This is a genomic window from Sphingomonas caeni (assembly GCF_026013415.1).
Classification (GTDB): Bacteria; Pseudomonadota; Alphaproteobacteria; order Sphingomonadales; family Sphingomonadaceae; genus Sphingomonas; species Sphingomonas caeni.
Window position 1 is genome coordinate 56,308 of sequence record NZ_JAPDOK010000002.1, and the last position, 225,252, is coordinate 281,559.

The following is a 225,252-nucleotide window of genomic DNA, read 5'->3' on the forward strand; positions in this document are numbered from 1 at the left end:
GTCGGCACCTTCCTCGCCGATGACGTGCTCGATGGCCGTCCGATCCGCATCCGCTTGCTCTGGCTCGCCACCGATACCGATACGCCGCGCTGGGAACAGGCCTTCTCGGCGGATGGCGGCCAGAGCTGGGAGACCAACTGGACGATGGACTTCATGCGCGCCTGAGTGCGGGGTGCGACGCGCTGCCCTGGCGACAACTTCCCCAACTTCCGCTGGACCGCTAGCATCTGCCCATGCCCCAATCCCTCGCCCATATCGCCCTGGTCGTCCGCGATTATGACGAGGCCATCGCCTTCTATGTCGGCACGCTCGGCTTCACGCTGGTGGCGGACGAATATCAGCCCGAGCAGGACAAGCGCTGGGTGCTGATCCGCCCGCCGGGCGCACCCGAAAGCGCGACGACGATCCTCCTCGCCCGCGCCGCCACGCCCGAACAGGAGCGCTTCATCGGCGATCAGGCGGGCGGCCGCGTCTTCCTCTTCCTGCGCACCGACGATTTCGACCGCGATTACGCCGCCTATGCCAGGGCCGGGATCGAATTCGTCCGCCCGCCGGCCGTGGCGCCCTATGGCAAGGTCGCGGTCTTTCTCGACCTGTACGGCAATCGCTGGGACCTGATCGAGTTCAGCGACGGCCGGGAATGACCAGGATGGATCCGTCCTAGAACAGCCCCGGCACCTCGCGCTGCGCGGTGCTCGGCCGTTCGGGGGCGAGCAGCTCGAGCGGCGCGGCCTCGCGCAGCGCCAGCGTGCCCTGCCCGCCGCCGCTGCTGATCGCGGTGCAGGCGCGGCCTGCAAGGAAGTCGAGCGCGGCGCGGGTCGAGGCTTCGAGCGGGTCGCCCATCGGGTGGGCGAGGTCGTCGCTCGCGCGGCAGCTCGCCTCGACGGTCCCGGACAGGCCGTTGAAATAGGCGCCCTGGTGGCTGGCATTCTCGGTCGCGAAGGCGATCACGCGCAGCCGGTCGTCGCACGCCGCCCGGTCGATCGCGATCTGGCCGACCGGCTTGCCATAGGTATTGGTGCCGATCAGGCCGGCATTGGCGTGGAGATAGGGGATCTGGGCGTTGATCGTCAGCTCGCTCGCCGAGGCCGTCCCGCCGGTGCCGATAAAGGCGATGCGGGTGGGGGCCACCGATTGCGCCTGGGGCGAGAAGTAGCGCGTCTCGTTATACGCCGATTTGGAGGCGCGGAAGGTGGTGAAGTCGAGCACCTGCGAGGTCGTCCGGCTGCGCCCGAGCAGGTCGCCGATCAGCTCGGAGATCGAGACGAGCCCGCCGCCATTGTAGCGCAGGTCGATGACGATGTCGGTCACGCCCGCGTTGCGGAAGCTCAGGAACGCCGCGCGCAGCTCGGGGTCGGCGGGGGTGATGAAGGTGCGCAGGTTGACATAGCCATATTGATGTCCGCCCTCGGTGATGATCTTGGCGCCGTAGCGGCTCGAGACCGGATCGAGCGAATAATCGGCCTTGCTCACCGTCAGGTTGCGCGTGCCGCCCGCATCGGTGACACGCAGCACGCGGGTCGTGCCCGCGGTGCTCGGCCCCAGCGCGTCGCTGACCGCCTGGGCGCCGCCCGAGGTCATCAGCGCGTCCACCGTCTGCAGGTTGGAGGCATTGGTACCGATCGCGAGGATCTCGGTCCCGCGGTCGATCCCCGCGGCCAGCGCCGGGGCGCCCTCGAACGCCTCGGCCACGAACACCCGGCGCGCGCCGGTATCGTAGGAGAGGCGGATGCCGAAGCCGGCGCTCGATCCGGAGGAATAATAGGCATTCTCCTCGGCGATCGAGGTGAGGTAGGTGAAGAAACGGTCGCGGCCCTGGCTGCGCGCGGTCGCGGTCAGCGCGTCGATATAGGCTTCGACGCTCGTATAGGGTGCGGGATTGAGGCTCGCGGGCAGGGTCTCGGGGAAGAGATACCATTCGTTGAGCTGCGCGAACGCCCAGTTCTGCCGTTCGGTCAGCGAGCAGCCGTTCGCGGTCGGCGTCGGGCTGCCCCCGCCGCCGCCGCTACCGCCGCCGATGCTGCCGCTTCCGCCGCCGCTGCATGCCGAAAGCATCGCGGCCAGGCTGACCATCGCTCCGAAACGCCGAAACTTCACGCTCACTTCTCCTGTTTCCTCAAGCGCTTATCCGCGCATTACGGCAATAGTCAGGCGGGTTCATATCCATCCCGGCGCATGGACGAGTTCGAGCTTCATCCCGTCCGGATCCTCGAAGAATACAGCATAATAGTCCCCCGAATATTCGGGATAATGCGCCGGCGCGTCCAGCACCGGGATCCCCCGCTCGACCAGCAGCGCGTGGAGCCGGTCGACATCCTCGCGGCTGTCGGCGCGCCATGCCAGATGGTGGAGCCCGGGGGCGTAGCGATGGTGGCGATGCCCGGCCTCGGCTGGATCGCAGGCCCGCAAGCCCAGCGATGCCCCGCGCCCGTCGCCGGGTCCGCGCAGGTCCCACTCGTAACCGCCGCTATCCTTGACCTGGGTGTAGCCGAGAAATTCGAGCACCGGGCCGTAGACCGCCTTCGACGCCTCGAGGTCGGTTACGTTCAGGTCGATATGATGCACGCCGCCGCGGATGATTCCGGTCATGTCGCCTCTCCTGAAGCGGTTATGCCGCAGCGCGTGGCGACAAGTCCATTGCGCGCTCGTTCCAATGGCGTAACAGTGGCGGCGCCGCGCACAGGGGAGAGTGCGAATGAGCCGGACCCAGGCCAATGCCGATCGCGTTCGTCATGCCTATGCCCAGTGGCACGAGACGCGGGGCGGCAGCCCCGAGCTGTTTCTCGAGATGATGGCGCAGGATGTGCGGATGAACACCGTGCTCGATCCGCCCGAACTTCATCCGCTGGCGCACGAGCGCGTCGGGATCGAGAATGCCCGCGACTATCTCGTCTCGCTCGTCCTCAATCTCGAGATGATCGAATTCCCGACCGAGGAGGTGGTGGCGCAGGGCGACACCGTCGTCTGGATCGGCAGCTGCCGCTGGCGCGACCGCAAGACCGGCGCCGAAACGGGCACCGCCAAGGTCGATATCTGGCGGTTCGAGGACGGCAAGGCGGTCAGCGTGATGGAGATGTTCGACACGCTCGGCTTCGCGCGGCTCAACGGGCTGATCTGAGCGGGCAGGCGCGCCGTCTCTCAGCGCTTGCGCACGAACTCGGCGCGCAGCACCAGCCCCCTGATGCCCTCATAGCGGCAGTCGATCTCCTGCGGGTCGCCGGTCAACCGGATCGACTTGATCAGCGTGCCGCGCTTGAGCGTTTGCCCGGCGCCCTTGACGGTCAGATCCTTGATCAGCGTCACCTGATCGCCATCGGCAAGCAGATTGCCCACCGCGTCGCGGACCTCCACCGCATCGGCGGACCCGGCCTTGGCCGCGGCCTCGGCGGCGCTGATCCATTCGCCGCTCGCCTCGTCATAGACGAACGCGTCTTCGTCGCCGGCCATCCGGGGTCAGGCCTTGATCGTCACGATGCCGACCGGCTTGTCCTTGGTCGAGGAGTTGGCGGCGATCGTCTTGACCTTTTCCGCCTTGGGCTTGCGCGCTTCGCGGTTCGATTTCTTCTGGCTCTTGGCCATGATGTTTCCTTCACGGGCGGGGCGCCCGTCACCCCCTTACGCCAGAAGCGGTTTCGCGTCGCGCGCAAACCTGCCATGCCGCCCGGTGATGCTCCCGTCGCTGATCATCGTCGATGATTTCCTGAGCGATCCGCACGGCTTTCGCCGCCGGGCGCTGGCGCTCGATTATGATCCGCGGGCCAAGAAGGGCAATTATCCCGGCCTGATGTCGGGCGGGCCGCTGGAGATCGCCGGGCTCGACGCGGCGGTCTCGGCGCGCGCCGGGGTCAAGCTTCAGCCGGCGGCGGGAACGATGCACCAATATTGCCGGCTGACGCTCAAGGGCGATGCCGGGCGCAGCGGGGTGCATATCGACCCGGCCTATTATTCGGGCATCCTCTATCTCAACCTGCCCGACCAGTGCCGCGGCGGCACCGATTTCTTCCGTCACAAGCCGACCGGGCTCGACGGCGTGCCCACCACCGATATCGCGCTCGCCGCGACCGGCTATTCGGATCCGAACCGCCTGATCGAGGAGGTCGTCAACGCCGACACGCTCAAGCCCGCGCGCTGGGAAAAGACGATGACGGTGCCGATGCGCTTCAACCGGCTGATCCTGTTCAGCCCCTGGCTGTTCCACAATGCCGCCCCGGGCTTTGGCGATCGTCCCGAGACCGGGCGGCTCGTGCACCTGATGTTCTTCGCGGCGGCAACGGTCTGAGGCTTGGCGCCGCTTCTGCGTGAATGGCGATTTCAATTGGCTCGACGGGGAATAGCGATTAGGCCCAAAGCTCCGGATGCAGGCAAGAAACCTGCAAGAAGGCGATAGTATCGGCGGCGAGGAGAGAGCGCTTCGTGACCGGGGAAGGTCGGAATCCCGCGTTGCTGTTCAGGGTCCGGACCCGGCTGTGCGCCTTGCCGATCGCTAATATCTTCGAAACGATGCGCCCGCTTCCTGTCGAACGCGTCGCCGCCGCCCCCGATTTCGTGCTGGGCGTGGCGCTGATCCGGGGCCTGCCCACCCCGGTGGTCGATGCCGGCGCGCTGATCGGGGCGAGCGAGCCCGCCGACTTCAACCGCTATGTGACGCTGCGTTCGGGCGAGTCCGGCGTGGCGCTAGCGGTCGAAGAAGTGCTGGGCGTGCGCGATCTGCCGCCCGCCTCGCTGCGCAAGCTGCCGCCGCTGCTGCGCGAGGCGAGCGTCGAGATTCTGTCGGCGCTGGGCGCGCTCGATGCCGAGCTGCTGACGATGCTCAAGCTCGCACGGACGCTCACCGACCGCGTCGCGCAGGGGCTGGCGGGAGGCGCCGCATGAACGCCGCGCTCGATATCGGCGAGGTCGATCGCTTCCGGGAATCGGTGCTGCGCTGGCTCGGGCTCGATTTCGACGATAGCAAGCGCAGCTTCCTGCTCGAGGTGCTCGGGCGCCGCGTCCATGCCAATGGCCGCGATGCCGGCGCCTATCTCGCCGCGCTCGAGGGACCCGAGGGTCCGCGCGACGAACTGCGCACGCTCGCCCAGGAACTGACCGTCACCGAGACCAGCTTCTTCCGCAACGCCGATCAGATCCGCGCGCTCAACGAAGTCGCCCTGCCCGACCGGATGGCGGCGCGCGCCGATACGCGCCAGCTCAGCTTGCTTTCGGCCGGGTGCGCCTCGGGGGAGGAGGCCTATACGCTCGCGGCGTGCACGCGCGACATGCCCGGCATCCGCGACTGGAGCGTCGCGATCCGCGCGGTCGATATCAACACCGCGATGCTCCGCAAGGCGGCGGCGGCGCGTTATTCGGAATGGTCGCTGCGCTCGACGACGCCCGCGCTCATACGCAGCCTGTTCCACCTCGAGGGCCGCGACCATGTCCTCGACGAGAGCGTCCGGCGGATGGTCAAGTTCGAGGAGCGCAACCTTACGGTCGAGGACGAGGGCTTCTGGTCTCCCGGGCGCTTCGACATCATATTCTGCCGCAACGTGATCATGTATTTCACGCCCGAGATCGCGAGAAGCGTGCTCGCCAGGATTGCGCGCAGCCTCGCGCCCGGCGGCTATCTCTTCCTCGGGCATGCCGAGTCCCTTCGCGGCATGTCGACCGCCTTCCATCTTCGGCACACCCACGACACTTTCTATTATCAGCGCCGCGACGGCGCCGATGCCGAGCAGGACAGCGTGCCGCCGCCCCTCCCGGCCGCCGCGATTCCCGCGCCGATCGATCCCGACGAAAGCTGGGTCGACACGATCCGCAACGCCTCGCAGCGCATCCGCGCGCTCACCGATGCGTCCAAGCCCGGGCGCAAGCGCGCCGCGGTACCGGCCACGCCCGCCGCCGATGTCCGCACCGCGCTCGATCTGCTCGGCCGCGAACATTATGCCGAGGCGCAGAAGATCCTCGACGCGCTCCCGCCCGAACGCGCCCGCGACCCCGAGGTGCTGCTGCTGAGCGCCGTCCTCCAGACGCATGGCGGCAAGCTGATCGCCGCCGAAGCGGTGTGCGAGGAACTGCTCCGGCTCGACGAGATGAATGCGGGCGCACACTATCTGATGGCGCTGTGCCGCGAGAGCGCGGGCGATTTCGCGCGCGCCGCCGATCACGACCAGATCGCCGCCTATCTCGACCCCAGCTTCGCGATGCCGCGCCTCCATCTCGGGCTCCTCGCGCGCCGTGCCGGGGATCGCGAGGGCGCCGCGCGCGAACTGCGCCAGGCACTGCTGCTGCTCCAGCGCGAGGATAGCGCGCGCCTGCTGGTGTTCGGGGGCGGCTTCGGGCGCGACGCGTTGATGACGCTGTGCCGCGCCGAACTCACCTTGTGCGGAGAGGCGGCATGAAGCGGAACAAGGCCAGCGACCTGCGCACGGCGTTCGACCGCAGCTTCGCCGAGCCGCCGCCGGGCGAGGCCGAACCGACCCAAGCCTATCTGGGCATCCGCGTCGGCGGCAAAGCCTATGCCGTCGCGCTCGCCGAGATCGGCGCGGTGGTCGCCGACAAGAAGATCGCGCCGCTGCCGAGCAAGGCGAGCGAGCTGCTCGGCGTCGCGGGCGTGCGCGGCGATACCGTGCCGGTGTTCAGCCTCGCCGCGTTGCTCGGCGTACGGGGAGGCGAAGAGCGGCCGCGCTGGCTGTTGCTCGCTACGGGAGGCCGGGCGGGCTTTGCCTTCGATGCGCTCGACGGGCATCTCGACGTGCCGCTGGCCCAGGTCACGCCGCTGGCGGCGCCCAGGGGCTTTATCCATGCGAACGCCGTGCTCGGCGGCGGCGCGCGCGGAATCGTGAATATCGCATCCCTGATGGATCATCTCGAACGGCGCGCCGGGTCCGGCACGCCCAAGGAGCAATGACGATGGTGAAGAACTGGACCTTCGGACGCATCCTCGCGATCGGCTATGCGCTGGCCGGGCTCGTGCTCCTCGTGGTGGCCGCAGTTGGTTACTGGACCACCCTGGACCTGATCGACAATAACAAAGAGGTTGCGCACACGCACGAAGTGCGGCGCGAGCTGGCGTTGATGCTGACTCAACTCGTCAACGTCGAAACCGGCGTGCGCGGCTTCGCGATCACCGGAAAGGAGGAATATCTCGAACCGTTCGAAGCGGGCGTCGAGGGGAGCAAAGCGGCGTTCGACAATGTGCGCCGGCTCACGAGCGACAATCCCACCCAGCAGCAGCGCCTCCAGTCTCTCGCACCCTTGATCGATGCCCGGATCAACCGGTCCAGGGAGAATATCAACACACGCCGTGCGGAGGGCCTTCAGGGCGCCGTGACGGCCGTCTCGACCGGTGCGGGCAAGGAGATAATGGACCGGATTCGAGTCATCGTCGGGGATATGGACCGCGCCGAATCGGACCTGCTTGATCAGCGTTCAGCCGCCGCCGAGACAAGTGCACGGCTCGCGGAGTGGATCATCCTGTGGGGCGGGATCGCAGGCGTGATTCTTGTGGCGCTGATCGGCTGGTTCACGACGATCTCGCTCACACGCAGGATCGGGACCGCAGTCGGGCTCGTCCAGAGCAGCTCCGCCGAACTCCAGGCCGCCGCCAACCAGCAGGCGACCAGCGCCAAGGAACAGTCGAGCGCGATGAACGAGATCGCGACCACGATCCGCGAGCTGATCGCCACCTCGCGCCAGATCGCCGAGAGCGCGCAGCGCGTCGCGGTGGTCGCGGGCGACACCGACAAATCGGCGCGCCTGGGCGACGATACGGTCGAAAAGGCCAACGGTTCGATCGCCGCCATTCGCCGCCAGACCGACCTGATCGTCAGCCATATGCTCGATCTCGGCAAGAAATCGCAGCAGATCGGATCGGTGCTCGACATCGTCTCCGAGCTGGCCGAGCAGACCAACATCCTCGCGATCAATGCGACGATCGAGGCGGCGGGCGCGGGCGAGGCCGGCAAGCGCTTCACCATCGTCGCCGACGAGATCCGCAAGCTTTCCGATCGCGTCGGTGGATCGACCAAGGAGATCAGGGGGCTGATCGACGATGTCCGCGCCGCGGTGAACACCACGGTGATGGCGACCGAGAGCGGCTCCAAGGCGGTTGACAGCGGCGCGCGGCATTTCGAGGAGGTCGCCTCCTCGTTCCGCCAGATCACCGACATGGTCTCGACGACGACCGAGGCCGCCAAGGAGATCGAGCTGTCGACCAAGCAGCAGACCAGCGCGGTCGAGCAGGTCAATGTCGCTACCGCCAATGTCGCGCAGACCACCAAGGAGACCGAGGCGAGCTCGGGCCAGATCCTCCAGACCGCCTCCGAGCTGACCGGGCTGGCGCGCGACCTTGCCAGGCTGATCCGTCCCGAGGGCCGTGCGTGAGCGGCCCCAAGGACCCGCTGCGATACTTCCGCGTCGAGGCGCGGGAGATCTCCGAAGAGCTGGGGCGCGGCGCGCTCCAGCTCGAGAAGGAGGTGTCGCCCGAACTGGTCCAGCGGCTGATGCGGCTCGCGCACACGCTCAAGGGCGCGGCGAGCGTGGTCAAGCAGCGCGGCATCGCCGAGCGCACGCACGCGCTCGAGGATGCGCTCGCCCCGCTGCGCGACGGGGCGCCGGCCGCGGGCGCGATCGAGACGATCATCGCCCATAGCGACGCGATCGCGGCGCAGGTCGCCGCGCTCGACGCGCCCGCCGATGCGGCACCGCGCGCGGCGGGGATCGACGAGCCTTTCTCGATGCTCCGCGCCGACATCGCCGAGATGGACGGGCTGCTGGACGGAATTTCGGAGGCGAGCGTCCAGGTGCGTTCGGTGCGGCGGACGATCGGGATGGCGGAGCAGGCGCGGCAGCTGGCCGAACTGATCGCCGACCGGGTCGCGCCGGGCGGGCGCCAGGGCGTGGCCGATGTCGCCGCCGCCGAGAAGACGCGGGCCTTCGCCGAGGATCTGCGCGGGATCGCGGCGCGGCTCGAGCAGGAACTCAAATCGGGGATCGACCAGAGCGAACGCGAACTCGAGGCGGCGCGGACGGCGGCGGAGCGGCTGCGGCTGCTGCCCTGCAGCGCGGCGTTCGCCGGACTCGAGCGCGCGGTGCGCGACGCGGCGCAGGCGCTGGGCAAGCAGGCGGTGCTGGATTTGGCCGGCGGCGAGGTGCGGCTCGATGCGCAAGTGCTCGGGCTGGTCCAGCGTGCCCTGGTCCAGCTGCTGCGCAATGCCGTGGCGCACGGGATCGAGACCCCGGCGCAGCGGCGCGCAGCGGGGAAGCCCGAGACGGGGCAGGTGGCGATCGAGGTCGTGCAGCGCGGCAACCGCGTCGCCTTTATCTGTGCCGACGATGGCGCGGGGGTTGATCTCGGCGCGGTGCGGCGCGCGTCGGGCGCCTCGGCGGCGGCGAGCGATACCGATATCGTCGACCTGCTGCTCAAGGGCGGGCTTTCGACTTCGGGTACGGTCACCGAGGCGGCAGGGCGCGGCGTCGGGCTCGATGTCGTCCGCGAGATTGCGGCGCGGCTCGATGGCGAGGTCACCGCGCGGACCGAGAAAGACCGGGGAACGCGCATCGAGCTGACCGTCCCGGTCTCGCTCGCCTCGCTCGATGCGCTGCTGGTGGAGACCGGCGACACCGTTTCGGCCATCCCGCTCGCGGCGGTGCGCCACACCGCGCGTCTGGTGGCGGGCGAGGTGACGCGGGGGCCCGAAGGCGAGAGCATCGTCCATGACGGCAAGGTGATCGGCTTCGCCCCCCTCGCCCGCGCGATGGGTGGGAGCGGGCGCGCCGCGGGACCGGGGTCGGCGGTGGTGATCGGCGGCGGCGGCTCGGCGCTGGCGGCGATCGGGGTCGAGCGGCTGCAGGGCGTGGCGAACGTCATCGTCCGCCCCGTCCCCGCGCTCGCCTTTGCCGGTCCGGTGATCGCCGGCCTCTATCTGGACGCGCGCGGGATGCCCCAGCCGGTGCTCGACGCCGAGGCGCTGGTGCGCATGCTCGACGGCGCCGCGCCCGCGCCCGAGGCCGAGCCCGAAGCCGCATTGCCGATCCTCGTCATCGACGATTCGCTCACCACGCGCGTGCTCGAACAGAGCATCCTCGAATCCGCCGGCTATGACGTCGATCTGGCGATCCATGCCGAGGAAGGGATCGAGAAAGCGCGGCAGCGGCGCTACGGCCTGTTCCTGGTCGATGTCGAAATGCCGGGGATGGATGGCTTCACCTTTGTCGAGCGCACCCGTGCCGATCCCGAGCTGAGCAAGACCCCGGCGATCCTCGTCACCTCGCGCAACGCCCCCGAAGACCGCCAGCGCGGGATCGATGCGGGCGCTCGCGGGTATATCGTCAAGAGCGAGTTCGATCAGCGCGAGGTGCTGGACTTGATACGCGGATTGGTAGGCGGCGCATGAACCCGATCCGCGTCCTCGTGGTCGAGGATTCGCTGACCGTGCTGCGCCGCCTCGTCGAGGTGCTGGGCGCCGATCCCGGCATCGAAGTGGTGGGCGAGGCGAGCGACGGCAAGCGCGCGATCGAGCTGGCCAAGAAGCTCAAGCCCGACGTCATCACGCTCGACATGATGCTGCCGGTGATGACCGGCGTGGCGGTCACCGAATATATCATGGCGCATTTCCCGACGCCGATCCTGATCGTCTCCGCCTCGATGAACCGCGGCGAGCTGTTCCGCACCTATGATGCGCTTGCGGCGGGGGCGGTCGATGTGCTCGAAAAGCCCAGGGGCGACGAACCCGATGGCGAGTGGGAGGCGAAGCTGCTCGCAGCGGTCAAGCTCGTCGCGCGGATCAGGGTGATCACCCATCCACGGATGCGGATGGGTGCGCTCGGCCGCGTCGCCGACCCGCTGGCCCCCTTGCCGGCTGCCGCCTCCGCGCGTTCGGACAGGTGCGAGGTGGTCGCGATCGGCGCCTCGACCGGGGGCCCCGCCGCGGTGATCGACATATTGCGCGCGCTGCCGGTCCATTTTCCGCTGCCGATCCTGCTCGTGCTCCATATCGGCGAGCCGTTCGGCGCCGGGTTCGCCGACTGGCTCGACGGCCAGACCCACCACCGCGTCCGCTATGCGCGCGACGGCGAGGCGCTGGGGACAAGGGGCCGGGTGATCATGGCGCCGGTCGAGCGGCATATGGTGGTCGAGAATGGCGTCGTGCGGCTCCATGGCGGGCCCGAACGCTTCTCGTGTCGGCCTTCGGTCGATGTGCTGTTCGAATCGGTTGCGCGCGAGTTCGGCAATTGCGCGGCCGCAGCGCTGCTCACCGGCATGGGGCGCGACGGCGCGTCGGGATTGCTCGATATCCGCCGCGCGGGCGGGCTGACCTTCGCGCAGGATGAGGCGAGCAGCGTCGTCTATGGCATGCCGCGCGAGGCGGCGATCCTCGGCGCGGCGGAGAAGATCCTGCCGCTGAGCGAGATCGGCCCGGCCCTGGCCTCGCTTGCCGCGACTCCGAGGAGGCGGACCCGATGAGCGCGCGCGTCCTGATCGTCGATGACAGCCTCACCGTGCGGATGAGCCTGATGGAGGCGCTGTTCGAAGCGGGCTTCGCGGTCACCACCGTGCCGACCGTCGCCGAGGCACGCGAGGCGCTGGCGCTGGAGCCGTTCGAACTGATCATCCTCGACGTCCGCCTGCCCGATGGCGACGGGATCGACCTGCTCGGCGAGATCCGCGCGGGCAAGGGTTCGAGCGGCGCGGCGGTGATGCTGCTCTCAACCGAAGCCGAGGTGCGCGACCGGGTGCGCGGTCTTTCGACCGGCGCCGACGAATATGTCGGCAAGCCCTATGACCTGAACTACGTCATCCAGCGCGCCGCCGAGCTGGTCCGCAGCGCCCCCGCGCCGGGATCGCGCGAGACCGTGCTGATCATCGAGGACAGCGTCACCTATCGGGAGCAGCTCAAGGAGGCGCTCGAGGCCGCGGGCTATGCGGTGATCGGCGCGAGCACCGGCGAGGAAGGGCTGCGGCTCGCGGCCTCGGCGCGGCCGGCGGCGGTGATCGTCGATGGGCAGCTGCCCGGGATCGACGGCGGGGCGGTCACGCGGCGCATCCGGATGGACGCGGCGCTGCGTCATCTGCCTTGCATCCTGCTCACCGGATCGGAGGAGCGCGAGGCCGAGGTGCGCGCGCTCGATGCCGGGGCCGACGCGTTCGTGCGCAAGGGCGAGGAGATCGACGTGCTGCTCGCTCGCCTTGCCGCGGTGCTGCGCAGCGTCGACGGGCCGCGCGTCGGCGAAGCGTCGAGCCTGGTGGGGCCGCGCAAGATCCTCGCGGTCGACGACAGCGAGACCTATCTCCAGCAGGTCGCGCAGGAGCTGCGCGCCGAGGGCTATGACGTGGCGCTCGCACGATCGGGCGAGGAAGCGCTCGAACTGCTCACCGCGCAGCCGGTCGATTGCATCCTGCTCGACCTGATGATGCCGGGGATCGGCGGGCACGAGACGTGCCGGCGGATCAAGGGCACGCCGATCCTGCGCGGCATCCCGGTAATCATGCTGACCGCGCTCGAAAACCGCGAGGCGATGATCCAGGGGCTCGACGCGGGGGCAGACGACTATATCTCCAAATCCTCCGATTTCGAGGTGCTGCGATCGCGGGTGCTGGCACAGATAAGGCGCAAGCAGTTCGAGGATGAGAACCGGCTGATCCGCGAGCATCTGGCCCAAAAGGAACTCGAGGCGGTCGAGGCACGCGCCACCCGCGAGCTGGAGGCGCTCGAAGCGGTGCTAAACGAGCGCAAGCGCAACGAGGTGGAGATGAACAAGCTCCAGGCCGAGCTGGCGCATGTCTCGCGCTGGAATGCGATGGGGATGATGGCGGCGACCTTGGCGCACGAGCTCAATCAGCCGCTGACCGCGGTCAGCAACTTCCTCGAGGCGGCGCGGCACATGTCGAAGAATCTGGAGGGGCAGCAAGCCGGCAACATCTCCGAAATGATCGAGAATGCGATGAAGCAGACCGCGCGGACCGGGGCGATCATCCGCAATCTGCGCGAGTTCATCGAGAAACGCGAGACGAGCCGGAGCCTCGAAAATCTCAACAGGGTGGTCGAGGAGGCGATCGCGCTGGGGACCGCGGGTGCCCTGTACAACGATACACGGGTCGAGGTGGACCTCGACGCGCGTCTGCCCCCGGTGATGGTCAACAAGGTCCAGATCCAGCAGGTGCTGGTCAATCTGTGCCGCAACGCCTTCGAGGCGATGAAGAGCGCGCGGCGGCGCGTGCTGACGGTGGGGACGCGGCTGGAGACGCCCGAGACGGTGATGATCACCGTCTCCGATACCGGCCCCGGCATCGATCCCGACGTGATGACCCGGCTGTTCCAGCCCTTCACCACCACCAAGTCCGAGGGGATGGGGATCGGTCTCAAGATCTGCCAATCGATCGTCGAGGCGCATGGCGGCGAAATCTGGATCACCCCCAATGAGGATGAGGGAGTGACCTTCCGGGTGAGGCTGCCGATCGACGAGGATGAGGATGCCTAGCGCGGCAGCGCGAGGCTTCCCGTCGTCGAGAATCCGCTCGCCACCCCGGGTGCGCCGGTGCCGGGCTGGCCGCCCCCGACCCAGAGCCGGTGCGCACCGGGTTCGATCCGCATCACGCCCTGATCGTCCGCGAGCGCGAGATCGCGTGGGGTGAGGCGGAAGGTGAGGGTTCGGCTCTCGCCGGGTTTCAGATGGACGCGCTGGAAACCCTTCAAGGAGCGGATCGGGGCGCCTTCGCGGCCCGGGCTGGAGAGGTAGAGCTGCGCCACCTCATCACCTTCGCGCTTGCCCGCGTTGCGGACGCGGACCTGGACGGTGAGCGGCTTGCCCGCGGCGACGCCGGGGGCGAGCTTGAGGTCCGAATAGGCATAGCTTGTGTAGCTGAGCCCATGGCCAAAGGCATATTCCACCGCGCCGGGGAAGTAGCGATAGGTGCGCCCGGCCATGCTATAGTCGCCGAAGGGGGGCAGGTCCGCGGCCGATTTGTAGAAGGTGACGGGGAGGCGGCCGGAGGGATTGACCGCGCCGCTGAGGATTTCGGCGATCGCGGTGCCGCCCGCCTCGCCGGGATACCAGGCCTCGATCACCCCCGCGGCCTTTTCGCCGAGCGCGCCGAGCGAGACTGCCGAGCCGCTCTGGAGGACGATGATCACCGGCTTGCCAGTCGCCTGCAGCGCGGCGATCAGATCGGCTTGGGCCTCGGGAAGCGCGATGTCGGTGCGGTCGCCGCCGTCGAAGCCGGGGACCTTGAGCGGCATCTCCTCGCCTTCGAGCCAGGCGCTGAGGCCGGCGAACACAACGATGACGTCGGCGTTCGCGGCGGTCCGCAACGCTTCGTCGCGCAATGCCGCGACAGGGGCCTTCCACGAGATCGAGAAGGCCGGGCCGAAGCGCGGGGACTTGTGGACGTATTCGAGCGTGAAGGCGCGCGGGCGCGTGTCGTCGAAATGGACCTTGAAGCTCTTCGCCGCGTCGCCCGAATCCTGGCCGGCAACGGCGGGACCGACCGCGCCGCTGCGCGCCTCGCCCGCGCCCTCGATCCGCATCACAAAGCCGTCGCTGCTGTTGCGCGCGCCGCGCACGTCGAGGCGGAACTCGTAATCGCCGGGAGCAGGCGGGGTGATGGCGCCCGTCCAGCGCGCCGAGAATTCGCCCGGATCGACGCCGGGGGCGGGCGCAATCGCGTTCCAGTTATTCTCGATCTCGCGCTCGGTGCGGGTGGCGATTGCAGGCCCCTTGAATTCGGTGCCGGCGAAGAATTCGAGCTTGAGGCCCGAGCCGAACGCGGTGCGCGGGATGGGGACCGCCAGCTCCTCGACGAAGGGCGAGCCTTGCGCGAAGGTCACGTTCCCCGCGCCGAATTGGGCGGCCATCCCGTCGAACGGCAGCACCGCGCCAACGGGAGCGCCATTGTAATTGCCTTCGAGCCCGATCAGCGAGGTCGCGCTGGGGCCGATCACGGCGATCCTGCGGCCCTTGGCGAGCGGCAGGATGCCATTATTCTTGAGCAGCACGATCGAGCTGCGCGCGGCGCGCAGCGCCAGCGCGCGGTGGGCGGGGCTGTGATTCTCGGTGATCGGGATACTGCTGAACGGCACCATTTCGGGCGGATCGAACATGCCCAACCGCATCCGCGCGGTGAAGAGCCGCTTCAGGGCGATATCGATCTCGGCCTCGCTGACCAGCCCCTTGGCGACGGCGTCGGGCAGGTCGAGATATTCGTTGCGGAAGTTGCAGCCGGTGTCGGTCCCCGCCTTGATCGAGAGCGCGGCGCCCTCGGCATTGGTCGCGATGAATTTGTGGCCGGTAGTGATGTCGATGATCGCGCCGCAGTCCGAGGTGACGAAGCCGGTGAAGCCCCAATCCTTGCGCAGCACCTCCTGAAGCAGGAAGCCGCTGGCGCAGGCGGGTTTTCCGTCGATGGCGTTGTAGGCGCACATCAGGGAATAGGCGTGCCCTTCGGTGATGCTCTGGCGGAAGGCGGGGAGATAGGTTTCCCAGAGATCCCGGCGGCTGGGATTAACGTTGAAGCCGTGGCGCAGCGGCTCGGGGCCCGAATGGACCGCGAAATGCTTGGGGGTGGCGATGGCGGCAAAGTATTTCGGGTTGTCGCCCTGGATGCCGCGGATGAAGGGGACCGCGAGCGTGCCGGTCAAATAGGGGTCCTCGCCCAAAGTCTCCTGCCCGCGGCCCCAGCGCGGATCGCGGAAGATGTTGATGTTGGGCGACCAGAAGGTGAGGCCGAAATAGCGGGCATAATTGCCTTCGCGCTGCGCCTGGTTGAAGCGCGCGCGGCCCTCGAGCGCGATCACCTGGCCTTCCTTCAGGAACAGATCCCTGTCCCAGGTCGCAGCCATGCCGATCGCCTGGGGGAAGACGGTCGCCTCGCCAGCGCGCGCGACGCCATGGAGCGCCTCGTTCCACCAGTCATAGGGGAGCACGCCGAGCCGCTCGATCCCGGGCGCGGCGTTCTGGAGCTGGCGGACCTTCTCATCGAGCGTCATCCGGCCAACCAGATCGTCGACGCGCATGGCGATAGGGGCGTGCGGATCGCGATAGAGCTGCGCCGAGGCGGGCAGCGCCACGGCCAGCAGCGAACCGGCAAGCAGAAGCGAACGGAAGCGCAGCCCCATGATCCTCATCCCTTTGGCTATTTGTCGGACAAGTGGTTCGGGGAAGGCGTGTCTGTCAATCGCTAGAGCGCCCGGAACGCGAAGTTGCGGAACCGCGCCTTGCCGGTGCCCGCCGAATAGAGGCCGGGGCGCAGCATCAGGAAACCGCCGCGGACATTGTGGTGATAGCCCGACACCTCCATGCCGCGATCGAAGCGCTTCCAGGTCTTCCCGCCATCACCACTGGTGTCATAGGTGACGATGTGGCGGTCGTTGGTGACGCGCATCCTCAAGCTGCGGCCGTACGGGTTGGCGGGGCGGCCGCGCTCGATGCCATATTGGTGGGTGACGAAGCGCTTCTCGTCGAAGCCGAGCCCGCAATAGAGCGCGCGGTCATAGAAGAGGACGAGGCCCGCGACGCCGCCCGCCTCGAGCTCGATATCGCATTCGAAGCGATAGGCCTGATCGCCCGCGACGAGCAGGAGGGGCGAGGAATCGCTGGGGGCCTTGCCGCGGGCTTCGAGGATCAGGGTGTTGCCCTCGATCCTGGCGCGCGAGGCTTCGTCGGCTTCGGGGCGGAAGAAGTTCCATTTGCGCCCGAGCGCGAGGGTCGAGAAATCGTCGCTGAGCGGCTGGCCGTGGGGGAGCGCGGTGCCGCCTCTGGGCTTGGCGATCGGCCTGGACAGGTCGCCGCCCTTCATCCGGAACCAGCCGTCCTTGGTCCACTCCACGGGGTCGAGCAGGGTCTGGCGGCCGAGGGTCCAATAGCCATTCTCGAAGCCGTGATAGACCGACCACCAGCTGCCGTCGGGCGCATCGACCAAGGTCGCGTGGCCGCGCGACCACCACTTCTCGTCCAGATGGGTGGTGCGGACGATCGGGTTGTGCGGGCAATGCTCCCACGGCCCGTGGATCGATTTCGAGCGCGCGGCGATGACCATATGCCCGGTGGGCGGACCCGCAGTGCCGCCGACCGCGGTGATCAGGTAGAAATAGTCACCGTGGCGGGTAATCTTGGGGCCTTCGGGCGAGAAGCCCTCGACCACCCAATCCTCCGGGTAATGCCAGGGGTCATAGACATGCTCGGGCTCGCCGATCCGCGACAGGCCGTCGTCGGAGAGGCGGACACGGTCGCCGCCCGAGAGGAACAGCCAGCGCGACCCGTCCTCGCCCACGGCGTGGCCGGGATCGATATGATTGGGCAAATGAAGGTCTATGGGATCGCTCCACGGCCCCTCGATCCGGTCGGCCCAGATGACGTAGCTGGTGTTGGGGCTGGCCTTGACGGGGATGTAGAGGAAATAGCGGCCATTATGCTTCGCCAGATCGGGAGCCCAGACCGAGCCGATATTCTTGTTGAGCGCCGCGGTGACCGGCTGCCAGTTCACCAGATCGCGCGAATGCCAGATGACCAGCCCCGGATAGGAATCGAAGGTCGAGAAGGTCATGTAATAGTCCGACCCGTCCTTGAGGATCGTCGGATCGGGATGGTCGCCCGCCATCAGCGGGTTGAGATAGGTGCCGTTGCCGAGATCGGCGATCCGCTGATTGTCGAAGCCGCGCTTCCAGGGCGAGCGGGCAGCGGCCGGGGCCGCCTCGGCCGTTCCGCTCCCCAGCGCGGCCGCGCCCGGGAGCGCCAGCCCCGCCACGATTGCATCGCGCCGCGTCAACTCTACCATGTGCCTCTCCTGTCATGGCCGAGCATGGCCTTATGACACCGGTTTCTCAAGCGCCAAAATGGAGCGAATGATGGAGTTTGACCGCCGATCGCTGCTCGGCATGGCCGCCGGCGCCGCGATCCTTTCGACGCGCGAGGCGCGCGCGGGGAATGAGCCGGAGAGGATCCTGCTCTGGCCCGGAACGCCCTCCGGCGCGCCGGAGATCCTGCCGGTCGAGGAGATCAAGGAATGGGGATCCGATCCCGCCAACCCCGACCGATCGCGGCGGGGAATCGCCCGGCCCTGGATCGAAGTCTTCCGCCCGGCCCGGCCCAATGGCGCGGCGATGATGGTGATCCCCGGCGGCGGCTATGCGTGGGTATGGATGGAGAAGGAGGGCTATGACGTCGCCCGCTGGCTCGCCGGGCAGGGCTATACCGCGTTCGTGCTCACCTATCGGCTGCCGGGCGAGGGCTGGGCGGACCGTGCCAATGTGCCGCTTGCCGACGCGCAGCGTGGCGTCCGGCTGATCCGCTCGCAGGCGAAGGCCTATGGAATCGATCCCGAGCGCGTCGGGGTGATGGGCTTTTCCGCGGGAGGGCATCTGGCCGCCGATCTGCTCGCGCGGTTCGCGGCGAAGACCTATGCGCCGGTCGACGATGCCGATGCCTTGCCGGCGCGGCCCTTTCTTGCCGCCCCCATCTATCCGGTGATCAGCATGTCGGCGCCCTATGCCCATCCCGGTTCGCGCGACGCGCTGCTGGGCCCGAACCCGAGCGCGGCGCTGGAGGCCGAGCATTCGCCCGACCGCAACGTGCCCGCCGATGCGCCGCCCTGCTTCATCGTCCATGCCGATGAGGATTTCGTGCCGACCGAGAACAGCCTGCTGCTCCACGCAGCGATGCGCGCGCGCAAGCGGCCGGTGGAGCTGCATATCTTCGGCGAGGGCGGGCATGGCTTTGCGCTCAGGAACATCGCGGGCAAGCCGGTGAGCGCCTGGCCCGATCTGTTCCTGCGCTGGGCGAAGGCGATGGGGCTACCGCGCTAGAGCGGGACGGCTCCAAAGTGGATCGTCATCCCGGCGAAAGCCGGGACCCAGGGTCGCAGGCGATTCGCTGTTTGGCTCTGGGTCCCGGCTTTCGCCGGGATGACGGAAAGGGTTCAACCTGATCCTGTCCCGTTCTAGAGTGGCGCATCCTGCGTGACTGGCGAGTCGGATGGAGCACCATCGGGGAGCGCGGGAATGAAACGCCGCATCGCCTGGGCATCTTCGCAACAAGGAGAATCCCCATGGCTGAACTGTCGCCGATCCATATCGCCTTCCTCCTTTATCCCAATGTCACCCAGCTCGACCTGACCGGTCCTGCGCAGGTGCTGTCGCGGCTGGGCAACGCCAGGGTCGATCTGGTGGCGAAGACGCTGGGGCCGGTATCGACCGATGCCCAGTTCGAGCTGCTGCCGACGGCGAGCTTCGACGATGTGACGCGCACCGATATCCTGTGCGTGCCCGGCGGCTTCGGCACGGTCGCGGCGATGGAGGACCGCGCGACGCTCGACTGGCTCAGGCAGGTGGGAGGGAGCGCGTCCTGGGTGACGAGCGTGTGCACGGGCTCGCTGCTGCTGGCGGCGGCGGGGCTGCTCGAAGGCTATCGCGCGACCTCGCACTGGGCATCGCGCGATCAGCTTGCCTGGTTCGGGGTCGAGCCCGTCGCCGAGCGGGTGGTGTTCGACCGCAACCGGGTGACCGGCGGGGGCGTGACCGCGGGGATCGACTTCGCGCTGGCGCTGACCGCCGCGATCCGGGGCGAGGAACATGCACGCTTCGTCCAGCTCAGCCTCGAATACGATCCTGCGCCTCCCTTCGATTCGGGATCGCCCGACACCGCGAGCGCCGAGACGCTGGCGCGCTACCGGGCGATGGTCGACCGGTTCGCGCCGGGGCGGGCGGAGAAGGTGCGCGGTATCGCGGAGGCGCTGCGTGGCTGAGCGCTTCGTCCCCGTCCATCCGCCGCGCACCGCCCGCCCGGCGGCGGCGTGGAAGGGGCTGGTCAACGAGCATTCGCGCAATTCGGTCGCGGGATGGTCCGATGCGGCGTTCACCGAATGGCATGTCCGGCGCAATATCCTCGGAATCATCGTCCATATCCCGCGCCACCCCGACGCGATCGAGCGGGTACTGCTGACCAACGCGGCCAATTACGAAAAGCCGCGGCTGGTGAAGAAGGTGATCGCGCCGCTGATCGGGCGCGGGCTGGTGAGCTCGGACGGCGAGCTGTGGCGGACCCAGCGCAAGATCGTCGCGCCCAGCTTCGCGCCGGGGGCGGTGGCGAAGCTGACCGGGCTGATCGCCAAGGCCGCCGAGCGGAGCGTTGCGGGCTGGCCGGCGAGCGGGCGGATCGATGTCGCGCGGACGGCGACCGACACGACGATGCGGATCATCGCCGAGGCGCTCTTTTCGGGCGATCCCCGGCTGACGACCAGCCAAGCCGCCGATCATATCGAGGCGGCGCTGATCGCGGCGGGGCAGGTGCGGCTGTTCGCGGTGCTGGGGCTGACCTGGCTCAAGCTCGGGCATGTGGCGCGCGCGGGCGAGCGCGGGCGGCGCTTCCTGCGCGCGACGCTGACGACAATCGTCCGCGAGCGCGGGACCGAGGGCGGGGACGACTTTATCGGCGGGGTGATCCGCAACCTCCACACGCGCTTCCCGGCCGAGGAGGCGACGATGCTGGCGGTCGACAATGCCGCGACCTTCTATGTCGCGGGGCACGAGACCACGGCGAACGCGCTGGCGTGGAGCGCCTATCTGATGGCGGGCGCGCCTCAAGTGCAGGAGCGCGCGCGGGCCGAGGCGGTGGCGGCGCTTTCGGGCGATCCCGAGACTTTGCCCGAGCGATTGCCCTATCTTCGGCAGATCCTCGACGAGGCGCTGCGCCTCTATCCGCCCGCGCCGCGCTTCGAGCGCGAGGCGATGGCCGATGACGAACTGCATGGCGTGCCGATCCGGAAGGGCGAGCTGATCTCGGTCTGGCCCTGGCTGCTCCACCGGCATCGGGGGCTGTGGGAGGATGCCGATGCCTTCGATCCCGACCGATTCGCAGCCGGCCGCGAGGGCGAGCGGCACCGGTTCCAATATATTCCGTTCGGCGGAGGGCCGCGCGTCTGCGTGGGCGCGCGGTTCGCGACGGTGGAGGCGCTGGTGATCCTGGCGCACTGGCTCGCCAGCCGGCGCTTCGCCTTGGCCGAGGGGTTCGCGGTCGAGCCGCTGGGAAGCGTGACGCTGAGGCCCAAGGATGGGCTGATGCTCGACGTTTCGCCGCTGTGATCGCTGCCGATGCCGAGCGGCTGACAATCCTGACCGATACCGGCGCGGCCGGAGCGGGGGGATTCATTGCCTTCAGAGGATGCGGCTCGCGATTGACCGTCGATCATCCGCTGCTGCACGACAAGCCGCTCGCGCACATCGAACTCGAGCTGGTTTGGCAAGATTTTCCAGGGACGCGCGGCGGGCTGGGCAAATATTATCGAGGCTATCGGCTCGATCCGCCGATCCGGAATGGCAGCTTCGTGGTGCGCGTCACCGCGCCGCTGGCCGGCTGGACCGATAGCGGGCGCTCCCTGAAGCTGCTCGGCGCAGGCGGGCGGACCTGGTTCGAACTGACGGCACGGGGTGCGAAGCGGGTCGGCGCGATGCCGCTGACGCTCGAACTGGTCGCGCCGGTTCAGGGCTTTGGCGACGACGCCTATCCGGCCGCGATCGCCGACGCATCGCTGCGCGCGGCGCAGGGCGAGCGGGTGGTGCTGCCCAATCCGCCCTGGCGGGCGATGGTCTCGCGGATCGGGCTGCGCGTGGCGCCGGCCTAGCCGAGCAAAGCCCTGGCGCCCCTCAGGTCGGCGACGAAGGCGGTATATTCGGCATCGGCGCGCTCGGCTTCGGGGATGCGGAGCAGGAAGCTGGGGTGGATCGTCACCCAGCCGAGGCCTCCCTCCGCCAGTTCGATCGCCTTGCCCCGCGTCGCGGCGATCGTCACGACCTTGCCGAGCATCTGCCGCGCCGCGGTGGCGCCGAGCGCGACGGTGACCTTGGGGCGGAGGAGCTGGCGTTCCTGTTCGTACCACCAGCGGCAGGCCTTGATTTCACCCGCGTCGGGGCGTTCGTGGATGCGGCGCTTGCCGCGCTGGACGAATTTGAAATGCTTGACCGCGTTGGTGACGTAGACCGCGTCGCGGTCGATCCTCGCCTGGCGAAGCGCGCGGTCGAAAATCTGGCCGGCCGGGCCGACAAAGGGGTGCCCCGTGATATCCTCCCGGTCGCCGGGCTGCTCGCCAACGAACATCATCTCGGCATCAGGGGGGCCCTCGCCGAACACGGTCTGGGTGGCGTGGCGGTAAAGATCGCAGCGCGTACAATTCTCCGCGTCGTAGCGGACGATGTCCCACAGCTTCGGCATCGGGAGGCCTAACGCACGGCCGAGCCTTTCGGCTGCGTATCGATCCATTTCCGAAGCAGTGCCACGCCCTCGGCATGGACGGTGGCGCGGCCCAGTTCGGGCATGGCGATGCCGGGATCGGTGCTTTCCATGCGGAAGATCAGGATCGAGGCGTCGGCATCGCCGGGGACGATATCGAACGCGCGCGCACCGCTGCCGCGGCCGGCGGCGACGGGACGCTTGAGGAAGCCGGGGCTGGGCTGGCGCCAGTCGAGATAGAGGCCCGAATTGGAGGCGGCGCCTTGCGGATTGTGGCAGTGCGCGCAGTTGGCCTCGAGATAAGCGCGGGCGCGGGATTCGAGGGGCGCCTTGGGGTCGTCCCAGCGGGCAAGGCGCGGGGCGTCGCGGGGCGCGCGGTCGAGCAGGCCGGCGGCGGCGAGGCGCTGGAGCAGGCCGTCATGGTTGAGCTGGCGCGCGAGCGGGCCGATCGGGGTGATGGCGCCTGCGCGGGCGTGGCAATCCTTGCATTGGTTCTGGTTGGGAACGGCGTAGCTGATGCTTTGCGATTGGCCCGAGGGATCGGTAAAGGTCACGGGGATGCGGGTACCCGCACGCTTGAGATCGGCATCGGTGCCTTGGGCGTTCCAGACATAGGGGATGGCCACCCAGCCACCCGCGCGGTGGAGGAGGAGGCGGGTTTCGAGCGGTCGGAACCTGCCGTTCTGCCGGTAGCCGAACGTCTTGATCAGCGCGGTGCCGACAGGGAAGTCAAAGATATTCTCGGCGTCGTAGCGGGCCCTCGTGCCCTGGGGGACGTAGAGGTAGCGGTGCTTCTCGGCATAGTCCGAGAAGAGCGGGGTGTTGAGCGTGTAGGGCTCGACGCGCGCCGCCGGAGTGGCCGCCTCGAGATCGGTGAAGAAGCGATAGTCGGAGAGGTGAGCGGGATAGCCTTCGGCGGCGATCGCGGCGTCGTTGACGCCTGTTGCAGGCTTCGCGATCAGCGCCGTGCAGAGCAGAAGCAACGCGGCGGCAAGGGCTTTCACTTGGCCGCGGCCTCCATCGACTCGGGGAGGACCACCGGTTGAGGCTTGGGCGATTCGGGCGCGCTCAGCGTCGCGAGCGCGGGCTTGGCGCTCTCGACCGGGGCGGCGAGCGCGAGGTTGAGGCTGAGCACCGGCACCTTGTCATCGACATGCAGCCCGAGCTCGGGGCCGCCGGTGCCGTCCCACAGGATCGGCGGGATGCTGCCGCCGAACGCCGCGGCGAGCTGGTCGCCCGCGGGGAATTGGGGCGCGAAGCCGGCGCGGCCATGGGTGTTGCCCGAAATGACGATGCGGCGCGGATAGGGGTTGTAGCGCGGATCGGTGAAGGCCTGGCGGTACGAGATCACCATGATGTTGCTGGTCGCGTTGCCCGACAGCGTGTTGCCGAAGACGTGGACGCCGTCATTGGCCATGATCAGCACGCCCGTCCCCTTGCGCACGCTCGCGACGATATTGCCGGGGGGCGCGAAATTGGCGGTGTCGTTGTCGATCACGCTGTTGCCGAACACGCGAACCTGGCCGCCGCCCATCACCGGCAGGCTGGGCAGATCGAAGACGAGAATGCCGCCGGTATTGTGGGTGGCGGTGTTGCCATAGACATCGGCGTGGCGGCTATTTTCGATCTCGATCCCCGCGACATTGCCCTGGGCCACCGAATTGCGGACGACGATCTGTTCGGACTGGCCGACATAGATGCCCGCATCCGACGCGCCGATCACGGTGACGCCGTCGATCAGGATGAACTTGCTCTCGACCGGATAGACGCCATACGCGCCGTTGGTCGGCTTGGGCCCGCCGGTCCATTCGACGCGGATATCCTTGTAGACGATGCGGTCGGCGCCCTTGGACTTGATCCCGTCGCCGCGGCTGTCCTCGACCGCGAAGCTGCGCAACACGACATCGTCGGAGGTGACGAGCAGGCCTTCGCCCGCGCCGAGCTGGCCCTTGAAGCTGAGAATGGTTTTGGCCGGCCCCGCGCCGCGCACCGTCACCCGGTCGACATCGAGGCTGAGCCCATCGGTCAGATCGAAACGGCCCGCGCCGATCTCGACCACATCGCCCGGCACCGCCTCGATCAACGCCGCCTGGAGCCGCTCCTGCGCGTTGGGGCCAGCCTCGACATGGATCGTTCTGGCGGCGGCAGGCAGGGCGAGAAACAGCGCGGCGAGCGCCGCCCAAGGAACAATGGCGCGGAACATAACCTCTCCCATTTTGGGGGTATCCTAATCGCTCGGGCGTGAATTGACAGAGGTGTCAGTACAGACTTTGCTTCGCTTCGGCGGAGAAAGCGGTCAGAGAAGCGACGATCTGTTCGGACGAAGTCGAGGGGTGGCGATGCGGCTTGGGTGGGACCCGCAAGTGAAGCGGCTGATGCTGGTGCTCGCGCTCACCTGCGCGATGGGCTGGCTGTTCAAGACGCATTGCGCGCCCGGCGGCTGGACCCAGAGCGAGCAATATACCACCGGCTGCTACAGCGACGCGGTGCCCTTCTGGACCGGGCGCGGCGTGGCCGCGGGCGAAATGCCGTATCTTCAGGCGCGGATGGAATATCCGGTGCTGACCGGCGCGCTGATCTGGGCCGAGGGCGGGATCACGCGCGGCCTGTTCGGGGCCCAGGCGAACGCGATGCATTTCCTCGCCGTCGTCACGCTGGTGAACGCGCTGCTGGCGGGGCTGATCCTGTGGCTGATGTGGCGTGCCGGGATGGACGAGCGGCGGCTATGGGGCTGGGCCGCGGCGCCGCCCCTGCTGCTCTATGTCGGGCACAATTGGGATTTGCTGGCGATCGGTTTCGCGGTGGCGGCGTTGCTGTGGGCGCGCGCACAGCAGCCGGTGCGCGGGGGCGCGGCGGCGGGGCTGGGGATGGCGGCGAAGCTGTTTCCGGTGCTGATGCTGCCGCTGCTCGGGCTCGGCGCGCTGTTCGGATCGCGCGAGGCGTGGGTGAAGCGGATGGTGCTGGCGGCGATGATCGGTGCCGCGGCGGCGGCGGCCTGGGCGGCGGTCAATCTGCCGGTGGCGCTCGCGGCGTTCGAGAATTGGAGCGAATTCTACCGTTTCTCGAGCGAGCGCAGCGGAACGGCGGCGTCCTTCTGGGAGATATTGGGGCAATCGGGGATCTGGCCGACCGCGACGCCGGACCGGAACCTCTACGCCGGGTTGCTCTTCCTTGGCGGTGCCGCGGCGATCATCGGCCTGGGCTGGCGCCGGCACAGCGCTCGGCTGTGGCTGTTGTTCACGCCGTTGCTCGGCTGGTTCCTGCTCACCAACAAGGTCTATTCGCCCCAGTTCGACCTGTGGCTCTATCCCTTCCTGCTGATGACCGCGCCACGGCTGCGGCCGGTGGCGCTGTTCGTGATTGGCGACGTGGCCGCCTATTTCGCCGAATTCTGGTGGTTCGCCTCGCTCGAACAAGCCTGGCCGTACATCGTCACCCCCGGCTGGATCGCGTTGGCCGCGGCGATCCGCGCGGCGGCGATCCTGTGGCTGATCGTCGATGCCGTCCGGCGCGATCCTCCGGCGTGGCTCAGCCGAACAGCCAATGCCCCAGTAGGCGATCGAACTGGAAGGTGAAGAAGCCCGCGATCAGCAGCGCGCCGGTCACCTGACCCTTGACCAGCCGGCGGTGAAGCGCGACGCGGTGCGTCTTCGCTGCCCACCAGAGGAACGGCACCAGCACCAGCGTTATCACGGAGAGCAGGTGGATCGGGCTGAGCCCGCCATGATTGAGTTCGCGGATGTTGAACGAGAAAGCCGCGGTGGCGATCATCGCAAGCACCCAGACCGTACCGAGCAGCCGGTGCGGGCTGTCCCCGCGACGGCGCAGCAGCTGGATCGGCGTGAGCCCGGCCGCGAGCAGGATGGTGAGGAGATGCGGCCAGACCTCCCAAGGGACCTGGTGCCATTGCGGATAGCCCTTCACCAGCGCGGCAGCGACCGCAACGAGCAGCAGCAGCGCGCCGATCGCGAGCAGCCGCTCATAACCATCGGGCGCGAACGGATCGCGCGCATCTGCCATCGTCGCCATCAATCCCCCCGGTCAGCCGCTGAGCACACGCCCTAGGGCAGCGGCAGATTTTCCTGCTCTTCCTTGCGCTTGCGGTTCTCGGCGCGCGACTGGTTCGCCTGTTGCGTGAAGCAGCCGGTGCCGCCGCCCGGGCCCACCGTCGAGCAGCTGCCGATGCCGGTGCCGCCGGTGTTGAGCGCGTCCTTCTGGCGCACCGCCCAGCTTTCCTGCTGGGGCTTCACCTCGGCATCGCGCAGGTCCTGCGGGATGCGATAGCGCTCGGCCTCGTCGAGACGGCGGCAGACCACGATCTCCTCGCCATTCTCGTTGGTCGGGCACTTGTCCTTGCCATAGATGATCAGCACGCCGGGCGCGGCGGACTGCGCCAAGGCGGGCGCGGCCCAGAGGCACGGGACCGCCACAAGGGCCGCAAACATGACTTTCTTCGGCATCGCCCGATCTCCTGGCTTCAACGCGGCATTACCGCCTGCAAGCTGAACGCAATATTCTCAAATCCGTTTCGACAGCGCAATCGCAGCACGGCAGCCGGCACGGATCAATCCGGACAAGACCGGATAGACGGGAGCCTGTTCGGCGCCCGAGGCCAACGCGGTATCGAGATGCTCGAGTTCCTCGGCGCGGAAGCGCGCGACCGCGTCGCTCAGTTCCTGATCGCTGTCGCCCAATTCGTCGAGCTGCTGGCGATAGTGGCGGTCGATCTCGGTCTCGACGGCGGCGGTGCACGCCATCGCCGCTTCGGGGCCGATAGCGGCGGTCACCGCACCAAGCGCAAAACCCGCGACGCTCCACAAGGGTTGCAGCGCGGTCGGGCGTACGCCGCGCCGGGCGATCATCGCGTCGAAAAAGGCGCGGTGGCGCTCCTCCTGCGCGGCCATGCCCGCGACGAGGCGGGCGGCGGGCGAACGGTCGCCCATCACCGCGAGCTGGCCGGCATAGATGCGCGTCGCGCCATATTCGCCCGCCTGATCGACCCGGATCATGCTGTGCGTGGCGTCGGCGCGCCGGTCGCCGGGCTTCCAGTTCACGCGCGCGCGCGCCGGAAGAGAAGCAGCGCGAAGATCGCCACGGCGCTGCCGAGCGAGATGATCGCGTTGAAGCCGGCGAGCGAGATGCCGAACAGGCTCCATTGTGGCAGATCGCAGCGGATCATCGGGCCGTGCTGGATCCGGTCGATAATATCCAGCCCGCTCTCGCCGGGCTTGAGCGTCGCGGTGCAGGGGGTGATTCCCGGCCACCAATGATATTCGACGCCCGCGTGGAACACGCCGATCGCGCCGCTGGTGGCGATCAGCAGCGCCGCGACCGCGACCAGCGCTGTGGTCAGCCGCCGGTCGGGCACCACGAAGGCGAGCGCGGCGATGCCGATCGCCGCATAATGCGGCCAGCGCTGCCAATGGCACATCTCGCACGGAATCAGCCCGCCGATGAATTGCGAACCGAGCGCCCCGCCCATCAGCGCGAGCGGCACGAGCAAGGCGAGCCAGCGCGCCTGGGTCAGACCATCGCGGGGCATGGCTTACTTCGTCGGCCGCGAAGCGACGCCGCGGGGGCTCGGGCCGAGCCGGGCGATCGTATCGAGCGCATATTGGAGCTGGAAGTCGGTCACGCCCTTTGCCTTGAGCTGCTCGGGGGTCGCCGAGAAGCGCGGATCGTCCTTGGTGTCTTCCTCGAGCACCTTGTCATCGACATTGGCGGTGTTGATGAGGTGACGGCGCAGATCGGCCTCGCGCAGCACCGGCCGCGACTTGTAATCGGGATCGGACAGCTGGGGCACGGCGAGATCGGGGCGGATGCCGCCTTCCTGCACCGAATGGCCCGACGGCGTGTAGTAGCGCGCGGTGGTGAGGCGCAGCGCCGCGCGCGGCCCCATCGGCAGGATCGACTGGACCGAGCCCTTGCCGAAGCTGCGCTCGCCCATGACGATCGCGCGGTGATGATCCTGGAGCGCGCCGGCGACGATCTCCGAGGCCGAGGCGGTGCCCGAATCGACCAGCACGATCACAGGCAGCCCGCGCGCCATGTCGCCCGGCACCATCGATTCGGCATAATAACGCTCGATATCGTTCTTCTCGCGCCCGCGCTGCGAGACGATCTCGCCATGGCTGAGGAAGACGTCGGACACGCCGATCGCTTCGCTGAGCAGCCCGCCGCCATTCTGGCGAAGATCGATGACATAGCCGAGCGGCGGATGGCCGAGCTGCTTCTCGATCGCCTCGATCGCCTTGCGCGTATCGGCGGTAGTGGTCGCGGTGAAGGTGTTGATGTTGATATAGCCGACCTGGCCGCGGACTTCCCACTTGACCGGCTTCTGGGTGATCGTCTCGCGCACCAAAGTGAAGGTCAGCGGCTTGTCGGCACCGGGGCGGACCACGGTCAGCGTGATCGAGGTGCCGGGCTTGCCGCGCATCTGCTCGATCGCTTCGTCGAGCGTGCCGCCGACGATGAACTTGCCGTCGAGATGGGTGATGAAATCGCCCGATTTGAGACCCGCGCGCGCCGCCGGGGTATCCTCGGTGGGCGCGACGACCTGCACCGCGCCGTCCTTCATCGTCACGACGAGGCCGAGCCCGCCATAATTGCCGTCGGTCTGGATCTTGAGATTGTCGTAGTCGAGCCCGTCCTCATAGCTCGAATGCGGGTCGAGCGCCGAGAGCATCCCCTGGATCGCGCCCTTGACCAGCGTCTGGTCGTCGACCTTGTCGACATAGTCGGACTTCACCCGGGTGAAGACCTCCATGAACACCTCGAGCTCGCGGTACGAGGAGGTGTCGACGCTCGCCATCGCGCCGGTGGCGACGGGAACGAGCGCAAGCGCGCCGACGGCGGCGGTGACCTGAAGAACGGAACGCAGGAGCATCGATGGTCTTTCCGATAGATACGCTGAAACTGTGTTGGTCGAGGATAGCGGCTTTTGCGGGGCGGGGCAAAGGCCGTGACGAAGGGTGTCGCGCACTGGGACGGGGCGGTGCTGCGTTAATCCAACAGCGTCGTCAAATCCATCGGGCGGCCGCGGCGGCGCAGTTCGACGGTGACGCGGGGGAGCACCGCGCCGGCATGGCCGACGGGCTGGCCCTGGCTCACCGCCTCGCCCTTGCGGACATTCACCTCGGCCAGCCCGGTGACGAGCGTGGTCCAGCCATTGCCGTGATCGATGATGACGATCCCGCCATAATCGCGGAACGCCTGGGCATAGAGGATCTTGCCCGGTGCGGGGGCATTGGCGGCCGCGCCCGGCGGGGTGGCGAAGGTGAGCCCGCGCGCGCGCACCCCGGTCGGGGAGAGTTCACCCAGGCCGGTCACGACCGGACCCTGGACCGGGAGGATATAGGCGGGTCCCAGCCCCGACGGCCGCGCGGTGGCGGGAGTGTCGCCGGGCTGGGGCGGGCGGGGGAGCGGACCGGGGAGCGCGGCAAGGTCGGTCTGAACCTCGGCGGCTTCGCCCATCGTCTCCATCTGGTCGACAATGTCGCGCGCCTGCTCGCCCATCGCGAGCGCCTTGTCCGATTCGACCAGGGCGCTCCTGTCGAGTTCGGCCGAGCGCATGCGGTGCTCGGCCTCGAGCTGGACGAGGCCGATCCGCTCCTGCTCGAGCCGGCGGCGGCCCTCGCGCAAGGCATCGACCGCGGCTTCGGCGTCGGCACGCAGGCGGCGGATGCGGTTGAGTTCGCCGCGGACATCGGCGGTGCGCGCCTCGACCACGGGCATGACGGTGCCGAGCACCGCGCGGACATGGACCATGTCTTCGGTCGAACCGGGCTGGACGAGCCCGAGCGCGGCGGGGCGGCGCGCCATCGACTGGAGCGCGGCGATCAGGCGCATGATGGGCCCTTGGCGCTCGGCGACGCGGGTGCGCTGGGCGGCGAGCTGGCGGTCGACGATGCCGATGCGGGCGCGGGCGGCCTGGATATCGGCCTCGGCGGCCTTGATCCGCTCGGCGGCAGCTTCTTCCTGCTGGCGGGCCTGCGCGGCCTGATCGCGCTCGGAGGCGGCCTGGCGTTCGAGCTGGGCGCTGCGGGCCTTGGCGGTTTCCGAAGCGCTGGTCGCGTCCTTGAGGCGGGTCTGCTGCTCCTCGAGCGTCGGCACCTGCGCGCCGGCAAGGCTGCCCAGTGCGAGCATCCCGATCAGCGCGCTTGCCAGCGTGAGGCCGCGAACAGGTTCCATCGCCCTATCCTTCGCGATGATAGGGGTGGTTGGCAAGGATCGAAGCGGCGCGCCAGAGCTGCTCGGCGAGCATCGCGCGCGCCATCAGATGCGGCCAAGTCGCGCGGCCGAAGGAGAGGAGGAGATGCGCGTCGGCACGCTCGGCATCGCTGAAGCCGTCCGCGGCGCCGATCATGAAGCGCGCCTCGCGCACGCCGTCGTCACGCCACGCGTCGAGGCGTTCGGCAAGGACGCGCGAGGGGAGGTTCTCGCCGGTTTCGTCGAGCAGGATGAGGCGGGTGTTGCCCTCGACGGCCGGGGGCTTGCCGCCGGTATCGGGCAGTTCGGTGACGCGCGTCGGCCACGTCACGCGCTTCAGATAGCGGTCGACCAGCTCCGCCTCGGGACTGCGCCCGATGCGGCCCCGCGCAACGATATGGAGCAACATCGCCTAGTCGCTTGCCCCCGCGCGGCTGCTGCCACGCGCCTGACGGACAATGTCCCAGACGAAATGAATGAGGATCAGGGCCCAGAAATAGGGCTCCATCCAGTGCGGCATTCCCCAATCGGAGAAAAAGCCGAGGCACAACCAGAGCAGCAGGACCAACAAGAGGCCGGAGCTCCACCTGGTCAGCGAATTGCGGGCGTCGCTGCTCATCCCGCTACCGCGCGCTCAAGCCGTGCCGGCGTCCCCGAACGCCCACATGCGCTCGAGATTGTAGAAGCTGCGCACCTCGGGCCGGAAGAGGTGGACGATCACGTCGCCCGCATCGATCAGCACCCAGTCGGCGGTCGGCAGCCCCTCGATCCGCGCCGAGCGGCCGAACTCGGCCTTGATCTTCTCGGCGAGCTTGTTCGCCATCGACGCGACCTGACGCGTCGAGCGGCCGCTCGCCACGACCATATAATCGGCGATGCTGCTCTTGCCCGCGAGCGGGATCGAGACGGTCTCGACCGCCTGATCATCGTCGAGCGAGGTGAGCACGAGTTGATGCAGCGCCTCGACGCTTTCGGCACCGGGCGAACGCAGCACATGGGGTTGAGTGGCCAAAATAGCTCCTAGGAAGTCCGGTTTGTGCGGTGTGGTTCTGGAGGCGACGCAAAACGCCGGTGCCAGGCAGGGTCGGCAGCCCGAAGGCGCGTTGCCGAGGTCGGATCGGGGCGGAAGCGCAACAGCACGAGTGCCGGCAATCTCCATCGCGTCCAGTTTTTTGCCTGGCCTGCGGGCCGCACAAGGCGCCGCAGCCAACTCATCGCAGGACTTGCGTGAGCAGGTGCATCATAGCCCGGACGCGCAATCACCGCAATCGGAACCTGCCGCGCGATATCGCGCCAGCGGTGCCATTTGTGGAATTGCGCCAGATTGTCCGCCCCCATCAGCCAGATGAAGCGGTGGCGCGGGAAGAGGCGGGGGAGTTTGGCGAGGGTATCGACCGTGTAGCGGGTGCGCAGGCGTTGCTCGATCGCGGTGACGCGAATCGGCGCGTGGCGCGCGGCGGCGCGGGCGGAGGCGATGCGTGCCTCGAACGGGGCCATGCCCTTGACGGGTTTGAGCGGATTGCCCGGCGAGACCAGCCACCACACCTCATCGAGCCCCAGCGCGCGGATCGCATGGACCGAGAGCGCGCGATGGCCCGAATGCGCCGGGTTGAACGAGCCGCCGAGGAGGCCGATGCGTTTCATGGCTCGTATGCCTTGCGCCAATTCTCGCGGCCATGGTGCATTCGCAGGATCTCGACGCCAATCGGGGTCGGGCGATAGACCAGAACATAGTCGAACGACCTGATCCGCCATTTTCGAACCGGGCCGTCGACCGGCGAGCCGGCGCGTGGATTCTCGGCGAGAAAGCGGGAGGCGCGAAGAGCCTCCCGGCCTAGGCGATCGGCGAAATCCGGACTCAGTTCGAAATAGAAATCGTCAATACGCGCGAGATCGGCCTGAGCGGGAAGCGTCCATTCGGCGCGCTTCATTCCGCCGCCGCTCGATGCCTGCGATTCTCAAACCAGGCTTCCATGTCTTCCTGGCTGACCAGTTCCCCGCGGTCCGCCGCGTCGATTCCGACCTGGATGAAGGCGAGATATTCGAGTTCTTCCTCGACATAGCGCTTGATCGCCTGCTCGACGACCCAAGCGCGCGACCGGCCCAGCCGCGCGGCGAGCCTGTCCAGCTGGTCCGCAACTTCCTGGCTGACGCGGGTCGTGATGACGGCGGTCTTGCTCATGGTGCAAATGTATACAAATGATACGCGGCCTTCAAGGCCGTACCTGCCCCGTCCCGCGCACGACCCATTTGTAGGTCGTCAGCCCCTCGAGCGCGACGGGGCCGCGGGCATGGAGGCGGCCGGTGGAGATACCGATCTCGGCGCCGAGGCCGAACTCGCCGCCGTCTGCGAACTGGGTCGAGGCGTTCCAGAGGACGATGGCGCTGTCGACCTCCGCCAGGAAGCGCTCGGCGGCTGCCGCGTCCTCGGTGACGATCGCATCGGTATGGTGCGATCCGTGCGCGGCGATATGGGCCATCGCGGCCTCGAGCCCATCGACGCGCTTCACCGCGAGGATTGCGTCGAGATATTCGGTGTCCCAATCCTCGCAGGTGGCCGGAAGGGTGCGGGGTTCAATCCCGCGGATATCCTCGCCGCCGCGGAGCTCGCAGCCCGAGTCGGCGAGCGCCTTCAGGATCGGTGCGGGGTCGGCGAAAGCACTGTCGATCAGCAACGTCTCCGCCGCGCCGCAGATGCCGGTGCGGCGCATCTTGGCGTTGAGCGCGATCGAGCGCGCCATATCCGGATCGGCGGCGGCGTGGATGAAGACATGGTTGATCCCGTCGAGATGCGCGAGGACGGGGACACGCGCCTCGGCCTGGACGCGCGCGACGAGGCTCTTGCCGCCGCGCGGCACGATCATGTCGATCGCACCCTCGGCCCGGAGCATCGCGCCGACCGCGGCGCGATCGGTCACCTGGACGAGCTGGATCGCATCGGCGAGATCGCCCAGGCCCCGGGCGAGCGCGGCATGGATGGCGCGATTGGAGCGGATTGCCTCGCTTCCGCCGCGCAGGATCGCGGCATTGCCCGACATGAAGCAGAGCGCGCCGGCATCGGCGGTAACGTTGGGGCGGCTTTCATAGACGATGCCGATCACCCCGATCGGGATACGGACGCGGGTGAGGATCAGCCCGTTCGGGCGATCGACGCGCTCGATCACGGTGCCGACGGGGTCGGCGAGCCTCGCCACCGCCACGACCCCGGCCGCCATCGCCTCGATGCGCCCGGCATCGAGGCGGAGGCGGTCGAGCAGCGCGGCGGACAGGCCGTTCGCCTCGCCCGCCGCCATATCCTCGGCGTTGGCGGCGGCGATCGAATCGCTGTCCGCACGGATCGCTTGCGCCCCGGCAATCAGCGCCTGCGACTTGGCGGCGCCGGTCATCCCGGCGAGCCGCGCCGACGCCGCCCGCGCACGCACGGCCAGCTCTGCGATCAGCGATTGGGCTTCGATCCCGGACATGGCTGCCCGCTAGCACGCATGCATCGAAGCTGGTAGCGAAAGCGCCATGGGGGAATTGGAGGCAGCAGGGGAACTCGTAACCGGCGCGTTGCTGGGCCGCGCGATGGAGCCGCGCGCGGGCGAAAGTGGCGAGCATGGCGACACGATCTGCCTCAATTGCGGCACCGCGCTGATCGGGCCGCATTGCCACCGGTGCGGGCAGAGCGGCCATGTCCATCGTACGCTGAGCGGCATGGGGCATGACATCCTCCACGGCGTGTTCCATTTCGACGGCAAGCTCTGGCACACCTTGCCCTTGCTCGCTTGGCGGCCCGGCGAGCTGACGCGGCGCTATATCGAGGGCGAGCGGGCGCGGTTCGTGTCGCCGGTGGCGCTGTTCCTCTTCTCGATCTTCGCGATGTTCGCGGTCTTCTCATGGGCGGGGATCTCGGCGCCGACCGACCTCGAGGCGAACCTCAACACCCCCGCCGCAGTCCAGCAGGCGATCAAGACCGCACAGGAAGACCGCGCGGAGCTGATCGAGACTCGCGACGCGCGCGCGAAGGACGATTCCCGGCGCCGGCGCGACGATCAGCGGATCCTCCAGATCGACCAGCGGCTCAAGGCGCTCGACGCGTTGTCGAAGCAGACCGGCCCGAGGATCGGTGTCAGCACGCAGAAGACCATGACCGGATGGGCCGTGCTCGATCACGGGATCGAGAAATGGCAGAAGAACCCGTCGCTGATGCTCTACAAGCTCCAGTCGAGCATCTATAAATTCTCCTGGCTGCTGATCCCGCTTTCGCTGCCGTTCGTGTGGCTGCTGTTCTTCTGGAAGCGGCAATACCGGCTCTACGACCACGCGATCTTCATCACCTATTCGATCGCCTTCATGTCGCTGCTGTTCATCGCGATCACGATCGCCGGGACGCTGGGCGCGCCCGAATGGACGATCGTGCTCGCCTCGCTCGGGATTCCGGTCGTGCATCTGTTCCGACAGATGAAGCAGGCCTATCAGCTCCGCTGGTTCTCGGCGTTGCTGCGCACGATCGTGCTGATGGTCTTCATTGCGATCATCGTGACGATCTTCCTGATCCTGCTGGTGGTGATGGGGATGTTCTGAACGCGACAGGGGGCGAATCATGTCGAGAATAATCGCGGCGCTGGGATTGCTACTTCTGCTTTCGGGTTGCTGGCTCAGCGCTTTTTCCGACGTCGGCTGCGACAATCTGATCGGCACCTGGAGCGCGGGCAGCGAGCGCCTCGAGGTCCGCCGCGAGGGAGCGACTTTCATCGTCGCGAGGCGCAGCGGGGGGACGGTCCGAAGCTATGGCTGTTCGTGCAGCGGCGGCATGGTTGCCGACAAGGTCAGGACCATCGAAATCCGGTCCCGGCCCGACCGGAATAGCATTTCGCTGAACGGCGTCACCTACACCCGGGTCCGCTAAAGGCTCCAGCGGTGACGCAGGAGGGCCGCTCAGGCGCCTTGCGGAGTCGGATTTCCGAACGGCTTGGGGCGGCGGATCTTGGGGATCGAGGTGCCGCCCGCGGGGAGCGGCTTGTGAATACCCGCCGGATCCTCCCGGCCGATATCGCCGGTGGCGATCAGCCGCTTGATCTCCTCGCCGGTCAGCGTCTCATATTCGAGCAGCGCATTGGCGAGCAGATGGAGCTTGTCCACATGCTCGGTCAGCACGTCGCGCGCGCGCTTGAGGCCGCTTTCGACCAGGCCCTTGATCTCGGCATCGATCAGCTTCGACGTGTCGTTGGACATCGGCGCGTTGCGCAAGCCCCCCTGACCCAGATAGCTGTCATCTGCATAGGTATGCTCGATCGGGCCGACCTTGTCGGACATGCCCCACATCGTCACCATCGCCCGGGCGAGGCGCGTAGCCTGCTGGATGTCGCCCGACGCCCCGCTCGAAACCTTGTCGTACCCGAAGATCAGCTCCTCGGCGACGCGGCCACCCATCGAGACCGCAAGGTTCGCGTGCATCTTGTCGCGGTGATAGCTGTACGAATCGCGCTCGGGCAGCGGCTGGACCATGCCCAAGGCGCGGCCGCGCGGGATGATCGTCGCCTTGTGGATCGGATCCGAGGCAGGCTCGTGCATGAAGACGAGCGCGTGACCGGCCTCGTGATAGGCGGTCATCCGCTTCTCGTCCTCGTTCATCACCATCGAGCGGCGCTCGGGGCCCATCAGCACCTTGTCGCGCGCCTCGTCGAACTCGCTCGCGGCGACCAGGCGCTTGCCGCGCCGGGCGGCGAGCAGGGCGGCCTCGTTGACGAGATTGGCGAGATCGGCGCCCGAAAAGCCCGGCGTACCGCGCGCGATAACGCGCGGATCGACGTCGGGCGCCAGGGGCACCTTGCGCATATGGACCTGGAGGATCTTGACGCGGCCCTCGATATCCGGGGTCGGCACCACGACCTGGCGGTCGAAGCGGCCCGGGCGCAGCAGCGCGGGATCGAGCACGTCGGGACGGTTGGTCGCGGCGATGATGATGATGCCTTCGTTCGCCTCGAACCCGTCCATCTCGACGAGCAGCTGGTTGAGCGTCTGCTCGCGCTCGTCATTCTGGTTGCCGATGCCGCCGCCGCGCGAACGGCCGACCGCGTCGATTTCGTCGATGAAGACGATGCACGGGGCCGATTTCTTGGCCTGTTCGAACATGTCGCGGACGCGGCTGGCGCCGACGCCGACGAACATCTCGACGAAATCCGAGCCCGAGATGGTGAAGAAGGGCACGCCCGCCTCGCCCGCGATCGCGCGGGCGAGCAGGGTCTTGCCGGTGCCGGGCGAGCCGACGAGCAGGGCGCCTTTGGGAATCTTGCCGCCGAGCCGGGCGAACTTGGTCGGGTCCTTGAGGAACTCGACGATCTCCTGCAGCTCCTCGCGCGCCTCGTCGATGCCCGCGACATCGTCGAAGGTGACCTTGCCTTCCTTCTGAGTGAGGAGGCGAGCGCGGCTCTTGCCGAAGCCCATCGCGCCCGAGCCGCTATTCTTCTGCATCTGCCTGAGCACGAAGAAGGCGATGCCGAGGAAGAGCAGGAAGGGCAGCGAATTGTAGAGCATGATCAGCCAGATCGACGGCGACTCTTCGGCGCGGACGTTGATCGTCACGCCCTTCTTGCGCAGCGCGGTCTCGACCGTCTGGGTGAGGGCGGGCATGTTGACCCGAAACTTGGTGTTGTCGGTAAAGGTGCCGGTGGCGAGGCCGGGGGAGAGGTTGACCTCCTTGACCTCGCCCGCATCGATCTTGTCGAGGAAGGTCGAATAGGCGACCGACCCGGTCGCGGGCGTCGCGGTGCGCCCGTCGAAGAGCGTCACGAACAGCGCGAGCGCCGCCAGGATTCCCACCCAGATCAGCAGGCTCTTCATCCAGGGATTATTGCCCCCGTTGTCGCCGCCATTCTGCTTGTCACCGTCGTTCATCGAGTTCTCGTACCTTTCGCGAGCCCACAAGATAGGCGCGCACGGGTTAATGGCAATGGAACGTGTGTTGTTTGGGTCGATCAGTGCGCTCGGCGGGGCGGAGCGGGGCGAAAGGTCCACACCGCGCCGCGCGCCGCCGCCATCACCCCGGCCTGGGTCGCCCCGCCGCCCGCTTCGAGCGAATCGAGCAGGGCTTCGATATTCGCGGCGTCGCTGACCGAGGGATCCTGGGCGCGGATCGCGCGGCGGACGAGGCGGCGGCGCAGCTCGCGTGGCAGATCCGCGACATTCAGGGTGATCACGCCCTCGCTCTCCTGCGCGCGATCGCGCCAATAGCTGTCGGTGAAGTCGTTCATGACGGTCTCGGTCTCCGCGAGATGGCCCGCCGACGCGGCAATCGCGCACGGATCGAGCCAGGGATTGGCTTCGAGCAGCCGCCGGAAACGCGTGCGGTCATGCGCGTCGTCGCGGTTGCTGGGATCATCGACAAAGGGGGCACCGGCATTCTCCGCCACCACGCGAAGCTCGGCACGCCGCCAGGTGAGCAGCGGGCGGAGCAGCGCCACGCCGCCAAGATCGCGCCGCGCGCGGATTCCCGCCAGTCCGGAGATTCCCGAACCGCGCGCGGCGCGCATCAGCAGCGTCTCGGCCTGATCGTCGGCATGGTGCGCAGTGAGCAGGGCGGCGCTGCCCCGTGCCCATTCCCCGAGCAGGCGATAGCGGGCGGCGCGCGCGCGGGCCTGGATGCTCGCCCCGGCGATGGGTGTCTCGGGGACGAGGATGGTGTGCGCCACGCCGAGCGCCGCGCAATATCGCGCGACCATCGCGGCCTCGTCAGCCCCCTCGGGGCGGAGGCGATGATCGACGGTCGCGACGGCCACCTGGCCTCCATAGGCGGCGTGCGCGAGCGCCAGCATCGCCATGCTGTCGGGCCCGCCCGAAACCGCGAGCGCGATTGGGGCATCGGTGGGAAGGGGGCCGCCATGAACGGCCTCCAGACAGCCAAGAAACCGTGCCGCCGCTACTTGCACTTATTGCGCATGCGGCCCTCGGCGACCCCGGCCTTCATCTCCTCCGAGATACGGTCGCCGTAAAGCTGGGTCAGCTCCGCATAGACCTTGCAGATCTCGGCAGGAGGCTTCTTCAACTGGGTCAGCGCCTGGGCGAGATAATAGAGGCTGTCGGGCGCGCGCTCGCCCGAGGGGTTGGTCTTGTAATTCTGGTAGAAGGCGACCGCGGCGAGGCTGGGCGCCCCGGCGTCGAGATAGGCGCGGCCGAGCAGGTTTTGCGCGAAGCTGGCGCGGCGATGCTTGGGATATTTGGCAACGACTTCCTCGAGTGCCTTGCGCGCCTCGGGATAGAGCTGGGCCTGCCACAGGCGATAGCCATAGACATAGCCGTCCTCGGCCGGATCGCTGGTGCTCGGCCGCTGGATCGCCGCGAGCCGCGCCGCGCGCGTGCCCGTGGCGGCGGGCGGCGTGGTGGCTGCGGGAGTCGTCGCGGCAGGGGTCGTCGTCGCGGTGGCGGGGGGAGTTGCGGGGCGGGTCGTGGGGCGCGGGGTCGGGGTCACCACCGTGTCGGTCTCGGTTGCCGCGGTGCTGCCCGGCGCCGGGGTGACCGCGGTGGCGGCATCCTCGAGCGCCTTGAGGCGCGCATCGGTGGTGCGCTTGTACGCGGCGAACGCGTCCTCGAGCTGGCGCTGGCGGTACTGGAGCTGCTCGACCTGGCCGGTGAGCGTCGCAACCTGTGCCTCGAGCGAGGCGACGCGCTGGGTGAGGTCCGCAACCGGGCTCGACGAGCCGCCGGCGGCATCGTCCACGGTGGCGGGGGTGATCTCCGGCTCCACCGTGGCGCCCGCGCCGCCCGGGAAGACCTTGCGCTGGACCGCGCGCATCTCGCGCTCGAGCCGGTCGATCCGCGCCTCGAGCGCGCTCTGGCCGGGCGCGACCTGCGCCTGGGCGGTGCCGGTGAAGCCGATCGTCGCGATCAGGGCCGCTACTGCCAGTGTGATACGCATCATGACACCCCCCGGTGCAATTGGGTCGAAACAAGGGCCCCATATAGCGGACCCGCTTTGCCTGCCGCCAGTCCTATGGCGTGCCGGTGCTGTTCGTCACCGCCGGAGCGGCAGGCGGGGGCGTAGCAGCGCTGGGCTGCGGCGCGGGCGTCTGGCGTTCGCGGCGGCGCGGCTCGTCCGGCCTGACCAGCGGCGCCGCCGCCGTGCTGGGCGTCGCACCCGCGCCGGGCTGGCCGCGCGCGGCGATCGCGTCGGCGCTGACCTCGACCTCGACGGTCTGCGCGCCTTCGCCGAGCGGGGCGACGTTCGATCCGTTGAGCGTCACCTGGATCAGGTCGGGCCGCGGAACCCGCGCGCGCGGATGATCGGCGCCGGCGGGAACGTCATAGCGCTCGCCCGCCTGCATCTCCTTTTCGTAGAGGATCTTGCCGGTGCCGTCGGTGACGCGCAGCCACACGGTGCCGAGCGCGGTCAGCGAGACCTGGCCGGTGGCGGCGGCGATCGCCTCGTTACCCGGATCGGGGGTCGGGCTCTCCTCGGGCGGGATCACCAGCCCCTCGGCCGCGGGAGCCGACCCGCGGATCAGATCGGTGCCGTAATAGATGGCGACCCCGGCGACGAGCAGCAGCGCGACGATGACGCTGATCCACACGATCCCGCCGGGCGCGCTGCGGCGCGGCCCATCCATCTCATAGACCGGCGAAGGGACGGGACGGGGCTCATAGGTGGTCGAAAGCTCGCCGCGCAGATCGCGCGCGATCGCCACTTCATCGACATCGACCGCGCGGGCATAGGCCTTGGCGAAGCCCAGGGCATAGGTGATCGAGGGCAAGGACGCGTAATTCGACTTCTCGATCGCCTCGAGATGGCGCTGCGGGATTCGGGTGTTCGCGGCAATATCGGCGAGCGACACGCCTTGCGCCTCACGCGCCGCGCGCAGCTTCTCTCCCACCGTGGTGGGAAACAGCGTCGCTTCCGGCTCGGGCTCGCCTTCCATCATCGTCTCCGGCGGTGGGGGTTACGACAGGGTCCCGCCTTGCCCGCGGTGTCACTCAGGGTGACGTCACTGTCAACGCCGCCTCCGACAATAACTTGCTCGGTCCGGCGCCGCTTCAGGCCAGTTCGACCCCATGATCGCCCGCCCAGGCGCTCAGCGTCTCGCGCAGCGCCCGCGGCGGCGTGGTCAACGCGTCGTTCATATGCGCGATCAGCGCGCCGCGATCGAGCGAGCGGACCATCGCCTTGACCGGGCCGACCGCCGCCGGGGTGATCGAGAGCCGGTCGATACCGAGGCCGATCAGCGCCATCGCTTCGAGCGGCCGCCCGCCCATCTCGCCGCACACCGCGACCTGCACCCCCGCCGCCTGCGCCTGGGCCGTCACGCGCTTGAGGAAGCGCAGGATCGAGGGGCTCAGCCAGTCGTAGCGCAGCGCCAGCTTGGGATGGGCGCGATCGGCGGCGAACAGGAACTGCGTCAGGTCGTTGGTGCCGATCGACAGGAAATCGATCTTGGGCAGCAGGACATCGAGCTGCTCGGCGAGCGCGGGCACTTCGAGCATCGCGCCATAGCGGATCTCGGCGGGCAGCTTCTTGCCGCGCGCGGCGAGCCAGGTGCGCTGCGCCTCGAAGATTGCCTGCGCCTCGTCGAACTCCCAGGGCTCGCTGACCATCGGGAACATGATGCTGAGCGTGCGCCCCGCCCCCGCCTCGAGCAGCGCGCGCGCCTGGATCTTCATCAGCCCGTCGCGTTCGAGCGCGAGCCGGAGCGCGCGCCAGCCCATCGCCGGATTCTCTTCCTCGCCGGTCTCGTCATGGTTGAGATAGGGCAGCGCCTTGTCGCCGCCGATATCGACCGTGCGGAAGGTGACCGGCCGGTCGCCCGCGGCATCGAGCACCGCCTTGTACAGCTTCTGCTGCTCGGCGGGACGCGGCAGCGTCGCCGAAACGAGGAACTGGAATTCGGTGCGGAACAGGCCGATGCCGTCGGCGCCGGTCAGGTCCATCGCCGCGAGATCGTCACGCAGCCCGGCATTGACCATCACCGTGACGCGATGCCCGTCCTTGGTGACCGGCAGCTCACCCTTGAGCCTGGCGAAGGCGGCCCGGCGCTTCTGGCTGAGCGTCAGCTTGGCCTCGAACGCCTCCTCCATCGCGGTGGTGGGGCGGACGAACAGGCTTTCCTCGGCGACGTCGAGCAGCAGCATGTCACCCTCGGCGATCAGCTGGCGGACATCCTTGACCCTGCCGAGCACCGGCACCCCCATCGCCCGCGCGACGATGATGACATGCGCGGTGAGCGAGCCCTCTTCGAGCACCACGCCCTTCAAGCGCCGGCGGTCATATTCGAGCAGTTCGGCGGGGCCGAGATTCTTGGCGATCAGGATCGAATCATGGCGGAGGCCCATTTGTGCCGCGGTACCGAGCTTGCCCGAGACGATTCGGATCAGCCGGTTGGAGAGGTCCTCCAGATCGTGCATCCGGTCGCGGAGCAGCGGATCGTCGATTTCGCGCATCCGCATCCGGGTGCGCTGCTGGACGCGTTCGATCGCCGCTTCGGCGGTGAGGCCGGAGTCGATCGCCTCGTTGATCCGGCGGCTCCAGCCCTCGTCGTAGGCGAACATCTTGTACATCGCGAGCACCTCGTCATGCTCGCCGCCCACGCCGAACTCGGCCTGGCTCGCCATCCGGTCGATCTGCTCGCGCATCTTGTCGAACGCGGCATAGACGCGGTGGCGCTCGGCCTCGACATCCTCGGCGACGGTATGCTCGATGGTGATGCGCGGCTGGTGGAACACCGCGACGCCCGCTGCCATGCCCTCGACCAGCTTGAACCCCGAGACGCGCACCGCCGCGGTCGACTGGACGCGGGTCGAGGCGCCGGCGGCCGCGTCGATCAGATCGGCATTGGCGATCAGTTCGCTGAGCACCATGGCGACGGTCTGGAGCGCTTCGATTTCGACATCGGCATATTTTCGCGCAGCCGCATGCTGCACCGCAAGCACGCCCACCGCACGTTCGCGCCGGATGATCGGAACTCCGGCGAAGCTGTGGAACGCCTCTTCGCCGGTTTCGGGGCGATAGGCGAAGTCGGGATGGCTGGTCGCCTCGTCGAGGTTCAGCGTCTCGACATTGGCCGCGATCGTCCCGACCAGACCTTCGCCCAGCGCAAGCTTGGTGACATGGACCGCGGCCTGCGCCAGCCCGCGCGTCGCATAGAGTTCGAGCAGCCCCTCGCGCAGCAGATAGATCGAGCAGACCTCGCTATCGAGCACCGTGCCGATGATCTCGACCACCGAATTGAGCTTCGACTGGGCGGGCAGCCGCTTCGCCATCACGTCGTGGAGGCGCGTGAGGATCTCGCGGGCGGAGGCGGCTGCAGTGAGGGCCATGGGCGCGCGCTAACAGATTGCGCCAGCGCGCGCCAACCCTGCTGACAGCGCTTTCCGTTACGGAAGCGGTGCGCTCGCCGAAGCCACCGTACCATAGCGCCCCTGCCGCCACGCCGCATCGGCGGTGCGCCAGGCCTCATAGTCGGTGTAGAAGTCGGTGAACGGCGCCTCGAGCAGGGGCAGGGCCCATGCCGCGAACGCCTCATATTCCCCCGGCTCCAGCATCAGCGATTCCCCCAGCACGCCGCGCGCGGCGGCGCAGAAGCCGGGCTGGGCGGGCGGCTGGGCGAAGAAATTATAGAGCCGCGTCATGTCCCGGTCATACGGTTCCTGCCAGCCGGCGCCGTAGCGCTTGCGATACTGCGCCTTGACCGAGGCATCGGCGGCGGCGAGCGGGCCGCGCTCAGCCGCGATCAGCCGGTTGTACTGCGGCACCAGTTCGCCATCGCCGGCGCCGCGGCAGCCGAGTGCCGCGACGTTGAGCGCGGCGCGGACGTGCCAGCTGGTCTCCGCCGGGGTGAGCCCCTGGTTGATCGTCTGGTAGTGCCCGAAAGCGTCGCGCTGCGGGATTTGCAGATTGGGCGCCGCCCCCGCGGGCGGCCGTGGCGGCGCGTCCCAGCCTTGGGCGAGCGCCGGAGAAGCCGACAGCGCGCACGCCATCGGCAGCAGAAACTGCACGAGTTGCTTCATGTTGATGTCCCCCATCCCCGAGAGACGCTCAGGATCGCGCACCGGAATGAAGCGAAGCTCACCGAATATGCGGAATCCGCCGGTAAGCATTGTTTGATTTCAGATACTTAAGCGTAACGATCGCTGCTCCACGCAAAGCGGATATCGCCTGCATCACCGCTGCACACACCTCGGCCAGAGCGTGCGCAAGGAGGCGCGCGATGCGAGTGAAATTCATCCTGCCGGCACTAACCGAGGCGAAGAGCCCGTTCTGGCGGCCGATCAAATATTCGCTGTTTCCGCCGCTCGGGCTGGCTACCCTGGCCTCGCATCTGTCCGATGAGGACGAGGCCGAACTGATCGACGATCATGTCGAGGCGCTGTGCACCGACGATGCGCCCGATCTGGTGGTGATCCAGGTCTATATCACCAACGCCTATCGCGCTTATGCCCTCGCCGATCTCTATCGCGCGCGGGGCTGCTACGTCGCGCTGGGCGGGCTCCACGTCACCTCGCTGCCCGAGGAAGCGGCGCCGCACGCCGATACGATCTTCCTCGGGCCGGGCGACCAGACCTTCCCGGAGTTCCTCCGCGATCTGCGCGCGGGCATGCCGAAGCCCCGCTATGTCTCGACTGCGGGGAGGACGATCGAGGGCATCCCGGCGGTCCGCCGCGACCTGATCAAGCGCGATCGCTATCTCGTCCCCAATTCGATCGTGGTGACGCGCGGCTGCCCCCAGCATTGCGATTTCTGCTACAAGGACGCCTTTTTCGAAGGCGGGCGCGGCTTCTATACCCAGCGCGTCGACGAGGCGCTCGCCGAGATCGAGCGGCTGCCCGGACGCCATCTCTATTTTCTCGATGATCACCTGCTCGGCAACCGCCGCTTCGCCGAGGCGCTGTTCGAGGGGATGCGCGGCATGGGCCGCCTATTCCAAGGCGCGGCGACCGTCGATTCGGTACTGCGCGGCGACCTGATCGAAAGGGCGGCGGGGGCGGGGCTGCGCAGCCTGTTCGTCGGGTTCGAGACCTTCAGCCCCGCCAATCTGCGTGGCTGCAACAAGAAGCAGAACCTTGCCCAGGATTATGAAGCGGTGGCGCGGCGGCTGAGCGGGCTGGGGATCATGATCAACGGCTCGTTCGTGTTCGGGATGGACGATGACGGACCCGATGTGTTCGGCCGCACCGTCGATTGGGCGGTGAGGAATGGCATCACCACCGCGACCTTCCATATCCAGACGCCCTATCCGGGGACGCGCCTCTATGCCGAGATGGCGGCGGCCGGCCGGCTGACCTGCCATGACTGGGACCGCTACGACACGCGCCATGTCGTCTATCGCCCGGTGGGGATGAGCCCCGAGCTGCTCAAGGCCGGCTATGACCGCGCCTATCGGGACTTTTATGGCTGGGGGAATATCGCCCGGGGGGCGCGTTCGCACGAGACGGCCAAGCACCGTGCCAAGCATTTCTTCTACGCCGCCGGTTGGAAGAAGTTCGAGCCGCTGTGGGACATGGCGATCAAGATGCGACGACTCGGGAGCCTGACGCCGCTGCTCGAGGGTGTGCTGTCGCGCGTCACGCGCGCCGAACCCAGGCCGGAAACGCCCGCCAACCCCCTGGAAATCCTCGCTTCCTCTCCCTGAGCACATATACCTTGCATCGCACAGTACTATGTGACATACAGTGTGTGTCATACACGATGCGAGGCAAGGTAACGTGCCGACTGACGACGACATTTACGAAAAGCTCCGCATCGAGCTCCGGCGCGGGTCGCTGGTGCTCGCGGTGCTCGGCGCGCTGCGCGAGGAGCGGTACGGCTATACGCTGCGCCAGAGCCTCGAGGATGCCGGGCTGCCGATCGACGAAGGCGCGCTCTACCCGCTGCTGCGGCGGCTCGAGACGCAGGGCCTGCTCACCAGCGAATGGCGCGAAGAGGCGCGGCGCAACAAGCGCTTCTACCGCCTCTCCGCCGATGGCGAGGAACTCCTCGCGCAACTCCTCAGCGAATGGAACGCGATCTCCGAATCGATCCTCCGGCTGACCGAAAGGGAAAAGTGATGGACCTTATCGACCGCTATCTGCACGCCGTCCGGCGCAACCTTCCCCAGGGCGCCAAAGGAAATGGGGCCGACGACATCGTCGCCGAGCTTCGCGACGACCTGATGAGCCGCAAGGAGGACCGCGAGGAACGGCTGGGCCGCGACCTCACCAAGGACGAGACCAGCGCCTTGCTCAAGGAGTTCGGCCACCCGCTCGTGGTCGCTTCGCGCTTTCGCAGGCATCAGTATTTAATCGGGCCCGAGGTGTTCCCCTTCTATCTCTCGGTCATGCGGGTCGTGCTGATGATCGTGGTCGCGGTCGTCATCGCGGTGAGCGTCGGCAAGGCGCTGACAGGTGGGGGCAACCCCTTCCTGACCTGGGTCGAATCGATGTCGGGGATCTTCGACACGGTGCTGCTCAACGCCGCGATCATCACGATCATCTTCGTGGTGATGGAGCGGATCGGCTTCCCGGCCGAGCATCTCGTCACCTGGGTGCCCGACAATCTGCCCGACGTGATCGACAAGCAGCAGGGGCCGTGGGAGGCGGCGATCGAGGTAGGGCTGGGCATCGCCTTCATCCTGTGGTGGACCGGCACGATCCATATTCCGTGGCGCACCGGCGGCCCCGACTTCCATATCGAACCGAGCCCGGTCTTCATGGAGCTCTACTGGCCGATCCTGATCCTCGCCTCGGCGCGGCTGGTGCACAACCTGATCCAGTGGCTGCGGCCGCGCTGGAAGGCGCTGCTCGCGCTGACCAACGCCGCGACCGGTCTGGGCGGGCTGGCGATCCTGTTCCTCGTCTATCAGTCGGGGCATTGGGTGACGGTTGTCGCGACCGGCATGCCGCTCGACGAGGCGGCGAAGCTGCAGGAGAGCCTCGACCTCGCGCTCCGCATCGCCTTTGTCGTGGTGGCGATCGTCTGGACCTTCGGCACGGTCAGCGGGCTGTGGCGGATGGCGCGGCGGCGCATCCCGGCCTGAACCCCGAGCTTCCCCGGGAACGGCGGTGCTTCGCGCGAAGCGCCGCCGTTTCGCGTTCAGCGGCGGCGATTGTTGAAATCGACCGGAATCTCGATGCGTCGCGCCTCGTCGGGCTCCCCGTCGATCGTCGGCGGATTGAAGCGGAAGGTACGCGAGGCCTGGAGCGCGGCGGCGCCGAAGCCATAGCCGCGCGGACGCTCGGAGCGGATGCGGCAATCCGCCAGGGTGCGGTTGCGCAACACGCGGCACGCCAGCACGACCTGCCCGCTGACTTGCTCGACCTGCGCCTGTTGCGGGTTGAAGGGTTGCAGTTCGGCCGGGCTGGGCCTGTTGATCCAGCTCGCTCCGGCAAGGACCGGGCCGCTCACCGGCGCTCCTCCCGCGCCGTCTCCGGTTCCGCCGGTCCCGCTGCCTCCGGTGCCCGCCCCCGGCGTCGTCCCGGCGCCGGTCCCGGCCGTATCGGCGGCGGGCGGGGGCGGAAGCGGCTGGGGCACAATCGGCGCGCTCGGGCCGATCAGCGTCGCGGGGCGCGGCGGTTCGGGCGCGGGCGCGGCGGCATGTTCGGCGGGCCTGGCGCGCTCCGGGCGCGTCTGTTCGGGCGGTGGTGGTGGCGGGACCGGGATCAGCTCGACCGACAGCGCACGCTCGCGGATCGCCTGTAGGGTCTGGATCGACAGGCCGAGGATGAGCAGGAACAATGGCACCCCGGTCGCCAGTGCCGCCAGCACCAGCGAGGAGGCGCGGATCGAAAACGAAGGCGCGCCGGACTTTCGGGCCGCAACCGCATTCATTGCGCAAGGATAACGCTTGGCAGCTTCGCCGCCAAGCTGAGTCGTTTGCGCCGCTCGCGCGGCGGTCGCGACACCAGCCCGCTCCCCTCCCGACCTCCCTTACGATAGCAGGCTATGGGAGGTCGGGAGGGGGAGCGGGCTGGTGCCGCTCATCGGCGAGAGCCGATCAAACTAAGCCGCGCGCTTCTCCAGCGCGTGCGCAGCCTCGGCCATCAGCGTGGCGATGATCTCGGCGACCGGCTCTTCCCTGGTCACCATGCCGACCGACTGGCCCGCCATCAGCGAGCCATTGTCGACATCGCCGTCGATCACGCCCTTGCGGAGCGCGCCGGCCCAATAATGCTCGATCTGGAGCTGCGCCTCCATCATCTCGACCTTGCCCTCGTCGAGCAGCTGGGCGACCTCGCGCTGCTTGGCGGTGAAGCTCTCGGTCGAGGCGTTCTTGAGCGCGCGGACCGGGATCACCGGCAGCCGCGGATCAATCTGGACGCTGGCGACCGCGTCTCGCGCCGACGCACGGATGAACGCCTTCTTGAAATTGGGATGCGCGATGCTCTCGGTCGCGCAGACGAAGCGCGTGCCGAGCTGGACCCCCGCCGCGCCCTGATCGAGATAGCCCGCGATCGCCTCGCCGCGCCCGATTCCGCCCGCGACGAAGACCGGGACCTGCTCCGAGACTTCCGGGAGGATTTCCTGCGCGAGCACCGAGGTCGAGACGGGGCCGATATGCCCGCCGGCTTCCATGCCCTCGACCACCAGAGCATCGACGCCCGAGCGGATCAGCTTCTTGGCGAGGCTCAATGCGGGGGCGAAGCAGATCAGCTTGGCGCCGTTCGCCTTGATCGCGTCGAGCGAGCCCGCCGGGGGCAAGCCGCCCGCGAGCACGACATGGCTGACCTGGTGCTTCGCGCACACCGCGATCAGGTCCATCAGCATCGGGTGCATCGTGATCAGGTTGACGCCGAACGGCTTGTTGGTGAGCGTCTTGGTCCCCGCGATCTCGGCGTCGAGCAGCTCGGGGGTCATCGCCCCGCACGCGATCAGCCCGAAGCCGCCCGCGTTCGACATGGCGGCGACGAGGTTGCGCTCGCTCACCCACGACATCGCGCCGCACATGATCGCGACCTCGCTGCCGAGGAATTCGACGCCGCGCGCCATCCGGCGCTTCAGTCTTTCTTGGCCAATGCTCATGGGGCCGCCTAGCCGCTGGGGGTGCGAACGCGCAAGCCTTGCGGCGTTACTGGCCCGGCGCCCTGCGGACATGCTCGCCGCGCCACACCGCGATATTGTCGAACAGCGCATGGACGGTCGCGTAGCTGCCGTCGCTGTTCTTCGGCGCCCAGCTCGGGTCGTTACCGCCATGGAAGGTCTCGAACATGAAGCGGCTGATCAGCGTGTCGTCGCTCGTTGCCCCACGCAGCCGGATCCCCTGCTGCTGCTCGGTGAGCACGCCATCGACATAGAGGCGGACGAAACCGTCCGCCTTGTCGGGGGCGCTGTTGACGCGGACATGGATCGAGACGGCGTACCAGCGCCCTGTGACGAACGAGAGCGGGCGGACGACCACGCCATGATCGCCATATTTGCCCGCCTGGTCCTGGTGATAGGTGTAGAGTTCGACATGCCCGCCGGTGCGCCACATCACCCGCGCGCTCCAGCCGTCGGGGCGGATCGGGTCGCCGCCGGTGACCGGCCTGTCGGGCCCCAGCCCGAGCAGCTTGCCGCCCAGCACGAACTGGAAATCGCGTTCGAACTGGACATCGTAGTCGAGCGTATATTCGGGCCCGCGCTCGCCGAGATCGATGCTGCGGGTCAGCCGCTCGCTGCCCACGGGTCCGCCGATATAGCTGGCCCTGAGCGCTCTGCCGCCGCCGACCCCCGCGCCATCGGCCAGCGTCAGCCTGGGGTCGCGGAGCAATGCCTGCGCGACCGCGCCATTGCCTTCGAACCCCTCGGCGATCACCGGACGCGCGCCCTGGCGCGCACCCGCACCGGCGCCCGTCAGGGCCATCGCCAGTATTGCTATCGCCCAGCCGCGCATGGCCCAGCATGGCACGCGCACCGGGCGCTCCGCAACAACGGGGCGGGGCCGGGCCCGATTTCGGCATGGACGCGGCCGATTTTTGTAATAGTCACAAGGGGCCATGCAGATCACGAACGATGAGGCGATGAGCCTGGTGCGACGGGGCGCCGAGGCTTTGCAGCAGGGCCGGGCGGCCGAGGCGCGCGGGCACCTGCAGCGCGTGACCGCGACGGGGCGCGCCAATGCCCAGATCTGGCTGCTGCTCGCCACCGCCTGCCGCGCCGACAATGATCCCGTGGGCGAGGAGGCCGCGATCGACGGCCTGCGCGGGCTCGACGAGCGCGACGTGCGCGCGAACATCATGAAGGGCGATTGCCGCGCCCGCGCGGGCGACCATCGCGGTTCGCTCGGCTTTTACGAGGCGGCGCTGCTCGTCGCGCAAAGCCAGCCGGTTCCCGACAGCCTCGTCCCCGAGGTCCGGCGGGCGGAGGCCGCGGTGGCGGAGTGGCGCGAGCGGCTCGATGCCGAGCGCGAAGCGGCGCTGATCGCGCGGGGCTTTCCGGTGGCCGGCCGCAGTCCGCGCTTTCAGCAGGCGCTCGACATATTGGCGGGCCGCAAGCGGATCTATGTGCAGGAGCCGACCGGCTATTATTTCCCGGGGCTGCCGAACATCCAGTATTTCGACACCGCCCAGTTCGACTGGGCGCCCGGCATCGAGGCCGCGACCGGCGCGATCCTCGAGGAGCTGAACGGGCTGCTGGCGGGCATGCGCGGCGACTTCCGGCCCTATCTCAAGGCCGATCCCAACCATGCCCGCATCGACCAGAACCATCTGCTCGACAGCCCCGACTGGAGCGTGCTGTTTTTGTGCGAGAATGGCAGGAACGAGGAGGCGGTGATTGCGCGCTGCCCGCGGACCTGGGCGGCGGTGCAGACCGCGCCGATGCCGCAATTCGCCAACTCACCGACCGCCATGTTCTCGCTGCTGCGCGCCGGCGCGCGGATCCCGCCGCATACCGGCATGTTCAACACGCGCCTCGTTTGCCACCTGCCGCTTATCGTGCCGCCCGGATGCAGGTTCCGCGTCGGCAACGAGGTGCGCGAATGGGAGGTGGGCAAGCTGCTCGTCTTCGACGACACGATCGAGCACGAAGCCTGGAACGACAGCGGCGAGGACCGCGTCGTGCTGATCTTCGACATCTGGCGCCCCGAGCTGAGCGAGCAGGAACGGCTGGAATTCGCCGCCCTGGCGAGCGGGCCGCTGCTCGAGTAGCGGGCCTCAGGCCGCCGCTTCCTCCGCGTCGAGACCATAAGCGGTGTGCAGCAGCCGCACCGCCAGCTCGGTCTCGTCCTCATGGATCAGGACCGAGACCTTGATCTCCGAGGTGGCGATGGCGAGGATATTGATGCCGCGCTCGCCAAGCGTCTTGAACATCGTCGCCGCGACGCCCGCATGGCTGCGCATCCCCACGCCGACGATCGAGATTTTCGAGACGCGGCTGTCATGCACCAGCTTGTTGTAGCCGATCGAGACCTGGGCCTTTTGCAGCACGTCGAGCGCGCGGGTGAGCTCGGCGCCGGGGACGGTGAAGGTCACGTCGGTCGAGCCGGTGGCATGGGCGACGTTCTGGACGATCACGTCGACATTGATGTTGGCCTCCGCGAGCGGACCGAAGATCGCCGCGACCGCGCCGGGGCGGTCGGGCACCTCGACCAGGGTGATCTTGGCCTCGTTCTTGTCGTGCGCGATGCCGGTGATGAGCTGGCGTTCCACGTCTTCAATCTCCTCTTCGCCGACGATCATCGTGCCCGGCAACGTGTCGGCGGCGGGGCCGTCGACGAACGAAGAGAGCACCTGGACGCGGACGCCTTCCTTCATCGCGAGCCCCACCGAGCGCGTCTGGAGCACCTTGGCCCCCACGCTCGCGAGCTCGAGCATTTCTTCGTACGTCACGCGCTTGAGCTTGCGCGCGCGCGGCACGATGCGCGGATCGGTGGTATAGACCCCGTCGACATCGGTGTAGATGTCGCAGCGGTCGGCCTTCATCGCCGCCGCGACCGCCACCGCCGACGTGTCCGATCCGCCGCGGCCCAGGGTGGTCACGCGGCCGCTGTCGGCCACGCCCTGGAAGCCCGGGATCACCGCGACCTCGCCCTGCGCGAGCGAGGCATCGAGCGCTTGCGTGTCGATCCCCTCGATCCGCGCCGAGGCATGCGCGTCGCTGGTGTGCACCGGGAGCTGCCAGCCGAGCCAGCTGCGCGCGGGCACGCCGATCGCCTGCAGCGCAATGGCGAGAAGGCCCGAAGTGACCTGTTCGCCCGCGGAGACGACGACGTCATATTCCCTGGGATCGTAGAGCGACGAGGCCTCGCGGCAGAAGCCGACCAGCCGGTCGGTCTCGCCCGCCATCGCCGAGACGACCACCGCGACCTGATTGCCCGCCTGCCATTCACGCTTCACCCGCGCGGCGACGCTGCGGATGCGCTCGATTCCGGCCATCGAGGTGCCGCCGAACTTCATCACGATGCGTGCCATGGATGGGGTCTTGTCTTCCGGGCCTTGGGGTGGGGACGCCGGGCTGATAGGAGGCGGCCATGGCAAAGGCAATAATAGCTACCGTTGACCCCCGCGAAGCTGAGCATTTCGGCAAGCTCGCCGCCGACTGGTGGAATCCCAAGGGCAGCTCGGCGATGCTCCATCGGCTCAACCCGGCGCGGCTGGCCTATCTGCGCGAGCGCATAGACCGGCATTGGGGGCGCGAATCCTCGGATTTCGCGCCGCTCAGGGGCAAGACGGCGCTCGATGTGGGGTGCGGCGCAGGCCTGCTGACCGAGCCGCTGGCGCGGTTGGGGGCGAAGGCGACGGGACTGGATGCCGCGCCCGAGAATATCGGCGCGGCGCGGGCGCACGCCGCAGCGGTGGGGCTCGAGATCGACTATCTCGCCGGCGGGATCGAGGCGGTCGCCGGGCGGCGCTTCGATCTGGTCGTATCGATGGAGGTGATCGAGCATGTCGCCGACACCGCGGCCTTTGCACGCGGGTTGGCCGATGCGCTGGCGCCGGGCGGATTGATGATACTATCGACGCCGAACCGCACCGCGCTCTCGAAGCTCGCGATGATCACCATCGGCGAGGGAAGCGGCGCCATCCCGAGGGGCACGCACGACTGGAACCAGTTCCTCACCCCCGACGAGCTGACCGTTTTGCTCGCCGGGGCTGGGCTTGAGGTGACCCACCTCCAGGGCCTGGGCTTCTCGCCCGCACGCGGCTTCGTGCTGAGCGAGGATGTCAGCCTCGACTATCTGGTGACGGTCATCCGCGCCTGATCATTTCTTGTCGGTATCGAGCACCGCGACCAGCCCGAGCGCCACGGTCTGCTTGCCGGTGTTGACATGGAAGGTCGCGCCGATCGTGCCCTTGGCATAATCCTTGTCGGCGACGCCCGCGACCTGGAACAGCTTCCATTCGGGGGTGATCTCGAACGGCTTGGCGAAGATCGTGGTGTAGGGCGCGCTGGAAAGCTGGACCTGTGCGTTGATCGTGGCGGTGGTCACGCCGGGCTCTGCCTTGACGAGCTTGGCATAGAACATCAGCACCAGATGATCGCCCGCCTTGATGTCCTGGAGGATCGGCGAACCGATCCCGACCGCATAGGGCGTGCCGCTGCCGGTCACCGAGACGGCCAGCGAGCGGCCGCCCTGCACGGTGTCGTCCCGCTTCGATTTGGGCGTGGGGTTCACGCCATAAATGGTGAAGGTCGAAGGATCGGGATTGTTGACGATCTGCCGGGCGGCGGCATCGTCGCTTTGCTGCTGCGGCAGCGCGGCGATGGCGGCCACCGGAGCAGCCAGCAGACCCAGAGCGAGCGCGATACGAAGCGACATGATTTCCTCCCCGATATTTGTTTCTGAAAATCGTTTTCATGAAACATAAATCCGCGCCGGGCGCCGATCAATGGCTTTAGAAGAGGCGCCCGCCGTTCGGAACCGGGACGCCGGGGTGGAACAGCACGACCTTGCCGTCCGCGTCGGGGAAACCGAGCGTCAGCACCTCGGACATCATCGGCCCGATCTGGCGCGGCGGGAAATTGACCACCGCGGCGACCTGAAGCCCGGGCAACTGATCGAGCGTGTAATGCTCGGTGATCTGCGCCGAGGAGCGCTTGACCCCGATCGCGGGGCCGAAATCGATCGCGAGCCGATAGGCAGGCTTGCGCGCCTCGGGGAAAGGCAGCGCCTCGACGATCGTACCGACGCGGATATCGACCGCGAGGAACTGGTCGAAACCGATGACCGGTGCGGCCACCGCGCCGCTATCGTGATGAACATGCACCCTTTTTGCTCCGGACTGGTTGATGCGCCATCTTGTAAGGAGTTCGCATCATGCCTGCAAAATCCGCTGCCCAGCAAAAGGCCGCCGGCGCGGCGCTTTCCGCCAAGCGGGGCGATACGCCCAAATCCAAGCTCAAGGGCGCCTCCAGGCAAATGGCGGAATCGATGACCCAGAAGCAGCTCGAGGAATTCGCGCATACCAAGCGCAAGGGCAAGCCCGAGCACGTCTGAACGCTTGCGGTTGTTCCGTGTTTGTTCCATTATTGCCGGATGCAACCGAGCTTCGGCTTCAATGGGCATGACGATATCCTGCGCTGGCGCGGGGCGTTGCGGGCATCCGGGCCGCCGCGCTTGTGGACGCGGCGCAAGCCGGTCGGGCAGCTCGTCAAATCGATGATCAGCGGGCGCACCCGCGATGCTGTGTCGCTCGCAGCCTATGACCGGCTGGTCGCACGCTACCGCTCGCCCCGGCGGGTCGCACGGGCGCCGCGGCGCGAGATTGCGCGGTGCATCCGCGACGTGACCTTTGCGGGGGACAAGGCGGGGTATCTCGTCCAGACGCTGCGCGGGATCGAGGCCGAGCGCGGCGGCTTCGCGCTCGATTTTCTTGGGGAGGCCCCGCTCGCCGAGGCGCTGGCCTGGCTCGAGCGCTTCCCCGGCGTCGGCCGCAAGGTCGCGGCGGCGACGCTCAACGCCAGCACGCTCAACCGCCCGGTGTTCATCGTCGACAGCCATGTGTTGCGCATCTTCCGGCGCCTCGGCTTTGCCGGCGCGCATGCAGAGGCGGCGGCGGTCAGCGAGGCAGTGACCGGTGCGATGTCCGAATGGTCGGGGGATGAGTTTCTGGACTTCCATGTCCTGATGAAGCGGCTTGGCCAGACGCGCTGCCGGCCCGACCGGGCCGATTGCGCAGGCTGTCCGCTCGCAGGCGATTGCAGGGCCGGTTGACGGGATAGCCGCGCCTGCCGCATTTCCGGAGGCCATGGGCGACGTCAAACTGCACCCGAGCTGGCTCGAACCGCTGCGGCCGGAATTCGAGAGCCCCTATATGGCGGCGCTGCGCGAATATCTGGTGGCGGAAAAGGCGGCGGGCAAGCGCATCTTCCCGGCGGGCGGCGAGTGGTTCCGCGCGCTCGACCTGACCCCGCTCGAGCAGGTTCGCGTGGTGATCCTCGGGCAGGATCCCTATCATGGCCCCGGCCAGGCGCATGGGCTGTGTTTTTCGGTCAGGCCCGATATCCGCGTGCCGCCGAGCCTGGTCAACATCTACAAGGAGCTGCAGAGCGATCTCGGCATCCCGCCCGCGCGGCACGGCTTTCTGGAGCATTGGGCCGAGCAGGGCGTGCTGCTGCTCAACGCTGTGCTGACGGTGCAGATGGGGATCGCCGCCTCGCATCAGGGGCGCGGCTGGGAACGGTTCACCGACGCGGTGATCCGGCTGGTCAATGCCAAGCCCGAGCCGGTGGTGTTCATGCTCTGGGGCAGCCATGCGCAGAAAAAGGCGGCGTTCGTCGATTCGATCGATCGCGGCGGGCGGCACCTCGTCCTCAAGTCGGTCCACCCCTCGCCGCTCTCGGCGCATGGCGGCTTTTTCGGCTCGAAGCCCTTTTCCAAGGCCAATGCTTTTCTGGAGAGTCAGGGCATGAAGCCGATCGACTGGAAGCTGCCGGAGCGCATCGGCTAAGGCGTGCGAGGAAATCCTCCGCACCCCCGGCCCCCTAGCGACCCATGCACATGAACCGCCCCTCCCCTTCTTCCGCACCCGTGGCGCCCGATCCCGGGCCGGTCGCGATGATCGTCCGGTTCGCGCTGGCCTTCGCGCGCTTCTCGGGTCCGCGGCGCACCGGGCTGGCGCTCGCGGCGATGCTGGCCGGCGCGGGTCTCGAAGGCGTCGGACTGGTGCTGTTGGTGCCGATGCTTTCGGTGACGATCGGCACGGGTGCTTCGGCGACCCGGCTCGCCGAGCTGCTCGGCTGGGTGTTCCACCTGTTCCATCTCGACCGCCGCACCTCGCGCCTGATCTTCCTGTTCGCGGTGTTCGCGGCGGTGATGATCCTGCGCATCCTGGTCGCGGCGGTGCGCGACGTGCTGCTGGCGCGGCAGCGGATCGAGTTTGTCGAGGGGCGCAGCAGTGCGGTGCTGCGGCGGCTCGCGGGCACGCGCTGGGAAGTGGTCGCGCGGATGCAGCAGGCGCGGGTGGCGCATGCGCTCAACACCGATATCCTTCAGATCAAGGCGGCGGCGCATCTGCTCCAGCAGGTGGCGGTCGCGCTGGTGCTGCTGGCGGGCCAGTGCGCCGCGGCGCTGGTGCTCGCCCCCGGGCTCGCGCTGATCTGCTTCGTCTTTCTCGGCGCGGGCGCGCTGCTGCTGGCGACGACGATGCGGCGCGCGCAGCGCCTGGGCGAGCAGACCGGCTCGGCGAACGTCGCGCTGATGGACAATATCATGCAATATTTCGGCGGGCTGAAGCTCGCCGTGAGCCAGGACCTGCAGCATCCCTATATCGCCGAGATGGAAGGCGTGCTCCACGGCATCGCCGACCGCCAGATGGCGCATGCCCGCTTCCAGGCGCGCAGCCAGCTTCTGTTCGGGATCGCCGCGGGGTTCATCGGGCTGGTGATCTGCGTGGTCGGGCTGGCGGTGATGCACATCCATCCGGCGACCCTGGTCGGCCTGCTGGTGATCCTGGTGCGGATGGCGGGACCCGCGGTCACCTTCCGCCAGGCGGCGCAGCAGTTGGCGCAGCTCGTGCCGCACCACGCGTCGCTCGACGGGCTGGAGGCGGAGCTCGCCGTGTCGGCCGAACCCCATATCGGCGCCCCCGCGCATCCCGGCCAGCGCCTCACGGGCGCGGTCAGTTTCAGCGGCGTGAGTTTCGTGCATGCCGGCAGCGAGCGGGACGCCGGGCTTCGCGATTTCTCGATCAGCCTCCCCGAAGGGCAGTTTCTCGGCGTGACCGGCGCTTCGGGCGCGGGCAAGACCAGCTTCGCCGACCTGCTCGTCGGGCTGCACCGGCCACAGGCGGGCGAGGTCCGGGTGGGCGGCGAGCTGCTCGACGGCGCGGCCCTGCCGGCGTGGCGCGCGCAGATCGGCTATGTCGCGCAGGACCCCTATCTTTTCCACGACAGCGTGCGGCGGAACCTGCTCTGGGCCGACCCGCAGGCTGACGAGGCGGCCTTGTGGGAGGCACTCGAACGCGCGGGGGCGGCGGCGCTGGTGCGGGGGATGCCCAAGGGTCTGGACACCGCATTGGGCGAGCGCGGCACCCTGCTTTCAGGCGGCGAGCGCCAGCGGCTCGCGGTCGCGCGCGCGCTGATCCGCAAGCCGCGGCTGCTGATCCTCGACGAGGCCACCAACGCGATCGACCTGCCCGGCGAGCGGCGGCTGATCGGCGATCTGCGCGCGATCGATCCGCGCCCGACCATGGTGATGATCGCGCACCGGCCCGAAAGCCTCGAACAATGCGACCGGGTGATCGTCATCGAGGAGGGGCGGCTGGTCTCCGACAAGACCGGCGGCGGCGCGCGGCGATGAGCCCGCGGGTCAGCGTGGTGATGCCCGTCCATGACGGGGGGCGCCACCTTGCCCGGAGCATCGGCAGCATTCTCGCGCAGAGCCTCGGCGATCTCGAGCTGATCGTGGTCGACGACGGATCGAGCGACGGCATCGCGGAGGTGCTGGCCGGGGTCCGGGACCCGCGGCTCGTGGTGCTGCGGCAGGAGCATCGCGGCATCGTCGCGGCGCTCAACCGCGGTTGCGCGGCGGCGCGGGCCAGCTTGATCGCGCGGATGGATGCCGACGATATCGCGCGGCCCGATCGGCTCACGCTTCAGGCGGCGTTTCTCGACCGGCATCCCGGGGTCGCCGCGGTCGGCTCTGCGGTGACCTATATCGATGCCGCAGGGCGCGAGACCGGGCGGCACGCCTATCCGTGCGGCGCGGAGCGGGTCGCGCGGGCGCTGCGGCGCGGCGAGAATGCGCTGGCGCATCCGGCGGTGACGATGCGCAAGGCGGCATTCGATGCGGTCGGCGGCTATCGCGAGCGCTTCCGCCATGCCGAGGATTTCGACCTGTGGCTGCGCATGGCCGGGCGGTTCGCGCTCGATAATCTGCCCGAGCGGCTGCTCGATTATCGCCGGCATGCGGAGAGCAGCGGCTCGCGCAATCGGCCCGCGCAGATCGTCGCCTCGCGGATCGCGGTGGCGGCGAACCGGCTGGGCCGGGCAGATCCGCTGGCGGACCGGGAGCGGCTGGTCGCGGGCGATCTGGCGTCGATGCCCTTCACCGCCGAGGAACGCTTCGAACTCAAGATGGACATCGGCGAACTCGCGCTCGGCCGGATGCGCAATGGCGGCGCATCGGACGCGGCGCTGACCGACCTCGCGCGTGCCGTGCTGCCCGGCCTCGACTCCGCCGAACTGCCCGCGATCGCCGCCGCTGCCTTTGCCGGCGCAGCGGAGGACCGGCGCGACGCCCGCCTCGCCCGGCGGATGGCGGCGCTGGGGCGCGGCCTGATCGCGCGGGGTCAGCGTGGCGAGGGGCTGGCCTGGCTGTGGCGTGCCGCGACGCTCGCGCTTCGGCGCGGGATGGGGCAAAAGGCCGGCGCATGAGCTTCCCCGCCGTTCCGCCCATCCGCCGCGACCCTTTCCCTCATGCCGTCGCCGAGGATTTCCTCGATGCGGACCTCTATCGCAGCCTGCGCGATAGTTTTCCCGAATGCCCGCCCAATAGCGGCCCGACCGGCTATTCGCTGTTCAAGGACGATGCCGCCTATGCCGCGCTGCTCGAGGCGCAGCCCGCCTGGCGGCAGCTGTTCGACTGGACGCAGAGCCAGGCGTTCGTCGACTATATGCTCGGCGCCTTTCGCGACGATCTGGCGCGCGAGGCGCGGGTCGATCTCTCGAACGCGCGCTTCGTGGCGCATGTCGAGGACCGGGTGGAGAAGGAAGCACGTCACCTTGCCCCAACCGGCCTCGCGCCCGACGCGCTGTTCGTCCGCACCGATATCCTGCAGGGCAATGCCGGCTATGACCGCCGCCCGCATGTCGATCATCGCCGCCGCGCCGCGACGATGCTCATCTATTGCTGCGACGGCGACGAGGCGGCGATGGACGGGGGCGACCTGGTGCTCCACGACGCGGCCGGCGCGCCCGTCGAGACAATCCGCCCGCGGCACAACCGCATGGTGATGTTCCCCTGCGTCAACGCCTCGGTCCATTCGGTCTCGCCGATCCGTGCACAGGCCTCTCCCCGCAACTTCATCCAGATCACCGTGTCGAGCTCGGCCGATCTGTGGGACCCGCTCCCCGAGGCGCCGCGGCCCGGGCTGCTGGCGCGCGCGCTGCGGCGGATCAGGCGGTGAGCAAAGGCGAGGCCCGGACCCGCGCGATCAGCGCCTCGCGGAACGGCAGATAGCGATCCGGATTGGGCGGCGGCGCGGCGAAATCGAAGCCGTGGCGCCCGGCGATGAAGTCCTTGGCCGAGCAGGCGAGCGCCAGCCGCATCGCGGGCTCGAGCCGGTAATGACCGGGCCATTGCGTGACGAACAGCACCGGCGTGCCGAGCGCGAGGCAGGGCAAGGCGCAATGGATGCGGCTGGTCACCACCGCCTTGGCCCGCGCATAGAGATCGAGCAAAGCGGCCGCCTTTTCGAGCCGTTGATGCGGATCGCGGGTGGCGCGGTCGATATGGGTGGTGACGACCGGCGCGGAGGTCACCGTCCGCAGCGCCGCCAGTTCGGCGGGCCCGAGATCGCACGCGATCACCGCATCGCCGCGAGCAACCTCGGGTCGCGGCAAGGTGAGCGTCAGGCAGCCCGAATGATAGGCGTCGATCCCCGCACGCTGGAGCAGATCGAGCGTCGAAGGGTCGCGCGCGCCGACGGGTCCGTGGCGTTCGAGCCAGGCGCGCCCCTCGCCCCGCAGCATCCGTTCGGCAGCCGTACGGTTCCAGAAGGCACGAGGTCCACCGGGCCGGTCGCGGCTCAGGTGCAACGAGGTGACCAGCGGCGCGAACCTCGGATGCGGCGGCCAGTGGCGCGGCCGGTGCATGAACCAGCCGTTGAGGATCATCGCGACCTCGGCGCCCGGATCGCGATCGAGCGCCTCACGGCTCACCAGCCGGTCGACGCGCGGCAGCCAGGTCCGCGCGGCGATGCTCTGGATTTCGTCGCCGAGATTGTGCGACAGGGGATAGCAGAGCATCGCGAAGCAGCTATCGGCCATGGCACCCCCTCCCTCGCCCGAACGGGACGGCGACCCTAGCCGAGGCGAGCCCGGCCCGCAGCCCCTGTTCATCGGCGGGCCGCACCGATCGGGCACGGGCATGGTGCGCGCAATCCTGGGGTCGAACAGCCAGTTGGCGCTGCCGCCCAAGGAATATCAATTCTTCGATACCCCGCCGGTGCGCGGCAATGACGATTGGGCGCGCGCGCCAGAGACGGTGCTCGCGGCGATCCTGGACTGGCCCAAACTGCGCGAATGGGGCCTGGCGCCGGGCAGCGCCGAGGCGATGCTGGCGGCGAGCGACCGGTCGCCGGGCGCCATCTATGCCGCGCCCTTGCGCGCCTATGCCGCGGCGGCGGGCAAGCCGCGCTTCGGGGAGAAGACCCCCTATCTCGAGCGCCGGTTCGAGACCCTGCTCGCCTGGTTCGGACCGGGCCTGCGCTTCGTCCAGCTGATCCGCGATCCGATCCCCACCTATGTCTCGCTCTGCCATCAGGGCGGCGCGCGGCAGGTGATCGACCCGCTGCGCTTCGCCCGGAGCTGGCGGTCGAGCGCGCTGCGCGGGCTCGATCATGCGCGGCGCTTTCCGGCGCAGTTCATGCTCGTCCCCTATGAGGAATTCACCCAGGCGCCTGCGGCCTGGACGCGGCGGTTGTGCGATTTCGCCGGGCTGCCGCACGAGATCGAGGCGATGCTCGCGATGAAGGATTTCGCGCGCAAGCGGAATTCGAGCTTCGGCGAGGATGCGCCCGGGGGCACGAACCATGTCGGCGAGCCCGCTGGACATCCCGCGCCGTCGCGGCTCGACGCGTGGATCATCGCGCACGAACTGGGGCCGCTGCGGGACGGCATCGGCGGCTTGGCGGACGAGGAGTTGCCGCTCGACCTGATCGGCGCGGAGGAGCGGGGCAAATCCTCCGTCGCGGCACGCGCGAGCGTGCTGACCACCCGCGCCTGGACCCGCCTCATTCAACGCGCATAGCGCTCGATCGCGGCGAGATAGGCGTCGATCTGCCCCTCGGCGAAGCTGCGCGCGCGTTCGATGAGTTGCGCAGGCGGCGTCGGGCGATCGAGCATCGCCGCCATCGCCTGGGCCATTGCGTGCGCATCGCCCACCGGCACCAGCGCGCCGTGGCGGCCCTGCTCGAGCACGAACGCGTTGCCGCCGGGGGCATCGGTCGCGACCACCGGACAGCCGACCGCCATCGCTTCGACCAGCGCGTTCGAGAAACCCTCGGTCCGCGACGAGAGCAGGAAGAGCTGGGCGCGGCGGACATGGTGCCAGGGCTTGAGCCGGCGCCCGAGGAAATGCACGTCAGCGGCGATCCCCAGTTCCCGAGCCATCGCCTCGAGTGCGCCGCGCTCGGGCCCGTCGCCGAGGATGACCAGCCGGAGCGGCCGCTGTACGCGGACCAGCGCGACTGCCCGCAACAAGGTCGCGACATCCTTGTTGTCGTCGAGCCGGTTGACCGCGATCGCCACCGGCGCATCGCCCTCGGGCCAGTCGCTCACCATATCCGCTTCGGCATCGTCGAACACTGCGCAGGCCGAGGGATTGGGGATGAACTCGAGCCGCTCCGCGGGCAGTTTCGCGTGGCCGATCAGCTCCGCCGCGATCGGCGCGGCGTTGACGAAGATCCGCGCGGCGCGGCGATAGATCAGCGCGATCTGCGCCCGGAGTGCCTGGTAGCGCAGCCACGAAACCGCGCGGATCGCGGTGAGGTTCATGCCGCCCTCGACGATCACGATGGGCGTATTCGTGCCGCTACCAAGCCGCGCGACGATGCCGAACACCGCGGCATGATGCATCACACAGACCAGGATGCGCGGGCGCGCCGCGCGCAGATAGCGCCGCACCGGCACGAAGAAATAGCGCGACCGGCGCAGCTTGAGTTCGACGATGCGGACCGCGGGATGCACTTCGCCGCGCAGCAGCCCGTCGGCATCGATGGCGACGAGCAGATCGACCGCGCGGCCGCGCCTGGCGAAACCATTGGCGAGCACCACCGTCTTGCGCTCGGCGCCGCCCGGCTCAAGTGTCGGAATGAAGAAGCAAATCGGACGGCGATCGGTCATTGGCCCGCGGCTTTGACATGATCGGCCGCCTCGTGAAAGGGTTCGGCGGTGTGCGCGATCGCCGGCTTTCTCCAGCTCCACGCGCCGGCCGTCGCTGACGCCGGCGCCGTGATCGCGCGCATGGCCGAGGTGCAGCGGCACCGTGGCCCCGACGATGGCGGGACCTGGCTCGACCCCGAGAGCGGCATCGCGCTGGGGCATCGCCGGCTGAGCGTGGTCGACCTGTCGCCCGAGGGCGCGCAGCCCATGGCGTCGCGCACCGGACGCTATGCGATCGTGTTCAACGGCGAGATCTACAACCACCGCACGCTTCGTGCCGAGCTCGACGGGCTCGAACCGGCAAGACCCTGGCGCGGCCATTCGGATACCGAGACGCTGCTCGCCGCGATCGAGCGCTGGGGTGTCGCGGGCGCGATCGAGCGTTCGGTGGGGATGTTCGCAATCGGGATCTGGGACAAGCAGGAGCGGGTGCTGACCCTCGCCCGCGACCGGATGGGCGAGAAGCCGATTTATTACGGCCACGTGGGCGGCGCCTTCGTCTTCGCCTCCGAACTCAAGGCGTTCGATCGCTTTCCGGGGTTCGAAGCCGCCATAGATGACGAGGCGCTGGGGCTCTATTGCTGGTTCAACCAGGTCCCCGCGCCGCGCTCGATCTTCCGCGGTGTGCGCAAGCTGCGCCCGGGGACGATGCTGACGCTCGACCCGCAGGGCCACGAGACCGAGCGGACCTATTGGACGCTCGAAACCTCGCTCGCCGCACCGCGTTTTGCGGGTTCGGCGGAGGAGGCGGCGGAGCAGGTCGAACGGCTGCTGACAGAGGCGGTGCGGCTCCAGGCGGTCGCCGATGTGCCGGTGGGAGCTTTCCTCTCGGGCGGGATCGATTCGAGCGCGGTCGTCGCGCTGATGCGCGAGAACTCCTCCCGGGTGAAGACCTTCTCGCTCGGTTTCGACGACCCCGCATGCGACGAGCGCCACCACGCCCGCGCGGTGGCGGCGCATCTCGGCACCGATCACAGCGAACTCGAGGTGACCGCCGCCGACGCGCTCGCGCTGATCCCCTCGCTCCCGCAAATCTGGGACGAGCCCTTCGCCGATTCGTCGCAGATCCCGGTCGCCCTGGTCTCGCGGCTGGCGCGCGAGCAGGTGACGGTGAGCCTGAGCGGCGATGGCGGCGACGAGCTGTTCTGCGGCTATCCGAGCCATGTCGCCTCGGCATCGATCGAGAAGCTGCCGGGCAAGGCGGCGCTCGCCGCGGCGCTGCGCAGGCTCCCGCCTGACGCGGTGGCAAAGGTCTATGACCGCCTCCCGTTCGCGCCAGGCAAGCCGATGACCGCCGCGCGCGTGACGAGCATCGTCCACCGCCTCGGGCTGAGCGGCCCGGCCGAGCGCTTCATCGCGGCGACGGCGGATTGGCGCGGCGAGGCGGGGCTGCTTGCGCAAGGCGCAGTCTCGCCGCTGGCCCTGGGCCGCTTCACGCGTCCGCCGGGCGTCGATCTCCCGACCTTTTTCGCTTCGCTCGACGCGCGCACCTATCTGCCCGACGATCTGCTGGCGAAGGTCGATCGCGGCGCGATGGCGGTGAGCCTCGAGACGCGGATGCCGATGCTCGATCACCGGCTGGTCGATTTCGCTTTCACCCTGCCAGCGTCGATCGGGCTCCATCGGGGCGAGAGCAAATGGCCGCTGCGCCGCCTGCTCGAAAAGCGCGTGCCGCGCGCGCTGAACGACCGGCCCAAACAGGGGTTCAGCGTGCCCCTCGCCACCTGGCTGCGCGGCCCGCTCCGCGACTGGGCGGACGATCTGCTTGCTCCGTCCGCGCTCACACGCTTCGACGCAACGGCGGTGCAGGCGCTATGGCGCGATCATCGCGCCGGGCTCGCCGACAACAGCCGCCGGCTCTGGGCGGTACTGATGTTCCAGGCCTGGGCGGCGCGGCGTTAGGATGCGTGGAGGGCGAGCGACTGGGCGGCGATCGCGACCTGGGTGCGGTTGCGCACGTTGAGCTTGCGCATCAGCGCGGTCATGTGCGCCTTCACCGTCGCTTCGGCGATCCCGAGCTCATAGGCGATCTGCTTGTTGAGCTGGCCCGAATGGACACCGCGCAACACCTTGATCTGGGTGGGCGTGAGCCGAACATCGGCGATCGCGCCCGCTGCTGCCGGCATCGCCTTCACCGTCTGGTTCGCTTCCTGGACGGTCCCCGTCATGTTTCCCTCTCCCTCGCCGCACGGGCTTGATCGATTGTCCCGGCCTTCCCGGTTGATCCAGAATCGGTTGGACAGATTTCACTATGTTCCGCCCGGTTTGACGGAAGCAAGCGCTTTTTTGCTGTCGAAAGCCGAAAACCTGTCTTACAGATCAGGCCGAATCGCAAAAAGTCGAGGACTTCCGCGCAGGACAACGATGTCAGGAAAAATGCGCGGCGAAGGACCATAAGGGGCCGGACTCGCCATGGTGGCGGGGCTCGGCTACATCGATCGGACAGCGGAAATATCCGCGCACGGGCTTGGAGGGGATCTGCCGTGCAAGAGGGCAGGCTGGCGGATCGCGCCTATACCGCGATCGTCGGGATCATCAACGAGGACGATCTGGCGCCGGGCGACCGGCTGCCGTCCGAGGCGCGGCTGGCGGAAACGTTCGGCATGTCGCGGACGATCGTGCGCGAGGCGCTGGTGCGGCTCGCCGCCGACGGGATCACCGAGGCGCGGCGCGGCGCGGGCTCCTATGTCAAGCGCCGCCCGTCCGCGCGGCTGGGCTCGCACGTGCCGATGGACGGGTTGGCCGGGACGCTCGGCACCTATGAGGTCCGCTTCGTCCTGGAGGCCGAAGCCGCGCGGCTGGCCGCGCAGCGGCGCTCGCATCAGCAAATGGAAGCGATCGAAACCGCGCTCGAGGCGCTGCGCACCGCCCTGCTCTCGAGCGCGCCGGCGCATGACGAGGATTGGCTGCTCCACCGCGCGATCGCCGAGGCGACCGGCAACAGCGCGTTCGTCGATATCTTCGATAATCTCGAGACCGAGGTGAGCAAGATCCTGCGCGCCGGGGTCGAGATTTCGCGCTCGCGCCCGCCCGAGGTGATCGGCGCGATGATGGACGAGCATGACGCCATCGTCGATGCGATCCGCGCGCAGGATGGCGACGGCGCGGCGCTCGCGATGCGCTGGCATTTGTCGCAGGGCCGCAAGCGGCTGATGCCCTGATCAGGAATAGCTTTCCACGGTGATCGCGGCCTGCGCCCAGTCGAGCACGTCGCCGCGCAGCTCGTCGACCGGGCGATAGCAATGCAGCGCCAGCGCGCGCTCATCGGCCGCGGGCCGTTCGAGCGCGGCGAACTGGCTGTCGAGCAGGCTGGCCGGCATATAATGCCGTGCGCGGGCGGCGAGGCGCTCGGCGATCTCCTCGCGCTCGCCATCGAGCAGCACGAACAGCAACGGCACCCCCGCGGCGCGCTCGAGCCGCTCGCGATAGCTGCGCTTGAGCGCCGAGCAGGCGGCGATGGCGAGCCCGCCTTCGCGCACCGCATCGCCGATCGCGGCGCCCAGCCGGTCGAGCCAGGGCCAGCGGTCGGCGTCCTGGAGCGGCTTGCCCGCACGCATCTTGGCGATGCTGGCGGGCGCGTGGAAATCATCGCCCTCGAAGGCGGGGCAGGCGAGGTGCAGCGCGAGATGCCCGATCAGCGTCGATTTGCCGCAACCGCTCACCCCCATCGCGACGATCGCACAGGGCGGCAATCCGGTCATGATCGGCTGTGCTTGCACCCTGTTTCCCCGGTTCCGGCAATAAGCGCGCCAACGTCGCCGCATGTCCCCTATAGCGTTAGATGTTCGCACCCGCGCCATTTGACCATTGCGACCTTTGTCGCGGTCGCGGGGGCAGCGGGCAATGGTATCCAGCAATATCGCGCGCGGAAGAGGGTGAGCGGCATGACGGGCAGGGCGGCACTCGCGATCATCCTTTGTCTCCCTGCCGCTTCGCTACCGGCGGCCATCGCCGAGGCGCGGCCGGTATCTGCCTTCGTCACCGCGCCCGCGGATCCCCGCGCGGTGACGGTCAAGGCGGTGGGCAACGGAATCGCCGACGACAGCGCCGCGATCCAGGCGGCGATCGATGCGGCGGGCAAGCCAGGGGGCGGGATCGCGTTCCTGCCTTCGGGCCGCTACCGCATCACCCGCACGATTTTCATCTGGCCGGGCGTGCGGCTGTTCGGGGTCGGCAAGACGCGCCCGGTCTTCCTGCTCGCGCCCGACACGCCCGGTTTCCAGAGCGGCGTCGGCAGCATGATCTTCTTCGCCGGCAACAATCCGCGAAACCCCGCCCCGGGGCCGGGCGGGGTGCCGATGCGCGGCAGGGTGCCGGTGCCGCCGCCGACCAGCGTGCCGTTCAACGCGAACATCGCCGATGCCAATTCGGGGACTTTCTATTCGGCGATGTCCAATGTCGATTTCGAGATCGGCGCGGGCAATCCGGCGGCGACCGCGGTGCGCGCGCATACCGCGCAGCACAGCTATCTCAGCCATATCGACTTCCGGCTGGGATCGGCGCTGGCGGGGATCTATCAGGTCGGCAATCTCGGTATGGACCTGCATTTCCAGGGCGGGCGCTATGGCATCCTCGCCGAAAAGACCTCGCCCGCATGGCAATATACGCTGCTCGATTCGACCTTCGAGGGGCAGCGCGATGCCGCGATCCGCGAGCATGAGGCGGGGCTGACGCTCGTCAACACGCTCATCCGCGACACCCCCGTCGGAATCGAGATCGACCGTGGCTATGGCGACTGGCTCTGGGGCGAGCAGGTCCGGTTCGAGAATGTCTCGAAGGCGGGCGTGGTCATCGGCAACGAGGGCAATGTCTATACCCAGATCGGGTTCGAGGATTCGGTCGCGAACCGCACCCCGGTCTTCGCGCGCTTCCGCGACAGCGGCCGGGCGGTGGGGGGCGCGGGCGCCAGCTACCGGATCAAGGAATTCACCTATGGCCTGACGCTGGCGGGGCTCGGCCGGATGGGCGATTACCAGACGCGCATGGATGCCGCGGTACTCAAGTCGCTCCCGCCCCGGCGCGATCCCGCAATCCGGTCGCTCCCCGCCACGTCCAGCTGGACCAATGTCCGCGATCTCGGCGTGAAGGGCGACAACAGCACCGACGACACCGCGGCGCTCCAGCGCGCGATCGATACGCACCGGGTGCTCTATTTCCCCAGCGGCTTCTACCGGGTGAGCGATACGCTCAAGCTCAGGCCCGATAGCGTGCTGATTGGACTGCATCCCAGCCTCACCCAGATCCTGCTCGCCGACGACACCCCCGCGTTTCGCGGCCTCGGCCCGGCCAAGGCGCTGATCCAAAGCGCCAAAGGCGGCGACGCGATCGTCACGGGGCTCGGGCTGCATACGGGCGGCATCAATCCGCGCGCGACCGCGCTGCTGTGGCGCGCGGGTGCGGCGTCGCTGGTCGATGACGTCAAATTCCAGGGCGGGGGGCACGGCACCAATCTCGCCGATGGCAGCCGCTTCGATCCGTACAACGCCAATCACACCGCCGATTCCGATCCCAAAAGGCGCTGGGACGGGCAATATCCCAGCCTGTGGGTCACCGATGGCGGGGGCGGCACCTTCAACGGGCTGTGGACGCCCAATAGCTATGCGACCACCGGGCTCCATGTGTCCGACACGAGCACGCCGGGCCATGTCTATGAGCTGTCGGCCGAGCATCACGTTCGCGCCGAGATCGTGCTCGACCGCGTGCGCAACTGGGAGTTCCTCGCGCCGCAGACCGAGGAGGAAGCGGGCGAGAGCCGCGCCGCCGTCGCGATCGAGGTGCGCAATTCGCGCGACATATTGTTCGCCAATTTCCACGGCTATCGCGTGACGCGCTCGCTCCAGCCGGCGCCGGCGGCGGTGATGCTCTATGGCTCGACCGGCATCCGGTTCCGCAACCTCCATGTCAACGCCGAGAGCGGCTTCGCGACCTGCGACGCCAATGGCTGCGGCACCTATCTGCGCGCGAGCAAATATCCCTATTCGAACGCGATCATCGACGTGACGCGCGGCGCCCAGATGCGCGAGCGCGAGTTCGCGGTGCTCGACGTGACCGATGCGCCCGTCGCCGATGCCGCCCCGTCGCTCGTGCCCGTCAAGCAGCTCGCCAGCGGCTTCCAGGCGCTGGGCGGCGGCGCGGCGGGGAGTGACGGCCAGCTCTATTTCATCGATCGGATCACGCACCGCATCCATGGCTGGAGCGACAAGCAAGGCCTTTCGGTCCTCACCGATGCGCCGCTCGATCCGGTCAATCTGGCGGTCGATGGTTCGGGCATGCTGATGATATTGTCGTCGGACGGGCCCGAGGCGACCGTCTATACGATCGATCCGGCGGCGCCCCAATCGGTCCGCCCGATCGCGCCGACGCCGGTAACTGGGCACGCCGCCGCGCGCGTGGCGCTGCCCGGCAGCTTCTGGAACAATGGCGAGTTTCGCGACCAGTTCGACCCCGCCACGGGCCGGTTCACCACGCTCGGCGAGATGTTCGCGCGCGACGCCGCAGCCGCCAAACCGCGCGAATATGTCTCGGCGGATGGCAGCCTGGTGCTGCCCGCCTTCCGCGTCTGGCAGCAGGGCCCGCCCAACCATCTCGGCTGGCGCTTCTCCGATACGCTCGACACCTATGGCTGGGTGACCGGCAAGCCGGGCGAGCGCGTCTATGTCGCCAACGGATCGGAGAACCGCACCTATAGCGGCCTGCTCGGCGCGGGCGGCGCGCTGACCGACCTCAGGCCCTTCGCGCCGCGCGGCGGCGAAAGCGTCGCGGCGGGACCGGACGGGCGCGTCTATGTCGCCAACGGGCAGGTGTTCGTCTATGACGCGCAGGGCCGCGAGCTGGGCCGGATCGACGTGCCCGATCGGCCGCTGCAATTGCTGTTCGGCGGGCCCGATGGCGCGACCCTCTTCATCCTCACGCACCACGCGCTTTACGCCGCGCGGCCCTGAGCCGAGCCCGCCCGCGCGGCTGTTGCGACTATGGTCGTAGATGCTCGCACGCGTGTGAAGCTTTAAGATGCAGGCCTGACGGCGTTGCGTCCCCCCAAGGGCCCGTGCGCCTGAACGCACGACAATGGGGAGGATGACAATGAAGGGTTTCTCGATGGACCGCCGCATGCGCGGCACCGCCACCAGCCTGATCGCGCTCGCCGCGACGCTGACCGCGATGCCCGCGCTCGCGCAGACCACGCCGGCGCCCACTGCCGCGGCGCAATCCGGCGGCCAGGACGCCGAGGATAATGGCGTCATCACCGTCACCGGCACGCGCATCATGTCGAGCGGCTTCACCGCGCCGACGCCGACGACCGTGATCGGCGAAGACCAGATCGCGAACAACGCGCAGCCCAACCTGTTCAACACGATCCAGCAACTGCCGTCGCTCCAGGGCTCGACCGGCGCCGCCACCGGCACCTTCAGCACATCGAGCGGCATGCAGGGCCTCAGCTCCTTCTCGCTGCGCGGCCTCCAGCCGATCCGCACGCTGACGCTGCTCGACGGCCAGCGCGTCGTCGGCGCCAACGTGACCGGCGTGCCCGACATCAGCATGTTCCCGCAGCTGCTGGTCAAGCGCGTCGATATCGTCAACGGCGGCGCCTCGGCCTCGTACGGCTCGGACGCGGTGGGCGGCGTGGTCAACTTCATCACCGACACGCATTTCGTCGGCTTCAAGGCCAATGTGCAGGGCGGCATCACCACCTATGGCGACGACCAGCAGGCGATGGTCCAGGCGGCATGGGGCACCGCGCTCGCCGGGGACCGGCTGCACATCGTCGTCAGCGGCGAATATGATCATGAGGACGGCGTCGGCGCGGGCGATTTCGGCACCGATCTCGCGGGCAGCCGCAACTGGTATCGCGCGACCACGCTGGTCAATACCGGCCAGGCCAATAACGGCTCGCCGCAGTTCCGCTACCGCGACTTCGCCCAGCCCTATCAATATGCGCGCTACGGCCTGATCAACAACGGCCCGCTCCAGGGCACCGCGTTCGACGTCAACGGCGCGCCGGTTCCCTTCATCTATGGTTCGGGCGGCGTGCCGAACGGCAGCGGCGGCGTGACGGGCTGCTTCCCCGGCAACAGCTTCTGCGTCGGCGGCGACCTGTCGGGTGCGCCGGGTTCGGGCGCCTCGCTCAAGTCGTCGCTCGAGCGCGTCACCGGCTATGGCCGGATCGGCTTCGAATTCGCCGGCAACAACGAGTTCTACATCACCGTCAATGCCGCGCAGGTGAAGACCAGCAACCAGCCGAGCCCCGGCTATAACCGCGCCAGCCTGACGGTGCAGTGCGCCAACGCCTTCCTGCCGCAGATCATCAAGGACCGCTGCACCCAGGCGAACATCACCTCGTTCGGCTTCGGCTCCAGCAACGGCGCCTTCCCCGATCCGATCGTGTTCACCGACCGCAAGCAATATCGCTTCGTCGCGGGCGTGAAGGGCGAGTTCGCGCTGGGCGAGTCGAATTGGACCTATGACGCCTATTTCGAGCATGGCATCACCATCTCGGACATCGATGTCGACGGCATCGTCATCCAGAACCGCTATGTCGCCGCGACCAACGCGATCGTCCAGGGCGGCCAGATCGTCTGCGCCGATGCCAATGCGCGCGCGCTGGGATGCCAGCCGATCAACATCTTCGGCGGCTTCGCACCGTCGCAGGCGGCACTCGACTATATCACCCCCAAGAACGGGCCGTTCCAGCACACCAAGCTGACCCAGGACGTTGCCAGCATCAACTTCTCGGGCGAGCCGCTCAACCTGTGGGCGGGCCCGCTCTCGGTGGCGTTCGGCGGCGAATATCGCCGCGAATATTACCGGGTGAATGCCGATCCCTATGGCGCGGGCGTCTCCGCACTGAGCCCGAACAGCGCGCTCTACCCCGTGGACCCGCTCCTCAACTCGGCCCAGGGCAGCAACTATGCCGCGGGCAACTACAAGAACGGCCATGGCCAATATGACGTGGTCGAAGGTTTCCTCGAGCTCAACCTGCCGCTGTTCAAGGACGATGCGATCGGCACGCTGAACCTGAACGGCGCCGGCCGCGTGACGCATTACAGCACCTCGGGCACGGTCTGGGCCTGGAAGGTCGGCGGCACCTGGGAGACCCCGATCGACGGCGTCCGCATCCGCGCGGTGACCTCGCGCGACGTGCGCGCACCGAACCTGTCGGAGCTGTTCGCGGCGCCGACCGTCACCACCCTGCCGAGCTTCAACGATCCGTTCCACAATGTCGCGGTGCAGGCGTTCCAGAACACCGTCGGCAATCCCGCGCTCAAGCCCGAGATCGCGCGCAATACCGAGATCGGCATCGTCCTCTCGCGGCCGTCATGGGCGCCGGGGCTGAGCCTGTCGGTCGATTATTACAGCATCAACCTGAAGGGCGTCATTTCGAGCCTGTCGGCGCAGCAGATCGTCCAGTTCTGCTTCGAGGGCAAACAGCAATTCTGCGGCGGCTTCGTGCTCGACAGCGCGCAGCAGGGCGGCAATTTCATCAACGTCCAGCCGTTCAACCTCGCCTCTTGGAAGACCAGCGGGATCGACTTCGAGATGAGCTATCAGTGGCAGCGGCCGCTGGGCCTGCCGGGCAGCTTCACACTGCGCGGCCTCGCCACGCATGTCCGCGAGTTCAAGGTCAATGCGGGGATCGCCGGGGTCGATGTCGTCGAGCAGGCGGGCAACAATGCCGGTGCCACGCCGCACTGGAAGGGGCTGACCGTCCAGACCTATGCCAATGACGATTTCAGCCTGTTCGTCCAGGAACGCTGGTTCAGCGCGGGCACCTTCGGCAACCAATATGTCGTCTGCTCGAGCGGCTGCCCGGCCTCGACCGGCAACCATCCGACGGTCGACTACAACCATATGGACGGCGCCCTCTATGTCGATGTCGGCGGATCGGTGAATATCGGCGAGAATATCACCACCTTCTTCAAGGTGGACAATCTGCTCGACCATGATCCGGACGCGTCGCCGCAGACCAATACCGGTCTCGACGTCAATCCGGCACTCTACGACACGCTGGGCCGCACCTATCGCGTGGGCGTGCGCGTCCGCTTCTGAGGACTGGCCATCTCCCCTGGGTTGGCGTGGTCAAAGGGTTCTTATCGGGCCGCAGCAATGCGGCCCGGCCTCCCCGATCCTTTGCCTCGCCAACCAATTTTTGGCCGTCCCAGCATGTGAAAGTTGACACTGGCTTCACACTATCGCGCATGTCTTGCGCCGCGCGGTTTCCGGGGGAAACACGTCGTTCGCCAAGTGCGGATCGATGGGGTCAAAGAGCGACCGGCTCCGTGAGCCAAGCAGACAAAATCCTGCAGTTTCAAGGATTTATGTAGATAACTCAGCGAACCACGCCCAAAGCCCAAACGCCAATCGAGCACGGACCCTAGGCGCCGCGCACGCGGATTGCCTCGGACGGCGCGAGCGCGATTTCGTCGAGATTGTCGCCCGGCCCGGCGCGATCGACGACGAGGAAATCGCTCTCCGCCTCCAGCGTGAGGAGGAAATGGTGCCAGGTGCCCTTGCGATAGTGCACGCCCTGATGCGCTCCGGCGCGGAACACCCGGACCGACGCCGCGTCGAAATCGCCCGCGGGCGCCACCGCGACGAGATAGGGCCCGCCCCCCAGCGGCATGAAGCTCTGGCTGCCGAGCGGATGGCGTTCGAACAGTTTCAGCACCGGCGAGTCGAGCGGCGTGGCGCGAAACAGGCTGATCACGCCGGTGCCGCCGCGATCGGCCACATCGACATCGGCAAGCCGATCGTACCGCACCGCATGGCCCTGATTGATCGTCACCTGCACGGCGCTTTCGGAGGCTTCGATCACGCTGCCGAACGGCGCGAACGCCTCGGCGGTCAGCGGCTCGGGGGCGATGTCGCGCATCAGTCTTCCTTCGCTCCGGCCTTGATCCAGGCGCCGAGCCGGGCGCGTTCCGCTTCGGTCATGCCGGTCTCGTTGCCGAGCGGCATGCTGTGGGTCGTCACCGCGCGGTCGTAGATCGCGTGGGCGTGGCGGCGCAGATCGTCCTCGGTATCGAAGGTGACGCCGCCCGGCGCCACCGCGATACCCCGATGGCTCGGCGCCCTGGCGTGGCACATGATGCAATGGCGATCCACCAGCCGGCGTATCTCCTGATAGGTCGGGACGGGCCCCGAAACCGCTGCGGGCCGCCGGACATGCTCGTTGAGCAGCGCGACCGCGACAAAGGCGATCGCGGCCATGACGAGGACGCCGGGGCGGACCAGGCCCGCATTCTTCAAGTTGAAGAAATGTCGGACCGCCGCGCCGATCACGCCCAAAGCGATCAGCCAGAGCCAGTTGAGCGGCGCGCCGAAGATCATCGGATAGTGATTGCTGATCATGATGAACAGCACCGGCAGGGTCATGTAATTATTGTGGACCGAGCGCTGCTTGGACTGTTTGCCGAGTTCGGCGTCGGGCGTTTCGCCCGCGCGCACCTGCGCCACCATCTTCTTCTGATTGGGGATGATGATGAAGAAGACATTGGCCGCCATCACCGTGCCGATGATCGCGCCCATATGCATGAATGCGCCCAGATCCGCGAAGATCTGGGTCAGCGCAAAGGCGATCCAGGCCAGGACGATCAGCCAGACGATCGCGAAGACCGCGAGGTTCTTCCCCAGGACCGAGCGGCAGAGCCCCTGATAGGCGAGCCATCCGCCGACGATCGCGGCGAGGCCGATCAGGATCGCCTGCCACGGCTGCAGATCGAGCTTGGCGCGATCGACGAGATTGGTCTCCGCGCCGAGATAGAAGATCAGCGCGAGCAGCACGACGCCGCTGACCCAGGTCGAATAGGCTTCCCATTTGAACCAATGGAGCTGCTCGGGCATCTCCGCGGGCGCGACCGCGAACTTGTGCTGCTGGTAGAAACCGCCGCTATGCACGCTCCACAGCTCGCCCGAAACGCCGTCGCGCGGCGGAACGGGCGGGCGCAAATGGCTGTCGAGCCACATGAAATAGAAGGACGAGCCGATCCAGGCGATCCCCGCGATCACATGGATCCAACGGACCGCGAGTTCCGCCCAATTCCCCCAGTCCAGACCCATGCCCCGGGTGCCTCCGTGATTATGCCGCCATCCGGCCGAACACCGCATTTGGCGGGTTGTGCACGGCCGCGCTCCGTTTCATCCTTGCATCCTTGATAGGCGGTGGATTTGAGTCAGGATAGCTACCCACGCGATCTAATCGGATACGGCCGCACGCCACCGCACGCCGCATGGCCCGGCGGCGCGCGCATCGCCGTGCAATGCGTGCTGAACTATGAGGAAGGCGCCGAGGCCAATATCCTGGACGGGGACCAGGGCGCGGAGGTCTTCCTCTCCGATATCGCCAATGCCGCCCCGGTGCAGGGCGCGCGGCACATGAGCATGGAGCAGATCTACGAATATGGGTCGCGCGCCGGGGTGTGGCGGCTGTTGCGGCTGTTCGCGCGCTACGATGTGCCGCTGACCATATTCGGCGTCGCGCTGGCGATGCAGCGCAATCCCGCGGTGGTCGAGGCCTTTCTGGAGGCGGGCCACGAGATCGCGTCGCACGGATGGCGCTGGATCAACTATCAATATGTGTCCGAAGCCGAGGAGCGCGCCGACCTCGCCCGCGCGATCGCGGTGCACACGCAGCTGACCGGCGAACGGCCGCTCGGCTGGTACACCGGCCGGACCAGCCCCAATACGCGTCGGATCGTCGCCGAGGAGGGCGGCTTTCTCTACGACGCGGACGATTATTCGGACGATCTGCCCTTCTGGACGCGCGTGGCGGAGAAGCGCCAGCTGATCGTGCCCTATTCGCTGGAGACCAACGACATGCGGTTCGCCAGCGCGAACATGCACACCGGCGACGAGTTCTTCGCCTATCTGCGCGATACGTTCGACACGCTCTATGCCGAGGGCGAGGAGCGGCCGCGGATGATGTCGGTCGGGCTCCATTGCCGCCTCGCCGGCCGGCCGGGCAAGATCGCCGGGCTCGAGCGGTTCCTGCGCCACGCGCTCGCGCACAGGCATGTCTGGTTCTGCCGCCGCATCGACATCGCCCGCCATTGGCGCGCCACGCATCCCCATGCCGGCTGACGCGCTGACCCGCGACGCTTTCGTCGCCCGTTTCGGCCCGGTCTATGAGGCCTCGCCCTGGGTGGCGGAGGCGGTGTGGCCCGCCGCCGCGCGCGGCGAACTCGACGATCCGGCGGCGCTGGCGCAGGCGATGCGCGATGCCGTGGATGCCGCGCCCCACGACCGCAAGCTCGCGCTGATCCGCGCGCATCCGCAGCTCGCCGTCGCGGGCCGCATGGCAGAGGCGTCGGTGCAGGAGCAGCGCGGCGCGGGGCTCGATCAATGCACGCCCGAGGAACTCGAAGCGTTCCGCAGCCTCAATGCGGCCTATCTCGCGCGGTTCGGCCATCCCTTCATCATCGCCGTCAAGGGCCTGTCGCGCGGCGAGATCCTGGCGGCCTTCGCGGCGCGGATGGAACATGATCCCGAGACCGAATTCGCCACCGCCATCGCGCAGATTAACCGCATTGCGGGCTTCCGCATCGCCGCATTTTCGGGTTTGGAATGAGCATGTTCGACACGCTGCGCCGCCAATATGTCAATCTCGCCCAGCCCCGGCTCGGCGCCGAGGTGACCTATGCCACCGACGATTTCTTCGCCGACAAGGCGCGGCTGATCGACCCCGCCGAACCCGTGTTCATCCCGGGCAAATATGACGCGAACGGCAAGTGGATGGACGGCTGGGAGAGCCGCCGCAAGCGCGTTCCCGGTCACGACTGGTGCGTGGTGCGGCTCGGCGTCGAGGGGCTGATCGCGGGCTTCGAGATCGACACACGGCATTTCACCGGCAACTATCCCCCGGGCGCCGAGATCGAGGTCTGCCGGAGCGATCAGGCGGTTCCGGGCGAAGATGCGGGCTGGGTCAAGCTGACCCCGCGCCTCGCGCTCAACGGCGACGACCGCGCCTATGTCCCGGTCGCGCATGCCGAACCGGTGACGCATGTGCGGCTTCACATCTTCCCCGATGGCGGCGTCGCGCGGCTGCGCGTCTGGGGCCGGGTCGCCAAGGATTGGTCTAAGGTCGGCGCCGACGCGCGCATCGATCTGCTGGCGATGGAGAATGGCGGGCGCGGCATCATCGCCAATGACGAGCATTATGGCTGCGTCGAGAACCTCACGGCGCCGGGGCGCGGGGTCAATATGGGCGATGGCTGGGAGACGCGGCGGCGCCGCGAGCCCGGCCACGACTGGGCGGTGCTCGAACTGGGCGCGCCCGGGCGCATCGAGGAAATCACCATCGATACCGCCCATTTCAAAGGCAATTATCCCGACCGCTGCTTCATCCAGGCCGCGCCGGACGCAACCGGATCGCCCGACGCGATCGCCGCGGCTTCGGAGAACTGGCCGCTGCTGCTGCCCGAGACCAAGCTGGAGGCGGACCATGTCCATGTCTTTCGCGAAGGGATCGCCGATCTCGGCGCGATCCGCTTCGTGCGGCTGAACATCCTTCCCGATGGCGGAGTCAGCCGGATGCGGCTGGTCGGCCGGTTGGTGCTATAGGCGCGGCATGACCAGCCTCAGCACCCATATCCTCGATACCGCGCACGGCCGGCCCGCCGAAGGCGTCCGCGTGCGATTGTCGGCCGGCGGCACCCCGCTGTTCGAGGGCCGAACCAATGAGGACGGCCGCTGCCCCGAGCTGATCGGCGACCGGCAACTGACCCCGGGCAATTACGCGCTCGAATTCGCGATCGGCGACTATTTCCGCGCGCGCGGCGTCGAACTGCCCGATCCGCCCTTCCTCGACCTGGTGACGATCGCGTTCGGCATCGCCGAGGGGGACGGCCATTATCACGTGCCGCTGCTGGTCTCGCCGTTCGGCTATTCGACCTATCGGGGAAGCTGAGGTGACCGATTCGCCGATCCATTTCGTGCTCGACGGCGACACTTCGGTCCAGGCTGACGGCTCGGACCCGACCCGCACCGCGCTCGACCTGTTGCGCGAACATCTCGGGCGCACGGGCGTGAAGGAAGGCTGCGCCGAGGGCGATTGCGGGGCCTGCACGATCCTGCTCGGCGAGCTCGACGGCGAGCGCGTGGCGTGGCGCGCGGTCAATAGCTGCATCCTGTTCGCGCCGATGCTCGACGGCAAGGCGGTGCTGACGGTCGAGAGCCTCGCGGAAGGCGGCACGCTCCATCCCGTCCAGCGCGCGCTCGCCGATGGACATGGCTCGCAGTGCGGCTTCTGCACGCCCGGATTCGCGATGTCGCTCTATGGCCGGAGCATCGGGGCCGAGGGGACAAGGGACACACCGGTCGCGGATGTGATCGCCGGCAATCTCTGCCGCTGCACCGGCTATGGGCCGATCCTCGAGGCGGGCGAGCGCAATCCGCCCGCCGGCTGCGACGACCGCAAGACCGCCGCGCTGCTGCGCGATCTTCCCCGCGCGGCATCGGGCCGCGGCTGGTTCGCGCCGCAGACCGCCGATGCGCTCGCCGCCCTCTATGCCGCGCATCCCGACGCACGGATCGTCGCGGGCGCGACCGATGTCGGCCTGTGGGTCACCAAGGCGATGCGCGACCTGGGGACCGTGATCTTCATCGGCGACATCGCCGATCTCAAGGGGATCGAGGAAAGTGCCGAGGGCCTTCGCCTCGGCGCAGGCGTGCGCTACACCGAGGCGAAGGAGGCGCTCGCGCGGCTCCACCCCGATCTCGGCGAGCTGGTGCGGCGGATCGGCGGGCTGCAGGTGCGCAACAGCGGCACGATCGGCGGCAATATCGCCAATGGCTCGCCGATCGGCGACATGCCGCCCGCGCTGATCGCGCTCGGCGCGGCACTGACGCTTCGCCAGGGCGATGCGCGGCGGACGATCCCGCTCGAGGCCTGGTTCAAATCCTATGGCGTTCAGGACCGCCGGCCCGGCGAGTTCGTCGAGAGCGTGTGGATTCCCCGCCCCGCCCCCGACGCGCTGATCCGCATCGCCAAGCTCTCCAAGCGCTTCGATAGCGACATATCGGCGCTGTGCGGCGCCTTCGCGCTGCGGATCGCGGACGGCCGCGTCGCGGCGGCGCGCGTCGCCTTCGGGGGCATGGCGGGCATCCCGGCGCGCGCGCCGGCATGCGAGGCGGCGCTGACCGGCCAGCCATGGAGTGCGGCGACGGTCGAGGCAGCGGCGGCGGCACTGGCGCGCGACTATCAGCCGCTCAGCGATTTGCGCGGATCGGCCGAATACCGGCTGGCCGCCGCCGCCAATCTGCTCCGCCGCCTGTGGCACGAAGCGCAGGGCGAGCGCGTGAGCGTGCTCGACATGGCGCTCGATGGCTGACGCCGCGCCTTCGCCGCCGGACGCGGTCCACGCACCGCTGCGCCACGACAGTGCCGAGGGCCATGTCGCGGGGACGGCGGTCTATATCGACGACTTCCCCGAGCCGCCGCGCACGGTGCATCTCGCCTTCGGCCTCGCCGCCGAGGGCCATGCCCGGCTGGTCAAGCTCGATCTGAGCAAGGTTCGCGCCTCGCGCCATGTGTGGGGTGTCTTCACCGCCGCCGACATTCCCGGCGTCAACGACGTCAGCCCGGTCGCGGGCGACGACAAGCTCTTCGCCGAGAACGAGATTCTCTATCCCGGCCAGCCCCTGTTCGTGGTCGCGGCGATCGACCGCGAGTCGGCGCGCCGCGCCGCGCGGCTGGCGCTGGTCGAGGCCGAGCCTCTGCCGGCGCTGGTGACGATCGCCCAGGCGCGCGCCGCGGAATCGGTGATCGAGCCCGCGCAACGCATGGCCCGCGGCGACGCCGATGCCGCGCTCGCCGCCGCACCGCACCGGCTCCAGGGCAGTATCGCGGTCGGCGGACAGGAGCATTTCTACCTCGAGGGCCAGGTCGCGCTCGCGATTCCCGGCGAGAATGGCCAGATCCATGTGCTGAGCTCGACCCAGCATCCGAGCGAGGTCCAGCATCTGATCGCGAAGGTGCTCGGCCTCAGCCATGCCGATGTCACGGTCGAGGTCCGCCGCATGGGCGGTGCGTTCGGGGGCAAGGAGACGCAGGCCGCGGCGATCGCCGTCGCCTGCGCGCTGGTGGCGCACAGATACAAGGTTCCCGCCAAGCTCCGGCTCGACCGCGACGACGACATGGTCCTCACCGGCAAGCGCCACGATTTCGAGATCGGCTATGATGTGGGGTTCGACGGCGAGGGCCGGATCGCGGGCATCCGCCTCGATCTCGCCTCGCGCTGCGGCGCGACCGCCGATCTGAGCCCCGCGATCAACGACCGGGCGATGTTCCATTCGGATAATTGCTATTTCCTCCCCGCGGTCGAGATCGTCAGCCACCGGCTCAGGACGCACACCGTCTCGAACACCGCGTTCCGCGGCTTTGGCGGGCCGCAGGGGATGATGGGGATCGAGCGGGTGATCGACGCAGTCGCCGCGCATCTCGGCCGCGATCCGCTGGCGGTTCGCCAGGCCAATCTCTACGGGCCCGGCCGCAACGTCACCCCCTATCACATGACCGTCGAGGACAATGTCGCGCCCGAACTCATCGCCGAGCTCGCGGCGAACGCCGGCTACGCGGCGCGGCGCGAGGCGGTGGCGGCGTTCAACGCCGACCATTCGGTTCTCAAGAAAGGCCTGGGGCTGACGCCGGTCAAATTCGGCATCTCGTTCACCACCACGCATCTCAACCAGGCCGGGGCGCTGCTCCATCTCTATTCCGACGGCTCGATCCATCTGAACCATGGCGGCACCGAAATGGGCCAAGGGCTGATGATCAAGGTGGCGCAGGTGGTCGCCGACGTGTTCGCGGTGCCGGTCGAACAGGTCCGCGTTTCCGCCACGCGCACCGACAAGGTCCCCAACACCTCCGCCACCGCCGCCTCGGCGGGCGCGGACCTCAATGGCATGGCCGCGTTCAACGCGGCCGAGACGCTCCGCGGGCGCCTCGCCGGTTTCGCCGCCGAGCGCTTCGGCGTGGCGACGGACGCGGTGCGCTTCACGCGTGACGGCGTGATCGCGGGCGAGGAGCGCCTTCCCTTGAGTCAGCTCTGCCGCCTCGCGCATTTCGCCCGCGTGTCACTGTCCGCCACCGGCTTCTACGCGACGCCCAAGATCCATTACGACCGCGCGACCCATCGTGGCCGGCCGTTTCTCTATTTCGCCTATGGCGCGGCGATCAGCGAGGTGGTGATCGACACGCTGACCGGCGAGCATCGCGTGCTCGCGGTCGATATCCTCCACGATGTGGGGCGCTCGCTCAATCCGGCGATCGACCTGGGCCAGATCGAGGGCGGTTTCGTCCAGGGCATGGGCTGGCTCACCACCGAGGAATTGGTGTTCGACGATCGCGGGCGGCTGCTCACCCATGCGCCGTCGACCTACAAGATCCCCACCGCGAGCGACCGGCCACGGCGGATGACGATCGGCTTGTGGGAGCGCGGCCGCAATGCCGAGCCGACGATCCACCGCTCCAAGGCCGTCGGCGAGCCGCCGCTGATGCTCGCCATCTCGGCCTTTTCAGCACTCACCCAAGCCGTCGCCGCCACGGCACCGGGCAAGGGCCTGCCAAGCCTCGACGCACCCGCCACCCCCGAGCGCATCCTCGCCGCGATCGCGGAGCTTCGGGCTCAGAATGGCTGACTGGACCGAGGCTGCGCGCGCGGCGCTCGACCGGGGACCCGCCGCGCTGATCACCATCCTCGCGACCGAAGGATCCGCCCCGCGCGGGCCCGGTGCGCGGATGGTGGTGACCAGCGACGCGCTCAGTGGCACGATCGGCGGCGGCGCGCTCGAGCATCAAGCGGTGGAGCAGGCGCGTGCGATCCTCAGCCATCCGCCGGGGAGCTGGCGCGTGCAGGACTATCCGTTGGGGCCGTTGCTGGGTCAGTGCTGCGGCGGACGCGTACGGCTGATGGTCGAGCGGCTGGATGGCGTGCCTTCCGGGCAAGGTCCGTACAGGGTCGCCCTCACCGATCACGTCGTTCGCAACCCGTTCCCCGGCGAAGGCCGGGGCCCAGCCGGAAACGGCCCGATACTGGGCTCCGGCCTTCGCCGGGGAACCATGGCGCCGAGAGGACCGCTCCCGACATCTGGAGCGCAGTTCGTGGAACCGATCGAAGCCGACTCGCTACCCCTCCTGATGTTCGGCGCAGGCCATGTCGGCCGCGCCATCGCCGCGCATGCGGCCGCCCTCCCGATCCACCTCGCCTGGTTCGACACCCGCCCCGCCGAAGCCGAGACCCCCGGCGTGATGCTCGCCAACGCCGATGCGATGACCGCCTGCGCCGCCCGTGCGCCGGCCGGCACCGCAGTCGTGATCCTCACCCATGACCACGCGCTCGACTATCGCCTCACCGCCGCCGCGCTCGCGGGCGACGCCGCGTTCGTCGGCCTGATCGGCTCGCAGACCAAGCGCGCCCGCTTCCTCAGCCGCCTCGAAAAGGACGGCATCGACTCAACCCGCCTCACCTGCCCGATCGGCATTGCCGGCGTGATCGGCAAGGAGCCCGAGGTGATCGCGGTCGCGACGCTTGCCCAATTGCTGATGCTGAGGACCGCCGCATGACGCGCCGCGCCTTCCGCGCCGAGATCCTCTCCGTGCCGCACGATCCGGCGCGGGCCGGCCCCGACGCGGTCCGTCATCACGCGGACGGGATGCTGGTCGTCGAGGACGGGCTGGTCGTCGCCCGCGGCGCCTGGTCCGAGCTGCACGCGCGGTTCGCCGGCGTGCCCGTCGAGACCTTCGCCGGCGGGCTGATCGTGCCGGGCTTTGTCGACGCCCATGTCCATTATCCGCAAACCGAGCGCATCGCATCGCATGGCGAGCAGCTGCTGCACTGGCTCGAGCGCCACATCTTCCCCGCCGAGGCGGGTTTCGCCGACCGGGCCCATGCCGATGCGGTTGCGGCCTTTTTCCTCGACGAGCTGCTGCGCAACGGCACCACCTCCGCGCTGGTGTTCGCGACGGTCCATGCCGCTTCGGTCGATGCGCTGTTCGAGGCCGCGCTCGCGCGCAACATGCGCATCGTCTCGGGCAAGGTGCTGATGGACCTGGGCCCCGAGACGCTGCGCGACACCCCCGCGAGCGGGCGCGCCGACACCGAGGCGCTGATCGCGCGGTGGCGGGGGCGCGGCCGGCTGGGCTATGCCGTTACCCCGCGCTTCGCGCTGACCTCGACCGACGCGCAGCTCGCCGATGCCGGGCGGCTGCTGGCCGAGCATCCCGAGGTGCTGATGCACACGCACCTGGCCGAGAATCCCGGCGAAATCGCTGCGGTCGGCGCGCGTTTCGCGGACGCGCGCGACTATCTCGACGTCTATGACCGTTTCGGGCTGGTCGGCCCGCGCTCGGTGTTCGCGCACTGCGTGCACATGAGCGACGCCGCGCTTGCCCGCATGGCGCAGGCCGGCGCGGGGATCGCGCTGTGCCCCACCAGCAACCTGTTCCTCGGATCGGGCCTGTTCGATCTCGCCGCGATCGACTGCCACGGCATCGGCATCGGCATCGGCACCGATATCGGCGCGGGCACCAGCTTCTCGGTGCTGCACACGCTCGGCGAGGCCTATAAGATCGGCCAGCTGCGAGGGCACAGCCTCGATCCCTTCCGCGCGCTGCACCTGGCGACGGCGGGGGGCGCGCGCATCATGGGAATCGGCGACCGCGTCGGGGCGCTCGAGCCGGGCCAGGAAGCCGATTTCGCGGTGCTCGATTGCGCGGCCACCCCGCTGCTCGCGCGCCGCACCGCAGGCGCGCCGCTGTTCGACCGGCTGTTCGCGTTGCAGATCCTGGGCGACGACCGGGCGATCGCCGCCACTTATGTCGCCGGCCGGCGCGCCTATGCCCGTTCCGGAAGCTGAGGCATCAGCCGCGCATCCCGAAGAAATGCGTCAGAACCAGCCCATAAAGGCCGTGATAGGTCACCGCGCCGTGATGCGCGGCGACATAGAGGGTCGGAATGAGCAGATTGGCCGAGGCCAACGCCATCCGGGTGCGCGGCGACAGCGGTTTCAGCGCAACGGGCAGGGCGACGAGCATCGCGAAACCGCCAAAGGCCGCCATGCGGGTATAATCGGTGGCGATCGCGGTCAGCGCGAGCCCGCCGCCCAGCGCCAGCGCGATGAGCAAGGCGAGACGTGGTCGCCCCGTTTTGGCGAGGCTCGCCATCGCTGCCACCGCCGCCACGAGCGTGAGCTTATAGGCCGCGAACAGGCTGAACAGCACCAGCGGCAGCGTCCGGGTGAATTGATCGAAATTGCTGGTGCCCCCGGTCAGCTGGGCGGCGGTGGCGCTGCCTTGATCGAAGCCGAAGCTCGCCAGCCAGATCAGCAGATAGAGCGCGAGCAGGCCGAGGAAATGGGGCAGGAAGCGGCGGTCGAAATAGGTGAGCGCGAGCGTGCCGAACGCGAGCACCGCGGCGGATTCATGCGTCAGCAGCGCGAGCGCGAAGCAGACGGGCTGGACGATCCCGCTGCTGCCCGCGCGATCATGGTCGAGCATGGCGAGCAGGGTCAGCCAGAACACCAGGATTTCGCCATGGCCCGGCAGGCCGAGCGCGGTCGCTAAGATGCCGGTGGTATAGAGCGACGCCAGTTCGAGCCGCGAGAGCAGCAGCCCCTTGCGCGCGAGATAGAGGCTGGCCAGCGCGAACGCCGACAGCGCGACGATCCAGTGGAACACGCCGTAGAGCACGCCATCGAGGTGCAGCTCGTGCGCGAGTACGGGCATCAGGATGCGGCGATGGAAGAAACCCTGGTGCTGGAGGAAGGGCTCGACCGAATTATAGGCGTAGATCCGTCCCATCCCGGTCGGCACGATCTCGAACAGGAAGATGCTCGCGATCGCCACCCCAATCAGCAGGTCGACCCAGAGCTTGCGGCGGCACAAAGCTGGCCAGATCTCGAGCGCCGCGCGGCGCAGCAGGAACGCGAACACCAGCAGGCCGGCAAAAAAGGCCGCGCCCTTGATCGAGCCGAGCAGATATTCGTCGTACCGGTCGGCCGCCGCATAGGGAAGCACGCGCCCCGCCGCCGATGGCCAGTCCGGGCCCAAATGCGCATAGCTGCGGACGAGGCCGAGGATGATATCGTTGGTGAAGCAGCTGATCGCGACGCAGATCGCGAACGCCGCGTAGAGGAGCAGGGTCGCCACCCGCCGAGCCTCGAAGGGCGTTGCGGTACCGCCGGCCGATGGCGGCGCTGCCGAAGCGTCCGAGTTCAAAAGCCTCCCCCTATCCATCGCGCCCGGCTTCGGGCTAGCAGTCTTGGTGGCGATGGGGAACATAGGCGTGATTGAGGAAGGCGTTTCGTGACCAGTCCGGCGGCCCGTCCGCGGCCTCAGGGGAGGATCGCGCTACCGGGACTCGCAGCCGAACCGCGCTTCGTTTTCGCCGCCGCCCGGATGGTGGGGGAAGGCGGCGACCCCGCCCAGCTGCGCGAGGCCGCCGGCGGGGTTCGCGACTGGGACATCGCGCTGCGCGGGCTCCGGCGGCACGGCCTGATCGCGCTCGCCGCGCCCCTGCTGAAGCGCGAGCGGGTGATCCCAGGCGATTTCCTGGCCGTGCTCGAAGCGCAACAGGGCGACCATGCGGTCGCGGCGCTGATGCGCATCCGCGAGGCCTCCCGGATCGTCCGCGCGCTCGAGGCGGCGGGCATCCGCTATCTCGTCATCAAGGGGCTGGCACTCTCGATCCAGCTCTATGGCGACCCCGCGCTGCGTGGCGGCCGCGATATCGACATCTGGATCGAACCTGGTCGGATGGCCGATGCCGAGACGATCCTCGGGCAGCTCGGCTATGTGCTGCCGGTCAACGCGCTGCCCAAGGGGCCGGAGGGGCTGGCGCCGCCCAAGGAAAGCGGCTGGGTGCATGCCGAGAGCCGGATGCTCGTCGAACTCCACGACCGGCTCACCGACAACCCCGCCCTGCTGCCCTGGGCGTTCGAGGAAATCTGGGAAGAGCGCGAGACCGTCACGATCGCAGGGCATGCCGTGCCGACGATGCCGCGCAGGCGCCTGCCCCTCTATCTGGCAGTACATGGCGTGCGGCACGGATGGCAGCGGCTGATGTGGCTCGAGGACCTTGCGGCGGTGCTGGACGCGCGCGACGGGTTCGACCGGGCTATGGCCGATGCCGCGAAGCAGGGCCTCGAGGGCATGATGCTTCATGTCTGCTGGGCGCTGCATCATTGGCTGGCCCGCCCGGTCCCCGGCGATCTGCTCGCCCGCGCCGCGTGGCGGATCGACACGCGCCTGATCAACCTGTTCGCCGCGCGCTTTCATGGCGGACGCTATTGGTACGAGGATGCACCCCGCCATTCGCTCAGCCGCTTCCTCGCCGGCAGCCTGTGGAGCCGGGGGATCACCTATGCGATGCGGCCATCGGCGCGCTTCTGGCGCCGCCAGCTCGCATGGGACCTCGATTCGCCGCATGACCGCGCGCTGTTTGGACTGTCCCCGCGCGCCGCATGGCTGTACCCGCTGCTGCGGCCGGCCGGCTGGATCATCCGGCGCTTGCGCCGCTAGCATGGGACTCCTCCGCTTGGCCGGTAACAGGTGACGCACGATTACAGCTTCGGCGGACTTCGGATCCGGTCCGACATCGCGCTGCCGGGCCTGGCCGAGGCCGGTTGGGGGCAGGGCGCGGCGCCGGAGCTGCGTCTCACCGCCGAAATCGGCGCGCCGCCGCCGTTCGACCGGGTCTGGTATCAATGGCATCAGGGCTATCGCCTCCAGCTCGGCGAGCGGGACGGGCGCTGGCTGATCCGCTCGCGCTTCGACGGCAGCTTCCTGATCGATCGCGACGGCAGCGCGCTCCACCTCATGGCGCACACCCTGCCCCCGGCGCCCGAAGTGATCGAGGTGCTGCTGCGGCGCGTGCTCACCCGCGTGCCGGTGATGCATGGCGCGACGGCGATCCATGCCGCGTCGCTGGCCTGTGACGGCGGGAGCGCGCTCCTGATCGGCCGTTCGGGCGCGGGCAAATCGACCCTGTGCGCGTCGCTGGCGCTCCATGGCGGCTGGCAGATTCTGGGCGACGACACCGCGCTCCTCTGGACTCCGCAGGCCCCGATGCTCGGCGCGGGCGCGCGCAGCGTCTGCCTGTGGCCCGAATCGCATGACGGGCTGGGCGTGCCTTCGGCGCGAAGCGAGCCGCTGGCGAGCGCCACCGGCAAGACACGCTCGCCGATCGAGCAAAAGGATCCGCCGCCGCGCGTGCCGCTCAGCGCAGTCTTCTTTCTCGACCGGTCGGCCGATGCGCCGGCCCCGCGGCTCGAACGGCTGAGCGTGGCCGATGCGGTGAGCCTCGCGGTGCCGCAGATCATCCACTTCAATCCGCATGGCGAGAGCGCGCAGGAGCGGATCGATGCCGTGCTGGGGATCACTCAGGCGCTGCGCATCCGCCCCGCGTGGCGGCTCATTTATCCGAATTCCTACGCGGCGCTTCCGCAGGTCGAGGCCTTGCTGCGTCCGTTGCTCGCTTGCGCCGCGCCGCCGGCCTGATATCGAACGCATATGTCGGACCGGGCCGCACTCCTCGAAGTGATGCTGCAGCAAGTGGCGGAGGAACCGCGCGCGATGATCGCGATCGCGCGCCAGATGCTAGCCGTGGGGGACCGGGTGCGCGCGCTCGATCTGGCCGAGCGGGTCTTCGCGATGACCGGCGGCGCGGGCGAGGCCGGGGTCACCGCCGCCGAAATCCTGAGCGACGGCGTCTATTCCTGGCACTTCCTGATCCCGCGCGACCGGGCGCGCAACGACGCCTATGAAATGGCGCTGCTCCGCGCGATCCGGCCGGGCTGCAAGGTGCTGGAGATCGGGGCCGGCACGGGATTGCTGGCGATGATGGCCGCCCGCGCCGGCGCCGAAGTCGTGACCTGCGAGGCCGATCCCGCGATCGCCTCTGCCGCGCGCGATGTCGTCGCCACCAATGGCTATGCGGACCGCGTCCGCGTGCTCGGCATGCATTCGACCGCGATCGATCCCGAGCGCGACATGGGCGGCCCGGCGGATATCCTGGTTTCGGAGATCGTCAGCAACGACTTGCTGAGCGAGGGCGTGCTGGCCGCGCATGAGGATGCGATGCCGCGGCTGATCAAGCCCGGCGCCGCGATCATCCCCGCGCGCGGCGCGATCCGGGTGGCGCTGGCGGCGGACACGAAGCGTTCTCCGCGGCTGGACAACGCAAGCGGCTTCGACCTCAGCGCCTTCAATCGCCTCGCCTCGCCCAATGAGATGACGCGAGTCGGCATGGGGCAGATCGCCCTGCGGAGCGATTCGACCGACCTGTTCGCCTTCGATTTCGCGTCGGGCGGCCCCTGGAAAGCCGAGCGCGCCGAGCATCGCTTCGCTTCGCATGGCGGCAGGATCGACGGAATCGTCCAGTGGATCGCGCTCGAAATGGACGAGACCGGCCGCTACGAAAATCGCCCCATGGAGGGCGCAGCCTCTTGTTGGGGCCCGCTTTTCTGGCGTTTCCCCCGGTCCCTGGAAACCGAACCCGGCGACCCCGTCGATATCGGCGGCGCGCATGAGCGGGACCGAGTGCGTCTTTGGTGCAACTTATTGTCTACCTTTTGAGTTGATGGTACCGGGAATCGGTCAAATAGGGGACATAGTATGGAAAAACTTCCGGAGAATCGGGAGCCCGATACGACGATCGCTGGCAATGACGACACGTGGGTGAAGCCCGAGCTTGTGTCGTTCCTGCCCGCCAAGGCCGCGGAGGGCATCTCGTATCGGCCGACCGACGGCATCAGCAATCTGACTCCCTGACACGTGCGGGGAGGGACGGGTAACGGGTGGACGGCGGCGACGCCGTCCATGTGCTGTGCCGTACGTCCCTTCGATGAACCTTCGTGAGCGATTCCGATCCGGCCGGGCCAGCGGCCCGGCCCTATGACCTGACGACGGCAGCGCATGACTATCCCGCCCGGGATGACGCGCCCACGCGGACAATCCTGCTCTGCACGCATCCGAGATCGGGCAGCACGCTCCTCGGCGAAGCGCTCTATTTTGCGGGCGGGCTCGGCTGCCCGCTCGAATATTTCCATGCGGGTTTCAGGCCGTCCTTCGCCCGGCGCTGGGACGCGCCCGATATCGGGCGGCTGAGCGCCGCGGTCCGCCGCCACCGCACCGAACCCAACGGCACCATGGCGGTGAAGCTGTTCTGGCGCGATATCGAGGAGATTGCGCGCGAGAGCGATCCCGCGCTGGCGGACCTGGCCAATGTGCCGCCCGGCGATGCGCCCGCCGACTATTACCGCGCGCTGGCGGAGCATGTCGAGCGCCTGTTCCCCAACCCGGTCTTCGTCCATCTCTGGCGCGAAGACCGGCTGCGCCAGGCCATTTCGGCGGTGGTGGCGGTCGATACCGGCCGCTGGCGCCTGATCCCCGGCGTGGAGGGGCAGGCTCCGATCGGCATGCCCGAATTCGATGTCGAGCGCATCGAGCGCATCATGAGCTATTCGGATTATTGCCACGGCCATTTCCGCAACCTGTTCGCGGCGATGGGCGTGACCCCGTATCCGATCAGCTACGAGGCGCTGACGACGGACTATACCGCGAGCGTCGCGGGCGTGCTCGCCTGGCTGGGCAGTACGGCCGAGCCCATGGCGCCGCGGATGCAGCGCCAGGCCGATCTGGAGAGCGAGGCGCTGGTCCTGCGTTATCTGCGCGAGCACGCTCTGTCTGCCGGCGGACCGGCGCGGTGACCGAAACGCCCCCGCCGGTGATGCTCCCCTATCTGCGGATCGCGGGGTTCCTCGACGCGGGCGAGCACGCCGCGCTGCTCGAATGGACGCTTGCCAATGAGGCGCGCTTCGCCCCGGCGCAGCTCGCCGGCGGGCTTGTCGAACCCAAGGCGCGCATTGCCCTGGCGCTGCGCGATCTCGGGCCGTCGGCCCCGATCCTGACCGAGCGGCTGCGCGCCGCCGCCTCCGAATGGAGCGCGGCGCTGCGCACCACGCCGTTCGAGACGAGCGAGGTCGAACTCGAGCTCGCCGCGCACAATGACGGTGCGCATTTCACGCTGCATGCGGACACTTATGCGAGTTCGCAGCCCGCGCGCGGCGACCGCATGCTGAGCGCGGTCTATTATTTCCACCGCCAGCCCCGCGGATTCGAGGGCGGGAGCCTGCGCCTGCACCGGCTCGGCGCGGCACCGGGCGACCCGGGGCTGGACATCGCCCCGGACGACAACAGCCTGGTCGTGTTCCCGTCCTGGGGCCCGCACGAAGTGCTGCGGGTCAGCTGCCCCTCGCGCGCCTTTGCCGATTCACGCTTTGCCGTGAATGGCTGGATCTATCGCGCGCGGATTTAGACGGGTTCGATCTCGAGCACGCCGCGTTCGAGAAGGTCCGCCACGAATTCGGTGACGTCGCTGCGGCACGTCTCGGGATCGACGCGAAAGCCGTTGGCCATGTGATCGCACACCGCGCCGAGGCTCTGGGGCTCCGCGACGAGCGCCCAGATCTTCGCGCCGGTCCGGTTCAGCTGAAAGAAATAGCCGCTGTCGATGTCGAGCAGGATGGCGTCGTCCGCGACATCGGCTGCGACCAGCCCGGGCTTGCGCCGAAGCCGCGTCGTCGCGTCGATCGTGGGAACGTCTTTCATGTCGATGGTGCCTCGGCCGAACGGATCAGAGCCCGAAGGCATGCTCCAGCCACATATCGGTTGCAAGCGCGAACCAGACCGGACCCCAGGCGCTTGCCGGGATATCCCCGGTCGATCCGTTGCGGCGCCACGCCGCGAAGGGAGCGTTCAGCGCCTCGATACGCTCGGGATCGATCCAGCCGAGCTTCGCGCAGAGCAGATCCTTGGCGGGCCGCTGACGGAGCAATTCGGTGATCGCATCGACCTGATGCGACACGAAATAGGATTTGGTGCGCCGCTGGCGGATCTTTTCGGGCAGCGTCCCGCGCATCGCCTCGCGCAGCAGATATTTGCGGGTGTTGAACTTGCGCAGATGCTCGCCCGAAGCGCCCATGAAGAACCGCGTCAGGTTCAGATCGTGGAACGGGTGGCGGATCTCGACGCCGTGATATTCGGTGAAGGCGAGCACCGTATCGACCATCGTGTAGCGCCGCCCGAGCGAATAGACGCAGTAGCGCGATTTCTGATCCATGCCCTTCAGGCCCTTGCGGGCGATCTGCTGACGCCAGCGCTCCTCGAGCCCGATCCGCTCCATCCAGTCGGCCCGGATCCAGTCGGGCTTGTCGAGGCGGAAATCGAGATGCGGCCGCAGCTGCGCCTCGCGGTGCCGCGGGCTGATCAGCGGCATCCCGGCGGTGTAGAGCGTGCGCCGCGCCTGCACATACCAGGGGGAATTGGGCCATTGCTCGGCGCCATGGCGGAACATGGCGCGCCACTGGCCGCGCAGGAGCTGATCGGACCAATGCGCGTAATAGCCGTTGAGCCAGTCGTCACCGCCTTCGCCGGTCAGGAGCACGCGCCGCCCGTCGCCCTGAAGCGCGGCACACACGCCCCCCATCGTGTCGAGGACATTGGGGCGCACCGGCAGCTGATAGGAATCGGCGCACCATTGCCGCGACCAATCGGGATCGAAGGGTTTCGAGCCGACCGCCTCGGCGGTAATGCCGAGATGATGCTCGACCTCGCTGCTCCACTCGGTTTCGTCGTGCGGCTCGCCGGGAAAGCGCGCCGTGATCGCGCCGATCTGACGGTCGAGCTTGCCGGCGCGGAACAACTGCGTCGCGCGGCACACCACCGACGAGGAATCGAGCCCGCCCGACAATTGCGCGGTCACCGGACCGGCGCTGCGGGTGGTGGCGGCCAGCGATTGATCGAACAGATGGTTGAACCGCTCGATATGATAGTCGAGCGACCGGCTGGAGAGATCCTCGAACGGCCCGCCATGCCAGGCCCAGCTGGAGACGCGTCCGTCCTCGAAGCGGATCGATCCGCCCTGGGGCACGCGTTCGATTCCGCCCCAGATCGTGTCGGTCTCCGACACGAACCGCGCCGAAAGAAACTCGCCGATCGCGCCTTCGTTGAGCTTGCGCTCGAACCCCAGGCCCAGGATCAGCGCACGCGGCTCGGTCGCGAAGCCGAAGGTGCGCCCGTCGAACGCCCAGAGCAGGGGCCGCCACCCCATCGGCGAGCGGAACAGCTCGAGCCGGCGCGCACGGGGCTGCCACACCGCGATGGCATAGTCGCCGGTCAGCTGATGGACGAAGTCCCTGCCCTCGCGCTCGAACAGCGCCAGCGCGATCACGCCGTCGGGAGCGCCGGCCAGCTTCTTCCCGGCGGGCCCCAGCCGGTCGAGCAAATAGCCGCGATTGTCGAGCCGCCCGTCGAGCAGCAAGGCAATCCCCGATTCGCCGCCGATAAAGGGCTGGGTCTCGCCGCGCGCTTCGGGCGTCGTCGCATGCGCGAAACGCACCAGCCCGGCGGCATCGTCATGCCAGTGCGACACGCCGTCAAAGCCGCGCCGCATGGTCGAGCCCGCCACGCGGTCGAGCACCTCGGCGGACATGGCGCGCCCGTCGGCGAACAACGCGCCCGCGATCCCGCTCATCGCGGCCCCTCCGTCTGCGCGCGCCGGGCTTCAGCCATCCACGAGCAGCCCCATGTCGAGCGCCCCGGCGATGAACGCATCGACATCGCGCCTGACCTTGTCGAGCGGCGCCCGGTTCGTCTCGGCGAGCTCGGCGGCGATTTCCGCCGCACCCTTTCCGGCGGCGATCCGACGCCAGATTTCGGCGGCCGAAAGGTTGAGCACATGATATCGCCCGTCGCGGCTATCATAGACGGCGAGTTCGCCCGCGACGGGCGGCCAGGAAAGCTGGGGGGCGATCGCAATCATCGCTTTGCGCTGACATGATTTGCGGGCTCCGCGCAAGAGGCCGGGCCGGGCGCTTCGGGTAGACAGCGGCGGCATGAGCGTGCGAGTGAGGATAACTCGTCAACCGGAGGTGGCTAGCGTGGCGACGGCCGGCGGTTTCGCGACCGATATCTGCCTGTTTCTGCCGCCCTTCGCGCCGGTGGATTTTCCCCAGCTCGGCACCGCGGTCCTCAAGACGGCATGCCAGCGGCGCGGCCTTTCGACGCGGCTCGTCTATGGCAATCTGATGCTGGCGGGCCGCATCGGGCTCGACCTTTATCAGGCGGTGGACGGGCGCATGATGCGAAACATGGTCGCCGAGCTGCTCTTTCGCGACCATGCCTATCCGGCCGAGATCGCCGCGATACTCTCCGAACCGGAGCGGATCGATCATGATTTCGACGCGGAATATGCCGCGGTCGCGGCCGAGATCGCGCCGGCGATCGAGGCGATGGTCGATGAAATCCTGGCGCTCAGGCCGCGCATCCTCGGCCTGTCCTCGACCTTCCAGCAGAACATGGCCTGCTCCGCGATCGCGCTCAGGGTGAAGGCGCGCGCGCCCGACATCTGCATCGTCATGGGGGGCGCCAACGCCGCCTGGCCGATCTGCCTCGGGCTGGCGCGCAGCTTTCCCTGGGTCGATCATTTCTTCGCCGGGGAATCCGACATCGATTTCCCTGACTTTTGCGAACGGCTGATCCGGGGCGGCGAAGGGCCACGGGAGCGGGTCATCAGGAGCGCGCCGATCAACGACATGCGCATCGTCGCCCCGCCCGATTTCAGCGATTATTTCGCCACGCTGCGCCCGCTCCAGGCCGCGGGCGCGCTGCCCGAATGGCTGCCGCGCTATCTCACCGCGGAGAGCTCGCGCGGGTGCTGGTGGGGGGCGAAGAGCCATTGCACCTTTTGCGGGCTCAACGGCGACGACGGCATGGCCTTTCGCCATAAGCCCGCCGAGCGGGTCTGCGAGGAATTCGACGCGCTGGCGGCATGGGGCGTCCCGCCCATCTACATGACCGACAACATCATGCCGCGCCAATATCTGACCGATTTGCTCCCCCGCCTCGCGGAGGCGGGCAAACGCTTCCAGATCTTCTACGAAGTGAAGTCGAACATGTCGCAGTCCGAGGTGGACATCATGGCGCGCGGCGGCGTCAGGATGATCCAGCCGGGGATCGAATCGCTGGCGTCGGGGCCGCTCAGGCTGATGCGCAAGGGCGTCTCGGCGCATCAGAACATCGCGCTGCTGCGCGATTGCGGCGGGGTAGGGATCATGGTGGCGTGGGGGATCATCTACGGATTCCCGGGCGAAGCCGCGCGCGACTATGCGGCGATGGCCGACCTGATGCCGCTGCTCGCGCATCTCCAGCCGCCCAATGCGATGCACCGGATCGTCATCGACCGGTTCAGCCCGCTCTATCGCGACAATATCGCCAGCGGCATCGGCGCGCTTTCGACCTTCGAGAATTATCGCGCCCTCTATCCGCCCTGGATCGATCCGAAGGACGTCGCCTATCACTTCACCGGCGACTATTCGACCGAGCTGACCGGTGACCCGGCGCTGCTCGCGCGGCTCGAGGGACGGATCGCCGAATGGCGCGCCGGCTGGGCAAGCAAGCCGGTGCCCGTCCTGCAACGCTTCGATCGCGAGGGCGGCGCGATCATCCTCGACACGCGGCCATGCGCGCGCCGGCCGATGACGCGGCTGTCCCAGGCGCAGAATGACGCGCTCGCGGCGCTCGAACGCCCGCGGTCATGGGGCACGATCGATCCGGCGACGCATGCCGATGTCGAATGGCTGGTCGAGCAGGGGTTCGCGATCGATTATGAGGACAAGCTCGTCAGCATCGTCGTGCAGCCGCGCAGCGTGACCGCAGCAGCGGGCGACGCGCCCGATTTCGCCGTCCAACCCCAAATGGTCTGATCTTGCGCTTCAGCCGGGACTGCGCCGGCGCAACACACGGCCCAGAAGCGCGCGCGGGCGTGCCCCCACGGCTTCCACCCAGGCCACGATCGGCCGCTTTCGGAGCAGGAACGGCCGCTCGACAAAGTGGCAGGAACAGGCCGCAGCCACCAGCGTCAGCGGAAGCGCGGTCAGGATATTCGCATACCAGGGGCGCAGCGGGGGCCAGCTCCACAGCAGCTGCTGGATCGGATAGGCGAGCACATACACGCCGTAGGAATAGTCATAGCGGCCGGCGAGCCATGTCGCGCGCGGATTGTACAGGCCCAGCCAGACGGTGAAATAGGCGATCGGCACCATCGCCAGCGCGCGCGTGTGCGGGTAGATATAGAGCAACGCGGTCGCGATGAACGACACCACGCCCCAGCGCGAACTCCAGGGCAGCCGGTAGCGGTACAGGTACACGACCACCCCGGCGAGACAGGCGTTCAGCAACGACCATGCGTAGAGCCACGGCCCGCGCGGCGCGGGCGTCAGCAAGCCACCGACCCAGATGGCCAGCGTAAAGCCGATCAGGAACAGGAGCCCCATCCATCGGCGGCGCATCAGCCCCAGCCCGCCGAGCAATGCCAGCGCGCCGTAGCACCAGAGCTCGTAGGGGATTGTCCACAGCTGCCCGTTCACCTCGGGGCGGGGGTGATCGAGAAAGACGCCCGGCAGCAAATATTGCGGATCGCCGAGCAGGTTGAGGAAATAGCGCCAGAATAGCGGGTCCGAAAAATACGCGCGCAGCGGCACCACGGTCACGAGCGGCCCCATCAGCAACGCCGACAGGAATATCTCCGCCGCCAGCGCCGGCATCAGGCGGACGGCCCGGAGCGTCAAAAACCCCTCGGCCGTGCGCGACCGGGCCAGGCTGCCGGCGACGAGAAACCCCGAAACGCCGAAGAACATCGGCAGGATCGCAAGCTTGAACGGCGCGAACGGGCTCGTCGTGGTCCAATGCTTGGCCGCGAGCGCATCGGAGAGATCGAAGCTGTGCGAAATGAGGACGCAGATCGAAAGCCCGATACGCATATAGTCGAACCCGCGCGGGTTCGGGATCGTCTCCAACCGCAATCCGATGCTCGCCACCGCACACTCCCCTTGCGCGCGGGAGAATGGCCGGTCGGCGTTCGGACATCAAACAGATTGTCTCGAAATCTGCTTCCTTTGAAGCTGGCCCGGCCGCCGGATCTGGTGCACAAATCACGGAGAATGGGGGCAGTTATTGCGTGTTATGGGTGAGCGTTCTCCGGGGGTAACGGAGCAGGATGGTGCGCGGTTGGGCCATCATCTCGACTTTCTGGTTCCCGACGACTGCGAGGTGCTGATCGACGCGAAGGCGCGGGTGCGCCTTGCCGCCGCGGCGATGACGATGCCCGCCATCCCGCGGGTCGCGGTCGAAATCCGGCTGGCGGCCGGCCAATCGCAGGTCGATCTCCAGCAATGTTTCCTGCGCAGCGCGGGCGATTTTCCGCGGCTGGCTGCCTATTGCCAGGCCAAGGCGGCCGAACGGCCCGACTGGGTGCCGGTAGCGCACTATTGCCGCGATCTGGCCGATCCCGGGCAGGCGTTTGGCGAGAGCGTCACCGAACTCTATCTCGAACACGACCTGCTCGAGACGGGCGAGACGCCATCCGCGCCGGCGCTGTTCGTGGACCTGCCGGGCGATCCCGCATCGGCGCGCGCGCTTGCTCTGGAAACGGCGCGACGGTTGCAGGGCGCGGCGTTGCCCGGAACCGGCACCGCGATCGGCCGGATCTTCGATGCCTGCCGCGGCGACGCCTTTGTCTCGCATATCGGCTGCATGACCGGCCGGACCGTCCCCGGTGTGCGGATCAACGTGAAGGGCATTCGCCCCGCAGCGCTCGAGCCTTTCCTCAAGGAGTGCGGCTGGCCCGGCGATAGCCGCCGCGGCTCTGCCCTGTTCGATTTTGCTGTCGGGGGATGCGACCGGGTCACCCTCGCCTTCGATATCGTCGGCGCGCTGCTGCCCAATTTCGGCGTCGAGTGCTTCTTCGACCACCAGCCGGCCGAGGATCCGGCCTGGCGCCGCATGTTGAGGCTGCTCACCGCCGATGGCCTGTGCGCGGCGGACAAGGGCGATGCCTTTCAGACAATTCCGGCGACGATCACCCCCGCAGGATGGACCGGAGCCTGGCCCACGGACATGGCGGTCGGCGCGATGCTGGGCAGCGACCGCGAATTCACCAGCTATGCCCGGCGCGCGGTGCATCTCAAGATCGTCGACGGCATGGGCGGCAGCCGGAGCGCCAAGGCCTATTATGGCGCGGGCTACCTCACCATCGCGCCGCTGACCGATCCCGAGCACCGCCGCTGGCGCCCCACATTGGCCGCCCCCGCACCACGCCGCTCGGTCCGCGCCGACCATGTGGCGCTGGCCGATCCCGCCGACCGGGCGATCGCGCACGGCGTCGAGTATCTGCTCCAGACCCAGCGCCAATCCGGCCTGTGGCGCGAATTCCCGGTGCCTTCGGGGATCAGCGACAATTGGGTGAGCGGCTTCATCGGGACCCAGCTCGTCGCAACCGGCGACCCGCGCGGCCGCGCCGCCGCCGAGGAAGCGCTCGACCGCTTGCTGACGCGCCAGCGGCCCGATTCGGGATGGGCCTATAATGAGGACCATCCGACCGACAGCGACAGCACCGCCTGGATATTGCGGCTGATGCGCAGCCTGGGGCGGCTTGAAGAACCCGCCGCCCGGCGCGCCATCGCGTTCGTGCGGGCGCATGTCCAACCCTCGGGAGGGATCGTCTCGTTCCGCGAGCGCCAGCCGGTGGCGGACGTCGCGAAGCTTCCCGACGAGTCCTCGCTCGCGGGATGGATGGCGGTGCATGACTGCGTGACCGCAGGCGCGGCGCCGTTCGGGGGGCCGGCCGTGGCGGACTATCTGCTGGCCAATGAGGCGGATGGCGCATGGCGCGCCTATTGGTGGGTGCATGACGCCTTCGCCTCCGCGCTCGCGGTCGAGGCGCTGCTGGCGTCGGACCATGCGGCCAAGCCCGAATGGCGCGCGCGGGTGCAGCGGCGCGCGACAGGCTGGATCGAGGAGGCGCTGGCGAGCGAGCGATGCGAATATTTCGACCTCGCCTTCGCGGTCCGTGCGCTGATCGGCACCGATCCCGAGGCGGCGAAAGACGCGCTGGTCGCCGCCGCCGCCGCGCGCATGCTCGCCGATCAGGCCGAGGACGGCAGCTGGCGCCCGAGCGCACGGATGCGGGTTCCCTGGCATGCGGCGATGCCGGACAGCATGACGGTGGAAACCGTCGCCTATGATCGCCAGGCCGGTTTCACCACCGCGGCGGTGATCGCGACACTGGCGATGCTGCGCGACGGGCGAATGCCATGACGGTCGCCGCCGCATTGACCTTTATCCGGCGGGCCCGGGCCGATCCGGCGATTCGCGCGGCGCTCGAATGTGCATCGGAAGCCGCGGCGACGGGCGCGATCTGCGCGATCGGCGCCGATCATGGCCTCGCCTTTTCCGAATCCGATTTCGACCGCGCCTTTGCGATCGAATGGACGGCGCGATGGGCGCATTTCGGCAATCCGGACACGACAATCGACAAGGGAGGGAAGGGCAAGTGAGTGAGGGTGTTGCGAACGGGGCGGGCGACGAGCGGCTGAGCGCCAGCGAGCAGGTGATGGCGATCAAGGTCGAGGAGGAGGTGATCGCCTTCCACATGGATCATGGCCGCTATTTCGGGCTGCGCGGCGCGGCGGGCCTGGTGTGGGAGCGGATCCAGGCCGGCACCGACCGCGAAAGCGCGATCGCGGCGGAGATCCTCGCCAGCCATCGCGGCGATCCCGATCATATCCGCGCCGATGTGGCAAAGGCGATCGCCGAGATGAAGCGGCTGGGCATCCTGATCGGCGGCTAGCGCATGACCGTCTTCGCCTTTGCGCTGGCGCTCGAGCCCGGGAGGCCGCTCGACCGGTTCGACACGCATCCGCTGCGGCCCGGGCTGGCCGAGCCCGGCACGCTCCATATGCGCAGCGGCCTGGGCTGGCACGCGGCCTGGCGCAATGCGCCAACGGGGCTGCAGACCGACTTCGCGGCGGAGGCCGACGATCTGGTCGCGATCACGGCCGGACGGTTCGAGCGGCGCGGTGCGCTGTGCCTTGACCTCGGCGTGGCGCCGGGCGCGCGCGATGCGGTGCTGCTGATCGCCGCCTATCGCCGCTGGGGCGAGGCGATGCTCGATCGGCTGCGCGGCGACTTCGCGTTCCTGCTCTGGGACGCACGCCAGCGCCGGCTGATCGCCGCGCGCGACCAGCTCGGCTGCTCGCCTCTCTTCTACCGCGAGCATGACGGCGTGCTGCTGGTGGGCACCGCATTGGACGCACTCCGCGATCACGATCGCGCCGGATTGAGCCTCGACGAGAACTTCATCGGCGATCTGCTGCTGCAGGGCATGCCGGCCCAGCATGAGACCAGCGTCTATGCCGAGATCCGGCGCGTGCCGCCCGCGCGTGCCCTGCGCTTTGCCGGCGGACAGGTGGAGACGCGGCGCTACTGGTCGTTTCCCGCTTATGGCGATCCGCTGATCCTGACGTCGCGCGCGGACTATGCCGAGCGTTTCCATGCGGGGCTGCGCGACGCCGTTGCCGAGCGGCTGCCCGAGACCGGGCCGGTCGTGATCCTGATGAGCGGCGGGCTCGATTCGACCGCGGTCGCCGCGGTTGCCGCCGAGATATTGGGGCCCGAGGGAGCGCGGGCGCGGATCAAGGCCTATACCACCGTGTTTCCCGGCTTTCCCGAACAGGAAGGGCATTATGCTGCGCTCGCGGCCCAGCATCTGGGCATCGAGCATCATCTGGTGGAAGCCGGCGACTATCTGGGGGCGCCGCTTCCCGATCACGACGCCTGGCTTCGCCCCGAGCCCGGCGCGATCGCCGGATTGCTCGCCGAATCGCGCGCCGCCGAGGCTGCCGCGGCGGGAGGCGGCGTATTGCTCAACGGGCTCGGCGCCGATGTCTATCTCCACCCGCCCGGTGCCAGCTTCTGGCATATCGCGGCGCGCGGCGCCCGCGCGCTACCCGATACGACGCGGCATGTTCGGCTGTTCGGCCGCATGCCGGACCTGCGCGTGCGGGCGTCGCTCGGCCGGTTGCGGCGCCGGCTGGCCGCGAAGCCCGCGCCTAAGCTCCCGGCCTGGATCGATGCCGGGTTCGCGGCGCACTCGGGACTGATCGCGCGCACCGCCGCACGTTATGCCGAAAATCGCGAGGCCGGGGCCGCCCGGCTGACCTCACCCTATTGGGCGGCGCTGCTGACCATGGGGCATCCAGCGACGACCGGACGTTCGCTGCATCCCGCCCACCCGCTGGCCAGCCTGCCGCTGATCGAGCTTGCGATGCGCCTGCCGCGGGCTGCGGTGACCGACAAGGCGATCCTGCGCTGGGCGATGCGCGGGCGCCTGCCCGACGCGATCGTCGATCGCGCCAAGACGCCGCTGGGGAGCATCGGTACCGACCTGATCGAGCGCGACCCGCGCATCGCCGCGCGCACGCGATCCCTGATCGAGGGACAGGCGGGCGCGCTCTCGCGCTTCGTCGATCCCGCGCTGGCGATCGATGCGCTCGGCCATGCGCAGGGAAGGGACCGGGTGGCGCTGATGAACCTCGAACTCCTGGCGGCGTGGTTCGCGAGCGGCGCTGTCCAGTCCTGAACCAATACCGTTCGCCGGAAGGGATTGTGCTGCTTGAGAAATTTTTTTACCAAAATGGCGGTTTCATCAAGGGGAGGGGCCACCAATGCGCGACGAGCAGATGATTTCGTTCGAGATGCCGGAATATAAAGACGCCGAGATCGTGGATTATGGCAGCGCGAACGATATCGTGCGCACGTCTCCGGACGATCATGGCCTGGGGACCGACGGCGCTTCCTGCTGCAGCTGGTACCTTTCCTGATCCGATCGCGGCGCTTCGCTAGCGGCCGGTCATCACAAAACCGATCGCGCCGATCAGCGCGAAGATCGCCATTCCGGCGATCGCGAACACGAATGTGCCGCGCCTCGTCAGGATCGCATCCGGGCGGCGGAAGGGCATTTCGATATAGCGCCACGAGAGGATGCCGGCCGCGACCGCGACCGCGAACAGGATGACGCGCAGCCAGATTGGGAAGTCCTGTCCCCATAGCCGCTGCGCGACGATGATGATCGGCCAATGCCACAGATAGACCGAATAGCTGGCGATTCCCGCAAAGCGCCATGGCTGGCGGCTGAGCAGCCTGCCCGACCAGGTCTGCGACCCTTCGTTCGCCAGCAGCAGCAGCGCGGTTCCCAGGCAGATCGGGATGACGTTGACGGCATGAAAGCTGGTGATGATCGGCAGCCTGAGCGAGGTCAGCACGATCGCGGCGCATCCGATCGCGCCGAGCAATTCGCGCACCGGCCGCGTGAAGCTGAGCCGTCCGCCATGGAGCGCGAGCGCGCAGCCGAGGAAAATCTCCCAGACGCGGGAGGTGGTGAGGAAATAGGCGCTGACCGAGCGGGTGCTGGTGAGCATCGAGACCGCGAGCAGCAGCGCGGTGAATCCCAGCATCCCCCAGAAGGACGGGCCGCGGCCGCGCGCGAGCAAGGCGACCAGCAGCGGCGGATAGAGGAGATAATATTGCTCCTCGACACCCAGCGACCAGGTGTGCGGCAGGGGTGTTTGCGCGAATTCGCCGATCGGATGCAGCCCGATCAGCAGATTGTTGGCGTAGAGCGCGGTCGCGGCGAGCGAAGCGGCGGAGGCGTGCCGGGCACTTTCGGGAATCACCCAGAAGCCGAGCACCGCCGATACCGCGAGCAGCGCGAACAGCGCGGGGAAGAGCCGGCGGATCCGCCGCTCATAATAGCGCGCATAACTGAACTTGCCCGCGGCACGGTCGCTCAGGATCACATGGGTGATCAGATAGCCCGAGACGACGAAGAACAGGTCGAGCGCGGCGGCAGCGCCGGGAAAGATATCGAGCCAGCCAAGATGCGCGGCGAGCACCACCAGCGCCATCACGCCGCGCAGCCCGTCGAGATCGGGGCGGTATTCGAGCGTGCGCCCGCTGTCCGCGAGCGGATCGCGCGGTGCGGCCGGTGATGCAAAAAGGTCTGCCAATGTCTGGGGCGTATCGAATGCGGCCGGAGGAAGCGCCGATTTCAAGCAAGTTGGAAGCGGCATTGCAAGCGGCGCTCGCCGCGGGCGAGATCGCCTATGACCGGGAAGCAGATGGCTGGCGGGTTACCGGCTTTCGCATCGCGCGCGCGATCCTGGGCGATGATGCTTTCCGCAAGCCCGATTTCGCGCCGCTCGCACTCGACGCGCTGCCGCCGGCGCTTGCCGCCGCGGTGCGCCGGGGCGAGACGCTGCAGCGGCTCTGGACGGTGCCGCCCCCCGAAGCCGCCTGGCCGGTGCGCCGCACCTTCGCCGCGGCCTTCGCGCCGCGCCGGATCGGCTATCTGCGCGAGGCGATGGGCGCCGAGGCCGAGCGGCTGCTCGCCGGCGCGGAAGGCGACGGCTTCGATCTCGACCGCGATTTCGCGCAGCCCCTCACCGAATGGGCGATCGCGCGGCTCTATGGCATCGATCCCGCGGAGATCGGCCGCGTCGCGCAGATGAGCGGCCCGCTCGCCACCGCCTTTTCATTCGGCGTGCGCGACCGGATCGGCGCAGCGATGGCGATGGCGACGATCGAGCCGGTCCTGACCGCGCTGCTGCGCGCACCCTCGCGCGGCGGCGCGGCGGCACTGGAGACGGTCCAGGCGGCGATGGCGTCGGGCGAGATCAGCGCGGACGAAGCGCTTTCCTGGATGGCGCTGTCGCTGCTCGGCGGGCTGCAGACCAACCGGCGCTTCCTGGTCCAGTGGCTTTCCCGGCCCGCGCCGCCGGAGGGCGAAACCGGAAATAGCGACGCCAGCTGGCTCCAGACCGCCGCCGAGCTTGCGCGGCGCAACGTCGTCGTCGACAGCATCGCGCGCCAGAGCCGCTGCCCGCTGGCGCTCGACGCGGCGGCGATCCCGGCGGGCGCGACCTTCTTGCTCGATCTCGAGCGGATCAATCACGATCCGGCGCGCGCGGAGGGCAGCCATCTCTCGTTCGGGCACGGCGCGCATATGTGCATCGGCCGGCATTTGGCGATGATGCAGATCGAAAGCGCGGGCCGCGTGGTTGCGGGCTGGCCGGCGGCACGGCGCGCGTCGCTCGCGCTGGCCGCCGGTCCGATGAGCGGAGCGGCACCCCATTGATGCTGCGCCAGCTCGACGGATTGACGATCGCACGCGCGGAGGGCCGCTGGCCCGACGAGGCGGCCGCGGACATCCACTGGAAGCACAGCATTGTCGATGCGCTGCCGGGCGCCGACGGGTCGCATGCGGCCAGCGAAGACCGGGCCGACGGCCGCTGGACGGTCCATGTTTATGCCGAGGCCGGGTGCACGCATCAGCGCTTCGCGATCTCGCCGGACGGCGCCTGCGTCGAATCGCAGGGTATCGCGCGCACCCGGGACGACGAGCTGTGGGGACTGATGTCCGAGCCGGTGATGCGCACCCTCTTCCGGCTGCGCGGCATCCCTTCCTTTCACGCCGCCTCGCTCAGCCGCGGCGGACGCACCATCCTGATCGCGGCCGAGAAGGGCGGGGGCAAATCGACACTGTCGGCGGCGCTGGTGCGCGGCGGCTGGACCCTGCTGAGCGACGATCTCACCCGGGTCGAGCGGATCGGCGGGGAATGGCGCGCCCATGCGGGCTATAACCAGCTCAAGCTGCACGCGGATTCGAAGGCGGCGCTGGGCATCGGCGCTGCGGAGCTCGGCTGGCGCTGGCACGACGCCGATCCTCGCCTGCCGGGGAACAAGCTGGTGTGGAAGCTGCCCGAGGCGCCGGACCTCGCACCGCGGCGCATCGACGAAATCTTCGTGCTCCAACGCCGCGATCCCCTGCTGACCGCGCCGCGCCAGCATCGCGTGCCCGCGGTCCACGCGATGCTGGCGCTCCAGCCGCATCTCAGCTGCGATCCCTTCCTGGCCGAGACCGCACCCCGCCGCGGGGATATGGCGGCGCTGCTGTCGCTCTCGGCAGGCGTGGCGTGCACCGCGCTGACGATGCCGGACGATCTGCAGCGCCTCGCCGAATTCGCCGGCGCGATCTGAGGGGCGGCCTCGGCCCAAGCGAGGCTCCCCCTTGCTAGACCGATTCTTCCGAGGGGACCGTTTTCGAGGCGCAGGCATGGCGAAGCGACGCGCGAAGCTGCTCGTCGCAGAAGGGCTTGGCCAGGATCGGAACGTCGGGTGCCGGCGGGATGGCCGCGTCGGGCTCGGCATAGCCCGTGATGATGAGCGCGGGCAGGCCTGGACGCAGCTGCCGCATCTGCCGGATGAGATCGGCGCCGGAAACGCGCGGCATCGCATAGTCGGTCAGCACCATGTCGAAGGATTCGGGAGATGCGCGCAGCAGCTCGAGCGCGCTGGCGCCGTCCCCCACATCGACCACGCGGTGCCCGAGGTCGGCCAGCATCGCCATGGTGGTCGCCCGGACCCCCTCATGATCGTCGACCAGGAGAATGTTCAATGCCGGGCACTCGCCGGGCGGAAATTCGGAAGGCTGCCGCTCGGCGATCGCGCCCGCCTCATGCTCGGGCGCCGAAGGGAGCCAGAGCTCCACTGCCGTTCCCTTGCCGACTTCGCTCTCCACGCGAATGGCGCCGCCGGACTGTTTGACGAAGCCATAGACCATGCTGAGCCCCAGCCCCGTCCCCTTGCCGATCGCCTTGGTGGTGAAGAACGGCTCCATCACCTGTTCGAGCAGCTCGGGCGCGATCCCGCATCCCGTGTCGATGACCTCGAACACGACATAGGCGCCCGCCGCCGCATCGAGGCCGGCGATGGGATCGGTCACCTCGCGGTTCGAGGCGCGCACCGTCACCACGCCGCCCTCGGGCATCGCGTCGCGGGCGTTGATGATCAGGTTCATCAGCGCCAGCTCGAGCTGGGCAGCATCCGCATAGGGTGCGTCGAGCGCCTCGTCCCACGCCCAGCTGACCTCGACCATCCCGCCCAGCATGTGGTTCATCAATTCGCTCAGCGAGCCGGCGAGCCGCGCAACATCGACCCGGCCGGGCTCGAGCTTCTGCCGGCGCGAAAAGGCCAGCAGGTGCTTGACCAGCCCGGCGCCCTGTTCGGCTGCGTGGCGCGTCATGCCCAGCACGCGCTGCTCCTCGGCTTCGAGCGGGACGCGCCGCTCGATCATGCCGAGCCCGCCCAGGATCGCCGCGAGCAGATTGTTGAAGTCATGCGCGATCCCGCCGGTGAGCTGGCCGATCGCGTCCATCTTGCGCACCTGCGTCAGCTGGCTCTCCAGCTCCTTGCGCTCGGTCACGTCGATGATCGTGCCGGCATATTCCAGCGGTTCGCCGCGCGCGTCGCGGAGCACGACCGCCTGATCGTGGAGATGCCGATAGCTGCCGTTGGCGGCGCGCCAGCGATATTCGACATTGAGACGCCCCGTTTCCTGGCGCCGGGCAAGCGCCGCGAGCACGCGTTCACGATCCTCGTCGTGGATTCGTTCGGCCCAGAGATCGGGATTTGCCTTCACGTCCTCGATCGTGAAGCCGGTCACCGCCTCGAAATTGCCGCCGACATATTCGGGTAGGCGCCGCTCCTGCTGGAGCGGTTCGAGGAACAGGATGATCGGCAGCGATTCGATGATCGCCGCCTGGCGCTGCTCGGCGAGCCGCAGCTGCCGCTCGGCATCCAGCCGCTCGGCATTGGCGCGCAGCATCGCGTCGAGCAATTGCTGCTCCTGCAGCGCCTTGCGCTGGATTTCGCGCGTCATCTGGAACAGATCGACGAACACCGCGACCTTGGACTTGAGCACCAGCGGATCGACCGGCTTGAACACATAGTCCACCGCGCCCATCGAATAGCCGCGCAGCAGGTGCTCGATCTCCTTGTTGACCGCGGACAGGAAGACGATCGGCACCCGCTTGGTCTGCTCGCGCGCCCGGACAAGCGCCGCCGTCTCATAGCCGTCGAGGCCGGGCATATAGACATCGAGCAGGATCACCGCGAAATCATGGCGAAGCAGTTGGCGCAGCGCCTCCTCGCCCGATCCGGCCACCACCACCTCGGCGATATCCTCGAGCACGTTGGTGATCGCGAGCAGGTTGCGCTCGTCATCGTCGACGACGAGCACCCGGGCGCGCTCGACCGCCTGGACCGCCGGTAGCGGCTCCGCCGGCGGCACGCTCTTCAGCGGGTTGGCGGGCTTGGTCATCGATTCACCCGCGCTCGGCCACGATCAGGTCGCCGACGCGCTGGACTTCGCGCGAGCGGGCGATCCACACGCGGATCAGCGCGAGCAGCAGATCGATGTCGACGGGCTTGGCGATATAATCCGATGCGCCGGCGTCGAGGCATTTCTGGCGGTCGCCCTTCATCGCCTTGGCGGTGACCGCGACCAGCGGCAGATCGGTCAGCGCCGGCCGCTGACGGATCTGCTGCATCGTTTCGTAGCCGTCCATTTCGGGCATCATGATGTCGATCAGCGCGATATCGATGCCGGGCGTCTGTTCGAGGATCAGGATGCCGTCCTTGCCGCGTTCGGCGTGGAGCACCTCGACACCGTAGCTTTCGAGCACGCTGGTGAGCGAATAGATGTTGCGGATGTCGTCATCGACGATGAGGATGCGCGTGCCTTCGAGCTCGGGAACGCGCGGCGCCGACGCGCTCGCCTCGTCGAGATTTGCGGGTTTCAGCTCGACGACCTTGGCCGAGCTGGTCATGCGCTCCGCCAGCGTATCGAACACCTGGCGCAGCGCATCCGCCTGGACGGGCTTCTCGGTCACCGCGACCGCGCCGAAATCGAGCGCCTGGTCGAGCTTGTCCGCGCCCGAAATGACATGGACCGGGATGTGGCGCGTCTGGGGATCATGGTTGAGCAGATCGAGCAGGACGAAGCCGTCGATATCCGACAGGCCCAGATCGAGCGTGATCGCGTGCGGCTGGAGCTTGCGCGCCATCGCCAGCGAACCCGCACCGGCAACCGAGACGACGCCCTTGAGTCCCGCGTCGTGCGCGATGTCGAGCAGGATCGAGGCGAAGGACGGATCGTCCTCGATGATCAGCACGAACGGATCGCCATCCAGCGCGTCGCGATCGTCGCTGAGATCGAAGGCGCTCGGCAGCGCGGTCGGCACCATCGCGCCGCTATTGTCGTAGCGCGCGGGCGTGCCCTCGATCGCGGGCAGCGCCGGCGCGGCGGCGTTGAACGGAGCGAACAGCGTGAAGGTCGAGCCCTCGCCGGGCACCGAGCGCACCTGCAGCTCGCCGCCCAGCAGGCGGGCGATCTCGCGGCTGATCGAGAGGCCGAGACCGGTACCGCCATATTTGCGGCTGGTGGTGCCGTCCGCCTGCTGGAAGGCTTCGAAGATCAGCTTCTGCTTGTCCTTGGGAATGCCGATGCCGGTATCGGTGACCGAGATCTCGATCGCGCGGTCGACCCCGCGCAGCGCCGGATGGCTGGTGCTCCACCCGCTCGTCGCGGCGCGGACGGCGAGCGTGACCGACCCCGCCGAGGTGAATTTGAACGCATTCGAAAGCAGATTGAGCACCACCTGCTGGAGCCGCTTTTCGTCGGTGCGGATCGTCGCGGGCAGCTCGGGATCGAACGCGACGATGAAATCGAGATTCTTGTCGGCCGCGAGCTGGCGGAAGGTGCGCTCCATATGCTGCTTGAGGCCCGCCATCGGCATTTCGCCGATCTCGATCGAGACGGTGCCCGATTCGATCTTCGACAGGTCGAGGATGTCGTTGATCAGGTTGAGCAGATCCGAGCCCGCCGAGTTGATCGTCCGCGCGAACTCGACCTGCTTGTCGTTGAGATTGCCCTGCTGGTTGTCCGACAGCAGCTTCGACAGGATCAGCAGCGAGTTGAGCGGGGTCCGCAGCTCGTGGCTCATATTGGCGAGGAACTCGGACTTGTACTTGGAGGTGAGCGCCAGCTGCTCGGCCTTCTCCTCGATCGCGCGCCGCGCCATGTCGATCTCGATATTCTTGGCTTCGACCTGCTTCTTTTCATTCTCGAGCAGCTGCGCCTTCTCCTGCAGCTCCTCGTTGGTGTTGTGGAGCTCCTCCTGCTTGGTGGTGAGTTCGGTCTGGCGCGCCTGCAGCTCCTGCGTCAGCAGCTGCGACTGTTCGAGCAGGCTCTCGGTGCGCATCGTCGCGGCGATGGTGTTGAGCACGATGCCGACCGATTCCATCAGCTGATCGAGGAAATTGTGGTGCGTTTCGTTGAACTGGCTGAACGAGGCGAGCTCGATCACGGCCTGGACCTCGTCCTCGAACAGCGCGGGCAGGATCGCCACATTGGCCGGCGCGGCATGGCCGAGCCCCGAGGCGACACGCAGGAACTTCGGCGGAACCTTCTCGAGAAGGATCGGGCGTTTGTCCGCCGCAGCCTGGCCGACCAGGCCTTCGCGCAGCGCGAAACGCGATTTCAGCGCGTCGCGGCTTTCGGCGCCGTAGCTCGCGGCGAGTTCGAGCACGGTCTCGTCGCCGTCGCGCGAAGTCACGTAGAACACGCCATATTGCGCGTTCACCAGCGGTGCGAGTTCGGACATGATCAGGTTCGACACCGTCGAAAGGTCGCGCTCGCCCTGCAACATGCGTGAGAAGCGCGCGAGGTTGGTCTTCAGCCAGTCCTGCTCGGCGTTCTTGAGCGTCTGATCCTTGAGATTACCGATCATCTCGTTGATGTTGTCCTTGAGCGCGGCCATCTCGCCCGACGCTTCCACCGCGATCGAGCGGGTAAGATCGCCCTTGGTGACCGCGGTGGCCACCTCGGCGATCGAGCGGACCTGATTGGTCAGGTTCGCGGCCAGCTCGTTGACGTTGTCGGTGAGGTCGCGCCACAGGCCCGCGGCGCCCGGCACGCGCGCCTGGCCGCCGAGCTTGCCCTCGATGCCCACCTCGCGGGCCATGTTGGTCACCTGGTCGCCGAACGCCGAAAGCGTGTCGATCATGAAGTTGATCGTTTCGGCCAGCGCGGCGATCTCGCCCTTGGCGTCCACGGTCAGCTTGCGCTTGAGATTGCCCTGCGCCACCGCGGTCACCACGTCGGCGATGCCGCGCACCTGGTTGGTCAGGTTGGTCGCCATCAGGTTGACGTTGTCGGTCAGATCCTTCCACGTGCCGCCGACGCCGGGCACCTGCGCCTGCCCGCCCAATTTGCCCTCGGTGCCCACCTCGCGCGCGACGCGCGTCACTTCCGAGGCGAAGCCGTTGAGCTGATCGACCATCGTGTTGATGGTGTTCTTGAGTTCGAGGATCTCGCCCTTCACGTCGACGGTGATCTTCTTGGACAGGTCGCCCTTGGCCACCGCGGTGGTCACGTCGGCAATGTTGCGGACCTGGCCGGTGAGGTTCGCTGCCATCAGGTTCACATTGTCGGTCAAGTCGGCCCAGGTGCCCGCGACGCCGCGCACCTGCGCCTGCCCGCCGAGGTTGCCCTCGGTGCCCACTTCGCGCGCCACGCGCGTCACTTCGCTGGCGAAGGAATTGAGCTGATCGACCATCGTGTTGATCGTGTTCTTGAGCTCGAGAATCTCGCCCTTCACGTCGACGGTGATCTTCTTCGAAAGATCGCCGAGCGCAACGGCGGTGGTCACCTCGGCGATGTTGCGCACCTGGCCGGTGAGGTTCGCCGCCATCGCGTTCACATTGTCGGTCAGGTCCTTCCAGGTGCCGCCGACGCCCTCGACCTGCGCCTGTCCGCCCAGCTTGCCGTCCGAACCCACTTCGCGCGCCACGCGAGTGACCTCGGAAGCGAAGGAGTTGAGCTGATCGACCATCGTGTTGATGGTGTTCTTGAGCTCGAGGATCTCGCCCTTCACATCGACCGTGATCTTCTTGGACAGGTCGCCCTTCGCCACCGCGGTGGTCACGTCGGCGATGTTGCGCACCTGGCCGGTGAGGTTGCCCGCCATCAGGTTGACGTTGTCGGTCAGGTCCTTCCAGGTGCCGCCGACGCCCTCGACCTGCGCCTGTCCGCCCAGCTTGCCGTCCGAACCCACTTCGCGCGCCACGCGGGTGACCTCGGACGCGAAGGAGTTGAGCTGATCGACCATCGTGTTGATGGTGTTCTTGAGCTCGAGAATCTCGCCCTTCACGTCGACCGTGATCTTCTTCGACAGGTCGCCCTTCGCCACCGCGGTGGTCACATCGGCGATGTTGCGGACCTGGCCGGTGAGATTGTCGGCCATCAGATTGACGTTGTCGGTCAGATCCTTCCACGTGCCCGCAACGCCGGGCACCTGCGCCTGACCGCCCAATTTGCCCTCGGTACCGACCTCACGCGCGACGCGCGTCACTTCCGAGGCAAAGCCGTTGAGCTGATCGACCATGACGTTGATCGTGTTCTTGAGCTCGAGGATCTCGCCCTTCACGTCGACCGTGATCTTCTTCGAAAGATCGCCCAGCGCCACCGCCGTCGTGACCTCGGCAATGTTGCGCACCTGGCCGGTGAGATTGTCGGCCATCAGATTGACGTTGTCGGTCAGATCCTTCCAGGTGCCGGCCACGCCCGGCACCTGCGCCTGCCCGCCGAGCTTGCCCTCGGTACCGACCTCGCGCGCCACGCGCGTCACTTCCGAGGCGAATCCGTTGAGCTGATCGACCATCACGTTGATCGTGTTCTTGAGCTCGAGGATCTCGCCCTTCACGTCGACCGTGATCTTCTTCGAGAGGTCGCCCGAGGCCACCGCGGTGGTCACTTCGGCGATGTTGCGCACCTGGCCGGTGAGGTTGTCGGCCATCAGGTTGACGTTGTCGGTCAGGTCCTTCCAGGTGCCGGCAACGCCTTCTACCCGCGCCTGCCCGCCGAGCTTGCCCTCGGTGCCCACCTCACGCGCCACGCGCGTCACTTCGCTGGCGAAGGAATTGAGCTGGTCCACCATCACGTTGATGGTGTTCTTGAGTTCGAGGATCTCGCCCTTCACCTCGACGGTGATCTTCTTCGAGAGATCGCCCGAGGCCACCGCCGTCGTGACCTCGGCGATGTTGCGCACCTGGCCGGTGAGATTGTCGGCCATCAGGTTGACGTTGTCGGTCAAATCCTTCCACGTACCGGCCACGCCCTTCACCTTGGCCTGACCGCCCAATTTGCCTTCGGTGCCGACCTCGCGCGCGACGCGCGTCACTTCGGACGCGAAGGAGGCGAGCTGCTCGACCATCGTGTTCACGACCTTGCCGATGCGCAGGAATTCGCCGCGCAAGGGGCGGCCGTCGATCTCGACGGTCATCGATTGCGACAGGTCGCCCTTGGCGACCGCGCCGATCACGCGGCTGACCTCGGCGGTCGGCTGGACCATGTCCTCGATCAAGTCGTTGACCGCGCGCAGCTTGGTCTCCCAGCCGCCGGTGGCGCCGCGGACATGGCCGCGCTGGGTGATCTTGCCTTCCTTGCCGACGACGCGCGACAGCCGCTCGAACTCGTTGGTCATCTGCTCTTCGAGGCTGACGACCTCGTTGAACAGCAGGGCGATCTCGCCGTCAGGGCCGGCCAGATCCTCGGGCAGGCGCACCGAGAAATCGCCGCGGCGGAAGCTGCGGAGGGCGGATACGAGTTGGCGGTGGTCGAGGGTTTCGGGGGCGGATTCGGCGTGCACCAATCACTCCTGCATCTTCCCCCCCGGGAAAAACGCATTCACGACCCCCCGGCCGTGAGGCGAGACATATCAGAAGTTTCGTAGCGCGCGCGTTAAAAAATGCGGCCGGCCTGTCCCGCCATGAAAGGCCTGCCCGGAAACAATCCTGCGCTACCAATCGGATAGAGAAGGGCGCGTCCCTGATGGGAGCGGATTCGGTCCGATCATAACCGGCGGGATCGGAGGCTGGCGGAGCGGGAGGGATTCGAACCCTCGATACGGTTGTGCCGTATACTCACTTTCCAGGCGAGCGCCTTCGACCACTCGGCCACCGCTCCGCATGCTCTGGAAGGCGGTGCCCTAAAGGCTCCGCGGGACCTAGGCAAGCGGCGCGGGGCGTGTCAGTTTCCACTCCATGCTCAAGCCTCTGATCGCGCTCATCGCGCTCGCCGCTCCGCTGGCCTTCACCGTGCCGGCCCATGCCCAGTCCAACCCCTGGGACGCCGCCCCCGAGGACTGGAAGCCGATCCCCGACAACGAGATTCTGGTGATCACGCTGCGCACGGGCAACCAGGTCTTCATCCGGCTCGCGCCGCGCTATGCGCCCGCGCATGTCGTCAATATCCGCAAGCTGGCCGAGGCGCATTGGTGGGACGGCACCGCGATCGTGCGGGTGCAGGACAATTACGTCACCCAGTGGGGCAGCGAGAAACCGCTGCCGCCCCTGGTGATCGAGAACCCGCCCGCGGAGTTCGAATATCGCGGCTATGACGGGGTGACGACGCTGGCGCGGACCGATCCCTATTCGGTCAAGTCGGGCCACAGCGCCGATGGCTGGAGCCTGGCGACCGACGGCAAGACCAGCTGGCTGCCGCATTGCTATGGCGCGGTGGGCGTCGCGCGCGATGTCGCGCCGAGCACCGGGAGCGGCGGCGAACTCTATACGGTGATCGGCAGTCCGCCGCGCCATCTCGACCGCAACATGGCGATGGTCGGCCGGGTGATCGAGGGGATGCAGTGGCTGTCGAGCCTGCCCCGCGGCACCGGGCCGCTGGGCCGCTACCAGACCGACGAGGAGAAGATGCCGATCCTGTCGGTGCGGCTCGCCACCCAATTCCCCGAGGACGAGCGCCCGCACTTCCAGTATCGCGCCACCGACAATGTGCGCTTCGCCGCCTGGATCAACTATCGCGAGAACCGGCCCGAGGCGTTTTTCGGGGTGAAGGCCGGCGGCGCGGATATCTGCAACATGGAAGCGCCGATCCGCCGGACGCCGGGCTGACCTGAAAAGGTCCCGTAAAACGCGCCCATTGGTGACCTTTGCCCGAGGGGAAACGCGCATCCTGATGGATTTGCGGGGCGCCACGGCGCGAAGCTCGACGAGTCAAAGAGCGGCCGTTTCCGGCGCGGTCAATCGAGCAGGCGAAATCCTACATAGCAAGCGTCTCAATCCTCCCCCGCCAGGGGGAGGTGGCGCCGAAGGCGACGGAGGGGGAGGACTCCCCAACGATCGTTCTGGAATCCGCCCCCTCCGTCAGCTGCGCTGACACCTCCCCCCGCCAGGGGGAGGATCCACGATCCACGTTACGGCCCGACCCAGTCGGCCACCTCCGACGCGACCTGGTTGGCAGCCTGGTTGAGCGCGGCGCCCACCGGCGCGGCCTCGATCGGGCTCACCGGCACGCGCGCCTCGAAACGGCGTTTCTCGAACACCGCCTCCTTGCCGCGCATCAGCACCGCGTCATAGACCACCACCGCTTCGCCGCGATCGGCATCGACGCCGAACATGCGGAGTTCTCCGGTGAGCTGGGCGCCCGGATCGATCTGCGACTGGCGGGTGCTGAGCACCACGCGCCCGGTACGCACCGTCACGGTATCGGCGAGAAGGCGGGCGAACAGGCGCGGCGGGGCTTCGACCCACACGGCTTCCTTCACATAGGCGATCGCGATGCCGCCCTGATGGACGGGGATGCGCGGCGCGGCGAGCTCCTGCGGCACTACGGGCACGCCGATGGTGATCGTCGCGGCGCTGGCCGAGCTCGCCGTCTCGCCGACGGGCATCGTCACCGCGGGCGAGAGGGTGAGATAGGCGGCGGGCGGCTTGCCGCCGCCGAACGAGACGCAGGCCGATAGCGGCAGCGCGAGCGCCAGCAGGCAGAGGGTACGGACCGTCATCGGCGGGGGGCTCCCTTCGGGTCATAATCGGGCAGCTTGGGCGGGCCGAGCAGCCCGGTCGCGCCGCCCTGATCGAGTTTTTCGGCGACCGAGGTGAGCGCGGCGGACATCTGGCGCAGATCCTGGACGAGCTGGCCGACCTCGGGGATCGTCTTTTGCGAAAAGGCCTGGAGGCCCGGGCGCGCATCACCGATCGTCGCGTCCAGGGTTTCCATGCTGTGCTGCGCCGAGGCGATGGCGCGGTTGAGATTCTGGACCGCGGGCTTGATGTCCTCCGCGAGCACGCCGTTGGTGGTCGCGGCGAGCTGGCCGATCTGTTCGGCGGCGAGGCCGGCCTTCTGGATCGTCACCCGTGTCTCGGCGAGGGTCGCGGCGATCTCCGGCCCGCGATCGGCGAGCGCTCGGGTCAGCCGGTTGGTGTTTTCGAGGATGCCGGCGATCGACGCCTGGTTCTTGTCGCCGATCAGCTCGGTCAGCCGCTCGGTGAGGGTCGAGAGGCGCTCGAGCAGCTTCGGCGCCGAGTTGAGCAGCGCGCCCAGCCCCGCGGTCTTGGCGGGGATGACGGGGACGCCGAGCGGGCAGGCGGATTTGGGGTTTTCGCGCGGGCAGGCGATCGGCGGCGCGCCCTTGACCGCGCCATCGAGCTGGACGGTCGAGGGGCCGGTGAAGCTGCCCTGGATCGCGGCGGTGGTCCCCTGGAGGATCGGCACGTCGCTCTTCACGGTGATGCGGACGCGAACGAACTGCGGATCGGTCCAGAAGGCGATTTCCTTGACCTGGCCGGAAGGCACCCCCGAGAAGGTGACCTGGGAGCCCGGGCTCAAGCCATCGACCGACTGCTTGAAGAAGATGTCATACTCGCGGTCGGAGCCGGTACTGACGCGCGCCAGCCATACGGTGAACAGCGCGAGCACCGCGAGCAGGATCAGCACGACGGCGCCGACAAGGACGTGGTTCGATCTGGTCTCCATCAGTCCCTCTTTCCCCACGTCATTTCTTGCGGCTCCGCGTGCGCCCGCGTTCGCGCGGCGGATCAGCGGCCTGGACCGCGTTGCGGCCGCGCGGCCCGTTGAAATACTCCTGGATCCAGGGATGGTCCAACGCGAGCAGCTCGGGGATGGTCCCCACCGCGATCACGCGCTGGTCCGCGAGCACCGCCACCCGGTCGCAGATGGCGTAGAGCGTGTCCAGATCATGGGTGATCAGGAAGACGGTGAGTTCGAGCGTCTTCTGGAGCGAGGCGGTGAGCTCGTCGAACGCGGCGGCGCCGATCGGATCGAGACCGGCGGTGGGCTCGTCGAGGAAGAGCAATTCGGGATCGAGCGCGAGCGCGCGGGCCAGGCCGGCGCGCTTCTTCATGCCGCCCGACAGTTCGGCGGGATATTTGGGACCGGCATCGGCGGGGAGGCCGCTCATCACCACCTTGTAGGCGGAGATCTCGTCGAGCAGCTGCTGGTCGAGCGCGGGGTAGAATTCCTTGAGCGGGACCTGGACGTTTTCCGCCACCGTGAGCGTCGAGAAGAGCGCGCCGCCCTGGAAGAGGATGCCCCAGCGCTTGCGGATATCGACCGCCTCGGTCTCCTCGCGGCCGATCGTATTCTCGCCGAACACCTCGATATCGCCGGCATCGGGGGTCTGGAGCCCGATGATCGAGCGCATCAGCACCGATTTGCCGGTGCCCGAGCCGCCGACCACGCCGAGAATCTCGCCCCGGCGCACGTCGAGATCGAGATCGTTGTGGACCACCGCGTCGCCGAAGGTGTTGCGGAGACCCCGCACCCGGATGATCGGCTCATCCTTCGAGGCGGGCCGGTTCAGATCCATCCGATCTGCTCGAAAAAGACCGCGAAAAAGGCGTCGAGGACGATGACGAGGAAGATCGCCTGGACGACCGCGGTGGTGGTGCGGTGGCCGACCTGCTCGGCGTCGCTTTCGACGAGCATGCCCTGATAGCAGCCGGTGATCGCGATGATCACGCCGAAGACGGGCGCCTTGATCAGCCCGACCCAGAGATCGGCGAGCGGCACGACCTCGCGGATATTCTGGATGAAGGTCACCGGCGGAATACCGAGCGAGACCCAGCAGAACAGACCGCCGCCGATGATCCCGATCAGCGCCGAATAGAAGCCGAGCAGGGGCATCATCAGCACCACCGAAATCGTGCGCGGCACCACCAGCGCTTCCATCGGCGACACGCCGATCGTGCGCATCGCGTCGATCTCTTCGGTGAGCTTCATCGTGCCGATCTGCGCGGCGAACGCGGAACCGGAACGCCCCGCGACCATGATCGCGGTCATCAGCACGCCGAGCTCGCGCAAGGTGATGCGGCCGACCAGATTGATCGTGAAGATCTCCGCGCCGAACTGGCGCAGCTGGACCGCGCCCTGCTGGGCGATGACGATGCCGATCAGGAAGTTCATTAGCGCGAGGATGCCGAGCGCCGAAACGCCGACCACTTCGAAGCGGTGGACGGTCGCGTTGAAGCGGAAGCGGCGGGGGTGGAGCGCGATGTTGACGAAGGCGATGATCGTCGCGCCGAGAAAGCCGAGCAGGCCGTAGAGCGTGTGCCCGGCCTGGACGACCGCATCGCCGACCTCGCCGAGCACGCGCTTGAACGGGTCCATCTGGGGCGGGGCGACCGCGACCGGCTGCTGCGCGGCGGCGACCTGGTCGAACAGATATTGCGCGTCCTTGTCGAGCCCGGTGACGGTCGCGCCGCGCGCCTGGGCGAAGCGATGGATCACCCAGGCGCCGACCGTGTCGATCCGGTCGATCTTGCTGAGATCGACCTTGACCACGGTATCGGGAAGCGCATCGAGCCGCGCGGGCAAGTTGCCCAGCCGCGCCAGCGACAGATCGCCGGTGAAGCGGAGCGTTCCGCCGCTCTCGGCCCCGCTGAAATCGGCATAAGCGCTCATCGCGCACACCTTGCCGCGTTTTGGGGTGGAACGGCAAGCGCCTGGCGACTTACATGGGTCAATGCCCACACCTTCGCCGCTTCTCGCCATCTACGACATGGACAAGACGATCACCCGCGCGGCCACCTGGACGCCGTTCTTGATCCATGCCGCAAGGGCGCGCGCGCCGTGGCGGCTGGCGCTGCTGCCCGCGGCGGGACTGGCCGGGCTGGGTTATATGCTGAAACTGGTGAGCCGGGCGCGGCTCAAGGAGATCAGCCAGCGGCTGATGCTCGGCCGGGCGCTTTCGGAAGACGACATGCGCGCGGTGGCGGAGGCGTTCGCCGATCAGGTCGCGGCGACGGGGGTGCTCGAGGGCGCGCGGGCGCGGATCGCTTCGGACCGGGCCGAGGGCTACCGGATCGTGATGGCGACCGCCTCGCACGGCTATTATGCCGCCGCGATCGCCGCGCGGCTGGGGATTGGCGATGTGATCGCGACAGGTGCGAAGCGCGATGCGCAGGGGCGTGTCCTTGCCAAGCTCGAAGGGGACAACTGTTACGGAGGCGCAAAGCTCCGCATGGTCGAGGCCTGGCTGGCGCGCGAAGGGATCGTACGGGGCGGGTGCCATGTGCGGGCCTATTCGGATCATGTCTCCGACGCGCCGCTGCTGGCCTGGGCGGATGAGGCGTTTGCGGTGAACGCGCATGGGCCGCTGGCGGCGCTGGCCAAGGCGAAGGGATGGGTGGCGCTGGATTGGCTTTAACCCCTCCGTCATCCCGGCGAAAGCCGGGACCCAGAGCCGCAAGCGACACGGCTGAGCTACCCTGGGTCCCGGCTTTCGCCGGGATGACGACAATGGGAGTCAGAGCAGCGTATCCACCGCATGGATGGCCACGCCGACCAGCCCGCCGACCAGCGTCCCGTTGATCCGGATATATTGCAGGTCCCGGCCCACGGCGTTCTCCAGCCGCCCGGTCACCGTGCGCGCGTCCCAGCCCTTGATCGTGTCCGACACCAGCCGGACGATGCCGTCGCCATAATCCGCCGCCGCCCCCACCGCGGCGCGGCGGACGAAGCGGTTGATCGTGTCGGCGAGGCGGCGGTCATTCTGAAGGGTCGCGCCGAACTGGAGCATCGCATCGCCCATCTTGCCCGCCATCGCGCTGCCGGGATCGCGCGCGATCGCCAGCAGGCCGGCCCGGCTCGCTTCCCACAGCCCCTCGATCCATTGCTGGAGCGCGGGGTTGGCGAGCATCTCGATCTTGAACGCCTCGACCTTGGCGCGGAGCTCGGGCTTGTGCTGGAGATCGTGCGCGAGCCCCGCGAGCCCCTCCTCGGCCTTGGCGCGCAAGGGGTGGCCGGGGTCGGACGCCATCTCGTCGATCAGCTTGTGGAGGCCGTCGATGATCTTGTTGGCGAGCGTCTCGTCGAGCCCGGTCCAGCGCATGATTCCGCCGGCGCGGGCATGGACCATGTCGCGGATCAGATGCTCGTTGTGGAGCAGGATGCGCGAGGCCCAGCGGATCATCCCGTCGAGCATCGGCACATGGCGGTCGCTGGCGATCGCGGCCTCGAGCGCCTTGCCGAACAGCGGCGCGGTCTCGAGGCCCCGCAGCCGCACCGCGATCGCGCTCTTGACCATCCCGCCCAGCCGCTCCTGATCGAGCGATTCGAGCAGATCGGCGGCAAGGCGGCTGGCGCCGGTGCCGAGGCGGCCGCCACCCTTTTCCGGGCGCTGGAGCCAGCGCCCGAGCGCGCCCGCGGCATCAACGCGGCGCATGCGGCGCGCAACGACGCCGGGGATCAGGAAATTGTCGCGCAGAAAGGCGGCGAGGGTGGCGCCGATCCGGTCCTTGTTGCGCGGGATGATCGCGGTGTGCGGGATCGGCAGGCCGAGCGGGTGGCGGAACAAGGCGGTGACCGCGAACCAGTCGGCCAGGCCGCCCACCATCGCCGCCTCGGCGAAGGCGCGGATATAGCCGACGACCGGGTGGACGGGCCCGACCCAGCGCGCGGCGAGGAAGACCGCCGCCATCGCCACCAGCAACAGGCTTGCGATCCAGCGCATCCGGCGCAGCTCCGGCGAGACCGGATCGGCCGGACGGGGGGAGCGCGCGAACAGGTTCATGCGCTCCCCAATCGTTCAGACCGGCCTAAGTTCACTCAGGCGCTCACTCCGCCGGGTGGGGATCGTCGGGATAATGGTCGATATGCTCGCCCTTTTTCAGGTCGATCACACGGCTGCCCGCTTCGTCACCCGGATTATAGGTGAGCAAGGTCTTGCGCAGCTTCGGCCCGAGCCATTGCTCGACCCCGGTGGCGAGGCTGAAGCTCGCGGGCACGATCACCAGCGTCAGCACGGTCGACAGGATCAGGCCGCCGATCACGGTGATGCCCATCGGCGCGCGCCACGAGGCGTCGCCGCTGAGCGAGACGGCGGTGGGGATCATGCCTGCGACCATCGCGATCGTGGTCATCACGATCGGCTGGGCGCGCTTGTGCCCGGCGTCGAGGATCGCGGTGAACTTGTCGACGCCCTTCTCCATCTCCTCGATCGCGAAATCGATCAGCAGGATCGAGTTCTTCGCGACGATGCCGAACAGCATCAGGATGCCGATGAACACCGGGAGCGAGAGCGGCTGGCCGGTGGCGAGCAGCGCGAGCAGCCCGCCGAGCGGCGCAAGCAGCAGCGAGCCCATGTTCACCAGCGGCGACATGAAGCGGCGATAGAGCAGCACCAGCACCGCGAAGACGAGGAAGATGCCTGCCCCCAGCGCGATGAAGAAGTTGGTGAGCATCTCCGCCTGCCACTTGGCCTGGCCGACGGTCAGTTCGCCGATGCCCGGGGGCAGATGCTTCATCACATCCAGCTCGTGGATCTGCTTCATCACCTCGCTGTTGACCCAGGGCTTGCCGGTCGCCGGGTTGATGGCGAGGTCGGCACCGACGACGATGCGGCGCTGCAGGTTGAGCCGTTCGACCTTGGTCGGGCCCGCGCCGAAGCTGATGTCCGCGATCACGCGCAGCGGCACCGATCCGCCCGACTGGGTCTGGACAGGCATGTTCTGCAGCGTCGAGAGGCGCGTGCGCGCATCCTCGTTCATCGCCACCTTGATCGGGATCTGGCGGTCGGACAGCGAATATTTGGCGCTGTTCTGGTCGATATCGCCGAGCGTCGCGGTGCGGATCGCCTGGCTGAGCGCCGCGGTGGTGACACCCATATTGGCCGCCAGATCGAGCCGCGGCTTGATCAGGATTTCGGGCCGCTGAAGGTCGCCCGAGATACGCGGCGCGGTGAGGCTCTTCATGCCGCGCATCGCCTCGACCAGCTTGAGCGCGGTATCGTTGAGCAGCTGGGGATCCTCGCCGCCCAGCGTGACGGTGATGTCGCGGCCGCTGGAGCCCCAGCCCTGCTGCGAGCGGAAGCCGACACGGGCATCGGCGATCTTGAGCAGCGTCGGCGCCATGCGGCGCTGGAAGGCGTTGCTCTGCTCGGGGCGCTTGTCGCGCAGGATCGCGACGACGCGGCCATTGCCGACGCCCGAGCGCGAATAGACATGCTCGACCGTGCCGCTTTCCTTCCTGAGGATCGCGGCGACCTGATCGACGACGCGCTCGGTCTGTTCGAGCGTGGTGCCGGGTACCATCTCGATCGTCGCGGTGATCGCGTCCTCGTCCTGCTCGGGCTGGAAGGTCATCGGCAGGATGAAGAAGCAGGCGATCGTCATGGCGAAGGCGACGAAGCCCGCGAGCACCGCCGACCAGCGATGCCTGAGCGTCCAGCGCAGCATCGCCAGATAGGCGTTCATCACCGGGCCTTCGCCGTGCGGCTTGTGGCCCTTGGCCTTGAGGAAATAGGCCGAGATCATCGGCGTGATGAGGCGCGCGACGGCGAGCGACATCAGCACCGCGGCGACCACGGTCATGCCGAAATTCTTGAAGAACTGGCCCGAAATGCCAGGCATCAGGCCCACCGGCAGGAACACCGCGACGATCGACATGGTGGTCGCGACCACCGCGACGCCGATCTCGTCGGCGGCGTCGATCGAGGCCTGATAGGCCGATTTGCCCATGCGCATGTGTCTGACGATATTCTCGATCTCCACGATCGCATCATCGACCAGGACACCGGCCACCAGGCTGAGCGCGAGCAGGGTCATCTGGTTGAGCGTGAAGCCCATCAGATCCATGAAGAAGAAGCTGGGAATCGCCGACAAGGGAATCGCGAGCGCCGAGATGAAGGTCGCGCGCCAATCGCGCAGGAACAGCAGCACGACGATGACGGCGAGCACGGCGCCCTCGATCATCGCCTCCATCGCCGAGTGATATTGCTGCTCGGCATATTTGGACGAGTTGAACAGCAGCTCGAACCGGACCTTGCCGCCATTGGTCTCCTCGAGCTTCTTCAGCTTGGCGTCGGCATCGTGGAACACGGTGACGTCGGAGGCGCCCTTGGCGCGGTTGATGTCGAACGCGATCACCTGATGCCCGTCGAACTTGGCGCGGCTGCGCTGTTCGGCGAACGAATCCTCGACCTTGGCGATATCGGCGAGGCGCACGGTGCGCCCGCCGCCCAGCGAAATCTGGGTCTGGCCGAGCGCATAGGCGCTCTTGGCATTGCCGAGCACGCGGACCGACTGTTCATAGCCCGAGATTTCGGTGCGGCCGCCGGGCGCGTTGAGGTTCACCTGGCGCAGCTGCTGGTTCACCTGGCTCGCGGTGAGGCCATAGGATTGCAGCTTGAAGGGATCGAGGTTGATCCGGATCTGACGATCGACGCCGCCCGAACGGCTGACCGCCGACATGCCGGGAACCGCGAGCAGCTCCTTCGACACGGTGTTGTCGATGTACCAGCTCAGCTGCTCGACGGTCATGTCGGGCGCGATCGCGGTGAAGCTGGCGATTTCGTTGCTGGTGGTGTCGGCGCGGCCGACCTGCGGCTCGAGGATGCCGTCCGGCAGGTCCGAGCGGATCTGCTGGATCGCCGAGCGCACATCCTCGACCGCGCGGTCGATCGGGGTGCCGATCGCCAGCTGGACGATCGTCTGCGAATTGCCTTCCTGGACGGTCGAGTTGATCTCGTCGATGCCCTGAAGGCTCCGGACCGCCGACTCCACCTTTTGCGTGACCTGCGTCTCGAGCTCGGCCGGCGCGGCGCCGGGCTGCGAGATCGCGATCCAGACGATCGGGAACTCGATGTCGGGATCGTTGTTCACGTCCATCCGCGCGAAGCTGAAAAAGCCCGCGATGGTGAGCGCGATGAACAGGACGAGCGAGGGAACCGGGTTACGGATCGCCCAGGCGGAGATGTTCCGGAAGTTCATGGCTTATTTGGTCCCTTGCTTGACCGGAATGACCTTCTGGTTGGGGGTGAGGAACGCACCGGCGGTGAGAACGACCATTTCGCTGCCGTCGAGGCCGGCCGGGATCGCCACGCCCTGCTCGCTCACGTCGCCGGTGGTGACCGGCTTGCGCTGCGCCGAACACTGGGTGAGCTCACCCTTCTTGTTCTTCTGGCAGTCGATGAGGATGTACACGAAATTCTTGCCCTCTTCGTCGGTCTGCACCGCCGACTGGGGCAGGATCACCGCCTGCTGGCCGCCCGCGACGATCCGCGCCGAGGCGAAGCCACCGGGACGGAGCGCCGGATTGTAGCTGAGCTGGATGCGGGCGATGCCCTGGCGGTTCTGCGGATCGATCACCGGCGAGACCTGCCACACCGTGCCGTTGAATACCTGGGCGCCGCCGACCGGCGTGACCTGGGCGCCGACCCCGGAATGAACGCGCTGGAGATCGGCCTCGCTCAGCTGGGCGCGGAGCTCCATCTGGCCGCCCGCGGCGATACGGAACAGTACGCCCGAGCCCGCACTGATGATCTGGCCCGGCTCGACCGCGCGGGTGAGCACCAGCCCGGCGGCGGGCGCGCGGATATCGAGGCGGCGGTTGCGCGCGCGCGTCTCGTTGAGCTGCGACTCGGCGACGCGAACGCGCGCCACCGCCGCATCGCGGGTCGCGGTCTTGCGGTCGATATCGGCCTTGGAGACGAAGCCGCGGCCCACGAGCGACTGGGCGCGCTTGAGATCGGCCTCGGCGAGCGTGGCGTCGGCGCGGGCGACGCGCACCTGCGCGGCCTGCGATTCGGCGGTGTTCGACTGGACCGAGCGGTCGACCGTGGCGAGCACCTGGCCGGCCTGGACCCAGCTGCCCGGCTCGACGAGCACGCGGGTGACCTGGCCGCCTTCGCCGGCGACGCCGACGGGCATTTCGCGCTTGGCGGCGAGCGTGCCGGTGCCGGTGACCACGATCTCGACATTGGTGATGCCGGGCGTCGCATAGGTGACGGTCGGCATCTGATCGTTGCCGCCCTTCTTCTGCCCCGCGGCAGCGGCGCCCGGCGCGCCCTTGGCGGCGCCCTTGGCCGCGGGCTGGGGCGCGCGCATCATCACGAAGGCGACCGCGAGAATCGCCACGACCAGCAGGATACCGACGATCCAGGGCCAGCGCCGCTTGCGCCCGTAATCACCCTCCAGTGCCAGCTGATCCCCGTTTCTACCGAACATGCCTGCCTCATAATTCATGTGCGCATCCTCGAAACCGGCCGCTGGCCGGGCCCAAGAAGCGCTGTATTAGATGAATAAGGCACCGACCACAAGCCGCGGTTTCGTCCCCCGGCGCGCCAATGCCCGTTTTCGCAATATTCTGCAAGGGTGGCAGGGGATTGGACCGGGCCGAAACGGTGCAGGGTTAAGAAAGCGGTTGCAATGGCGCCCGCGCGGCGCGACTCTCCGGTCCAGGCTCGCGCGAACGGGCCGCTTACAGGAGGAAACACCATGCCTACCGGTATTCTCGGCTGGCTTCTGATCGGCCTCGTCGCGGGCGTGCTCGGCAAAATCATCATGCCGGGGAAGGACCCGGGTGGCGTCATCGTCACCATCCTGCTCGGCATCGCGGGGGCGCTGCTCGCTTTCTATCTGACCCCGATGATGGGCTATGACCTGACCCACGCGATCTGGTGGCAGCAATATCTGGCGGCGACCGGCGGCGCGATCCTGCTGCTCGCAGTCTACCGGCTGGTGATGGCGAAGCGGACGTAGGTTTATCGCGGTGCCGGCCCGCTCCCCCACCCGGCCTCCCTTGCTTTAGTATCCTGTGGGAGGCCGGGTGGGGGAGCGGGCCGGCACCGCAATCGCCGCGTGAGCGGTGAAAGCCGTTCAGATTGCATTAGTCCCGCGTACGGCAGCCCCGTGCGCGGGACTTTTTTCCGGGAGATTGAGATGAGAGCGTTGATTCTGGGTCTGGCGGCAGCGGCCGCCGTTGCGAGCCTGCCTGCTCAGGCGCAGGTGACGCCTGTGCCGCAGATGATCGACGGCACCGTGCTCGAGGTTTCGGCCGAGGGCCGCACCACGCGCGTGCCCGATCTCGCGATCGTCCAGGCCGGGGTGACGACACAGGCGCCGACCGCGGGCGAGGCCTATGCCCAGGCCAATGCCAAGATGGCGCGGGTGATCGCCGCGCTGCGGGCGGCGGGGGTCGCCGAGCGCGACATCCAGACCTCGAATATTTCGCTCTCGCCGCAATATCGCGACCGCGACAACCAGCCGCCGGTGATCTTCGCCTATCAGGCTTCGAACAGCGTGACCGTCCGATTCCGGGACATTTCGAAGGCGGGCACGATCCTCGATACGCTCGTCCGCGAGGGCGCGAACACGATTTCGGGGCCAAATCTGACTCTCGCCCAGCCCGACGCGGCGATGGACGAGGCGCGGGTGGACGCGATCGGCAAGGCGCGCGCGCGGGCCGAACTCTACGCCAAGGCGGCGGGGCTGCGGGTCGACCGGATCCTGACGATTTCGGAGGGCGGCGCGAGCCCCATGCCGATTGCAGGGATACGGATGGGTTTCGCCGACAAGGCCGAGGTCATGCCCGGCGAGCAGGAGGTCAATGTGACCGTGACCGTGCGCTTCCTGCTGAAATGACGTGAAAAGGGCCGCGGGTCATCCCCGCGGCCCTTTTTTCCCTCCGCTTCTTGTGGCTCAGCGCACCGCGCCGCGGCGGATGAGATTGACCACCGCGAGCAGGATGATCGCGCCGACCAGCGAGACCAGGAATGCCGTCGGGTTGGTGGGCGCCTCGTTGATGGTGCCGCCGCCGAACAGCACCCCGCCCAGAAACGCGCCGACGATGCCGACGACGATGTTGAGGAAGAGTCCTTGCTGCGCGTCGGTGCGCATCACCATGCTGGCGAGCCAGCCCACGACGCCGCCGATCACGAGCCAAACCAGAAGTCCGACCATTTCAAACCCTCCGTTTACGCCCGGCCATCCGGGCATGCGGGAGAAAAAGCCGTAACGGCCTCAGTTGGTTCCCGATTCCTTAGTTGCGCTGCGCTGAGCTGCGGCACCGGCCCACTCCCCCACCCGGCCTCCCTTACTTTAGTAGCCTATGGGATTGTGAGGTCGGTCATGCCCCCGGCATGACCTGAACAGCGCGGGGCGCTGTTCACCTCACACTGGGTGGCGGAGTGGGCCGGTGCCGCTCCGTCGCCGTGAGGCGACCACCGGAAACGAAACCGGCCCGCTCCCCTTTCGGGAAGCGGGCCGCCATCTTGCCCGGCGTAACCGGGATCAGTATTTCTGCTGGCGCTCGTAGAGCGAGCGGTAATGCTGGATGCGCGTCACGCGCAGCCCCGGCATGCCCGAGCGATCGATCGCGCGCTGCCAGCCGGCGAATTCCTCGACGGTGAGGTTGTAGCGTGCGCAGACCTCGTCGACGCTGAGCAGCCCGCCATTGACGGCAGCCACCACCTCGGCCTTGCGGCGCACGACCCAGCGGGTCGTTTCGGGCGGCGGCAGCGAATCCAGCGTCAGCGGTTCGCCGAGCGGGCCGATTACCTTGGCGGGGCGAATCTTCTGGTTCTCAATCATCTACTGACCTCATCGGGGCGGGGGCCCCATTCACTCACAACGTTAAAACGACCGATATCCACCTGACTTGAACATCGGATAAAACGGCACGGTAAACGGCCGCTTCAATTCTGTTGCCGAGGCGTTAGCGCCGGCGCGATCAGGCGATAGCGCGTCAGCGCCAGCGCGGTGATCCGGTGGAAGGCGCCGTGCACGGGGGCGAGCAGCACCTCCATCGGAGTCGTGACCATCAACTGCGCCTGGGCCCGGGCGGTCGGACTCGCCGCCTGCCGCGCGGCGACGCCGACCAGCAGCACCGCCAGCTCGATCGGCATAGCCGTGACCGCGACGTCGCGATCCAACCTGGCGAAGCTCAAATCCACAAATACCCATCCGCATGAAATCTCGTTCGGATGGCCATGAGTACCCAAGAAGGTTGAAGGGGCCGTAAAGCCCATGAAAACTGGCGCTTAACCCTTCGTCCCGTTATGGGGCGGGCGCATGACTTCCGGAGATTTTCAATTGGACGGGCCGCTGAATGCGCGGCGGATCGTCGTCGCCATGTCGGGCGGTGTCGATTCCTCGGTGGTGGCCGCGCTGGCCGCGCGGACCGGTGCCGAAACGATCGGCGTGACGCTTCAGCTTTACGATCATGGCGAGGCGGTGGGGCGCGCGGGAAGCTGCTGCGCGGGGCGCGATATCCGCGACGCGCGCGCGGTGTGCGACGGCCTCGGGATCGCGCATTATGTGTTCGATCACGAATCGCGCTTTCGCGAACAGGTGATCGACGATTTCGCCGACGAATATCTGGCCGGGCGCACCCCGATACCGTGCGTGAAGTGCAATATGGGGCCGAAATTCACTGATCTGTTCAAGCTGGCGCGCGATCTGGGGGCGGATTGCCTGGCGACCGGCCATTATGTGCGGCGGATCATGGGCGCGCATGGGCCCGAGCTGCACCGCGCGGTCGATCCGGCGCGCGACCAGAGCTATTTCCTGTTCGCGACGACCTCCGCCCAGCTCGATTTCCTGCGCTTTCCGTTGGGCGGGCTGCCCAAGGCGCGGGTGCGCGAGCTGGCGGCCGAGTTCGGGCTGGGGGTTTCGGCCAAGCCCGACAGCCAGGACATCTGCTTCGTCCCCGACGGCGACTATGCGCGGCTGGTCAAGAAATTGCGGCCCGAGGCGGGGGTGGGCGGCGAGATCGTCGATGAGGCGGGCCGGGTGCTGGGCCGCCATGCCGGGCTGATCCATTTCACCGTCGGGCAGCGCAAGGGGCTCGAGATCGGCGGGCTGGCCGAGCCGCTCTATGTGCTGCGGCTCGAACCCGAGACCAGGCGCGTGGTGGTGGGCCCCAAGGCGGCGCTGGCGGTACGCGCGGCGCGGATCGAGGGGGTGAACTGGATCGGCGACGGCTTCGAGGGCCCGGTCACCGCAAAGGTGCGCAGCCTCGCCAAGCCGGTGCCGGCGGGGATCGAGGGCGACCGGGTGGTGTTCGATTCCCCCGAATATGGCGTCGCGCCGGGGCAGGCGGCGGTGCTCTATGCCGGCGACCGGGTGCTCGGCGGCGGCTGGATCGCCGAGACCGAGCGGGCGGAGATGGTTACAGCGTAAACTCGCCCTCGATCACCGTCACGCAGGTGCCGCGCAGGATCGCGCGGTCCCCGCTCAACGTGCAGCCGACATGGCCGCCGCGCTTGCTCGCCTGGAAAGCGGTGAAGCTGTCGCGCCCGAGGCGCTTTGCCCAATAGGGCGTCAGCACCGAATGCGCCGAGCCGGTCACCGGGTCCTCGTCGATCCCGGCGGCGGGGGCGAAGACACGGCTGATGACGTCGGTGTCGGCGCCCGGGGCGGTGACGATGTTGAGCGTGTCGCCGATCGCGGCGAGCGCACGGAAATCGGGGGTGAGGGCGAGCACCGCATCGGCGCTGTCGAGCACGGTGAGGTCGTAGCCGCCGGGGTGGCGGAGCGTTTCGGCCGAGGCAATGCCCAAGGCCTCGAGCAGGCCGGGGATGGCCATGGGCTCGGGCGGGTAAGCGGGGAGCGCCATGGCATAGGCGTCGCCGTCTCGTGCCACCTCCAATATCCCGGCCTTGCGGGTGCGGAAGGTCACCCTCTCGCGGTCGGGGAATTTGCCGAGGATGTAGTGCCCGCTCGCCATCGTGGCGTGGCCGCACAACGCGACCTCGACCGCCGGGGTGAACCAGCGCAGCTCATAATCCGCCGCGCCGCTCGCATCGGGGATGATGAAGGCGGTTTCGGCGACGTTATTCTCCTCGGCGATCGCCTGGAGGACCGCATCGTCGAGCCAGGCCTCGAGCGGCATCACCGCGGCCTGGTTGCCGGTGAAGGGCTTGTCCGCAAAGGCGTCGATCTGGGCGAAGGGGAGTTTCATCGATCAGGTATCCTTGAGGAGATCGGCTTCGGCGAGTGCGTTGCCGGGCTCGTCAACCTGCCCTTCCGGATCGATATGGATCAAGATTTCGGTGCCGGGAAATTCTTGGGCGAGGCGAAGCTCGACTGTCTCGACCACGTCATGCGCCTCGCGGATGGTGAGATCAGGGTCCATCCAGATGTGGAACTGGGCAAAATCGCGGTTGCCGCTGGTGCGGGTGCGCAGGTCGTGCAGCCCCTTGAGCTCGGGATGGCGGCCGGCGATCTCGACAAAGGCGCGGCGCTTCGCCTCAGGCCATTCCTTGTCCATCAGCTGATCGATCGCCGCGACCGACGCGCGCCACGCGCCGAACAGCAGCCAGAAGCCGATGGCGACTCCGAACAGCGCATCGGCGCCGCCGATGTGCGCGTAATTCTCGAGCAGCAGCGCCGCGATCACCGCGCCGTTGAGCATCAGGTCCGACTGGTAATGAATATTGTCGGTGCCGATCGCGATCGATCCGGTGCGGCGGATCACCGAGCGCTGATAGGCGGTGAGCGCGAGCGTGACCGCGATCGCGATCAGCGAGACCGAGATGCCATATTCGGGATCGCTGCTCGTCGCGCCGGCGATCAGCCGGTCGACCGCGCGCCACAGGATCGCCGCGGCGGAGAGCGCGATGATCGCGACCTGGAACAGCGCCGCCAGCGCCTCCGCCTTGCCATGGCCGAAGCGATGGTCGCTGTCGGCGGGCTGGGAGGCCCAGTGGACGCCGCCCAGCGTCACCAGCGAGGCGACGAAATCGAGCAGGCTGTCGCCGAGCGAGGCGAGCACCGCGACCGATCCGGTCTTCCACGCCGCCCAGGCCTTGAGGCTGCCGAGGAAGAGCGCGGCGGCGACGCTGGCGAGCGCGGCACGGCGGGCGAGGTTGGTCACAGCCGAAGTTTCACGGGTAGAGCAGGCCTTCGGTCCAGCCGCTTTCGGTGCGGGTGAAGAGGCGGCGTTCGTGGAGACGGTGGGCGCGGTCCTGCCAGAATTCGATTCGGGCAGGCGTGACGCGGTAGCCGCCCCAATGCGGGGGGCGGGGGACGGCACCGCCTTCGAAGCGCGCCTTGATTGCCTCGAACCGGGCCTCGAAGGTTTCGCGCGAGTCCAGCGGGCGCGACTGGTCCGAGGCCCAGGCGCCGAGCTGCGAATCGCGGCTTCGCGAGGCGAAATAGGCGTCGCTTTCGGCGTCGGTGGCGAAGCTGACCGCGCCCTCGATGCGGATCTGGCGGCGCAGCGATTTCCAGTGGAACAGCAACGCCGCCTTGCTGCCGGGCCCCAGCTCGCCCGCCTTGCGGCTCTCGCGGTTGGTATAGAAGACGAAGCCGTCGGTGCCATGCCCCTTGAGCAGCACCATCCGCACCGAAGGCTGCCCGTCCGCGCCGACCGTCGCCAGCGCCATCGCGTTGGAGTCGTTGGGTTCGCTCGCACGCGCTTCCGCGTACCAGGCGTCGAACAGGGCGAAGGGATCGTCGGCCATGGCGGCGCATTAGCCGGAACGAGTCCGAGCGTCATGCTTTGAATCGGCCTCGCAACACGGAGGCAGGCATGGCCGCGCGGGCCTATTGGCAAGGGCAGATCCGGCTGGCGTTGGTCTCCATTCCCGTGGAGATCTACACCGCCACCAAATCGGGCGCGCAGATCGCCTTTCACCAGATCCACGAGCCGAGCGGCAAGCGGATCAAATATGAGAAGGTCGCGCCGGGGGTTGGGCCGGTCGATGTCGACGAGATCGTCAAGGGCTTCGAGATCGAGAAGGGCGAATATGTCCTGCTCGAGCAGGACGAGATCGATGCGGTGAAGCTCGAATCGAAGAAGACGCTCGAGCTGACCCAGTTCGTCGACGCGGATGAGATCGACGTGCTCTATTATGAAAAGCCCTATTTCGTGGTGCCCGCGGACGATCTCGCCGAGGAGGCGTTCATCGTGCTGCGCGAGGCGCTCAAACGCAGCCGCAAGGTCGGGCTGGGTCAGCTGGCGATGCGCGGGCGCGAATATGTGGTGAGCCTGAAGCCGTGCGGGCGGGGGATGGTGCTGGAGACGCTGCGTTATGCCGATGAGGTCAACAAGGCGCAGGGCTATTTCCGCGACATTCCCGATTCGGAGCCCGATCCCGAATTGCTCGGGCTGGCGGAGTCGCTGATCGAGAAAAAGGCGGGGAAGTTCGATCCCAAGATCTTCCACGACCGCTATGTCGATGCGCTGAAGGGGCTGATCGAGCGCAAGCGCAAGGCCAAGGGCAGGAAGATCATCGAGGAGGCCGATGAGGGTCCGGCGAGCCGCGGGTCGAACGTGGTCGATCTGATGGCGGCGCTCAAGAAATCGCTCGAGAAGCCGGGGGCGAGATCGAGCCCGGCGGTCAAGACCAAGCCGGTGAAGGCGCCCGCGAAGAAGCGGGCGTGATGGCCGATCCGCTCGCCCGATATAACGCCAAGCGCGACTTCGCGAAGACGGCGGAGCCCGCGGGCAAGGCGGCCAAGGGCACCAGCAAGCATGGGAGCCATCGCTTCATCGTCCAGAAGCATGATGCGACGCGGCTGCACTGGGATTTCCGGCTGGAAGCGGACGGCGTGCTCAAGAGCTGGGCGGTGACGCGCGGGCCGAGCCTCGATCCGGAGGAAAAGCGCCTGGCGGTGCGGACCGAGGATCATCCATTGTCCTATGCCGATTTCGAGGGGACGATCCCCCAGGGCGAATATGGCGGGGGCACGGTGATGCTGTGGGACAGCGGCAGCTGGGCGCCGGTTCCGGGCAAGAGTGCGAAGGATCTGGAGAAGGGGCACCTCCACTTCACGCTCGATGGCGAGCGGATGAAGGGGGAGTGGCTGCTGATCCGGCTCAAGCCGCGCGGCAAGGAGCGCCACGAGAATTGGCTGCTCCGCAAGCTCGACGATGACGAAGCGGGCGCGACCGATGCCCTGGTCGAGACGGGGCTGACCAGCGTCAAGACCGGGCGGACGATGCAGGAGATTGCCGAGGGCGCCAAACCGCATCCGTCATCCCGGCGGAAGCCGGGACCCAGGGCGGCGAACGAAGCGCCCGCGACCCTGGGTCCCGGCCTTCGCCGGGATGACGGAAAGAAAAAGCCGTCGCCCAAATTCCAGCCGCCGCAGCTGGCGACGCTGGTCGATAGCGTCCCCGCCGGCGCCCAGTGGCTCCACGAGGTCAAATATGACGGCTATCGCGCGCTGCTGAGCATCGGCGCGGGCGGGCCGAAGGTCTTCACGCGGACCGGGCTCGACTGGACGGGCAAGTTTCCGGGGATCGCCGAGGCGGCCGAGTCGATCCCGGGCGCGGCGCTGATCGACGGCGAGATCGTCGCGTACAGGGAGGGGAAGCCCGATTTCTCGACGCTGCAGGAGGCGATCTCGAACGGAGGCGAGGGTCTGACCCTGTTCGCGTTCGACCTGCTCTCGCAGGACGGCGAGGATCTGGCCAAACTCCCGCAGATCCAGCGCAAGGAACGGTTGCGCGCGCTGGTGGCGGGGGCGGACGCCAAGGTTGATGGGCGCATCCAGTTCTCCGAGCATGTGCTGGGCAGCGGCGAGCAATTGTTCACGGCAATGTGCCGCGAGGGCTATGAAGGCGTCGTCTCCAAAAAGGCCGACGCCCCCTATCGCGGGGCGCGGACCAAGGCCTGGCTGAAGGTGAAATGCACGCGGCGGCAGGAATTCGTGGTCATCGGCTGGTCGCCGAGCAGCGCCAAGGGGCGCGGGTTCCGGTCATTGCTGCTGGCGGTAAACGGCCCGCAGGGGCTGGTCTATGCGGGCAAGGTGGGGACGGGGTTCAGCACCGCGACGCTCCACGCGCTGCGCGAGAAGTTCGACCGGATCGCGGTCGAGAAGCCGCCGGCCCCGGTGCCGCGGGCCGAGGCGCGCGGGGTCCATTGGGTAAAGCCCCAGCTTGTCGCCGAGATCGCCTTCGCCGAATTTACCGCCGAAAAGGTCGTCCGTCATGCAAGCTTCCTGGGGCTGCGCGAGGACAAGCAGGCGAGCGACGTGGTCGCCGAGGAGGCCGTACCCGTGCCCGAACTGCCCGAATCGACCGTGAAGATCAGCAGCCGGGACCGCGTCATCTATCCCGAATCGAGGATCACCAAGGGCGAGCTCGCCGATTACTACGCGCAGGTGGCGCCGATCCTGCTGCCCTGGCTCGCCAGCCGGCCGATCAGCCTGGTGCGGTGCCCGCAGGGGCGCGCCAAGGCCTGCTTCTTCCAGAAGCACGATGCCGGATCGTTCGGCGACCATGTCCATCATGTCGATGTCCGCGAGAAGGATGGGTCGGTCGAACCCTATCTCTATGTCGATGACGCCGACGGGGTGATGGCCTGCGTCCAGATGGGGACGATCGAATTCCATGGCTGGGGCAGCCTCGTCGCCGATATCGAGAAGCCCGACCGGCTGGTGTTCGATCTCGATCCCGATGAGGGGCTGGATTTCGGGGCGGTCAAGAAGGCGGCGGAAGATTTGAAGGAGCATCTTGCCGATATCGGGCTGACGAGCTGGCCGATGCTGTCGGGCGGCAAGGGGGTGCATGTGGTGGTGCCGCTGATCCCCGCCGCCGAATGGCCGGCAGTGAAGAGCTTCGCCGAGCGGTTCGCGCGGGCGCTGGCGCAGGCCGAGCCCGATCGCTTCACCGCCAATCTCAAAAAGGCCGAGCGCAAGGGCAGGATCTTCATCGACTATCTGCGCAACCAGCGCGGGAGCACCGCGGTGCTGCCCTATGTCGCGCGGGCCCGCGAAGGCGCTCCGGTCGCGGCGCCGGTGACGTGGAGCGAGCTGCGCGACATCGAAAGCCCCAAGGCCTTCTCGATCCGGGACGGCGCCACGCTGATCGATCGGGCGAATTCGCGCGCGCTCTGGGGCTGGGGTACCGCCGACCAATCCTTGCCCGACCTCTGATCGCTTGTTGCATGGCAGCATGACTTGCCCCATTCGGTAGGGCGATTGGGGTAGGAGTGCATGTGGCCAGCCGCGCCGCCACGACATTGTTCGACGCCGGCGTGATCGCCGAGCGCTGGATCGCGGACTATTGCGCGCATGGCCGCAAGGGCGACGTGCTGTGCGACCGCGTGGACGGCGATGCCAGCTGGAGCGCGGTGTTCGAGGAGCTGGCGACGCTGTCGGGCGAGGCGCTCGATCATGCCCGCGAGCGCGCGCAGCGCCATGCCGAGGATATCGGCACCGGCTTCCGCATCGCGGGCGAGGGCGAGGAACGGCCCTGGCCGCTCTCGCCGGTGCCGCTGCTGATCGCCAGCGAAGAATGGCGGGGGATTGCGGAAGGCGTCGCCGAGCGCGCCGACCTGATGGAGCGGGTGCTCGCCGATCTCTATGGCGAGGGCGCGCTGGTCCGCGATGGGCACGTCCCCGCCGCGCTGGTGACCGGCAGCCCCTTCTTCCTGCGTCCGCTGGCCAATCTCGAGCCCCCCGGCGGCTATCACCTCCAGTTCGTCGCCGCCGATCTGGGGCGCGGACCGAACGGCGAATGGCGCGTGCTCGCCGATCATATCCGCGCGCCCGCCGGGGCGGGCTATGCGCTCGAGAACCGGCTGGCGATGGCGCGGACGCTGGGGGGCTTGCAGGGGCGGCTCAATATCGAGCGGCAGGCGCCCTTTTTCGGGGCGTTTCGCGACGGGCTCGCGGCGCTGTGCCGCCGGGTCGATCCGCGAATCGGGCTGCTCACGCCCGGGCAGCTCAATCCCAGCTATGCCGAGCAGGCGCATCTGGCGCGCTATCTGGGCTTCCTGCTGGTCGAGGGCGCGGATCTGGCGGTGCTCGACGACAAGCTCTACGTCCGCACCATCGCCGGGCTGAAGCGCGTCGACGCGCTGTGGCGGCGGATCGATCCGCGGCTGCTCGATCCGCTGGCGCTCGACTCGCACTCCGCGATCGGCGTGCCAGGACTGATCGACGCGATGGCGGCGGGCAATGTCGTGCTCGCCAATGCGCCGGGCAGCGCGATGCTCGAAGCGCCCGCCTTCGCCGCCTTCCTGCCGCGGCTGGCGCGGCATCTGCTTGGGCGTCCGCTCAAGCTGCCCAATATCGCGACCTGGTGGTGCGGGCAGGATGCCGAGCGGGCGAAGGTCGAGGCCGGGCTCGATACGCTGCTGATCGCCCCTGCCTTCGGGCCCAATCCGCTGGGGCTGCCCGAGGGACCGGCGCTGGGATCGGCGATCACCGGCGAGGCGCGCGCGGCACTGCTCGCCGACATGGCACGCCGGCCTCAGGACTATGTCGGGCAGGAGCTGGCGCGGCTTTCGACCATGCCGGTGGTGACCGGCGACAGCCTCGAGCCGCGGCCATTCACGCTGCGCGTCTTCGCGGCGCGCGGGGCCGACGGGCAATGGACCGTGCTCCCCGGCGGCTTTGCCCGGATCGGCGAGAATCCCGATCCGCGGGCGGCGGTGATGGGCGAAGGCGTGTGGTCGGCGGATGTCTGCATCCATGGACCCGAGCCGGTGGCGCCGGTTTCGCTGCTGCCCTCGGGCGATTCGACCCAGCTCCGGCGCAATCCGGGCACCCTCCCCAGCCGCGCCGCGGACAATCTCTTCTGGCTCGGCCGCTATCTGGAGCGCGGCGAGGCGCAGCTTGCGCTGCTGCGCGTGCTGCTCGGCCATTCGATCAGCGCGGATACGGGCGCGGCGCTGCCGCCCGAGACGGTGCAGCGGCTCGTCAATCTGATCGTCGCGGCGGGATCGGCGCCCGCGCCCAGGACGCTGCGGCGCGCGGACCTGACCCAGTTCGCGCGGACGGCGCTGGAGGATGAGGAGGGCGGATACAGCGTGCGGCTCGTCAACCGCCAGGCGCGCAAGATCGGCGAAGTGTCGCGCGAGCGGCTCTCGGCGGACATGATCCATCTGCTCGACGCGCCCTTCCCCACCAAGGGTTCGCTGCTCGACCGCGCGGGTTCGCTCCAGCGGCGCTATTCGGCGCTAGCCGGCCTGTCCGCCGAGCATATGGCGCGGACCGATGCGTGGCGCTTCCACGATCTCGGCCGCCGGATCGAGCGCGCGGCGACGACGGTGCGCTTCGTGCGGACGTTCGGCGGGGCGGCGGCGAGCGCCGACGATCTTTCGACGCTGCTCGATCTTGCCGACAGCCAGATCAGCTATCGCCAGCGTTACCTGACCGGGATCGCGCGCGTGCCGGTGCTCGATCTGGTGAGCCTCGATCCGGGCAATCCGCGGTCGATCGCATTCCAGGTCGCGGCGCTCGCGGCGCATCTCAACACGCTGCCGGTGCTCTCGGACGATGGGCTCGCCGAGCCCCAGCAGGAGCAGGCGCGCGAGCTGGCGGCGATCCTGGTGACCGCCAATGCGCTGCGGATCGATGACGGCGTGTTCGCCGATCTGGAGACGCGGCTCTCGCGGCTCTCGGACGCGGTGGCACGGCGCTATTTCCTGCAGGGGGCGGAGCCGCTGCGCGCGGCGGGCATGACGTTGGCGTGAGCATGGACGCCTGATGCTGTACGATATCCGCCATGTGACGCGCTTCGACTATGCGCGGCCGGTCGCGTTCGCTCGGTGCAATTTGCGGCTCAAGCCGATCCTGTGGTCGGGGCAGGAACTGCTCGACTATGCGCTGACGATCGAGCCAGGCGGACGGACCGCCCCGGCGCGGGCCGAGGCGGGGCTGGCCAATGTCGTGCGGCTGGTGGTCGACACGCCGGTGCGCACGCTCACCATCACCAGCAGCGCGCGGATCCGGGTCGACCGGACGATCCCCTTCCCCTCGCCCGGCGACCCGACCCTTGCCGAGATCGCGGCGCTGGCGCGGGCGAGCCGCGACATGTCGCCCGCGAGCCCCGCCGCCTATCTCTTCCCCTCGCCGCTGATCCCGCTCGATCCCGTGATCGCTTCGTGGTGCGCGGCGGACCTCGATCCGGAGCGCGGGGTGCTCGAGGCGGCGTTCGCGCTGTCGAGCCGGATCCAGCGCGACTTCGCGTTCGACAACAAGGCGACCCTGGTCGATACGCCGCCGCGCGAGGCGTTCGAGAAGAAGCGCGGCGTCTGCCAGGATTTCGCGCAGATCATGATCTCGGGGCTGCGCGCCGCGGGGCTGCCCGCCGCCTATGCCTCGGGATATCTGCGCACGCTTCCGCCGCCGGGCAAGCCGCGGCTGGTGGGGGCGGACGCGACCCATGCCTGGGTGCTGGTCTGGGCGGGGCCGAAGCTCGGCTGGGTGGGGATCGATCCGACCAACGGCATCTGGATGGCGAGCGACCATGTCGTCGTCGCGATCGGCCGCGACTATGCCGATATCGCGCCGGTCGACGGGCTGGTGCTCGGTTCGGGCGCGCAGAAGATGGCGGTGTCGGTCGATGTCGAGCCGCTGGAGGGCTAGCGAAAGTTACGAAAGTTAGGGGGTGCGCCCCTTTTCGGGCCGTGGGACACCGCATCCAATTCCAACATTTCCAACACGCCGGTCCTAGCCGTTGACGATCGTCCCGCCGTTGGGATGGAGCACCTGGCCGGACATGTAGCTCGCATCCTCACAGGCGAGGAACAGGAAGGCGGGGGCGACCTCGTTGGGCTGGCCCGGGCGGCCCATCGGGGTGTGCTTGCCGAACGCCTTCAGCTTCTCGTCGCTGGCGCCGCCGCACGGATTGAGCGGGGTCCAGATCGGGCCCGGCGCGACCGCGTTCACGCGGATGCCCTTTTCGACGAGATTCTCGGAGAGCGAGCGGGTGAAGGCGGTGATCGCGCCCTTGGTGCTGCTATAGTCGAGCAGCTCCTTCGAACCCTGGTAGCTGGTGACCGAGGTGCAATTGACGATCGCCGCGCCCTTGCCGAGGTGGGGAAGTGCTGCCTGGGTCATGTAGAACATGCCGAAGATGTTGGTCTGGAAGGTGCGGAGCAGCTGCTCCTCGGTGATGTCGCGGATGTCCGTGTCGGGATGCTGCTCGCCGGCGTTGTTGACCAATATGTCCAACCGTCCGAATTCGGACACTAACTGTTCGATTGCGCGCTCGCACAACTTCCTCGAGCCGATATCGGCCTTGATCCCGATCGCGCGGCGGCCCTCGGCCTCGACGATGCGCCGGGTCTCGGCGGCGTCATCATCCTCGAGCAGATAGAGGATGCCGATATCGGCGCCCTCGCGCGCGAACAGCGCGGCAACGGCGCGGCCGATGCCGCTGTCGGCGCCGGTGATCATCGCGACCTTGCCGGCGAGACGGCCGGAGCCGGGATAGCGGGGTTCCCATTCGGGCTTGGGCTCGAGCGCGCTCTCATGTCCGGGCAGCGCGTCTTCATGGATCATTTCTGCGGTGTCGGTCACGGCACTGGCTCCTTGGGGAGGGGTGCCGGATGAACCTGCGCGGAAGGCCGGAAGTTCCGCTTTATGAGTGGCTTACCAGGCCAACTGGAGCCGCCGCAGCGGCGGCCGGATTCAGGCGAAGAACGCCGAACCCTGCACGCTGCTGCTGACGACGATGAGGAAGGCGGTGATCGCGAACGATGCGGCGCCGACGGTGATCTGACGAACCATTTTCTGTCTCCTTGGGGTCTGGGCTTCGAGAACCGGGCCGATCAGGCGATCGGCACCAGCGGGGTCGAAGCGAACAGGCAGGCGGCGGTGAACATCACGGCGCCGAGGACCGAAACGGTGCGGGCGAACGAGTCGAAACGAGCGGTCATCATGGTAACTCCCTGACTTGGTCGAGCGGTCCGGACCATCCGTCCGCCGATGCCCGACATGTGTGCAGGGAGCGTGCCAGTTTCGCTAAGTCATTGATTCTGCGTGAGGCGCGCCTAGGGGTTTTGCGGAGGCGGGAATTTACCCTATTTCGTGTGGTGAAATTTCCCAGATTGCGGCGCGAAATACCGGGAAAATCAACTAATCGGCGCGGACCTGGTTCCGGCCGCCCTCTTTCGCCGCATAGAGCAGCCGGTCGGCGCGCTGGAAGGCGGTAGCGCACATCTCGTCGACGCTCGCCACGGTGAGGCCCGCCGAGAAGGTGATCTCGCCGAGCGGCGTGTCGCCCTCGCGCACGCGATAGTTGCGGGTGGCGACCTTGGCGCGGGCGGTTTCGAGCGTGGCACGCGCGGCAGTCTTGTCGACGCCGGTGAAGAGCACCGCGAATTCCTCGCCGCCATAGCGGGCGACGAGATGGCCGGCACAGGCCTCGCCGAGCGCCGCGGCGATCGCCTTGAGCACGCGGTCGCCCACGGCATGGCCGAACCGGTCGTTGACCGACTTGAAGTGATCGACGTCGCACACCGCGAGGCACATGGTCGCGCCCGACGCGGCCTGGGCGGAGAAGGCCTCCTCGAAGGCGCGGCGATTGGGCAGATCGGTCAGCGGATCGCGGCGGGCATTGTCGCGCGCCTCCTCGAGCTTCGAGCGCAGCTCGGTCGCCTCGCGGGTCGCGGCGTCGAGCCGGCTCTCGGCGGTACGGACGCGCTCGAGCATTTCGGTGGTCAGGCGCGCGACTTCGGGGATGCCGCCCGGGAGATCGCCGATCGCCTTGGCGCTGGCGGCGAGATCGCGGCCGAAATCCTCGGTCTCGGCGCGCATCGCCGCGACCATGTCGTGGAAGCCCTCGACCTGCATCTGGGTCTGCGCGACGAGTCCGTCGGCCTGTTCCTTGGCGGCGGCGCCGCTCGCGACGGGCTTCACGTCGCAATCGAGCGAGTCGATGTCGCGCTGGGTGAGGCGGACGCCGCCATCGGTGAGCGCGCGCACCGCCTTGGCGAGCGCGCCCTCGGGATCGGCGAGCAGATGATAGGCGAACGCGAAATTGGCCGGATCGGGCTCCAGCCGCTGTTCGAACAGGAATTCGCCGATATGGTCGTAGAGGCGGCGCGCGGGGTTCCCCCCACTAGCTACCCGAACGGCCTTGGCACCGGACATAGACCCCAAATCCCCATAGCGCGCGCGGCCGCGGAATAGCGGCCGGGCGGCTCATGGAATCGTGGGTATAGCGGAACTGCTAATATCCGGTTTTCGAAACCTTCACTTCCGTGAAAGGTGCAAATCGGAGGAACTAGCGCCGTTTCGGATGATCCGTGCGCCATGCCCGGACCGCCGCGAGCGTGCTCGCGACATGGCCGGCCGCGTTCATCTCGCTGTGCACGAAGATGATCTTGCCGTTCGGCGCGATCACGTACGAGGTGCGGTTGGTGATATTGGTATCGGTGCCGTCGGCCTTTTTCAGGCGCACGTCATAGCCCGAAATGATCTCGGGCGTCGCGGCGAGGACCGGGAATTTGCCCGCGCAATATTCGCTCGAGAATTTGGCGAGCTGATCGACATTGCCCGCGGTCAGGCCGACCACGGTCGCGCCCGCCGCGGTGAAATCGGGCATCGCCTCGGCAAAGGCATGGGCTTCGGCATTGCAGCCGCCGGTAAAGGCCGCGGGGAAGAAATAGACCACGACCGGGCCCTTTTTGAGCTGCGTCGCGAGGGTGAAGGTGATCGGCTTGCCGGCAACCGCGCCCTTGCCGACGAACATCGGCGCCTTGGCCCCGGTGGCGAGATTGGCGGCGGCGGGGACGGCGAGCGCCGCGACGGCGGCGATCGTGGCGAGCAGATAGGTCGGGCGCATGCGAGTCTCTCCCTTTGGGCGTTTGTCCGAGTTTAGTGGGGCAGCGCGGGCCTGTCACGCCACCGGATGGTCGTATCCCTCTACCCCATCCGCGCGTCATTTGGTTGCGCGCACCCGCTGCCGCGTCAGCGCGATTGGTTGCGCACCCGCTACCGCGTCAGCGAGATCCCCAGACGCACATGGGTGTCGTTCTTGTTCCAGTCGTCGAGCGCTTCGCCCGGGCCGGTAAAGGCCTGGCCGAACAGATAGAAGCCCAGCCCGCCGATCCGGGTCAGCGGATAGGAGACGAACATCTCGGCCGATCCGCGCCGCGTCTCGAAATTGCCGCGCCCGGTGACCGAGAGCTTGATCCCGTCAGCCTTCTGGATCGAGGCGGTGAGCGAGGTGTAGCCCCAGCTGTCGCTGATGTTGGGCGCCACCCCGGCATGGCCGACATAGAGCCAGGCCTGGGGCGCGAGATCGAGCCGCCAGTCATTGCCGAGATCGAAGGATTTGGTGGCGCGCACGAAGATCCGGTTGACGTCGATCGAGGCGGCGGGGCCGCGCCCGTTGCTGTCATGGCGATAGCCGAGCGAGAAGACCGTCGTCTCGTCGACGGGAATATCGGCATAGACTTCGGGGCTGTAATTGGTCGAACGGAAGGGCCCAGAGGGTTTGTCGAGCGCCCAGAACATCGTCTGGGTATAGGCGAAGCGCAGATTGCCGAGCTTGAGCGGGGCGTTTTCGGCGAAGGGGCGGAAGGCGAAGCTGACCTGCAGCTTGGCGCCCGAATCGTTCATGCCGGCGACGCCGTAGATCGGCTCGTGCGGCTCGAACCGGTCGAAGAAGGCCGAGGACGCGCCGGTCGAGCTGGCGACGGTGGTTTCGCCCGGGGGCGGCATCTCGGCGGGAGGATGTTCCTGGCCGGGCGGGAGCGCGGTGCCGGCGATGCCGATCGGCACGTAGCGCGCCTTGGCAAAGGCGCCGGGGGCGACGGTCTCGCGGGGGCCGGGCACGCGCTGGAGGATGAGGCGGGTGCCGTCGGCCGCGGTCAGCTCGATCTCGCGAGGACCCTCGGCGGGGAGCGGCGCGTCGGTCTCGTTGATCAGGAACACCTCGACCCCGCGCAGCGCCTCGCGCTCGGAGGCGACCTGTGCGGGCACCGCGCGCAGCTGCGCCGCCGCGGGGGTCGCGGCGATGAGGCAGGCAAGCATGATCAGCAAGCGGCGCATGGCCGCGGGAATTGGCAGGGCATTGTGACCTTGGCGAGTCAAAACTGGGCGGCTAGGGGCGGAGGATGCCCATCTCCGAGACAGACATCGCCCTGGCCCACCGTCTCGCCGATGCGGCGGGCGCGGCGATCCGGCCGCGGTTTCGCGCCGAGTTCGGGCTCCAGACCAAGGGCGATCTTTCGCCCGTGACGCTCGCCGACCGCGAGGCCGAGGAGGCGATGCGCAAGCTGATCATCGCCGAGCGCCCGATGGATGGGATTTTCGGGGAGGAATATGGCGAGCGCGCGGGGACCAGCGGGCGCGTCTGGGTGCTCGATCCGATCGACGGGACGCGCAGCTTCGTTGCGGGCCGCGCGATCTTCGGAACGCTGATCGCGCTGGTCGAGGATGGCTGGCCGGTGCTCGGGGTGATCGACCAGCCGGTGCAGCGCGAGCGCTGGATCGGCGCGGTGGGGCGGCAGACCCTGTTCAACGGCGCTCCCGTGCGGACGCGCGCCTGCCGGGAGCTCAAGGGGGCGCAGCTCGCCACCACCAGCCCGCATCTGTTCGGCGCGCATGAAGGCGAGCATTATCTCGCGCTGGCGGCGGCGGTGGGCAGCCCGCTCTATGGCGGCGACTGCTATAATTACGCGCTGCTCGCGTCGGGCCATATCGATATCGTGGTCGAGATGGAGCTCAAGCTCTATGATTTTGCGGCGTTGGTGCCGGTGGTCGAGGGCGCGGGCGGGCGGATGTGCGACTGGGCGGGCGACCCGCTCCATGCCGGGAGCGCGGGCGATGTGATCGCGGCGGGCGATCCGGCGCGGATCGACGATATCCTCGAAGCCCTGGCCTGCGGGCATTGAGGTTCCGGCGCGGCTACGCGCTGGCGGCCATGGCCCTGTTCGCGGTCGAGGTGTTGATCGCGCTGTTCGTGCGGGACCGGTTCGTGCGGCCCTATCTGGGCGACGTGCTGGCGGTGATCCTCGTCTATCTGGGGCTGCGCGCGGTGCTGCGGATCGAGGTGATGCCCGCGCTGGTGGTCGCTTTGGCGATCGCCTTCGCGGTCGAGTTCGGGCAGCTGATCGGGATCCTCGATATGCTCGGGCTGCGGTCCAACGCCGTTGCGCGGATCGTGCTGGGGTCGGGGTTCGAGGTGAAGGACCTGCTCGCCTATCTGGCGGGTGCGGCGATCGTGCTGGCGGCGGAGCGGCTGCGCTAGAAAATCCCGAGGAAGCGTTTGCGCTGCTTGCGCTTCTCCTGGCTGGATTGACGCCCGCTCTCCGACTTGGCGGTGGTGCCGCGGCCGACATCGGTGCGCGGGCGGCCCTTGGTGTCGCGCTGGCGCAGCGCCGAGGCGCCGGCAAGGACCGGACCGCAATCGGCGGCCTTGGCATCGCCGACATCGACGAACGCGATGATCGCGGCGAACGGGCTCACCAGCGTGCCCAGCCCCAGCCCGGCCCCGGCGCGCGCGACCAGCTCGCCGCTGATCGGATCGATCGTGGGCGCGGCGAACCAACCGCCCACCCCCACCGGCGACTGGCCCGAGAAGAGGCTGAATTTCTTGGCATCGGCCTCGATCGCGAGATCGATCCGTTCGTTCCTGAAGCTGAACCCGCCGCGCCCCGCGATCACATTGCCCGCGGTATCGATCAGGATCGGATCGGCCGCGCCGATGCCTTCATGCACGGTGAAGGCGACCAGCCCGCAATTGATCCGGACGGGCTCCTTCAATTTCTTCTCGAACATCTTCTGGATGAACACGCCGATATCGAGCTCGGAAAGCTGGACGTTGCGCGTCCACAGCGTCCCCTTGGGGATGATGAAGGCGATGCGGCCGTTCGAATTGCTCAGCGAATCATGGACGGTGTCGCCCACGCCCCTGAGCTTGGCGCGCGCCTTGATCGTGCCGCTGGTCCCCGCCTCCAGCACGCCGAAGCCGGCGAGCAAGGTCCCCATCGGGGTGGGCGAGAGGCGGATGTCATAGTCGGTGACGACACGCGGATCGCGCGCGTTGATGGTCACGTCCGAACTGACCACGCCGCGCGACAAAGCGAAGTTGAGCGGCGACAGCGTCAACAGCCGGTCGTCGAGGGTGAGACCGAGCATGATGTTCGAGATCGACGGCAGCCCGGGCGCGCGCACTGCGCGGACGTGCCAATCGACCCGGGCGTCGAAATTCTCGAGCGCCTTGGCGCGCAGCGGCGCATCGGGGAGCACGCGCGGGGCGCCGTCCACGGTGGTGACCGCGCCCTGCGCTTCGAGGCGGTCGGGATTGTAGCCGATGAAAGGCCCGGCATCGACGATATCGAGAATGCTGGTCGAGAGGCTGGCATTGATCATCAGCCGGGGTTCGCGGTTGATGATCGTGAACTTGCCCGCCAGATCGCTCTCGCCGAACCGGCCCTTCACGCCCGTGAAACGCCATTCGTTGCGATATTTGGTCAGCGCCGAACGCAGGCGATAGCTGCGCGTATCGGGCACCGCGACACCCATGACCGAGAAGAGATCGGCAAGGTTCCTGCCGCGGACATCAACATGCAGGTCCGCCCCCTCGATCTCGGTCGCGCCGGGGAGGGTACCGGTCACATCGGCGGTGGTGGCGGCGCCGCGGATATGGAGTTCGAGGCGGTTCTGGCCCCCTTCGACGGTGGCGTTGGGGGTGAGCAGCGCGCCGCCGACCGTGAACGGCGTGCCGCGCGCGATGCCCTTGCCGTCGAAGCGGATCGCGGTGGCGAATTGCGTGTCGCGCGCCTCGACCGTCTGGAGCCCCAGATCGGCGAGCAGCGCCATTGCGGGGTCGCGATAGTGGATCGCCGTCCCCGCGGCGCGCGCGGCGCGGATCAGCGGGAGGTCGAGCGGCTCGCCCTTCCGGTTGGGGTCGCCGAGCGTCCAGCTGTTGCGCTTGTGCGCAGCGTCCCATTGCAGGTCGAGATGCGCATCGTCGAGCGCGAGCCAGTTGATCCGGTGATTGCCGGTGATCAGCGACCAGGTGGAGATGACCGAATCGACTTTCCTGGCTTCGAACAAATTGCCCGTGGCCCAGGGCGGATTGGCGATCGTCATCCCCTCGGCGAGGAATTTGACGTTCCAGGGATTGAGATAGAGCTGGAAATCGCCCGTGACCTTCACCTGGCGCATCGTCTGGCTGGAGACGATCCGCTCGAACGGGTGCTTGAGGAAGCGGCCCTTGGTGACGAAGAGGATCGCCCAGGCGAGGACGAGCAGACCGAGCAGGGTGGCGAGGACCGAGGCGGTCGCGGCAAGCGGGGTACCGAGCGCAGGCCGAGAAGGCGCCGGGGCGGTTTCGTCTGCCATGCGGGTCTAAAGCATGGGTCCGCCTTGCGGTTCCGAATCGGTTGCATTGCAGCAGGCCTTCGGCTAAGCGCCCGCCTTTCCTCGAGCCCAAGGAACACGCCCGGCCATCAAGGGCTGCCGCGGCTGTTCGCACGTTCGAGTTTGCAAGGAGACCAAAATGCCCAAGCTCAAGACGAAGAGCGGCGTCAAGAAGCGCTTCAAGTTCACCGCCACTGGCAAGGTGAAGCATGGAGTCGCCGGCAAGCGCCACCGGCTGATCAGCCACAACGCGAAATATATCCGGACCAACCGCGGTACTTCGGTGCTGTCGGACGCCGATGTCGGTCACGTGCGCCTCTGGGCGCCGTACGGCCTGAAGTAAGGGAGGTCTGAGACATGGCACGCGTCAAACGGGGTGTTACCACCCGCGCCAAGCACAAGAATATCCTGGAACAGGCGAAGGGCTATCGCGGCCGTCGCAAGAACACGATTCGCGTTGCGCGCCAGGCCGTCGAAAAGGCCGGGCAATACGCCTATCGCGACCGCAAGGTTAAGAAGCGGAGCTTCCGCGGCCTGTGGATCCAGCGCATCAACGCCGGCGTCCGCGCCGAGGGGCTGACCTATTCGCAGTTCATGCACGGGCTGAAGCTCGCGGGCATCGAGCTCGACCGGAAGGTTCTGGCCGATATCGCCATGCACGAAGGCGAGGCGTTTACCGCCATCGTCGCGCAGGCGAAGGCGGCTCTGCCCCAGGCCGCCTGAGGCGACCTGCAGCGACTGCGCCAAAAGGGGCGCCGGTGGAGACACCGGCGCCCTTCTTGCGTCTGGGCCCGTTGCATCTGGATTACCATACGCGCGCCATGCCGCCCGCGGGGACCGACAAGCCGTGTCGCAAGGATATCAGGCGTGCCGGCGCTTCGAGGCTCCGCCTCCTAAAACTTGTCCGCGCGGGCATACAAGCAAAGGGCCATTGGTCTTGGGACTTGCGGCCCTTCTTCTTGCGTCTATCAATGCGGCTGGTTCCGGGGGGAAGCGATGATCGTCGGTATTGATCTGGGAACGACCAACAGTGCGGTCACAATCTTCCGGGATGGCGCGCCCGTGCTGGTCCCCAACAGCTTGGGTGACGTGCTGACCCCATCGGCGGTGAGCGTCACCGACAAGGGCGCATTGCTGGTCGGCATGGCCGCGCGCGAACGCCAATCGACGCATCCCACGATGACTGCGACCGCCTTCAAGCGGCTGATGGGCACGCAAAAGAAGCTCGCGCTAGGCCGCCGCGCCTTTTCAGCGGAAGAGCTGTCGGCGCTGGTCCTGGGCAGCCTCAAGGCCGATGCCGAGGCATGGGCCGGCGAGCCGGTGACCGGCGCGGTTATCACCGTTCCCGCCTATTTCAACGATCACCAGCGCAAGGCGACGCGGCGGGCCGGCGAGCTGGCGGGGCTGAAGGTCGAGCGGCTGGTGAATGAGCCGACCGCAGCGGCGCTGGGCTACGGCATTCACGAGCGCGGTGACCGCGAGCCGTTCCTGGTCTTCGATCTGGGAGGGGGCACCTTTGACGTGTCGATCGTCGAGGTGTTCGAAGGCGTGGTCGAAGTGCGCGCCTCGGCCGGTGACAACCGGTTGGGCGGCGAGGATTTCAACGACATCCTGACGGCGGTCGCGCGCGAGGCGATCGATCCGGCAGGCGCGCTGGCGCGCGGGGCCAAGGCCAGCATGCTCGCCGAAGTGATGCGCGCCGCAGCCGAGCGGACCCGGCGCAAGCTGACCGATGCCGACGAGGCCGAGTTGAGCTTCGTGTGGGAGGGCAAGCCCTATTCCGCGACGATCACCGCCGACGCCTTCGAAAAGGCGGCCGAGCCGTTGCTCCAGCGATTGCGCGATCCCGTGCTGCGATCGCTGCGCGACAGCAATATCCGCGTCGACAATCTGAGCGAGATCGTGCTGGTCGGCGGCGCGACGCGCATGCCCATCGTGCGGCGGGCGGTGACGCGCATGTTCGGCCGCTTTCCCAACACCGCGCTCCATGCCGATCATGCGGTGGCGTTGGGCGCGGCGGTGCAGGCCGGGCTGAAGCAGCGCGACGCGGCGCTTCAGGAAATCCGCCTGACCGATGTCTGCCCGTTCACGCTAGGCGTCGAGACCGGTCGGCGCGACACCAAGGGCGGAATCCAGATGGGGATCTTTTCGCCGATCATCGAGCGCAACACCGTCGTGCCCGCCAGCCGCGTCCATTATTTCGGGACGTTGGAAGACAATCAGCGGATCGTGCGCTTCAACGTCTATCAGGGCGAGGCCCGCAATGTTGCCGAGAATATCCATCTCGACCAGCTCGAAGTACCGGTGCCGCCAAAGCCGCGCGGCGAGATCGTGGTCGAGGTGCGCTTCAGCTATGATCCGAGCGGGTTGCTCGAAGTCGATATCGCGGTCCCCGCGACAGGCCTGCGCCAGCAATGGATCGTCAGCAGCGGCGAGGGGGACGGGTCGCCGGAGGATCTCGAACGGCGCCGCGCCGCGCTGGCGGCGCTGAAAGTCCATCCGCGCGACGACGCGGTCAACGCCGCTACATTGGCTCGCGCCGAGCGCTGCTACGAGGGATTTCTGGGCGACCACCGCCAGTATATCGGCGAGATCATCACCGCCTTTCATGAAGTGCTCGATCGGCAGGAATCGCATGCGATCACCGAGATGCGGGCACAGGTCGAAAGCGCGCTCGACCAGCTCGAAGGCGAGCGCTTTCTATGAGCGGATCGCCCTGGACGCGGCTGGGCATTGCACCGACCGACGACCAGGCGGCGATCAAGCGTGCCTATGCCGCGCAGCTCAAAGCAATCGACGTCGATGCCGACCCGAATGCCTTCATCGCACTGCGCGAGGCGTTCGACCGGGCGCGGACGATGAAGCTGCGCCGGCAGCAATCCTATTCGGCGGGCGAACTCGTCCTCGCGCCTCTGCCGGAACAACCGGCCAGCCCGGCACCGCAGCCCGAACCCGAGCCGGAGGCCGAGCCCCGGCCGAAATGGATCGAGCATTTCGAGGCGATCCAGACGCTGGTTTACGGCGATCGATCGCGCGAGGACATCTACGACGAGATCTGCGCGCGCATGGCGCGGCTTCTTGCGAGCCCGGAAATGGAGCAGATCGACCACGCCATTGCGATCGAAACCTGGGCGGCCGACCTGATCCTCGCTGGAATTCCGCGCACCAATGCGGTCATGGCCTCGGCGATCAACGGTTTCGGCTGGTTTGCGCGCGCAGAAAAATGGGATTGCCCGCCCGCCATCATCGCGGTGGTCAATCGCAACGCCGATTGCGAGTTCCTCCGTGCGATCCAGCGGAGCACCGGTCCGACCCACCAGGCTTGCCGGCTGCTGATGGATCCGGACCGGCGGCCGTCCAACCATTATGCCGATTCGGTCGCACAGTTGCTGAAGGTCGTCCACACCCAGCATCCGACCTTGATCGCCGAATTTCCGCGGGAATCGGTGGCGGCCTGGGAAGCGTTGATCGAGCGCCGCCACGCCTCGGCACCCGCTCGAATCGGTCGCGGCTTCGAACGGCTCAACGCGCGGATCGGCTATTGGTGGCGCAGGCTGTATTTCAACGAGATCTTCAAGATATTGGGGCTGTTCCTGGGCGGCCTGCTGGTTATCAGCCTTGTTGGCGCCACTTCGGGCATTGCGCTCTTCTGGATTGTGCCCGCGCTCCTTCGGCGGGGTGGCAGAAGCGGCGGCTACTAGGCGGCGCGGCTGCTTCGCCAGACGGGTTGGCGCGCTCCTTATCCCCGGCTAAGCGCTTCGGATCATCCAGAAGAGAAATATCGTGCACGACCTTGATCAACTGAAGACCGACCTGCTGGGCAGCATCGACGCCGCGGCGGGGCTCGACGCGCTCGAGGTGCTGCGCGTTCATGCGCTGGGCAAGGCCGGGGCGATCACCGGGCTGCTCAAGACGCTGGGGGGCATGAGCCCCGAGGAGCGCCAGACCGAAGGGCCGCGCATCCATGCGCTGCGCGAGGCGGTGACCGAGGCGCTTGCCCGTCGCAAGGCGGTGCTCGAGCGCAAGGCGATGGACGCGAAGCTCGCGAGCGAGACGCTCGACATGACGTTGCCCGCCGACGGCATCGCGCCGGGGAGCGTGCATCCGGTGAGCCAGGTGATGGACGAGCTCGCCGAGATCTTCGCCGATCTGGGTTTCGCGGTGGCGACCGGGCCCGAGATCGAGACCCAATGGTATAATTTCTCGGCGCTCAACATGCCCGAGACCCACCCCGCGCGCGCGATGCACGATACTTTCTATCTGCAGGCTGCCGAGGGCGAAGAGGCGCATGTGCTGCGCACCCACACCAGCCCGGTGCAGATCCGCGCGATGCATGCGGCGGGCGGGCAGCAGCCGGTGCGGATCATCGCGCCGGGACGGACCTATCGCAGCGACAGCGACGCGACCCACACGCCGATGTTCCATCAGGTCGAGGGGCTGGTGATCGACAAGGGGATCACGCTCGGCCACCTCAAATGGACGCTCGAGACCTTCCTCAAGGCCTTTTTCGAGCGCGACGACATCGTGCTGCGGCTGCGCCCGAGCTATTTTCCCTTCACCGAGCCTTCGGCGGAAGTCGATGTCGGCTACAGCCTCGTGAACGGCAAGCGCGTGATCGGCGGCAGCGAGGGCTGGATGGAAGTGCTCGGCAGCGGCATGGTCCATCGCACCGTGATCGAGGCGGGCGGATACGATCCCAATGAGTGGCAGGGCTTCGCGTTCGGCTGCGGGATCGATCGGCTCGCGATGCTCAAATACGGGATGGACGACCTGCGCGCCTTTTTCGACGGCGATGTGCGCTGGCTGCGGCACTATGGCTTCTCGGCGCTCGACGTGCCCACGCTCAGCGGGGGAGTAGGCGCATGAAGTTCACGTTGGGCTGGCTCAAGGAGCATCTGGAGACCGAAGCGAGCCTCGACACGATCGTCGAGGCGCTGACTCGCGTCGGGCTCGAGGTCGAGGGCGTCGAGGATCCGGGCGCCAAGCTCGCGGCGTTCCGTGTCGCCAGGGTGCTGACCGCGGCGCCGCATCCCAATGCGGACAAGCTGCAGCTGCTGACCGTCGATGCGGGCGAAGGGCCGGTTCAGGTCGTGTGCGGCGCCCCCAATGCGCGCGCGGGACTGGTCGGCGTGTTCGGGCCGCCGGGCGCCTATGTGCCGGGGTCGGCCATGACCCTGGTGGTGCGCGATGTGCGCGGCGTGACCTCGAACGGCATGATGTGTTCGACGCGCGAGCTCGAGCTGGGCGACGATCATGACGGGATCATCGAGCTGCCCGCCGACGCGCCGGTCGGCACCGCCTACCCGGACTATGCGGGGCTGAGCGATCCGGTGATCGACGTGTCGGTCACCCCCAACCGGCAGGACTGCATGGGCGTGCGCGGGATCGCGCGCGATCTGGCGGCGGCGGGGCTGGGGACGCTCAAGCCGCTGGCCGAGGTCTATCGGATGGAAACGCTCGCGCCGGTCGCGGGCGAGGGCCCCGGGCCGGACGTCGCGACCCGGGACCCCGAGGGCTGTCCGGCCTTCTACGGCCAGGAAGTGCGCGGCGTGACCAATGGCGAAGCGCCGGCGTGGATGCGCCAGATGCTCACCGCGATCGGGCAGAAGCCGATTTCGGTGCTGGTCGACATCACCAATTTCGTCTCGATCGACCTGGGGCGGCCGCTGCACGTCTATGACAAGGCCAAGCTCAAGGGCGGGCTCGTCGCGCGGCGGGCGGCCGATGGCGAGCACGTGCTCGCGCTCAATGGCAAGACCTATACGCTCGACGCCAGCATGACGGTGATCGCCGATGACGTGGCGGTCCACGATATCGGCGGGATCATGGGCGGCGAGCATTCGGGCGTGTCGGAGGCGACCACCGACGTGATCATCGAATGCGCCTATTTCGATCCCGATCATATCGCGCGGACGGGGCAGAAGCTGGGGCTGACCAGCGATGCGCGGCAGCGTTTCGAGCGCGGAGTCGATCCGGCGTTCCTCGATGACGGCCTTGCGATCGCGACGACTCTGGTGCTCGGCCATTGCGGCGGGACCGCGAGCGGGGTGACCCGCGCGGGCGCGGCGCCGGCCGAGGCGAAGACGGTCGCCTATGACCCCGCGCGCGCCGGGACGCTCGGCGGGCTGGCGGTGCCCGAGGCCGAACAGAAGGCGATCCTCGAACGGCTCGGCTTTACCGTGGCGGCGGACTGGACCGTGACGGTGCCGAGCTGGCGCCGCGATATCGACGGCCCCGCCGATCTGGTCGAGGAGGTGATTCGCATCACGGGCATCGACAATGTCCCCTCGACCCCGCTGCCGCGTGCCCCCGGCGTGGCGCGGCCGACCGCGACGGCGGAGCAGAAGCTCGAACGCCGCGTCCGCCGGACGGCGGCCGCGCGCGGGCTGGGCGAGGCGGTGACGTGGAGCTTCATTTCCGAGAGCGAGGCCGCGCCGTTCGGCGGCGGCGCGTGGCGCCTCGCCAATCCGATCAGCGAGGATCTGAAGGTGATGCGGCCCTCGCTGCTGCCCGGGCTGCTCGCCGCGGCCGAGCGCAACCTCAAGCGCGGCGCGCCAGGCGTGCGCCTGTTTGAGATCGGCCGGCGCTACCTCGCCGACGCCACCAAGAATCTCGATGAACGGCCGACGCTGGGGATCGTGCTCGCGGGCGACCGCGCCCCGCGCGGGTGGCAGTCGGGCAAGGCGCAGGGCTTCGGGGCGTTCGACGCCAAGGCCGAGGCGGTGGCGCTGCTCGAAGCCGCGGGCGCGCCGGTCGGCAACCTGCAGGTGATGGGCGAGGCGGGCGAGGTCTATCATCCCGGCCAGTCGGGCACGCTGCGGCTCGGCCCCAAGACGGTGCTCGCGGCGTTCGGGATGGTGCATCCGAGCGTGCTCAAGGCGTTCGATCTCGACGGCGATGTGGCGGCAGTCGAGCTCTATCTCGATGCGCTGCCCGCGAAGCGCGGCGGCACCGGGTTCATGCGCGCGCCCTATACCCCGCCCGCGCTCCAGCCGGTGACGCGCGACTTCGCCTTCCTGGTGCCCGCGGCGCTGGCGGCGGGCGATCTCGTCCGTGCGGTCAAGGGCGCCGACAAGGCGGCGATCCTCGAGGCGCGGCTGTTCGACGTCTTCACCGGCGCCGGCGTGCCCGACGGCCGGAAGAGCCTCGCGATCGAGGTCACCCTCCAGCCCGGCGAGAAGAGCTTCACCGACGAGGAGCTCAAGGCCGTGGCCGACAGGGTGGTCGCCGCGGCGGCGAAGCTGGGGGCGGTGCTGAGGGGATGAAGATCGACCGGTTCCTCGAAGGGTTTACTGCGCTTCACGAGGAGCCGGGCGACATCTACACCCCGATCCTGTTGCCGGGCGATTTCGATCCGTTCGAGCGGCACAAGCGCTTCACGCTGCATATCGATGCCGAACTCCGGATGACCGGCCTGGGCAGCGCCGGCGGCGGCAGCTCGATCAGCGCGCGCGATGTGGATGAGGATGACGAGGACGAGGGTGACGGCTGGGAAGTCATCTACTCGATCATCGATGCCGATGTGACCGACCTCGATGCCGGCCGCGCGCTGATCCGCCTGCATCTCGCCGAGCTTGGCTGTCCCCCGGGGACGCTGGTGCAGTTCGGCGAGCACGAGGACCGGTGGGACGGCGAATGCTGGCATCTCGCCGAAGACCGGTCGATCAACGAAGACGATCTCGACTGCAGAAAGTGAAGATCGGGCGCAAGCTTCGGGAGGCGCGGCGCATGGCTGCTGCTATGGCGCGTCGCGGGAGGCGATCATGACGAGCGAATATGAGGCGATGACGCGGGCGGCGGCGGCGGCGATCGCCTATCGGCGCGGCGTGGCCGAGGCCGAGACCAACCCGGTCGCCGATTATGCCGCGATGATCGCCGCCTTCGACGCGCCGGTGCCCGAGGGGCCGGGCGACGCGCAAGCGATCATCGCCGAGCTGATCGACAAGGCGACGCCGGGCATCCGCGCCTGCGCGGCGCCGCGCTTCTTCGGCTGGGTGATCGGCAATTCGCATCCCACCGGGGTCGCGGCGGACTGGCTGGCCTCGGCCTGGGGTCAGAATGTCGGCAACCTCATCTCGGCGCCCGCCGCATCGGCGATCGAGAAGGTTTCGGCGGATTGGCTGCTCGATCTGCTCGGACTTCCTCGCGAATCCTCGATGGGGTTCGTGACCGGGGCGACGGTCGCCAATTTCGTCTGTCTTGCCGCGGCGCGCAGCGAGGTGCTGCGGCGTGCGGGCTGGGACGTCGAGGCCTTGGGGCTGTTCGGAGCGCCGCCGGTCGAAGTGGTGATCGGGGCGGATGCCCATGCCACCGTCTATTCGGGGCTCAAATATCTGGGGCTCGGCGCCAAGCGGGTGAAGATCGTCGGGAGCGATGCCTCGGGGCGGATGCTCGCGGGGGATTTCGAGCGGGTGATCAAGGGGTGCAGCGGGCCGGTGATCGCGATCTCGCAGGCCGGGCAGATCAACACGGGGGCGTGCGATCCCTTTGCCGAGATCGCGCCGATTGCGAAGGATGCCGGGGCCTGGCTGCATGTCGATGGCGCGTTCGGGCTGTGGGCGCAGGTGGCGCCGGATCGCGCGCATCTGACGCGGGGGGTCGAGGCGGCGGACAGCTGGGCGACCGACGGGCATAAATGGCTGCAGACGCCCTATGATTGCGGGTTCGCGATCGTCCGCGACGCCGAGGCGCACCGGCGGGCGATGGCGATCTCGGCCAGCTACCTCCCGCTCGGCGCCGAGACCGAGCGCGAGCCCTCGGCCTATGTGCCCGAACTGTCGCGGCGCGCGCGGGGCTTCGCGACCTGGGCGATGCTCAAGCAACTGGGCCGCGCGGGACTGGCCGAGATGGTCGAGCGGCATTGCCAGATCGCGCGGCACATGGGCGAGCGGCTGGCGGACGAGCCTGGTATCGCACTGGTGGCACCCGTCGAGCTCAACCAGTTCATGGTCCGCTTCGGCGGGAGCGGAGCCGAAGGTGATCGGGCGACGCTCGCGACGGTCAAGCGGGTGCAGGAGGATGCGATCGCGTTCATCGGCGGTGCCTTGTGGCGCGACGACTGGGTGATGCGCGTCTCGGTCAGCTCGATCGCGACGACGATGGCCGAGGCGGACGTGGCGGTGGATGCGGTGCTCGACGCCTGGCGCAAGGTTCGCGGATGATCGAGATCGGTTCGGAGGCGCTGACCGCGGCGATCAACCCGTTCGGGGCGGAACTGACCAGCCTGCGCGACGCCGAGGGGCGCGAGCTGATGACCGATGCCGATCCGGCCTATTGGAGCGGGCATGCGCCGTTGCTCTTCCCGATCGTCGGGCGGCTGATGGAGGACAGATACCGGCTGGACGGGAAGGAATATTCGCTGCCCCAGCACGGCTTTGCGCGGCGGCAGATGTTCGCGCTGGTCGAGCAGACGGAGAGGCGTGCGCTATTCCGGCTGACCGACAATGACGAGACGCGCGCCGTCTATCCCTTCGCCTTCAGGCTCGATGTGGAATTCAGCCTCAGGCCTCTGCATCCGACGTTCATTACCAAGGTGACCGTGACCAACACCGGCGATCGGGACATGCCGGCAAGCTTCGGATTCCATCCCGCCTTTGCCTGGCCCTTGCCCTATGGCGCTGCGAAGGAGGACCACCGGATCAGCTTCACACAGGACGAGCCGGGACGATTGGCGGCAATCGTCAAGGGCGGGTGGATCGATGCGGAGGGCCGGGACAGTCCGATCGATCACTATGCGCTGCATCTGACGGATGAACTGTTCGAACGCGACGCGCTGATCTGGAATCCGGTACGCAGCCAATGGGTCTTGTACGGCCCGGAGCATGGGCCGCAGCTGCTGGTCGATTTTCCCGATACGCCCGCGCTCGGCATCTGGACCAGACCGGGCGCCCGGTTTGTCTGCATCGAGCCCTGGCACGGCATCGCCGACCCCTGGGGCTTCGCTGGGGAAATCTGGGACAAGCCGCTGATGCAGCGCTATGCGCCGGGCGAATCACGATGCTTCACGATGGGCGTGACGCTGGAGGCGTGACCCGCTAGGGGGCCGCATGGCTTCCAACGACAGACGTACCTTCGCGATCATCTCGCATCCCGACGCCGGCAAGACCACGCTCACCGAAAAGCTGCTGCTGTTCGGCGGCGCGATCCATCTCGCCGGCGAGGTCAAGGCGCGCGGCGCCGCAAGGCGGGCGCGGTCGGACTGGATGAAGATCGAGCAGCAGCGCGGGATTTCGGTGACGTCGAGCGTGATGACCTTCGAGCGGGAGGGGATCACCTTCAACCTGCTCGATACGCCGGGGCACGAGGATTTCTCGGAAGACACCTACCGCACGCTGACCGCCGTGGACTCGGCGGTGATGGTGATCGACGCCGCCAAGGGCATCGAGCCGCAGACGCGCAAATTGTTCGAGGTGTGCCGGCTGCGCAGCGTGCCGATCATCACCTTCGTCAACAAGGTCGACCGCGAGGGGCGCGAGGTGTTCGCGACGCTCGACGAGATCGCCGACATGCTCGCGCTCGACGTGGTGCCGATGACCTGGCCGGTGGGCATGGGCGGGCAGTTCGAGGGCATTTACGACCTGGTCGATCACCGGCTGCTGCTCCCCGAGGGCGATAGCCGCGAGTTTCAGGGGAAGGTCGAGCAAACTTCGGGCCTCGACGATCCGAAGCTCGACACGATCCTGAGCGCGCAGGGCGTGGCCAGGCTGCGCGAGGAAGTCGAGCTGGCGGGGGTCGGCTATCCGGCCTTCGATGCCGAGGCCTATCGCAACGGCGACCTGACGCCGGTCTATTTCGGATCGGCGCTCAAGGAATTCGGGGTCGATTCGCTGATCGACGCGATCGCGCGCTACGCGCCGCCGCCGCATGCGCTGCCCGCCGAGCCCGCGCCGGTCTCGCCCGACGAGCCGCAGGTCACCGGCTTCGTGTTCAAGGTCCAGGCCAATATGGACCCCAATCACCGCGACCGGATCGCGTTCATGCGGCTCGTCTCGGGGACGTTCAAGCGCGGCATGAAACTGACCCCGACCGGGCATGGCAAGCCGATCGCGATCCATTCGCCGATCCTGTTCTTCGCGCGCGAACGCGAGCTGGCCGACGAGGCGTTTCCGGGCGACATTATCGGCATCCCCAATCACGGGGTGCTGCGCGTCGGCGATACGCTGAGCGAGCGGGCGGATGTGCGCTTCACCGGGCTGCCGAACTTCGCGCCCGAGATCCTGCGCCGCGTGGTGCTCAAGGATCCGACCAAGACCAAGCAGCTTCGCAAGGCGCTCGACGACATGGCCGAGGAGGGGGTGACGCAGGTCTTCTATCCCGACATCGGCTCGAACTGGGTGATCGGCGTGGTCGGCCAGCTCCAGCTCGACGTGCTGCTCAGCCGGCTCGAGGCGGAGTATAAGGTCGCGGCGGGGCTCGAGATGGCGCCGTTCGAGACCGCGCGCTGGATTTCGTCGGAGGATCCGGCGGGCCTCAAGAGCTTCGCCGAACTCAACCGCGGCGGCATGGCCAAGGACCGCGACGGCAATCCGGTATTCATGGCCAAATCGGCGTGGGAGGTCGGTTACCTCACCGAGCGCTATCCGGCGGTGAAGTTCGCGGCGACGCGCGAACGCTAGAGAAAACGGGCCGGACGGTAGCGAGGGATTAGCGCGCGTCCGGCCCGCAAACTCCCGAAAGGCAAGACCCTCGGAGGCACGCCGCCATAATGGGCGAAACGGGGCGCGCTGGGCAGTCAGGGAAACGCCGGAGTCGCTTCGTTACTTCGCGCTAATCTACCCATTCGTCGCGCAGCGGCTTGGCCGCGAGCCACATCAGCAGCGCGGCGACCAGATAGCAGACAAGACTGAACAGCATCGCGTAGCGCAGCGATTCGGTGCCGAACACAGGCGCCAGTGCGTCGGCCAGGCCGCCGAGGATATAGATGCCCGCGCCCAGCCCGATCAGGTTGTTGATCAGCAGGAAGCTCGCCGAGGCGGTCGCGCGCATCGGCGCGGGGACGAGGTGCTGGACCGCGGCGATCACCGGAGCGAGCCAGATATAGGCGAGCGCCTGCGGCACGACGAAGAAGCAGAAGGCCGCGGTGACGGTACCCGACATCACCCCGCCCGCGAACAGGGGCACCGCGAGGACGAAAGCAATGGCGGGCAGGCGCGCATAGGCCGCCTTGTCGCGCCCGCCCAGCCGGTCGCCGATGAACCCGCCCGCGAGCACCCCGGCGACCCCGCCGATCAAAAGGATCGCGCCGTAGAAATTGCCGGTCTGTGCGGGATCGAGCCCGAAGCTCTCCTTCATCAGCGTCGGCAGCCAGAAGGCGAGGCCATAGCCGAGCATCGAGCTGGCCGAGGCGCCGAAGGCGAGCAGCCAGAAGCTCCGCTTGCGCGCGAGGATCGCGAAGACCTGGGCGAAGGAGGTGCCGCCGGCGGCGCTTCGCTCGCGCGGGGCCTCGCGGACGACGAGGCGGAAGAGCGGGGCGATCAGCAGGCCGAGCCCGCCCACGACGAGGAAGGCCGCGCGCCAGTCGACCGATTTCGCGATATGCCCGCCGAGCATCACCCCCGCCGCCGAACCGAGCGGGATGCCGAGCGAATAGATGGCGAGCGCGCGGGCGCGGCTGCCCGCGGGGAAATAGTCGGCGATCACCGCATAGGAAGGCGCGACCCCGCCCGCCTCGCCGACGCCGACGCCGAGGCGGCAGAGGAAGAGCTGGGTGAAACCGCTCGCCATCCCGCACAAGCCGGTGAAGCCGCTCCACACCGCGAGGCTGCCGGTAATCACCCAGGTCCGGCTGGTGCGGTCGGCGAGCCAGGAGAGGGGGATCGCCAGCGTCGAATAGACGCTCGCAAAGGCGATCCCGCCGAGCAGCCCGAGCTGGCTCTTGGTCAGATGCAGCTCGGCCATGATGCCGGGCGCGAGGATCGACAGGATCTGCCGGTCGATGAAGTTGAAGGTGTAGACGAGCAGCAGCATCGCCAGCACGGCACCGCGATAGGCGGGGGTAGCGGGGGCAGCGTCGGCCATGGGCGATTCCTCAAAAGAAACGGGCCGGGAGTCGTGTGACGCCCGGCCCGGAAGGTTGGTGCGAGGAGCTCGCCTTAGAACTTGACCGAACCGGTCACGAAAATCTGGCGCGGATTGCCGTAATAGGCGGTCAGCACGCCCTCATTGCCGAGCGTCGGGATATAGGCGCCGCCCGCGGTCTTGTTGAAATTGCCGGTATCCGGGTTCTGGCTGAGGAAGTTGTAGCCGGAAACGATGTAATGCTTGTCGGTCAGGTTGCGGCCGTGCAGCCCGACCGAGAAGTGATCGTCGATGTCCCAGACGATGTTGGCATCGAACAGGGTGTAGGCCGGCTGGTCGAGCATCGGCGTGCGCAGCTCGAACTGCTGCGAGGCGCCGCGGTACGAGGCGGTGCCGCTGACCGTCAGCTCGCCGCCGCCGATCGGCACCGCATAGGTGAGCGTGCTGCTCGCGGTCCAATCGGGCGTGTTCTGGATCGCGCGGCGATCGGCGACATCCAGGCCCCGCGAGTCGATGTAGTGGAGATATTTGGCGTCGAGATAGCCGAGGCTCCACGAATAGGTCAGCTTGCCGCTGTCGCCGCGCATCAGCACGGCATTGCCCTCGAACTCGACGCCGCGGATGCGCGCCTTGGCGGCGTTGGTGGTGATGCCGATAAAGGTCTGCTGGCCATTGACGGTCGTGCCGATCGAGCCCGGGACCTGGACGTCGGTATATTCGGAATCGAACACCGCGACTGCCCAGTTGAGCCGGTGCTCCCACATCGTCGCCTTCCAGCCGATCTCATAGGTATCGACCGTCTCGGGATCGAACGCCATGAAGGCATAGACTTCCTGCGGGGTGCAGGCGCCGCCCGCCGAACTGCGGCAGGCGCTGGTCTGGCCGCGCGGATCGAAGCCGCCGCCCTTGAAGCCCTGCGACCAGCTTGCATAGATGGTGTGGTCGGCGCTGGGGCGGAACGTCAGCGAGACGCGCGGGGTGAACTTGCCGAAATCGGCGTCGCCGTTGAAGTCCGACGTGGTGGCGAACAGGGTGCCGGTGCCGCCGAAGAGCGGCGAGCCGCCGCCCAGATAGGTGCGGCGCAGCACCGTCGCCTTGCGGTTGTCCCAGGTATAGCGCCCGCCGGCCGAGACGCTGAACATGTCGTTCAGATCATAGGAGAAGTCGCCGAAGATCGAGGTCGTCTTGGTCTTCACGTCGCCAAAGGTCTGCGCGGTCACGCCGCCGGGGAGGCGCACGTCGAACACCGTGTGCGCCTTGGCGTTGAGATAATAGACGCCGATGAGCCCGTGGAACTTGCCGCTGTCGATCAGGAACTGGCCTTCCTGGCTGAACTGCTCGTTATTGTAGAAGGCGGGCACATCGACGTTCACCGACGCCAGCGCGTCGAAATCGATCGGGGTGGCGCTGTCGTCCTTGCGATAGCCGGTGATCGAGCGGAAGGTCAGCCAGTCATAGGGCTTGTAGTCGATATAGAGCGATCCGCCGTATGATTTGACATCCTGCTTCGGGTCGAGCAGCCCGCCTTGCGAATCATAGACATTGGCGAGCACCGGCGTGCCGGTCGCGATGCCGGGGATCAGCCGGTGACCGCCCCGGGTGTTGCTCGTGTCATGGGTATAGTCGCCCGACAGGCGCACGAAGATCAGGCCGCCCTCCGGCGCAAGCTCGATCGTGCCGCGCGCCGCCCAGATATTCTTGTTGTAATTGTCCTGGCCGGTGGTGAGGTTCGTGCCGAAGCCCTCATGCCCGAGCCGCGCGATCGCGGCACCGACCTTGAGCCCATCGACGACGGGCGTGCTGCCGCTCACGACGAAATCGGCCTGCTTGTAGCTGCCAAAGGCGCCGCGCAGGCTGATGTGCGGGTCGTTGTCGAGCCGGCGCGTGACATATTTGACCGCGCCGCCCACGGTGTTGCGGCCGTAGAGCGTGCCCTGGGGCCCGCGCAGCACCTCGATCCGCTCGACGTCATAGATGTCGAGGACGGCGGCCTGGGGGCGGTTCAGATAGACATCGTCGATATAGATGCCGACGCCCGCCTCGAACCCGGCGACCGGATCCTGCTGGCCGACGCCGCGGATGAAGGCCGAGAGGGTCGAATTGGTGCCGCGCGACACTTCGAGGGTCACGTTGGGGGTGGTGGCGGCGACATCGGTGATGTCGAGCGCGCCGTTCTGCTCGAGCGCCGCGCCGCTGAACGCGGTGACGGCGATCGGCACGTCCTGGAGCGATTCCTCGCGACGCCGCGCGGTGACGACGATCTCGCCGTCATAACCTTCGCTCGCCTGGGTATCGGCGGGCGGCGTGTCCTGCGCAAGCGCGGGAACGGCGGTCAGCGCGGCGAATGCGGCGCCGGCGAAGAGAATGGTACGGGCTGACGGAAACAGTCGCGACATCAGGTCTTTCCTCCCCATGATGGACCCGCTCTATTGGACGGGTTGAATGTGGTTGCCGGACGCTATACTGAAACCTGAACCAGGTTTCAACTTGGGATCGAGGGAGGGCCGGAAAATGGCAAGCGGGAGTGGCATTGCGGCCACAGCTGAGGAGGAAGCGACCGGAATCGGCCCGGGATCGAGCCTTGATCCGAGCCCGTCCTCGAGCAAGGAGCCGAGGACCGCGCGCGGGCGCCGGACGCTGCGCGCGATCCTCGATGCCGCGGCGGTCGAGTTCGGCGAGAAGGGGTTTCACGAGGGCTCTATCAGCGGGATCACGCGGCGCGCGGGCGTCGCGCTCGGCAGCTTCTACACCTATTTCGATTCGAAGGATGAGGTGTTCCGCGCGCTGGTGCGCGACATGAGCGAGCAGGTGCGCGAGCATGTCGGCCCGGCGATCCGCTCTGCGCCCGATCAGATCGCGGCGGAGCGCGCGGGCCTGCTCCACTTCATCAGGTTCGCGCGCGAGCACAAGGAGATCTACCGGATCATCGACGAGGCCGAGTTCGTCGATCCCGAAAGCTTCCACATGCATTATGCGACCACCGCCGAACGCATCGGCGCGCGCCTGAAGGCGGCGGCCGAACGCGGCGAGCTGCGCGACGATATCTCGGAGATCCACGCCTGGGCGATCATGGGGATGAACGTGTTCCTGGGGCTGCGCTACTCGGTGTGGGACGATGCGATGGACCCCGAGACGATCGCCGATACGGTCGCCTCGATGCTCGCGCGGGGGATCGGCAAGGCGGCCGATTGACGGCAGCCGAAGCCGGGTCTCTGCTGTTCGCGGACAGGGGAGACGAGTCGATGATCACCGGCGCGCATGTGATGCTCTATTCCACCGATGCCGATGCGGACCGCGCCTTTCTGCGCGACGTGCTGGAGCTGCCCAATGTCGATGTCGGCGGGGGCTGGCTGATCTTCCGGCTGCCGCCCTCGGAGATGGCGGTGCATCCCTCGGAGGGGAGCAGCCATGAGCTCTATCTCATGTGCGAGTCGATCGATGCGACTGTCGCGCATATCCGCGCGAAGGGCTTCGAATGCAGCGAGCCGTTCCAAGCCTCATGGGGCCGCGCGACGGGGGTGACGATGCCGGGCGGGAGCAAGCTCGGCATCTATGAGTCGCGGCACGCGCGGCCTTAGGCGGCGCCCGCGACGACCAGCCCGGCGGCGAAGGGCGTGACGACCGCGACGATCTGCATCCAGAGCGGCTGGGGCACGAACAGCGCGCCGACCACGCCGGCGAACGCCATCAGCACCGCCACCATCCACCCCGCGGTCGACCAGCCTGCCGCGCGGACGGCGATCAGCCCGCCCACCAGCGTGGCGATCGCCCAGCTGCCCGCGACCAGCGCGTGCGCGGCCAGCGGCGCTGCCGCGAGCGCGGTGCCCCAGGCCTGGGGGCTCTGCCAGTCGAAGGCCGGCCAGGGGAAGAGATAGAGGTTGAGCTTCGCCAGCCCGGCGACGACCGCAAGGCCGATCGCGGTGCCGATCAGCACGCCCAGCAGCTTTCGCATGCCCCTAACCCCCAAGATTCGCCCCGGGGGAATGGTTATCCTCAATCGCTGAGGGTTGCCAACCTGGGTTAGGAGCGCGGACCGACCGGCATCGGGACACGATCGGCGAAGCGCCGGGCGTCGCGCCGGCAGGCGGCGGCGACCACCGGATAATCGAGATCGGTGTTGCGGCCGAGCGCGGCGGGCATTGCCGCCTCGCACTGGGCGGCCGATTCGTAACGGATGGGCTCGACGCGTTCCTGCCGGCAAGCGGTGCCCGCATCGTCGCAGCCCATGATCGCCATCACGAAGAAGACCGGTTCCATCGCGCGTTCCTTTCGGGGATTCAACCAACGGGGACCCACGCTGTTCCGGCCAAGCGTTGCATCGGCGCGGCGGGCGCCCCAAATCGGGGGCGATGACGCCGCAAGATCCCGCCCCCGCGCCCGAGCGCCCGATGCTCGGCACGCTGCGGCGCTTCCTCCCTTATCTCTGGCCCGCCGACGCGCCGGCGCTGCGGGCGCGGATCGTGATCGCGATGCTGCTGGTGGTCGCGTCGAAGATCGTCCAGGTCTATGGCGTTTCCTATTCGCTGAAATATGCGTTCGACGCGATGTCAGCCGGGCGGCGCGACGCACTATGGCTGGTAATGGCGCTGGTCGGCGGCTACGCGGCGGCGCGTTTTTCGACCACCATGTTCGACAATCTGCGCAACGTCGTGTTCGAGCGCGTCGGGCAGGAGGCGACGCGGCGGCTGGCGGCGAACGTGTTCCGCCACCTCCACAATCTCTCGCTGCGTTTCCACCTCGAGCGGCGGACCGGCGCGGTCACGAAGGTGGTCGAGCGTGGGACCAAGAGCATCGACACGATGCTCTATTTCCTGCTCTTCAACATCGCTCCGACCCTGCTCGAGCTCTGCATGGTGGTGCAGATCTTCTCCTCCAGCTTCGACTGGCGGTTGACCGCGGCAACGCTGGCGATGGTGGTGATCTATATCGGCTTTACGCGCTGGGTGACCGACTGGCGATCGAAGCTGCGCGCGCAGATGAACGACCTCGATACCGGCGCGGTCGCGCACGCGGTCGATTCGCTGCTCAACTTCGAGACGGTCAAATATTTCAACGCCGAGGAGCGCGAGGCGCGGCGCTACGACAATGCCGTCGCGGCCTATGCCCGCGCGGCGACGGTGAGCGAGAATTCGCTCGCCTGGCTCAATATCGGCCAGGGGCTGATCACCGGCACGATGCTGGGCGGGGGCATGGCGGCGATCGTCTATGGTTGGGCGACGGGGCGATTGACCACGGGCGACGTCGCGCTGGTCCAGACCCTGCTGAGCCAGCTGTTCCGCCCGCTCGACCTGCTCGGCATGGTCTATCGCACCGTCAGGCAGGGCGTGATCGACATGGGGGCGATGTTCGACCTGATCGATACGCCTTCCGAAGTGGTCGATGCCCCGGGCGCGACGGCGCTCGACGTGAGCAAGGGCCATGTCCGCTTCGAGGGCGTGCAGTTCGCCTATGATCCCGAACGGGAAATCCTGAAGGGCATCGATCTCGACGTGCCGGCGGGGACGACGCTGGCGGTGGTGGGGCCTTCGGGCGCGGGCAAATCGACCCTCGCGCGGATCCTCTACCGTTTCTACGACCTGACCGGCGGGCGCGTGACGATCGACGGGCAGGATATCGCGCAGGTGACCCAGGCGAGCCTGCGCGCGGCGATCGGGATCGTCCCCCAGGACACGGTGCTGTTCAACGACACGATCGGCTACAATATCGCCTATGGCCGCGAGGGCGCCGGCGCGGACGAGATCGCCGATGCCGCGCGCGGGGCGGCGATCGCGGGGTTCATCCAGTCGCTTCCGCAAGGGTTCGAGACGCGTGTGGGCGAGCGCGGGCTCAAGCTTTCCGGCGGCGAGAAGCAGCGCGTCGCGATCGCGCGCACCTTGGTCAAGAACCCGCCGATCCTGATCCTCGACGAGGCGACCAGCGCGCTCGACAGCCGGACCGAGGCCGATATCCAGGCGACGCTCGAAGCCATCGGCCGGGGCCGCACGACGATCGTCATCGCGCATCGGCTCTCGACCGTGGTCCATGCCGACCAGATCGTCGTACTCGAAAGCGGGCGCGTGGCGGAGCGGGGCACGCATGCCCAATTGCTCAGGAAGAAAGGCCCTTATGCCGAAATGTGGGCGCGGCAGGCGCAGGAGCGCGAGGCCGAGGCGGCGGAGTAGCGCCCGCCGCCATTCCATGCTTTGTTCGAGGCGATAGCCGGGGAGAGTGCGATGCGGGGTTGGGGTTTGGCGATGGCGGCGGCCGCGCTGGTAGCGGCGGCGCCCGCCGCGGCGCAGGCGATCGCTCTCAAGCCGGGCGAGGCGGTGACGATCCACGTCACCGGCAAAGACAGCTTCGAGATCGTCAATCGCGGCCCGGCGGTCCTCAATGACTACGACAAGGCGGTGATCCGCGAGATCGGCAAGGGCAGCTATGCCGACGCGCCGACCGATACCACCAGCCCGGCCACGGTGAGCGACGAGATGCCCGATCCGCCCGAGATCCGCCAGGGCGTGGTCAAGCTGAGCCTGGTCGCGATCCCGAACAACCAGTTCATGCTGATCGTCGAGAATGGCTATCCCCAGGCGCTCAAATATCGCGCGCGGCTGCTGATCGGCGACCGCACGGGGTTCGCCAATGTCTGCCTCGTCAAGCCGGTGCGCGGCACCTATGAGCATTGGCCGTTCAAGGTCGATTCGACCGAGATTGTCGGGATCGAGCTGCGCGAATGGCAGCAGGGCGACGCCCAGCCGTGCGAGGAATAACAGCATGACCGGCTTGCTCATCGCGCTGGGTGCGCTCGCGGCGATCGGCGCCGTGCTGGCGGCCTGGACCTTCATCATCGTCCGCAAGATCGACGCCGCATTGCCCGCACAGGGGCAATGGGTCGAGGTGAGCGGGGGCCGCATCCATTATGTGGCAATGGGCCCCGAGGACGCCGCCGGCCCGCCTTTGGTGATGATCCACGGTATCCTCGCCCAGTTGCGCCATTTCTCCTATGCGCTAGCCGAGCGGATGGCCGCGGACCACCGCGTCATCCTGATCGACCGGCCCGGCTGGGGCCATTCGGCGATCAGCGGCAAAAAGCCCGGCATCGCCGCGCAGGCCGACATGATCGCCGAGGCGCTGGGCAGGCTGGGCATCGAGAAGCCGGTGCTGGTCGGCCATTCGATGGGCGGGGCGGTGAGCCTCGCGCTGGCGCTGCGCCATCCCGAACTGCCGCGCGCGCTCGCGCTGATCGCCCCCTTCACCCAGCCGGTGCCGGTGGTGGTCGATACGTTCCGCGGGCTGGTGGTGCCGCAGCGGATCGCGCCGATCATCGCCTGGACATTGAGCGTGCCGATCGCGGTCAAATCGGGGGGGGACAAGGCCGCGCAGGCCTTTTCCCCCGATCCGGTGCCCGCCGATTTCGGGATCAGGGGCGGCGGCCTGCTCGCGATCAAGCCGGCCAGCTTCCAGATGGGCGTGTTCGAACTCGCCACCGCCAATCCCGAGATGGAGAAGCTTGCCTCCCGCTATGGCGAACTCAGCCTGCCGGTGGCGATCCTCTATGGCCGGGGCGACTATCTGCTCGATCCCGAGCTGCACGGCGTCAAGACCGCCGCGGCGATCCCGGGCGCAACGCTCGCGCTGATTGAGGGCGGGCATATGCTCCAGGTGATCTGGCCCGACGAAACCGAGGCGTGGCTGCGCGGCGTGCTGAAATAAAACGCGTCGCGTTTCGAGTCGCGGCGGTGCGAAAAAGGCGCTGAAAGCCCGTACCCGTTCAGCGGCAGCTGAGCGTCACCCGCCTGGCGCGCTTGTCGAACAGGATCGACGAGCAGCGATCGAGATAGTCGCGCCCGATCAGCAGCCGCTGCTCGCCCTTGCGCTTCTTCGCGCCCACCACGACGATCTCGTCGGGATCGCCCGCATCGGCCTCGCCTTCGGGGATGCTCGCGGCGCTGCCGAAATCGCCGGTGCGGACCATCACGCCGGCGATCGACAGCGGCCCGACGCTGAGCGGGGTGGCGAGCGCCATGTGGCGAACCGGGCGCTCGACCCCGAGATGGATCTTCATGCGCGCAGGCTCGGAATCGAACCGCCCGCCATTCGACGCCGCGATGCTCGCCCCGGCGCTGGCGGTGGCGAAGCTGCGCGGGCGATCAAGATTGAACATCACCGCGATCCGCTCGCCCCCAACGTCCAGATAGATGCCCATGCCCGAACGGCCGAAATCGGCGAGCGGGAGCGAGACGCTGCGCTCGCCGGGCATGGCGGGGCCGAGCACGAAGCGCACGCGGTCCGCCGCGAGCGCGCCGGGACCGGCCGCCCCGTCGGCGCCCTCGACATAGGGGGCAGTGAACCAGCCGACGCGGCGCTTGAACTCGCCATCGCCGAAATCGAGGCGGATCACCGCGGTCTGGCCGCCGACCTTGACTGGGCCCACGCGCGCCTGGAACCCGATCCAGCCGGCGCGGAACCCCGCGCGCGCGGCAAAATCGGGGTTGAAGATCGGCGAGGTGGGGGCGCCCGGATCGATGCGCAGCCGCGCGGGGACCCCGCCGGCGGTGATCGCGAGGGTCCGGTCGCCGGTGATCATCCGCTCGCCGGAATCGGCCGCGCCGGCCAGCAGCAGCGCCGCGGCGGCGAACGCATATCCTGTCGTCATTGTCCCTCCAGCTTCGCCCCCTGGCGAGGCTGGCGGCAAAGCATGGCCGAAACGGGGCTGCGATAGGGCTTTCGAAGTGCCGCCGGCTGTGCTCTCCTGCATGTCGAGGGAGAGGGCGATGCGGAACTGGATGATCCCGTTGATGGCGGCCGCCGCGGCGGCGATGGCGCCTGCCAACGCGGCGGCGCAGATCGCGATCGCAGTCAATGAGAGCCTGACGCTGCGGGTCGACGATTCGGGCAAGGCCGAAGTGGTCAAGCGCGAGCGGGCCCAGCCCTCGGCCTATGACCAGGCGGTGATCAAGGGCTTCTTCGCGGGAGCCTATGACGAAGGCGTGGGTGACAAATCGGTGCCGGTCGATTCCGCGGGTCCGCTGCCCCCCGCTCCGCCGGTCGCGCCCGGCCAGATCCGCATCAGCTTTGTCGGAATCGCCGACAGGAACGAGGCGGTGCTGATCGTCGAGAACGGCTATGGCGAAGCGCTACGCTACCACATCACCGTCAAGGGCGGCTCGCAGACCTATTATCCCGATGTGTGCATGGTCGCCCCCGGGCGCCGCGGCTATGAGCGGTTCCCGGTGCAGCTCGACGGCGGCACGCTGACGGGGCTCGAACGGGTGACCTGGTCGCGCGGCGATCCGCTGCCCTGCCTGAAATGAGGAGCGGAACGATGCGCGGACTGATCTTCTTCGCGGCCTTGGCAATGGCGGTGCCGGCAAGCGCCCAGGTGACGCTGACGCCCGGGCAGGGCGTGACCGTGGCGGTGAGCGCCGGGGGCAAGGTGAGCGCCGAACGCGTGCATCCGGCCGCGCTGGCGCCCGACGATCTGGAGGCGGTGGGCATGCTTCGCGACTCCTATCCGGCCATCCAGAAATCCCAATCGGATCCGAAGGGCGTGTTGCCGGCCATCCCGATGCGGAACAGCCGGGTACCCGCCGGACCGATCAAGCCCGACCGTATCGAAATCGTCTTCGAGGTGATCGACGGCAAGGATTCGGTGCTCGCGATCCGTAACGGCTATGGCCAGGGCCTCACCTATCGCGCGCAGATCACCGCGCGCGGGCGGACCGCGCCGACCGATGTCTGCCTCGTGATGCCCGGCAAGCGCGGCTATGAGCATTGGCCCTATGCGATCGACCGGATCGAGCTGACCGAGCTCACCCTGGCCGATTGGACGCCCGATCAGGGAATCCCCTGCCGCTAGGGTCCAGCTCAATCAGCGCGCCAGGCCGGGTCGTCCCAGCATGTGAAAGTTGACACTAGCTTCACACTATCGCGCATGTTTCCGCCGCGCAGTTCGCGGGAGGGAAACGCCTGGTTCGCCAGGTGCGGATCGACAGGGTCGAAGAGCGGCCGGGGCGACCGGTTGGGCGAACCAAGCAGGCGAAATCCTACATTGCAAGGCCTTGGGAAGCGATGCGTTGAAGCCAAAGCGAATGAACACCGACGTCGACTGCGCCAAGGCCGACCTGATCGAATATGCGGCTTATCCCGACGCGCTGCGTGGCTTTCTGAGCGGGCTGGGCTATCTGCGCGGAGTGAACGCGCCGCTCGACATCCTCCATTCGACCTTCGGCTTTCCCGCCTTTCGCGGCGTCCAGGAGCGCGTGATCGATCGGGTGATGGCGGGCGCGAACACGCTGGCGGTGATGCCGACGGGCGCGGGCAAGTCGCTCTGCTACCAGATTCCGGCGCTGGCGCTGGAGGGGACGTGCATCGTCCTGTCGCCGCTGATCGCGCTGATGCACGATCAGCTGCGCGCCGCCGAGGCGGTGGGCATCCGCGCGGCGACGCTCACCAGCGCCGACGCGAATCGCGAGGAGACGGTCGAGCGGTTCCGGGCCGGCGAGCTCGACCTGCTCTATGCCGCGCCCGAGCGCGCATCGGGGGAGGGGTTCCGCATCCTGCTGCGCAGCACGAAGATCGCCCTGTTCGCGATCGACGAGGCGCATTGCGTCTCCGAATGGGGGCATGATTTCCGGCCCGATTATCGCCTGCTCAGGCCGCTGCTCGACAGCTTTCCGGAGGTGCCGCGGCTCGCGCTGACCGCGACCGCCGACGCGCATACCCGCGCCGATATCCTCGAGCAGCTCGGCATCCCGCAGGACGGGCTGATCATCGCGGGGTTCGACCGGCCCAATATCCGCTACGTCATCTCGCCGCGCGAAAACACCAGCGCGCAGGTCGCCGATCTGGTCGCCGCGGAGCCCGGGCCGGGGATCGTCTATGCGCAGACGCGGACCGCAGTGGACAAGCTCGCGGAAAAGCTGGGAAGCGGCGGACGGCCGGTGCTGCCCTATCATGCCGGGCTCGATCCCGCGGTCCGCAGGCGCAACCAGGCGGCGTTCGTGGCGTCGGAAGAGATGGTGATCGTCGCGACGGTGGCGTTCGGGATGGGGATCGACAAGCCGGATGTCCGCTTCGTCGCGCATGCCGGACTGCCGAAATCGATCGAGGCCTATTATCAGGAGACCGGCCGCGCGGGGCGCGATGGCGATCCGGCGGTAGCGCATCTCTTCTGGGGGGCGGAGGATTTCGCCAGGGCGCGGCAGCGGATCGGCGAGGTCGAACCCGCCAGGCAGGCTGGCGAGCGAACGCGGCTCAACGCGCTGGGGGCGCTGGTCGAGACCTCGGGGTGCCGGCGGCGGATATTATTGCGGCATTTCGGGGAGGAATCGCCCGAAAACTGCGGCAATTGCGACAATTGCCTCAACCCCCCGAGCGCGATCGATGCGACCTTGGTCGCGCAGAAATTCCTCTCCGGCGTGTTCCGCACGGGGCAGATGTTCGGCGTCGGCTATGTCGAGAGCATCCTGCTGGGGGCATCGACCGAGCGGAGCCTGATGAACGGGCATGAGCGGCTGTCGGTCTTCGGGATCGTCGAGGGCGAGGAAGCCGCGCTGATCAAGCCGGTGGCGCGTGCGCTGCTGCTCAAGGATGCGCTGAGGGCCAATCCGCATGGCGGGCTCGAATTCGGGCCCGGCGCGCGGGCGATCCTGAAGGGCGAGGCCGGGCTGTCGCTGGTGTTGCCGCCCAAGCGCGAGCGGCGGCGCAAGGGGCCGGGTTCGAGAGGGGCCGGGGGCGCTGCCAACCCGGTCGGCGATCCGCTGTTCGAGGCGCTCAGGGCAAAGCGGCGCGAACTCGCGCTCGCGGCGCAGGTGCCGCCCTATGTGATCTTCCACGATTCGGTGCTGCGCGACATGGCGGCGGCGCGGCCCGCGAGCCTCGACGCGCTCGGCACCATCTCCGGCGTTGGCGCGCGCAAGCTGGAGGCTTATGGAGAAGCCTTTCTGGCGGTGATCGGCGAGCATGGAGGGGATCGATGAGGTGGGTTGCGAGCGCGCTGCTGCTGGCCTGTACGGGCTGCATGCCCGGCGCGCCGGAGAATGCGGCGAATGCCTCGGCGAACATCGTCGAGAATGTCACCGTCATCGAAGACACGGACGAGGCGCCGCCGCCCGCCGTCAATGAGGCCGAGACGGTCAATGCGGCGACGACCGAGGCCGCGGCGGGGGCGAACGGGCTGCCGGCCGAGGTCCAGACGTTCATCGAGCGGCGCGAGGGCTGCGAGCATTGGGCGGGCGAGCCCGATTTCGACGAAGCGCGGCGCAAGCAGATCGAGGACGCGGTGAAGGAGCTTTGCCCGGGGATCGACACCCAGCTCGAAGCGCTACGCAAGCGCTACTCCAAGGATCCCGAGGTCGTCGCCGCGCTCAAGGATTTCGAACCGCTGGGAATGGAGCCCTGATGACCGACATTCGCCGTATCGACGACCGCATCTCGGTGGCTCCACAGATCAGCCCCGAGGACGTGGCCGAAATCGCCGCGCGGGGCTTTGCCGTCATCGTCAACAACCGGCCCGATGGCGAGGAAACGGGCCAGCCCGACAGCGACGCGATCGGCGCCGCGGCGCGGGCGGCCGGGCTGGCCTATTACACGATCCCCGTGGTGCCGGCAGGCTTCCATCAATCGAATGTCGAGTCGATGGCCGGGGTGATGGCCGAGGCCAAGGGACCGGTGCTCGCCTATTGCCGCTCGGGAACGCGCTCGTGCAACCTGTGGGCGCTGGCCGAGGCGAGCAAGGGCGGCGACCCCGAGACGCTGGTGCAGAAGGGCGCCGGCGCCGGCTATGACCTGAGCGCGATGCGCCCGGTGCTCGAAACGCTTTCGCAGCGGGCATGAACCCGTTCGTCGTCACCGGCGCCTCGATCGTTGCGATCCTGGTGCTTGCCGCAATCGCCTGGGGCCTGAAGCTCGGCGGCGGCGAGATCGCCGACGAGGCGCAGGCGATGCGCGAGGCCGAGGCGATCCTGTCGGGTTTCGACGCCGAGCGCGCGGTGGTCGCGTCGGACGGCCAGGCGGCGCTGGTCCATGGCCGCGACGGCAGCGTGGCGCTGCTCAAGCAGCACGGCGTCCATGTCGCGGGGCGGCGGCTGACGTTGCCGCTCGACACGACAGCGAGCCCCGAGGGACTGATCGTGGCGAGCGGCGAGGCGCGCTTCGGCAGCGTGCTGCTGCGCGGGGTGAGCGGGGTCTAGCCTCTTGTTCCCCGCTCATGCCGAAGGAGCGCGTTCCTCCACATGCGTGAGCAAGTCGAAATAGTGGCGCAGCGCCGCGATGCCGCGGTCGAAATAGGCGACGTCGCGGTGCGTGCGCGCCTGCATCACCCCGCCCTCCATCGTCGTCAGCACCAGCTCGGCGAGCGCCTTGCGGTCGAGATCGGGGGGGAGGCGATCGGCGGCGTCGGCGAGGCAGGCTTCGATCGCCCCGGTCCAGCCGGTGAAGTTGACCGCAAGCAGATCGCGCACCACCGGATCGGCCTCGTGCAGCTCGAGCGCGAGGCTGCCGATCGGGCAGCCATAGGCGCAATCGGTCTCGACGATCGCGCGGCGATAAAAGGCGAGCAACGCGAAGATGCGCTCGACCGGGTCCTCGACCCCCTCCCAGGCCGGGGTGACGAGCATCGGATAAAGGCCCTCGCGATACGCCTCGAGCACCGCGATCAATATGTCCTGCTTGCCCGGAAAGGCGTGATAGAGGCTGCCCGAATTGAGCTGGGTGCGGCTGAGGATGTCGGCGATAGAGGTGGAATTATACCCCTTGGACCAGAACAGATCCATCGCGGCCTCGACGATCCTGTCGCGCGACGTCCGGGCTTGGGGGGGCATGACGGCTCCTTCGATTCAATTTGATTGAACACTCAACCAAGCACCATGTCAACCCGTGCCCCCGGGCCGTGACAGGCTGCTGACACTGAGGTAAGCAAGGGCGATGCCGCCCGTTCTGCCCAAGCCCGTCGATCTCGCGGTTCCCGCCTTCGTGCTGCTGGTGCTTGCCGAAATGCTGGTCGCCTGGGCCAAGGACCGGAAACGCTATTGCCCGAAGGATACGCTGACTTCGCTCGCGCTGGGGACGGGCAGTTCGGTCGCGGGGATCATCACCGGCGGCGCGGTCTATGCGCTGGCGCTGTGGCTCTATCAGTATCGCATCTTCACGATCGGCTGGGCCTGGTACTGGTTCGTGATCTGCTTCGTCGTGGACGACCTGGCCTATTACGTCTTCCATCGCAGCGCGCACCGCGTGCGCTGGTTCTGGGCGAGCCATGTCATCCATCATTCGAGCCAGCATTATAACCTGTCGACCGCGCTCAGGCAGACCTGGACGGGCTTCATCAGCATCGCCTTCATTTTCCGCATTCCGCTGTTCCTGATCGGCTTTCCGCCCGAAATGGTGATCTTCGTCGGCGGGCTGAACCTGATCTACCAGTTCTGGATCCATACCGAGATGATCGGGCGGATGCCGCGCTGGTTCGAGGCGGTGATGAACACGCCGTCGCACCACCGCGTCCACCACGCGACCAATGCCCGCTATCTCGACAAGAATTATGCCGGGGTGTTCATCGTCTGGGACCGCTGGTTCGGCACTTTTGTCGAGGAGCGCGACGACGACCGGCCGCGCTATGGCATCGTCAAGGACCTGGGCAGCTTCAACCTGCTCTGGGCGGCGTTCCATGAGTGGATCGGGATCGCCAAGGACGTTTGGCAGGCGCCGACGCTCAGCGCCAAATGGAATTATATGGCCAAGCCGCCAGGCTGGAGCCATGACGGCAGCCGCGACACCAGCGAGATCATCAAGGCGCGCTGGGAAGCGAAGCAGCAAGTCGCGGCACCCGCCGAATGAGCGAGCCCGAGCGGACCCATGGCGCGGGCGAGGATATTCCGGGCACACCGGGTCCGTTTCCGTTCGGGCTGATTGCGTTCGCCTTTGCCGGAGTGTCCGCGATGCTTGCGGCCATGCTGTTCTTTGCCGGCGGCGCTGCCCCGGTCTGGCCGCTGTGCGTCTTCGCCGCCATTGGCTGGGCTGTGTTCGGCGTCACCGCGCTGTTCCACGGACAATGGAAGGGGCCGCTGCTCGGTCTGCCGGTGATGATCGCGCCGTGGATCGCGATGTACGTCTTGATCATGCGCGCGTTCGCGCCAGAGTAGGCCGCCGGAGCCAAGGGGGAAGCGAGCGTGGAAGAAGCCGATATCGTCGTCATCGGGTGCGGTTCGGGCGGAAGCGCGGCGGCGGGGCGGCTGAGCGAGGACGGGAAATACAGCGTCGCCGTGCTCGAGGCGGGCGGGCGCAACACCAGCCTCAAGACGATCATGCCCGGCATGATGCCCTTCCAGACCGACAAGACCAACTGGCGCTTCGAGACGGTGCCGCAGCGCGGGCTCGACGGGCGGCGCGGCTATCAGCCGCGCGGGCGCGGCATGGGCGGCTCCTCGGCGATCAATGCGATGCTCTATATCCGCGGCCATCCCCAGGATTATGACGAGTGGCGCGATCTGGGCTGCCCAGGCTGGGGCTGGGACGATGTGCTGCCCGTCTTCAAGCGCGCCGAGCATAATGTGCGCGGGGGCGATGATTTCCACGGCGCCGACGGCCCGCTCTGGGTGAGCGACCAGCGCGACGCGCATCCGGGCAGCCATGCCTTCGTCCAGGCGGGCGCGGCGCTGCAAATCCCGGTCAACGAGGATTTCAACGGGGCGCGGCAAGACGGGGTGGGCATCTATCAGGTGACCCAGAAGAATGGCGAGCGCTGGACCGCGGCGCGCGCCTATCTGGGCGAGGCGGGCAAGCGTGAGAATCTGACGATCCTGACCGACTCGCTGGTCGAGCGCGTGCTGTTCGAGGACGGGCGCGTCTGGGGCGTGGCCTATCAGCAGGATGGGCAGCCCCGGGTGATCCGGGCAAAGCGCGCGGTGATCATGGCGGGCGGCGCCTTCCAGACGCCGCAGCTGCTGATGCTATCCGGCATCGGGCCCGCCGAGCATCTCAAGGAGATGGGGATCGCGGTGAAGGTCGACCGGGCGGCGGTGGGCGCAGACCTGCAGGACCATATCGACTATGTCGCGGCGTTCGAGACCAAGGGGAGCTTCTTCCTCGGCCATTCCCCGATCGGCACGCTCAAGGGAATGGGATCGATGATCCAGTGGCTCGCGACGCGGCGGGGCACGATGACCTCGCCCTTTGCCGAGGCCGGGGGGTTCATCGCGACCGATCCGAATTCGGACGTGCCCGATATCCAGTTCCACTTCCTGATCGCGATCGTCGAGGATCATGGGCGCACGCAGGTGAAGGGGCATGGCTTCAGCTGCCATGCCTGCGTGCTCAGGCCCGAGAGCCGGGGGAGGGTGCGGCTGCAATCGCTCGATCCTGCCGCGCCGCCGCTGATCGACCCCGATTTCCTGGGCGATCCGCGCGATGTCGAGACATTGAAACGCGGCGTACGCGCGATGTACCGCATCCTCGAGACCCCGCCGCTCAGCGATTACAAGGGTCGCGACCGCTATCCGATCGACCTGAACGACGATGTCGCGCTCGAGCGGCTGATCCGGGCGCGGGCGGACACCGTCTATCACCCGGTCGGCACCGCGCGGATGGGATCGGACGCCGACGCGGTGTGCGATCCCCGGCTGCGCGTGCGCGGGGTGGAGGGGCTCTACATCGCCGACGCCTCGATCATGCCGCGGCTGGTGGGCGGCAACACCAACGCGCCGAGCATCATGATCGGCGAGCGCTGCGCCGATTTCGTGCGGGCCGATTTGGGCTAGCGCATGACGATGGGCGCGATGGTCGGCGTGGCTTCGGGGACATTCAACGTCGGCGGCGAATCGGCTTCGCGTTTCAGCCAGAAGCTGCCTGGAGCGTCCACCCGGATTCCGCACAACATACGGCCCCGGACCCACCCCTGATAGTGGATCATGGGCGCATCACGAGTCGCCGGCAACTCGATCTCGATCGTCTCGCCGGCGATCGTCCATGTGCCGATGAGCGACCCGATGCGGACCTCGTGATTTTCGTACAAATCCCAGTGGCTTGACCCGCCACCACTTGCCTTCCCGGCCCAGCGTCCGATCGGATGCGGCGGACCGTCAACCTTCGTGCCTTTGCAAGCCCATGCCACCGTGCCTCTGGCTGGCTTGGCCGGCTGCGGGGGTATAGGCGAGGATCCTGCCGGCGGAACGATCTTCGGCGGCGTGAAGACCCACACCACGAAGTTGCGTATCGGACCGTCGATCGCGGTAACGACCGCCGCGCCGCCGCCCAGCAAGGTCCCTACGGCGGCGATCGCGCGCCAGCGACTGGTGTGATTATCGCCTTCCACCTTCCTCCCCCCTCGAAGATTTCGGCAGTGTTATCTTCGTAAAGGAGCAATCCTCGCACGCCTTGTCCAGCGGCAATTCGATATTCCACCAGTCCCGCGCTACAAAAAAGGACCGGTGGGAATGCCACCGGTCCAGTGTGTCCGCAGGAGGAACCTCGGTTGGGCGCCGCACCATTCGGAGAGGTGCGGTGCGGCGCCCGATCTTGTCAGTAGTTGTAGGCGCGCTCGCCGTGCGCGTTGATGTCGAGACCTTCCATCTCGACTTCGACGCTCGGGCGGATGCCCACGGTGAAGCGAAGCAGCAGGAACAGGATCAGCGAGACGCCGCCCGACCAGGCCAGCGTGATGCCGACCGCCTGGGCCTGGACCCAGAGCTGGCTGGTGATGCTGTACGCCTCGGGCGTGATCGCGACCGCAGGGAACTTGGTGTAGTCGAAATAGCCCTGCCCATCGAGCTTCGGATCGGCGACGATCGCCGTCGCCATCGCACCGACGATGCCGCCGATGCAGTGCACGCCGAACACGTCGAGCGAGTCGTCATATTTGAGCAGGTTCTTCACGGTGGTGCAGAAGAAGAAGCAGACCGGCGAGACCGCGAGGCCGAGCAGGATCGAGGTCCACGGCGCCGCGAAGCCCGAGGCCGGGGTGATCGCGACAAGGCCCGCGACCGCGCCGGTCACCGCGCCGAGCAGCGAGGGCTTGCGGTGCACGATCTGCTCGATCAGCGCCCAGCTGACCGCCGCCGCCGCGGTGGCGACGAAGGTGTTGATGAAGGCCACCGCCGTCACGCCGTTCGATTCGAGGTTCGAACCGGCATTGAAGCCGAACCAGCCCACCCACAGCAAGGAGGCGCCGATCATCGTCATGGTCAGCGAGTGCGGCGGCATCGGCTCCGTCTTGTAGCCGGTGCGCTTGCCGATCACGATGCAGCCCACCAACCCGGCGATGCCGGCGTTGATGTGGACCACCGTGCCGCCCGCGAAATCGAGCGCGCCCTTGCCCCACAGATAGCCGTAATCGGTCGGCGTATCCGGCAGGAAGTCCGGACCCGCCCAGTACCAGACCATGTGCGCGACCGGGAAATAGACGATCGTCATCCAGGCGACCATGAAGATCATCAGCGGGATGAACTTCACCCGCTCCGCGAACGCACCGACGATCAGCGCCGGCGTGATGCAGGCGAAGGTCATCTGGAAGACGACGAAGGCGAATTCGGGGATATAGACATTGTTCGAAAAGGTGGCGGCGTAGGTGGCGCCGGATACGCCGTGGAGGCCTGCCTTGCCGAGCCCGCCGAAAAATTGCGGGAACGGGCTGCCCCCCGAAGTGAAGGCCATGGTATAGCCCCAGCCCACCCAGACCAGCGAGGCGATGCAGACGATCATGAAGACCTGCATCAGCACCGAGAGCATGTTCTTGGTGCGGACCAGGCCGCCATAGAAGAGCGCGAGCGCGGGGACCGACATCATCAGCACCAGCGCCGACGAGGTCAGCATCCAGGCGGTGTCGCCCTTGTTGACCATGCCGGCCTGCGCCACGACATCGGGCGCCTTGACCAGATCCGCCGCCCAGGCGGGCATCGCCGCGAAGACCGCGGCAGCGCCGAGCGCGAGCCCGGCGGTTTTCAATCCTTGCTTCATGATACTCCCCCTGCTCACAGCGCGGTTTCGTTGGTCTCGCCGGTGCGGATGCGCACGGCTTGCCCCACATCGAGAACGAAGATCTTGCCATCGCCGATCGCGCCGGTGCTGGCGGCGGCCTGGATCGCCTCGACCGCGGGATCGACCAGATCGGCCCCGCAAGCGATCTCCAGCTTGATCTTGGGCACCATGTTGGTGCTGTATTCGGCGCCGCGATAGATTTCGGTCTGGCCCTTTTGGCGGCCAAACCCCTTCACCTCGGTCACGGTCATGCCGGTGATCCCGACCCCCGTCAGCGCTTCCCGGACATCGTCGAGCTTGAATGGCTTGATGATGGCGATGATCAGTTTCATGTCGCCCCCTCGTTGCGAGTTAACCCGCAGGGCACAGCAGCAAAGGCCGTGCCAGAGGCAAGAATCCCACGATTCCGTGGGGTTGGGGCGCAATCAAATGTTACGCAAAGGTAAAATTTTGTGCAGTTGCGAAAGATTGCTCAAAAAATGGGCAGCGCCCGTGGATCACGCCTTGCCCTGGAACCTCGAGCCCACACGCTCGTTTCAATGCCACGGGCGGGGGCTATCCCATCGCATTCGCTCGGCATTTACCCGTAACAAGACCCTCAGGGGCTTTGGCGGGGTACACATGGCGGCGCGGCTTCTCACCTCCCCCCGGAGAATTTGTCGCGCCGTCGTGTGTCTTGCCCCGATGCCGGACTTCATCTCATGCCGCGCCTGAAGCGCCCCCCATGCTAGATGCGCTGTCGCGTCTCGATCGCGACAAAGGGACGCAATGTGATGATATCGATTTCGGCCGGACTCATCACCGCGTGGCCGAAGGTGAGCGCCTCACACAATGCTTCACGCTTAGTATCGCACCACGTGCCGACCAGAACTTTGGTGAACCATCTGAATTGTGACATGGCAGCTATCTCCCGAGTTTCTTTCAGGCGGGAGCGCAAGCATTTGTCTCTCAGGCACCAGATACCAGGAATAGGCTGGCGATACTTGTCTCTACGGCCAGTTGCGATGAAGGTTGCATGAACGGGCAGGTTATTGCTGCCGCGCGTCCCGGATTTCGCCAGCCGCGGCAAGGTCCGCATCATCGACCATCACGCGGACCGGGATGATGCTAAAGGCGCCTTCGGCGAGGTTCATGCCGGTGTCGAAGGCGAAGGCCATGATGCCTTCGGCCTCGAGCGCGCCGATGAGGAAATGGGCCTCGGGCGCGGGGAAGCGGCCGAGCTCGACGAGTGCCATTACAGGGGGGCCATCAGGCGGGGACCACGGTAGGGTTGCGCACCGGCAGGCCGTCGATGCTCGTCGTCCGCACCGCATATTTGCCGAAGCGGACCTCGTCGCCGTGCTTCAGGTGATATTTGCTGAGCGTCTCGCGCTCGCGTTCGAAGCTCATGTGCGGGACGCCCCAGCCGCACGAGGTCTGCACCTGATCGATCGCGACGACGAAGATCTGGCGGGTGCCGGGGAGCAGGGTGAAGTGCGGCGCGAGTTCGGCCCAGCGTTCGTCCTGCGGGAGCAAGGGAACGCCGCGGCCATAGATGCGGAAGATCAGCGCCGGGCTTTCGAACGCGCAGAACATCAAGGTGATGCGCCCGTCGGCGAGCAGATGCGCGTTGGTCTCGTTGCCCGAGCCCGCGACGTCGAGATAGGCGACCGTCCTGTCGTCGAGCACGCGGAAGCAATCCATCCCCTTGGGGCTGAGATTGATCCGCGCGCCCGCCGCGGCGGTGGCGACGAAGAAGACCGGCTGGCGCGCGACAAAGGCGCGGTGGTCTTCGGTGAGCGATTCGAAGAATTCGGCCATGCTGTCTCCGCACGATTGACGCGCATTTTCCATGCGCATAACCTCTGCGCATGAAGCATGACTCTATCGGCTCCGGCAAGCGCAAGCCAGTCAATCTCTCGCTCGATACCGGGGTGGTCGAGGCGGCGCGGGCGCTGGGCATCAACCTTTCCCAGACCTGCGAGAGCGCATTGCGCGCCGCAACCGCGGCGGAGCGCAGCCGGAAGTGGCAGGAGGAGCATCGCGAGGCGATCGAGGCGAACAATGCCTGGGTAGAGAAGCACGGCCTGCCGCTCGCCAAATACCGCATGTTCTGATGGCGAAGTTCGACGTCTACCGGACGAGCGACGGGACGATGCTGCTCGATTGCCAGAGCGACGTGCTGACACACCTCAATACGCGCTTCGTCGTCCCGCTGGCCTCTCCCGACGATGCTGTGCAGATCGACCGGCGACTGAACCCCCTGCTCGATGTCGCGGGACGGGAAATGCTGATGCTCACCCATTTCGCGGCCGCCGTTCCGGTGAGCGGGCTGGGCCGGCAGGCGGGATCAGCGGCCGATCAGATGTTCGTCATTTCGAACGCGCTCGACATGCTGATCAGCGGCTACTGAACCACGCGCGGCCTGCGCGGAACACCGGGCGCGCATTCGAGCGCGGCGCGGTCCCATTTGCCCAGATCGGCGGCGGCTTCGTAGGTCGATTGGAGGAAGCCGGTCAGCATCGCCTCGGGGTCGGGCGCGGTGCGGACCTCGTCATAATCGAGCAGCCATTCACCGAGATCGGGGGAAAAATAGGCCGGCGCCGGGATCGCCGCCTCGGCATAGCCCGGCGGGGCCGGATAGCCATAGGCGTAGAAGACGGGCTTCGGGAAGGCGTCGCTGCCCGGCCAGAAGCCGGCGCTCGCTTCCTCATGGCTATAGGCCTCGCAGGTGACATCGTCGGGCAGCCCGGGCACGCCGCCGGGATGGCGCGGCGCGGCGCGGCCCGAGAAGCGCGTGACGGCGAGATCGAAGCTGCCCCAAAAGAAATGCACCGGGCTCGCCTTGCCGAGGAAACCGGTGCGGAATTGCTGGAGCATTCGGTCAGCAGAGAGCAACGCGCGGTGGAAGCGGCGGACGGCGTCGGCATCCCAGGGGCGTTCGCGTGTGTCCCCGGGGAAGGGCACCGGATCGGGGAGTTCGCTCGGCAGCTCGGTGATGTGGATCGGGGTGCCGAGCGTCGCCAGCGCCGCGGTGAGCTGGGCGCGGAAGCCGGCGATGCTCCCCGGCCCCAGCGTGATTGTGGCTTCGCGGCCGGTGTCGCTGGTAAGCAGCAACCGGCCGTCCAGCAGATCGAGATCGAGCTGGATCGTCGCGCCCCCGGCTGGGATCGGGCCGGTGGTGAGCCCCCAGGCGGTGGGATAGAGGGCGATATGCCAGCTATGGTTGAGCCACGGCGTGCACGCGAGCCGCGCCTTGCCCATCATCTGCGTGATCAGATGAAGGTGCTGCGCGGTCTCGCGCCATTGCATCCAGTCGAGCTCGGGCCAGGCCTGTCGCATCGCCGGACTTTAGCCGAACGGGCCGCCGAACAACAGCTTCCACCCCGCGACCACCAGCCAGTGGACCGCGACGCCCGGCCAGATGCTGCCGGTGACACGATAGAGACGCACCAGCGCCGCGCCGAGCAGCGCGGTTGCGGCGACAAACCAGGGATCGAGGAACAGCGCCGACCAGGGCGGGCCGAAGGTATAGGCCTGAAACGGGTGCCAGACGACGAAGGCAGTGACGGTCAGCACCGCCTGCCATACTGGAAAGGGCTTGTCCGGCCGCGGCACCAGCAACGCGCGGAAGAGCAGCTCCTCGGCGAGCGCGGGCACCAGCATCACGAGGAAGAAAATGCGCACCCATTTCACGCCGAACGGCAGCGGATCGAGATGCGCGAACCCGCCGAGCCCGCCTATCAGGCCGAGCAAGGGCAGGCACCAGAGCAGCGTGACGCCCGTGGCGATCCAGCCGCGCCGATCGGGCCAGCTGCGCAGCGCCGCTTCGATGCGACGCCACGCCAGCGTCATGCGGCGGTTCCGCCGACGGTCAGGCCCTCGATCAGCAGCGTCGGCTGGCCGACGCCCGCGGGGACGCTCTGGCCACCCTTGCCGCACATGCCGATGCCTTCGTCGAGCGCGAAGTCGTTGCCGATGCCGGCGACCTTGGTCAGCACGGTCGGGCCGTCGCCGATCAATGTCGCGCCCTTGATCGGGTGGCCGAGCTTGCCATTCTCGATCGTGTACGCCTCGGTGCACGAGAAGACGAACTTGCCCGAGACGATATCGACCTGGCCGCCGCCGAACGACTTGGCGAAGACGCCTTTCTTCACCCGCGACAGCAGCTCGGCGGGGTCGTCCTTCCCGCCCTTCATGAAGGTGTTGGTCATGCGCGGCATCGGCGCGTGCTGGAAGGATTCGCGGCGGCCATTGCCGGTGGGGGCGACCCCCATCAGCCGGGCGTTCAAGCGGTCCTGGATATAGCCTTTGAGGATGCCGTCCTCGATCAGGATCGTCTCCTGGGTCGGCGTGCCCTCATCGTCGATCGACAGCGAACCGCGGCGCTCGCCCAGGGACCCGTCGTCGACCACCGTCACGCCGGGCGCCGCGACGCGCTCGCCGACGCGGCCCGAAAAGGCGCTGGTGCCCTTGCGGTTGAAATCGCCCTCGAGCCCGTGGCCGACCGCCTCGTGGAGCAGCACCCCGGGCCAGCCAGGGCCGCACAGCACGGTCATCTCGCCGGCCGGCGCATCCTCGGCGTCGAGATTGACCAGGGCCTGGGCCAGCGCCTCGTCGATCGCGCGGTTCCAGGTGGCGGGTTCGAACAGCCGATCGTAGAGCGCGCGGCCGCCGGTGCCGAACGTGCCGGTCTCGCGGCGGCCCGCCTGCTCCACCACGATCGAGACGTTGAGGCGCACGAGCGGGCGGACATCGGTGGCAATGAAGCCGTCGGGGCGGACGATCTCGACCACGCTCCACTGGCCGGTGAGGCTGACGCTCACCTGCACCACGCGCGGATCGCGGGCACGCGCGGCGGCGTCGATCGTCTGGCAGAGATTCACCTTGTCGGCGAAGGGGACCAGATCGAGCGGATCGGCGTCGGTGTAGAGATGTCGGTTGTTCTTGCGCGGGGGCGCGGGGCGAGTGCCGGCATAGGGGTCGATCAGCGCCATCGTCTCGGCGGCGCGGCGGATCGCCTCAGGGCTGATCTCATTGGCGTGCGCGAAGGCGGTGGTCTCGCCCGAGACCGCGCGCAGGCCGAAGCCGGACTGGGTGTCGTAGCTCGCGGTCTTCAAGCGCCCGTCGTCGAAGCCGAACGCCTCGGTCTTGCGGTATTGGAGATAGAGTTCGCCATCCTCGGCACGGCCGAGCGCTTCCGCGGTGAGTTTCTGCGCGGTGTCGGGGTCGAGGCTGTCGCGGTAGATGAAACCGCGCGGATCGGTGAACTGGCTCATGACTCCGATATAGGTTCTGTACAGCCATCGTCGAGTGGGGCAGCGTCGTGGGAACCGAAGGGAGAATGCCATGCTCCGGCTTCTGTTCGCCTTGCTGCTCGTCGCCGCGCCCGCCCATGCCCAGATCCGCACGCTCGATTCGGTCCCCGAAGCGCAGCTGATTCGCGTCGAGCTGAGTCCCGCCGGCGGACTGGTCGGAGCGATCTTCCACCCGCCCGGCGGCGCGTTGCGGCCCGGGCTACTGGTGCTCGGCGGATCGGAGGGCGGGCTCGACGGCGCGGCGGGGCTCGCCAGGCCGCTCGCGGCGCAGGGCTATGTCACGCTGGCGCTTGCCTATTTCGGCACCGCGGGGGTGCCCGCGACGCTCGAGGAAATCCCGCTCGAATATTTCGACCGCGCGATCGAGCGGCTGCGGCACGAGCCGGGGGTCGATCCGGACCGTATCGCCGTGATCGGCGGATCGAAGGGCGCCGAGGCGGCCCTGCTGATCGCCACGCGGCGGCACGACCTGGCCGCGGTGGTCGCGGTCGCGCCGAGCGACTCGGTATGGCAGGGGATCAACCGCAAGGCCCCGGTGCCGCGCTCGTCCTGGACCAGCGAGGGCCGGCCGCTGCCGTTCCTCGCATTCGACCGGTCGCGCCCCTTCGTCAGCCTGCTCGATCTCTATGCGCGCAGCCGGCCCGAAGCCGGGCCCGGCGCGGCGGCGATCCCGGTCGAGCGGATCAGCGCGCCGCTGCTGCTGCTGGCGGGCGAGCAGGATGCGTTGTGGCCCTCGGCAATGATGGTGCGCGCGATGGGCGGCAGGCTGGGCGAGGCACATTTCGCCCTCGAATTCCGCCACGCCGAGTTCGCCGATGCGGGACATGCGATCCTCGGGGCGCCGGTGACCGCCGACCGCGCGGCGATGCTCGTCGAGGATGGCGGCACCGCGGAGGGCAATCTGCGCGCGCGGCAGGTGAGCTGGTGGATCATCCAGCGCTTCCTCTACCGCAACCTTGCCGAGAAGGCGGCGCGCTGAGCGGCTATTGGGGGCTGGCGCCCGACGCGATATCGGGCAGCGTTGCCGGATCCACCCCGTCCGCCGGGCCCCCGATCAGCACGAAGCGGCGGTCGCAATAGCCGCAATCGACATAGCCATGCTCGTCGATCTGCAGGAACACGCGCGGATGGCCGAGCGCGGCGCCGCCGGGAATGTCCGACGCGCCGTCACAGGCGACGCGGGGCTGGGAGACGCGGGTGATTTCGGGCGGCGCGATCATGGGCGTTTCCGTAGCAATGGCCGATCAGGCGGACAATCTCTAGCTTGCGCTCGCGCCCACCGCGCCACTGAGCACGCGCATCTGCTCGACGCAATCGAGCCCGACCTCGCGATACTGATCCTTGGGAAGCGCCTCGCCCGCATCGTTGATCGCGCCTTCCATCTGATTGGGAGCGAGGCGGGCGGACATGCGGCCGAGGAAGAAGAACATGATGCCGTTGAGTGCGTTCTTCGCCTCGGGGTCGTCGATCTGGTCGCTCATTCCCTGCATCGCGACGACGCAACGGGCGTCCTTTTCGAGCGCCGGGTCCTGCGCGGCGGGCGCGGAAAGAGTCAGCGCTAGCGCGAGCGTGAAGGCGACCATGATCGAATCTCCGAGGGAATTTGCGCCGCGACGATGGCCGCGCGCCCGGGCCAAGGCAAGCCAGTCCGGTGGGGATTCGCTTGCCAATGTGCGCGATCGGCCTAATTCCCGGCGCATGACCAATGCGGCAATCGCGATCGAAGGCCTGTGCAAGACCTATCAGGGCGGCAAGCGCGCGCTCGATGGCGTCAGTTTCGAGGTGCCGCAAGGATCGGTGTTCGGGTTGCTCGGCCCCAATGGCGCGGGCAAGTCGACGCTGATCAATATCCTTGCGGGGCTGGTCAACAAGACCGAGGGCCGCGCGAGCGTGTGGGGCTTCGATATCGACGCACATCCGCGCAACGCCAAGGCGAGCATCGGCATCGTCAATCAGGAAATCCTGTTCGACCCCTTCTTCACCCCCAGGGAAACGCTGGAGATCCAGGCGGGGCTCTATGGCGTGCGCAAGGAGCGGTTCGACGCGATGGCGCTGCTGCGCGCCGTCCATCTGGAGGACAAGGCCAACGCCTATTCGCGCACGCTTTCGGGGGGCATGAAGCGACGGCTGATGGTCGCCAAGGCGATGGTGCATTCGCCCCCGGTGCTGGTGCTGGACGAGCCGACCGCGGGGGTCGATGTCGAGCTTCGCCAGCAGCTCTGGGCCTATGTGCGCGAGTTGAACCAGCGCGGCGTGACGGTGGTGCTCACCACCCATTATCTCGAGGAGGCCGAGCAGCTCTGCGACCGGATCGCGATCATCAATCACGGCAGACTGATCGCCAACGAGCCGACCCGCGCGCTGGTCGGCATGGCGCAGGAGAAGGTGGTCGAGGTCACCGTCGACCGCGACATCCCCGCCGCGCCCGTGCACGACTGTTTCCAGAAGATCGAGCTCAAGGGCGAGCGCACCCTCGTCATCACCTATCGTAAGGACCAGGCGAATGCGGGCCAGGTGCTCGATGCGGTGCAGAAGGACGGCTACGGCATCGTCGACGTCTCCACCCGCGAGGCCGATCTGGAGGATGTGTTCCTGAACCTCACCCGGGCGGCCAGCGCATGACCGAGGCCGAGCAGCCCGAGGGGGTCGCGAACGGCGAACCCGAAAAGAAATCGAAGCGCTCGGTCCGTGATCGCGCCGATGCGATCGCACCATTCCGCTGCAAGAATCTGATCGCCGTGATCGAGAATCCGAGCGATATCAAGAATATCGGCACGATCATCCGCAACGTGAACGCGCTGGGCGTCGAGAAGGTCTATGTCGTAGATCCGGACCGCGCGCTGACCGACGACTGGCAGGAGATGCGCGAGCACAAGGGTATCTCGAAGACGTCGGTATCGGCGGTCAAATGGACCTTCTTGCGGCGGTTCGACAGCACCGGCGATTGTTTCGACCATCTCGAGAGGAAGGGCTTCCGATCGGTCGTGACGTCGCCGCACGTCAAGGGAAAGGCCAGCGTCTATCTCCACGAAGGCGACTTCACCGCGTTCACCAAGCTCGCGGTCTGGTTCGGCAGCGAGGCGGTGGGGATCAGTGACCTTGCCGTGGCGCGGAGCGAGATGTGCGTCAGCATTCCGATGTTCGGGATGGTCGAGAGCCTGAACCTCGGCACCAGTTCGGGCATCGTTCTGTACGAAGTCACGCGGCAGCGGCGCGACTATCAGAGCAAGTTCCGGCTTCGCGGCCGGCGGGGCGAGCGCGAGACGCCGCTGCCGACGGTGATGCCTGTGCGCGACCTGCGCCAGCGCCAGGGCTGATCAAGGGGAGCGCCGATTGGCCGAGGCACAGCAAAGCGACATCCTCATCATCGGCTCCGGCGCTGCCGGGCTGACCGCGGCGCTCAACCTGGCGAGCCGGTTCAAGGTGACCGTCCTCGCCAAGGGCCGGCTCGACGAGGGGTCGACCGCCTGGGCGCAGGGGGGGATCGCAGCGGTGCTCGAGCCCGGCGACAGCTTCGAGAACCATATCGAGGACACGATGATCGCCGGCGCGGGGCTCAACGACCGCGCCACGGTGGAAATGGTGGTCGAGCGCGCGCCGGCGGCGATCGCCCGGCTCGAAGAACTCGGCGTGCCGTTCAACCATGACGGCGACACGCTGCACCTGACGCGCGAGGGCGGGCACAGCCATCGCCGCATCGTCCATGTCGACGACGCGACCGGATGGGCGGTGCAGGAGGCGCTGCTGCGCGCGGCGGCGGCCAATCCGAACATCACGTTGGTGCCCGACATGGTGGTGATCGATCTCGCCACCAGCCGCCACGAGGCGCGTTACTCGGGGGCGGGGAATGTCCGGGGGGTCTACGCCTTCAGCCGCAAGACCAACCGGGTCGAGCTGTTCACGGCACGCGCGACCATCCTCGCCACCGGGGGGGCGGGGCGCACCTATCTCTTCTCGACCGCGCCGCGCGGCGCGACCGGCGACGGGATCGCGATGGCGTGGCGCGCGGGGTGCCGCATCTCGAACATGGAGTTCATGCAGTTCCACCCGACCTGCCTCTACAATCTGGAGGTCAAGAACTTCCTGATCACCGAGGCGGTGCGCGGCGAGGGCGGGCAGCTCAAGATCCCGGGGACCGGGCACCGCTTCATGCCCGAGTTCGACCCGCGCGAGGAGCTGGCCCCGCGCGATATCGTCGCCCGTGCGATCGACCATGAGATCAAGCGGCTGGGCCTCGACTATGTCCATCTCGACATCAGTCACATGGGGCCGGATTTCGTGAAGCAGCACTTCCCGACAATCTATGCGCGCCTGCTCGACCTCGATATCGACATGACCAGGGACCCGATCCCGGTGGTGCCGGCGCAGCACTACACCTGCGGCGGGATCGTGATCGACCGTGACGGCCGCACCGATCTGCCCGGGCTCTATGCCGCGGGCGAATGCACTCAATCGGGGCTGCACGGGGCCAACCGCCTCGCCTCCAACTCGCTGCTCGAATGTTTCGTGTTCGGCGAGGCCGCGGCGAACCATATCGCGGCATGCTGGGACGACCTCCCGCCTCCGCCCGCGATCCGGCCCTGGGACGAGAGCCGCGTCGCCGATTCGGACGAAGAGGTGGTGATCAAGCAGAACTGGACCGAGATCCGCCGCTTCATGTGGAACTATGTCGGCATCGTCCGCTCGACCAAGCGGCTCGAGCGCGCGGCGCACCGGATCCAGATGCTGCGGGGCGAGGTCGCCGACTATTACGGCCATTTCCGCGTGACGCCCGACCTGATCGAGCTGCGCAACCTGCTCGAGAGCGCCGACCTGATCGTCCGCTCGGCGCTCCACCGCAAGGAGAGCCGGGGGCTCCACTATACGATCGACTATCCCGATACCGCGCTGGTGGCGGTCGATACGGTGCTGGTCCCCTAGGACAGGTAGATCGCGCGCAGCGATCCGCTTTCGGAGCCGGTGATGTCGAACACCCGCCAGCCCGCCCTGGTCCAGACCAAGCTGTAGTTGAGCGCGATCCGGCTGTCGAACAGCCCGAAGCGCACCGTCACCGTGGCGCGGTCGCCCTTGATCGTCACGGGGCCATAGGCGGGCGCAATCGCGTCGAAATCCTGACAGGCGCAAAAGGGATCGGCGTCCATCTTGCCCTGGTCGCCCACCGCCGCGGCCGCGGCGGCATCCTTGCGGATCGCGCGGGCGAGCACGGGCTCGAAATAAAGCTCGGGCTGGCCCAGCCGCGCGCCGCGGCCGCCCTTGCGATAGCCGGCATAGATGGATTGCAGAAAGACGCGAACCGAGGCCGCGTCATGTGCGGCGGGCGCGGCGATCGCGGGCGGGACGGCGAGGAGGGCGGCCAGAAACGGGACGGGCATTAACGCAATCTCCTGCTGGATTGGGCGCAGCGATTTCCATAGCCTTCACGCTTCGTCGCTACAAAGCCTGTGTTCGTCGCAACTGCGCCAATTACGGGCTTTTGTGCGTTGGGGGATCGCCGCATGGTTCGGGCGGGGCAAGGGGCAGTATTGTGACGATATTTCAGCGGCTAGTGCCGCTTGGACAATCGAACGGCTGGCAGACCAGGATCGCCGCGCTGAAGCAGTCGGCGGCGACATGGCGCGCCTCCGCCGCCCCGCTTCGTGATTCCTCTATCGAGTGGCTTTCGACGATTCGTACTTTCACCACGGCGCAGCGCGCCCTGACCGTTGCGGGCCTGGGTCCCGCCTTCCTGCTCGGCTGCGCGGTGCATGACGATGCGCGCACCTCGATGCTCGTCCCGCCCGCGCTCGCGACGACGCTCGAATTCCCCGCGCCGGTCAAGGCGCCGGTGCACCGCCCCGTGGCGCCCGCCCCGCAGGCCCTGGTCAACCAGATCGACACGCTGACCGCGCAGTTCGGCGGTGTGGTGGGCGTCGGCATCACCAGCATCGACGACAATTGGGCACTCTCGTCCAATGGCGAGCGCAAGATGCCGCAGCAGAGCGTGAGCAAGCTGTGGGTCGCGATGACCGTGCTCGCCGCGCGCGATGCCGGGCGGCTGACGCTCGACGACCAGATCACGATCAACGAGAGCGACTTCACCGTCTTCCACCAGCCGGTGGCTGCGCTGGTGAAGGACGGGGTCGGCTATACCGCGAGCATCGGCGAGATCCTGCGCCGTGCGATGACGATGAGCGACAATACCTGCAACGACAAGCTGCTGCGCCTCGTCGGCGGGCCCGAGGCGGTGCGCGCGTTCATCGCGGCGCGGGGCCTGGGCGAGATCCGCTTCGGACCGGGTGAGAAATTGCTGCAGGCGGGGACCGCGGGGCTCGAATGGAAGCCCGAATTCTCGCGCGGCAACGCCTTTGCGCTGGCGCGCGCGCGCCTCGCCCCGGCGGTGCGGCTGGCGGCGTTCGAATCCTATGTCTCGGATCCGCCCGACGGCGCGGCGCCCTCGGCGATCGCGAATGCGCTCGCGCGGCTCCAGCGGGGCGAGCTGCTCTCGCCGAGTTCGACCGCTTGGCTGATCACGACGATGCAGAGCTCGCACACCGGCAAGCAGCGCCTGCGCGGCGCGGTGCCCCCGGGCTGGCAGTTCGGGCACAAGACCGGAACCGGCCAGGATCTGGGCGGGCGCACCGCGGGCTATAACGATGTCGGCATCCTCGTCGCCCCCGACGGCCGCGCCTATGCGCTGGCGGTGATGATCGGCGACACCAGGCGGCCGATCAAGGAGCGCCAGGCGCTGATGCAGGCGATCGTCGCGGCGATCGTGGCGCAGCACGGCTGATGCGCCGCCGCACGCTGTTGGGCGCGATCGGCTCGGCGGCGTTGCTCCCGTCGGCGGCCCGCGGCGGAGCCGTCGAACCACAGGTGATCGAGCTTCGCCAATACACGCTGTTCGGCGGCCGGCGCGATACGCTGATCGACCTGTTCGAGCGTCATTTCATCGAATCGCAGGCGGCGGTGGGTGCGCCGGTGCTGGGCACCTTCCGCGACCTCGACGATCCCGACCGTTTCGTGTGGCTGCGCGGATTCGCGGACATGGGCGCGCGCAAGACCGCGCTCGAGACCTTCTATGGCGGGCCGATATGGAAGGCCAATAGCAAGGCGGCCAACGCAACGATGCTCGATTCGGGCAATGTCCTGCTGCTGCGCCCGCGCCCCGCGCCCTGGCGTGCGCCGCCGGGTTCGGCCGGGCTATACACCGCAACGATCCACGATCTTGGCGGGGCCGATCCCGAAGCTTTTGCGGGGTTTTTCGAGGCCGTGATGCGGCCCCGGCTCGAGGCGCTGGGCGCGCGGCCCTTCGGGAGCTGCGTGAGTGAGACCGCGCCCAATGATTTTCCCCGGCTGCCGGTTCGCGGCGATTCGGTCTTCGTCTGGTTCGCGCGCTGGAAGGGCAAGGCCGAGGAGGCCGGGTTCGCCGATCGCTGGCGCGCGGAAACCGGCTGGCGCGATCATGCCGGCGAGGCGCTGCTCCCCGCGCTGATGCGCAAGCCCGAGCGATTGCGGCTGGCACCGACCGCGCGATCACCGCTTCGCTAGGGTTAGAACGCAAGCGGCGGCCTGCTATCGAGCCGCATGAACCGACGACGCCTCGTGCTGACGATTCTCGCGCTGGTCCTGCTCGCGGGCGATATCCTGCTGGCTGGATGGTACTATAATTGCCGCGCCGGCACTCGGGCGACGGTCATTCATGTCGGCCTCGATTCCTACGGGATGATCGTCCCGGAAAATCAGCCCATGGCGAAGCTGATCGACGGAAAGTGGCAGCCCGATCCGGCAGCGGACCCCAGCGTGAGTTTGCGAGACGGGCCAGAACGGCTTGCAATGGTGAGCCTGGCGCCGGATCCCGGCTATGGGCACTTCCTCCAGGTCATTCGCGACTTGCGGGCCCGCGGGCTCTGCAATGTGGCGATCCTTGAGGGCGGGACGCCGCACAGGATGAGCGTTCCCCTTCCCGGGGGATCGCGCGACGCCATTGAGATTCAGGCGATCCTGTTGTGTGGACACACGCTCGGCGACAGTGGTTTCACCGGCCAGTTGCCGCCGGACAGCGAGATTCGCCTCTAACGGCCGGTCGCCGCCTGGAATTCGAACGCAAGCCGCGGGGTGCACGCGTTCCGGCTCCGGGCCAATCGGCGCGCATGGACCTTTCAGATCAGGACTGGGACGGCGTCGTCGAGGCGCTCGACACGCAAGGCTGGGCAGTGCTGCCCGGTCTGCTCGATGCAGCGGAATGCGAGGCAGCCGCCGCGCTCTATGACGAGGATGCGCGGTTCCGCAGCACGGTGGCGATGGCGCGCCACGGGTTCGGGCGGGGCGAGTATCGCTACTTCGCCTATCCGCTCCCGCCGCTGGTGGCGCAATTGCGGACCGCGCTCTATCCGAAGCTGGCGCCCATCGCGAACCGCTGGCACGAACGAATGGGGCTGGAACGCCGCTTTCCCGACATTCACGGGCGTTATATCGCACAATGCCATGGCGCAGTGCAGACACGCCCGACGCCCTTGCTGCTCCGCTATGGGCCTGGCGACTATAATTGCCTCCATCAGGACCTTTATGGCGAGCATGTCTTCCCGCTCCAGGCGGCGATCCTGCTGTCGAAGGATTTCGAAGGTGGCGAGTTCGTGCTGACCGAGCAGCGTCCGCGGATGCAGTCGCGCGTCTCGGTGGTGCCGCTCGCCCAGGGCGACGCGGTGGTATTCGCGGTCAGCCAGCGGCCGGTGGCGGGGACGCGCGGCGACTATCGCGTGACGATGCGCCATGGTGTGAGCCCCGTCCGTGCCGGGCGGCGCCACACGCTGGGGATCATCTTCCACGACGCCATGTAAGGCTTTGAAGCGCCGCGCGGCTCGGCTATCCCCCGGCTATGCCCCATCTCTACCTGGTCGACGGCTCGAGCTTTATCTTTCGCGCCTATCACGTGCTGCCGAAGCTGACGAACAAGCATGGCGAGCCGGTGGGCGCCGTCTATGGCTATGTGACCATGCTGTGGAAGCTCGCCGAGGAGCTGCACAAGGCCGAGGGGCCGACCCACCTGGCGGTGATTCTCGACAAGAGCGAGCACACGTTCCGCAACGAGATGTACGACCAGTACAAGGCGCACCGACCACCCGCGCCCGAGGATCTGGTGCCCCAGTTCCCGATGATCCGTGACGCGACCCGCGCCTTTTCGCTGCCGTGCATCGAAGAGCTGGGCTGGGAGGCTGACGACCTGATCGCCAGCTATGCCAAGGCCGCCTTGGCGCAGGGCTGGCAGGTGACCATCGTCAGCTCCGACAAGGATTTGATGCAGCTGCTGACGGAGCCGGGCATCGATATGCTCGACACGATGAAGGACCGGCGGATGGGGCCGGAGGCAGTGGTCGAGAAATTCGGTGTGGGGCCGGACAAGCTGGGCGAAGTGCTGGCGCTGATGGGCGACAGTGTCGATAATGTGCCCGGCGTGCCTGGCGTCGGGCCCAAGACGGCCGCAAAGCTCGTGCTGGAGCATGGCGACGTCGAAAGCGTACTGGCCGCTGCACCCGCGATGAAGCCGGGCAAACTGCGCGATAATCTGATCGAACATGCCGAGATGGCCCGGCTGAGCCGCAAGCTGGTCGAATTGGCGAGTGACGTTCCGCTGCCCGATCCGCTCGACTCGATGGAATTGAACGGCATTCCGGATGCGCCGCTTCGCGCTTTCCTGGAGCATCACGGCTTCAAGACCCTGCTCACGCGGCTCGCGAACACATCGACATCGGTGGCCGAGGCGCCGGTCGAGAGCCCGATGCCGGTGCCGCTCGAGGAAGATCCGCCGTGCAATCACGACGGATACGAGACCGTCACCGACGAGACCGCGCTCGACCGCTGGATCACCATCGCCAGGCATCAGGGCTGGGTGGCGATCGATACCGAGACCACCGGGGTCGATGCGACGCGCGCCGAGCTGGTGGGGGTGAGCATGGCGCTCCACCCCAACCTCGCCTGCTATATCCCGCTCGGCCATGGCGGCACCGACATGTTCGCCGAGAAGCCAGCGCAGGTCGACCGCAAGGTTGCGCTCGCCAAGCTCAAGACCCTGTTCGAGGACCCGGCGGTGCTCAAGATCGGGCACAACCTCAAATACGACATGATCGTGCTGAGCCGCTGCGGCCTCGATGTCGCGCCGTACGACGATACCATTGTCATGAGCTTCGATCTCGATGCAGGCCTGCACGGGCACGGGATGGACGAGCTCGCCGCCACCCACCTGTCGCACAGCTGCATCGCGTTCAAGGATGTGGTGGGGACGGGCAAGAACCAGCTCGGCTTCCACGAGGTCGATCTCAAGACCGCGACCCGCTACGCCGCCGAGGATGCCGATGTGACGCTGCGGCTGTGGCGGCGCTTCAAGCCGCGGCTGCCCTATGAGGGGGCGACGCGCGTCTATGAGATGGTCGACCGGGCGCTGGTCCGCGTGGTGGCGGACATGGAGCTGGCGGGGGTGAAGGTCGATGCCGGGGCGCTCGCAAGGCTTTCGGAGGAATTCTCGCACCAGATCGCGGCGCTCGAGGCGGAAATCCACGCCATTGCCGGGTTCAAGTTCACCATCGGCAGCCCCAAGCAGCTGGGCGACGTGCTGTTCGAAGGCATGGGGATCAAGGGCGGGCGCAAGGGCAAGTCGGGCGTCTATTCGACCGACGTCAACGAACTCGAGCGGATCGCCGCGGACAAGGATTCGCCGGGGCGGGTGATGGCGTCGAAAGTGCTCGACTGGCGCCAGCTGTCGAAGCTCAAATCGACCTATACCGACGCGCTCCAGGCGCAGATCAACCCGGCGACGGGGCGCGTGCATACCAGCTATTCGCTGACCGGCGCGCAGACCGGGCGGCTGAGTTCGACCGATCCGAACCTGCAGAACATCCCGGTGCGCACCGAAGTGGGGCGCCAGATCCGCGACGCCTTTGTCGCCGAGCCGGGCAATGTCATCCTATCCGCCGACTATTCGCAGATCGAGCTGCGGCTGGCGGCGCATATCGCCGACGTGCCCCAGCTGCGCGAGGCGTTCGCCGCCGGCCAGGACATCCACAACATGACCGCGCAGGAGCTGTTCGGCGAGGTCAACCGCGATACGCGCGGGCGCGCCAAGACGATCAACTTCGCGATCCTCTACGGCATCTCGCGCTGGGGACTTGCCGGACGGCTCGACGTCACCGCCGACGAAGCGCAGGCGATGATCGACCGCTATTTCGAGCGCTTCCCCGGCATCAACCGCTACATCGCCGACACGATCACCAGCGCCAAGGAGAAGGGCTATACCGAGACTTTGTTCGGCCGGAAGACGCACTTCGCCCGGCTGAAATCGGCGATCCAGCACGAGCGCCAGGGCGCCGAGCGCGCCGCGATCAACGCGCCGATCCAGGGCACCAGCGCCGACATCATCAAGCGCGCCATGGCGCGGATGGGCCCGGCGCTGCAGGGTGCGGGGCTGCCGAACGTGCGGATGCTGATGCAGGTGCATGACGAACTCGTGTTCGAGCTGCCCGAGGGCGATGTCGACGCCGCGAAGCCGGTGATCGAGCGGGTGATGGCGACCGCGGCCGAGCCCGCGGTCAAGCTGTCCGTGCCGCTGGGGGTGGAAATCGGCGTTGGGCCGAGCTGGGGCGCGGCGCATTGAGGCTGGGTTGCGTGCGCATGCTTGTGGAAAGCCGCGACATCCCCTCTAGTGCCGAACGGGCGCCGGGGCATGGCGCCGAACCGGGAGAGGCTCCTGCCATGGCGATCGCCAGCGCATGACCGGGCAGTCCGACGACATCAATGCGCTCGCCAAGGGCGGGCGCACGAACATCATGGGATTCGTGATCCGGCTGGCGGGCCGCGTGCCCTTCCTGTTCATCGCCGGGCGCTGGTACGGGCCCGAAATCGTCGGGCGGTTCGCATTGGCGGTGCTGGTGATCGAGATCGCGGCGCTGCTGGCGACGCTGGGCCTCAAGCGCGGGCTCGCGCAGGCGCTGTCCACCACCAGCCGGCCGCACAGCCATGTCGTCGCCGATGCGCTGATGGTGGCGCTCGCCGCGTCGCTGTGCGCCACCGGCGTGCTCGTCATCTTTCCGGAGATCATGTTCCCGAACAGCCCGGTAAAGGGTCTCGAAGGGCTGTTGCCGCTGATCGTGTTCGCGCTTGCCTGGTGCGACGTGGCGTTCTCGGCGCTCGCCTATCGCCACAATGTCGGCGCTTCGGTGACGGCGCGCGCGATCGTCGAGCCCTGGACGATCAGCGGCGCGGCGTTCGCGCTCGCATGGATATCCTCGCGCGACGGGCTGATCATCGCCTATGTGCTGGCCGAGCTGGCGATGCTGATCGCGGCGATGGTGCCGCTGGTCCGCATGTATGGCATGCCGCATGGCTGGCGGCCGCACCCGGCCAAGCTGTGGCACATGGCGCGCGCCAATGCGCCGCTCGCCGGGGCCGACGCGCTCGAATGGGGCACGCGCAACATCGACCGCTTCATCCTGGGCCTGCTGTTCCCGCCCGCGTTCGTCGGCATCTATTATATGGCGCAGCAATTCGCGTCGCTCGCGCAAAGGCTCAAGACGACCTTCGATCCGATCCTGGGTCCGGTCATCACCCGCAGCCTGGCGGCGGGGGACAAGGAAGCGGTGGCCAAGCAGGTGCGGCAGGTCGCCTTCTGGGTCACCGCGGTGCAGGCGGCGATCGCCATCTCGATCGGCATCACCTCGGATGGCGTGATGGGCCTGCTCGGCCCCAAATTCGTCGCGGGATCGGCGGCGCTCTGCATCCTGCTCGCCGCCGAAGTGCTCGCGGCACCGGGGGCGATCGCCGAGGGCGGGCTTGTCTATGTCGCGCGGCACCGCAATCTGATGATCTCCGCGACCCTGCTCGGTTTCCAGGCGGTGCTGAGCTTCGTGCTGGTCTTCGCGGCGCGCGAGATGGGCTATCCGCCCGCCTATCAGGCGGTGGGGCCGGCGCTGGCGCTGGCGGGGTCGCTCGCGCTGGGATCGGTGATCAAGGCGTGGCTGCTCTCGCATCTGCTCGGCAAGTCAGTCTCGGGGCTGCGCTGGGGATTGTTCGCGGCGATGATCGCCTGCGCGGGCACCGGCGTCGCGATCAGCAAATTGCCCGAATGGCTCCAGCTGACCGTCGGCACCCCGCTGATGCTCGCCGTCTATTTCTTCGTGCTGCTCAAGCTTGCCTTCGGCCCCGAGGATCGGGCGCTGTTCAGGAAGATGCCCAAGGAGCAGGAGCCGGTGATCGACGAGATCACGAATTGACGGGCGGGGCGCCGCAGCGCCGCATCGAGTCCATCAAGCGAAACTGGTCATCTCGCAGGACGAGCAGGAAGCCGAAGCGCTCTACCAGGATCTGCGCGAGCTTACCGCTCAGTCTTGGCGGATGCGGGGCGAGCCCGGTGCGACGAACCACAACGCCGGCGAGATAGGATCGGAGGCGCGCCGGGTTCTGACGCGGGCGGGCAGGGTCGCGCTCTTGCAGACAGGCTTCGGCCAGCGCCCCGGGCGCGCGGAGCTGGTCGCGCGTCCGAAGCGAGATCGACAGCCAGAAGACCGCCCTCCCGGCGGCCAGCGCAACCGCGCCGATGGCGAGGCGGGCGCGGGCTCGCGTCAGTGCCGGAAATGCCGCATTCCGGTGAAGACCATCGCCAGCCCCGCTTCGTCGGCTGCGGCGATCACCTCGTCGTCACGGATCGAGCCGCCGGGCTGGATCACCGCGGTGGCGCCCGCTTCTACCGCCGCCAATAGCCCGTCGGCGAAGGGGAAGAAGGCGTCCGAGGCCACCGCTGAGCCGATCGTGCGCGGCTGGGGCCAGCCGGCCTTTTCGGCGGCGTCCCTGGCCTTCCATGCGGCGATGCGGGCCGATTCGAGGCGGTTCATCTGGCCCGCGCCGATGCCCGCGGTCGCGCCGTCCCTGGCATAGACGATCGCGTTCGACTTGACGTGCTTGGCAACGGTCCAGGCGAAGCGGCAGTCGGCGAGTTCCCGTTCGGTCGGCTGGCGCCGCGTCACGACCTTGAGGTCGTCCGGCGCGATCGCGCCATTGTCGCGCGACTGGATCAGGAAGCCGCCGGCGATCGACTTCATCGCGCGGCCGCGCCGCGCCGGATCGGGCAGCTCGCCGGTGAGCAGCAGGCGGAGATTCTTCTTGCGCGCGAACACCTCCCGGGCCGCGTCATCGGCATCGGGCGCCGCGACCACTTCGGTGAAGATGCCCGATATCGCCTCGGCGGTCGGGCCGTCGAGCGGGCGGTTGACGGCGATGATCCCGCCAAAGGCCGAAACCGTATCGCAGGCAAAGGCCGCCCGATACGCCTCGATCAGCGTCTCGCCGGTCGCGACGCCGCACGGATTGGCGTGCTTGACGATCACCACGGTCGGCGGGCCATCGCGGAATTCGCTGACCAGCTCGAGCGCGGCATCGGCATCGTTGAGGTTGTTGTAGCTGAGTTCCTTGCCCTGCACCTGGCGCGCCTGGCCGATGCCGTTCACCCCGCCAGCAGCCTGGGTGTAGAGTGCGGCGATCTGGTGCGGGTTCTCGCCGTAGCGGAGCTCGGCCTGCTTGATCATCGGCAGCGCGACCCGATCGGGGAAGCGCTGGCCCTGATCGACATGCGCGAACCAGCCCGCGATCGCCGAATCATAGGCTGCGGTCGCCTGATAGGCCTTCATCGCCAGCCGCTTGCGGTCGTCGAGCGTCGTGCTGCCGCCCGCGACCAGCGCATAGTCGGCGGGATCGGTGACGATGGCGACATAGGCGTGGTTCTTCGCCGCCGAGCGGACCATAGAGGGGCCGCCGATATCGATATTCTCGATGATCTCGTCGCGGCCCGCACCCTTCGCGACGGTCGCCTCGAAGGGATAGAGATTGACGACGACGAGATCGATCATGCCGATTTCATGGTCGCGCGCCGACGCCATGTGCCCGGCATCGTCGCGCACCGCGAGCAGCCCGCCATGGACCCTGGGGTGGAGGGTCTTGACCCGGCCGTCCATCATTTCGGGGAAGCCGGTCAGATCCGAAATGTCGCGCACGGCCAGCCCCGCATCGCGCAGCGCCGCGGCGGTACCGCCGGTCGAGACCAGCTCCACGCCATGGCCGGCGAGCGCCTGGCCGAGTTCGACGATGCCACTCTTGTCCGAGACCGAGAGCAGTGCGCGGCGGATCCTGATGCTTTCCATGAGCCCGCCCCTCTAGGGATCGCGGCGGGACGGGCAAGCCCTATTTGGCGCGGTGGAACGCCCAGCCGACATTGGCGCCGCCGGGCGGCGATTCGGAGGTAACGACGAGCTGCTCCGCGGAGACCGGGCGGCCCTTGCCGTCAATCCAGACGCTATCCTCGATCGCAAGGCTGCCGCCCCGCGCGCGGAACTGCCATACCGCGCCGCCCGGGGTACGCAGAAATGCCGCCATGCCGTCAGCCGTCGGCGCGATCTCGATCTCGGGGGCGAGGTGGAAGCGGATCGCGAAGGGGGTCATGCCCTTCTTGCGGCGGCGGTCGGCGGGGAGGAGCATGTCCTCGCCGCGCAGATCGCGGCCGTCGGCGGAGAGCGCGAGCTGGCGCCGGTGGAGGAAGCCGAAGCGGCGGACATAGCCGTCGTGGCTCGCCTCGATCCGGCTCGAATTGTCGGTTTCGTGGCGCGACAGCTCGACCTCGCCGACGCCGCGGCCGAAGCTGCCGTCCGAATGGATCGCGGTCGAATTGCTGTCGCCGACGATCAGGGTCGAATGCGCCGCGGTGGTGCGCAGCCCTTCGCTGAGCGCACCCGGGAGCGACAGGTTCGCCGCACGCGCGCCGCCGCAATTGACGACGATGCGATGGGGGCCGTCGGACAGCTCGAAGGCGAGCGTCGATGCGCAGCCACCCTCGATCAGCCGCGCCAGCGGCGGCGGGGCGGCGTCCATGATGAGGATGGTGCCCTGCGCGGTGAGGCGCTGATAGCCCCATTCGCGGGCCTGTTTGAGCGCGCGGGTGCGGATGCCTGTCGCCTCGATCGCCTGGCTGACGACATCGCCGGGGACGGGGATGCCGCCCTGCCAGCTCGCCAGCCCCTTGTCGCCGTGGCAGACGCCGAGCAACGCCGTGACCATCCGCCCCAGCGCCGACTGGACGAAGACCGGGGCCTCGAGCCGGCGCGCGGCATAGCTTTCGCGCAGCATCGTCAGCAGCATCACCGCGTCGAGCTGGCCCATGGGCGAGCGGCCGACCGTGCCGCCGTCGCCGGACAGCGAAGCATCGAGCGCACGCTTCAGACCCGCCTCACCAAAGGCGCGGCGCGGATCCCCGCCCGGGATCATCAGCCCCGCGACGAGCACACCGCACCAGGCGGCAATGCGCGGGGTGCCGATCTGGACGCGGTCGGCGGCACGATCGAGATGGCGCGCGCCGCGTGCGAGCGCATGGAGGACGGTCGATTTATAGACCAGGTCGTTGCCCGAAAGCAGCAGCGGCGCATGCGCGGTCCAGAACAAAGTGCGGCGGCCGACACTATCCGCGCGCCAGGCGGGATCGGAGACCTTGTCGGCATGGGCCTCCAGCCAGAGCCGCATGATCGCCTCGGCGATCGGAGCGCCGTGCGCACGGGTGGCGACGGTCGAGAGGTCGCGCAGCCAGGCAAAGCTGTGGACATAGTCGGCAAAGGGCTTCGAGAAAGCCGGCTTGGCGAAATCGAGCGTGAGGATCGAATGCGCCTCGCCGCGGAACATCAGATTGCCGTCGAGCAGCGCCTTGCCGCGCGCGACATCGCCGAGGAACGGGTCGTCGGCGACCGCGATCAACTTCAAGGGGTGCCGGCCACGCAGCCGCATCGTGTGGATCGGCGTGCGCCAGGTGAGGCGCTGGAAACGCTCGGCGATGCGGTCGGCGAGGCTGAGGCCGCGATCGCCCCCGACGCGGATCAGCCGCTTGCCTTCCTCGACTCCGTCGGTGCCGGAGCCGGGAAGGGAGTCGCTCATCCGTCCCTCAGCGCCGCGATATTGGCCGCATACTGGTTCGGGCCGCCCTCGAAGCTGGCGGTGCCGGCGACCAGCGCATCGGCGCCGGCGGCGATCACACGCGCTGCGTTGCCGCGATCCACCCCGCCATCGACCTCGAGATCGATCGCGCGGCCCGAGGCCTCGATGCGGCGGCGCAGTTCGGTGATCTTGGGGAGCTGGCTCTCGATAAACTTCTGTCCGCCAAAGCCGGGATTGACGCTCATCACCAGGATCAGATCGACCATGTCCATGACGTGGTCGATCGCGTCCACGGGGGTGGCGGGATTGAGGACGACACCGGCGCGCTTGCCCAGGGCCTTGATCGTCTGGAGCGTGCGATGGAGGTGCGGGCCGCTTTCGGGGTGCACCGAGATGCAGTCCGCCCCGGCATCGGCAAAGGCCTGGAGGAACGGATCGACCGGGGCGATCATCAGATGGACGTCGAACGGCTTGGCGGTATGGGGGCGCAGCGCCTTGATCACCGCGGGGCCGATGGTGAGGTTGGGCACGAAATGCCCATCCGTGACATCGACATGGATCCAGTCGGCCCCCGCCGCGTCGATCGCGCGGATTTCCTCGCCCAATTTCGCGAAATCGGCTGAGAGGATCGAAGGGGCGATGCGGACAGCGGGCATGGCGGCAGCCTTAGCATGGCGCGACTCGGGCGCAACTAGGGTGAAAGGCGCGTGAGTCTCGCGATGAAGAAGCCGTCGAGCCCGCCTCGATCCGCGAGCATCCCCGGCCGGGTGCGCAGCGTGCCGTCGGGGAGGGGGGTGACGGTTTCGGGAAGCTCGTCCGCGCGGATCGCGTCGATCACGAAGCCGGTGTTGCGCGCGAGGAAAGCGGCGAGCTGCGCCTCGCCCTCGGCGGATTCGAGCGAACAGGTGGCGTAGACCAAAGTGCCGCCCGGTCTCACCCAGCTCGCGGCCCGCGCCAGCAGCTTCGCCTGCAGCGCGGCCATCTCGGCGATCAGCGAGGGACGGACACGGTGGAGCACGTCGGGATGGCGGCGGAAGATGCCGGTGGCGCTGCATGGTGCGTCGAGCAGGATGGCGTCAGCCTGTTCGCCGGGCTGCCACTGGAGCAGGTCGGCGGCGATCGCCTTGGCCTTGAGGCCGGTGCGGTCGAGATTCTCGTTTAGTCGCGCGAGACGACTTTCGGAGATGTCCACGGCGGTGACCTCCCAGCCCGCGGCGGCAAGCTGGAGCGTCTTGCCTCCGGGCGCCGCGCAGAGATCGAACGCGCTGCCCCTGCCGGGTCCCAGAAGCCGTGCCGGGAGCGAGGCGGCGAGATCCTGGACCCACCAGCCGCCCTCGGCAAAGCCTTCGAGCCCGGTGATCGGCGCGCGCGCGTCGAGGCGGAGATGGCCGGGGAGGAGGCTGATGCCTTCGAGATCGGGAGCGGCGGCGGGATCGCGCAGCGTCAGGTCGATCGGAGGCGGCGAGGCGACGGCGCGCTCGGCATCGGCGATGAAATCGTCGCCCCAGGCGGCGTGCCATCGGATCGCGACCGGATCGGGGAGGGTGGGCTGGTCGGGCAGCCCCTTGTTCGCGCGCATCAGCGTGCCGAACACGCCGTGGACGAGCTTGCGCGGGCCGCCATCGACGAGCGGAAGCACGGTCGAGATCGCGGCGTGCGGCGGGGTGCCGAGGCCGAGCGCCTGGACCAGCGCGATGCGCAGCGCGAACCGCGCCTTGGCGTCATCGGGGAGACGCTGGCGGGTGGCGCTGTCGATCAGCGCGTCGAGATCGGGGAGACGGCGCAGCGCCTCGGCGGCAATGGCATGGGCGAGGCCGCGGTCGTTCGGGGCAAGGCCAGCGCCTGCGCTTTCCAATGCCGATTCGAGCGCCTGGCCGCGGCGGAGCACCGCGTCGAGCAGCCGCAGCGCAGCGCGGCGCGCGGGGACGCCGGGAGGATCGGCCTTGACCTGATTGTTCGGACGCACGATCTGCGGCTCACCTGTTCAACAAGGCAACGCCCATGGGCCAGCGCCCGCCACATGTGAAGCCGCCCGCGCATCTTTCGAAGAGCCCGCCGGTACCGGAGCCCGACCCCAAGCCTGTGGAAGGCGCCGGCGAGGACCCGCTCGGGCTCGATCCCACGCGCTATGGCGACTGGACGTTGAAGGGCATCGCGGTCGATTTCTAATGCGGCTGCTTGCCGATCAGCCCCGAATCCTCGAGCCAGTCGGTCAACCGGTTGGGCCAGTATTTGAGCCCCGGCCGTTCGGTGCGCCCCACGCCCATGTTGAAGGCATGCCCGCCGCGCGCGAAGAGATGGACCTCGTTGGGGATGCCCGCCAGCCGCAGCCTGGAGACGAGATCGAGCACCGGCGCCGAACAGCATTCATCGTCGCTCGCCGCAACCAGAAAGGCCTGGGGCGCGGTCTTGGGGACCATGGCGGGGATGCCGAGCGGTCCCGGATAGACTAGGATCTGGAAATCGGGTCGAGCGCTGACGCGTTCGATCGGGTCGGCGGCGGCGGGATTGCCCGCGAGCAGCGCCGGATCGCCGTCGGCGACCATCGAGACCAGTTCGCCGCCCGCCGAAAAGCCCATCAGCCCGATCTTGTCGGGGTCGATGCCGAATTCCTTCGCCCGCGCACGGACGAGGCGCATCGCGCGGAGCGTGTCGCCGCGGGCGGTCCCTTCGATCGTGTAGGTCGAGCCGTCCTGCCGGGCGAGGCGATAGCGGAGCACGAAGGCGGTGACGCCCAGCGAATTGAAATATTTCGCGGTGTCGTTGCCCTCGGCATTGATCACCAGCAGCCGGTGCCCGCCGCCCGGCGCGATAACCACCGCGGTGCCGTTGGGATGCTCGGGACGGAAGACGGTGACCGAGGGGTCGTGGATATTGTTGACCCAATAATCCTGCGCGACTTCCTTCTCGCCGCGATGCGCCTCGGAACCGGGGGCGCCATTCGACCAGAGCGGGATGCGCTGCGGGCCGCCGGGTGCGGCGAACGCGAGCAGGAGCGCGGCGATCCAGAGTTTCATGGCAATCCCCTCCGACAAGGTTGTCAGAGCATGTCTGCCAGCTTTTGCACGGTATTCCAATTGCGGCCCGTGCCGCTGGGCAGGAGCTTGAGCTTCGCCATGGTGCGGTCGAGCGTCGACTCCGCCTGGCCGAGGGGGAAATCGATATAGAGTTCGTGCCCGGCGGCCGCGAGGCGTTCGGGGCCGTCATGCGCGGCGGCGATCTTTTCCGCGGCGCCATGGGGCACGGGTTCGCGGTAGAAGGTGACGATCAACCGGCTTGGCCGGTCGCGCGCGGCGTCGGGGAAGGGATTGGCGGCGATCACGCGCACGAGCTGGGCGTGGTTGCGGACGAACACGTCGGACTTGATGCCGGTCGCGCTGGCCACGGCCTCGTGGAGATCGCGCTCGATCGCGGCGGCGGCGCGGTCCCCCGCTTCGAAGACGAGATTGCCCGAGGCGAGCAGGGTGCGCGCCTCGGTGAAGCCCGCGGCCTCGGCGGCGGCGAGCAGGTCGGCTTTGACCAAAGTGCGCTTGCCGAGATTGATCCCGCGCAGCATCGCAGCCCATTTCATCGGCCTTCCTCCCGCAAGGGCCGGCTGAGCAGCGCTTCGACCACCGCACCCACCGGCTTGCCGTCGAGCAAGGCGCAGACCGCGTCGCACACCGGCATGTCGACGCCCGCATCCTTCGCCGCCTGCTGGAGCACGGGGGCGGTGAAGGCGCCTTCGGCCACGGTCTTGCGATCGGCCATCAGCTCCCTGGCGCTCTTGCCCTGGCCGAGCCCGACGCCGAGCGAGAAGTTGCGCGAATTGGTCGAGGAGCAGGTGAGGACGAGATCGCCCAGCCCCGAAAGCCCGGTGAGCGTCTCCGCCTGCGCGCCGCGCGCGAGGCCGAAGCGCGTCATCTCGGCAAAACCACGCGCGATGAGGGCGGCGCGGGCGTTGAGGCCGAGCCCCGCGCCCTCGACCACGCCGCAGGCGATGGCGAGGACATTCTTGACCGCCCCGCCGATCTCCGCGCCGACCACGTCCGTCGAGCCATAGGTGCGGAAGGCCGGGCCGCTCATCCGCGCGGCCAGCGCCGCGCGCAGGCCCTCGTCCTCGCAGGCCAGCGTGACGGCGGTGGGGAGGCCCTTTGCCACCTCATGCGCGAAGGTGGGGCCCGAGAGGACGGCGATGGGAGCGTCGGGCTGAACCGCGCGCGCTACCTCGCCGACCAGAAGCTTCGACGTCGCCTCGATCCCCTTGGCGCAGAGGATCAGCGGGGTGGCGCCGATGGTCATGCCCGACAGGACCGCGCGGACATGCTGGGCGGGGGCGACGACCAGCAGGGCCTCCATCGCCGCAAGCTCGGCCAGGTCGCCGGTGGCGCGGATCGAGTCGGCGAGCGGGATGCCGGGCAGGAACTGTGCGTTCTGGTGCCCGGCGTTGATGCTTTCGACCACCTCGCTCTCGCGCGCCCAGAGCAGCACGGGCTCGCCGCCCCGCGCCGCGACCTGCGCCAATGCGGTCCCCCACGCGCCGCCGCCAATGACTCCCAGTCTCATGCCTTCACTCCTGCCCCCCGCACCTTCTCCGCATCCGGATCGAGCGGCCAGCGCGGGCGCGCGGGGACGTCGAGCGGATCGGTGAGCCCGGCGGCAAAGCGCTCGGCGCCGGCCCAGGCGATCATCGCGGCATTGTCGGTGCACAGCCAGAGCGGCGGCGCGACGAAGCGCATGCTATGCTCGGCGGCAAGCGCCTCGAGCGCGCCGCGGACCGCCTGGTTCGCGGCGACTCCGCCCGCGACGACCAAGGCGCTCGCCTCGACGGCATGGATCGCCCTGTGCGTGCGGTCGATCAGGCAATCGACCACCGCCTGCTGGAAGGAGGCCGCGAGATCCTCGGGGCGATGATCCCTTGCGGCGCGGGCGACGGCGCTCTTCAACCCAGCGAAGCTGAAATGGGGCTCCGGACTGCCCAGCAATGGCCGGGGGAGGCTGACCGCCTTGGCGTCGCCTTTCGCCGCCGCTTGCTCGACCGCGGGGCCGCCGGGAAAGCCGAGCCCGAGCAACTTGGCGGTCTTGTCGAATGCCTCGCCCGCGGCATCGTCGATGGTGGTGGCGAGGCGGCGGTAATCGCCGACGCCCTTCACCAGCAGCAGCTGGCAATGACCGCCCGAGACGAGGAGGAGGAGATAGGGGAAATCGAGATCGGGATCGGTGAGACGCGGCGACAGCGCATGGCCTTCGAGATGATTGACCGCGATCAGCGGCTTGTTCGCGGCGAGCGCGAGCGCCTTGCCGGTAACGAGGCCGACCATCACCCCACCGATCAGGCCGGGACCCGCGGTGGCGGCGACGGCATCGACCTGGCCGAGCGCGATCCCCGCATCCGCCAATACGCCTTCGACCAAGGGGCCCAGCATCTCGACATGCGCGCGCGCCGCGATCTCGGGCACCACCCCGCCATAGGGCCGGTGCGCCTCCTCCTGCCGCGCGATCCGCTGGGCGCGCACCTCGCGCTCGCTCGTCACCAGCGCGGCGGCGGTCTCGTCACAACTGGATTCAAGGCCGAGGATCAGGGGCACGGCCTTTCATCTAGGCCGATGGCTCGCTAGCACAAGCCATGCCTCCCTTCCGTCTCGGTACCCGCGGCTCGCCGCTCGCCCTCGTCCAGGCCCATATGGTGCGCGACGCGCTGATCGCGGCGCATGGCTGGGAACCCGGCCGCGTCGAGATCGTGACGATCCGCACCACCGGCGACGCGGTGCAGGATCGCCCGCTTGCCGAGATCGGCGGCAAGGCGCTGTGGACCAAGGAGATCGACCGGGCGCTGCTCGCGAACGAAATCGATGCGTCGGTCCATTCGATGAAGGATGTCGAGACCTTCCGGCCGGCAAGCATCGCCATCGCCGCAATGCTGCCGCGCGCCGATGTGCGCGACAGGCTGATCGGGGCCGATTCGGTTGCGGCACTGAAGCAGGGCGCGGTGGTGGGGACCAGCTCGCCGCGCCGCGCGGCGCAACTTCGAAAGCTCCGGCCCGATCTGAACATCGTGATGTTCCGCGGGAATGTCGACACGCGGCTGGGCAAGGTGGCGGCGGGCGAGGCCGATGCGACGCTGCTTGCCGCCGCGGGACTCGAGCGGCTGGGACGCGACATGGGTACGGCAATCCCCGCGGACACGATGCTGCCCGCTCCGGCACAGGGCGCGGTGGGGATCGAAGCGCGCGCGGGCGACCATGACGCGCGGCGCTGGCTCGCCGCGATCGATCATGGCGAGACCCATGCCTGCGTGACCGCCGAGCGCGCACTCCTCGCCGCGCTGAAAGCGGATTGCCATTCGCCGGTCGGGGCGCTCGCCACGATCGAGGGCGCGATCCTGACCCTGCGCGCGGAGTTGCTGTCCGAGGACGGCGCACAGTCGGTGCACGCACAGGAAGCGGGCGCGCCGGGCGATGTCGAACTGCCCCGCGCGGTGGCGCGCGACCTGCTCGAACGCGCCCCGCCCGAGGTGAGGCAATTGTTCGATGGCTAGGCGGTCGATCGCGGTGCTGCGGCCCGAGCCCGGCAACCGCGTCACCGCCGCCGCGGTCGAGGCGCGCGGGCGCGTGGCGATCCGGCTGCCCTTGTTCGAGGTTCAGGCCCTGGCCTGGACCGCGCCGCCGGCGGCGATGTTCGACGCCTTGCTGGTTACCAGCGCCAATACGATTCGCCACGGCGGCCACGAACTCGACACGCTGTTGCGGCTGCCTGTCTATGCGGTTGGCGATGCGAGTGCGCAGGCGGCGGAGCGTGCCGGCTTCCGGATCGTCTTTACCGGTACCGGCGATGCGCGGCATCTGATCGCGGCGGTGGAGGCGCAGGGCGTGCGGCAGGCAATCCATCTTGGCGCCCGCGAGCGCGAGCGGTTCGGCCCTCCGGTCGCCGCCTCGATCGACGTCTATGCAAGCGATCCCGTGCCGATCTCCCCCGAAGAGGCTGCGCAACTCAAGGATTCGGTGGCGATGGTGCATTCGCCCCGTGCGGGCGCCCGGCTGAGCGGACTGGTCGATGCGGCGGGGCTCGACCGTGCATCGATTGCCATCGCAGCGATTTCACAGGCGGCCGTGGAGGGTGCGGGCGAAGGCTGGCGCGCGGTGACGATCGCCGCGCTCCCGCGCGGCGCCGCGCTGATCGACGCCGCGGTCGCGCTCGCCGATTGACCGCCCGCCCAGCAGGCCGGATAAGGGCGGCATGAGCCCCGACGAGCCACTCGCGCTGGAGCCGGCCCGCGGGCTATCCCCGCTGGCGACCAATTTGCTGATCGGCGCGGTCGCCTTTGGCGGCGGGATCGCCGGGACCTGGGCGGTGCTGCAATGGAGCGGCAAGACCGCCCCGCCGCCCCCCGCGGTGCAGACGGCCCAGCCCCAACCCACACCCCAGCCCGCCGCTTTGCCGCCAGGCACCGATCTTTCAACCCTTGCCGCGCGCGAGGCGATGCTGGCGAGCCGGCTCGACGCGCTCGACAGCCGCCTCAGGGATATCGACGGCAGCGCCCGCGCCGCGTCGAGTTTCGCGACCCAGGCCGAGCGGCTGATGATCGCCTTTGCCGCGCGGCGCGCGATCGAGCGCGGGCTGCCGCTGGGGCCGCTCGAGGGTCAGTTGCGCGCGCGTTTCGGCGAAACCCATGGCGAGGCGGTGAGCACGCTGATCGCCGCCGCCGGACAGCCGGTGACGCTCGAGGATCTGCGCCTCGCCCTCGATACGCTTAGCCCCCGGCTGACCAGCGCGGCGAATGAGGGGATGTGGGCCCGTATGCGGCGGCTGCTGGGCGACCTGGTCGTGCTGCGCCAGGATGGGGCGGCCAGCCCGCGCGCCGCCGATCGGCTGCGCCGCGCCCGGCGCGCGATCGACGAGGGCAATGTCGAGGCGGCGCTCGCCGAAGTTGCGCGCATGCCCGGGGCCGCCGATGCGCAAAGCTGGACAAGTGCTGCGAAGCGTTACATCGCCGCCCGCAATGCACTGCGCGAGATCGAGCTGGCGGCGATGGAGACCTCGCCGGTGCCGGCGCCGACCGCCACACGTTAAGAGGGGCCGATAATGGCAGAGATGGGCCGGTTCGACTGGCAGGATCCGTTCGCGCTCGATGCGCAGCTGACCGACGAAGAGCGCATGGTGCGCGATGCCGCGCGCGATTATGCGCAAGGCGAATTGCAGCCGCGCGTGACGAGCGCCTTCCTCGAGGAGCGCTTCGACCGCGAGATCATGAGCGAGATGGGCGCGCTGGGGCTGCTCGGCGCGACGATTCCCGAAACCTATGGCGGGGCGGGCCTCGGCTATGTCTCGTACGGGCTGGTCGCGCGCGAGGTGGAGCGGGTCGATTCGGGCTATCGCTCGGCCATGTCGGTGCAGTCCAGCCTGGTGATGCACCCGATCCATGCGTACGGGACCGAGGAGCAGCGGCGGAAATATCTGCCCAGGCTCGCGACCGGCGAGTGGGTCGGCTGTTTCGGGCTGACCGAGCCCGATGCAGGATCGGACCCGGGTTCGATGCGCACCCGCGCGGAGAAGATCGACGGCGGTTATCGCCTCACCGGCACCAAGATGTGGATCACCAATTCGCCGATCGCCGACGTCATGGTCGTGTGGGCAAAGAGCGATGCGCATGGCGGCGGGATCAAGGGCTTCGTGCTCGAACGCGGCATGGCGGGGCTTTCGACCCCCAAGATCGAAGGCAAATTGAGCCTGCGCGCCTCGATCACCGGCGAGATCGTGATGGACGGGGTCGAGGTGGGCGAGGACGCGCTGCTGCCCGAGGTTCAGGGGCTCAAGGGCCCCTTCGGCTGCCTCAACCGCGCGCGCTACGGCATCGCCTGGGGGAGCATGGGCGCGGCGGAGGCCTGCATGCACGCGGCGCGGCAATATACGCTCGACCGCGCGCAATTCGGCAAGCCGCTCGCCGCCAACCAGCTGGTGCAGCTCAAGCTCGCCAACATGCAGACCGAGATCGGGCTGGGCCTCCAGGCTGCGCTGCAGGCGGGGCGGATGTTCGACGCGGGCACGCTCGCGCCCGAGACGATCAGCATCATCAAGCGCAACAACTGCGGCAAGGCGCTCGATATCGCCCGCGTCGCGCGCGACATGCATGGCGGCAACGGCATTTCGGCCGAATATCATGTGCTGCGCCACGCGGTGAACCTCGAAACGGTCAACACCTATGAGGGCACGCACGATGTGCATGCGCTGATCCTCGGCCGGGCGATCACGGGAATCGCGGCATTCTGATCGCCACCTCCTGATGGATCGCCAACCCGTGCTGATCGGCGATCTGGTCGAGATTCGCCCGACCCTTCCCGAGGATTGGGACGGGCTGTTCGCGGTCGCGAGCGATCCGCTGATCTGGGAAGTCCATCCGGCGCATGACCGCTGGCAGGAGCCGGTGTTCCGCCGCTACTTCGCCGATGCCTTGGCGTCAGGCGGCGGCGTGACGATCCGCGACAAGGCGACGGGCACGATCATCGGGGCGAGCCGCTACGATGGCTGGCTGCCCGACAAGAGCGAGATCGAGATCGGCTGGACCTTCATCGCGCGTGCCTATTGGGGCGGGACGTACAACCGCGAGATCAAGCGGCTGATGCTGGATCACATCCACCGCTTCGCCGAAACCGCGACCTTCATGGTCGGCGAGAACAATATCCGCTCACGCAGGGCGATGGAGAAGATCGGCGGGGTGCTGCGCGACGGCGTAGACGAGCGCGAGATGGCGGGGCGGACGGTACGGCATGTGATTTACGAGATCAGGCGGTGAGCCTGCGCGCCCGCTTCGCGCCGCGGATGGAGATCCGCATGTTCGAAAACCGGGTGCGCGTCACTAATTTGGAGACGCATCAGGCTATCGACCGCGAGGCCGGCACGCCCTTTTCCTCCGATACGATGCTTGTCGCGGATGCGGCGGCACTGGCTGAGCTGTTGCGCGCGGTCATCATCGATCTTGAAGGGAGCCGGCGCTGGTTCGTCGTACCGAGCGCGGTGATTCACCCCGTGGCTGGACGCAGTCTCGGCCCCGGCGAGCGCCTGGCGCTTGCCGAGATGGCGAAGGCGCTGGGATTCAGGCAGGTCGCGATCGGCGTCACGCCAGCCGCCTGATCAATTCCTGTGCCGCCGCAGGCGCGCGGACCTTGCCGCCATGGATGAAGAAGACGAAGGTCTCGCGGTCCCGCTTCGCGGGCGCGTCTTCGGTGACATAGGGCAGGCCATCGGGCCGTCCGCCGCGTGCCCATTCCTTCGCCACCCCGGCCCATTTCCCGATATCGGCTTCGGGATAGCAGAGCGGGTTCTCGTCCTCGCCGCTTTCCAGCCGAGCATAGACGAAATCGCCGGTCACATCGGCGATCGCGGGATAGGTGGGCGAGTCGGCGAAGACGATCGCGGCACCGGCCTTTCGGCACATCGTGATGAATTCCGGCACGCGGAAGCTCTCGTGGCGGACCTGGATCGCGTGGCGGAGCTTCACGCCTTCATGGCTCTCGGGGAGCAGCTTGAGGAACGCGCCGAAATCCTCGGGGTCGAACTTCTTGGTCGCCATGAACTGCCACAGGATGGGCCCGAGCTTGTCGCCCAGTTCGACAATGCCCTGATTCACGAATTTGGCGATCGATTCGCCGCCCTCGGCCAGCACCTTGCGATTGGTGCAGAAGCGCGAGGCCTTTACCGCATAGACGAATCCCTCGGGCGCAGTATCGCGCCAGCCCGCGAAGGTCGCGGGCTTGAAGCCCGAATAATAGGTGCCGTTGATCTCGATCGCGGTCAGCGCGCGCGATGCGAACTCAAGCTCCTTTTTCTGGCTGAGGCCCTCCGGATAGAAGGTCCCCCGCCACGGCTCGAAGGTCCAGCCGCCAATCCCGACTCGTATGGGTGCGCTCATCGGGCTAGCTTCTAGACAGCAAGCCGGGGACGCGATAGCGTGTCTTTAACTCGGACAAATGAGCAAAATCGTCCGCGAATCGGGAGAGTGAGATGCGTATCACCCGCAGGGACATCGCCGTCGCCACCATCGCCGCGGGCGCCGCCTGGTCCGCCGCCGCGCTGGCGCAAGGGACGCCGGACATCCTCGGACCCGCGGTGTGGGACTGGGAAAAGCTCGAGGTGAAGAACACCGATGTCGGTCAGCTGCGCAGCGTGATCCGCCAGCCCACCGCGACGCTTTCCGAGCTGGAGATCCATGTGACCACGCTCAATCCCGGCATCGCCAGCCATCCGCCGCACCATCATCCCAATGAGGAAATCGTGATCGTCCGCACCGGTACGGTCGAGGCGCTGAGCGGGGGCGTGTGGAAGCGGCTGGGGCCCGGCTCGATCATCTTCAACGCGTCCAATTCCGAACATGCGCTCAGGAATGTCGGGGCCACGCCCGCGACCTATGACGTCATCAACTGGAAAACGCCCGCCACCCCGGCGAATTGAGGAGCTTTCCCATGGATTCGGTCGACCGCCGCACGATGCTGACGCTGGCGAGCCTCGCCGCGACCGTGCCCGCCGCCGCCTTCGCGCAATCGGTGACGCAGGGGAATGCACCCAGCGCCGAAATGGCCCCCACCGGTCCCGAGCCCATGGCGAAGCACAGCTGCAACTTCGCGGTGATCGGGCTCGATCACGCGCATATCTATGGCATGACCGACGCAATGATCCGCGGCGGGGGCAAGCTCGTCGCCTTCTTCGCCCAGGATCCTGCGCAAATCGCGACCTTCCAGAAGCGCTATGGCGGCGTGAAGCTGGCGCGCAGCGAAGCCGAGATCATGGACGACAAGTCGATCGCATTGATCGCGGGCGCGCCGATCCCCGACCTCCGCGCGCCGCTCGGCATCAGGGCGATGCGCGCGGGCAAGGACTATCTGGGCGACAAGCCCGCCATCACCACGCTCAGGCAGCTGGCGGATGTCCGCCGCGCCGTGAAGGAGACCGGCCGCAAGTTCGCGATCATGTATTCCGAGCGGCTCGAGGTGCGCTCGGCGATCCAGGCGGGCTATCTGGTCGAGCAGGGCGCGATCGGGAAGGTCGTCCAGACGGTCAACCTCGCCCCGCACCGCGTCAATGCGCCGAGCCGGCCCGATTGGTTCTGGGAGAAGGCGCGCTATGGCGGCATCCTGACCGATATCGGCAGCCACCAGGCCGAGCAGTTCCTCTATTACACCAAGTCCACCCGCGCGCAGGTCGTCGCTTCGCAGACCGGCAATATCGCGTGGAAGGACAAGCCCAATTTCGAGGATTTCGGCGACATGGTCTGCGCCGGCAATGGCGGCACCGGCTATGTCCGGGTCGACTGGTACACGCCGGACGGCTTGCCGACCTGGGGCGACGGGCGGCTCTTCCTGCTCGGGACCGAAGGGTACATCGAGCTGCGCAAATATGTCGATATCGCCGGGCGCCCGGGGGGCAACCACCTGCTGATCGCCGACAAGAAGGGCGTCCGCTACATGGACTGCAGCCAGGTCCACCTGCCCTTCGGCCCGCAATTCATCACCGACGTGGTCGAACGCAGCAACATCGCACAGGATCAGGAGCAGGCGCTGCTCGCCGCCGAGCTGGTGCTCAAGGCCCAGAGACAAGCCACGCGGCCGGTTTTGGCCTGAAGGAAAGAGGGACCCTCATGACCGACATTTCACGCCGCGGCCTGATCAAGGCGGGCGCCACCACCGCCGCCGCCTTCCCCGCGATCGTCCCCGCCAGCGTATTCGGGCAGAATGCGCCCTCGAACCGCACCACCATCGCCGCGATCGGCACCGGCCGGATCAGCCGCATCCACGACATGAAGGAGATCCACAAGCACGCCGACGCCCAGATCGTCGCGGTGTGCGATCTCGATACCAAGCGGCTGGGCGCCGCGATGCAGCTCGTCGACAGCCGCTACTCCGAAGGGCGCGAGAAGCCGTACACGGGCACCCGCGGCTATACCGACTATCTCGAGGTGCTCGCCGCCAGCGATATCGACGCGGTGATCGTCTCGACCCCCGACCACCAGCACGCGCCGATCGCGATCCGCGCGGTACGCGCGGGCAAGCATGTCTATCTCCAAAAGCCTGCCTCGCTGACCATTGCGGAGGGGCGCAAGATGGCCGATGCCGTCAAGGCGTCGGGCCGTATCCTCCAGATCGGCTCGCAGCAGCGCGGGCAAGAGCCCTGGCCGCAATTCCACCGCGCCTGCGAGCTGGTACGCAACGGGCGCATCGGCAAGCTCAAGCATCTCGAGGTCGGCCTGCCCGGCGATCCCTCGGGCCCCGCGGCGGCGGCGATGCCGATCCCGCGCAACCTCGATTACGACGCATGGCTCGGGACCACGCCCGAGATTCCCTATACCGAGATCGGCGTCCACCCACAGGACAGCTTCGAGAACCGCCCCGGCTGGCTGCGCATCGAACAGTTCGGTGCCGGGATGATCACCGGCTGGGGCGCGCACCATGTCGATACCGCGCATTGGGGGATGGACACCGAATATACCGGCCCGGTCGAGGTGTGGGGCACCGCCGAATTCCCCAAGAGCGGCCTGTGGAACGTCCATGGCCCGTTCGAGAGCCATGCGCGCTACGCCAATGGCGTCACCATGACGATCTCGGGCGCGCTGCCCAACGGGATCAAGTTCATCGGCGAGAAGGGCGCGTGGATCTTCGTGACCCGCAGCGGCCCGGTGACGCCGAGCGATCCCGCGGGCCCGCAGGTCGTCCCGCTCCAGGCGAGCGACCCCAGGGTCCTCGATTCGGTGATCGGCCCGAACGAGATCCACCTCTACAAGGCGCCCGAGCAGCACCGGAACTGGCTCGACGCGATCCGCACCGGCGTGCCGGTCAGCGCACCCGCCGAGCTCGGCCATCGCGGCTGCTCGACCTGCCTCGTCCACTGGATCGCGATGAAGACCGGGCGGAAGCTCAAATGGGATCCCAAGGCGGAGCGGTTCATCGGAGACGATGAGGCCAATGCGATGCTGAGCCGCCCGCAGCGCGACAAATACGCGATCTGAGCGGCGGCGAGGCCGGGCGAAGCGCCGGTCCCGCCTCCGGCGCGCCAAACACCCCGTTGATGTCCTCATCGGCGGTGCCTAGACTCGCGCGCAATAAAGCGCGTGGCGATCGCCAGGGAGTCAGGGTGGCGATTACGAAACCATTCGAAGAACGGCTATTGAAGAGCGACGGCGACGGCGACGATTTTCAACGCTTCGTCTGGGAAATATTGTCCGCGGGCCATTTTTCCGAGTTTCGCGGCCAACGCTATCTTCGCCCCCATTTTCGCCGCGGCAAGGATGGCGCGATCGATCATGCCGCGCGCGGCACCGATGATTGCATCGTCGTCGAATCCAAATTCTGTGCGCAGACCCGCACCGACGGGCCCAAGCGCGAATGGCGCAAGGTCGCGAGCATCCTGCGCGACAATTGGCGCAAGCTGACCTCGGCGCCCGAGCGGGAGATCCCCGACATCTACGCCCCCTGGTTCGACACGGATTGCCCCGTGATCGGCTATTGGTTCTGCACCAGCGGGGAATTCGTCCATGAAGGCGACCAGGAGTCGCTCCGGCGCGAGATCGAACAATTTTTTCGCGACATGGCCAAGCTGCCCGGACTGGCGCACCTCGCCAAGGTGAAGGCGCGCGTCCTGGGCTGGAACGACTTTTCCGGCGCGCTGGCGGTGCTGCCCGCGCTCAAATTCTCCTGGTTCGGCAGCATTCCGGGAATCATGCCCCTCGCCGACGAAAGCGACGAAGGCACGGCGCGCTTCCAGGCCTTTCTGCAAGGCAACCGGCTCCCCTATTTTTCGCGGACCCAGTTCCTCGAGGACAGCGAAACCCCATCCGAATCGATTCGCGACGAAGCCGGGATGCTGCGCCTGTTGTTCGAAGGGGCGGGGCAGAACATCATCATCACCGGCGCCGGCGGCGTGGGCAAGACGCGGCTCGCGCTCGAACTGGGCAAGCGCGCGCAGGAGCTGGACTGGGCGGTGTGGCGCATCGCCCCGACCGCCAGCCCCTCGGTCGTCCACGAGCTGGCGCGCGAATTCAAGTCCGAAGGCCGGGCGGTGCTGGTGATCGACTATTCGGAACGCGTCGCGCAGCTCGCGAGCTTCGCGGCGGCCTGCAACGAAGTCGCGCTCTACGGTCACAAGATCCGCATCGTCGCCACCTGCCGCTCGGGCGCGCTCCCGATCATCCAGGAGGCCTTTGCCGACGCGCCGCTCACCGTCATCCCGCTCTCCGACGCGAACAACGTCCGATATGCGCGCTGGGTGGTTCGCCGCATCCTCGATCATGGCGAGGTGCCCAATCCGGACCTGATGGCGCGGATCTGCGGCAATGTGCCCGTCCTTGCGGCCTTCGCCTTCTATCTCTGGCGCAATTTCCCGAACGATTTCGACAGCCAGTTCTCGATGCTGTTGAACACTGACGATTTCGCGCGCTGGATCGACAAGCGCGTTCGCGCGGCGGTCAAGATGCAGAGACTGGATCAGGCTCGCGCCGATGCGCGGCTGGCCGAGATCGCGGCGCAACTGCCGTTGCCCCGTTCGCAGTTCGAAACGATGCGGGGCCGCGACGCCGAGACCCGGCAGTTGCTCGATCTGCTGCTCAAGGATCACTGGATCGAGCCCGACGAAGACATGATCGCGGCCGCGCACGATATCTTCGCCGACGCATTGCTCGCCCGCTACGTGCTCGAATCGCCCGAAACGGCGACCTTCCGGGCGGGCGACGTCCTGATTTCCGCCGGTGCCGAAGGTGCTGTCGGCACCGCGATCACCGCGTTCGACCGGCTGTCGAACCAGGGGCATTTCCGCGCGATCGACGGTCCCGCCCTCGTCGCGCGGCTCGCCAATGAGCATCCCGAAGCGCTGGCGCAGGGCGCGGTCGCGCTGCTGCGGAGCCGCCTCCTCGACGATCGCAGCAAGATCGAATCGCTGCGGCGGGTCGCGAATCTGGCCGCCGAGGCACGCGACAATCCGGATTGCGACGTGCCGATCTCGCAGCTCGCGATCGGGGTGGTCAAATCCAAGGACGAGGACTGGAAGCGGGAAGCCGGCGAAACGCTCGAACCCTTCCTCGACGGGGTATTGGCGCGCAACGATCATGGGTGGATCTTCGGCCGCCTGCTCCGGCTGTTCCCCGCGAAATATCGCGACCGGGCGCTGCGCTGGCTGGAGCGCGAGGGCTATTCGCCGACCTATCATTATCTGCTCGTCGCCTGGCTGCTCGCCAAACTCCCGCCGGAGGAAATCAGCGACTATGTGAAGAACTGGCTTGCGGCCGGCGGTGCCGATACGCCCGCCGCTTCCACCGTGCTGCCGGCATGGATCGACGCTGTGGGTCCCGAAGAGTGGATCCTTCCCTATGTGCGCATCTGGCTCGCCACGTTCGCCGGCACCGCAGAGGCGTCGTTTCTCTACAGCGCCTGGCTGGGCTCGAATGGCCCGATCGGCGCGATCGACACCTATCTCCTTCCCTGGATCGTCGCCCGCAGCGAGGAGAGCGAGACGCGCTATCTCCTCACCGCCTGGCTGCGCAGCAAGGGTTCGCCAGCGGCCGTCGAGAATTCGATCGATATCTGGCTCGGCGCGCACGGCCTTTCCGCCGAGGCGGACCGGCTGCTGCGCTCCTGGCTGAAAGCGACCGAAAACCGCGAACGTTTCAGCGACCGGATCCTGGCATGGCTGCGACATCATGAGGGCGAGGCGGACGACTCGCAGTTGATGACCGCCTGGCTCCGTCTGGAAGGCGACCTGGCCGCAATCGAGCCGCAGGTCTCGGCCTGGCTCGAAACGCATTGGGCCGATTTCAACGCCCATCATCTGCTGCAACGATGGCTGAGGCGGAAGGGCGATCCCCAATTGGTCAGCAAGGCGGTGGAGCGATGGCTCGGCGTCCATTCGGATAGCGAGCCCGCCGCCTATGTGCTGCAGGCATGGCTGCGGGCGGGCGGCGATCCCCAACTGGTCCTGCCCCGGATACCGACCGGGCTGGCCGAGGACGGGGCCCAATCGCCGGCCGGCCGGCTGGCGGAAGACGGGCTGGCGAATGGCGAGGTTCCACCAGGCGAGAGTCAGGCGCTGCTGGCCTGGCTCGAAACCCACGGACTGGAGATCGGAGCACACAATATGCTGCAGGCCTGGCTGCGCACCGGCGGCGACGTGGCCGTGGTCGGCGGCGCGGTGACGCAGTGGCTCGCGCTGCACGGCACGCTGCCCGTCGCCCGGTATCTCATCGAAGCCTGGCTGGGCGCGGGCGGATCGCCGGCGCTGGTGCAGGGCCCGGTCGGCATCTGGTTCGGCGTTCACGGCACCGACCCGCAGGCGCGCTATCTGATCGACGGCTGGCTTTCGGCCGACGGCGATTCGCGCGCGATCAGCGATACGGTCTCAACCTGGCTCGGCGCCGAGGGGCAGACCGCGGTGCATTCGGTTCTCCAATCCTGGCTGCGTGCCAAGGGCGACCCTGCATTGGTCCGCGATGCCCTGATCGCATGGTTGGTCGATCATGCCGAAGATCATCATGCGGGCTATGTCATTCGCTTCTGGACTCGCGCGGGTGGCGATTGGCCGGCCGTGCAGGAGGCGTTTCTAAGATGGTTCGGCGCGAATCCGGGGCACGGCGTCGCGGGAAGCCTGTTGCGGCACTGGATCAGGACGGCGGTGGATCCTGAGGAGTGGCGCACCCATCTGCTCGCCTGGTTCGAAAACCATGCCATCGCTCCCGATGCCGGGGGCATCCTGCTCGTCTGGATACGCGATGTCGGCGAGCCGCAGCCGATCGAGGGCGCGATGGCCAGGTGGCTGGATGCCAATCCGTCGATCGAGGATGCGGCGCTGTTGCGCAAATGGCTCGAAGCCAATGGCAGGCCGGAGATTGTCGGAAAGCAGGTATCGGCATGGCTGCGCGATGTTGGCGGCGATAATGCCGAATCCTCCTATGTCATGCAGGCTTGGCTAACCTCGGGGGGTGAGGCCGAACATATCCGTCCCTATGTCGAACGCTATCTCGCGGATAACCGGGGCGAATTCCGCAGCCACTATCTGCTCAAGAAATGGCTGCTCGCCGGCGGCGACAGGGCCGTCGTGCGCGACGCCGTGGCGGCCTGGCTCGAGACGAACAATCAAGGCCCGGCGTACCAGACGCTGATCCAGACCTGGCTGGCGCACGGCGGCGAGCCGGAATTGGTCGCGCCCTTCATGCACGCAGAGGGCGACCAGCCGGGGATTTAGTATCGCTGGGTTCCGGCACGGCAAAGCCGCGCCGTCGGTCGCCACACGTGGCGCCGGCCGAGCTTCGCTGATACTCGCGATTTAGCTGCGCTAAATCACGCAGCGAAGCTGGAGCGGGCGAAGGGATTCGAACCACGCCCGTAGCGCGGCAGCGCGAAGGGCCAACAAGGGAATCGAGGGTTCGTGCGCGGCACCCGAGGGCGAAGGATCACGTCGCAAAACGGAAAGACTGGAGCGGGCGAAGGGATTCGAACCCTCGACTTCAACCTTGGCAAGGTTGCGCTCTACCCCTGAGCTACGCCCGCTCTGGCGTTGCCCCGAGCCAAGATGCTCCGGGCGGGTGAGGCGCGGCCACTAGCATCGGTCCCATGGCGGGGCAAGCCCCCAAGAATCATCAGCGCATCGCGAGGCGGACCCACACGGGAAAAGGCTTGGCCTTCGCCCCGCAAGCCCCCACATAGGCCCGCAAATTCACGCCCATGAGAATCGGGCCAACGAACCGGGAGCTTCCCTTGGCCAGTGCCGCACTCACCCCCGCCGAACGCGAAGCCGTCGACGCCTTCCGCCGCGACGTCGTCGAGCCTTCGATGACCAAGCTCGTCATCGTCGATTTCTGGGCCGACTGGTGCGGGCCGTGCAAACAGCTCGCGCCCGTGCTCGAAAAGGTCGCCGAGGATTATGCGTCCAAGGGCGTCGCCCTTGCCAAGGTCGATGTCGATGCGAACCCGTTCATCGCCGCGCAATTTCAGGTGCGCTCGATCCCCACCGTCTATGCGATGTTCCAGGGCCAGCTGGTCGCCGACCTGAGCCAGGCGCGCACCGAGACCCAGCTGCGCACCACGCTCGACCAGATTTTGCGCCAGCTCCCCGTGGGCAGCGAGGAAGCGCAGCTCGAAGCCGAGATCGAGCCGCTGCTCGCGATGGCCGAACAGGTGCTGGCGGACGGCGATGCCGAGCGCGCGCTGTCGATCTTCGATCAGATCGGCGAGATGGCGCCGGGGCATGCCGGCGTCACCGCGGGCCGCGCCCGCGCGCTGCTGGCGCTGGGCCGGATCGACGAGGCGCAGACCGCGCTCTCCGACCTGCCCGAGGAACTCGCCAAATCGCCCGAGGTCGAGCGCGCCCAGGCCGCGGTGACGCTCGCCAGGGAATCGGTGCCGGTCGAGGACATGTCCGGCCTCGCCGCGCATGCCGCCGCCAACCCCGAGGACATGGAAGCGCGGCTCGAACTCGCGGGCGGGCAGATGGCCGCGGGCGACCGCGACGGCGCCGCGAACACGCTGCTCGCGATGATCGCCGACGACAAGGAGTGGAACGAGGGCGCCGCGCGCCAGCGGCTGCTCAAGCTGTTCGAGGCGGTCGGGCTCGAGGATCCCTGGGTCTCGGCGCAGCGGCGGCGGCTCTCGGCGATCCTGTTCGGATGATCCCCGGGACATGACGGTCACGCGGCTTTCGATTTTCCCATTGGCGGGGGCGCTGCTCTTCCCCCGGATGCATCTGCCGCTCCACATCTTCGAGCCGCGCTACCGCGCGATGGTGACCGACAGCCTCGCGCGCGACCGGCGGATCGGAATGATCCAGCCGCGCGGCCCCGGAGAACCCGCGCCGCTCTTCGATATCGGCTGTGTCGGGCGGATCGCCGAGGTCCAGGCGCTCGATGACGGGCGGTTCGATATCGTGCTGGAGGGGCTGGCGCGTTTCACCATCCTGCGCGAACTCGATGTCACGACGTCGTTCCGCCAGATCGAGGCCGAGCTGGAGGTGAGCCAGGAAGGCGAGATCCTGGGCATGGCCGAACGCGCCTCGCTGGAGATCGAATCGCGCCGCTTCGCCGACGCCCAGGGCTATGCGGTCGATTGGGAGGCTGTGAGCCGATTGGACGACGAATCGCTCGTCAACGGCATCGCCCAGATCGCGCCGTTCGACGTCGCCTCCAAACAGGCGCTGCTCGAGGCCGGCCGGCTATCCGACCGCGCCGAGCTGATCGTCCAGCTGATGCAATTCTATGGCCGGCACGGCGACGAAGGGGTTTCGACGCTGCAATGATTTAAGATTCTAGTGTTTTTCCGGTGCTTCGACCGGACATTCCCAGCCGTCATAGTTACCGCCGAGTTCAACGGCCCGCTCGTGGAGCGGTAGGGTTACCTCATCGATATCCGTCGGTGCATCGATACGAATCAGCCGTACCTTGTATTGGTCTTCATGTGGCTCGCACTCAGAGACAACGAACCCCTGCGCTTCTGCCCATTGAGCGAATCGCATCGCACGACCGCGATCCGGCATGAAAATCCAATGATCGATTTCGCGCGGCAGATCGCTCCGGTCGCCGTGATCCCGCAACGCTTCCAACACATCCCGGTTCAGCATGCGTTGGCGGTCGGCGGCCGAAGGGTAGAGAAAGTCGCGATAGACCAGCCATTCGGGGTCGTCCCGATGCCCCACTTCGAATTCGTAGCCCGAATAGGCTCGCATCGCCTGCACGACACTGCCTTCGAACATCGGGATTTTGGCAGGATAGAAATAGTAGGTGCGCGCACCGTCAGAAGTGGTGCGCCCAGCGTAATGGCCGCCACATGTGCTTGTTACATTGGCGACAAGGGCGTCGTCGATGGCCGATAGTGTCTCGAATTCCTGACTGCTTGAGAGGCCATCGGGGCGCGGCTGGTTCATATATAGGCGAATGTAGGCGAAGGCAGATAGGCTGCGGATCGGCGCCCGCTCGATCAAGGCGAGGTCCAAATAGATCGACGCAGGCTGGTCTTCGATGAGGCAGAAATAGAAGTCCCATTTTCCAGCCATCTGCGCGCCCTTTTAGACCGTCAGCCCTTGCAGCAGCTTCGGCACCTCGCCGCTCTCGCCGCGCGCTTCGGCCATGAAGGCGCGCTTGAGCGGGGGGAGCTTCTGCACCGCCGAGAGGCCGAAGCGGCGGACCGCGCTGGCGGTCCTGCCGGGGACGCCGAACAGGCGGGTGAGGCCGTCGGTCGCCGCCGCCACCATCAGCGTGTCGAGCCCGCGCCAACGCTGGTAGCGCGCGAGCAATTGCGGGTCGCCGAGGTCGAGCCCCAGGCGCTTGCCCTCGACCAGCACCTCGACCAACGTCGCCACGTCGCGGAAGCCGACATTCACCCCCTGGCCCGCGATCGGATGGATGCCGTGCGCGGCGTCGCCGACCAGCGCGAGCCGGTCGGCAGTGATCCAGGCGGCGTGGTGAAAGCCGAGCGGATGGCTGAAGCGCTGCGTCAGGTGGCTGAGCTTGCCGAGGAAGCCCCCCATCCTTTTCTCGGTCTCGTGGAGAAAGGCGCGTTCGGACAGGGCAAGCATGCCGGGCGCGTGATCGCGCCGCACCGACCAGACGATCGCCGAGCGGTGACCCTCGGCATCGTCGACCAACGGCAGGATCGCGAACGGCCCCTCGGGATAGAAGATCTCGAAGGCGATATTTTCGTGAGAACGCTCATGATGGAGCGATACCACCAGCGCCGCATGATCATAGGTCCAGCGCGCGACCTTGAGCCCCGCCGCCTCGCGCGTCGGCGAATTGCGGCCTTCGGCGGCGATCAGCAGCCGGGCGCGGACGGTCTTGCCCGAATCGAGCCGGGCGGTGACTCCGTGCGGGCCGCGCTCGACCGCGACGGCGCGGGTCTTCATCCGGACATCGGCGTGCGGAGCGGCCTGGGCGGCCCCCAGCAGGGCGGTGCGCAGATCGCGATTCTCGAACATGTAGCCGAGCGCGCCAGTATCGGGATCGGGCTCGAAGTCGAGCGCGCCCGGGGCAAGGCCGTCCGAAACGCGGATGCCCGCGATGGGGCAGCCCTTGCCCGTCAGCCGCTCGGCGACGCCGATCGCCTCGAACATGCGATAGGGGGCGCTGGCGATCGCCGAGGCGCGGCCGTCGAACGATGCGGCGAGGATCGTCGCGGGATCGGCGGGATCGACCACGATCGCGCTGATCCCGTGCCGGTCGAGCGCGACCGCAAGCGCGCTGCCGACCAGCCCGCCGCCCAGGATGAGAATGTCCGCGGAATCCATGATCACGCCCTAAGACCTCTTCCCCTCAAAACAAAGCGTCATCCCGGCGAAAGCCGGGATGACGGAAATGGCGAGTACAAAACAAGTCCGTCTTGACGCGGGACTCGCCGTACGCGATGATTCCGCCGCACCCCCTGAAAATCCGGAGGCTGGGCCGTTGGCGACCCGGGCAAAGGCGCCGGTTTGGCGCGACACGATGAAGGCTGGCGCCCGGCGGAGCGGCGCGTTGATCGGCGGCATCCTGCTGTTTCTCGGCGTGCTGCTGCTCGCGCTCGCGCTCGCAAGCTATCATGCGCAGGATCCCTCGCTGAACACCGCGTCCGGCGGGCCTGCCCGAAATCTGCTGGGGCCGTTCGGGGCGTGGCTTTCCGACATGCTCTTCTCGATCTTCGGCGTGTCGATCTATCTGCTCGCGCCCGTGCCGCTGATCGCCGCCAACCGGCTGTGGCGCGACCGGCCGGTGGGCGATTGGGGACGGATGCTGCGCGGCGCCTGGCTCGGCACCGCGCTGATCGCGACCGCCTTCGCCTTCATCCCCTTCGATTCGACCCTGCCCGCACAGCGCGCCGGGCTGACCGGGCTGGTGTTCGCCGGTGCGATCCGCTGGGCGCTGAGCCTGATCGGCGACGCCACGGCGTCACTCTGGATCGGGCGCGCCCTCGCGGTGCTGATCGCGGCTTTGGGCTTCTGGATCTGGTGGCGCGCGCTCGATTTCAGCCTGCCCGAGCGCAACTGGAGCCTGCCCAAGCTGCCCTTCAAGGCCGAGAATGACGATGACGGCCCGCCGAAATTGCTCGACGCGCCGAACCCCAAGCCCCAGCCGCGCAAGGTGGCGATGCCCGATGCGCGCCCCGGCCCGGTGATCGCCGACCGCAACCTCCAGCCCTCCCCGGCGCGCGCCAGGGCGCCGACCCAGACCAGCCTCGATTTCCGCGACACCTACAAGCTGCCGCCGCTCGACCTGCTCAAGGCGGTGCCGCCGAACACCAACGCCGCGGTCGACAAGGCCGCGCTCGAACGCAATGCGCGGCTGCTCGAGAGCGTGCTCGACGATTTCCATGTGAAGGGCCAGATCGTCGAGGTCCGCCCCGGCCCGGTCGTGACGATGTACGAACTCGAGCCCGCGAGCGGCATCAAGGCGAGCCGGGTGATCCAGCTCGCCGACGATATCGCGCGCAACATGTCCGCCATTTCGGCGCGCGTCGCGACCATCCCGGGCCGCAGCGTGATCGGCATCGAGCTGCCCAACGCCAAGCGCGAGCCGGTCAATCTCCACGAGCTGATCGGCAGCCAGAGCTTCGAGGATCAGGGCGCCAGCCTGCCGCTCGTGCTCGGCAAGAATATCGGCGGCGATCCCGTCATCGCCGATCTCGCGCCGATGCCGCATTTGCTCGTCGCGGGCACCACCGGCTCGGGCAAGTCGGTCGGGCTCAACTGCATGATCCTCTCGCTGCTCTACCGGCTGACGCCCGACCAGTGCCGGATGATCATGATCGATCCCAAGATGCTCGAACTGAGCATGTACAAGGGCATCCCGCATCTGCTCGCCGAGGTCGTCACCGATCCGCCCAAGGCGGTGCGCGCGCTCAAATGGGCGGTCGAACAGATGGAGGATCGCTACCGGATGATGGCCTCGGTCAATGTCCGCAGCCTCGCCAGCTTCAACGACAAGGTCCGGCAGGCCAAGGCCAAGAACCAGAAGCTCGGGCGCAAGGTCCAGTGCGGCTATGACGAGAATGGCCGCCCGCTCTACGAAGAGGAGACGCTCGACCTGGTGCCGCTGCCGCAGATCGTGGTGGTGGTCGACGAGCTCGCCGATTTGATGATGACCGCGGGCAAGGAGGTCGAGTTCCTGATCCAGCGGCTCGCGCAAAAGGCGCGCGCGGCGGGCATCCACCTGATCATGGCGACCCAGCGCCCCTCGGTCGACGTCATCACCGGCGTGATCAAGGCGAACCTGCCGACGCGGATCAGCTTCCACGTCACCTCGAAGATCGATTCGCGCACGATCCTGGGCGAGCAGGGCGCCGAGCAGCTGCTCGGCAAGGGCGACATGCTCTACATGCCCGGCGGCAAGCAGATCACCCGCGTCCACGGCCCCTTCGTCAGCGACGAGGAGGTGATGGCGGTCGCCGATTTCTGGCGCGGCCAGGGCGAGCCCGACTATATCTCCGCGGTCACCGAGGAGCCCGAGGATGGCGGCTTTGCGCTCGAAGGCGGCCCCGATGGCGACGATTCGCCCGAGCAGCAGCTCTATCGCCGCGCGGTCCAGCTGGTCGCCGAAAGCCAGAAGGCCTCGACCTCGTGGCTCCAGCGCCAGCTCCGCGTCGGCTACAACTCCGCCGCCCGCCTCATCGAGCAGATGGAGCGCGACGGGCTGGTCTCGAAGCCCGATCATGTCGGGCGGCGCGAGGTGCTGATGGATACCGACGGGCGGCCGCTGTGACGCGCGGCCCCCTCCCTTGCGGGGAGGGGAGCAAGACCGCCAGGGTGTGTACTCCATACCCGCAATGGCCGTGACGGAGCGCATTTTGGCGCACAGGTAGGAGCAAGGAGGGAGCGATGGATTTCCATCGTGACCGACGCGCGACGCCGCTGTGCGCCAAAATGCGCCCGCCCCGAAGGGGTCGCCCTGTGAGCGGCGCTGGACGGCGTCACGCCGCTTGCGCGTAGCACCGCTACGCGACTGCGCGACCTTCCTTGCCAGCGCCGCTCACAGGGCGATCACGACCGTTGCGGGTATGGAGTACACACCCTAGGGCAGGCGCATGAGCTTCAACTTCGCCGCCATCTTCACGCCCTCGGGGCTCGCAAGCCTGGGCCAGATCATCCTGGGCGACCTCACCATGGCCGGCGACAATGTCGTGGTGATGGGCTCGCTCGCCTCCGGCCTGCCCGAGAAGCAGCGGCGCCAGGTGCTGATGCTCGGCGTCGCCATGGCGCTGGTCTTCCTGATCGGCTTCTCGCTGATCGCGGTGCAATTGCTCCACATCACCGGGCTGGTGCTCGCGGGCGGGCTGCTGCTGCTCTGGGTCGCGTACAATATGTGGCACGAGATCCGCCACGCCGCGCGCCATCACACCGCCCATACGCTCGAGGAGATCGAAGCCGAGGCCGCGCTAGCCAAGCCCGCCAAGACCTTCCTCGCCGCGGCGATCCAGATCACCATCGCCGATCTCTCGATGAGCCTCGACAATGTGCTGCTCGTCGCCTCGATCGCACGCGAGAATCCGGCCCTGCTGTTCATCGGGCTCAGCTTCTCGGTCCTGCTGATGGGGCTGCTCGCCAATGTCGTCGCCCGGCTGATCCAGCGCTATCACTGGATCGCCTATATCGGCCTCGTCGTGATCCTGTGGGTTGCCGTCCGGATGATCTATGAGGGCATTGTCGACAACAAGATCGGCATTCTCCATCTGATCTTCTGAGGCCCGCGGGCGCGCCGGAGCGTTCCTGCCCCATGACGATGGACCTGAATTCGCTTTTCTCGCTCTCCCCCGACGCGTGGCAGGCGCTGGGCGAGGTGATCGTGATCGATCTGGTGCTCGCGGGCGACAATGCCGTGGTGGTCGGCGCCCTTGCCGCGGGATTGCCCCACAGGCAGCAGCGCCAGGTGATCCTGGTCGGCATCGGCGCCGCCCTGGTGATGCGGGTCGGCTTCGCGCTGATCGCGACGCAGTTGCTCCAGGTGATCGGCCTGCTTTTCGCGGGCGGACTGCTGCTGCTCTGGGTCGCCTGGCGGATGTGGCGCGAGCTGCGCGCGGGCAGCCCGCATCAGGAGGTCCCCACCAGGCCTCCCAAAAGCTTCGCCGCCGCCGCCTGGTCGGTCGCGCTTGCCGATGTCTCGATGAGCCTCGACAATGTCCTGGGCGTCGCGGGCGCCGCGCGCGAGCATCCCGCGATCCTGATTTTCGGCCTGCTCTTCTCGGTCGCGATGATGGGCCTCGCCGCCAATTTCATCGCCCGCGTGATCGAGCGCAACCGCTGGATCGGGTTCGTCGGGCTGGCGGTGATCGTCTGGGTCGCGATCCGGATGGTCTATGAAGGCATCGTCCATCACGAGACCGGGCTGGTGACGTTGGTCTAGGTTGGGGACTCAATCATTCTCCACTCACCCCGGCCTTGAGCCGGGGTCCCGCTTCTTCTTTCGTAGCGCGAGATAGCGGGATCCCGGCTCAAGGCCGGGGTGACGACATAAATTCAGCTACTTGGTTGGGTTCTCAACCTGGGGGCTGCGCTCAATTGGCGTTGCAGGGCGTGGTTCGTTGAGTCCACTTCCCAAGCCCTTGAAATGTAGGATTTCGCCTGCTTGGCTCGCGCAGCCGGTCGCTCCGGCCGCTCTTTGACCCTGTCGATCCGCACCTGGCGAACCAGGCCTTTTCCCCAGAAACCGCGCGGCGCAAGACAGGCGCGGCAGTGTTACCCTAGTGTCACCTTTCACATGCCGGGACGCCCCAGCCTGGTGCGCTACTGAGTCCAGACTCTAGCCCAGATTCTCCGCGAAAAACGCCGAGGTCCGCGAATCCGCCAGATCGGCCGAGACCGCCGAGCGCCTTTTGCCCATCTCGGTCGCGAAGCCGTGATCCTCGCCCGGATAGTCGAAGAGCGTCACCCTGGGATGATCGTCGAGGCCGGCATGGATCGCCGCCTGCGCATCCTTGTCGACGAAATGATCCTCCTGCGGGATGTGGAGCAGCAGCGGATGCGCGATGCCGTGCTTCTCGCCGAGCAGCCCGTCGAGCCCGACGCCATAATAGCCCACGCTCGCATCCACATCGGTGCGTGCCGCGGTCATGTACGCCAGCCGCCCGCCCAGGCAGTAGCCGACCACGCCCACCTTGCCGCCGCTGCCCAGCCGCCCCCGCGCCCAGCGGATCGTCGCCTCGATATCGCGGATGCCCGCATCCTGGTTGAACTTGCCCATCCAGCCGAGCGCCTCCTTGAACTGCTCGGGCATATCGGGGTCGAGTTCGATGCCCGGCTGGAGCCGCCAGAAGAGATCAGGCGCGACCGCCAGATAGCCCTCGGTGGCCAGCCGGTCGCACTTCTGCCTAATCCCTTGATTCACACCGAAAATCTCCTGGATCACGACGATCGCGGCGCGCGGCGTGCCCACGGGCTCGGCGCAATAAGCCTGGAAGCTGGCATCGCCATCAAGTGTCTGAATCGAAATCATTTCTTCTCTCCATGACGCCGCTCATGCGCCAGCAACCGATGGTTGGGACGATCCCGCCCCGCCCGAATCGTGGCCGGGCCCGTCGCTCCCCACAATACGGTGGCAGGGGACGATGGGCGTTGTCACCACGCCCCAGTCGCGCGCATAGGTCATGTTTCGCACGATAGCCGCGACGCGGGAGAGCGCCAATGAAGATCAACGTCGAAATCGATTGCACCCCCGAAGAGGCGCGCCGCGCGGTCGGGCTGCCCGATCTCACCCCGCTGCACGACAAATATATCGCGATGATGACCGAGACGATGGAGAAGGGCGCGTCGCCCGAACTCTTCGAATCGATGACCCGCGCCTGGGCCCCGATGGGCGAGGCGGGAATGTCGATGTGGCGCGGCATGTTCGACGCGGCGACCAAGACCGGCAAGTAATGGAGACGATCTACGCGGTCTCGAGCGGCGCGCCGCCCGCCGCGATCGCGGTGCTGCGGCTGAGCGGGGAGGGCGCCTTCGCCACGGTCCGCGCGCTGGCCGGCGATCTCCCCGAACCGCGCCGGGCCGCGCTCCGGGCATTGCGTCATGACGGCAATCTGCTCGACCGCGCGCTCGTGCTGATCTTCCCCGGCCCCGACAGCGCGACCGGCGAGGATATCGCCGAACTCCATCTCCATGGCGGACGCGCCGTCGTCCGCGCGGTCGAGGCGGCGCTGGCGAGCCTGCCGGGCCTCCGCGCCGCCGAGCCGGGCGAGTTCACGCGCCGCGCGCTCATGAATAGCCGCATCGACCTGAGCGAGGCCGAAGGACTGGGCGACCTGCTCGCCGCCGAGACCGAAGCCCAGCGCCGCATCGCGATCCGCTCGGCAGAGGGTGCGGTGCGCCGCGAGATCGAGGGATGGGCCATGCGCCTGTTGGGCGTCTCAGCGCTGGTC

Annotated in this window: 217 protein-coding genes, 2 tRNA genes and 1 riboswitch (2 of these 220 cut by a window edge); of the genes, 121 read left to right on the plus strand and 98 right to left on the minus strand. The window is 67.9% G+C overall.

The window, feature by feature from the left end:
* Together OF829_RS04900 and OF829_RS04905 are read left to right on the plus strand one after the other, a co-directional pair.
* Positions 1–165: the final stretch of a DUF1579 domain-containing protein gene (locus OF829_RS04900; protein WP_264938860.1), read on the plus strand. It extends 306 nt beyond the left edge of the window; the window shows 165 of its 471 coding nt (coding positions 307–471); its start codon lies beyond the left edge, outside the window; it ends in the stop codon at positions 163–165.
* Between the two features lie 68 nt (positions 166–233).
* Entirely contained in the window at positions 234–644 is a 411-nt protein-coding gene (locus OF829_RS04905; protein WP_264938861.1) for a VOC family protein, read from the plus strand.
* A gap of 16 nt (positions 645–660) precedes the next feature.
* Here the strand turns inward: OF829_RS04905 and OF829_RS04910 are convergent, their stop codons facing one another.
* Both OF829_RS04910 and OF829_RS04915 read right to left on the minus strand, forming a co-directional pair.
* Positions 661–2,073, minus strand: a complete 1,413-nt coding sequence (locus tag OF829_RS04910) for a S41 family peptidase (protein WP_264939575.1) — start codon at positions 2,071–2,073, stop codon at positions 661–663.
* A gap of 84 nt (positions 2,074–2,157) precedes the next feature.
* Positions 2,158–2,589 carry a VOC family protein gene (locus tag OF829_RS04915; RefSeq protein WP_264938862.1) on the minus strand — a complete coding sequence of 144 codons (432 nt, stop codon included), beginning with the start codon at positions 2,587–2,589 and terminating at the stop codon, positions 2,158–2,160.
* A gap of 106 nt (positions 2,590–2,695) precedes the next feature.
* Between OF829_RS04915 and OF829_RS04920 the strand changes: the two genes are divergently transcribed.
* A complete protein-coding gene (locus OF829_RS04920; protein ID WP_264938863.1) occupies positions 2,696–3,118 on the plus strand; it encodes a nuclear transport factor 2 family protein in 423 nt (140 codons plus the stop codon).
* A gap of 20 nt (positions 3,119–3,138) precedes the next feature.
* Here OF829_RS04920 and OF829_RS04925 read toward each other — a convergent pair whose 3' ends face one another.
* Together OF829_RS04925 and OF829_RS04930 are read right to left on the minus strand one after the other, a co-directional pair.
* Positions 3,139–3,447 carry an alkylphosphonate utilization protein gene (locus OF829_RS04925; protein WP_264938864.1) on the minus strand — a complete coding sequence of 103 codons (309 nt, stop codon included), beginning with the start codon at positions 3,445–3,447 and terminating at the stop codon, positions 3,139–3,141.
* Positions 3,448–3,453: 6 nt separating this feature from the next.
* Complete coding sequence (locus tag OF829_RS04930; protein WP_264938865.1) at positions 3,454–3,579, minus strand: hypothetical protein; 126 nt, start codon at positions 3,577–3,579, stop codon at positions 3,454–3,456.
* A gap of 88 nt (positions 3,580–3,667) precedes the next feature.
* Here OF829_RS04930 and OF829_RS04935 point away from each other — a divergent pair, with 88 nt between their 5' ends.
* From OF829_RS04935 to OF829_RS04970, 8 genes are all read left to right on the plus strand, one after another.
* Complete coding sequence (locus OF829_RS04935) at positions 3,668–4,279, plus strand: DUF6445 family protein (protein WP_264938866.1); 612 nt, start codon at positions 3,668–3,670, stop codon at positions 4,277–4,279.
* 134 nt (positions 4,280–4,413) lie between these two features.
* Entirely contained in the window at positions 4,414–4,872 is a 459-nt protein-coding gene (locus OF829_RS04940; RefSeq protein WP_264938867.1) for a chemotaxis protein CheW, read from the plus strand.
* Positions 4,869–6,377, plus strand: a complete 1,509-nt coding sequence (locus OF829_RS04945; RefSeq protein ID WP_264938868.1) for a CheR family methyltransferase — start codon at positions 4,869–4,871, stop codon at positions 6,375–6,377. The genes OF829_RS04940 and OF829_RS04945 overlap by 4 nt, the downstream gene beginning before the upstream one ends.
* Positions 6,374–6,886 carry a chemotaxis protein CheW gene (locus OF829_RS04950; RefSeq protein ID WP_264938869.1) on the plus strand — a complete coding sequence of 171 codons (513 nt, stop codon included), beginning with the start codon at positions 6,374–6,376 and terminating at the stop codon, positions 6,884–6,886. The genes OF829_RS04945 and OF829_RS04950 overlap by 4 nt, the downstream gene beginning before the upstream one ends.
* Complete coding sequence (locus OF829_RS04955) at positions 6,883–8,361, plus strand: CHASE3 domain-containing protein (protein WP_264938870.1); 1,479 nt, start codon at positions 6,883–6,885, stop codon at positions 8,359–8,361. Before OF829_RS04950 ends, OF829_RS04955 begins: the two co-directional genes overlap by 4 nt.
* Positions 8,358–10,373, plus strand: a complete 2,016-nt coding sequence (locus tag OF829_RS04960) for a hybrid sensor histidine kinase/response regulator (protein ID WP_264938871.1) — start codon at positions 8,358–8,360, stop codon at positions 10,371–10,373. The genes OF829_RS04955 and OF829_RS04960 overlap by 4 nt, the downstream gene beginning before the upstream one ends.
* A complete protein-coding gene (cheB, locus tag OF829_RS04965) occupies positions 10,370–11,443 on the plus strand; it encodes a chemotaxis-specific protein-glutamate methyltransferase CheB (protein WP_264938872.1) in 1,074 nt (357 codons plus the stop codon). The genes OF829_RS04960 and cheB overlap by 4 nt, the downstream gene beginning before the upstream one ends.
* The gene (locus OF829_RS04970) at positions 11,440–13,458 is read left to right on the plus strand and encodes a response regulator (protein WP_264938873.1); all 2,019 of its coding nucleotides are present in this window, start codon (positions 11,440–11,442) and stop codon (positions 13,456–13,458) included. Before cheB ends, OF829_RS04970 begins: the two co-directional genes overlap by 4 nt.
* On the opposite strand, the gene OF829_RS04975 is transcribed toward OF829_RS04970, so the two are convergent.
* Both OF829_RS04975 and OF829_RS04980 read right to left on the minus strand, forming a co-directional pair.
* Positions 13,455–16,091, minus strand: coding sequence for a glycoside hydrolase family 3 C-terminal domain-containing protein (locus tag OF829_RS04975; RefSeq protein WP_264938874.1), 2,637 nt, complete (start codon positions 16,089–16,091; stop codon positions 13,455–13,457). The genes OF829_RS04970 and OF829_RS04975 overlap by 4 nt on opposite strands.
* Before the next feature lie 62 nt (positions 16,092–16,153).
* The gene (locus OF829_RS04980) at positions 16,154–17,749 is read right to left on the minus strand and encodes a family 43 glycosylhydrolase (protein WP_264938875.1); all 1,596 of its coding nucleotides are present in this window, start codon (positions 17,747–17,749) and stop codon (positions 16,154–16,156) included.
* A 67-nt stretch (positions 17,750–17,816) separates the two neighbouring features.
* Here OF829_RS04980 and OF829_RS04985 point away from each other — a divergent pair, with 67 nt between their 5' ends.
* From OF829_RS04985 to OF829_RS05000, 4 genes are all read left to right on the plus strand, one after another.
* The gene (locus OF829_RS04985; RefSeq protein WP_406701401.1) at positions 17,817–18,776 is read left to right on the plus strand and encodes an alpha/beta hydrolase; all 960 of its coding nucleotides are present in this window, start codon (positions 17,817–17,819) and stop codon (positions 18,774–18,776) included.
* 143 nt (positions 18,777–18,919) lie between these two features.
* A riboswitch (ZMP/ZTP riboswitch) is annotated at positions 18,920–19,001 on the plus strand.
* Between the two features lie 17 nt (positions 19,002–19,018).
* Positions 19,019–19,714 carry a DJ-1/PfpI family protein gene (locus OF829_RS04990; RefSeq protein ID WP_264938876.1) on the plus strand — a complete coding sequence of 232 codons (696 nt, stop codon included), beginning with the start codon at positions 19,019–19,021 and terminating at the stop codon, positions 19,712–19,714.
* Entirely contained in the window at positions 19,707–21,050 is a 1,344-nt protein-coding gene (locus OF829_RS04995) for a cytochrome P450 (RefSeq protein WP_264938877.1), read from the plus strand. The genes OF829_RS04990 and OF829_RS04995 overlap by 8 nt, the downstream gene beginning before the upstream one ends.
* A gap of 92 nt (positions 21,051–21,142) precedes the next feature.
* Positions 21,143–21,589 carry a hypothetical protein gene (locus tag OF829_RS05000; protein WP_264938878.1) on the plus strand — a complete coding sequence of 149 codons (447 nt, stop codon included), beginning with the start codon at positions 21,143–21,145 and terminating at the stop codon, positions 21,587–21,589.
* Here the strand turns inward: OF829_RS05000 and OF829_RS05005 are convergent.
* The 3 genes from OF829_RS05005 to OF829_RS05015 are packed head-to-tail and all read right to left on the minus strand — an operon-like array spanning position 21,586 to position 24,397.
* A complete protein-coding gene (locus tag OF829_RS05005) occupies positions 21,586–22,176 on the minus strand; it encodes a UdgX family uracil-DNA binding protein (RefSeq protein WP_406701402.1) in 591 nt (196 codons plus the stop codon). The genes OF829_RS05000 and OF829_RS05005 overlap by 4 nt on opposite strands.
* A gap of 8 nt (positions 22,177–22,184) precedes the next feature.
* Positions 22,185–23,198 carry an SO2930 family diheme c-type cytochrome gene (locus OF829_RS05010; protein ID WP_264938879.1) on the minus strand — a complete coding sequence of 338 codons (1,014 nt, stop codon included), beginning with the start codon at positions 23,196–23,198 and terminating at the stop codon, positions 22,185–22,187.
* A complete protein-coding gene (locus OF829_RS05015; protein WP_264938880.1) occupies positions 23,195–24,397 on the minus strand; it encodes a parallel beta-helix domain-containing protein in 1,203 nt (400 codons plus the stop codon). The genes OF829_RS05010 and OF829_RS05015 overlap by 4 nt, the downstream gene beginning before the upstream one ends.
* 136 nt (positions 24,398–24,533) lie before the next feature.
* Between OF829_RS05015 and OF829_RS05020 the strand changes: the two genes are divergently transcribed.
* Complete coding sequence (locus OF829_RS05020; protein WP_264938882.1) at positions 24,534–25,769, plus strand: hypothetical protein; 1,236 nt, start codon at positions 24,534–24,536, stop codon at positions 25,767–25,769.
* Here OF829_RS05020 and OF829_RS05025 read toward each other — a convergent pair.
* From OF829_RS05025 to OF829_RS05085, 13 genes are all read right to left on the minus strand, one after another.
* A complete protein-coding gene (locus tag OF829_RS05025; protein WP_264938883.1) occupies positions 25,723–26,223 on the minus strand; it encodes a DUF2306 domain-containing protein in 501 nt (166 codons plus the stop codon). The two genes, OF829_RS05020 and OF829_RS05025, sit on opposite strands and share 47 nt — an antisense overlap.
* A 32-nt stretch (positions 26,224–26,255) precedes the next feature.
* Positions 26,256–26,654 carry a hypothetical protein gene (locus OF829_RS05030; RefSeq protein WP_264938884.1) on the minus strand — a complete coding sequence of 133 codons (399 nt, stop codon included), beginning with the start codon at positions 26,652–26,654 and terminating at the stop codon, positions 26,256–26,258.
* Positions 26,655–26,711: 57 nt separating this feature from the next.
* Positions 26,712–27,203 (minus strand): demethoxyubiquinone hydroxylase family protein, encoded by a 492-nt coding sequence (locus OF829_RS05035; RefSeq protein WP_264939577.1) that lies wholly within the window; start codon positions 27,201–27,203, stop codon positions 26,712–26,714.
* Between the two features lie 41 nt (positions 27,204–27,244).
* Positions 27,245–27,736, minus strand: a complete 492-nt coding sequence (locus OF829_RS05040) for a disulfide bond formation protein B (RefSeq protein WP_264938885.1) — start codon at positions 27,734–27,736, stop codon at positions 27,245–27,247.
* A gap of 3 nt (positions 27,737–27,739) precedes the next feature.
* Positions 27,740–29,080, minus strand: coding sequence for a S41 family peptidase (locus OF829_RS05045; RefSeq protein ID WP_264938886.1), 1,341 nt, complete (start codon positions 29,078–29,080; stop codon positions 27,740–27,742).
* Between the two features lie 116 nt (positions 29,081–29,196).
* Positions 29,197–30,384 carry a murein hydrolase activator EnvC family protein gene (locus tag OF829_RS05050; protein ID WP_264938887.1) on the minus strand — a complete coding sequence of 396 codons (1,188 nt, stop codon included), beginning with the start codon at positions 30,382–30,384 and terminating at the stop codon, positions 29,197–29,199.
* A gap of 4 nt (positions 30,385–30,388) precedes the next feature.
* Positions 30,389–30,811 carry a 23S rRNA (pseudouridine(1915)-N(3))-methyltransferase RlmH gene (locus tag OF829_RS05055; protein WP_264938888.1) on the minus strand — a complete coding sequence of 141 codons (423 nt, stop codon included), beginning with the start codon at positions 30,809–30,811 and terminating at the stop codon, positions 30,389–30,391.
* 3 nt (positions 30,812–30,814) lie between these two features.
* Entirely contained in the window at positions 30,815–31,021 is a 207-nt protein-coding gene (locus OF829_RS05060; protein WP_264938890.1) for a hypothetical protein, read from the minus strand.
* Positions 31,022–31,036: 15 nt separating this feature from the next.
* On the minus strand, positions 31,037–31,396 hold the full coding sequence (gene rsfS / locus OF829_RS05065) for a ribosome silencing factor (RefSeq protein WP_406701413.1): 360 nt from the start codon (positions 31,394–31,396) through the stop codon (positions 31,037–31,039).
* A gap of 26 nt (positions 31,397–31,422) precedes the next feature.
* Entirely contained in the window at positions 31,423–32,046 is a 624-nt protein-coding gene (locus OF829_RS05070) for a nicotinate-nucleotide adenylyltransferase (RefSeq protein ID WP_264938893.1), read from the minus strand.
* Complete coding sequence (locus OF829_RS05075) at positions 32,043–32,333, minus strand: type II toxin-antitoxin system RelE/ParE family toxin (RefSeq protein ID WP_264938894.1); 291 nt, start codon at positions 32,331–32,333, stop codon at positions 32,043–32,045. Before OF829_RS05075 ends, OF829_RS05070 begins: the two co-directional genes overlap by 4 nt.
* A complete protein-coding gene (locus OF829_RS05080; RefSeq protein WP_264938896.1) occupies positions 32,330–32,584 on the minus strand; it encodes a CopG family ribbon-helix-helix protein in 255 nt (84 codons plus the stop codon). Before OF829_RS05080 ends, OF829_RS05075 begins: the two co-directional genes overlap by 4 nt.
* Before the next feature lie 31 nt (positions 32,585–32,615).
* Positions 32,616–33,866: a glutamate-5-semialdehyde dehydrogenase gene (locus OF829_RS05085; protein ID WP_264938897.1), complete on the minus strand. Its 1,251-nt coding sequence runs from the start codon at positions 33,864–33,866 to the stop codon at positions 32,616–32,618.
* A 46-nt stretch (positions 33,867–33,912) separates the two neighbouring features.
* Between OF829_RS05085 and OF829_RS05090 the strand changes: the two genes are divergently transcribed.
* Positions 33,913–34,968, plus strand: coding sequence for a DUF3667 domain-containing protein (locus OF829_RS05090; RefSeq protein WP_264938899.1), 1,056 nt, complete (start codon positions 33,913–33,915; stop codon positions 34,966–34,968).
* A gap of 19 nt (positions 34,969–34,987) precedes the next feature.
* Positions 34,988–35,293: a hypothetical protein gene (locus tag OF829_RS05095; RefSeq protein WP_264938901.1), complete on the plus strand. Its 306-nt coding sequence runs from the start codon at positions 34,988–34,990 to the stop codon at positions 35,291–35,293.
* Between the two features lie 29 nt (positions 35,294–35,322).
* Here the strand turns inward: OF829_RS05095 and ftsH are convergent, their stop codons facing one another.
* The 6 genes from ftsH to OF829_RS05125 form a co-directional block, all read right to left on the minus strand.
* Positions 35,323–37,281 carry an ATP-dependent zinc metalloprotease FtsH gene (gene ftsH, locus OF829_RS05100; RefSeq protein ID WP_264938902.1) on the minus strand — a complete coding sequence of 653 codons (1,959 nt, stop codon included), beginning with the start codon at positions 37,279–37,281 and terminating at the stop codon, positions 35,323–35,325.
* An 80-nt stretch (positions 37,282–37,361) separates the two neighbouring features.
* Entirely contained in the window at positions 37,362–38,312 is a 951-nt protein-coding gene (gene tilS, locus OF829_RS05105; RefSeq protein ID WP_264938904.1) for a tRNA lysidine(34) synthetase TilS, read from the minus strand.
* A complete protein-coding gene (locus OF829_RS05110; RefSeq protein WP_319951534.1) occupies positions 38,303–39,301 on the minus strand; it encodes a tetratricopeptide repeat protein in 999 nt (332 codons plus the stop codon). Before OF829_RS05110 ends, tilS begins: the two co-directional genes overlap by 10 nt.
* 70 nt (positions 39,302–39,371) lie before the next feature.
* Entirely contained in the window at positions 39,372–40,298 is a 927-nt protein-coding gene (locus OF829_RS05115; protein WP_264938906.1) for a helix-turn-helix domain-containing protein, read from the minus strand.
* 112 nt (positions 40,299–40,410) lie between these two features.
* Positions 40,411–42,687, minus strand: coding sequence for a phosphoenolpyruvate--protein phosphotransferase (gene ptsP, locus OF829_RS05120; protein ID WP_264938907.1), 2,277 nt, complete (start codon positions 42,685–42,687; stop codon positions 40,411–40,413).
* 57 nt (positions 42,688–42,744) lie between these two features.
* The gene (locus tag OF829_RS05125; protein WP_264938909.1) at positions 42,745–43,377 is read right to left on the minus strand and encodes a hypothetical protein; all 633 of its coding nucleotides are present in this window, start codon (positions 43,375–43,377) and stop codon (positions 42,745–42,747) included.
* Between the two features lie 200 nt (positions 43,378–43,577).
* On the opposite strand from OF829_RS05125, the gene OF829_RS05130 reads away from it, so the two are divergent.
* The 3 genes from OF829_RS05130 to OF829_RS05140 all read left to right on the plus strand — a co-directional run bounded on the left by OF829_RS05130 (position 43,578) and on the right by OF829_RS05140 (position 46,382).
* Positions 43,578–44,999, plus strand: a complete 1,422-nt coding sequence (locus tag OF829_RS05130; RefSeq protein ID WP_264938910.1) for a B12-binding domain-containing radical SAM protein — start codon at positions 43,578–43,580, stop codon at positions 44,997–44,999.
* A gap of 73 nt (positions 45,000–45,072) precedes the next feature.
* On the plus strand, positions 45,073–45,414 hold the full coding sequence (locus OF829_RS05135) for a PadR family transcriptional regulator (RefSeq protein ID WP_264938911.1): 342 nt from the start codon (positions 45,073–45,075) through the stop codon (positions 45,412–45,414).
* The gene (locus OF829_RS05140) at positions 45,414–46,382 is read left to right on the plus strand and encodes a hypothetical protein (RefSeq protein WP_264938912.1); all 969 of its coding nucleotides are present in this window, start codon (positions 45,414–45,416) and stop codon (positions 46,380–46,382) included. Before OF829_RS05135 ends, OF829_RS05140 begins: the two co-directional genes overlap by 1 nt.
* Before the next feature lie 56 nt (positions 46,383–46,438).
* On the opposite strand, the gene OF829_RS05145 is transcribed toward OF829_RS05140, so the two are convergent.
* The 3 genes from OF829_RS05145 to OF829_RS05155 all read right to left on the minus strand — a co-directional run bounded on the left by OF829_RS05145 (position 46,439) and on the right by OF829_RS05155 (position 49,184).
* Positions 46,439–47,173 carry an energy transducer TonB gene (locus OF829_RS05145; protein ID WP_264938913.1) on the minus strand — a complete coding sequence of 245 codons (735 nt, stop codon included), beginning with the start codon at positions 47,171–47,173 and terminating at the stop codon, positions 46,439–46,441.
* A gap of 171 nt (positions 47,174–47,344) precedes the next feature.
* Entirely contained in the window at positions 47,345–48,364 is a 1,020-nt protein-coding gene (locus OF829_RS05150; RefSeq protein WP_264938914.1) for an NAD(P)H-dependent flavin oxidoreductase, read from the minus strand.
* 46 nt (positions 48,365–48,410) lie between these two features.
* On the minus strand, positions 48,411–49,184 hold the full coding sequence (locus tag OF829_RS05155) for a polysaccharide lyase (protein WP_264938915.1): 774 nt from the start codon (positions 49,182–49,184) through the stop codon (positions 48,411–48,413).
* 133 nt (positions 49,185–49,317) lie between these two features.
* Here OF829_RS05155 and OF829_RS05160 point away from each other — a divergent pair, with 133 nt between their 5' ends.
* Positions 49,318–50,469, plus strand: a complete 1,152-nt coding sequence (locus tag OF829_RS05160) for an aspartyl/asparaginyl beta-hydroxylase domain-containing protein (RefSeq protein WP_264938916.1) — start codon at positions 49,318–49,320, stop codon at positions 50,467–50,469.
* A gap of 6 nt (positions 50,470–50,475) precedes the next feature.
* On the opposite strand, the gene OF829_RS05165 is transcribed toward OF829_RS05160, so the two are convergent.
* Complete coding sequence (locus OF829_RS05165; protein WP_264938917.1) at positions 50,476–51,732, minus strand: aspartate kinase; 1,257 nt, start codon at positions 51,730–51,732, stop codon at positions 50,476–50,478.
* 59 nt (positions 51,733–51,791) lie between these two features.
* Between OF829_RS05165 and ubiG the strand changes: the two genes are divergently transcribed.
* Positions 51,792–52,523, plus strand: a complete 732-nt coding sequence (gene ubiG, locus OF829_RS05170; protein ID WP_264938918.1) for a bifunctional 2-polyprenyl-6-hydroxyphenol methylase/3-demethylubiquinol 3-O-methyltransferase UbiG — start codon at positions 51,792–51,794, stop codon at positions 52,521–52,523.
* Here ubiG and OF829_RS05175 read toward each other — a convergent pair whose 3' ends face one another.
* Both OF829_RS05175 and OF829_RS05180 read right to left on the minus strand, forming a co-directional pair.
* Complete coding sequence (locus tag OF829_RS05175; RefSeq protein ID WP_264938919.1) at positions 52,524–53,081, minus strand: carbohydrate binding domain-containing protein; 558 nt, start codon at positions 53,079–53,081, stop codon at positions 52,524–52,526.
* 76 nt (positions 53,082–53,157) lie between these two features.
* Positions 53,158–53,529: a tRNA-binding protein gene (locus OF829_RS05180; RefSeq protein ID WP_264938920.1), complete on the minus strand. Its 372-nt coding sequence runs from the start codon at positions 53,527–53,529 to the stop codon at positions 53,158–53,160.
* A 50-nt stretch (positions 53,530–53,579) separates the two neighbouring features.
* On the opposite strand from OF829_RS05180, the gene OF829_RS05185 reads away from it, so the two are divergent.
* From OF829_RS05185 to OF829_RS05210, 6 genes are all read left to right on the plus strand, one after another.
* Positions 53,580–53,759 carry a DUF3008 family protein gene (locus OF829_RS05185; RefSeq protein ID WP_264938921.1) on the plus strand — a complete coding sequence of 60 codons (180 nt, stop codon included), beginning with the start codon at positions 53,580–53,582 and terminating at the stop codon, positions 53,757–53,759.
* A gap of 39 nt (positions 53,760–53,798) precedes the next feature.
* Positions 53,799–54,476, plus strand: a complete 678-nt coding sequence (locus tag OF829_RS05190; RefSeq protein WP_264938922.1) for an endonuclease III domain-containing protein — start codon at positions 53,799–53,801, stop codon at positions 54,474–54,476.
* A 34-nt stretch (positions 54,477–54,510) separates the two neighbouring features.
* Positions 54,511–55,212, plus strand: a complete 702-nt coding sequence (gene ung / locus OF829_RS05195) for a uracil-DNA glycosylase (protein WP_264938923.1) — start codon at positions 54,511–54,513, stop codon at positions 55,210–55,212.
* Positions 55,213–55,292: 80 nt separating this feature from the next.
* Complete coding sequence (locus OF829_RS05200) at positions 55,293–57,062, plus strand: ABC transporter ATP-binding protein (protein WP_264938924.1); 1,770 nt, start codon at positions 55,293–55,295, stop codon at positions 57,060–57,062.
* Positions 57,059–58,138, plus strand: coding sequence for a glycosyltransferase (locus OF829_RS05205; protein ID WP_264938925.1), 1,080 nt, complete (start codon positions 57,059–57,061; stop codon positions 58,136–58,138). Before OF829_RS05200 ends, OF829_RS05205 begins: the two co-directional genes overlap by 4 nt.
* A complete protein-coding gene (locus OF829_RS05210; protein ID WP_264938926.1) occupies positions 58,135–58,890 on the plus strand; it encodes a 2OG-Fe(II) oxygenase family protein in 756 nt (251 codons plus the stop codon). Before OF829_RS05205 ends, OF829_RS05210 begins: the two co-directional genes overlap by 4 nt.
* Here OF829_RS05210 and OF829_RS05215 read toward each other — a convergent pair.
* A complete protein-coding gene (locus OF829_RS05215; protein ID WP_264938927.1) occupies positions 58,880–59,752 on the minus strand; it encodes a polysaccharide pyruvyl transferase family protein in 873 nt (290 codons plus the stop codon). The two genes, OF829_RS05210 and OF829_RS05215, sit on opposite strands and share 11 nt — an antisense overlap.
* On the opposite strand from OF829_RS05215, the gene OF829_RS05220 reads away from it, so the two are divergent.
* On the plus strand, positions 59,751–60,734 hold the full coding sequence (locus OF829_RS05220) for a sulfotransferase family protein (protein WP_264938928.1): 984 nt from the start codon (positions 59,751–59,753) through the stop codon (positions 60,732–60,734). The genes OF829_RS05215 and OF829_RS05220 overlap by 2 nt on opposite strands.
* Here OF829_RS05220 and OF829_RS05225 read toward each other — a convergent pair.
* Positions 60,722–61,828: a glycosyltransferase gene (locus tag OF829_RS05225; protein ID WP_264938929.1), complete on the minus strand. Its 1,107-nt coding sequence runs from the start codon at positions 61,826–61,828 to the stop codon at positions 60,722–60,724. The genes OF829_RS05220 and OF829_RS05225 overlap by 13 nt on opposite strands.
* 48 nt (positions 61,829–61,876) lie before the next feature.
* On the opposite strand from OF829_RS05225, the gene asnB reads away from it, so the two are divergent.
* Entirely contained in the window at positions 61,877–63,769 is a 1,893-nt protein-coding gene (asnB, locus tag OF829_RS05230) for an asparagine synthase (glutamine-hydrolyzing) (RefSeq protein ID WP_264938930.1), read from the plus strand.
* Here asnB and OF829_RS05235 read toward each other — a convergent pair.
* Positions 63,766–63,993, minus strand: coding sequence for a helix-turn-helix domain-containing protein (locus OF829_RS05235; RefSeq protein WP_264939579.1), 228 nt, complete (start codon positions 63,991–63,993; stop codon positions 63,766–63,768). The two genes, asnB and OF829_RS05235, sit on opposite strands and share 4 nt — an antisense overlap.
* Positions 63,994–64,350: 357 nt before the next feature.
* Between OF829_RS05235 and OF829_RS05240 the strand changes: the two genes are divergently transcribed.
* Positions 64,351–65,028 (plus strand): FadR/GntR family transcriptional regulator, encoded by a 678-nt coding sequence (locus OF829_RS05240; protein WP_264938931.1) that lies wholly within the window; start codon positions 64,351–64,353, stop codon positions 65,026–65,028.
* Here the strand turns inward: OF829_RS05240 and OF829_RS05245 are convergent, their stop codons facing one another.
* On the minus strand, positions 65,029–65,568 hold the full coding sequence (locus tag OF829_RS05245; RefSeq protein ID WP_264938932.1) for a gluconokinase: 540 nt from the start codon (positions 65,566–65,568) through the stop codon (positions 65,029–65,031).
* A gap of 183 nt (positions 65,569–65,751) precedes the next feature.
* Here OF829_RS05245 and OF829_RS05250 point away from each other — a divergent pair, with 183 nt between their 5' ends.
* Together OF829_RS05250 and OF829_RS05255 are read left to right on the plus strand one after the other, a co-directional pair.
* Entirely contained in the window at positions 65,752–68,808 is a 3,057-nt protein-coding gene (locus OF829_RS05250; RefSeq protein WP_264939580.1) for a glycosyl hydrolase family 28-related protein, read from the plus strand.
* Between the two features lie 139 nt (positions 68,809–68,947).
* Positions 68,948–71,911, plus strand: coding sequence for a TonB-dependent receptor plug domain-containing protein (locus tag OF829_RS05255; RefSeq protein WP_406701403.1), 2,964 nt, complete (start codon positions 68,948–68,950; stop codon positions 71,909–71,911).
* A gap of 325 nt (positions 71,912–72,236) precedes the next feature.
* Here the strand turns inward: OF829_RS05255 and OF829_RS05260 are convergent, their stop codons facing one another.
* Positions 72,237–72,734 (minus strand): ureidoglycolate lyase, encoded by a 498-nt coding sequence (locus tag OF829_RS05260; RefSeq protein WP_264938934.1) that lies wholly within the window; start codon positions 72,732–72,734, stop codon positions 72,237–72,239.
* Positions 72,734–73,921 (minus strand): urate hydroxylase PuuD, encoded by a 1,188-nt coding sequence (locus OF829_RS05265; RefSeq protein ID WP_264938935.1) that lies wholly within the window; start codon positions 73,919–73,921, stop codon positions 72,734–72,736. The genes OF829_RS05260 and OF829_RS05265 overlap by 1 nt, the downstream gene beginning before the upstream one ends.
* 108 nt (positions 73,922–74,029) lie before the next feature.
* Here OF829_RS05265 and puuE point away from each other — a divergent pair, with 108 nt between their 5' ends.
* The 8 genes from puuE to guaD are packed head-to-tail and all read left to right on the plus strand — an operon-like array spanning position 74,030 to position 82,714.
* Positions 74,030–74,941, plus strand: coding sequence for an allantoinase PuuE (gene puuE, locus OF829_RS05270; RefSeq protein ID WP_264938936.1), 912 nt, complete (start codon positions 74,030–74,032; stop codon positions 74,939–74,941).
* A complete protein-coding gene (gene uraD, locus OF829_RS05275; protein ID WP_264938937.1) occupies positions 74,931–75,428 on the plus strand; it encodes a 2-oxo-4-hydroxy-4-carboxy-5-ureidoimidazoline decarboxylase in 498 nt (165 codons plus the stop codon). The genes puuE and uraD overlap by 11 nt, the downstream gene beginning before the upstream one ends.
* Positions 75,425–76,420 carry an allantoicase gene (gene alc, locus OF829_RS05280; protein ID WP_264938938.1) on the plus strand — a complete coding sequence of 332 codons (996 nt, stop codon included), beginning with the start codon at positions 75,425–75,427 and terminating at the stop codon, positions 76,418–76,420. Before uraD ends, alc begins: the two co-directional genes overlap by 4 nt.
* 7 nt (positions 76,421–76,427) lie before the next feature.
* On the plus strand, positions 76,428–76,766 hold the full coding sequence (uraH, locus tag OF829_RS05285) for a hydroxyisourate hydrolase (RefSeq protein ID WP_264938939.1): 339 nt from the start codon (positions 76,428–76,430) through the stop codon (positions 76,764–76,766).
* A gap of 1 nt (position 76,767) precedes the next feature.
* Positions 76,768–78,189, plus strand: a complete 1,422-nt coding sequence (gene xdhA / locus OF829_RS05290) for a xanthine dehydrogenase small subunit (RefSeq protein ID WP_264938940.1) — start codon at positions 76,768–76,770, stop codon at positions 78,187–78,189.
* Positions 78,182–80,497: a xanthine dehydrogenase molybdopterin binding subunit gene (gene xdhB / locus OF829_RS05295; RefSeq protein WP_264938941.1), complete on the plus strand. Its 2,316-nt coding sequence runs from the start codon at positions 78,182–78,184 to the stop codon at positions 80,495–80,497. Before xdhA ends, xdhB begins: the two co-directional genes overlap by 8 nt.
* Entirely contained in the window at positions 80,490–81,422 is a 933-nt protein-coding gene (gene xdhC / locus OF829_RS05300) for a xanthine dehydrogenase accessory protein XdhC (RefSeq protein ID WP_264938942.1), read from the plus strand. Before xdhB ends, xdhC begins: the two co-directional genes overlap by 8 nt.
* The gene (gene guaD / locus OF829_RS05305; protein WP_264938943.1) at positions 81,419–82,714 is read left to right on the plus strand and encodes a guanine deaminase; all 1,296 of its coding nucleotides are present in this window, start codon (positions 81,419–81,421) and stop codon (positions 82,712–82,714) included. The genes xdhC and guaD overlap by 4 nt, the downstream gene beginning before the upstream one ends.
* Before the next feature lie 4 nt (positions 82,715–82,718).
* Here guaD and OF829_RS05310 read toward each other — a convergent pair whose 3' ends face one another.
* The gene (locus OF829_RS05310; protein ID WP_264938944.1) at positions 82,719–84,005 is read right to left on the minus strand and encodes a hypothetical protein; all 1,287 of its coding nucleotides are present in this window, start codon (positions 84,003–84,005) and stop codon (positions 82,719–82,721) included.
* Between the two features lie 156 nt (positions 84,006–84,161).
* Here OF829_RS05310 and OF829_RS05315 point away from each other — a divergent pair, with 156 nt between their 5' ends.
* The 6 genes from OF829_RS05315 (at position 84,162) to OF829_RS05340 (ending at position 89,172) form a co-directional block, all read left to right on the plus strand.
* Positions 84,162–85,376: a nucleotidyltransferase domain-containing protein gene (locus OF829_RS05315; RefSeq protein WP_264938945.1), complete on the plus strand. Its 1,215-nt coding sequence runs from the start codon at positions 84,162–84,164 to the stop codon at positions 85,374–85,376.
* A 30-nt stretch (positions 85,377–85,406) separates the two neighbouring features.
* Positions 85,407–86,354 (plus strand): hypothetical protein, encoded by a 948-nt coding sequence (locus OF829_RS05320; RefSeq protein WP_264938946.1) that lies wholly within the window; start codon positions 85,407–85,409, stop codon positions 86,352–86,354.
* A gap of 12 nt (positions 86,355–86,366) precedes the next feature.
* On the plus strand, positions 86,367–87,431 hold the full coding sequence (locus OF829_RS05325; protein ID WP_264938947.1) for a 50S ribosomal protein L11 methyltransferase: 1,065 nt from the start codon (positions 86,367–86,369) through the stop codon (positions 87,429–87,431).
* A gap of 39 nt (positions 87,432–87,470) precedes the next feature.
* Positions 87,471–87,626 (plus strand): hypothetical protein, encoded by a 156-nt coding sequence (locus tag OF829_RS05330; protein ID WP_264938948.1) that lies wholly within the window; start codon positions 87,471–87,473, stop codon positions 87,624–87,626.
* 83 nt (positions 87,627–87,709) lie between these two features.
* Positions 87,710–88,564 carry a Stf0 family sulfotransferase gene (locus tag OF829_RS05335; protein WP_264938949.1) on the plus strand — a complete coding sequence of 285 codons (855 nt, stop codon included), beginning with the start codon at positions 87,710–87,712 and terminating at the stop codon, positions 88,562–88,564.
* Positions 88,561–89,172, plus strand: a complete 612-nt coding sequence (locus OF829_RS05340) for a 2OG-Fe(II) oxygenase (RefSeq protein WP_264938950.1) — start codon at positions 88,561–88,563, stop codon at positions 89,170–89,172. Before OF829_RS05335 ends, OF829_RS05340 begins: the two co-directional genes overlap by 4 nt.
* Here OF829_RS05340 and OF829_RS05345 read toward each other — a convergent pair.
* From OF829_RS05345 to OF829_RS05355, 3 genes are read right to left on the minus strand one after another with little or no spacing between them, the layout of a single operon-like run.
* Positions 89,169–89,465, minus strand: a complete 297-nt coding sequence (locus OF829_RS05345; protein ID WP_264938951.1) for a PqqD family protein — start codon at positions 89,463–89,465, stop codon at positions 89,169–89,171. The two genes, OF829_RS05340 and OF829_RS05345, sit on opposite strands and share 4 nt — an antisense overlap.
* A 25-nt stretch (positions 89,466–89,490) precedes the next feature.
* Positions 89,491–91,389 carry an asparagine synthetase B family protein gene (locus tag OF829_RS05350; RefSeq protein ID WP_264938952.1) on the minus strand — a complete coding sequence of 633 codons (1,899 nt, stop codon included), beginning with the start codon at positions 91,387–91,389 and terminating at the stop codon, positions 89,491–89,493.
* A 30-nt stretch (positions 91,390–91,419) separates the two neighbouring features.
* Positions 91,420–91,677: a PqqD family protein gene (locus tag OF829_RS05355; protein WP_264938953.1), complete on the minus strand. Its 258-nt coding sequence runs from the start codon at positions 91,675–91,677 to the stop codon at positions 91,420–91,422.
* Between the two features lie 118 nt (positions 91,678–91,795).
* On the opposite strand from OF829_RS05355, the gene OF829_RS05360 reads away from it, so the two are divergent.
* Positions 91,796–93,619 carry a RiPP maturation radical SAM C-methyltransferase gene (locus tag OF829_RS05360; protein WP_264938954.1) on the plus strand — a complete coding sequence of 608 codons (1,824 nt, stop codon included), beginning with the start codon at positions 91,796–91,798 and terminating at the stop codon, positions 93,617–93,619.
* A 9-nt stretch (positions 93,620–93,628) separates the two neighbouring features.
* Here OF829_RS05360 and OF829_RS05365 read toward each other — a convergent pair whose 3' ends face one another.
* Positions 93,629–94,732 carry an acyltransferase family protein gene (locus OF829_RS05365; RefSeq protein ID WP_264938955.1) on the minus strand — a complete coding sequence of 368 codons (1,104 nt, stop codon included), beginning with the start codon at positions 94,730–94,732 and terminating at the stop codon, positions 93,629–93,631.
* A gap of 190 nt (positions 94,733–94,922) precedes the next feature.
* On the opposite strand from OF829_RS05365, the gene OF829_RS05370 reads away from it, so the two are divergent.
* The 5 genes from OF829_RS05370 to OF829_RS05390 all read left to right on the plus strand — a co-directional run bounded on the left by OF829_RS05370 (position 94,923) and on the right by OF829_RS05390 (position 99,574).
* A complete protein-coding gene (locus OF829_RS05370) occupies positions 94,923–97,010 on the plus strand; it encodes a prenyltransferase/squalene oxidase repeat-containing protein (protein WP_264938956.1) in 2,088 nt (695 codons plus the stop codon).
* On the plus strand, positions 97,007–97,249 hold the full coding sequence (locus OF829_RS05375) for a Nif11-like leader peptide family natural product precursor (protein ID WP_264938957.1): 243 nt from the start codon (positions 97,007–97,009) through the stop codon (positions 97,247–97,249). The genes OF829_RS05370 and OF829_RS05375 overlap by 4 nt, the downstream gene beginning before the upstream one ends.
* On the plus strand, positions 97,246–97,542 hold the full coding sequence (locus OF829_RS05380; protein WP_264938958.1) for a PqqD family protein: 297 nt from the start codon (positions 97,246–97,248) through the stop codon (positions 97,540–97,542). Before OF829_RS05375 ends, OF829_RS05380 begins: the two co-directional genes overlap by 4 nt.
* Before the next feature lie 3 nt (positions 97,543–97,545).
* On the plus strand, positions 97,546–99,333 hold the full coding sequence (locus OF829_RS05385) for an asparagine synthase (RefSeq protein WP_264938959.1): 1,788 nt from the start codon (positions 97,546–97,548) through the stop codon (positions 99,331–99,333).
* An 85-nt stretch (positions 99,334–99,418) separates the two neighbouring features.
* A complete protein-coding gene (locus OF829_RS05390) occupies positions 99,419–99,574 on the plus strand; it encodes a hypothetical protein (RefSeq protein WP_264938960.1) in 156 nt (51 codons plus the stop codon).
* 18 nt (positions 99,575–99,592) lie between these two features.
* On the opposite strand, the gene OF829_RS05395 is transcribed toward OF829_RS05390, so the two are convergent.
* Positions 99,593–100,804: an acyltransferase family protein gene (locus tag OF829_RS05395; protein ID WP_264938961.1), complete on the minus strand. Its 1,212-nt coding sequence runs from the start codon at positions 100,802–100,804 to the stop codon at positions 99,593–99,595.
* A 5-nt stretch (positions 100,805–100,809) separates the two neighbouring features.
* On the opposite strand from OF829_RS05395, the gene OF829_RS05400 reads away from it, so the two are divergent.
* Both OF829_RS05400 and OF829_RS05405 read left to right on the plus strand, forming a co-directional pair.
* Positions 100,810–101,886, plus strand: a complete 1,077-nt coding sequence (locus OF829_RS05400) for a cytochrome P450 (protein ID WP_264938962.1) — start codon at positions 100,810–100,812, stop codon at positions 101,884–101,886.
* The gene (locus OF829_RS05405) at positions 101,886–102,788 is read left to right on the plus strand and encodes a hypothetical protein (protein WP_264938963.1); all 903 of its coding nucleotides are present in this window, start codon (positions 101,886–101,888) and stop codon (positions 102,786–102,788) included. The genes OF829_RS05400 and OF829_RS05405 overlap by 1 nt, the downstream gene beginning before the upstream one ends.
* Before the next feature lie 34 nt (positions 102,789–102,822).
* On the opposite strand, the gene OF829_RS05410 is transcribed toward OF829_RS05405, so the two are convergent.
* The 3 genes from OF829_RS05410 to OF829_RS05420 all read right to left on the minus strand — a co-directional run bounded on the left by OF829_RS05410 (position 102,823) and on the right by OF829_RS05420 (position 110,616).
* On the minus strand, positions 102,823–104,910 hold the full coding sequence (locus OF829_RS05410; RefSeq protein ID WP_264938964.1) for a response regulator: 2,088 nt from the start codon (positions 104,908–104,910) through the stop codon (positions 102,823–102,825).
* 4 nt (positions 104,911–104,914) lie between these two features.
* Complete coding sequence (locus OF829_RS05415; protein ID WP_264938965.1) at positions 104,915–110,299, minus strand: HAMP domain-containing protein; 5,385 nt, start codon at positions 110,297–110,299, stop codon at positions 104,915–104,917.
* Positions 110,300–110,525: 226 nt separating this feature from the next.
* Positions 110,526–110,616 (minus strand) — tRNA-Ser (locus OF829_RS05420).
* A gap of 77 nt (positions 110,617–110,693) precedes the next feature.
* Between OF829_RS05420 and OF829_RS05425 the strand changes: the two genes are divergently transcribed.
* Positions 110,694–111,560, plus strand: coding sequence for a peptidylprolyl isomerase (locus OF829_RS05425; protein ID WP_264938966.1), 867 nt, complete (start codon positions 110,694–110,696; stop codon positions 111,558–111,560).
* Between the two features lie 302 nt (positions 111,561–111,862).
* On the opposite strand, the gene OF829_RS05430 is transcribed toward OF829_RS05425, so the two are convergent.
* The 4 genes from OF829_RS05430 to OF829_RS05445 are packed head-to-tail and all read right to left on the minus strand — an operon-like array spanning position 111,863 to position 115,371.
* Entirely contained in the window at positions 111,863–112,453 is a 591-nt protein-coding gene (locus OF829_RS05430) for an ABC-type transport auxiliary lipoprotein family protein (RefSeq protein WP_264938967.1), read from the minus strand.
* Entirely contained in the window at positions 112,450–113,424 is a 975-nt protein-coding gene (locus OF829_RS05435; RefSeq protein ID WP_264938968.1) for an MlaD family protein, read from the minus strand. Before OF829_RS05435 ends, OF829_RS05430 begins: the two co-directional genes overlap by 4 nt.
* Before the next feature lie 19 nt (positions 113,425–113,443).
* Positions 113,444–114,277 carry an ABC transporter ATP-binding protein gene (locus tag OF829_RS05440; protein ID WP_264938969.1) on the minus strand — a complete coding sequence of 278 codons (834 nt, stop codon included), beginning with the start codon at positions 114,275–114,277 and terminating at the stop codon, positions 113,444–113,446.
* Positions 114,268–115,371, minus strand: coding sequence for an ABC transporter permease (locus OF829_RS05445; protein ID WP_264938970.1), 1,104 nt, complete (start codon positions 115,369–115,371; stop codon positions 114,268–114,270). Before OF829_RS05445 ends, OF829_RS05440 begins: the two co-directional genes overlap by 10 nt.
* Before the next feature lie 61 nt (positions 115,372–115,432).
* Here OF829_RS05445 and OF829_RS05450 point away from each other — a divergent pair, with 61 nt between their 5' ends.
* Entirely contained in the window at positions 115,433–116,116 is a 684-nt protein-coding gene (locus OF829_RS05450; protein WP_264938971.1) for an HAD family hydrolase, read from the plus strand.
* Between the two features lie 99 nt (positions 116,117–116,215).
* Here the strand turns inward: OF829_RS05450 and OF829_RS05455 are convergent, their stop codons facing one another.
* From OF829_RS05455 to OF829_RS05465, 3 genes are read right to left on the minus strand one after another with little or no spacing between them, the layout of a single operon-like run.
* Complete coding sequence (locus tag OF829_RS05455) at positions 116,216–117,481, minus strand: DUF445 domain-containing protein (RefSeq protein WP_264938972.1); 1,266 nt, start codon at positions 117,479–117,481, stop codon at positions 116,216–116,218.
* 43 nt (positions 117,482–117,524) lie between these two features.
* Entirely contained in the window at positions 117,525–120,677 is a 3,153-nt protein-coding gene (locus OF829_RS05460; RefSeq protein ID WP_264938973.1) for an efflux RND transporter permease subunit, read from the minus strand.
* Positions 120,678–120,680: 3 nt separating this feature from the next.
* A complete protein-coding gene (locus tag OF829_RS05465; RefSeq protein WP_264938974.1) occupies positions 120,681–121,931 on the minus strand; it encodes an efflux RND transporter periplasmic adaptor subunit in 1,251 nt (416 codons plus the stop codon).
* Positions 121,932–122,183: 252 nt separating this feature from the next.
* Between OF829_RS05465 and OF829_RS05470 the strand changes: the two genes are divergently transcribed.
* Both OF829_RS05470 and OF829_RS05475 read left to right on the plus strand, forming a co-directional pair.
* Positions 122,184–122,447, plus strand: a complete 264-nt coding sequence (locus OF829_RS05470) for a GlsB/YeaQ/YmgE family stress response membrane protein (RefSeq protein WP_264938975.1) — start codon at positions 122,184–122,186, stop codon at positions 122,445–122,447.
* 180 nt (positions 122,448–122,627) lie between these two features.
* Positions 122,628–123,329 (plus strand): SIMPL domain-containing protein, encoded by a 702-nt coding sequence (locus OF829_RS05475; RefSeq protein WP_264938976.1) that lies wholly within the window; start codon positions 122,628–122,630, stop codon positions 123,327–123,329.
* A gap of 57 nt (positions 123,330–123,386) precedes the next feature.
* Here OF829_RS05475 and OF829_RS05480 read toward each other — a convergent pair whose 3' ends face one another.
* The 3 genes from OF829_RS05480 to OF829_RS05490 form a co-directional block, all read right to left on the minus strand.
* Positions 123,387–123,647 carry a GlsB/YeaQ/YmgE family stress response membrane protein gene (locus OF829_RS05480; protein WP_264938977.1) on the minus strand — a complete coding sequence of 87 codons (261 nt, stop codon included), beginning with the start codon at positions 123,645–123,647 and terminating at the stop codon, positions 123,387–123,389.
* Between the two features lie 330 nt (positions 123,648–123,977).
* A complete protein-coding gene (gene sciP, locus OF829_RS05485) occupies positions 123,978–124,277 on the minus strand; it encodes a CtrA inhibitor SciP (protein WP_264938978.1) in 300 nt (99 codons plus the stop codon).
* 104 nt (positions 124,278–124,381) lie between these two features.
* Positions 124,382–124,591, minus strand: a complete 210-nt coding sequence (locus OF829_RS05490; protein ID WP_264938979.1) for a hypothetical protein — start codon at positions 124,589–124,591, stop codon at positions 124,382–124,384.
* 166 nt (positions 124,592–124,757) lie between these two features.
* Between OF829_RS05490 and mnmA the strand changes: the two genes are divergently transcribed.
* On the plus strand, positions 124,758–125,867 hold the full coding sequence (mnmA, locus tag OF829_RS05495; RefSeq protein WP_264938980.1) for a tRNA 2-thiouridine(34) synthase MnmA: 1,110 nt from the start codon (positions 124,758–124,760) through the stop codon (positions 125,865–125,867).
* Here the strand turns inward: mnmA and OF829_RS05500 are convergent.
* From OF829_RS05500 to pdxH, 3 genes are read right to left on the minus strand one after another with little or no spacing between them, the layout of a single operon-like run.
* On the minus strand, positions 125,857–126,648 hold the full coding sequence (locus tag OF829_RS05500; protein WP_264938981.1) for a PhzF family phenazine biosynthesis protein: 792 nt from the start codon (positions 126,646–126,648) through the stop codon (positions 125,857–125,859). The two genes, mnmA and OF829_RS05500, sit on opposite strands and share 11 nt — an antisense overlap.
* A 3-nt stretch (positions 126,649–126,651) precedes the next feature.
* A complete protein-coding gene (locus tag OF829_RS05505; protein WP_264938982.1) occupies positions 126,652–127,563 on the minus strand; it encodes a cation diffusion facilitator family transporter in 912 nt (303 codons plus the stop codon).
* Positions 127,564–127,573: 10 nt separating this feature from the next.
* Positions 127,574–128,152, minus strand: a complete 579-nt coding sequence (pdxH, locus tag OF829_RS05510; protein ID WP_264938983.1) for a pyridoxamine 5'-phosphate oxidase — start codon at positions 128,150–128,152, stop codon at positions 127,574–127,576.
* Between the two features lie 68 nt (positions 128,153–128,220).
* Here pdxH and ku point away from each other — a divergent pair, with 68 nt between their 5' ends.
* The 4 genes from ku to OF829_RS05530 all read left to right on the plus strand — a co-directional run bounded on the left by ku (position 128,221) and on the right by OF829_RS05530 (position 135,014).
* Complete coding sequence (gene ku / locus OF829_RS05515) at positions 128,221–129,075, plus strand: non-homologous end joining protein Ku (RefSeq protein WP_264938984.1); 855 nt, start codon at positions 128,221–128,223, stop codon at positions 129,073–129,075.
* Positions 129,075–131,573: a DNA ligase D gene (ligD, locus tag OF829_RS05520; protein WP_264938985.1), complete on the plus strand. Its 2,499-nt coding sequence runs from the start codon at positions 129,075–129,077 to the stop codon at positions 131,571–131,573. The genes ku and ligD overlap by 1 nt, the downstream gene beginning before the upstream one ends.
* Positions 131,574–131,635: 62 nt before the next feature.
* Entirely contained in the window at positions 131,636–134,119 is a 2,484-nt protein-coding gene (locus OF829_RS05525) for a circularly permuted type 2 ATP-grasp protein (RefSeq protein WP_264938986.1), read from the plus strand.
* A gap of 13 nt (positions 134,120–134,132) precedes the next feature.
* Positions 134,133–135,014, plus strand: coding sequence for a transglutaminase family protein (locus tag OF829_RS05530; protein WP_264938987.1), 882 nt, complete (start codon positions 134,133–134,135; stop codon positions 135,012–135,014).
* Between the two features lie 84 nt (positions 135,015–135,098).
* On the opposite strand, the gene OF829_RS05535 is transcribed toward OF829_RS05530, so the two are convergent.
* The 4 genes from OF829_RS05535 to OF829_RS05550 form a co-directional block, all read right to left on the minus strand.
* On the minus strand, positions 135,099–135,950 hold the full coding sequence (locus tag OF829_RS05535) for an SDR family oxidoreductase (protein WP_264938988.1): 852 nt from the start codon (positions 135,948–135,950) through the stop codon (positions 135,099–135,101).
* A 558-nt stretch (positions 135,951–136,508) separates the two neighbouring features.
* A complete protein-coding gene (locus OF829_RS05540) occupies positions 136,509–137,525 on the minus strand; it encodes a GGDEF domain-containing protein (protein ID WP_264938989.1) in 1,017 nt (338 codons plus the stop codon).
* A 133-nt stretch (positions 137,526–137,658) separates the two neighbouring features.
* Positions 137,659–138,219, minus strand: coding sequence for a peroxiredoxin (locus OF829_RS05545; RefSeq protein WP_264938990.1), 561 nt, complete (start codon positions 138,217–138,219; stop codon positions 137,659–137,661).
* A 149-nt stretch (positions 138,220–138,368) separates the two neighbouring features.
* Entirely contained in the window at positions 138,369–139,430 is a 1,062-nt protein-coding gene (locus tag OF829_RS05550) for a phospholipase A (protein WP_264938991.1), read from the minus strand.
* Between the two features lie 65 nt (positions 139,431–139,495).
* On the opposite strand from OF829_RS05550, the gene hisN reads away from it, so the two are divergent.
* Positions 139,496–140,275: a histidinol-phosphatase gene (hisN, locus tag OF829_RS05555; RefSeq protein WP_264938992.1), complete on the plus strand. Its 780-nt coding sequence runs from the start codon at positions 139,496–139,498 to the stop codon at positions 140,273–140,275.
* Positions 140,272–140,631 (plus strand): ribosomal maturation YjgA family protein, encoded by a 360-nt coding sequence (locus tag OF829_RS05560; protein WP_264938993.1) that lies wholly within the window; start codon positions 140,272–140,274, stop codon positions 140,629–140,631. Before hisN ends, OF829_RS05560 begins: the two co-directional genes overlap by 4 nt.
* Here OF829_RS05560 and OF829_RS05565 read toward each other — a convergent pair.
* The gene (locus tag OF829_RS05565; RefSeq protein WP_264938994.1) at positions 140,628–142,730 is read right to left on the minus strand and encodes an AsmA family protein; all 2,103 of its coding nucleotides are present in this window, start codon (positions 142,728–142,730) and stop codon (positions 140,628–140,630) included. The two genes, OF829_RS05560 and OF829_RS05565, sit on opposite strands and share 4 nt — an antisense overlap.
* 157 nt (positions 142,731–142,887) lie before the next feature.
* Between OF829_RS05565 and rpmI the strand changes: the two genes are divergently transcribed.
* From rpmI to OF829_RS05615, 10 genes are all read left to right on the plus strand, one after another.
* Positions 142,888–143,091, plus strand: coding sequence for a 50S ribosomal protein L35 (rpmI, locus tag OF829_RS05570; RefSeq protein WP_264938995.1), 204 nt, complete (start codon positions 142,888–142,890; stop codon positions 143,089–143,091).
* A 14-nt stretch (positions 143,092–143,105) separates the two neighbouring features.
* The gene (rplT, locus tag OF829_RS05575) at positions 143,106–143,471 is read left to right on the plus strand and encodes a 50S ribosomal protein L20 (RefSeq protein WP_264938996.1); all 366 of its coding nucleotides are present in this window, start codon (positions 143,106–143,108) and stop codon (positions 143,469–143,471) included.
* 273 nt (positions 143,472–143,744) lie between these two features.
* Positions 143,745–145,454 (plus strand): Hsp70 family protein, encoded by a 1,710-nt coding sequence (locus OF829_RS05580; RefSeq protein ID WP_264938997.1) that lies wholly within the window; start codon positions 143,745–143,747, stop codon positions 145,452–145,454.
* Complete coding sequence (locus OF829_RS05585) at positions 145,451–146,449, plus strand: hypothetical protein (protein ID WP_264938998.1); 999 nt, start codon at positions 145,451–145,453, stop codon at positions 146,447–146,449. Before OF829_RS05580 ends, OF829_RS05585 begins: the two co-directional genes overlap by 4 nt.
* A 79-nt stretch (positions 146,450–146,528) precedes the next feature.
* Entirely contained in the window at positions 146,529–147,614 is a 1,086-nt protein-coding gene (gene pheS, locus OF829_RS05590) for a phenylalanine--tRNA ligase subunit alpha (protein ID WP_406701414.1), read from the plus strand.
* Positions 147,611–150,013, plus strand: a complete 2,403-nt coding sequence (pheT, locus tag OF829_RS05595; RefSeq protein WP_264939000.1) for a phenylalanine--tRNA ligase subunit beta — start codon at positions 147,611–147,613, stop codon at positions 150,011–150,013. The genes pheS and pheT overlap by 4 nt, the downstream gene beginning before the upstream one ends.
* Complete coding sequence (locus OF829_RS05600) at positions 150,010–150,444, plus strand: hypothetical protein (protein ID WP_264939001.1); 435 nt, start codon at positions 150,010–150,012, stop codon at positions 150,442–150,444. The genes pheT and OF829_RS05600 overlap by 4 nt, the downstream gene beginning before the upstream one ends.
* Positions 150,445–150,511: 67 nt before the next feature.
* Positions 150,512–151,909, plus strand: a complete 1,398-nt coding sequence (locus OF829_RS05605; RefSeq protein ID WP_264939002.1) for a pyridoxal phosphate-dependent decarboxylase family protein — start codon at positions 150,512–150,514, stop codon at positions 151,907–151,909.
* Positions 151,906–152,778 (plus strand): aldose 1-epimerase family protein, encoded by an 873-nt coding sequence (locus tag OF829_RS05610; RefSeq protein ID WP_264939003.1) that lies wholly within the window; start codon positions 151,906–151,908, stop codon positions 152,776–152,778. The genes OF829_RS05605 and OF829_RS05610 overlap by 4 nt, the downstream gene beginning before the upstream one ends.
* Before the next feature lie 16 nt (positions 152,779–152,794).
* Complete coding sequence (locus OF829_RS05615) at positions 152,795–154,363, plus strand: peptide chain release factor 3 (RefSeq protein ID WP_264939004.1); 1,569 nt, start codon at positions 152,795–152,797, stop codon at positions 154,361–154,363.
* Positions 154,364–154,514: 151 nt separating this feature from the next.
* On the opposite strand, the gene OF829_RS05620 is transcribed toward OF829_RS05615, so the two are convergent.
* Positions 154,515–155,765, minus strand: coding sequence for a spinster family MFS transporter (locus OF829_RS05620; protein WP_264939005.1), 1,251 nt, complete (start codon positions 155,763–155,765; stop codon positions 154,515–154,517).
* Between the two features lie 74 nt (positions 155,766–155,839).
* The gene (locus OF829_RS05625; protein WP_264939006.1) at positions 155,840–158,161 is read right to left on the minus strand and encodes a TonB-dependent receptor; all 2,322 of its coding nucleotides are present in this window, start codon (positions 158,159–158,161) and stop codon (positions 155,840–155,842) included.
* Between the two features lie 115 nt (positions 158,162–158,276).
* Between OF829_RS05625 and OF829_RS05630 the strand changes: the two genes are divergently transcribed.
* Positions 158,277–158,957 (plus strand): TetR/AcrR family transcriptional regulator, encoded by a 681-nt coding sequence (locus OF829_RS05630; RefSeq protein WP_264939007.1) that lies wholly within the window; start codon positions 158,277–158,279, stop codon positions 158,955–158,957.
* 50 nt (positions 158,958–159,007) lie between these two features.
* The gene (locus OF829_RS05635; protein ID WP_264939008.1) at positions 159,008–159,343 is read left to right on the plus strand and encodes a VOC family protein; all 336 of its coding nucleotides are present in this window, start codon (positions 159,008–159,010) and stop codon (positions 159,341–159,343) included.
* Here the strand turns inward: OF829_RS05635 and OF829_RS05640 are convergent.
* Together OF829_RS05640 and OF829_RS05645 are read right to left on the minus strand one after the other, a co-directional pair.
* Positions 159,340–159,717, minus strand: a complete 378-nt coding sequence (locus OF829_RS05640) for a hypothetical protein (RefSeq protein WP_264939009.1) — start codon at positions 159,715–159,717, stop codon at positions 159,340–159,342. The genes OF829_RS05635 and OF829_RS05640 overlap by 4 nt on opposite strands.
* A gap of 68 nt (positions 159,718–159,785) precedes the next feature.
* The gene (locus tag OF829_RS05645) at positions 159,786–160,022 is read right to left on the minus strand and encodes a hypothetical protein (protein WP_264939010.1); all 237 of its coding nucleotides are present in this window, start codon (positions 160,020–160,022) and stop codon (positions 159,786–159,788) included.
* 92 nt (positions 160,023–160,114) lie between these two features.
* On the opposite strand from OF829_RS05645, the gene OF829_RS05650 reads away from it, so the two are divergent.
* From OF829_RS05650 to OF829_RS05660, 3 genes are read left to right on the plus strand one after another with little or no spacing between them, the layout of a single operon-like run.
* Entirely contained in the window at positions 160,115–161,926 is a 1,812-nt protein-coding gene (locus tag OF829_RS05650; protein WP_264939011.1) for an ABCB family ABC transporter ATP-binding protein/permease, read from the plus strand.
* A gap of 51 nt (positions 161,927–161,977) precedes the next feature.
* On the plus strand, positions 161,978–162,511 hold the full coding sequence (locus tag OF829_RS05655; RefSeq protein ID WP_264939012.1) for a hypothetical protein: 534 nt from the start codon (positions 161,978–161,980) through the stop codon (positions 162,509–162,511).
* A gap of 4 nt (positions 162,512–162,515) precedes the next feature.
* On the plus strand, positions 162,516–163,454 hold the full coding sequence (locus OF829_RS05660) for an alpha/beta fold hydrolase (RefSeq protein ID WP_264939013.1): 939 nt from the start codon (positions 162,516–162,518) through the stop codon (positions 163,452–163,454).
* Between the two features lie 58 nt (positions 163,455–163,512).
* Here OF829_RS05660 and OF829_RS05665 read toward each other — a convergent pair whose 3' ends face one another.
* A complete protein-coding gene (locus OF829_RS05665) occupies positions 163,513–164,397 on the minus strand; it encodes a hypothetical protein (protein WP_264939014.1) in 885 nt (294 codons plus the stop codon).
* Positions 164,398–164,515: 118 nt separating this feature from the next.
* Between OF829_RS05665 and OF829_RS05670 the strand changes: the two genes are divergently transcribed.
* The 6 genes from OF829_RS05670 (at position 164,516) to OF829_RS05695 (ending at position 168,934) form a co-directional block, all read left to right on the plus strand.
* Positions 164,516–165,055 carry a hypothetical protein gene (locus OF829_RS05670; protein ID WP_264939015.1) on the plus strand — a complete coding sequence of 180 codons (540 nt, stop codon included), beginning with the start codon at positions 164,516–164,518 and terminating at the stop codon, positions 165,053–165,055.
* A gap of 11 nt (positions 165,056–165,066) precedes the next feature.
* Entirely contained in the window at positions 165,067–165,600 is a 534-nt protein-coding gene (locus tag OF829_RS05675) for a hypothetical protein (protein WP_264939016.1), read from the plus strand.
* Between the two features lie 232 nt (positions 165,601–165,832).
* Positions 165,833–167,722 carry a DNA helicase RecQ gene (gene recQ / locus OF829_RS05680; protein ID WP_406701404.1) on the plus strand — a complete coding sequence of 630 codons (1,890 nt, stop codon included), beginning with the start codon at positions 165,833–165,835 and terminating at the stop codon, positions 167,720–167,722.
* Positions 167,719–168,144, plus strand: coding sequence for a hypothetical protein (locus OF829_RS05685; protein WP_264939017.1), 426 nt, complete (start codon positions 167,719–167,721; stop codon positions 168,142–168,144). Before recQ ends, OF829_RS05685 begins: the two co-directional genes overlap by 4 nt.
* Positions 168,144–168,578: a TIGR01244 family sulfur transferase gene (locus tag OF829_RS05690; RefSeq protein WP_264939018.1), complete on the plus strand. Its 435-nt coding sequence runs from the start codon at positions 168,144–168,146 to the stop codon at positions 168,576–168,578. Before OF829_RS05685 ends, OF829_RS05690 begins: the two co-directional genes overlap by 1 nt.
* Positions 168,575–168,934, plus strand: a complete 360-nt coding sequence (locus OF829_RS05695; protein ID WP_264939019.1) for a hypothetical protein — start codon at positions 168,575–168,577, stop codon at positions 168,932–168,934. Before OF829_RS05690 ends, OF829_RS05695 begins: the two co-directional genes overlap by 4 nt.
* A gap of 15 nt (positions 168,935–168,949) precedes the next feature.
* Here OF829_RS05695 and OF829_RS05700 read toward each other — a convergent pair whose 3' ends face one another.
* Positions 168,950–169,564 (minus strand): TetR/AcrR family transcriptional regulator, encoded by a 615-nt coding sequence (locus tag OF829_RS05700; RefSeq protein WP_264939020.1) that lies wholly within the window; start codon positions 169,562–169,564, stop codon positions 168,950–168,952.
* 103 nt (positions 169,565–169,667) lie between these two features.
* Here OF829_RS05700 and OF829_RS05705 point away from each other — a divergent pair, with 103 nt between their 5' ends.
* From OF829_RS05705 to OF829_RS05715, 3 genes are read left to right on the plus strand one after another with little or no spacing between them, the layout of a single operon-like run.
* Positions 169,668–170,576, plus strand: coding sequence for a sterol desaturase family protein (locus tag OF829_RS05705; RefSeq protein WP_264939021.1), 909 nt, complete (start codon positions 169,668–169,670; stop codon positions 170,574–170,576).
* Positions 170,573–170,881 (plus strand): hypothetical protein, encoded by a 309-nt coding sequence (locus OF829_RS05710; protein WP_264939022.1) that lies wholly within the window; start codon positions 170,573–170,575, stop codon positions 170,879–170,881. Before OF829_RS05705 ends, OF829_RS05710 begins: the two co-directional genes overlap by 4 nt.
* 27 nt (positions 170,882–170,908) lie before the next feature.
* On the plus strand, positions 170,909–172,495 hold the full coding sequence (locus tag OF829_RS05715) for a GMC family oxidoreductase (protein ID WP_264939023.1): 1,587 nt from the start codon (positions 170,909–170,911) through the stop codon (positions 172,493–172,495).
* On the opposite strand, the gene OF829_RS05720 is transcribed toward OF829_RS05715, so the two are convergent.
* The 6 genes from OF829_RS05720 to OF829_RS05745 form a co-directional block, all read right to left on the minus strand.
* A complete protein-coding gene (locus OF829_RS05720; protein ID WP_264939024.1) occupies positions 172,492–173,049 on the minus strand; it encodes a hypothetical protein in 558 nt (185 codons plus the stop codon). The two genes, OF829_RS05715 and OF829_RS05720, sit on opposite strands and share 4 nt — an antisense overlap.
* A gap of 206 nt (positions 173,050–173,255) precedes the next feature.
* Complete coding sequence (locus tag OF829_RS05725) at positions 173,256–174,689, minus strand: ammonium transporter (protein ID WP_264939025.1); 1,434 nt, start codon at positions 174,687–174,689, stop codon at positions 173,256–173,258.
* Positions 174,690–174,703: 14 nt separating this feature from the next.
* Complete coding sequence (locus OF829_RS05730) at positions 174,704–175,042, minus strand: P-II family nitrogen regulator (protein ID WP_264939026.1); 339 nt, start codon at positions 175,040–175,042, stop codon at positions 174,704–174,706.
* A 395-nt stretch (positions 175,043–175,437) separates the two neighbouring features.
* Positions 175,438–175,791: a hypothetical protein gene (locus OF829_RS05735; protein ID WP_264939027.1), complete on the minus strand. Its 354-nt coding sequence runs from the start codon at positions 175,789–175,791 to the stop codon at positions 175,438–175,440.
* Positions 175,739–175,945 carry a putative signal transducing protein gene (locus OF829_RS05740; RefSeq protein WP_264939028.1) on the minus strand — a complete coding sequence of 69 codons (207 nt, stop codon included), beginning with the start codon at positions 175,943–175,945 and terminating at the stop codon, positions 175,739–175,741. The genes OF829_RS05735 and OF829_RS05740 overlap by 53 nt, the downstream gene beginning before the upstream one ends.
* A gap of 13 nt (positions 175,946–175,958) precedes the next feature.
* Entirely contained in the window at positions 175,959–176,510 is a 552-nt protein-coding gene (locus tag OF829_RS05745; RefSeq protein ID WP_264939029.1) for a pyridoxamine 5'-phosphate oxidase family protein, read from the minus strand.
* Positions 176,511–176,560: 50 nt separating this feature from the next.
* Here OF829_RS05745 and OF829_RS05750 point away from each other — a divergent pair, with 50 nt between their 5' ends.
* Positions 176,561–176,806, plus strand: a complete 246-nt coding sequence (locus tag OF829_RS05750) for a type II toxin-antitoxin system CcdA family antitoxin (protein WP_264939030.1) — start codon at positions 176,561–176,563, stop codon at positions 176,804–176,806.
* Complete coding sequence (locus OF829_RS05755) at positions 176,806–177,102, plus strand: CcdB family protein (RefSeq protein ID WP_264939031.1); 297 nt, start codon at positions 176,806–176,808, stop codon at positions 177,100–177,102. The genes OF829_RS05750 and OF829_RS05755 overlap by 1 nt, the downstream gene beginning before the upstream one ends.
* Here OF829_RS05755 and OF829_RS05760 read toward each other — a convergent pair.
* From OF829_RS05760 to tldD, 3 genes are read right to left on the minus strand one after another with little or no spacing between them, the layout of a single operon-like run.
* Complete coding sequence (locus tag OF829_RS05760) at positions 177,096–178,031, minus strand: DUF5996 family protein (protein ID WP_264939032.1); 936 nt, start codon at positions 178,029–178,031, stop codon at positions 177,096–177,098. The genes OF829_RS05755 and OF829_RS05760 overlap by 7 nt on opposite strands.
* Before the next feature lie 9 nt (positions 178,032–178,040).
* A complete protein-coding gene (locus OF829_RS05765; protein WP_264939033.1) occupies positions 178,041–178,544 on the minus strand; it encodes a CPBP family glutamic-type intramembrane protease in 504 nt (167 codons plus the stop codon).
* Positions 178,541–179,968 (minus strand): metalloprotease TldD, encoded by a 1,428-nt coding sequence (tldD, locus tag OF829_RS05770; RefSeq protein ID WP_264939034.1) that lies wholly within the window; start codon positions 179,966–179,968, stop codon positions 178,541–178,543. Before tldD ends, OF829_RS05765 begins: the two co-directional genes overlap by 4 nt.
* A gap of 70 nt (positions 179,969–180,038) precedes the next feature.
* Here tldD and OF829_RS05775 point away from each other — a divergent pair, with 70 nt between their 5' ends.
* Positions 180,039–180,986 carry an alpha/beta hydrolase gene (locus tag OF829_RS05775; protein ID WP_264939035.1) on the plus strand — a complete coding sequence of 316 codons (948 nt, stop codon included), beginning with the start codon at positions 180,039–180,041 and terminating at the stop codon, positions 180,984–180,986.
* Positions 180,987–180,990: 4 nt separating this feature from the next.
* Here the strand turns inward: OF829_RS05775 and OF829_RS05780 are convergent, their stop codons facing one another.
* Entirely contained in the window at positions 180,991–181,227 is a 237-nt protein-coding gene (locus OF829_RS05780; RefSeq protein ID WP_264939036.1) for a zinc-finger domain-containing protein, read from the minus strand.
* A 39-nt stretch (positions 181,228–181,266) separates the two neighbouring features.
* Positions 181,267–181,590, minus strand: coding sequence for a hypothetical protein (locus OF829_RS05785; RefSeq protein ID WP_264939037.1), 324 nt, complete (start codon positions 181,588–181,590; stop codon positions 181,267–181,269).
* Between the two features lie 115 nt (positions 181,591–181,705).
* On the opposite strand from OF829_RS05785, the gene OF829_RS05790 reads away from it, so the two are divergent.
* Genes OF829_RS05790 through nadB form a run of 3 tightly spaced genes read left to right on the plus strand, consistent with a single transcriptional unit; the run spans position 181,706 to position 184,927 of the window.
* Entirely contained in the window at positions 181,706–182,629 is a 924-nt protein-coding gene (locus OF829_RS05790) for an ABC transporter ATP-binding protein (protein ID WP_264939038.1), read from the plus strand.
* A complete protein-coding gene (locus tag OF829_RS05795) occupies positions 182,626–183,324 on the plus strand; it encodes a TrmH family RNA methyltransferase (protein WP_264939039.1) in 699 nt (232 codons plus the stop codon). The genes OF829_RS05790 and OF829_RS05795 overlap by 4 nt, the downstream gene beginning before the upstream one ends.
* 16 nt (positions 183,325–183,340) lie before the next feature.
* Positions 183,341–184,927, plus strand: coding sequence for an L-aspartate oxidase (gene nadB / locus OF829_RS05800; RefSeq protein WP_264939040.1), 1,587 nt, complete (start codon positions 183,341–183,343; stop codon positions 184,925–184,927).
* On the opposite strand, the gene OF829_RS05805 is transcribed toward nadB, so the two are convergent.
* The gene (locus tag OF829_RS05805) at positions 184,924–185,379 is read right to left on the minus strand and encodes a YbjP/YqhG family protein (RefSeq protein ID WP_264939041.1); all 456 of its coding nucleotides are present in this window, start codon (positions 185,377–185,379) and stop codon (positions 184,924–184,926) included. The genes nadB and OF829_RS05805 overlap by 4 nt on opposite strands.
* A 152-nt stretch (positions 185,380–185,531) precedes the next feature.
* Here OF829_RS05805 and OF829_RS05810 point away from each other — a divergent pair, with 152 nt between their 5' ends.
* The 6 genes from OF829_RS05810 (at position 185,532) to OF829_RS05835 (ending at position 193,245) form a co-directional block, all read left to right on the plus strand.
* The gene (locus OF829_RS05810) at positions 185,532–186,776 is read left to right on the plus strand and encodes a serine hydrolase (protein ID WP_264939042.1); all 1,245 of its coding nucleotides are present in this window, start codon (positions 185,532–185,534) and stop codon (positions 186,774–186,776) included.
* Entirely contained in the window at positions 186,776–187,534 is a 759-nt protein-coding gene (locus OF829_RS05815) for an NIPSNAP family protein (protein ID WP_264939043.1), read from the plus strand. Before OF829_RS05810 ends, OF829_RS05815 begins: the two co-directional genes overlap by 1 nt.
* Positions 187,535–187,588: 54 nt before the next feature.
* Entirely contained in the window at positions 187,589–188,062 is a 474-nt protein-coding gene (locus tag OF829_RS05820) for a hypothetical protein (RefSeq protein WP_264939044.1), read from the plus strand.
* Between the two features lie 74 nt (positions 188,063–188,136).
* A complete protein-coding gene (locus tag OF829_RS05825; protein WP_264939045.1) occupies positions 188,137–188,823 on the plus strand; it encodes a 2OG-Fe(II) oxygenase in 687 nt (228 codons plus the stop codon).
* 38 nt (positions 188,824–188,861) lie between these two features.
* Positions 188,862–191,630: a DNA polymerase I gene (gene polA / locus OF829_RS05830; protein WP_264939046.1), complete on the plus strand. Its 2,769-nt coding sequence runs from the start codon at positions 188,862–188,864 to the stop codon at positions 191,628–191,630.
* Between the two features lie 115 nt (positions 191,631–191,745).
* Positions 191,746–193,245 carry a lipopolysaccharide biosynthesis protein gene (locus OF829_RS05835; RefSeq protein ID WP_264939047.1) on the plus strand — a complete coding sequence of 500 codons (1,500 nt, stop codon included), beginning with the start codon at positions 191,746–191,748 and terminating at the stop codon, positions 193,243–193,245.
* Positions 193,246–193,593: 348 nt separating this feature from the next.
* Here OF829_RS05835 and purH read toward each other — a convergent pair whose 3' ends face one another.
* The 4 genes from purH to OF829_RS05855 are packed head-to-tail and all read right to left on the minus strand — an operon-like array spanning position 193,594 to position 198,908.
* Entirely contained in the window at positions 193,594–195,165 is a 1,572-nt protein-coding gene (gene purH / locus OF829_RS05840) for a bifunctional phosphoribosylaminoimidazolecarboxamide formyltransferase/IMP cyclohydrolase (RefSeq protein WP_264939048.1), read from the minus strand.
* A gap of 40 nt (positions 195,166–195,205) precedes the next feature.
* The gene (locus OF829_RS05845) at positions 195,206–196,939 is read right to left on the minus strand and encodes a heparinase II/III family protein (RefSeq protein WP_264939049.1); all 1,734 of its coding nucleotides are present in this window, start codon (positions 196,937–196,939) and stop codon (positions 195,206–195,208) included.
* On the minus strand, positions 196,936–197,595 hold the full coding sequence (gene rpe / locus OF829_RS05850) for a ribulose-phosphate 3-epimerase (RefSeq protein ID WP_264939050.1): 660 nt from the start codon (positions 197,593–197,595) through the stop codon (positions 196,936–196,938). The genes OF829_RS05845 and rpe overlap by 4 nt, the downstream gene beginning before the upstream one ends.
* 35 nt (positions 197,596–197,630) lie before the next feature.
* On the minus strand, positions 197,631–198,908 hold the full coding sequence (locus tag OF829_RS05855) for an RsmB/NOP family class I SAM-dependent RNA methyltransferase (protein WP_406701415.1): 1,278 nt from the start codon (positions 198,906–198,908) through the stop codon (positions 197,631–197,633).
* A gap of 32 nt (positions 198,909–198,940) precedes the next feature.
* On the opposite strand from OF829_RS05855, the gene OF829_RS05860 reads away from it, so the two are divergent.
* Positions 198,941–199,108 carry a DUF1674 domain-containing protein gene (locus OF829_RS05860; RefSeq protein WP_264939052.1) on the plus strand — a complete coding sequence of 56 codons (168 nt, stop codon included), beginning with the start codon at positions 198,941–198,943 and terminating at the stop codon, positions 199,106–199,108.
* Here OF829_RS05860 and OF829_RS05865 read toward each other — a convergent pair.
* Genes OF829_RS05865 through tsaD form a run of 4 tightly spaced genes read right to left on the minus strand, consistent with a single transcriptional unit; the run spans position 199,105 to position 202,506 of the window.
* Positions 199,105–199,956 (minus strand): alpha/beta hydrolase, encoded by an 852-nt coding sequence (locus OF829_RS05865; protein WP_264939053.1) that lies wholly within the window; start codon positions 199,954–199,956, stop codon positions 199,105–199,107. The genes OF829_RS05860 and OF829_RS05865 overlap by 4 nt on opposite strands.
* Before the next feature lie 23 nt (positions 199,957–199,979).
* Positions 199,980–200,510 (minus strand): DUF1697 domain-containing protein, encoded by a 531-nt coding sequence (locus tag OF829_RS05870; RefSeq protein ID WP_264939054.1) that lies wholly within the window; start codon positions 200,508–200,510, stop codon positions 199,980–199,982.
* Positions 200,507–201,484, minus strand: a complete 978-nt coding sequence (locus OF829_RS05875; RefSeq protein ID WP_264939055.1) for an NAD(P)H-dependent glycerol-3-phosphate dehydrogenase — start codon at positions 201,482–201,484, stop codon at positions 200,507–200,509. The genes OF829_RS05870 and OF829_RS05875 overlap by 4 nt, the downstream gene beginning before the upstream one ends.
* Complete coding sequence (tsaD, locus tag OF829_RS05880) at positions 201,481–202,506, minus strand: tRNA (adenosine(37)-N6)-threonylcarbamoyltransferase complex transferase subunit TsaD (protein WP_264939056.1); 1,026 nt, start codon at positions 202,504–202,506, stop codon at positions 201,481–201,483. Before tsaD ends, OF829_RS05875 begins: the two co-directional genes overlap by 4 nt.
* Positions 202,507–202,544: 38 nt before the next feature.
* On the opposite strand from tsaD, the gene hemC reads away from it, so the two are divergent.
* Genes hemC through OF829_RS05910 form a run of 6 tightly spaced genes read left to right on the plus strand, consistent with a single transcriptional unit; the run spans position 202,545 to position 207,046 of the window.
* Entirely contained in the window at positions 202,545–203,456 is a 912-nt protein-coding gene (hemC, locus tag OF829_RS05885; RefSeq protein WP_264939057.1) for a hydroxymethylbilane synthase, read from the plus strand.
* A complete protein-coding gene (locus OF829_RS05890; protein WP_264939058.1) occupies positions 203,449–204,123 on the plus strand; it encodes a uroporphyrinogen-III synthase in 675 nt (224 codons plus the stop codon). The genes hemC and OF829_RS05890 overlap by 8 nt, the downstream gene beginning before the upstream one ends.
* Positions 204,124–204,154: 31 nt before the next feature.
* Positions 204,155–204,988, plus strand: coding sequence for a hypothetical protein (locus OF829_RS05895; protein ID WP_264939059.1), 834 nt, complete (start codon positions 204,155–204,157; stop codon positions 204,986–204,988).
* Positions 204,989–205,000: 12 nt separating this feature from the next.
* Positions 205,001–206,185 (plus strand): acyl-CoA dehydrogenase, encoded by a 1,185-nt coding sequence (locus OF829_RS05900; protein WP_264939060.1) that lies wholly within the window; start codon positions 205,001–205,003, stop codon positions 206,183–206,185.
* A gap of 13 nt (positions 206,186–206,198) precedes the next feature.
* Complete coding sequence (locus tag OF829_RS05905; protein ID WP_264939061.1) at positions 206,199–206,708, plus strand: GNAT family N-acetyltransferase; 510 nt, start codon at positions 206,199–206,201, stop codon at positions 206,706–206,708.
* Positions 206,705–207,046 carry a hypothetical protein gene (locus OF829_RS05910; RefSeq protein ID WP_264939062.1) on the plus strand — a complete coding sequence of 114 codons (342 nt, stop codon included), beginning with the start codon at positions 206,705–206,707 and terminating at the stop codon, positions 207,044–207,046. The genes OF829_RS05905 and OF829_RS05910 overlap by 4 nt, the downstream gene beginning before the upstream one ends.
* On the opposite strand, the gene OF829_RS05915 is transcribed toward OF829_RS05910, so the two are convergent.
* Positions 207,030–207,824 (minus strand): DUF72 domain-containing protein, encoded by a 795-nt coding sequence (locus tag OF829_RS05915; RefSeq protein WP_264939063.1) that lies wholly within the window; start codon positions 207,822–207,824, stop codon positions 207,030–207,032. The genes OF829_RS05910 and OF829_RS05915 overlap by 17 nt on opposite strands.
* A 92-nt stretch (positions 207,825–207,916) precedes the next feature.
* Here OF829_RS05915 and OF829_RS05920 point away from each other — a divergent pair, with 92 nt between their 5' ends.
* From OF829_RS05920 to OF829_RS05935, 4 genes are all read left to right on the plus strand, one after another.
* Positions 207,917–208,363, plus strand: a complete 447-nt coding sequence (locus OF829_RS05920; RefSeq protein WP_264939064.1) for a cupin domain-containing protein — start codon at positions 207,917–207,919, stop codon at positions 208,361–208,363.
* A gap of 11 nt (positions 208,364–208,374) precedes the next feature.
* Positions 208,375–209,529 (plus strand): Gfo/Idh/MocA family protein, encoded by a 1,155-nt coding sequence (locus OF829_RS05925; protein ID WP_264939065.1) that lies wholly within the window; start codon positions 208,375–208,377, stop codon positions 209,527–209,529.
* Positions 209,530–209,546: 17 nt separating this feature from the next.
* Positions 209,547–210,911: a Gfo/Idh/MocA family protein gene (locus OF829_RS05930; RefSeq protein WP_264939066.1), complete on the plus strand. Its 1,365-nt coding sequence runs from the start codon at positions 209,547–209,549 to the stop codon at positions 210,909–210,911.
* A gap of 125 nt (positions 210,912–211,036) precedes the next feature.
* Positions 211,037–215,131 carry an NACHT domain-containing protein gene (locus OF829_RS05935; RefSeq protein WP_264939067.1) on the plus strand — a complete coding sequence of 1,365 codons (4,095 nt, stop codon included), beginning with the start codon at positions 211,037–211,039 and terminating at the stop codon, positions 215,129–215,131.
* Positions 215,132–215,361: 230 nt separating this feature from the next.
* On the opposite strand, the gene OF829_RS05940 is transcribed toward OF829_RS05935, so the two are convergent.
* A tRNA-Gly gene (locus OF829_RS05940) sits at positions 215,362–215,436 on the minus strand.
* Between the two features lie 174 nt (positions 215,437–215,610).
* Between OF829_RS05940 and OF829_RS05945 the strand changes: the two genes are divergently transcribed.
* Complete coding sequence (locus OF829_RS05945) at positions 215,611–216,555, plus strand: tetratricopeptide repeat protein (RefSeq protein ID WP_264939068.1); 945 nt, start codon at positions 215,611–215,613, stop codon at positions 216,553–216,555.
* Positions 216,556–216,565: 10 nt separating this feature from the next.
* Positions 216,566–217,177, plus strand: a complete 612-nt coding sequence (locus OF829_RS05950; RefSeq protein WP_264939069.1) for an LON peptidase substrate-binding domain-containing protein — start codon at positions 216,566–216,568, stop codon at positions 217,175–217,177.
* Positions 217,178–217,186: 9 nt separating this feature from the next.
* Here the strand turns inward: OF829_RS05950 and OF829_RS05955 are convergent, their stop codons facing one another.
* Positions 217,187–217,930, minus strand: coding sequence for a DUF695 domain-containing protein (locus tag OF829_RS05955; protein WP_264939070.1), 744 nt, complete (start codon positions 217,928–217,930; stop codon positions 217,187–217,189).
* Between the two features lie 12 nt (positions 217,931–217,942).
* A complete protein-coding gene (locus tag OF829_RS05960) occupies positions 217,943–219,160 on the minus strand; it encodes a UbiH/UbiF/VisC/COQ6 family ubiquinone biosynthesis hydroxylase (RefSeq protein ID WP_264939582.1) in 1,218 nt (405 codons plus the stop codon).
* 157 nt (positions 219,161–219,317) lie between these two features.
* Between OF829_RS05960 and OF829_RS05965 the strand changes: the two genes are divergently transcribed.
* From OF829_RS05965 to OF829_RS05975, 3 genes are all read left to right on the plus strand, one after another.
* Positions 219,318–221,606 carry a DNA translocase FtsK gene (locus OF829_RS05965; protein ID WP_264939071.1) on the plus strand — a complete coding sequence of 763 codons (2,289 nt, stop codon included), beginning with the start codon at positions 219,318–219,320 and terminating at the stop codon, positions 221,604–221,606.
* Between the two features lie 322 nt (positions 221,607–221,928).
* A complete protein-coding gene (locus tag OF829_RS05970; protein WP_264939072.1) occupies positions 221,929–222,585 on the plus strand; it encodes a YjbE family putative metal transport protein in 657 nt (218 codons plus the stop codon).
* 32 nt (positions 222,586–222,617) lie between these two features.
* Positions 222,618–223,244: a YjbE family putative metal transport protein gene (locus OF829_RS05975; protein WP_406701405.1), complete on the plus strand. Its 627-nt coding sequence runs from the start codon at positions 222,618–222,620 to the stop codon at positions 223,242–223,244.
* 396 nt (positions 223,245–223,640) lie between these two features.
* Here the strand turns inward: OF829_RS05975 and OF829_RS05980 are convergent, their stop codons facing one another.
* Positions 223,641–224,333 (minus strand): dienelactone hydrolase family protein, encoded by a 693-nt coding sequence (locus OF829_RS05980; protein WP_264939073.1) that lies wholly within the window; start codon positions 224,331–224,333, stop codon positions 223,641–223,643.
* Positions 224,334–224,521: 188 nt separating this feature from the next.
* Between OF829_RS05980 and OF829_RS05985 the strand changes: the two genes are divergently transcribed.
* Complete coding sequence (locus OF829_RS05985; protein WP_264939074.1) at positions 224,522–224,755, plus strand: DUF6489 family protein; 234 nt, start codon at positions 224,522–224,524, stop codon at positions 224,753–224,755.
* On the plus strand, positions 224,755–225,252 hold the start of the coding sequence (mnmE, locus tag OF829_RS05990) for a tRNA uridine-5-carboxymethylaminomethyl(34) synthesis GTPase MnmE (RefSeq protein ID WP_264939075.1). Its footprint extends 765 nt past the window's final position; the window shows 498 of its 1,263 coding nt (coding positions 1–498); the start codon lies at positions 224,755–224,757; its stop codon lies off the right edge, out of view. The genes OF829_RS05985 and mnmE overlap by 1 nt, the downstream gene beginning before the upstream one ends.

Bases quoted from the DNA above. Each gene is read 5' to 3' on its own strand.
- OF829_RS04905 (WP_264938861.1), top strand. From the start codon at position 234: ATGCCCCAATCCCTCGCCCATATCGCCCTGGTCGTCCGCGATTATGAC.
- OF829_RS04910 (WP_264939575.1), bottom strand. From the start codon at position 2,073: ATGGTCAGCCTGGCCGCGATGCTTTCGGCATGCAGCGGCGGCGGAAGC.
- OF829_RS04915 (WP_264938862.1), bottom strand. From the start codon at position 2,589: ATGACCGGAATCATCCGCGGCGGCGTGCATCATATCGACCTGAACGTA.
- OF829_RS04920 (WP_264938863.1), top strand. From the start codon at position 2,696: ATGAGCCGGACCCAGGCCAATGCCGATCGCGTTCGTCATGCCTATGCC.
- OF829_RS04925 (WP_264938864.1), bottom strand. From the start codon at position 3,447: ATGGCCGGCGACGAAGACGCGTTCGTCTATGACGAGGCGAGCGGCGAA.
- OF829_RS04930 (WP_264938865.1), bottom strand. From the start codon at position 3,579: ATGGCCAAGAGCCAGAAGAAATCGAACCGCGAAGCGCGCAAGCCCAAG.
- OF829_RS04935 (WP_264938866.1), top strand. From the start codon at position 3,668: ATGCTCCCGTCGCTGATCATCGTCGATGATTTCCTGAGCGATCCGCAC.
- OF829_RS04945 (WP_264938868.1), top strand. From the start codon at position 4,869: ATGAACGCCGCGCTCGATATCGGCGAGGTCGATCGCTTCCGGGAATCG.
- OF829_RS04950 (WP_264938869.1), top strand. From the start codon at position 6,374: ATGAAGCGGAACAAGGCCAGCGACCTGCGCACGGCGTTCGACCGCAGC.
- OF829_RS04955 (WP_264938870.1), top strand. From the start codon at position 6,883: ATGACGATGGTGAAGAACTGGACCTTCGGACGCATCCTCGCGATCGGC.
- cheB (WP_264938872.1), top strand. From the start codon at position 10,370: ATGAACCCGATCCGCGTCCTCGTGGTCGAGGATTCGCTGACCGTGCTG.
- OF829_RS04970 (WP_264938873.1), top strand. From the start codon at position 11,440: ATGAGCGCGCGCGTCCTGATCGTCGATGACAGCCTCACCGTGCGGATG.
- OF829_RS04975 (WP_264938874.1), bottom strand. From the start codon at position 16,091: ATGGGGCTGCGCTTCCGTTCGCTTCTGCTTGCCGGTTCGCTGCTGGCC.
- OF829_RS04980 (WP_264938875.1), bottom strand. From the start codon at position 17,749: ATGGTAGAGTTGACGCGGCGCGATGCAATCGTGGCGGGGCTGGCGCTC.
- OF829_RS04985 (WP_406701401.1), top strand. From the start codon at position 17,817: ATGATGGAGTTTGACCGCCGATCGCTGCTCGGCATGGCCGCCGGCGCC.
- OF829_RS04990 (WP_264938876.1), top strand. From the start codon at position 19,019: ATGGCTGAACTGTCGCCGATCCATATCGCCTTCCTCCTTTATCCCAAT.
- OF829_RS05005 (WP_406701402.1), bottom strand. From the start codon at position 22,176: ATGCCGAAGCTGTGGGACATCGTCCGCTACGACGCGGAGAATTGTACG.
- OF829_RS05015 (WP_264938880.1), bottom strand. From the start codon at position 24,397: ATGTTCCGCGCCATTGTTCCTTGGGCGGCGCTCGCCGCGCTGTTTCTC.
- OF829_RS05020 (WP_264938882.1), top strand. From the start codon at position 24,534: ATGCGGCTTGGGTGGGACCCGCAAGTGAAGCGGCTGATGCTGGTGCTC.
- OF829_RS05025 (WP_264938883.1), bottom strand. From the start codon at position 26,223: ATGGCGACGATGGCAGATGCGCGCGATCCGTTCGCGCCCGATGGTTAT.
- OF829_RS05030 (WP_264938884.1), bottom strand. From the start codon at position 26,654: ATGCCGAAGAAAGTCATGTTTGCGGCCCTTGTGGCGGTCCCGTGCCTC.
- OF829_RS05035 (WP_264939577.1), bottom strand. From the start codon at position 27,203: ATGATCCGGGTCGATCAGGCGGGCGAATATGGCGCGACGCGCATCTAT.
- OF829_RS05040 (WP_264938885.1), bottom strand. From the start codon at position 27,736: ATGCCCCGCGATGGTCTGACCCAGGCGCGCTGGCTCGCCTTGCTCGTG.
- OF829_RS05045 (WP_264938886.1), bottom strand. From the start codon at position 29,080: ATGCTCCTGCGTTCCGTTCTTCAGGTCACCGCCGCCGTCGGCGCGCTT.
- OF829_RS05050 (WP_264938887.1), bottom strand. From the start codon at position 30,384: ATGGAACCTGTTCGCGGCCTCACGCTGGCAAGCGCGCTGATCGGGATG.
- OF829_RS05055 (WP_264938888.1), bottom strand. From the start codon at position 30,811: ATGTTGCTCCATATCGTTGCGCGGGGCCGCATCGGGCGCAGTCCCGAG.
- OF829_RS05060 (WP_264938890.1), bottom strand. From the start codon at position 31,021: ATGAGCAGCGACGCCCGCAATTCGCTGACCAGGTGGAGCTCCGGCCTC.
- OF829_RS05070 (WP_264938893.1), bottom strand. From the start codon at position 32,046: ATGAAACGCATCGGCCTCCTCGGCGGCTCGTTCAACCCGGCGCATTCG.
- OF829_RS05075 (WP_264938894.1), bottom strand. From the start codon at position 32,333: ATGAAGCGCGCCGAATGGACGCTTCCCGCTCAGGCCGATCTCGCGCGT.
- OF829_RS05080 (WP_264938896.1), bottom strand. From the start codon at position 32,584: ATGAGCAAGACCGCCGTCATCACGACCCGCGTCAGCCAGGAAGTTGCG.
- OF829_RS05085 (WP_264938897.1), bottom strand. From the start codon at position 33,866: ATGTCCGGGATCGAAGCCCAATCGCTGATCGCAGAGCTGGCCGTGCGT.
- OF829_RS05090 (WP_264938899.1), top strand. From the start codon at position 33,913: ATGGGGGAATTGGAGGCAGCAGGGGAACTCGTAACCGGCGCGTTGCTG.
- OF829_RS05095 (WP_264938901.1), top strand. From the start codon at position 34,988: ATGTCGAGAATAATCGCGGCGCTGGGATTGCTACTTCTGCTTTCGGGT.
- ftsH (WP_264938902.1), bottom strand. From the start codon at position 37,281: ATGAACGACGGTGACAAGCAGAATGGCGGCGACAACGGGGGCAATAAT.
- OF829_RS05110 (WP_319951534.1), bottom strand. From the start codon at position 39,301: ATGATGCGTATCACACTGGCAGTAGCGGCCCTGATCGCGACGATCGGC.
- OF829_RS05115 (WP_264938906.1), bottom strand. From the start codon at position 40,298: ATGATGGAAGGCGAGCCCGAGCCGGAAGCGACGCTGTTTCCCACCACG.
- ptsP (WP_264938907.1), bottom strand. From the start codon at position 42,687: ATGGCCCTCACTGCAGCCGCCTCCGCCCGCGAGATCCTCACGCGCCTC.
- OF829_RS05125 (WP_264938909.1), bottom strand. From the start codon at position 43,377: ATGAAGCAACTCGTGCAGTTTCTGCTGCCGATGGCGTGCGCGCTGTCG.
- OF829_RS05130 (WP_264938910.1), top strand. From the start codon at position 43,578: ATGCGAGTGAAATTCATCCTGCCGGCACTAACCGAGGCGAAGAGCCCG.
- OF829_RS05140 (WP_264938912.1), top strand. From the start codon at position 45,414: ATGGACCTTATCGACCGCTATCTGCACGCCGTCCGGCGCAACCTTCCC.
- OF829_RS05145 (WP_264938913.1), bottom strand. From the start codon at position 47,173: ATGAATGCGGTTGCGGCCCGAAAGTCCGGCGCGCCTTCGTTTTCGATC.
- OF829_RS05150 (WP_264938914.1), bottom strand. From the start codon at position 48,364: ATGAGCATTGGCCAAGAAAGACTGAAGCGCCGGATGGCGCGCGGCGTC.
- OF829_RS05155 (WP_264938915.1), bottom strand. From the start codon at position 49,184: ATGGCCCTGACGGGCGCCGGTGCGGGTGCGCGCCAGGGCGCGCGTCCG.
- OF829_RS05160 (WP_264938916.1), top strand. From the start codon at position 49,318: ATGCAGATCACGAACGATGAGGCGATGAGCCTGGTGCGACGGGGCGCC.
- OF829_RS05165 (WP_264938917.1), bottom strand. From the start codon at position 51,732: ATGGCACGCATCGTGATGAAGTTCGGCGGCACCTCGATGGCCGGAATC.
- ubiG (WP_264938918.1), top strand. From the start codon at position 51,792: ATGGCAAAGGCAATAATAGCTACCGTTGACCCCCGCGAAGCTGAGCAT.
- OF829_RS05175 (WP_264938919.1), bottom strand. From the start codon at position 53,081: ATGTCGCTTCGTATCGCGCTCGCTCTGGGTCTGCTGGCTGCTCCGGTG.
- OF829_RS05185 (WP_264938921.1), top strand. From the start codon at position 53,580: ATGCCTGCAAAATCCGCTGCCCAGCAAAAGGCCGCCGGCGCGGCGCTT.
- OF829_RS05190 (WP_264938922.1), top strand. From the start codon at position 53,799: ATGCAACCGAGCTTCGGCTTCAATGGGCATGACGATATCCTGCGCTGG.
- ung (WP_264938923.1), top strand. From the start codon at position 54,511: ATGGGCGACGTCAAACTGCACCCGAGCTGGCTCGAACCGCTGCGGCCG.
- OF829_RS05205 (WP_264938925.1), top strand. From the start codon at position 57,059: ATGAGCCCGCGGGTCAGCGTGGTGATGCCCGTCCATGACGGGGGGCGC.
- OF829_RS05210 (WP_264938926.1), top strand. From the start codon at position 58,135: ATGAGCTTCCCCGCCGTTCCGCCCATCCGCCGCGACCCTTTCCCTCAT.
- OF829_RS05220 (WP_264938928.1), top strand. From the start codon at position 59,751: ATGGCACCCCCTCCCTCGCCCGAACGGGACGGCGACCCTAGCCGAGGC.
- OF829_RS05215 (WP_264938927.1), bottom strand. From the start codon at position 59,752: ATGGCCGATAGCTGCTTCGCGATGCTCTGCTATCCCCTGTCGCACAAT.
- OF829_RS05225 (WP_264938929.1), bottom strand. From the start codon at position 61,828: ATGACCGATCGCCGTCCGATTTGCTTCTTCATTCCGACACTTGAGCCG.
- OF829_RS05235 (WP_264939579.1), bottom strand. From the start codon at position 63,993: ATGCCGGCAGCAGCGGGCGCGATCGCCGATGTTCGGCTCACGCCCACC.
- OF829_RS05245 (WP_264938932.1), bottom strand. From the start codon at position 65,568: ATGACCGGATTGCCGCCCTGTGCGATCGTCGCGATGGGGGTGAGCGGT.
- OF829_RS05250 (WP_264939580.1), top strand. From the start codon at position 65,752: ATGACGGGCAGGGCGGCACTCGCGATCATCCTTTGTCTCCCTGCCGCT.
- OF829_RS05255 (WP_406701403.1), top strand. From the start codon at position 68,948: ATGAAGGGTTTCTCGATGGACCGCCGCATGCGCGGCACCGCCACCAGC.
- OF829_RS05260 (WP_264938934.1), bottom strand. From the start codon at position 72,734: ATGCGCGACATCGCCCCCGAGCCGCTGACCGCCGAGGCGTTCGCGCCG.
- OF829_RS05265 (WP_264938935.1), bottom strand. From the start codon at position 73,921: ATGGGTCTGGACTGGGGGAATTGGGCGGAACTCGCGGTCCGTTGGATC.
- uraD (WP_264938937.1), top strand. From the start codon at position 74,931: ATGCCGGCTGACGCGCTGACCCGCGACGCTTTCGTCGCCCGTTTCGGC.
- alc (WP_264938938.1), top strand. From the start codon at position 75,425: ATGAGCATGTTCGACACGCTGCGCCGCCAATATGTCAATCTCGCCCAG.
- uraH (WP_264938939.1), top strand. From the start codon at position 76,428: ATGACCAGCCTCAGCACCCATATCCTCGATACCGCGCACGGCCGGCCC.
- xdhB (WP_264938941.1), top strand. From the start codon at position 78,182: ATGGCTGACGCCGCGCCTTCGCCGCCGGACGCGGTCCACGCACCGCTG.
- xdhC (WP_264938942.1), top strand. From the start codon at position 80,490: ATGGCTGACTGGACCGAGGCTGCGCGCGCGGCGCTCGACCGGGGACCC.
- guaD (WP_264938943.1), top strand. From the start codon at position 81,419: ATGACGCGCCGCGCCTTCCGCGCCGAGATCCTCTCCGTGCCGCACGAT.
- OF829_RS05325 (WP_264938947.1), top strand. From the start codon at position 86,367: ATGTCGGACCGGGCCGCACTCCTCGAAGTGATGCTGCAGCAAGTGGCG.
- OF829_RS05330 (WP_264938948.1), top strand. From the start codon at position 87,471: ATGGAAAAACTTCCGGAGAATCGGGAGCCCGATACGACGATCGCTGGC.
- OF829_RS05345 (WP_264938951.1), bottom strand. From the start codon at position 89,465: ATGAAAGACGTTCCCACGATCGACGCGACGACGCGGCTTCGGCGCAAG.
- OF829_RS05350 (WP_264938952.1), bottom strand. From the start codon at position 91,389: ATGAGCGGGATCGCGGGCGCGTTGTTCGCCGACGGGCGCGCCATGTCC.
- OF829_RS05355 (WP_264938953.1), bottom strand. From the start codon at position 91,677: ATGATTGCGATCGCCCCCCAGCTTTCCTGGCCGCCCGTCGCGGGCGAA.
- OF829_RS05375 (WP_264938957.1), top strand. From the start codon at position 97,007: ATGACGGTCGCCGCCGCATTGACCTTTATCCGGCGGGCCCGGGCCGAT.
- OF829_RS05385 (WP_264938959.1), top strand. From the start codon at position 97,546: ATGACCGTCTTCGCCTTTGCGCTGGCGCTCGAGCCCGGGAGGCCGCTC.
- OF829_RS05390 (WP_264938960.1), top strand. From the start codon at position 99,419: ATGCGCGACGAGCAGATGATTTCGTTCGAGATGCCGGAATATAAAGAC.
- OF829_RS05405 (WP_264938963.1), top strand. From the start codon at position 101,886: ATGCTGCGCCAGCTCGACGGATTGACGATCGCACGCGCGGAGGGCCGC.
- OF829_RS05410 (WP_264938964.1), bottom strand. From the start codon at position 104,910: ATGACCAAGCCCGCCAACCCGCTGAAGAGCGTGCCGCCGGCGGAGCCG.
- OF829_RS05425 (WP_264938966.1), top strand. From the start codon at position 110,694: ATGCTCAAGCCTCTGATCGCGCTCATCGCGCTCGCCGCTCCGCTGGCC.
- OF829_RS05430 (WP_264938967.1), bottom strand. From the start codon at position 112,453: ATGACGGTCCGTACCCTCTGCCTGCTGGCGCTCGCGCTGCCGCTATCG.
- OF829_RS05435 (WP_264938968.1), bottom strand. From the start codon at position 113,424: ATGGAGACCAGATCGAACCACGTCCTTGTCGGCGCCGTCGTGCTGATC.
- OF829_RS05440 (WP_264938969.1), bottom strand. From the start codon at position 114,277: ATGGATCTGAACCGGCCCGCCTCGAAGGATGAGCCGATCATCCGGGTG.
- OF829_RS05445 (WP_264938970.1), bottom strand. From the start codon at position 115,371: ATGAGCGCTTATGCCGATTTCAGCGGGGCCGAGAGCGGCGGAACGCTC.
- OF829_RS05450 (WP_264938971.1), top strand. From the start codon at position 115,433: ATGCCCACACCTTCGCCGCTTCTCGCCATCTACGACATGGACAAGACG.
- OF829_RS05455 (WP_264938972.1), bottom strand. From the start codon at position 117,481: ATGAACCTGTTCGCGCGCTCCCCCCGTCCGGCCGATCCGGTCTCGCCG.
- OF829_RS05460 (WP_264938973.1), bottom strand. From the start codon at position 120,677: ATGAACTTCCGGAACATCTCCGCCTGGGCGATCCGTAACCCGGTTCCC.
- OF829_RS05465 (WP_264938974.1), bottom strand. From the start codon at position 121,931: ATGAATTATGAGGCAGGCATGTTCGGTAGAAACGGGGATCAGCTGGCA.
- OF829_RS05470 (WP_264938975.1), top strand. From the start codon at position 122,184: ATGCCTACCGGTATTCTCGGCTGGCTTCTGATCGGCCTCGTCGCGGGC.
- OF829_RS05475 (WP_264938976.1), top strand. From the start codon at position 122,628: ATGAGAGCGTTGATTCTGGGTCTGGCGGCAGCGGCCGCCGTTGCGAGC.
- OF829_RS05480 (WP_264938977.1), bottom strand. From the start codon at position 123,647: ATGGTCGGACTTCTGGTTTGGCTCGTGATCGGCGGCGTCGTGGGCTGG.
- sciP (WP_264938978.1), bottom strand. From the start codon at position 124,277: ATGATTGAGAACCAGAAGATTCGCCCCGCCAAGGTAATCGGCCCGCTC.
- OF829_RS05490 (WP_264938979.1), bottom strand. From the start codon at position 124,591: ATGCCGATCGAGCTGGCGGTGCTGCTGGTCGGCGTCGCCGCGCGGCAG.
- mnmA (WP_264938980.1), top strand. From the start codon at position 124,758: ATGACTTCCGGAGATTTTCAATTGGACGGGCCGCTGAATGCGCGGCGG.
- OF829_RS05500 (WP_264938981.1), bottom strand. From the start codon at position 126,648: ATGAAACTCCCCTTCGCCCAGATCGACGCCTTTGCGGACAAGCCCTTC.
- pdxH (WP_264938983.1), bottom strand. From the start codon at position 128,152: ATGGCCGACGATCCCTTCGCCCTGTTCGACGCCTGGTACGCGGAAGCG.
- ku (WP_264938984.1), top strand. From the start codon at position 128,221: ATGGCCGCGCGGGCCTATTGGCAAGGGCAGATCCGGCTGGCGTTGGTC.
- ligD (WP_264938985.1), top strand. From the start codon at position 129,075: ATGGCCGATCCGCTCGCCCGATATAACGCCAAGCGCGACTTCGCGAAG.
- OF829_RS05530 (WP_264938987.1), top strand. From the start codon at position 134,133: ATGCTGTACGATATCCGCCATGTGACGCGCTTCGACTATGCGCGGCCG.
- OF829_RS05540 (WP_264938989.1), bottom strand. From the start codon at position 137,525: ATGTCCGGTGCCAAGGCCGTTCGGGTAGCTAGTGGGGGGAACCCCGCG.
- OF829_RS05545 (WP_264938990.1), bottom strand. From the start codon at position 138,219: ATGCGCCCGACCTATCTGCTCGCCACGATCGCCGCCGTCGCGGCGCTC.
- OF829_RS05550 (WP_264938991.1), bottom strand. From the start codon at position 139,430: ATGCGCCGCTTGCTGATCATGCTTGCCTGCCTCATCGCCGCGACCCCC.
- hisN (WP_264938992.1), top strand. From the start codon at position 139,496: ATGCCCATCTCCGAGACAGACATCGCCCTGGCCCACCGTCTCGCCGAT.
- OF829_RS05565 (WP_264938994.1), bottom strand. From the start codon at position 142,730: ATGGCAGACGAAACCGCCCCGGCGCCTTCTCGGCCTGCGCTCGGTACC.
- rpmI (WP_264938995.1), top strand. From the start codon at position 142,888: ATGCCCAAGCTCAAGACGAAGAGCGGCGTCAAGAAGCGCTTCAAGTTC.
- rplT (WP_264938996.1), top strand. From the start codon at position 143,106: ATGGCACGCGTCAAACGGGGTGTTACCACCCGCGCCAAGCACAAGAAT.
- OF829_RS05580 (WP_264938997.1), top strand. From the start codon at position 143,745: ATGATCGTCGGTATTGATCTGGGAACGACCAACAGTGCGGTCACAATC.
- OF829_RS05585 (WP_264938998.1), top strand. From the start codon at position 145,451: ATGAGCGGATCGCCCTGGACGCGGCTGGGCATTGCACCGACCGACGAC.
- pheT (WP_264939000.1), top strand. From the start codon at position 147,611: ATGAAGTTCACGTTGGGCTGGCTCAAGGAGCATCTGGAGACCGAAGCG.
- OF829_RS05600 (WP_264939001.1), top strand. From the start codon at position 150,010: ATGAAGATCGACCGGTTCCTCGAAGGGTTTACTGCGCTTCACGAGGAG.
- OF829_RS05605 (WP_264939002.1), top strand. From the start codon at position 150,512: ATGACGAGCGAATATGAGGCGATGACGCGGGCGGCGGCGGCGGCGATC.
- OF829_RS05610 (WP_264939003.1), top strand. From the start codon at position 151,906: ATGATCGAGATCGGTTCGGAGGCGCTGACCGCGGCGATCAACCCGTTC.
- OF829_RS05615 (WP_264939004.1), top strand. From the start codon at position 152,795: ATGGCTTCCAACGACAGACGTACCTTCGCGATCATCTCGCATCCCGAC.
- OF829_RS05620 (WP_264939005.1), bottom strand. From the start codon at position 155,765: ATGGCCGACGCTGCCCCCGCTACCCCCGCCTATCGCGGTGCCGTGCTG.
- OF829_RS05625 (WP_264939006.1), bottom strand. From the start codon at position 158,161: ATGTCGCGACTGTTTCCGTCAGCCCGTACCATTCTCTTCGCCGGCGCC.
- OF829_RS05630 (WP_264939007.1), top strand. From the start codon at position 158,277: ATGGCAAGCGGGAGTGGCATTGCGGCCACAGCTGAGGAGGAAGCGACC.
- OF829_RS05635 (WP_264939008.1), top strand. From the start codon at position 159,008: ATGATCACCGGCGCGCATGTGATGCTCTATTCCACCGATGCCGATGCG.
- OF829_RS05640 (WP_264939009.1), bottom strand. From the start codon at position 159,717: ATGCGAAAGCTGCTGGGCGTGCTGATCGGCACCGCGATCGGCCTTGCG.
- OF829_RS05645 (WP_264939010.1), bottom strand. From the start codon at position 160,022: ATGGAACCGGTCTTCTTCGTGATGGCGATCATGGGCTGCGACGATGCG.
- OF829_RS05650 (WP_264939011.1), top strand. From the start codon at position 160,115: ATGACGCCGCAAGATCCCGCCCCCGCGCCCGAGCGCCCGATGCTCGGC.
- OF829_RS05655 (WP_264939012.1), top strand. From the start codon at position 161,978: ATGCGGGGTTGGGGTTTGGCGATGGCGGCGGCCGCGCTGGTAGCGGCG.
- OF829_RS05660 (WP_264939013.1), top strand. From the start codon at position 162,516: ATGACCGGCTTGCTCATCGCGCTGGGTGCGCTCGCGGCGATCGGCGCC.
- OF829_RS05665 (WP_264939014.1), bottom strand. From the start codon at position 164,397: ATGACGACAGGATATGCGTTCGCCGCCGCGGCGCTGCTGCTGGCCGGC.
- OF829_RS05670 (WP_264939015.1), top strand. From the start codon at position 164,516: ATGCGGAACTGGATGATCCCGTTGATGGCGGCCGCCGCGGCGGCGATG.
- OF829_RS05675 (WP_264939016.1), top strand. From the start codon at position 165,067: ATGCGCGGACTGATCTTCTTCGCGGCCTTGGCAATGGCGGTGCCGGCA.
- recQ (WP_406701404.1), top strand. From the start codon at position 165,833: ATGAACACCGACGTCGACTGCGCCAAGGCCGACCTGATCGAATATGCG.
- OF829_RS05685 (WP_264939017.1), top strand. From the start codon at position 167,719: ATGAGGTGGGTTGCGAGCGCGCTGCTGCTGGCCTGTACGGGCTGCATG.
- OF829_RS05690 (WP_264939018.1), top strand. From the start codon at position 168,144: ATGACCGACATTCGCCGTATCGACGACCGCATCTCGGTGGCTCCACAG.
- OF829_RS05695 (WP_264939019.1), top strand. From the start codon at position 168,575: ATGAACCCGTTCGTCGTCACCGGCGCCTCGATCGTTGCGATCCTGGTG.
- OF829_RS05700 (WP_264939020.1), bottom strand. From the start codon at position 169,564: ATGCCCCCCCAAGCCCGGACGTCGCGCGACAGGATCGTCGAGGCCGCG.
- OF829_RS05705 (WP_264939021.1), top strand. From the start codon at position 169,668: ATGCCGCCCGTTCTGCCCAAGCCCGTCGATCTCGCGGTTCCCGCCTTC.
- OF829_RS05710 (WP_264939022.1), top strand. From the start codon at position 170,573: ATGAGCGAGCCCGAGCGGACCCATGGCGCGGGCGAGGATATTCCGGGC.
- OF829_RS05725 (WP_264939025.1), bottom strand. From the start codon at position 174,689: ATGAAGCAAGGATTGAAAACCGCCGGGCTCGCGCTCGGCGCTGCCGCG.
- OF829_RS05730 (WP_264939026.1), bottom strand. From the start codon at position 175,042: ATGAAACTGATCATCGCCATCATCAAGCCATTCAAGCTCGACGATGTC.
- OF829_RS05735 (WP_264939027.1), bottom strand. From the start codon at position 175,791: ATGATGCGGACCTTGCCGCGGCTGGCGAAATCCGGGACGCGCGGCAGC.
- OF829_RS05740 (WP_264939028.1), bottom strand. From the start codon at position 175,945: ATGGCACTCGTCGAGCTCGGCCGCTTCCCCGCGCCCGAGGCCCATTTC.
- OF829_RS05745 (WP_264939029.1), bottom strand. From the start codon at position 176,510: ATGGCCGAATTCTTCGAATCGCTCACCGAAGACCACCGCGCCTTTGTC.
- OF829_RS05750 (WP_264939030.1), top strand. From the start codon at position 176,561: ATGAAGCATGACTCTATCGGCTCCGGCAAGCGCAAGCCAGTCAATCTC.
- OF829_RS05755 (WP_264939031.1), top strand. From the start codon at position 176,806: ATGGCGAAGTTCGACGTCTACCGGACGAGCGACGGGACGATGCTGCTC.
- OF829_RS05760 (WP_264939032.1), bottom strand. From the start codon at position 178,031: ATGCGACAGGCCTGGCCCGAGCTCGACTGGATGCAATGGCGCGAGACC.
- OF829_RS05765 (WP_264939033.1), bottom strand. From the start codon at position 178,544: ATGACGCTGGCGTGGCGTCGCATCGAAGCGGCGCTGCGCAGCTGGCCC.
- tldD (WP_264939034.1), bottom strand. From the start codon at position 179,968: ATGAGCCAGTTCACCGATCCGCGCGGTTTCATCTACCGCGACAGCCTC.
- OF829_RS05775 (WP_264939035.1), top strand. From the start codon at position 180,039: ATGCTCCGGCTTCTGTTCGCCTTGCTGCTCGTCGCCGCGCCCGCCCAT.
- OF829_RS05780 (WP_264939036.1), bottom strand. From the start codon at position 181,227: ATGATCGCGCCGCCCGAAATCACCCGCGTCTCCCAGCCCCGCGTCGCC.
- OF829_RS05785 (WP_264939037.1), bottom strand. From the start codon at position 181,590: ATGGTCGCCTTCACGCTCGCGCTAGCGCTGACTCTTTCCGCGCCCGCC.
- OF829_RS05790 (WP_264939038.1), top strand. From the start codon at position 181,706: ATGACCAATGCGGCAATCGCGATCGAAGGCCTGTGCAAGACCTATCAG.
- OF829_RS05795 (WP_264939039.1), top strand. From the start codon at position 182,626: ATGACCGAGGCCGAGCAGCCCGAGGGGGTCGCGAACGGCGAACCCGAA.
- OF829_RS05805 (WP_264939041.1), bottom strand. From the start codon at position 185,379: ATGCCCGTCCCGTTTCTGGCCGCCCTCCTCGCCGTCCCGCCCGCGATC.
- OF829_RS05815 (WP_264939043.1), top strand. From the start codon at position 186,776: ATGCGCCGCCGCACGCTGTTGGGCGCGATCGGCTCGGCGGCGTTGCTC.
- OF829_RS05825 (WP_264939045.1), top strand. From the start codon at position 188,137: ATGGACCTTTCAGATCAGGACTGGGACGGCGTCGTCGAGGCGCTCGAC.
- polA (WP_264939046.1), top strand. From the start codon at position 188,862: ATGCCCCATCTCTACCTGGTCGACGGCTCGAGCTTTATCTTTCGCGCC.
- OF829_RS05835 (WP_264939047.1), top strand. From the start codon at position 191,746: ATGACCGGGCAGTCCGACGACATCAATGCGCTCGCCAAGGGCGGGCGC.
- purH (WP_264939048.1), bottom strand. From the start codon at position 195,165: ATGGAAAGCATCAGGATCCGCCGCGCACTGCTCTCGGTCTCGGACAAG.
- OF829_RS05845 (WP_264939049.1), bottom strand. From the start codon at position 196,939: ATGAGCGACTCCCTTCCCGGCTCCGGCACCGACGGAGTCGAGGAAGGC.
- rpe (WP_264939050.1), bottom strand. From the start codon at position 197,595: ATGCCCGCTGTCCGCATCGCCCCTTCGATCCTCTCAGCCGATTTCGCG.
- OF829_RS05860 (WP_264939052.1), top strand. From the start codon at position 198,941: ATGGGCCAGCGCCCGCCACATGTGAAGCCGCCCGCGCATCTTTCGAAG.
- OF829_RS05865 (WP_264939053.1), bottom strand. From the start codon at position 199,956: ATGAAACTCTGGATCGCCGCGCTCCTGCTCGCGTTCGCCGCACCCGGC.
- OF829_RS05870 (WP_264939054.1), bottom strand. From the start codon at position 200,510: ATGAAATGGGCTGCGATGCTGCGCGGGATCAATCTCGGCAAGCGCACT.
- OF829_RS05875 (WP_264939055.1), bottom strand. From the start codon at position 201,484: ATGAGACTGGGAGTCATTGGCGGCGGCGCGTGGGGGACCGCATTGGCG.
- hemC (WP_264939057.1), top strand. From the start codon at position 202,545: ATGCCTCCCTTCCGTCTCGGTACCCGCGGCTCGCCGCTCGCCCTCGTC.
- OF829_RS05890 (WP_264939058.1), top strand. From the start codon at position 203,449: ATGGCTAGGCGGTCGATCGCGGTGCTGCGGCCCGAGCCCGGCAACCGC.
- OF829_RS05895 (WP_264939059.1), top strand. From the start codon at position 204,155: ATGAGCCCCGACGAGCCACTCGCGCTGGAGCCGGCCCGCGGGCTATCC.
- OF829_RS05900 (WP_264939060.1), top strand. From the start codon at position 205,001: ATGGCAGAGATGGGCCGGTTCGACTGGCAGGATCCGTTCGCGCTCGAT.
- OF829_RS05905 (WP_264939061.1), top strand. From the start codon at position 206,199: ATGGATCGCCAACCCGTGCTGATCGGCGATCTGGTCGAGATTCGCCCG.
- OF829_RS05915 (WP_264939063.1), bottom strand. From the start codon at position 207,824: ATGAGCGCACCCATACGAGTCGGGATTGGCGGCTGGACCTTCGAGCCG.
- OF829_RS05920 (WP_264939064.1), top strand. From the start codon at position 207,917: ATGCGTATCACCCGCAGGGACATCGCCGTCGCCACCATCGCCGCGGGC.
- OF829_RS05925 (WP_264939065.1), top strand. From the start codon at position 208,375: ATGGATTCGGTCGACCGCCGCACGATGCTGACGCTGGCGAGCCTCGCC.
- OF829_RS05930 (WP_264939066.1), top strand. From the start codon at position 209,547: ATGACCGACATTTCACGCCGCGGCCTGATCAAGGCGGGCGCCACCACC.
- OF829_RS05945 (WP_264939068.1), top strand. From the start codon at position 215,611: ATGAGAATCGGGCCAACGAACCGGGAGCTTCCCTTGGCCAGTGCCGCA.
- OF829_RS05950 (WP_264939069.1), top strand. From the start codon at position 216,566: ATGACGGTCACGCGGCTTTCGATTTTCCCATTGGCGGGGGCGCTGCTC.
- OF829_RS05955 (WP_264939070.1), bottom strand. From the start codon at position 217,930: ATGGCTGGAAAATGGGACTTCTATTTCTGCCTCATCGAAGACCAGCCT.
- OF829_RS05960 (WP_264939582.1), bottom strand. From the start codon at position 219,160: ATGGATTCCGCGGACATTCTCATCCTGGGCGGCGGGCTGGTCGGCAGC.
- OF829_RS05970 (WP_264939072.1), top strand. From the start codon at position 221,929: ATGAGCTTCAACTTCGCCGCCATCTTCACGCCCTCGGGGCTCGCAAGC.
- OF829_RS05975 (WP_406701405.1), top strand. From the start codon at position 222,618: ATGACGATGGACCTGAATTCGCTTTTCTCGCTCTCCCCCGACGCGTGG.
- OF829_RS05980 (WP_264939073.1), bottom strand. From the start codon at position 224,333: ATGATTTCGATTCAGACACTTGATGGCGATGCCAGCTTCCAGGCTTAT.
- OF829_RS05985 (WP_264939074.1), top strand. From the start codon at position 224,522: ATGAAGATCAACGTCGAAATCGATTGCACCCCCGAAGAGGCGCGCCGC.